Origin of the sequence: Maribacter taeanensis (genome assembly GCF_047345145.1) — a bacterium.
In the GTDB taxonomy this organism is placed as follows: domain Bacteria; phylum Bacteroidota; class Bacteroidia; order Flavobacteriales; family Flavobacteriaceae; genus Maribacter_C.
On record NZ_JBLFER010000002.1, the window covers coordinates 1,153,431 to 1,318,756 of the forward strand.

Sequence of the window (165,326 nt, forward strand, 5' to 3'; positions counted from 1 at the left end):
GCTATTAATAAAGAGAAGATCAAAGAGGCAAAGTTTGTTGGGCTTTTTGTTATAATCTTCGGAATAGTATCAGTTATAGGGATGGTCCTGATGCTTGCATTTTCGCTAATTGAACCGATTTTTTTTGATCATGGATTAGACTCGAAATTCAGGATATTCTTTTTTATCATACCGGCAATATTGGGCGTAATAGCGCTTAAAGAAGTCTTAAAAGGGATGCATAGAATATATGCTCTTTCAATTCTTAGTTTCATTCCTGCATTGCTGTATCTGGCAATAATATTTCCTTTGAGTAAAGTAATGGAGGTTAATTTAGAACAAGTATTACTCGTTTTTTATGGTATTGGAACTGCTATTGTCGCTTTTTATATCATTCGTCTAAAACCCAATTTTTCGTTTAAGAAATCGATTGTTAAAGAACTGATGATTGAGAATCAACAAAATGGGAAGCCAATTTATTACGGCAGTATTGCCGGAGTGGCTACTCAGCATATTGCAGGAATTAGCATCTCCTACTTTATGGATAACATACAGGTTGGTTTTTTTATGCTTGCCATGACAATTTGCAAGCCTATTCTTATGATACCTTCAGTAATCGGTACGGTTTACTTCAAACAATTTGCCACAATCAAAGCAATACCTAAAAAGGCATTTATATTCAGTATACTGAGTACTTTGATTGCTTTATTGGTTTTTTACTTTTTGATTGAAATGGTCGTGGTAACATTCTACTCCGAAGAATATCTTGAGGTATCTGGAATCGCTAAAATATTAATACTAGGTTTTATCTTTCATGGTCTAGGTGATTTGTTCAATCGCTTTTTAGGCGCAAAGGGAAAAGGTAAGCTTTTGAGAAATGCGGCATATATAGTTGGTATTGTAAATGTTTTAGGGTACACCATTTTGGTAAAATATTTTGATTTAAATGGTGCTATACTCACCAAAATATTAGCTAGTGGTTTGTATATGATTGTAATGTGTTTTTATTATTTGAGATTTGTAAAAAATAACAAGAACGAGGTAGTTTCATAATATTTCAACAGTCTATTTGAATTGCAGAAACATCAAAAATGAAAAATACTATAGACACAAAGTCAACTAGATGACCCCGAGAACAATATACATATATGGCAATCTTGATTTCATGGGGAAAAGCGCCGCAACAAAGCGTATGCTATATTACGCAAAAGCTCTTGCTAACCAAGATAATGCGGTGTATTTGGTGAGTTGTAGTTCAAACAAGTTTACTCAAGAAGATTTTGTAGAAGTAGCACCTAAAATTTTCATTCTTGAAAAGAAGAAACTGACGTATTCCCTGTTTTCTTCTCTTTCGTTTTTAAGACATCTTTATAGGTTTTCAAATGACAAGGCAGGGGAGAAAGTTTTTTTAATCTATCCTCAATCTTGGTTTAACCTAGAGCTATTAACAGTACTTTATTTTATTCTAGTAAAAAAGCGCAATGTATTTTACGAACTAAATGAAGTGAAAAAATATTCTCCTGCGTTTCATGAACCCCAGTCCATTAAAAAGATCAAATACGCTATTAAGACCATTGTTTTTAAGTCCAAGTTCATAATTATGGATTCTTTAATGCGATTTTATGACGGGTTGGTTTGTATTTCAACAAGCATTGAAACGTATGGCAAGAAGTATAACAAGAATACAATTTACATTCCTATTCTGACAAATCCAAAGATAGAACCTGAGTTATCAAGCACCGTTTACGCAAGGAGAAATACGGTTAATATCGGTTTTTCAGGCTCTATTGTTCCTAGCAAAGAAAACCTTTTTCAGTTTATTGATGTAGTCCTAAGGGTACACGATAGTGGACGTAAAGTAACGTTTAACTTATGTGGCACCGGATCAAAGAAAGATCTTAAAAGGCTTGCTGAGAAAGAAGGAGAGACTATTGTCTATCACGGCAATCTAGATGAAAATGAACTTTCTAGTTTTCTCTTGCAGCAAGACATTTTGGTCTTGCCACGAGGTTTCACTCTCCAAAATAAGTATGGTTTTTCAACTAAACTTTCCGACTATTTGAATCATAAAAAGGTAATTTTGTGCACTGATATTAGTGATAATAGCCTGTACATTAAAAATGGACTCAACGGTTTTGTGGTTGAACCAGACGATATGCAGATGATGCATGAGCGACTGGTTTACATAATTGAAAATTTCAGCACTATCAAGGACTCAATTATTGAAAATGCATTTCAAACGTCAAGAGAAAAATTTGATTATCGCTTATATGAAAAATCTTTGCAGCTATTTTTAAACCAGAGGCCGTCTTAATAAATCATTTGAATGAAGGTATTATTACTTACGAATAACCTCTGGGCAGGGGGCAAAGAACGTAGATTGCTAGAGCTTATTAAAGGCTTGGCTAGCTATCCTGATGTTGATTTGCATCTTGTAAGTTTTTCAGATCGTATTCATTATAAAGAAGTTTATGAATTAGGCCTTCCAGTTACAATTCTAAAAAGAGTTCCTAAGAAAAGCCCGAAGGTCTTTTACCAACTTTTCAAACTTTGTAAGCAATGGAAACCAGATTTGATACATAGTTGGAGTAGTATGTCAACAATCATAGCAATACCCTCTTCAAAACTGCTAGGTATTAAGCTAATAAATGGAAATATAGCTGACGCTCCACCCAACATGAATATTTTTGATAAGCGATGGTTTCGTGCAAAATTAACTTTCCCGTTTTCTAATGTTATTCTCAGCAATTCAAAAGCAGGATTAAAGGCTTACAAAGCTCCAAAAAATAAGGGTTTTTGCATTTACAACGGTTTTGATTCAAAACGAGTTTTAAATCTTCAAAGCAAGTTGTTAATTCGAGACCAGTTCAATATCAATACTGAAAAGATAGTGGTAATGGTGGGAAGTTTTTCTGGCAATAAAGACTATAGCAACTATATCGAAGCTGCTTTGCTAATTTTAAAACAAAGAAAAGATGTTACTTTTCTAGCTGTCGGTGGAGGCTCTGAATTAGCAAGTCATAAGGCAATGGTCCCTTCAGAAATGTCTCCTTGGATTATTTTTGCTGGCTTGCAAAAGAATGTAGAATCTATTGTTAATGCCTGTGATGTGGGAGTATTATCTACAAATGCCAAAGTACATGGTGAAGGTATCTCCAATGCCATCCTTGAATTTATGGCTTTAGAAAAACCAACTGTCGCTACCATAGGAGGTGGTACAGCTGAAGCAGTTTTGGATACCGAAACTGGATTTTTAGTTCCACCTGCATCACCCGAAATTATGGCTGATAAGTTGAATACTTTACTTGATGATCCGATTTTGATGGGGGCGATGGGGCAAGCGGGGCGCGAGCGACTAGAAAATGTATTTGCTTTGGAAAAAATGACAAAAGCCTTTTACGAATTGTACCAAAAAACCTTGAAATAAAATTCAGAACGAATGAAATCAATTTTAGGAATAAAATAATGTGGCATCACAAGCTAATTTCCAATAAAAGTGGGTTTTAAAGGATATTTACAAGCAATCAAACGAGTATTTTGGATATGCTAGTTCACTCACCCTATCTTCGCATGTTAAATGTGAGGTTCACTACAAAAGGATTTAATAGGAAATGAAAAAGGTTTTAATCGATTTATACCATCTACCACAGTATAATTTGTTCAAAAATGCGATCCTAAGTTTCGACCCCTCTGAGGTCGATATTTATTGCGTGAACCGGGGTAAATTACTGCCTGTTATTCAGTATGAACTACCTGATTACAATATTATTTGTGTTGGAGATTACAAGCATAATAAGGGCATGTTTTCCATGATCTTCAAAATAATCATACCTCGAATTTATAGACTTTTTAGAGATATCAGTTCTAAAAAATATCGTTTTGTGATCACTGCGCATTATCAGGCAAATTTCGTGGCAAAGCTAAAGGGTATTCCGAATGTTGCGTTTATTGATGACCCTAGAAGATTTGTGTTTCCGCTCCTTAAGTATTCAGCTGATGAGGTTTTCTTGCCTCCTTTCGAAAAACGTTTTGAAGGAATAAAATACTTTAACGCATTAAAAGAATGGTCATATTTATCACCAAGATATATGACCCCAGAAGTGTCCGCCTTGGAAGAATATGATCTAAAACCTAAGGAGTACATTTTTATTCGAGAAGTTTCTACCGAAACCTCAAATTATCTATCACAGACTGAAGATGCTATTCTATCTATTTCTAAAGATTTTCCTAACTCTACAAAGGTGATATTGTCTTTGGAGAATAAAGAGAATACAGATGCCTACCCTGACCATTGGATAATTCTGAAAGAACCTGTAAAGAGTATACATTCATTGATGTATTTTAGCCGAGTGGTGATTTCGTCAGGTGATAGTATGGCTCGTGAAGGGGCTATGTTAGGGGTTCCTTCGATTTATGTTGGTATTAGAGATATGCCTGCGAATGTGATTCTAATAAAGAAAGAAATGTTGTTAAAATTGGAACCCGAAAATCTTGTAGAGGTTGTTTCAAAAATGTTAAGCGGTGAAATGAAGTTTCAAGGGCAAGACGTTTTTAGACAACGACTTCTTGATGAATGGGATGATGTTACCACATTGTTATTAAATAAGATAAATAAAAGTTAAAGATGAATATATCAATATTTGGATTGGGTTATGTAGGTTGTGTTAGTATCGCTTGCTTAGCAGAGAATGGACATAACGTAATGGGCGTTGATGTAATGCCCCATAAAAATGATTTAATCAACCAAGGGAAGGCCACAATTATAGAAAAAGATATCGATGCTTTGATTGAGAACAATTGGAAGGCAGGTCGAATCTCTTCAACGCTAGATTTTCAAGATGCAGTAAAGAAAACGGAGGTGTCTATAATTTGTGTGGGTACTCCCTCCGATGTCAATGGACATCTAAATCTAACGGCTATTTATGAAACTGCTGCTCAAATAGGAAAAGCACTCAAAAATAAAGAAGATTTTCATATTGCAGTAATTAGAAGTACTGTGCTACCAGGCACTAATCAAAGAGTAGGTGAAATCATAGCGGAGCACTCTGGTAAAGAACGCAATAAAGATTTTGCGGTAATTTCAAACCCTGAGTTTTTACGCGAAGGATCTGCTGTTAAGGATTATTACAATCCACCAGTTACCGTTATTGGAACTGACAATGAAGCTGCTTCAAAAAGAATGATCGAAATGTACAAGGGTATCAATGCGCCCATTGAAGAAACGTCTATTGAAATTGCAGAGTTGATCAAATATGTGAACAATTCTTTTCACGCCTTGAAAGTCTCTTTCGCCAATGAAGTTGGTAATATCTGTAAGAAAATGAACATTGATTCGCATCAATTGATGAATTTATTCTGCATGGATAAACAATTGAATCTATCATCTTATTACTTGAAACCCGGATTTGCTTTTGGGGGATCTTGTCTTCCAAAGGATTTAAAAGCTTTCAATACCATGGCGCATGATTTTTATTTAGAGAGTCCTGTTTTAAGTTCCATTTTAGAATCAAATCAAAATCAGAAAAACCAAGCACTAAAAATGGTGCTTGATCAGAATACTAGAAAGGTTGGAGTTTTAGGACTAAGCTTCAAAAAAGGAACTGATGATTTACGATACAGTCCCGTTGTAGAACTTGCTGAGAATCTATTAGGTAAGGGATATAGTATCTCTATTTATGATAAAAATGTAAATGTATCTAAGCTTTCAGGAACGAATAAGGTTTATATCGACAAACATATTCCACACTTATCAGAGCTGATTACCGATGATCTTGAAGAGGTCGTGGAAAATTCGGATACCATTATTATTTCACATGACGAACCTGAATTTAAAGATATAAATATCAAGTACCCTAAAAAGCATTTTATTGACCTTGTTAAAATCAAAGGAAACAAAAAGACAGATAATTACGAAGGTATTTGCTGGTAATAAAGGACTATTATTTTTGTCTAATGGAGACTTGTAGTATACTAATTTTTTACCGTCTCATCATAAATACGCTCTAATTCGGAACCTACCTTTTTAGGGGTAAACCGATTTCGAGCGTATTCTATATTATAGCGTCCCATTACCTCAATTTGTTCAGGATTGTTGATTAACAATCGCAATTTTTCTGAGATTTCTGAAGGATTTTTCATTTTTACCAAGTATCCCATAGTACCATCTTCAAAGAAATCTTTTATACCTCCTACATCTGTGGAAATTACAGGAAGTCCAGTAGCCATGGCTTCCAAAATGGAACATGGTAAGCCTTCCCCATGATAAGATGGAAGTAGATAGATATCTGATTCAGCAAAAGCTTTCGCTTTTCCTTCCCCAGTTATCCAACCTAATAATTCAACACCTTGCAATCCTTTTTGCTCAATATATGCTCGAGCAGCATCTAGTTCTCCTCCTGTTCCAGCTACTTTTAGCTTAAGAGAGGGGTATTCTTCTTTCAAAATTTCAAAGCTCTCCAATGCCTCGTATATGCCTTTTACTCTTTCAATTCTTGAAAGAAAAAGAAGCACTAAATCTTCGTTTACAGGATTCTCAATAGAGGGGTTTTCAAATTTTGTTTCCAATTCAAAAAAGATAGGATCGGCTACGGTAGTAACCTGATGTATGGGTTTTTTGTAACCATATTTTTTTAGCTGATCGCTAAATTCTTTGGCAAGAATAATCATTGAATCTGCTTTTCCATAGGTCATTTTAAACCAAAACAGAATTTTTTGAACGGTCTTTTTTTCAAATGCCCATTGCCAACCATGCCAAAATATGGTCATTTTTGTGCCTGTTATTGAACAAATGGCTGCAAAAATACTATCCCTAAAGAAGGATTTCATATTCATAGAAGGATTCAGATGAACTAAGCTAAAGTCATTTTTCTTAAGTAGTCGATAAAACTTCCAATAGTCACTGAACAATCGAGAGATTACTTTTAGCTTCGATTCTTTCTTTCCTTGAGCACCGTAAAAGAAGAATTCAATATCACTTTGAAAGTGATCTAATAAAGAAGTAAAATAAGTCTGCTTCCCTCCAGGGGTAGAAAGATTTGGTGCGTGAATAAGTATTTTATGCTTCATTAATAGACCTTAATTAATATGTATCTCAGTTTTTAGTTCAAAACTACCTTCTAATTCAATCTTACTATAAATTACCGATGTCGGTTCTTTTTGTAAAAATGAAGGAGAGTACCAACCCATGATAGGGTCTTCAGAGCCAGTCACAACTTCAGATTTTAAACGCTCATCCAATATAATAGTTACAGTTCTTTTACCTACTTGCTTAATAGTATATTCATTCTCGGTTAATTGAGAAAGCTCAATTTCAGGATGAAGATGCAATGGTAGTTCGTATAGATGTGATTTAACATCGTTTGATGTAATAATATCATGAATTATGATGCAATCCTTTTGTTTATCAAATCGGTAGTTCCTAGTATGACTAATTCCTATTTGATTATAGCCATTATGACTTCCTTGAATTTTGGTTTCTTGTGGATTATCTTCCACAGCTAAAACTTCTGTTTCGTAATGATCTGTCCATAAACAAGGTCCACTATTGGTTGATTGATCGAGCCCGTCGACGCGTATGGTGTTATGTGCTATGGTTCCTTTAAAATAGGCTCTCCAATTAGGATAAGAATGGTAAGTATATGTGCCAGGGTCTATGATATAAGGCATTCCATCAATATGCAAGAAAAAGGAAAGCGCATCTGCGTGTCCGTGAGCTGCTATAGAAAGATACCCTAGTGGAGCTACATCAATATGCAAGTAAATCTCACCCTCTTGATTGTTTTTCTTAAGTAAAAAGTGTCCCTCTTCTTGATATAGTTTTGTTAACGGAACATTACTTTTTATGGGAAGCTTATTGAATTCAATTTCGCCTTTTTGACCAAATAGAATTTCATTTTTTAGATCAAACACACTTTCTGTGGTTTTGAAACAAGCGTCTTCAAATAAAACAGCCGCGCTGGTCAATAATGATTGAAAATTGTTATGAGTTTCACCTAGTTCTAATGAAAGTACCTTTCCATCATCATCATCACCGTAATAGGGAATATGTCCTGAAACATCCATTAAATTAGATATATAAACGCATATTTTCCGTAAGGTTTCGGTATAAGTTTTACTAAATTTATGAGATGTTCTTTCTCCTACGATGTAGGCGATTAAAAAGAAATCAGTGATAAATTGAATATATTCTGAAGCTTCTTCTTTATTAATACCGTTAGAAGAATGTTGGTTTATGATTTCTCTCTCTAACAGTTTTTTTCCTTTTGCGACCCATCGAGGTGAGTCTTTGAATGACCAATAACTACTGACAATAAAGAGGCCACTTGCTTCAGCAATTAAATGGTTGTTTGAAGAAGAATATTTTGATTCATACCGATAAGCGTGCATCCCATGAAGTTCAATTAAAGGTAGCCAAGTTTCAGTAACAAACTTCTTGAATTTTTCGTTGGTAGTAACTAATTCATTTACTCGTAAGAGTTCCCAACATAGAAACCAATTGATAATTCTAATATTAACTTCAATGTTTGAATACCAATTTACACCAACGAGATAAGGGTTTGCATCCTTCCAGCTAGTAATTATATTCATGAACTGATCTAAATATTTTTCATCCTCACTCTGAATATATTTAAGACAAATTTTGCTTAGGAATTGCAAACGATTTACTTCCCAAACAACTTTAACATTCCCATTTTTTCCACTTCTAGTATCTATGGAATATGAAAATTCCATTGGAAATTCACGATCATTCATGATATCCCTATGCCAATTGATGGGTTTGTTAAAATGTAATTTATTTCCGAAGATTGAGTAATCACTAAGTTCAAGGTCTTCCTTTAATTCAGGAAGATGAAGAATGTACTCAGGATACTTATTGATATTGCCTTTGGGAAAAAATGCTGTCTTAAAGTACCTGTCAATTTTCTTTTTAAAAGCGGTGTTTCCCCTGTATATCATTTCAGGAACAGACATTGTACGAATTCTGCTGAAATACCAATTTAAGCGACTTTGTTTTTTCGTGTTACTCAATTTTAAGAAAATATTTGATATCCAATTTGTGTACTAATAACCGTCGGCAATATTATTGATTTATATTCTTTTAATGGTGCAAACGCAAGACAAAACTTTGTTTAAATAGTATACCTGAACAATAACTTCGCAAATTAAGTTACTTCGGATAATAGGACTATTTTTTTCGATTATCTACCCCTTAAAAGGATTAAAAAAACATCAGATTGAAGAGCTTGTTAATTAGTAATACTTACCTAGCCCAATTTGGACTAAAAAATGTTCAATAAAAGAATAGTTTAGACGTTAGCGATATACACTTGTCATTGAAAAAAGTTTGAAAATGTTAAAATTAAATGTATTTCATCGAATTTACACGCTGTTAATCGTCTAATTTAAAAATGACAGCGTATAAAGAAAACATGCCGTAATAGAAATTACGATGTGCCCCACACTTACTAGAAAGATATGAATTTACGCCCCACACGTACATTTATCTCCTGCTTGTGCTGTATTACCATGATGGTACTATTGATACTATCTTGTAGTAAAGATCGAGATATACTTCTTGATGCAGTTCTTGAGGAAAACTCAACTTCGATAGTCGAACAAGATAGTACGACCACGAACTCAAGCGAAGATGAAAACCCTTCCGATGAAGAGCTTATTGAAGATGAGAATGTTAATGAGGAATTAGAAAACAGAACCACAATTTTTCCTACCTCTAACGACGCCTACTTGCAAAATGGCAGTGGATTTGATCAAATAATTGTTCGACTTCAAGAAAATTTTAGGAGAAGTTATCTGATGTTTGATTTGAGTCAAATTGATTCTATTGGGGGAGAAATCACATCAGCACGTTTATCTTTTCATATAAATACTGACGATGGTAATGGAATAATCAAAGTTTATAAGGGAGAATCGAACAATTGGAATGAAGACAATCTTTCTGAAACATCGGCTCCTAAAATTGCTTCAGAATTAGGGCAAATAGAACAAGTTTATAGGGTAGAGGATAAGGTTATGATAGATTTAGATATTGAACATCTACTTCCTGAGAATTCCACTTTAATTTTGGAACATGAGGATGGTGATGACTTGGCTTTTGCCTCTAAGGAAAATACAACGAAGGAAGGCCCTCAATTAATAGTTTCTTATAATGCTCCAATTTCGGCGGAAGAGATTCTTATTAATGAAGAACAAATCCTCGAAGAGGACACTACAGAAGAAGATACTACAGAAGAGGACACTACAGAAGAAGATACTACAGAAGAAGATACTACAGAAGAAGATACTACTGAGGAAGATACTACTGAAGAAGATACTTCAGAAGAAGATACTACAGAAGAAGATACTATAGAAGAGGATACTACTGAGGAAGATACTACCGAAACGAATGCCCAGCCAACAGCCATTGCAGAAGCATCGCCGTCAAGCGGAATTATGCCATTAGAAGTGAGCTTTACAGGTAATAAATCTTCTGATGATAAGTCAATTACTTCCTATAATTGGAATTTCAAAGACGGCAGTTCAGCTACTACAAACAATGCTGTTCACACATTTACAGAGGCTGGCAGTTATGAAGTTATCTTGATGGTTACAGACGCAGAAGGTCTTAGTTCTACTGATACCGTTGTAATAACCGTGAGTGAACCTGCAAATGAAGCACCTATAGCTATAGCAACTGCGAATGTAGTTTCTGGAATAATTCCTTTAAATGTGAATTTTATAGGAAGTAGTTCTGAGGATGATGAAGGAATCGAAACGTATAGTTGGAATTTTGGAGATGGATCATCTTCTAATAGTGCTAACCCCTCACACACTTTCACGGCTACAGGAACTTATACTGTAGAACTAACAGTTACTGATGCAGATGGACTTTCAGATAAGGCGACTGTCACCATAACAGCAGGAGAGCCAGCCAATGAAGCTCCAGTAGCTTTGGCTTCTGCAGACATCATTAACGGTTATGCGCCTCTACAAGTTAATTTTACAGGTAGTAATTCGATAGATGACAATGGTATCGTTTCATATTTTTGGAACCTATCAGAAAGTTCTTCTACCTCGGCAAATACCAGTTATACTTTTGAGAATCCAGGCAATTATAACGTAGTGCTAACTGTAACCGACGCTCAGGGCCTAACAGATACTGCGTCCATAACAATATCGGTTAATCAAGAAATAACAGATACTACAGATTGTGTAACAAATGGCGGGCTATCTGGTGATGAAGGTTTGAAACAATGGTGTTGGTCTGATTTGGAACAAGAAGTGAATAGTGCCGGCGCGCAAAGTGGTTTTAGTAATAATCAACTTGCAAAAAGTGTTCATTATAATGCGAATGGGGTTTTTGCTCAAAACGGAAGGCTTAATTTCAGATTAAACCCCAATAACTCTTCTTCAAGTAACAATAACTACAGGCAAGAAATAAGGGATAATCCGGCTAGTGTGAGACATCCTCTAGGTACAGAGCAATGGTGGGGTTTTGATTATCGATTTGGTGATGATTACATTGCCGATGAATTACCTTGGATTATGTGGCAAACACACGGTTATTTTAACTCGCCGGCTGATCCTATGACCGCCTTAGAATTAGCGCCATCGAATTACCTGGGCAATTCAAATCCTAGAGGTGAACTGTTCATTTCGAATGCTGCTTTTTCTAGTGAAAACCCGAAGAAGATTCGAACAGGTATTGTGCCCCGCGCCGGGCAAACTTTGAGAATCGTCATTCAAATGGTTTGGGGGGATAATAATAATGGATTATTTAAGGTTTGGATTGATGATGTACTTGTTTATAATGAACAGGAAAGAACAGTTTATGCCGAAAAGCCAGAAGGTGGTTACTGGAAAATAGGAATTTACAAGTGGAGATGGAGACAACAATCGAATGTAAATTCTTCGCAAGCTCTAGGAATAAATGAATTAAATACATCGATAGGTGCTTTAAGAGTTATTAAAAAATCACCCTCGAATAGTACATATTTGGCAAATGAATTCAATACGGTAAAACCAAAGTGACAGTAGAAATACACGTGCTTATTCCTTAAACATAAATAGCATTTATAGGCAATTCGGTTAATTTTACTATTTTGCCGCTGGCAAGTGTTGATGAACCAAGAGAAAGAAAGTTCTTCAAAATGCCGTTATCCTCGAATATGCCAATAATGAAATCTCTTCAAGTCAATTTTTCTTTTTGCAATGTATTGTTACTGGCAACTTTAGTCTTGGTTCATATTTCTTGTAAAAACAATCTAAAGACATCTTCCGAAAAGGTTTCAAAAAAAGAAGTGGTTTCAGTAATCAAACCGACCGAAAGCCTTAAAAGAGCTAAACAGTTGAATTCAAATTGCTATACCGATAGTGGCAAGGCTAGTGAAGCGGGTACGCGAGTATGGTGCTGGTCAGATGTTAAAATAACTGAGGATTTAAATAGTGCTACAAATTTTTTTAGTTCGAATCACTTAGCGGTAAATAGCCATTGCAATAACGGAATGGTTACTGGTTCAGGCGATAGACTTTATTTTAAAGTAAATCCTACTACCCCAACGGCTCAAGAATGGTGTAAATATGACTTTAATTACAGGGCAGAAATAAGAGAACACCCGTCAGATGTAGATCACCCTGTAGGTACCGAGCAATGGTTTGGTTGGGACTATAAATTTGGAGAAGATTATGAAGCAGATGCGTTTAACGAATGGATCATGTGGCAAGTCCATGGTAGCTTTAAGAGCCCGGCAAACCCTTTGATTAGTCTTTGGGTGGCAAAAACCAATATGGCAAAAAAAACGAATACTGCAGGGGAAATTTTCGTAACCAATGCCGCGATAAATTCAAAGAATCATAAGTATACACCTACAGGTATAGTGCCCAAAGCGGGGCAAACTTTAGACATTGTGGTTCATGTTGTTTGGGGAGATGAAAATACAGGTCTTTATGAAGTGTGGATCGACGATAAACTCATTTACAGTGAACAAGAAAGAACGGTTTATCAAGAAGAACCAATAGGGGGTTATGCCAAATGGGGAATTTACAAATGGAAGTGGCAATCAGCATCAAATATTGCTAAGTCCGCAAGTGAAGGAATTATACAGCTAAATACATCTATGGGACCTTTAAGAGTTCTAATGAGACGACCAGGCGATCAAGATTACCTTCAAAATTCATTTGCACTTGTAAAGCCAAAATGAATTTAAATGCTGAAAATAGGTCTTAAAATTAATCTTCTCTAGGAATTTCGTCATTGATGGCGAACTTACTTACCTCAATGTTCAAACGAACAAATTGGCTGAACGCAACGGCAATAATAAATAGAAGTACAGGAATTATAGGAATTAAATGTCTTACTCTTCCATCTAAAAGTGTTAACCCTCCTATAAAAATTAGAGCCATTAAACCTAAAAATCGAATTTCGAATGAAGCTAGTTTTCGATTTTTTATCCCTAAGTAAATACTGAAAACCAAAAAGGTTAATAAGAACATATTGGGTATGATGTAAAGATAACTTGACATTTTTTGAGGGGTGTACGAATAGGGAGAATTGAAGAAAAGTCGAAAAGCGCTAGCCCCTGTATTTTTAATATACTTTAAAGGATATTGCTTAATATTTTCAATAGCTTTTTCTTTAAAAAGGGCATCCCTTTCTAGGTAAGAAAGAGGCACAAGACTTTGAATAAAATCACCATGATTATTAAACAATTCAGTTGTGCTATATTGCTCAGAATTATTTTCTCCTAAGACATCCTCTATACTCACCCAATTACCGTATTCATTCTCAAAAGGAGTAGATCTCCAATAGAGGATTTCTCCACCTTGTGTACCCCATAAAAATGCTTTTTCTGTTACGCTGTAGGTGTAAAGTAAATAAGGGACAGAAAAGAGAAAACCACCAATCAAAACGAATAAAAGGTTTCTTTTTTGAGTAGATCTTTTGACAAGGAATAAAAGCAAATAGAAAAGTATTGCAGCCAAGATCACGTATCCAAAAATAACTTTGGTCAATACCAAGACTCCTAAAAATGAAGCAGAAATTATAATCAGAGATATACTTTTGATTTGCGCTCTGTTTAATTTTATTAAGTAATATAAGAAACCACATATTAAGAAGAGTGTAAATGCTTCTGAATAAATGCTTGTCATGCATTTAAGTATAGGAGGATATAGCGCAAAAACGTAGCTAAGCATAATGGCCTTGTTAGGTTTAAGATAAAACCTCAAAGCTCTATAAAAGAAAACTACTGCAAATAGCATGAATGGTACATTCAATAACCGAATGAAATCATAGGAAGCATTCAGAATTACAGGCAAAAGAATTACCAATGGATACCCAGGCCCATTTCGCAATGAAGGATTGTCCGGTTCAGCATAATAACCATTTGCTAAATTGGTCGCATAGCTCATATGTCTCGGTTCATCACCTATTAACTCGCTTGAAGAAAAAACGGTAACGACGACAACATAAAAAATTAAAAGCGGTAAAAATGGTAATACAGTTTTTAAAAAGGAGCTTTTTTTCATGTACGCGTTCTTTAGCTACAATTTTTTATTCGCCTTTAAAACAGCAGAATTCAAATGAAAAAGCTCATCAAAATAGCGTTTCTTTTGAAGCGAAAGGAAGCCTAGCCCTAAGATTTGAATAGAAATTATTAAGGTAATACCTCCTACAACAAATGAGTATGGTCTCTGACGGTATACCTCTGAAACGGCTAAAGAAAATCTATTTTCAAATCCTTGTGTTAACTCAGCGGTCATGGGATATTGTAAATAGGTATTTATGAAAATCCAGACGATGATGTAAAGTGATATTAAAAATATTCCTATACCCAATAGCCAGAAAAACAAATAAGGCCTAAAAATAAAACTGTTTACTAAACCATTGAAAATACCTTTGATAATGCGCAAACTTGAGGTTCTTATTTTGCCAAGTTTCCGCTGTTCTGTCCAGTCTAAATGAGCTGGTATTTCAACTACTCTTGCTCGCAAGATATGGGCTTTAAAAATGAGTTCAGAATTGATGTCGAAAGTACTTGATTTGGTATTCACTGAACGAATGAATTCACCTTTAAAGGCTCTCACCATACCCGTGAACGTATAAATATTTAAGCCAGAGGCTTTGCGCATTATAAAATTGACGGTCTTGCTAAGAAGTAATCTTAAGCGAGGAACGGCGGTATTTTTACCTCCTGCCATGTACGGAGAAGCAATAACCATATCGGCTTCACATTCTACCGATTTTGCTAAGAGTCTTTCTATATGTTCTGGCGCATAGCTCAAATCGATATCGAGCACAATGACGTAATCGCCATGAGTATTTTGAAACCCTGTTCGTAAGGCAGTGCCTAAATTTCGATTGGTAATATGATGATGTACATTTAAAGTGTTATACTTCTTTGATAGCGCGTCAGATAGCGGTCCTGTTTGATCACTACTGCCATCATTTACGATCAAAATTTCCCAGCGGTATAGATCAGTTAAAGTCTCCAGATAGTCATACAGAAGAGCAACATTTTTTTCGATTAATGCTTCCTCGTTGTAAGCAGGAATTATAATTGAAACCAATGGTTTTGTTGTCTCCGTTTCTATTTTTTCTGTAGACATTTAGTTTGTTATGGTTCGTTATTTTTTTGGTTTTGTTTTTAGTTTTTACTCGGATGGATTCAATAAAACTAAATTGGTCAAACTGCTTGAGCTACAACTGATTTTAAAGACTTTTTGCTCATAATATTTTCTACATGAGTATTCATATTAACCAATGTATAGTGTTTTGCAAGTTTGTTCATTACCTTTTTAAAAATAAGTATTTTTCTATCACTACTAATATTCATTCCTGGAAAGAAGGCCAAACTTGTAATTTGATCTCCACCAATAAGATCTAAAGGATGGAGAAGAAAACTAGGTTCGGTTCGCGTTATTTTACACAAGAAAATGGCAATATTCAAATAAAACATCGCTAAATGAATAGAAATATTACTTAAATACAAAAGATAGCTTAGGTGAAAGGGAATTCGAAATACGGGCATTGTAGTGACCGGTAGTTCTAATAATTTTTTCTCTTTGCGAAACTTCCAGTAGTAAGGTTTTAATCTGCGAAATCCATCAGAAAATTTACCAAAAATTTCTTTACGATCTTCTTTTTCTTCTTTAGATAAATTTGAAGTGCTGAAGTAATAAAGTCTTGCTAGTGGGCCGATTACCGTTGGTAGTGTTGAAGCATCATAGGCATAACCTTTTTCTACTAAAACCTCCAAAAGAGTAGTGCTCCAGCTAAATCCAGGTCCGCGAAAACCATTGGGTGTCTTTCCTGTTACTTTTTCAATAATATCATGCGCAGTATCAATTTCGTTACGCATTTCCTCTTTGGTATATAGGTGCAACCAAGTCTCGTGTTTGAAAGAATGATTAGCAATATCGTGCCCTGCATCTGCTAATGCTTTTAGGTACTTATGATTAGCCTCAAATGCGGCGTCTTGACCAACAATAAAAAAGGTAATTTTTAGATTCAATTCATCTAAAACCTTAAGTATATGCGGCACGAAAATGTCGAGATATGAAGGGTATTCTTCCCAACCTTCTTCTCCATGAATTTTCATGTAAGACCATTGATTATCAAGATCAAGAGAAAGGCTTAATAAGGGCTTACTCATTTTATTTTTTTAAACAGTTTCTAGATGTAATGCTAATTCTTTTTTGAACTCTTTCATAAAGTCTTCAACATGATTTACCACCGAATTATTATTGAGTGTATCATTGACAAATTGTGACGTATTTAGCACAAAAAAATCAGGGTGCGCTGTCTTTATTTTGGGTATGATATCAGAATAGTTTAGTACCTGAAGAGGTTGTACTTTAAATGCTTTGTGAATATGAACGGATTCTACAGTCTTCATATCAAAGTCAGGGTACATGCTCTTAAACCCATTTAAGAATAGGTTCTCGAGTTCTTCTTCAGATTTTGACCAATATTCATGATCAGATGTGATGTACTTTGGAAAATAAGTGATATGACTGCCCTTTGTTTGTTCTAAATCGGCTAGTGAACTCATTCCAATTACCCCAGTAAATGGAACTTCCTTATCAGCTATATTTAAGACATAGTAAGGTGTCATAGATTGTTTTGTGACGAGTACCATACACACTACACCCAAATATTCCACAGTTCTGTCTTTTTTTGAAACATTGAATAGATCCGGAGAACTCACTTTTTCTAAAACATTTAGTGGAGCGGTAAATATTACTTTGTCAAAGTGCTCTATTGTATTTCCTACCTTAAGATCAATACCTCCTTTCGGATTAGTATTTATACTTTGAATAGTAGCATTTGTAGATACCGATGAACCTTTTTCGAGAAGTAATTTTTCCAAACGATCAAAAACGGTTTTATAGCCCCCTGAAACAAAGCCCATATGTTCTTTTTGAGCAGCTGAACTTCGCGCCTGAAAAAGCCGTTTGATATACGTCCAAATGAAAATTGCAGACACGCGATCATGGTTGTCTCCTAGTTTAGCTTTTAATAAGGGTGACCAAAATTTTTCATAGGTCCGTCTACCTCCAATTTTGACCAACCAGTCTTTTACAGAAATACCTTCTAGTTTTTTTCTGTCGTTAATTCGTGAGCCATAAAATATGGTGTAGGCCAATTTCATTTTATCAAAAATATTCAGGGGAGGAAAGAGCAAAAACTCTTTTGAACTGCTGATCGAATAGAACTTCTTATTCACATAATACCCCGTCATTGATCTACGCCAATTAAGATCATCTTCTAGTCCTAAATCTTTTATTAAGTCTATTAAATAATTGTCAGTGGGTAGTATGACATGATAAAACTTATCCCAAATAAAAGTTCCGTAATCATGATGAGTTGCTAGTCCACCAAGCTGCGAATCACTTTCAAATACTTTGACAGTGGCTTTGGTCTTTGAAATTTGATGAGCTAAAACGAGCCCCATAAAGCCTCCGCCAACAATACCTATTTTCATGTAGTTTCGACTTTGTTCATAGTGACTCTTTTCTGCCACTCATAGGTGATGCGTAGACCTTCTCTCATGCTAGTTTTGGCCTTTACACCCAATATTTTTTCTGCTTTTGAGGTATCTGGTACACGTCTCATGACATCTTGGTACTTTCTTCCACTTGATATCTCATTATATGGAATAAGCTGTATATCGGCTTTGGTCGTTTCGTCAGCAATTTCATTGAGCATTTCAGCTAATTCAAGAATAGTTATTTCTTCGTTAGCTCCGATATTGAATATTTCGCCATTCGCTTCTGATTTCATGGCTGCAGCATAAATACCTTCTACGGTATCGTTTACAAATGTAAATGTTCTCGTCTGCTTGCCATCACCATGTATTGGGATTATTTTATTGTTTAAAATACAATCAATAAACACCGATTGTGGACCACCCCACCAAGATAAATGTTGATGAGGACCGTAAGAGCCAAAGAAACGTAGCATAACTACAGGAAAATCATAATCTTCCATGTAAGCCAAGGCCAAATGCTCATCAAATAGTTTAGAAACTGCATAAGCCCATCGCGGTACTTTTGAGTCACCAAGAACGCAATTACCGTCTTCTTTAAAAGGAATATCTGGACTCATGCCATATACATCAGATGTTGAGGCAAGTACAAATTTGGTTTTGGTTTTACGAGCAAACTCAAGCATATTCTCACTTCCCTTTGAGTTAATTTGCAGGGTAGCTACAGCATTTCCATATCTAGGAATTTTAAATGCGGCTAAATGTATTATTACATCAAAGTCATCACCTAGATTGTCAATAGTAGATTCTTCTAAAATATCCTTCTCAAGGAAGTCAAAGTTTGCATGATGTTGGAATTCTTGTATATTTTCTAACCTCCCCATTGAAAGATTATCAATACCGACAACATAATGTCCTTCTTTCAATAGCTTACTCAATAAGTTTGAGCCTAGAAAACCTGCAACACCAGTTACCAAGACTTTTTTGGAAGTTGTACTCATTCGATTTGTTTTGTAATGGTTAAAATAGTTGGTTTAATTAATCATCAAAGGCGCATAATTCCTAACATATTTAAACTCGAAGGAATGATCATAAACCCTTCGTTTAGAGTTGCACTTAATCGATGAAGGGCGAAAGATACTTATATTGACAGATGCTGCTTGAAAAAATCTTTGTATTGCAAAAGTTATCGATAAGATGTAAAACTAAGAATTGCAAATACTTAAGAAAAATCTGCTAAGCTATGATTTAATCGTCTCTTATAAACCAAAAGGCAGTGCATATGCCCTGGCTTTTTCTGTACTCGAGATGAGTACTTCTAAATTATTCTAAGATTGGTTTTTATTCAGACCACACAGAGGGAGTTGTTGTTGAAGGTATTTCAACTTCAAGATTGGATGGTCAATTATGGCAAATTTTTCTTCAAAAAAAGTGATAGCAATTGGAAACCAATAGTAAGTTCAGGTTTTTGATAATAATGATTCTTACTGCAATTCGCAAATAACAAGGTCATCATGTAGGCTGTTAATGAAGAGTTTCGGAATCGTTAATGGAAAAAGAGAGGAAAGGAAAATTGGATAAGAATAACATTAAATTATTAACTAACTAGTTCCCAAATCCGAGCTTATCATGCTCATTTTCACAAAATTTTCGTAAGTCCAAGTTTTCCTATCTCAAATCTTTGTTCATTTCACTGCGCTAACTTTTATATTTTAAGACCATACCTCCATCTTAATGTTTGTTGAATAACAAAAATTGCTTGTTATTCCATGACTTCTATTCCACTTTGAAAATAAAACCTCAAATAAATCTATTAAATACCTCCGATTATGATAGGTTAAAACCTCCAAAAATCAGAGGTTTTGCATGCTTATTTTTATGATAAAACCGCGTATTTTGCCCTATTATAACGAAAAATGGTAGTTTGTCGAAAGTAGCTTGAAAAATGCAATTTTCGAGATGTTTGCATAGTTAACTTAAGATAGTTTAACCCTTAAAAAAGTTAATTATGAAAGCAAAAAACCTAGTATTTGTATTAGCTGTTTTATTCGTTACTGGCATGTTTACGTCTTGTTCAGATAACGCTGTAGCAGATGATAATCTTTATGACTCAATTGAAAAAAAGGAAGTTAAAAACGAAGATACCTAGCGGTTTTTGGATAGCGATGGCAATAGTTAGTTTGTCATCGCTTCCTTATTTGCACGAAGCAATTACAACTTTTAATAGCGGTCTGCAAAAATGGGTGCCAATCTTGGGCATCGAAAATTTTCTAACAGACAATCAAGGAAAAGTTTTAGGTTTTTCAACCTATAGAATGTTCCTCTATACACTTTTTATTTTTCTCTTTACTGAGTTCAGCTGGCTGGCATGGCTCTTTGTTTCAAAACGTACATCTTACTATTATGCCCTTTTCATACCTGTTGTTATGGGAGCCTATCAAATCTTGATTATCCTATTCAACTTAAGAAAGTCTGTGGCCAATACACCGGAAGTAAAACTCATCCTTTTGCTCGGTATAAGTCTTATTTCGGTGTTGGCCTATCTTAAGAAAAATAGATTTAATCTCTCCACTTCAATTATATGGCTGTCTATCATTTCAATTAGTACGCTCCCCTATTTGCATGACATCATCACTTTAAGAGACGCTTCATTACGTAGCTGGGTTCCAATAATTGGAATAGAAAGCTTTCTCACAAATAGTGATGGGGTAGGCGGGTTTTGGTCCTACAGATCGTTCGTTTATTTTCTAATGCTACATCTTTATGCCCATCTGGGTTGGCTGGGAGCTTTCATTTATTATGGTGCAAGAAAAAAGAAACCAAGGCCATTTCTTTTAGTACCTGTCATTATTAGCTTGTATTCGGTCATTATAATTCTTCTAAACTGGCAGGAGACAGGCTTCAATAAACCAAATATAAAATTTTATATAACATTAGCGCTTAGTGCACTTCTAGCATTAAATTTCTTTTTTAACGATAAATTAAAAATTCAAAATAAGGTAACAAGAAAAATATAGACAATATGAAGAAAACTAATTCAGAAATGTTCCATTTGAAAAAAGGAATACCATCTGACGGAACTAGATTCGGATTTATAAATAGATTACAAACTGGTGTTGGAGCATTGTTACAAAAAGTAAATACTATATTGTATCAGGTGGCAGATTCCAAACCTTATCAATTGGACTATCAAGAAGTAGAGGAAAAATATTATGAGCTTGGTTTTGGTGATATTGACGAATTTGCGAGTTCATATGCCTTGGGTTGGGCCATGATGAATGACTTTGTAAATGACAATGTCCTTAAGCAGGCTGTTTATGAAGAGGTAAGGATTCATCTATGGCAAAAGAGAGGGCAGGGCGAGATTGAGTAAGAATTATATTAAAGCAAGAGTTAAACAGACCTAAAATTCAAAGCTGACTTTTTGGTGGTTTTTTTAATTAAAATAAGAGTATAGAGTTGTCTTATTCATAGCTCTACAAAAAATAAAACCCTAATAATCAATTGATTATTAGGGTTTTCTGTACTCGAGATGGGACTTGAACCCATACGGACTAATGTCCATTGGATTTTAAGTCCAACGTGTATAATATCAAATTCATGTAAATAATCTGAAAATCAATTAGTTAAAATATTTTAATTTTTTTTACTATCAAATAAAAGCATATAATATGGCCATTTGTTGTACCTATGTTGTACCTGAAAAAGAACTGTAAAATATGAATTTTTGATATGTAATATTATCAATTGTTGTACCTATGTTGTACCTAAAATTGTTATATTTAATTATGTAAAATAGTATTATGACATCAAAAACACAGCTCGTACTTCGTAAGAAGCCTAACAAACAGGGGCTTTACCCCTTGGCTGTTCGTATTACTAAGAACAGAAAGTCAAATTATTATTTTATCGGACATTATATTGAATTAAGGCATTGGGATGATAAAAAGAGAACGGTACGGAAATCCCACCCAGACGCTGACATGTTAAACAAATTACTTATTACAAGAGCCTCAGAAGCGAATCGAGCCCTAATTGAACTACAATCTAACCGAAATGATATTTCATCTATTCAAATAAAAAGAGAAATTACAAACACGTTGGATTATTTTACATTTTGGGAGGTTGCGGAAGAATATCTCCAGGAGCTTAAAAGTGATGGAAAGCTTACAAGGTACTATTCAGATAAGGTTAGAATAAATCATGTTGTTGCTTTTTTTGAGTCAAAAGAACTATCCTTCCCTGAAATTGATGAGGTATTTTTAAGACGGTTTAGGTTATACCTTAAAAATAAGAGAAATCTTTCTGAGAGATCTGTGGTAAATAATTTTGTAGTTATCAGGACACTATACAATAGGGCAATTGGTTTGGGTATTATCGATAAGAAGAATTACCCCTTTGGTAAGGGGAAAATAGCCATAAGGTTCCCGGAAACGGAAAAAATTGGTTTAACGATTGAGGAGATTCAAAGAATAGAACGTATAAGCAATTTGTCTTCTATGGAGTTGCATAGCAAAAATATTTGGCTTTTTTGTTTTTACCTTGCAGGTATTAGGGTAGGGGATGTACTTAAAATTAAGTGGAGTGATATCTACGATGGGAGGATACACTATAGAATGAACAAAAACTCAAAGTTACTTTCACTTAAATTACCTAAAAAATTAATACCTATTTTAAGCTATTATCAATATGATAGACAACATTCCAGTGGTTTAATTTTTCCTGAACTTAAAAAAGCCGATTTAAAGAACAATCAAGATATTTATACCAAAACAAGAACTGCTACCAAGAAATTTAATAAATATTTAAAGAAGATTGCAGAAAAAGCGAATATTGACAAAAAGATTACTATGCATATAGCCCGTCATAGTTTTGGCAATATAGCAGGTGATAAAATACCTGTTCAGCTACTCCAGAAGCTTTATCGACATTCCTCGATTACTACAACAATGCAATATCAATCGAATTTTATGACAAAGGAGACAGATGAGGCTTTGGACAATGTTGTTGGGTTTTAAGGAATATTCTCTAAAATGGAAGTATTATATCCCAAATTAGGATGTTTTCGTTCAATAATCAAGACCGAACAATATAAAGTTTCTTCTCAACTCGAATTCGGAACTCTTATGAAAGAAGGACAACGGTTTAAGTTTAAAAAGAATCTTGATTCCAGCTAAATGAAACTATAAATTATTACTACAAACAAAACAATTTGGAAAAACTCGTTTCTAAATATTGATACAAAAGACTCATCGTACCGAAATATTTTTATGAAATTACTTTCAGATTGAAAACTAAAAGCTCTAAAACAAAAAAAAGAGGGTACCTAGCCCTCTTTTTACTTGAAATTCAAGAGTCTCGAATTTCACCTAACCAACAACAACGAATTCTGATCTTCGATTCCGCTGATGTTTTTCTTTACTACAAGAAGTATTGTCATCACACTCGTTTGTGAGTTGTGTTTCTCCATAACCTCTTCCTGTTATTCTGGATTTATCGATGCCCTGTTTGATAAGGTAAGTGATTGTGGATTTTGCTCTACGATCTGAAAGTGCTATGTTATAGGCATTGTTTGCACGGCTATCCGTATGTGAACGCACATCTACTTTGGCAGAAGGGTACTTTCTCATATATGCCAATACCTTTTCTAAAATAATTCTTGCGTCAGCACGTATGAATGACCTGCCAAAATCAAAGTAGATGGGTTCGAGTTTAAGGTATTTAGCCAGGTTGGTACCGGTCGGGGCCTGTTCAACTTGCGACAATAACAGTTCGATTCGTTCAACTGGCGAACCATTCTTGTTTTCGAAGTTCGCAGCTCCTTTTTCATAGGATTCCTTTTCCCCTACGACCATATAATTCCCTTCATTGCACCTTCCTTCGAGCGCAAAAGTTCCATCCGTATTAGAAATAGTTTCAGAGATTTTCTCGTTTTTACTATCATAGACGATTACGTTGGCGTTAGAAAGAATGGCCCCTGTCTTCTTGTCCTTTACGATACCGGCGATATCCTTGAGGCATTCGAAATCAAGTGGCCTGAGTTCAAGAAAGGAGTAGATATCATCACTTCCACGTCCATTGACCCTATTGGAAGCAAAGTAGCCTTGTTTGGTATCATTGTCAATGATAAGGGAAAAGTCATCATAGATACTGTTGATGGGTTCCCCCAGGTTTACGATATCACTGTTCTCCAAATTCTTGACATCGGTAGCGAAGATGTCCATGCCACCGAGTCCCGGGTGACCATCGGAGGCAAAATAGAGGATATCATCTTCTGTAATAAAAGGAAAAGTCTCCTTACTTTCCGAATTGATCTTGGGACCTAAATTCACAGGTGTTCCCAAAGAACCGTTCTTACGGATCTCGGCCACCCAGATATCGGACTGCCCCATGGTACCGGGCATGTCGGAGGAGAAATACAATTTGTCCTCCGCCTTGTTCAGGGTAGGATGCGCCACAGAATAATTATCGGCATTAAAGGGCATGGATTCAAGATTTTCCCATTTGCCATTTTTGAGGGTGGCCCTGTAAATTTGAAGTCTACTGACTCCATCATCATCTCTTCTGAATCTTCCGTCTATTCCGTTGTTTCTAGTGAAATATACAGTATTGCCATCCTTGGTGAATGCCGTGGACGATTCGTGCAGTTTCGTGTTCAGTTTGCCTGAGAACGGACCGATATCCATAAAATCCCCACTGCTGGAAGGCGTAGCGGTATACAGGTTCAAGAACTCCTTTTTGTTCCAGTTATGCACATTCTTCGAACCGATACTGGTATCCCTTGCCGTTGAGAATACGATATTCCCCTTATGAAAGGAAGGGGAAAAATCGGACTCGGACGAATTGATGGAAAGACTATCGATGGTATATCCGCCGGAGCGTTCCGCTATTTTTTTAAGGTAGTCCCTGTTACTTGAAAAGTTCCTACCGCGCTGGTCGCCTTGCTTTGCGGCATTCAACTTTGCGATCCACTGGTCCGACTCATCGTATTTTTCGATGGTCCTGAGACTGACCGCATAGCGGTACATATGTTCCTTGTCGATGGCATCCGGCCCGAGATCCGCTAACATTCCGTACCATTTGGCAGCTTCCCGGTAGCTTGCATTGAAGTAGTTGGCATCACCCAGGTTTTGATAGGTTTCAGGGGAGGTATTTCCGTTCTCGACAAGGGCTTCGTACTGATCGATCGCCTTATAGTAGTTATAATCGGCAAAGCTCTTGTTGGCCTTTGTTATTTTTCTGTCCTGTGCGTTTGCTGAAGACAAAGCGATTACCGAGACAAGGCACAGATGTAGTATTTTATTTCTCATTGTGTGGATTTGTTAAAAGAACCTTGGTGTAATTACCCTGTTACGTTTGTTGAACAGCTCGTATCGAAGAAAGACCTCGAAAGAACCGTCATTGAATGAGGTGTTCCCGAGTTCCGTGATCTCCCTGTCATAGCCCAGGCCAAGTAGCAGGCCATCGGTGATCTGGAAACCTGCCATGGCACTAAGCGCGGCATCCCAGCGGTAAGCGGCACCTAGAATGAACTTTTCATTGATCAGGAAGTTAGTGGAAAAGTCCGCTTGAAGTGGCGCACCCCGGACTGCCTTGAACAATAAAGCAGGTTTTAATTTCAAGTTCGGGTTCAAGTCAAAAACATAACCCGTAATGAAATAGAGATTGATACGCTCTGTTGCCAAGAAAGAACTTGCGGCACTGGTATTATCGAAATGCTCGGTCTCCAAGAAGTTGGGTATGGATGCCCCAAAGTAAAAACGCTCTGTATGATAATAGAGACCTGCACCGAAATTCGGGGAGAACTTATTATCGATATTTGGTATACCCCCTGCACCTTGTTCATCGGTGAAACCTTGCAGTCTGGTAAAATCGAGGTTTAGGAGATGCCCCCCTGCCTTTATTCCAAAGGATAACTTACCTTGATCGGATACGGGAACCGTATAGGAGGCAGCGATATCGAAATAGGTCTGCTGGCTTGTACCGTTACCGATTTCGTCGTTCACCACTGATAAGCCCAAGCCCACTCTTTTACCAACGGGGGAGTGGATGTTAAAGGTCTGGGTTTTCGGGGCCCCTTCGAGTCCCACCCATTGTGTACGATAGAGCCCCGCCATACTCAGCACCCCACGATTACCTGCATAGGCGGAGTTTATGGCAAGTGTATTGTACATGTACTGGGTATACTGCGCATCTTGCTGGGCGATTGCCGCCCCGGTCGAGGCGACGATCAGTACAAGTGCAATAAAATATTTCTTCATGATATTATTTCGTTTAATAGTTATGGTTTACTCGATAATCGAGATTTAAAATGTTCCGAGGCTTGCCTCGACACTATAAGGTCTTTTCTTTTCGAATGCCTCGGGGGACTGCCCCGAAGTTGTTTACTGGTTAATGTATAAGTATCCCGACTTAGCCTGGCTGACTCCATTGTCATCATAGTTGACCACATAGAAGTATACCCCTGCAGGCAGGCTTTCACTTTCGTTGACAACTGCACGTCCGTTGGAGATACCCCTAAAGGTGTTCGTTTCATTATCATAACCCGTAGCACTGAACACTTTCACACCCCATCGGTTGAAAATTTCTACTGTGTTATTTGGGAATTGCTCAATGTTCTTAATTCTGAAAGAGTCATTGATACCATCACCATCAGGGGTCATGAGGTTATTACTGATTTCCAGGTCACAAGCCGAACCTGCTGGTGGCGTACCACCGATTGATTCACATGGATCTAATGGATTCGTATCATCAAGAACCTCTTGACTATCATTGATACCATCACCATCCGTATCTGGGTTATTAGGATCTGTTCCTAATAGCTTTTCCTCAGCATTGGTCAGATCATCCCCATCACAATCTGCAGCATTCCACGCTGCGCTAGGTGCAACTGTTGCATTGGCAAGTACAAAATCACATGGGTCTTCAGGTTCCGTACCATCTGCTTCTTCTTGTTCATTGGTAACTCCGTCACCATCACAATCTGACATGGTAAAGTTTGGGCCCAGTGGTTCGGTGATACTAGCTTCGACAAAGTCACAAGCATTTGTTGGGTCGGTGCCATCCATACGTTCTTGTTCGTTAGTGACCCCATCACCATCACAATCAGAGACATTCCATACTGCTTCTGGAGCTAGTACGATGTTTGTATACACTAAGTCACATTGATCAAGTTGGTCTGTACCATCCGTAACTTCCTGTTCTGTTGGAACTCCATCACCATCATCATCAATATCTTGGAAGTCGTGTATACCATCTCCATCGGTATCCCTAGGAGTGTAAGTGACGTCACCGCCATTTGGATCATTCTGTACGACATCTGGAATACCATCCGTGCCAACAGGGCCATCTATTCTTCCGTCACCATCTAGGTCAGCTATACCATGACCAGCTTCATCTACATCATTGATTCCATCACCATCGGCATCCGTATCTAAGCGATCTACAATTCCGTCACCATCGGTATCCAAGAAGTCGAAACCATTTTGCTCTTCCACATCTGTAATACCATCGTTATCATCATCGAGGTCTTCGGAATTTTTAAGTCCGTCGCCATCCGAATCCAATTCAATAATTGTCGGGTCATCTGGATCGCCATCAGCATTATCATCCACATCATCCGGATTATTCGGATCATCAGAAGTATCGGTAACAGGATTATCCATCGGATCTCTAGCGGTAACTGTCGCTACATTGGTAAAGCTCTCCGCATAGAAATCATTTAGGGTAATGGTATACGTAGCGATTACCGTCGCCGTCTCACCAGGTGCTAACGTAGCCACTGGGGAACCGGAGGTAATCGTGGCGTTGTTATCCGTCACGACAACATTTGACAAGGTCGTATTGCCAGTATTGGTCACCACCATATTGTATGTGATAATATCATCAGCTGCACTGAAGGACGAAGGCATAGCTTCTTTTGTCAATGAGATACTCGATTGCTGTGGTGCATCCAAGACCGTTGGGTCGTCAGGTTCACCATCATTATTATTGTCGGTGTCTAACTGTTCATTCGGATCATCAGAATCATCAGTGATGTCCATATTGTTAGCATCTTTGCCAATTACCGTTGCAAGGTTTGAAACCTCTCCCGCATCAATGTCAGCTTGAGTAATAGCGTAAATGGCAGTGAAAGAGGTATCATCCATATCTCCCGGAAGCATAGTTGCAATAGGTCCACCAGAAACAGTAACTATTGGGTCATCAATACGTACATCAGTTAGAGTGATATTTCCGGTGTTTTCAACTTTAAATGTATACGTCATGGTTTCTCCTACTTGTGCTAAACCATCCTTATTTTCATCAGTAAACACACCAACCTTTTCTAAACTAATCTCAGGATTTGCAGGTAAATCGATTACTGTTGGATCATCGGGATCTCCATCCCCATCAAGATCAATATTGACAGGGTTATCAGGATCATCAGAGAAATCACTAACGCCCATAATAGGTCCGCCAATATTATCAGTACCAGTAACCTCGGCTTGATTTTCTATCGTGCCAGCTTCCACATCAGCCTGTGTTAATGTGTACGTTCCTGTGAAGGTAGTATCATCGAACTGAGCCGGATCAAGATCAATCGGTCCACCCACTACTGTAATCAATGGGTCGGTTATCGCAATACCAGTAATGGTTACATTACCTGTATTTCGAACGTCGAAGCTGTAGGTTATTGTTTCACCAGCGTCGGCAAAAGTATCTCCGTTTTCATCATTGAACATTGCTGTTTTGAACAAGAACAACTGAGGGCTAGTTTCAATTTTCACTACTGTATCATCTTCAGGGTCAACGGTAGTAGGGTCATCGGAGGTGTCCGTCACATCCATGTTGTCTGGATCTTTACTTGTAACAGTTGCCCTATTAACTACTTCCTCTGCATTGATATCAGCAAGCGTCAAAGGATAGCTCGCGGAGAAGGTCGTATTATCACTCGCACCTGGTGCAAGGGTAATCGGCCCACCCGTAACGGTTACTTTTGGATCATTGATGGTAATTCCCGTTAGGGTTACATTACCTACATTTCGTACATCGAAAATATATCCAATCGTTTCACCAATTTGTCCTAGTCCGTCCGTATTGGTATCTACAAAGGCGCCCGTCTTAAATATTTCGATTTTCGCATTTTTTAGTAATGGAATAACCGTATCATCATCAGGATCACCATCTCCATTATCGTCAGTATCCGCAGTGTTATTTGGATCATCAGAATTATCTGTGATATCTGCATTGTTCGGATCTTTACCGGTAACCACGGCTGCATTGGTAATACTTCCATTATCAATATCAGCTTGTGTCAAAGTATAAAGTGAAAAAAATGTGGTGGTATTCACAACCCCTGGTTCTAGATCAAGCGGTCCACCGGAAACGGCAACTAAAGGATCATTAATAGTAACTCCAGTCAAGGTCACATTACCTGTGTTTTCAACCGTAAAGCTATATCTGATTTTTTCGCCAGCATTCGGGAATCCATCAGCATCAGCATCTTCCAATACACCTGTTTTTAACAAGGATATTGAAGGTTCTTGTGTAAAGTCTTGAACCGTTGGATCATCAGGATTACCATCACCATCAGGGTCATCGTCCGTAGCATTTGTTGGATCATCAGAATCATCTGTGATATCTGTTCCACCAGGGTCCTTACCAGTTGCTACAGCAGTATTTGCAAAGCTTCCGTTATCAATATCTTCCTGTTTGATAACGTAACTTGCTGTATATGTTGCGCTGTCAACAGCGCCAGCAGCTAAATCAATGGTTGTAGCGGGAGTAACCGTTGCCAAAAGATCAGTTACTATTACATCCGTAAGGTCAACTGTCCCTGTGTTGGTAACAACAAAAGTGTAGTTAATGGTATCACCAACATCATCGCGACCACTGCCATTTGTGTCGACCAAGGTGGCGATTTTTGTTATTGAAATATCTGCACAAGGATTAACTGCTCTATCTACATAATCAGCTGTTCCAGCATTTGTTTCGGTAGGAGCGAGGTAACCTGTACCAGAGGTAACAAGGCCATTTTCATCCACTGTTAATGGTACATCACCTAGTTCCCCGTTATCATTGTCATCAGCGAAACCAGCTTCTAAAGCATCTGAGCAACCATCGCCATCACTATCTGTGTTCAGATAATCGGATGAGTTATTGTTTCCGGTATCTCTAGGATTCATAACCCCTGTTCCTGAGCTTGTTGGAATACCATTCGTCGTGGTATTGTCCGCATTATTATCGTCATCATCTGCTCTTCCATCGTCGTTTGCATCAGTTCCTCCGGATTCGATAACATCATAAATACCGTCGTTATCAGCATCCAGATCTAAATGGTTAGGTACGCCATCCCCATCAAAATCATACACATCAGGAATACCATCTCCATTAGTATCCGTATAATCTGTTGTGGTAGAATCTCCTCCATCACCATTATCAGTAGTATCTTGCCAGTTCGGGATACCATCACCATCTTCATCACCTGTCGTATTGTTTCCTTTGGATTCTACGATATCTAAAATACCATCGTTGTCATCATCCAAATCAATACTGTCTACAACACCATCCATATCGGTATCGGGGTCACAAATAGAACCTGGTCCTCCATCAAGAACGGCAGCAACAATACCTGTATCATAAGCAGCTCCAGCTACTAAACCAGTTGTGCCAACTGTTGGTGTTCCAATTCCGAAGACCCCATCATCACGACCATCAATCAATAATCCGTCATAGGCTTCGTTTGCATCAGAACAACCATCGTCGTCACTATCAAGGTCTAAGTAATCAGGTATGTTATCACCATCCGTATCTTCACAAACCGTATTCACGAGCCAACCAATGGTCATTCGTTGTGCACCTGCAGTTTGTTGTTCATAGGTAAGTTGGGTAATGCCTTTTGAAAGTAATAGGGGAGAAGTACGGTCTGCAGCTCCGCCTTGCGCTGTATTGGTATATTGTAATGAATTTTCGCAAACCCCACCATCGGTAATAACATAAGTTACTGGGGTAGGCCCTAAATCTTCAAGCAATTCCCAACCACCACCATTTGTGGTATATCTGACGAATTCAGCTCCATTGGTTGCGGCTTCACCTTCTGAGGCAATAATGTCGGCGTCAATAGGATTACCAGCTGAATCTACGGCGGAGAAACTTAATACATAGGTATGATTTCCATTTTGTGTGAAGGCAATGTTGTCTTGAATGGAGGGATCCATCAAATAACCGCTTCCGGCTAATGATCCATTTGGATAATATGCTTCGTTTGTGGAAGGTGGATTGGTCACCGAAACCACAGTGATGGTAAGTACGTTCCCCTCTAAATCGGTTACGGTTTGTACATCACCAGTATTTGCCCTATTATCAGCAAAATCGACATCGTTGAAAGCTATCCATTGAATGACATCGGAAAATTTACCACCTACACTTGTACTATTTACGGTAGCATTGCACTCATCTGTATCTAAAATACCATCGTTGTCGTCATCCAAATCGACAACATCTTTAATTCCATCTCCGTCATTATCTGGTCGGTCATCGGTATCATCGCAGGCATCTGCAATACCGTCGCCATCTAAATCAGGGCCAATGGTAATTACATCTTTAAAGGTCGCTTGACCTGTACCAGCTACAGTTGGTACTCCGTACGAAGCACTTGCTGGGTCTATGTCTACTGCTGTTGGGTCGTCTGTAAGACTACCATTTGCTATGATATCTGCTGTAGTAAATGTGCCTACCGCTTCTATGGCATCTACACAACCATCACCATCACTATCTGTTTCTTGACTATCAGGGATACCATCACCATCACTGTCACCTACTTCATTTACATCTAAAATACCATCATTGTCATCATCTAGATCATCATTATCGGAAATACCATCCATGTCAGTATCAACAGGAGGTACACATGCTGTGGCATCAGAAGCGTCAAAATAAGCTGCGGTTGTTGTTTGTCCTGTTCCGACGACAATCGGTACTCCATAAGTAGGACTTGCGGGGTCTGTATCGACAAGATCGCCAAGGCTGTTATCACTATCTACATCAGCAGTCATAAACGTACCTGCTGCTTCTACAGCGTCCGGGCACCCATCGTTGTCGGAGTCGGTATCAAGGTGGTTTGGAATACCATCACCATCTGTATCTCGTAAGAATTCAGGTGATGCAGGTGGTGCGAGGGGTGAAGAAGCTCCATCATTTGAAGAAGTTGCAGAACCTTGTGCGACCAGAGTTGCAGATGGACTTGTAGTATCATAATTATCAATTCGAAAAATTTGACCGGTTACATTACTAGCGAAGAAAAGCTCCACTTGATTAGTAGTTGGGTTTAATGACTGAAAAGATGCACCAAACAAGCCTGAGACAGTTGGCAAACCACTTATTGCAGTTGAAATAACTGGTACCGTTGCCCCATCGGTTACACCACCACTTATATCGATTGACAACAAGTCCGCTCCACCAGACACATTCGGCTCGAAATGATAGAATTTTCCTCCGATTTGAGTGAAATCGTCAACGGCGAAATTAGGATTATTAAGTTTGAAATCCTTGGTTATCAATCCCGTAGAAAGATTAATAACAGCAATTTCCATAAAATCTTGAGCGTAAAGTTGACCATTGTAAATATCGCCTGCGGTGGTACTATTAATACCAGTAGCACCTACTTTGAATAATTCACCATCTCGATCATAATAAACCAAATCTCCTTTCGTAAGAACCACACCCGTCGCATCGATTGCACCAGTATTGTTACGTTTCACAATAGCATAAATAAAGCCAGAAGCGGTATCAAATCCGGCCGAGTTAATATTGGCATCAACACCAACCCCAATTGGCACATAAGTGTTTGATAGTGAGCTAAAGGTGAATAACTGGCCTTCAGGATAGGTCACACCATCGATTGTAACACCGTTAAGTATCTGGAACCAACCTGTCTTGGTTGGATCGAATGCATCGGGTGCACCAACAGTCCCGGGCTCTGGTACGATACCCGCTTCTACCGTATCAAGGATACCGTCATTGTCATCGTCCAGGTCTAAGGCATCCGCTATACCATCACCATCGAAATCTTGCGCATAAACAGGACAAATGGAAAATATAAGAAAAGAGAGGACCAGAAAAGTATTCAGAGCTTTGAAGCAGTTTCTCTTTTTATCATTAATGAATAGAGTTATATAGGTGGCTATGTTCATGGTAAATAATTTTTGTTTTTGCAATTACTTATAATAAATACAGAAAATTCTTACAATGTTGTGTAAGGGGTATTTTTTGTTGTGAAAACAATGAAATTTGGAGTTATGCCGGTCTGACTTAAGTATATCTTTATAAAGAAAAATTCACATAATCGATTTAAAGTCAAACCGATGCCTATTTCCCGAGGTTTTCTATGTGAAGTGTTTCGGAAAAATGAGATTAGTAATTAGCTGGATGTTATATAATTACAAATCTTTTTGTAATAAAACAGATAAAATTAAAGGCGCTTTAAACCATTCCGGTCTATTTGTAATGGTAAGGGTATATGTTCTTTAATGGCTCTAGCTTAATATTTGGTTAGGATTACTATATGTTTGAATATGGTATATTCTATTCCCATTACCTAAGTTTTAACAATTTCTTTTTTTATTTAAAATAATATTTTTAGACAGGTTTGTCTAAAAATATTATTCTTTTCTATCTTTGATCTTAAAGATTGTTTAGAAATTATGAAAGCACGTGATAGAATTTTAAAAACGGCTTCAAAGTTATTTCATACCCGAGGGTACAATTCGACAGGTATAAATCAGATAATTGAGGAAGCCAGTGTAGCCAAAGGAAGTTTTTACTACAATTTTAAATCAAAAGAAGAAGTGTGCATTGCATTTTTAAATGCAAGACATACGTATTGGTTTGAATCACTTAAAAACTTTATCGAGTTAAAAGGGAATCGGGAACATCCCATATTACTTGCTTTCTCTTTTCTAATTGATATGAACATAAAGGAAAATTTTAGGGGGTGTAGTTTTCTAAATATTCTCTCAGAAATCCCCAGTGACAATTCAAAAATCCTAAAAGTATTACAAAATCATAAAAAGGATTTGCGACAATATATTTCATCATTGGTGAAGAACGGAGACTTGTCAGATCATATTTACCTTTTGTTTGAAAGTTCAATAATCGAAAGTCAACTATATAGAGACCAATGGCCTGTAAAGAAATCGAAAGAAATTGTTAAACATTTAATTCAATAAAACTATGGAACAAAAACATCCACTACCCCCTTTCAATGAGATAAAAGCATTAAAAAAAGTACAGATGGCAGAAGATGCCTGGAATTCTAAAGATCCAGTTGCCGTATCTATGGCCTACACAGTAGATACAGAATGGCGTAATAGGATTGACTTTATCAACGGCCGTGATGAAGTGCAAGCTTTCTTGAGAAAAAAATGGGAAAAAGAACTCAATTATAAATTAAAAAAACAACTATGGAGCTTTAGAGATAATCGTATTGCTGTAAGATTTGAGTATGAATACCAGACTAAAGATGGGCAATGGTATAGAGCTTATGGTAATGAAAATTGGGAGTTTGATGATAACGGTTTCATGAAGAAAAGATTTGCTAGTATTAATGACCTTCCGATTTCCGAAACCGACAGGAAACTCTAATTGTTACTTGCAATCAGTCTGATATTCTAATTACTTAGGACCAAAAGTATCTGGATTTGAGAGGCCATCTTTTTTATGTTCAAGTAAAATTAACAAAAATCTATTACGGACAAATTTGTCCGTAATAGATTTTATCCTTACTTTTAAAGCAGATTTGAGAAATAATTATGTTTTCAAAGGCTTGTGAATATGGAATGAAAGCAGCTATTTTTATAGCCTCACAATCCTCGCTAAATAAACGTGCTAGTCTAAAAGAGGTAGCATCGGAAATTGGCTCTCCAGAGGCATTTACGGCTAAAATTCTTCAACGGCTCGCTGGAAAAGGAATTTTAGAGTCTACAATAGGGCCAACAGGTGGATACATCATCGAAAAAGAAAGAGCGGAGAAAATTATGCTCAATGAAATTGTAGATGCCATAGACGGTAGTTCTGTTTATACCAATTGTGGACTTGGATTAAATAAGTGCAACGCAAACATACCATGTCCTGTACATGATAAATTTTCGATTATTCGAGAAGAATTAAGAAAAATGCTTATGACTACCGGTCTCTTGGAGCTTTCTAGCAATCTCGAAATGGGACATTCGGTATTGATACGTTAAAAAATTGAAATAAACTCGGAGTAAAAGGTCTATAACTCTACAATTAAATGATAGTAAGGCAACTTAGCCAGTAAAGTAAATGTTTTCTATATCGAAAGAGGTAAAATGAATTTTCATAAAACCAAAATAAAACTAGTAAGAGCTTATGAAGTAGGGGAACCCAAAATGTTTGTTCGAATACTAGTCGATAGATTATGGCCAAGAGGATTATCAAAACAAAAATTGGAAATTGATTATTGGGAAAAAGAACTGGCCCCTTCTGTAGCGTTAAGAAAGTGGTATCATGAAGATTTAAGCAGGTGGAGTGAATTTAAAGAAAGATATGAGTTAGAAATGGAAGTTAATAAGGTCTATCTAAGTCAATTCCTTTTTAAAATGGCTGAAGAAGAAGAAATACATCTCATATATGGGGCTAAGAACAAAGAAGAAAATCATGCTATTGTCTTAAAGAAATTCTTGGATTCCCTAAGACAATCGATTGAGAACAGACAACTAAACAAATAATATATGGAACCTAAGATTGCTCAAAAAGAACCTTACAAGGTTTATCTAGAAGAGGACAAAAAATATTTTTGGTGTTCCTGTGGAGAAAGTCATAACCAACCCTATTGTGATGGTAAACACGTTGGAACCGAGTTTCTCCCTTTGCAATACACACCCTCGAAATCAGGAGATTTTTATTTTTGTGGTTGTAAAAGAACGAACACACAGCCATTATGCGATGGTACACATTCAAACCTTTAAATAATAGAAATATGAAGACAGCACTTATATATAACAATTTAGAATATAGAGAAGATAAACCAGCGGTAACTATACTACTTGAAACTTCCTTTACCAAAGAAATCCGTATAACACTAAAAAAAGATCAGATTATGAAGGAGCACCAAGCGCCTTTTCCCATAGTAGTCCATATTATCGAAGGAAAAATTGATTTTGGTGTTGACAATAGAATCTTGAAATTGGAAAAAGGCGGATTAATAGCTTTGGAAAGTAGTGTTCCACATGACTTAAGAGCTGAAGAAGATAGTATAATCCGTCTAACATTGAACAAGGCTGATAAGGCCAGTAGGGTAGAAAAAGTCGCCAATTGATAACATAGTCATAATGGGAAATAAAACGATTAACAATGAACAAGGACATTGGGTATTGGCCAAAATGGGCAAAAGGGTGCTCCGACCAGGAGGAAAAGAACTGACCCTGAAATTAATAGATCATCTGAATATCAATTCAAATGATTCTGTAGTAGAGTTTGCTCCAGGGTTAGGAGATACTGCATCTATCGTATTGCAAAATGATCCCAAAACATATATAGGAATCGAGCTGAATGAAGAAGCTGCAATATTATTACAAAAGAAAATAGGTGGCAAAGGAAGAGAAATCATTGTTGGTAATGCTACTAAATCAACACTACCGGATACTTCTGTGAAAAAAGTTTTTGGAGAAGCCATGCTCACCATGCAGGCAGATCATAGAAAATCGGAAATTATTAAAGAAGCACACCGTATTCTGCAACCGGGAGGACTCTATGGAATCCACGAATTAGGAATGTTAGATGACACCAAGGATATAACAAAACAATGGATACAAAAGTCACTTGCGGAAGTTATAAAAGTTAATGCTAGACCTCTTATGGTAAAAGAATGGGTTAACCTATTGGAAAAAGAAGGTTTTGTTATTAAAAAAATAGAAACCAATTCGATGCAGCTCCTGGAAACGAAAAGAGTAATAGAGGACGAAGGCTTTTTTCGAGCAATGAGGATTGGTTTTAACATCCTTACACATCCATCGGCCCGTCAAAGAATTTTAGCCATTCGACGGATATTCAGGAAACACGAGGAATATCTAAATGGCGTAGCAATAATTGCCGAGAAACAATAGGAAGAGAATCTTAATTATAAATCACTAAAAAGTAAGAATTATGAATACACAAGAAGTAGCGAACCGTTTGGTAGAATTATGCCGTAAGGGTCAAAATATGCAAGCTGTTCAAGAACTTTATGGTAAGAACATTGTTAGTAAAGAAATCTCCGGCTCACCTAATGAGCTTACGCATGGATTCGATGCCGTTACTAAAAAGGTAGAAAGCTTTTTAGCTAGCATTGAAGCATTCCATGGAGTTGAAGTTTCAGACCCAAATGTTGCAGAAAATCATTTTAGCTGTGCGATGAAAATGGACTTGACTTTTAAAGAGCAAGGACGTGTAACAATGAATGAAATCAATGTATACAAAGTAGAAGATGGTAAAATTGTTGAAGAACAATTCTTCTATTAAATGCCAATAAAGTATAAACTTGCTAAGAATTAGAGAAGAGCTATGGAAACGATACAAATGAAAATCAACGATTTAAATAGTCTTGCCGTACAAGGTAGAGGTTTGGAAGCTTTCGACAAGTATTATGACGATGATGTAATAATGCAAGAAAACGAAAACACACCAACCGTCGGTAAGGCTAATAATCTAAAACGAGAAAAGGCCTTTTTTGAAGAGTTTGAAGAATTCAATATGATTGGGCCCCTTAAAGTAGCTGTTGGAGAAAATGTCTCAATGGTAGAATGGCACTACAAATTCATTCATAAGAAGAATGGACCAGGAGAATGGACACAGGTATCCGTACAAGAATGGAAAGAGGGCAAAATAATAAAAGAGAAATTTTACTATAATTCAAAATAATATGAGTGAACATAATTTATACCCAGAGATAGATAAAGAGCTTGCAACAGAAATGGCCTCTTTATCAAAAGGAAACATAGACGTTTGGAGAAACTTCAGTAGAACGGTATTTAAAGCGGGAGAGCTTTCTGAAAAGACGAAGCAGTTAATTGCCATTGCAGTTTCCCAGGTTACCCAATGCCCCTATTGCATAAGGTCTCATACGGCACAAGCATTAAAAAAGGGAGCTACAGGCGAAGAAATAATGGAAGCCATTTGGGTCGCTGCTGAAATGAAAGCTGGGGCGGCATATGCACACTCTGCTCTTGCTGTTGATGAGATACAAAAACGGCAAAAGGCACAGTAGTTATTTTGTCACAGAGACAATTTAGATAAAACTGAGGCTGCGCAGGTGTTGGTTAAATAAATGATGCTTGGTTATAAGACGATTATGTGATAAGGTTATCGGTAGACCTATCTCAAATTTTGTCTAAATCAGGAAAAGAAAATAAGTCGTACAATTTTAATAATTAAAAAAATGGAATTAATTGACAAACTGGTGGAATTTTTCAAAGCCCCAATAGAGGAAACAAAAGATATTGCTCCAGAAGGTGTTTGTGCTCTTTGTTGGGGTCACTACGCTTATGACAAAAAGATTAGAACGGTTTTAAAAGACAAACAGGTTGATGTAAATAACCATCGCGATAGTTACATGAAAGTAAAAAAGTTTCTAGTAGAACATGTCGACGGACCTAAGCTCAAAAAAGGACTTATTGAATGCTGCGGTAAGTGCGATGATTCTGAAAAGAACATACATAAGAATAATTAGTAGTAAGACTATTAAATGGATATAGAATCAAAAAATACAGTTGTTTCCGGTGCTAGTTCAGGTCTGGGTAGCGCGATATCTAAAGCCTTGGTAGAACATGGTGCGATAGTTTACGGACTCGCAAGGAATTTGGAGAAATTAAATACACTAAAAAAGGTACTTGGAGCCAGTTTTATTCCTGTTCAATTAGATATTTCAGCTCAAGAAGATGTTAATGCCTGGTTGCAGAACACATTCTCTCATAATCAATTGCCAAGTATTTTGATAAATAATGCCGGTGTTGGGGGCTTTGGAAAAATAGATGAGCTGCCAACAGAACAATGGCACAAGATGATGCAGGTTAATCTAAATGGAATGTATTATTTAACTTCTGGTGTAGTTCCTCTCTTGAAGCAAAACAAGCAAACTAGTCATATCATTAATATTGGTTCCATTTTGGGTACAGTTGGGCGTGAGGAAGGGGCAGCCTATTGCACCAGTAAATTTGGTGTACAAGGTTTTAGTGAAGCTTTGTTTAAAGAGTTAAGGCATGACAGAATAAAAGTAACCTGCATTAATCCTGGGTCTATTGCTACGGATTTTTTTAAAGATAATGGTATTGTTGCCAATGATAAAATGCTCCAAACAAGCGATATCGCAGATACCATGATTCATATTTTAAACACACCAGATAATATGCTTATTGATGCCATTACAATTCGCCCACTCAACCCTTGAAAATAAACAAGGAGTTCAGCATCAGATATATTCCATATAAACCTAGAATCAAAAAATAGTATGTAATGTGTTTTAACGAATAGCTTAATGAATGGAAATCATGAAATAATTTCAAAATATAATTATGATAAAAAAGACCTTCTAAAAAATTTGAAATGCCTTATTAAGATGCATAAGGAAGGTAGGCTGGGAGGTGAAACAATGCCTTTGGATGCTAAGCCTAGTCTAATACGACCAGATTCTAAGGAGAACTATCATTTTCTCACTTTACCCATGGCACTTAACTACCAAAGAGATTCATATAAACTATGGGAAAGTGCACGGGATACCTACCTTGATAGTGAGACCAACACTGTATTTCATCCTGAAAAGGTACTGGGTTATAGTAGCTCTGAGTTAAAAGATAACTTATTGAAGTATAAATTGGCTTTAAGACCTAATAAACATGTGGATACTTGGCAACGGTTATGTGAAGTAATCGCTGAAAAATACGATTCGGATATCAGAAATCTATTCCTTTCAAATAATAATGATATCCTTTTGATTAAGGAAGTTCTCGAGAAAAAGGAAAAGAAAAGATTCCCTTTTTTAAGTGGTCCAAAAATACTTAATTATTGGCTTCATGTACTAGATATTTATACTCCCATTCAGTTTATAAATAAAAATGCAATATTAATTGCTCCCGATACCCACATTATAAAAGCCTCACTCAAATTAGGTATTATTTCAGGTGGATTTGAAATGATAGCACAGAATAGAAATCGTGTTTCAAAAATATGGGATGATACCCTTCATGAATCAGGTATTTCCCCTAGAGAGGTTCAAACTCCATTATGGCTATGGAGTAAAGGAGGTTTCAAAAAAATAGAATAAACAATGAATATCAGATTTGGAATTGAAATGAACATACTAATGGCACTTATAAATGTGATTTGATAAATTTCTATTCCTTTTTGAAAAGAATAAAGACAATACCCGACTATAGTAACACTTAAGCAGGCAAAATAATAACAATCAGAATGTTAATGATTGGTTTAACAAACCAAGTCATGCTTTTATTATGTACTGAAAAAATAAAAGATAATGATTAAATCAACAGATAACGGGTTAGTTTTAAAAAATAGCACTTTAGACTTTGAAGCAACTTACACTAAATTGAAAAACACGATTGATGCCAATCCTAATTTGACAATTATGTTAGAAGTGGATCACAGTAAAAATGCTGCTGCTAAAGGCTTAGCGCTGAGACCTACACGAGTTATAATTTTTGGAAATCCATTACTAGGAACGCCATTAATGCAAAATCAAGCTGCTTTAGCTATAGATTTACCACAAAAAATAGTACTCTATCAATTAGAAGATGGCACGGTTCAAATAGGATATAATGATCCAATATATCTTAAAGAAAGACATGGAATAATTGGACAAGAGGAAGTTCTTACCAATATTTCCAATGCTTTAAATACAATTACCGATATGGCGATACTAAATTAAGATAGTAGAATCTGTTTAAGATTTTTTTCTAATTAGTATTGAGTTGTTGTTTTTCAAATTAAGTAAAACAGCAAGGCTGAATTTTAGGTGCTTTGTTCGAGATTATTTTTATTTATAATCTTGAGTTCAATCTTTTTAAATACAACAGAGGTAGAAATAAAAACTTTATTAATATCGATTTTGCTAGAGCACTTTGCAATAGTACTCCAATCCCCGTGAACAAAGGAGTTTCTAATTATTCTTAAATTTTGATTCAGATATTCCATTGTTGCATCGGTTAAGTTTTCAATTTCACAGTTTTTTTCAAGATATTTGATATATGAATTAATAGTACTTTCTTGGCTTTTTTTTCTAACCTTTATATCGTAACCTCCATAGTATTTTGAGTTGTTATTTGGACTGTATTCGGCACATAGCGATTTAAGTGACTTTTCCAATAATATGCTTATAAGTAGGATTTGATTCATTGGAACTGTAAATTCAAATATTCCCTTCCATGATGGAATTTCAAAATCTTTTATTCCATGAATTATGTCATTGTTGTTAAAACTTATTCCATCAAATTCGTGACTTTTCAGAGGTTTTCTTTCATACTCTTTACAATTTTCTGCTAGATTATTTATTTTTTCTAATGTTGATTCTTGAAGTAACATACAGAAATCAAATAAGCTATTTAATTCTTCTTCGATTACCACAGATCTTGGAAAAAATAGGCTTAAAGAGAGTATCTATCTAGTGGGAAACTCAATTTTGGACCAACATCTTACAAACCCTAACAGAGATAAGGTACCTCTGAGTGATTTCGCAACAAAGGAATATTCGCTCTCAACTTCTACCGCGGGGCTGGTGTTCTCATTGTAATATGGAACTTCGGAAATACGAACGGTTACGAAAAACCTTTTCGGCAGAACCAACTTTTGAATTCAAACTTCATTCCACTTTTTGGAGAGGAGCGATTTGCAATATATGTATGAATAATTCAAGGAATCCAAAGATTAAGGTAACAACTTGTAGTGGCAATTCATAACCGTATAATACCACTAAAATACCTGCGATTAACTCAGGAATGGTTTGTCCTAATACATGGGTACTAGTTGGGAACCAGAGTAGTTTTCCTTGGTCTTCTTGCAATCCATCCACTCCACGAGAATCGTTATAAAACCTGCGCGCAATAGCTCGTTCGCTGAGGCAAAGAACAAAACAACCAGCGCTAATTCAAAGGTTCTTTGGCTAAAGATTGTTGCTCCCAACGAGATCAACAAAACAAAAACACTGGTAATACTCATCTAGTATTGTCGATTCAATTTGTCTATTCTAGGTAGCAATGACCGGTTATTCATTGGGCTTGTACCATCGATATAACCCCCTCAATAAACGATACGTCCCCCTTTAATCCTATCTTTTTTTTGCACTTTTATGGTATAACTTTAAAAACGCATGATGGCTATCAGTTCGGAAGTAATAGGTGATTTTTATAAAAACTGTATTTTTTCTTTTTTTTTGGTCATGGCCGCAACGGTGAGTAGTCAATCTCCAAAAATAAATCAAAACGAAAATAATCTTATCACGGTCGAAGCGGAAGATTTTTTTAAACAGACCAAAACGGACATCCGCAAGTGGTATGTGATTTCGGAGAAATGTACAATAAATCTTAAAGATACCAACCCAAACCATTTGGATGACGCAAGCAAGGGCAAATACATTGAAATTTTACCAGATACACGCACTAATCATGACGAGAAACTGGTTACAGGAGAAAACTTCAGCAATACCCCAGGCAAGCTCGCCGTTGTGCATTACAAAGTCAACATTGAAAAACCGGGGAGGTATTATGTTTGGGTTCGAGCCTATAGCACCAATTCCGAAGACAACGGGGTTCATGTGGGTATTAATGGTAAATGGCCGAGATCCGGACAGCGCATGCAATGGTGCAACGGTAAAAATTCTTGGAAATGGAGCAACAACCAACGTACTATTGAAAGACATTGTGGTATTCCCGGCTTTATTTATTTGGATATAGCAGAACCCGGGGAACACGAAATACAGTTCAGTATGCGGGAAGACGGTTTTGAAATGGACCAATGGTTGATGACCACCGATGCATCATATCACCCTGAAAAAAGGGAACGAGAAAAGAAAAGCACTGGACAAATCCTATTTGAAATCGCCGAGCAAGTTAGCCCCAGCAGCCAAATATTTTTGGCGCAGGAATTTAAAAATTTAAAAAATGAATTTTACTCTGATCGGAATTGGCTCGCAATAAAACCTGAGAAGCATACAGAAGCTAAAGCCTATACCATAATTGAAGAGGATTCAGGAATCTATGACGCCCTACTTTTTACTGTGGGCGAAAACGATGGGCGTTCACTTTATACCCTCTCTGTAAACGATAGGATCAATGATACTTTTAGAACTCCATTAAGCAGTGTTTCTTTTGAAGAAGGGTTGGAATATACCAAAATCTATAAAAATCTATTGATTAAAACTAAAGATACACTTGCGGTAAGCGCCGTAATAAAAAGCAGAGATGGAAAAGAATATAGTAGAGGGCGATGGAGCGGCCTCATACTTGTTAAACAAGGAGAGGGCGAACAATTGCAAAAAGAAATTCAAAAGGAAGTAGCAAATCGTACCAATGTAAAGCTATCTAAAGAACTCAAAAAATGGCACAAGATTACATTGACATTCGAAGGGCCCAAGACTTCTGAAACTGATAATTTCAACCCATTCATGAACTACCGTTTCAATGTAAAATTCTCTCATTCAAAATCCAATAAGGTATATCTTGTCCCTGGCTATTTTGCTGCGGATGGTGATGCTGGGATGACCTCTGCAACCGAGGGAAATAAATGGCGTGTTCATTTTACTCCCGATGAAGTTGGCAAATGGACGTATGAAGTTGATTTTAGAAAAGGTGCCTGGGTAGCCATAAGCGACAAACTTAAAACAGGTCTGAGCGGATCGTATATGGATGGGGCAACCGGAACATTCATAGTAGATAAAACCGATAAAAAGGGGCAAGATTTCAGAGCGAAAGGACGATTGCGGTATGTGGGCGAACGGTATCTGAAATTTGCCGAGACTGGAGAATACTTTTTAAAGCAAGGCCCTGATGCGCCTGAAAATTTCTTATCCTTTGTTGATTTTGATGGTACTTTTCATGCAGATGGACACAAGGATCATATGGTAAAAACATGGCAACCACATGTAAAGGATTGGACCAAAAAAAGCGCAACATGGAAAAATGGAAAAGGCAAGGCCATCATTGGAGCCTTGAATTATCTGGCATCTAAAAAGCTCAATTCAGTTTCATTTTTGACCAATAATATCTCGGGGGATGATCAAAACATCTTTCCTTATATTGATTATGATACGTATGACCGTATCGACGTTTCCAAAATGGATCAGTGGGAAGTTCTTTTTGAGCATGCCCAGAAAAGAGGTCTGTTCCTACATTTCAAACTGTTCGAGGAAGAGAACCAAGGTCTTTTAGATCATGGCGGGGTTGGGGCATTCACCAAACTTTATTTTAGAGAAGTAATGGCGCGTTTTGGCCACCACTTGGCCTTAAACTGGAATCTGGGCGAAGAAAACGGAGAATGGCTTACCAATCATAAGACTCCACCACAGGATACGGAACAGCGCTTGGCCATGACCCATTATTTCAAAAAACATGATCCGTATCGGCATCATCTCGTTATTCACAATGGTATTACATATGATGATCTTCTAGGTCCGGATAGCGGTTTGACCGGGCCATCAGTTCAAACCCATAAAGCAGATTTTAGCCAAGTTCACCAAGAAACGCTACACTGGATAAAAGCCTCTAAAGATGCTGGGTTCCAGTGGGCCGTGGCAGTAGATGAACCTGGTGACGCACAACATTCACTAGTACCGGACACCGATAATCCTGACCATGACCAAGCTCGTAAAAATGCATTATGGGGCACTCTAATGGCTGGTGGATGGGGAAACGAGTGGTATTTTGGTTATAAACACAAACACTCTGACCTTACCTGTCAAGATTATAGGTCTCGCGACCTCTTCTGGAACATGGCCTCAAACGCTATTACATTTTTTAAGGAAAACAAGATTCCTTTTTGGGAAATGGAGAATAGAAACGACCTAGTTGACAATCCTGAAAACAAAAACACGGTATACTGCCTTGCGAAAGAGAATGAAGTGTATGTAGTGTATTTGAACACCGCGAATACTTCTTATTTGGATTTGACCAATGCAGATGGCGAATTTGAGGTAGCATGGTTCAATCCTAAGATTGGAGGTAGTCTTCAAAAGTCTAAAATCAAAAGTATCCGGAGTGGTCAAATTGTAGATTTAGGAAAATCACCTGATAAACGACAACAGGATTGGGTGATTCTAATCAGAAAATTAAAATAATTTGATTCTAGGAAAAAGTCTATTATCTATATAAACTTTACATTAAAATGAGATTCCGTAGCACACTTCACCTTGTTTGTACTTTGGCATTCATGGGATACCTATCAAGCTGTGGACAAAAAAAAGCAGATAAGAACTCTAAAGCTGAAATCTCCTATTCCATAGATAATTCGGTCATAAAATTGGGCAGACAGCTTGCCAGAACACACTGCTATTCGTGTCATATGATAGAGCAGGCAGGTATAGGTCCTGCGTTAGGTGGAGTTACCCAAGTACATGATAAAGAATGGTTGGCAGCATTTATTAAAGGGTCCAGTGCTATGGTCGAAAAAGGGGATAAAAAGGCCATTGCGCTATTTGAAAAATATAAAAGTCCTATGCCTAGTTTTAGTCACCTATCCGATTCGGAAATCGAGGCGATTTTGAGCTATATTGATTTTTATAGCAAGGAGCGGCATATAAAATATGACCCAAAAGGCAATTCCGAGAAGATGCAAAAACTTATGGTGATTCCCTCAGAACCTATTCCCAAGACAGGTCTCTTACTTGTGATTTCCGATTTTACTTCAATACCATTTGAAACTGAAAACAAAGCATTGTTGCGGTTTTCCAATATGAGATATAAACCAGATGCCCTTAGTGAGGATATCTATATAAATAACCATGATGGACAGCTCTATCACATATTAAATGACGAAGTAAGAACTGTATTTCATATGAAAAATCGTTTTCCTGACTTTATTTCCAACCCTGGGTTAGCCGCTGGTTTCGGCAGTTTTGCCTTTCATCCTGAGTTTACGAACAATAAGCTCGTGTACCTTACGCATACCGAAAGCTTTAAAGGAAAATCTGCAGATTTTGAATATGACCAAAAAATTCCTATTGAAATGCAATGGGTGCTATCTGAATTTAAGCTTGACCAAGCAAATGGTTTTAAAAATGCAGTATCTAGAGAATTATTAAGAATTAATGTACCAAAGGCGGTTCATGGTATACAAGACATCAATTTTAATTGGACGGCAAAAATTGGAGATACCGATTATGGGCTTTTGTATGTGGGCATCGGCGATGGTGGTGCCACCGTAGGAGGGCATCCGGAACTTTGTCACAATCTCCAGTCTCCCTTGGGTACTATTCTAAGGATAGATCCTTTAGGAAATACGAGTACCAACGGGGCTTATGCAATTCCCGATACAAACCCATTCGTTTCTAGCAAGAATTTTAAAGTTTGGAAAGAAATATACGCGTATGGTTTTAGAAACCCACACAGATTTGCTTGGGATAATAGTGATAAACGGTTTTTATCCTCAGAAATCAGCCACAAAACATTTGAAGAAATCAATTGGATACACCCGGGGAAGGACTATGGTTGGAACATGAGGGATGCAAACATCAAATACGACCCAAAATATCAAAAAGAACTTGAGGCGGTGCCATGGGATACACCAGAAACTGATTACCAGCTACCCTTTGCAGTTTATAGCCATAATGAAGGTCGCGCGGTTAGCGGAGGGTTCATTTATAGGGGATCCATTTCCCTTCTAAAGGGAAAATATATTTTTGGTGATATCGTTTCGGGGCGTATTTTTTATCTAGACCTCAGAAAAAAAATAGACGGCCTACAGCAGGTTTATGAATTTGATTTATTGAATCAACAAGGTGAAAAGATAACGCTTCAAAATTTAGTGGGCAATCGGGTAGATTTGAGATTTGGAGAGGATTCTTCAGGAGAACTATATATTATGACGAAAACGGATGGATACATTCGAAAAATAACGGGAAGCAAACATTTAAACAATTAACATACCATCTAAAGCAAAGAAAAAAAACCCTTAAAAAGATGAAAAAATATTTTTTGATGCTCATATTGACAGCTCCCTTGTTTGCGGCCTTAGGGCAGAATAAGGAAGATTATCGCCCATCTTTATTTTTTAGGGAAGATTGGACCGAAGCACCTGAACATTCCATAAAACCATTATCCCAAAAATTTGTAAGTAATCAAGATTTGCTCTTGAATGTTTACGGTACAGCTGTTGATAGTCTTAGTAAAAGTCATCATGACAAACCTGTGGACGATCCTTATTATATATGGTCAGGTAGATGTTTAGGTAGTTGGATGGTTTCCCTTAAGCACAAAACAAAAAATGTGGACTTGACGGGCGCTGCCAAAATAAGATGGAGAACCAAACAGGCCGGTTTTCGAAAACTCCATTTAACCTTGAAGTTAGCAGATGGCACTTGGTTGGTAAGCGATTTTGGTGATGGCAAATCAAAAGACTGGCGTACTAGAGAAATTATTATTGGGAATATCAATTGGTTCGAGTTGGATATGGAATTGATGTCTGAAATGCGGCCCGTGGAAAATCCGGATTTATCCAATGTTACCGAAGTAGGTTTTACGGATTTGATGAGTGGTGGTAGATGGTTTGCCTGCTCAAGATTGGATTGGATAGAAGTATATGGCATACCTAGTAAATAACTAACATTATAATAATTGATATGAATTTAAAAACAATCTGCATTACACAGGTTTTCATAGTACTTTTCACTTATATTTCTTGCAGAACACACCTAAGGTAAAGTACTTCTTTAGGGAGCCACAAAACTTCTTGAAAAATCAGGGTTATGAGAAATTATATAATGGAGATAACGTAGACAATTGGAACATTATATATCCAAAAGAGGGCATGTATTTACCAAAACTGGTTTTTATGATAAGTGAAAACGGAGAAATGCATGTTTTTAAAGACTTTGAATACTGCTATGGTTTTGAGGAAGAAAAAAACCAAACTTATTGTATGTTCTTTACAAAAAAATACAGTAGGTATAGTTTTAAATTCAAATACAAATGGGGTAGTAAGCACATTAATAATTTTGACCAGTTTCAATATGATGCTGGCTTTATTTCCACATTTACGATGTGAAAATCTAGCCAAAAGGTATTGAATACCAAGCTTGCTACAACCATTTAGAAGACCGAAACCACATAGGCGATATTTAGAATTCCGAAGTAGCCTTTGATGGGTCATCGACAATACCAACGAAGACCCAAAATCAAGGACCTATTTACCTTTAAATGAAGGCGGTACACTACAACAAAGAAGGCAAAACAAACATAGGCAAATTATAGATGTTTCGTTCAACGGGCTCAATGGAAAATGGAACCAATGTGAAGTCATTGTCATAGTCAATACATATGCTATTTGTAAATTAAACGGAAAGGTCGTAAACATTCTCATCAATATGAGTCATTAAGAAGGTTTTATTAGGACTACAAGCGGAAACCATCGAATTCTTTTACAAGAACATCATGGTAAAGGAATTTAATGAAGAACGACGTATGGAAAATTTTCTGAAGAAATAAAAAACCAATTTTACTAAAAAAATTATTGGTGAGAACCATATTTCAAGAATTTATTCCAATTGGAATAGAGTCACTCTGAGATTGCTATAAAGAAAATCAAAGTCTCAATAAATACCTTAAATTACAGGTAAGCTTATAAAAGTAATATGGTCATCTGTTAATAAATCTATATATATTAATAATTACGAAGCAATTTTTGGTAGTTAAACCACTATTTAATCAACCGAAAAACGGGCTCCGTTAGCAAACATTTCTTGGTAGCATTGATTAATCACTATCGTAATTTACAGAAACATCTATATTGTCGTACTATAGGTCATAGGGTAATATATTGTCGTACTTTTTTTGTTGGTACCAAGGATCATTGGTTCGCTTAAGTTCCTTTGCCAATAATACTAATAGTTTTTTTGCTATTTCAGGTCTTTCGTCTAATGGAATCTTCTTGAGCTGATAGGGATCTTCTTGAGTATCATATAAATAAGCAGCCTCCAATTCTTTAGCTTCCAAAAGTTTTTTGTTCTGCTTAAGACACAAAGTATACCTATCGGTCAATATACCTCTAGAATTCGCCAACATGAGCAATACACCTTCTGGTTTTCTAATCTCCGTAGACAAGGGGTCAGTCAATAATTCTGAAAAATCTGTACCCTCTACCCTCTCTGGTATTTTTTGTTTTAATCCTGCCAAGCCCATGGTGGTAGGCAATACATCCGTTACGCTATACAGCACATTGTTGACTTGACCACCTTTTAGCTTTTCTGGCCAATGAACTATGAACGGTATTCCCAAGGATTCTGTTTCAAATGCGTTTTTACCCCTACGGCTGTGACTACCCATCATCTCTCCATGATCTGCACTGAGAATGATAATGGTATTGTCCAATTCGCCCATCTTTTCCAAGTAATCCATAACTTCACCTATATAGTCATCTACACTAGTAACATTGGCAAAATAATGTCTGGTGTAGTGCCCCACTTCCACATCGGCATTATCTCTTACCAATAGGCTATCAATTTTTGGAAATTTATCAGTATCGTAGTATTGTACTAAAGTTTCCATGTCCGTATTACTATCATCCCAAGGGTTATGGGGCGGATTTATGGACCACATCATAAAGAAAGGCTTATCAATGTCTCTGACATCATTTTTATTTTGCAGATAAGCTACAATTTTTTCGGCCTCGTTTTTTGGTGAAAAAATTTTAGGTTGATGAAGTTCACCATCTTTTTTATTCTCTATAGCTATGGGGTCATTAGAATATACCAGAGGGTCAAAATGTAAATCCCGAATGGACTGATAAAAGTACTCGATACTGTGCCTCGATTTACCTGGTGGTATATAGGTATCATAGGCATTCATGTAATGACCGCCGGGAGAATTAGTAGTTCCTTGGTAATCACCATTCTCATCGAAAAGGGGGTCGTTTTTAAGCCAATGGCATTTTCCAAAATAGGACGTATTATAACCAGCTTCGTAAAAAAGATCGGTTATTGTGGCAATATCATCTCGTAAACCTTCATTCCTGTCTTTATGACAATTGTTCCAGATTCCATTTTGTTCTGGGTACATGCCTGACAATAACATTCCCCGGGCAGGACTGCATAAGGGAAAGTTGCTTACTGCTTGACTGAATACGATACCATTTTTTGCCAGCTTGTCCATATTTGGCGTCAGAACTGGGTCCGGTTGGCCAATGGCATGTTTACGGTATTTATCCTCTGACCAAAAGCCTGCACTATAACGTCTAAGTTGATCGGGGTAAATTATGAGTACGTTAGGTGCTTTTTCTTTATTCTCTGCCAAAACAGTCTTGCTTTCCTTTTCTTTGCATCCTAGCAACATCAAAAACGTCAGTACTACTAAACTCTTTATTTTCATCGCTATTTGAGTATTAATTGTTCTACTTTTTTATAATCAGTACCGCGAATCTTTTCAAAGCGCTCTAGCATTTCTGATAATTTTTTAGGGTTCGATTCGGCCAGGTTCTGTTGTTGGCCAATATCTTCCTTTAGATTAAAAAGTTGAAAACCTGTATCGTTCCCAAGCTCAATATTAACTTGTTCTTCTATCACAGGTCCTTGATAAGGCGGTATAAATAACCAATCTCCCTTGCGCAACGCTGTTCTAGATGTGGCTTCTAATACCAAAGCTTCACGTCCTTTGTCCTTTTTTCCAAGAAAAACATCTAACATAGACTTGCTATCTTTCGTGGTAATCTTCGAGTCAGCCAATGCTGCGAACGAAGAGAGTACATCTAATTGACTAATGAGTGCATCTGAAACCTTTGGCTTAATCTTATCTTTCCAATACATAATGAAGGGTACTCTTGTACCCGCTTCATAAAGACTATACTTTCCGCCCCTTAAAGGTCCCCAAGGTTTATGGTCACCCAATTTTTCCACCGCATCATCATAATATCCATCATTAAGTACAGGACCGTTATCGCTTGAAAAAAATATTAAGGTATTCTCCAGAAGTTCTTCCGCTTCCAAAGTTTTGATTAATTCTCCAATACTCCAATCTGCTTCTACAATTACGTCTCCTCTAGGTCCCATTCCTGAACTACCAACAAAACGGGAGTGTGGTGTTCTGGGAACATGAGGTTGTTGCATGGCATAGTATAAAAAGAAGGGTTCTTCCTTGTGCTTTATAATGTAATCTTTGGATTGATTTAAAAAGTCATCTGCCATATCAACATCGTTCCAACGTGCTTCTTTACCACCTTTCATATAGCCTATTCTAGGAATGCCTTTTACGATAGTGCTGTTATGACCGTGATGCCATTTCATGGTCGTTAGTTCTGGGTTGTCAAGGCCTGTTGGTTCTCCTTCAAAATTTTTCTTATAATCTATTTCGATGGGGTCTATAGGGTCTGCCCCTTCTACAAGCCCGTTTTTGAGATATACCGTGGGTACCCTATCTTGTGTGGCAGCCATAATAAAGGAATAGTCAAAGCCAACTTCGTTGGGTCCTGGCGAAACCATTTGGTTCCAATCTACTTGGCCCGTTCCCAGACCCAAATGCCACTTACCGATAACAGCGGTATGGTACCCTTCTGCCTTAAGTAGCTTGGGCAATGTTACTTGTGCCGTATCTATAACCAAAGGAGCCGTTCCAGGCAATATCTTCGCATTTTTATTACGCCACGGGTAAACACCCGTTAATAAAGCGTATCTGCTTGGCGTACAGGTCGCGGATGAGGCATACCCATTCGTGAATTTTATACCTTCATTCGCCAAACGGTCAATATTGGGTGTTAATGATTTTGTTTCAGAATATACCCCTACATCACCATATCCCAAATCATCAGTATATATGATAATGATATTGGGAAGTTTTCTTTTTGTTGATTCTTGTTTGTCAGTTTTACAACTAATTTGAAAACAGAAACATATTATAGATATTACTAGAATTGGTTTAAATTTCATAATATAGTGATACATGGTTTTTTTAAAATTTTTAGTTTAGATTTTTAAATATTAAAAAGACTTGGCAACCACAAACTTAGTTGTGGAAAATAAGTGATTAGAAACAGAGCGATTATCATTGCGATAAAAAGAGGCAATAAGGGTTTAATCACTTTTTCAATAGTTGTTTTTGCAACACCTACTCCGACAAAAAGAACTGATCCCACTGGCGGGGTACAGAGTCCTACGCATAGATTCAAAATCATAATGATTCCAAAATGCACGGGGTCGATTCCAAGTTTGATTACAATAGGTAAGAATATGGGTGTAAAAATTAGTACTGCAGGAGTCATGTCCATAAAGATACCCACAAAAAGCAATATGAGGTTGATAATGAGGAGGATAACTATTGGGTTATCGCTCAAACCCAATAAGGTAGTACTTAAATCTTGAGGTATATTTTCAAATGAAAGTGCCCAAGACATACTCATAGAAGTTCCTATCAATAACATAACAACCGCTGTTGTAGCGGAAGAATCCAATAAAATTTGTGGTAGCTTTTTAATAGAAATTTCCTTATAGGCAAATCCCAACAATAAGCTATAAAGTACTGCTATTGCAGATGCTTCAGTGGCCGTAAATATGCCCCAAATTATTCCTCCTATGACTACAACCAACATAAACAAACTTGGGACGGCAATTACAAAACTCTTAGCAATGGGTTTAAACGAGCTACGTTCACCTACCTTATACCCTTTTCTTTTTGCCCATATTAAAGCAATTATCATCAAAAAAAGTCCTGTTAAAATTCCAGGGATATAGCCTGCTAAGAAAAGTGAAGCTATAGAAACCCCACCACTTGCCAATGAGTATACGATAAGTACATTGCTTGGAGGGATTAACAAACCTGTAGTAGCGGAAGTAATATTGACTGCCGCTCCAAATTCCTTTGAATAACCTTGCTTTTCCATCTCTGGACCCAATATACTGCCCATAGCAGATGCGGAAGCCATTGCAGAGCCTGCGATAGCTCCCATTAACATCGCAGATATCACATTAATTAATGCCAAACCACCTGGTAAAGCACCTACCACTGTCTTTGCAAAAGCAATAAGTCTGTGAGCTATACCCCCTTTGTTCATTAATTCTCCTGACAGAATAAAAAACGGTATGGCTAAAAGTGCAAAACTATCCAACCCCGCTCCCACTCGCTGCGCTGTTACCGCCACTGCTGCTAATGGTGGAATACTTACCAGTAAAGTAAGTAGCGCAGAAACAACAATGCTCCAAGCTACCGGAACCCCAATAGCCAAAAGGCTGATAAAACTCAAAACCAAAATAAGTATGGGAATGTATTCCATAAGTTATCTATTTAAAATATCATCTGCTTTATAATAATTGATAAGAAGTCCACTTAAAGGTAAAGCGACATATACCAATGCGAGGGGAACCTCTAAAGCCGGTGAAGATTGTTCTAAAATATAGGTTACAAAAACCAACCGAAACCCTCCAATTATTAATATAGTCGTACTGGCTAGAATGATAATGATGTTAACTAAAAACTTTATTTTCCTTTGAGCTTTTCTATTAAAACGGTTTGGCAGAACATCAATAGCAACATGCATATTTCGACCAGATACATAAGCAGCACCAAAAATTCCCAACCATATCATGAGATATCTAGCAAGTTCATCTGTAAAAGAGCTAGGATTACCTAACACATATCTACTAAAAACTTGCCAGAGTACATTAATAACCATAACCCCTAATATGACAATTAGTAGTCTCCCGAGTATAAAATCTATTTTCTTTCTAAGGCTCATATTTATTCTGTAGCTTTTATCCTTTGAATTAGTTCATATGTTTCATTATCCGATGTTTTGTACTTTTCGTACATAGCTTCAATTTTTTGCGAAAAACCAGATTTATCTAATCGTATAATTTCCACTCCCGCTTTTTCAACAGCTTCAAGTGCTTCTTTTTCTGAAATTTTCCATAGTTCCCTTTGATAGGTTACCGAATTTTCAATTGCTTTTTCCATCCACCCTTTTTCCTGCTTGGTCAATTTTTTCCATAGATGAGTTCCAGCGACCAGTACATCTGGAATTACTGTATGTTCGTCTAAGGAAAAGTATTTACACACCTCATATTGTCTTGATAGATAAAAAACTGGGGGATTGTTTTCTGCCCCATCAACAACTCCTTGTTGTAAGGCCGTATACAATTCACCTGCCGAAATTGGTGTGGGAGAACCACCAAAGCGTTCTACCATATCTATGGCAGTAGCACTTTCCATTACCCTAATCTTAAGTCCTTTTAAGTCTTCAGGAGTTCTTATAGCCTTCGTTTTTGTATAAAAACTTCGACTACCGGCATCGTAATAACAAAGTCCTTTTAGTAAATATTTTTCTCCCTCATTCAACAATTGTTGACCAATTTCACCATCAAGTACCTCAAACGTATGTTTCTTATCCCTAAAAAGGTATGGAAGGCCTAAAACCTTCATTTTAGGGGCAAAATTTTCCATTACACCCACAGATACCTTTGTCATATCTAGCGCACCCAATTGCAGCAATTCAAGACATTGGCGTTCTGTGCCCAGCTGCTGGTTGGGATAGATTTCAATTTTTAAAGTGCCATCTGAAAGAGTATTAAGATCTTCACCCATTTTTTGCATAGCCATGTGTACAGGATGGTTAGTGTCAAGACCATGTGCCACCTTAAGTGTTTTGGTCTCTTGCAGGCGATTACACCCAACGATCATTATGGCCATGATCACAAACAACACCCATGATTTCAGCACCTTTACTTTCATTTTATCAACTTTTGTATGCAATGCATGGTCTCACGAACGCGGTTTTCCAAAAGACCAAAATCCGCAGATTTTAAAATATCCTTACTGATAAGTTGAGAACCCAAGCCTACACAGGTTACCCCTGCATCAAACCAGCTTTTGAGATTAGCTTCTTCCGTACTTACGCCTCCAGTTGGCATAATACTTGTCCATGGTTGTGGCCCTTTAATCGCTTTAACAAACTCCGGACCATAAACCGCTCCTGGGAACAGTTTAACAATCTCACAGCCCAATTCTTCTGCTGTATTTATTTCTGTTAATGAACCACAACCTGGAGACCAAAGTACTTTTCTCCGATTACATACCTTAGCAATATCTTCTCTAAAAGATGGGGTTACAATAAAATTTGCACCCATTTGCATGTATAACGATGCGGTTCCTGCATCGGTTATAGAACCCACGCCCAGTATCATTTCTGGTAATTCTGCACTTACAAAGTGACTTAATTTTGAAAAAACTTCAAAAGCGAAATCACCGCGGGCAGTGAACTCTAAAAGTCTTGCTCCACCGTCAAAACATGCCTTAACTACTTTCTTGACCACCTCGAAATCCTCATGGTAAAATAAAGGTACCATTCCAGTACTCTTCATAGTTGCAGCTACTTTTATTCTCGTATATTTTGCCATAATTCTATCGTGCTACTCGGCCGGAAGCATCGCCTCCCATTAATTTTTCCACTTCTGCTACAGTCACTAAATTGGCATCTCCTTTTATGGTATGTTTAAGACAAGAAGCGGCTACCGCAAAATCCAATGCCTTTTGATTATCCTCTGGGTATTGTAATAGTCCATATATTAATCCGCCCATGAAAGAATCTCCACCACCTACACGGTCAACGATATCTGTAATCTGGTATTCTCTGGATTTAAACATTCTGGCACCATCATAAAGTACACCTGCCCAAGAATTGTGTGAAGCAGATATGGAACCTCTTAAGGTTGTAATCACTTTTTTTGCCTTTGGAAACTTTTTCATCATCTGTTCACAAACAGATAAGAATGCCTCTGCTTTTACATGTTCTCCATGCATGGTAATATCCAATCCTTCTGGTCTAATCCCAAAATGCTTTTCCGCATCTTCTTCATTACCCAAAATGATATCGCAATAAGAGGTAAGTTCTGTCATTATGTCTTCCCTATCCCCACCATACTTCCAAAGTTTGGCTCTGTAATTAAGGTCTGTTGAAATGGTCAACCCCATTTCACTTGCCATCTTGACAGCTTCTAAACAAGTATCCGCAGCACTTTGTGAAATGGCAGGTGTAATACCTGTCCAATGAAACCATTGGGCATCGGAAAAAATCGATTTCCAATCCATCATACCAGGTGCAATCTCTGACATCGCCGAGTTAGCCCTATCGTATACTACTTTACTACCTCTGGAGACCGCCCCGGTTTCTAAAAAATAGATACCCAATCTATCGCCACCGAATACAATTTGTTCTGTACCAACAGCTCTTTTCCTCATTTCTATTAAAGCACAGTGACCTATATCATTATCGGGAAGTCTTGATACAAAATCAACTGGAATTCCATAATTAGCCAAAGAAACAGCTACATTCGATTCTCCTCCTCCATAAACCACATCAAAGTTATTTGCCTGTGAAAACCTTAAAAAACCTTGGGGTGTAAGCCTTAACATAATCTCACCGAATGTGATTACTTTTTTCATTTATATTTATTTTTTTTGTATTATTTTCTTTTGCCCAAAACTCTAAATAAGTATTGTTTCTATATTCTTCTCCTGACTTCAATAGAGCAGAAGGAAAATGTTCAAAGTTTGGGGCATTAGGAAAATTTTGGGTTTCAAAACAAATGGTTTTCACTTTGCTTGGTGTATATATTACAACTGCAGGCTGATTGGTTTGAATGTCCATCACTATACCTGAATAAGGTGAATAATATGTAATTTGTGGTGTTCCTGTCTGCAAGACAAAGGTTTCATCAAATTTTATTTTTCCGATTGCCTTGCTTTTCCTGAAATCTTTTTTAGTTTTATCAAGAGACAAAAAAGAGCCGGTGGGCAATCCATGGTCAGACACTTCCAATATGCTATCTGCTAAAACTTGAACATATTGATTTTCTAGACTCTTTCCTGGTGATAGATTAAAATGGGAGTGGTTTGTAAGATTAACAATGGTGATCGCATCAGTGGTTGCGGAATACTGAATTTGAAGTCCATTCCCCTTTAGGGTGTATTTTGCTTTCACATAGAGATTACCTGGATAACCTTCCTCACCGTCTTTACTTAAATAACTAAATGTTATCGATGCTTTATCAATGTTAAGAACCTCCCATATCTTTCTATTAAAGCCCTCTTTACCCCCGTGTATGTGGATTCCTTTACTTCTTTCTGTAAGTAAATATTCAGAGCCTTCCAGTATTAGTGTAGAGGATAACCTACCTGCATACCTGCCCACACAAGACCCTAAGTACATTTCACTCTCCAAATAATCTCTAGGATTATTAAAACCTAAAACGATATTAATGGGTTTTCCGTTTTTATCCTTAACCCAAAGTTCTTGAATAGTGGCTCCATAATTAGTCAACCGTACTTTTAAATCTTCATTTTTTAGTTCAAAGCTCTCAATCTTGTCCGTTTTGGCGAAAGAGAGCGTACAGACCATAAAAAGAAAATATCCTAATTCTCTGAATTTTGGAATCCTATTTCTTTTTACATGATTCTGATGAAAATTCATGCTCCGATTCCTAATTAGCTTTATCAATATTTTTCTTTCGCTCTATTATCCATTGAGGCAGTCTACCTAATCTTAGCTTTAGTTGCTCTTCAAAAAGGGATTCTGGTTTGACAGGTTTACTAATACTTTCGGCTATTTGTACCTCATTTTGGTTAAACGTAGTGCCAGAACCGTGAAAACCTACTATTATAGGAGGTACTATGCGCCAATAATCAGAATCTTTCGCCACAAAATTGAAATTGGTTTCAGCACTGTCCGTTTCCTTATAATTCCAAAGCACCAAATTGCGACCATGATTTGGTAAGTTCTTAATAGCACCACCTGCTCGCCCTGCAAAGAAGCCTCCTTCTACATTATCGAACAAAGTGCACCTAGGCTGCGAGGCATGGGATTCAAAAGAACTATTAGAAGGGTGTTTTGAACGCCAAATAACCGTACCCGTGGTACTGCCACCACTAACACCTGTGGTATGGTGCATACCTGCCTTATCATTAATATTAGCGAACAATATGCCAGTGGAGCCACCGCCGGCACTTAACGAATTATGCCCAATAGCTCCTTCAATATCAATATTTAAAGCTGTGGTTGCAGCAGATGCGGAGATACTCACAGGTCTATTCACATTTTTGAATGTGCAGTCCCTAATCCAAGAGTCAACGATTTTAGAAAGCCCAAGAATGCTCCAGCCACCATCATGTTGTGCGGAACGATGGTGTACAAATTTCTTTTTCCAATTACCTTCAAAAGTGAGGTTTTCAAAACCAATATGATGTAAGTTCGGAAAACTCAAAAGCTGCCAATTATATTTCGCTTTTACATCATAATGAATTGGGGTTTCAAATGTAATTCGATTTTCGTCTATCGATTTTACCTTGTGCCGCTCGTTTACCTCGACACCATCTCTGATCAATGAGGTCCATTTTGGCTCAATTTTTAAGCCATTAAGATCATAATCGATGAGTTCTTTAGCATTGTTCTGTACTTGTAAAATTAGCCAATCTCCCTTTTTTATCCCATTAATATTTTTCACCGTAACGGTATTGCTCTCTCGTCTCGCATCTTCGATAATTTTAGTAATCAGCGTACTTTTCAGTTTGACCTTAGTGGTAATTGCATAAGGGCACGTCCACATTTTTAAAGGGTCTATTGCCGGTAAATCTTTTTCGAAAAACAAGACTGTATAGTCTCTATTCTCTCCTTGAAAAACGATTTTTGAAGATGTAATATGGATGATATCCAATTCATCATCAGCAGTGTTTATGAGATATCTGCCCCTAGGAAAAAAAATTATCCCCTCGCCATATTTAGTAGCTGCATTTATTGCATCTTGGATAGCTCTTTTATCAGATCTACTATCATCTGGTACGGCCCCATAATCAACAACATTAAATTTTTTAAAAGCTGCTTTAGGTATCGCTACTTCACTATATTTATAACCTGCAAATGAAAAGTCGGGCAAAAGAGGTTCTCGTCCTTTCTCTTTTGCTGTTTTAAAGTCTTGCCAAACTTTACTTTCCTGAGCTTTGCAAGCTATACAAAGCAAACACAAAGATAAAGCAGAGGAATATGCTAACTTAAACCTCATCCTTCTGAATATTTTTGTTTATAGCGGATCAAAGCTTCAATATAATAATAGTCTGCATAGCTCAAAGGAACATCTATTTCATTACCATGCGGAATACTACCTACACTGTGTTTCAATATAAAATTATGATTTTCTCCTTGTTTATTAGTGTACTTTTCCGAAGACAAAACCATTATTAGATGGTCAATATAAGTTTTGTAAGATACATTTGTATACCCATCCAACTCTAATAAGGCAGCTGTGCTAATTGCAGCCGCGGAGACATCAACTAGTTCGTTAGGAATATTTGAGGCGTTGTAATCCCAAAAAGGTAAGTTATCATTATTTGATGCATTTTTCTTTAAGATAAATTCGGCAATTTTGTTGGCCTGTTCAAGGTATTTCGGGTCTTTTGTGTATCGATAACAAACGGTGTAACCATAAACACCCCAAGCTTGTCCTCGCGCCCAAGCACTTTCATTGGCAAAACCTTGTGCGGTCTGCTTACTTCTTACTTCTCCAGTTAAGGGATCATAATCAACAACATGGTAGGAACTATAGTCATCCCTAAAATGGTTTTTAAGTGTAGTATTGGCATGTGTAATGGCAATCTCTTTGTATTTAGGGTTCTTGGTCAGCTCGCTTACTTTGAACAATAGTTCTAGATTCATCATATTATCAATGATTACGGGATACTTCCAGTTTCTTTTAGATTGCCAACCTTTGTCCGTATCCCAACTCTTGATACAACCTACCTTAGGATTAAACCTTGTGACTAAAGCATCTGCTGCGGTAATAAGAACCTCTTTGTAATTATCATTTTTGGTGAATTCATAACCATTGGCAAAAGAGGTATTAAAAATAAAACCAAGGTCATGATTGTCTGTAAAATATTTATGCGACTCAAACATGGCTTGAAACTTCTCAGCATCCATTCTCCATTTTATATCATTTGTAGTTTTGTACATATACCAGAGACTACCGGGGAAAAAACCTTCGGTCCAATCAAACTCCAACTTTGCCCAATGAATTTCACCGTCTTTACCTATAGTTCTGGGAATTCTCTGATTCTTTTTTGCCTCTTCCTTTTGTAACTCCAACTGATGTACAGCTCGTTGAAGTATATTATCGATATTTAGAGTATCATGCTTCGCTTTGCCCATCATATCTTTTGGATTCTCAGCACAAGAAACTAGAGTAATCATAGTTACGAGAATCACCAAAAATTGATTAAAATCCAGCCATCTAATTTTGAACATATCTGACACTTTCATATCTAAGTTAGAGTTAAAATAATATCAGGACAATATCTTAGTATTCTGAAGAAGACATAGGGTAATTTGAGTTTGATTTAGGGGTTAAATCATTCTTTCGGCCATAAAAAATTGGCACTATTTCGAATCTTCCAACTCTTTTACCTTGGTTTTGCGGAATTGGGAAGCTGTACTTCCGTAAACCTTTTTAAAACAAGTTCTAAAATATTTCAAGTCATTGAAACCAACCTCGTATGCTATGCTGGCTATATTTAAGTCTGTTTGTACAAGCAACTGTGCAGCTCTCTTGAGTTTAACCATTCTAATAAACTCCGAAATAGATTGTCCGGTCAAGGCTTTAAATTTTCTATAAAGTACGGTTTGACTCATGTGCATAAGTTCAACTAACGTAGAAGCCATAAAATCAGAATCAGAAATATGCTCTTCTACAATACCTATGGCTTTGCGTAAAAAGATTTCATCGGGGGACTCCAAATCTATCTTCTTAGGTTCTAAAATAATTTCATTCCTGAATTTTTTGATAAGGTTTTGTCTTGACTTTAACAAATTAGCTGTTTGTAAAGTCAATAGATTAGCATCAAAAGGTTTAGTTATATATACATCTGCTCCTGTATCATATCCTATTTTCTGAACTTTAGTGGAAGTCCTGGCCGTCAACAAAATAACTGGTATGTGGCTAGTATTGATATCTAGTTTAATTTTTTTACAAAATTCTATTCCATCCATTTTTGGCATCATTACATCGCTAATTATCAAATCAATAGGTTGGCTTAGAGCAACTTCGATACCTTGAACACCATTAGCGGCCTCCAAAACATTATAATCTTTAGTAAATAGGCTTTTAATAAAGTTACGTACTTCTAGGTTATCTTCTACCAAAAGAAGGGTATGTAAATCTTGTTTCAATAGAACAGTTTTTTCCTCAATATCCTTTATCTGCACTATATTGTTGGTCCAGCCAATTTTAACTGCAGAAGGGTCAAATTCATTAAACATGATATCTTCATCATCTTCATTTGAGGAAGTAATTATTTCATGAGGTTCTAGGTGCTCATTACCAAAGGGTAATAGAATTGTAAATACAGTTCCCGTACCTTCTTTGCTTTCTACATAAATGTGTCCTTTATGTAGTTCTATAATATCTTTTGCCAATGCCAGACCTACTCCAGTGCCCGATCTAAACTCATTTTGTTGGCCAAGCTGAAAATAGCGATCAAAAATAAATTCCAAATCTTCTTCACGAATACCGGTTCCAGTATCACTTATTTGTAGGTTTAAAGATTTTACAGCGGTTTCCTCCTTCTTTTCTTCAGAAATAGTAATAGTTATATTACCTCCTCTAGGTGTAAACTTAAATGCATTAGACAGCACATTTAGCACTACTTTTTTCATTTCTATTTTATCAAACCAGACATCTATATGCTCATACTTGGTCTCAAATTTATAATCTATATGCCTCTCCTTGGCCAATTCTTCAAAAGAAAGTTTAATGTCCCGAATAAAGGGGACAACATCTGTTTTTCTGGCAGATAACTTTAATTTACCCGCTTCACTTTTTCTAAAATCCAATAACTGGTTTATTAGTTGCAACAGAATGCTGGCGTTTCTGTACATGCTGCCTAAGCGTTCTTGAATGGTTTTGTCTCCAACCTTCTCGTCAATCATTCGTTTTAAGGGGCCAATTATAAGGGTAAGTGGTGTCCTGAAATCGTGCGAAATATTGGTAAATAATTGTAGTTTTAATCGGTTAATCTGCTCGTCACGCTCTCTATCTAAGCGTTCTTTTTTAAGTTCTGTACGTTCTTGTATACGTTGAATACTATATTTTCGTATTACCAGAAATAGTCCTGTTATTAATATAAGGTAACTTAAATAAGCCCACCAAGTTTGCCAAAGTGACGGTGCAATTACAATGTTAACCCATGTTGCTTTCTCCGTCCATACCCTATCGCTATTGGTCGCCTTTACTTTGAATTTATAATTACCATGATTTAGATTGGTGTACGTTGCCGTTTTACTATTTCCTACATAATTCCAGTTTGTGTCAAAGCCTTCCAACATATAGGCATATTCATTTTTATTGGCTTGTGAGTAACCAAGTGCCACATAATCAAACGTAATATCATTTTGATTATGCTTTAATGAAATATTTCTTGATTGTTCGGGAATATTTATAATTTCCTTATTTCTAATATCAAGGGATTGAATAACGATTGGCGGCATAAAGGAGTCTTCTTTTATATTCTTAGGGTCAAAAACTGTAAACCCGTCGACCCCACCAAAAATGAGTTCACCGTTTTCCTTTTTAAGATAAGCACCATAATTAAACTCGTTTCCTTGAAGACCATCCGATAGGTTAAAATTCTTGAACTCATTTGATTCTGGGTTAAATCTACTTAGGCCTTTGTTGGTACTCAACCAAAGATTTCGTTCATTATCAGGAACTATTCCATAAATAACTTCATCAGGCAATCCTTCCTGAACCCCATATCGCTTGCTTGTATTGGTATCAAAATTATACTGGAACAAACCATCGCCTTCTGTACCAATCCACAGATTTTTACCTGATTCTTCATATGTGCTAATTACTTTTTGTACGCCATACGTCATTTGGGTATTTTCTTTGTACGGTATTCTGGTAATTTTTTTCGTTGCAACATCCACATAAGCCATTCCATTTTCACCACCTACCAAAACTTTCCCGTCGAAAGACTTAGATATGGTATATATAAATCTTCCCAATATATTCTGGTGGTCTGGTATGTGGGTAAACTTTTTATTCGTAAGGCTATAAAAATTCAACCCACCATTATTGGTCCCAACCCAAATATTATAATTACTATCTTCTGCAATAGATGTAATTCTATTGCTGCTTAGGCCATTGGCTCCTTCTTCTGCTCCTATTCCTATATGCTGGAATATTGGTTTGCCATCTTTAACATGAATATAGTCCAGTCCTTTACTATGGGTTCCTACCCATAGGTTGCCCATATGGTCTTTAATTACTGCCTTTACATTATTATCTGCCAGACTATTGCTATTGTGGGGGTCATATCTATAATAGGTGAAAGATTTGTTTTTTTTGTCATAAAAATTTAATCCACCACCTTCTGTTCCCACCCATAAGTTTTGATTATCGTCCTCAGCAATTCCACTAACAACTTTATAGTTTAAATCATCATCATCCGGACCTTCAGAAAAGCTAGAAAAAACAGTGGAGCTTTTATCCAAATAATTGATACCGCCAGCCCATGTTCCAATCCATAAATCTCCTCTTGAATCGGCCATGATATCATAGACAGAATTCTGGCTGAGACTATTTGGTATGGTAACGTTGTGTTTGTAATTATATACTTTATCATTTTTTCTATGTAACAGAAACAAACCTTCATAAGTACCGATCCATAGGTTTTGATTTTCATCCTCGTACATAGTCCTTACATTACCAGCAATAGGCTTGGAGCCATCTGGCATTCTATGTTCTACAAAAGAATTTATGGTTTTATCAAAGTAAGCCAATCCATTATCATAACCGAGCCATATTCTCTTTTCTGAATCTTCAAATAAAATGACATTATTATTCTTCATCTTTGAAGGGGATAAGTTTCTTGGATAAGAGTAATGGGAGAAAATTTCTGTCTCAGGATCATAAACATCAATGTTGATATCTGTACAAACCCAAATTTTCTTATTAGAGGACTTCAATAGCGATAAGGTTAAATTAGAACTTAACCCAGATGGTGTATTTTCTTTATGGACATATTTTGTTAAGCTACCCGGTACCGCATTAAAATACCATAATCCTTTGTTTGTAGCTATCCATAAACGAGATGATACATCAATTACGATATCCCAAATTTCCCCACTTAAATATTCACCTTCCTTTGTCCCAATCACTATTCTTTCAAAATTATCCAAGATTGGATTATATCTATTGAGACCATTTTTTGTACCAATCCAAATGTTGTCATCGTTATCTTTAGCCAATGCCGTAATCCAGCTATCACTTAAACTATTATCGTTCGTTGAGTTATAATAATAATTTTTGAAAATATGTCCATCAAACTTATTTAGACCATATCTGGTACCAAACCATAGATAGCCCTTATTGTCTTGAAGAATGGTTACTACGGATCGCTGGGATAACCCCTCTGTTGTAGAATAATTTTTAAAACTTAAATTATCTAATTGGCTATACTCCAATTCTTGGGCATTTACCAACGTAAGAGAAAATACTAATAAGATGTAATTAATGAGCTTCATCATATTTAATGGCCATACACTACTGAATATATGTATTAAAAGACAAGGTTTAAAAACCTTTAGACTTGAATATATTTAATCTAGGTAAACTTAACTTTTAAAAATGGAATACCCCTATTCATAAATTAGAATAAGGGTATTACTCAAAATCAAACTAACTCGGTTTTCTTCATTATTGAATGACGAAGCCTTCAGGGTTCTGTACCAATTCACTCAAAGTAATTGAATTGAATGGAATTGGAGCAATGTACTGGGCCTCCGTAGGCATTTTTGCCAAATCTACAGGTTCGGAAGAATCTCTTTTAGCGGCCATTTCAGCCACGCGTTCAGTTCTGACAAGATCAAACCATCTTTTATACTCAGCGGCAAGCTCCCATCCTTTTTCGTCAACTATTTCATTCGGAGTGGCTGAACCTACATCGACTGCAGCGTCAGCTACTAAATAGGACAAGCCAGCTGCTCTTCTTTTTACTTGGTTCAAAGCTTCAATAGAACTAGCATTTTCCCCAACTCTTGCCTGAGCCTCGGCATAGATCAATAGAATCTCGGCATACCTATACAATTCTATGGATCTAAATGTTACGGGTCTACCGCTAAAAGTTAAATCCTCTGAGAGTACATATTTTTTGTACATGGGATGGGCCCTATCTGAATCTGGCCAGGGTATGGTAGCAGGGTCTTTAGGGGTGATTACTCCTCCCGGTGATTTTCTATTCGGAATATCTAATAAGAATGTAGCATCCTTTCTAGGTCCTTCAGGAAAATCATTAAAAAATTGCAACTCTGGAAAACAATCAGAAAATCCCCGCCCTTGGTGAAAGGTAAATGCAGTTGCTGCCCCATTCACAATACTTTGGTCATCCGCTAGTCTCAATGAAAATATGGATTCTCTACTTTCCGCACCTTCCAAGGTCCACAAATCCTCTATCGGGACCAGCTCATGATAGCCATAATCAATAATCTCTTTAGCTTTGGTCGCAACCAATTGATGTTTAGAAATATCCTTCACGGGCCAACCTGCCCAGGTCAAATACAGATCGGCCAATACAGATTTTGCCAAAGCAGCCGATGCACGTCCTGATTCCTCCGAACCTGGAACAGGCAGGGAGACCTCTGCAATTAGCAGGTCACTTTCTATTTGTTCATAGTTGGCCAGAACGGTGGCTCGCTGTTCCTTACCTGTTGGTACCACTCCATCCAAAATTAATGGCATATTACCCCAAGTTTTAACCAAGTGCAAATAGCTATATGCTCTGAATGTTCGAGCCTCCGCATCTGCCAAACTGATTATTTCCTCAGCTGCAGTAGACGTCTTAAGGGCTTCTATTAATGTATTACAATAGTAAATGGTTTGCCAATACCCATCCCAAGCGTGGGGCAACCAATTAATATCTGAATTTTCCCCACTCCCATAATCAAATCGATCAAACACTCTTAATGGTGCTTTATTACCAGCTGCCCATGTAGTAATATCATCGGCTCCGTAGGTGGCCGTTCTAGTGAAGTGGGGCGTCTTGTGTATTTCTAGCATTCTTCTATAGATAGGGGCAAGACTTGCCGTAATGTCCCCTTCGCTACTTAACCTGTCCAGTGTTAAGAGACTGCCGGTATCTTCCTCCAAATCTGAGCAAGAATAGCCTACCAAAGCTACTATTGCGAGAACTATTAATTTATTTATATGTTTCATAGTAGTTATTTTTCTATTAAAATGATACATTAAGTCCTAAGGTTATAGACCTATTTATGGGGTACGAATTATAATCGATACCAACATCGGCGTCGGCATTATCTACCGAAGCCGTTGCCTCAGGATCAAAACCGGCATAATCGCTAATTATAAATAGATTTTCTACACTTGTATATAATCTAGCGTTGCTTAAGCCTAATTTATCCAACACCTTATCATTAAAATTATAGCTAAAGGCAATATTCTTCATGGTTATATAAGAGCCGTCCTCTATAAATTGAGAAGAAAGAATTTCCGTGCCATCTCTACCTGAAGGTATATTGCTTGAGTTCGTAGGTGTCCACCGATTTCTATAATCACCATGTACCGCATGAAATTGTTGAGCTCCCAGTGCCATAAGTCGAGCTCTTTGTAAATTATAGATATCATTACCTTGTGATCCTGTAAGTACAAAATTAAGATTTAGGTTTTTATAACCAATATCCCAATTCCAACCCCAAGTATAATCTGCATTTCCATCGCCCACTGTGGTAATATCATCTGTGGTTATTATGCCATCAGGAGTGCCGTCTGGACCACTAATATCTCTATATTTCGCATTTCCGGGAGTACCTTGATCCTCTTCTCCCAATTGATATACACCATCAAAAATATAGCCTCTAAAAGAGCTAATAGGCAAACCTACCTCAACCCTTGTAGGATTTACTGGAAAAGTATTATCTCTAATATTATCTCCCACAACTATGAAGTCCAAACCATTGTTAAGAGAGAGTACTTCGTTCCGATTTCTTGAAACACTTAAGGTTGAATTAATTTTCCAAGTGTCATTTTGGACTATTCTGGTTCCCAAAGTAATTTCAAAACCTTTGTTCTCTACCTCTCCTGCATTGATAAACTGCCTAGTCGGGCCAACAAACTGCGGTAACTGTGTATCCAACAATAAATCTGTGGTATTTTTCTTGTAATAATCAAGTGAAAGTGTTAATGCAGAATTCCACATTCCAAAATCTATACCGGCATTGATTTGCTCAGTTGTTTCCCAAGTCAAGTCTGGGTTAGCAACCCTATTAGAAGGGGCTACACCAGTAGTTAGTATCCCATCAAAAGGATAGTTAATATCACTATTCAGGGTCGCTCTTGATCGTGTTCCAAAAACACCGATACTCTGGTTTCCTACTTGGCCGTAGCTTAATCTCAATTTCAAATTGTTCAAGGTCTCACTATTCTTTAAAAAATTCTCTTCGGATACTTTCCATGCAAAAGATGCAGAAGGAAAATAGCCCCATTTATCATTTTGAAAAATACTTGTACCATCAGCCCTTAGAGAAGCCGTGAAGAGATATTTGTCTAACAATGAAAAATTAACACGACCCAAAAAAGATTCCAGCTCTCTCTGAGTTTCCCGGTTAGAGGTGAGCTGTACCGCGGCGGCTGATAAATCTCTAAACGTAACCAAATCAGTAAAGAAATCGTTGGCATCTATATCGACCCTATTGAATTTATCAATGACCAATTCGTGCACCGCATCAATTTTCAAATTACTTTTTTCTCCAATATCAACAGCATAGGTCAATCTATTGGTATTAAATAAATTTGTCCTAAAAATATTATCCACGTTGGCCCTACCATTTGCGCTTGAAATTAATGGTGCATATGTATTTCTGTGTTCCTCAGTCCTGACAATACCACCAGAAATGTTAAAAACTAGATTTTTGATAATATCGTAATTGAGATTACCAGATACGCTAAAACGATCTTCGATATTCTCCCTTATGTTATTCTCCACAGCTACCAAAGGATTAGTTTCAGAGGTGGATAAGTTTTTAATAGAATTAAAGTTAAAGTCACCATTTTCGTCAAAGGCAGGTGTTGTAGGGTCAAAAGCAAGCCCTGCTCCAAGGTCAGCCCTGACACCAGTCAACTCCTCTCTGCCTACATTAAAATTAATTCCCATCTTTAGTCTATTCGAAAATTTGGTATTCAAATTAGCTCGTAGATTAAGCCTCCTAAAATCTTGGTCTATTACAGTGCTACCGGACTCGTAAAAGTTTCCAGAAACATAGTAATCCATATCTTCGCTACCTCCACTCGCAGATACCTGTACATTCTTGAAAAATGCAGTTTGAAATAAACGTTCCTGCCAATCCTCGCCACCATTTGCCTTTAAATCGGCTATTTCTTGAGTAGTAAAGAATGGATTGTCTTCGTTGGGATCAACTCTTTCAGCAAAAACAACGCCTTCCGCAAATTCTACAGGACTCAACAAATCTAATTTTTGGGTTACGTTAGAGATTCCCGAGAACAAGTCTATAGCTATTTTAGCTTTACCTGTTCGCCCTCTTTTGGTGGTTATCAGAACCACACCATTCGCCCCTCTAGTACCGTAAATAGCAGTTGAAGAAGCATCTTTTAAAATTTCCATTGATTGAATATCATTTACGTTAACCGTAGAGATATCCACAAATTGCCCATCAACTACATATAATGGCTCGTTACCACCAGTAATAGAATTGGCACCACGGATTCGTATTTTGAAAGCACCACCAGGCGCACCACTAGTTTGGGTAACTTGTACCCCTGCAGCTCTACCTTGTAGTGCCTGGCTTACATCGTTTAATGGCTGCTTATCAAAATCCTTAGCAGATACCGAAGTCAAAGCGCCTGTTACATCTGACTTTTTAGAGGTACCATACCCCACAACTACAACCTCATCCAATTTTGAGGCATCTTCCTCTAGTGATACATTAATAGTAGATTGGCCATTTAAGGGTATTTCTTTAGTCGAATAACCGATGTAGCTAAATAGTATTATGGCATCATTGCTTATAGCATTCAAAGTAAAATTACCTTCAAAATCTGTTTGTGTTCCATTGGTCGTACCTTTAACTACTACACTCGCACCTGGTAAAGGTCCGTTTGCGTCGGATACAGTACCGGTAACCATAAGCTGTGCATAAGAAAACCCGCATGTCATAAACACCATAATACAGAGCAATGCCTTATTGTACATTTTTATTTTTAATAGCTTGAGTTGTTTCATAGTTCGTTCAGTTAATTATTTCTATCGCTAAAATATTGTTATGTAGATGTTGATTTAAGGTAAAAAAGGGTTTATCTAGGGGGGGATATAATTCAGTGTTTATTATTTTGTCAGAAAAGTTATACTAAAATACATTTTAGGTAAAAAAAAAGAAAATTTCATATAATCTAGACCTTTTAGTTTGGTATAAAATGACATTCTAAAAAGGAAATTATTCTGATATTATGATAACCAAACTCATTTTAAATTTTAACCCCCGTGGAAATAGTACCAAGAGGGTTAATAATTAATTAAAAAATGTTATCCTTATTCTTTAATGAGCTTGATAGATTTTGGCTCTCCTTTTCCAGTAAGCTTCAAAATGTACATTCCCTTATCTAGGTTGAGCCCTTCCAATTCCAGAGGCAATTCTCCATGCTCATTGTCCAAGCGGCGTGAGAAAATGGATTTACCGTTAAGGTCGTAGAGCATTACATTATCAAAACCATGATTTTTGGTCAAAACCAGATTGGTATTCGTACCAAATGGATTGGGATAAGCAAATATATCTGCAGTTTGTGAAACCCTATCTTGCAAAACCTCTATTCTGGTTGTTAAGGCAGTACTAGTTGCAACGGTCGTAAACTTCCATTGTTGGTTCTGATTCGTTCCGTTAGACTTCCACAGTTTCACATTCTGGGCGTTGGATCCACCGTTACCACCATCTATAGAAAAACCAGAAGCATTGCGTTTTTGTAACCTGAAATGTCCATTACCGGTACTGATTTTTTTCCAATGTTGGTTCTTTCTTCCACTTTTACAGGTGTTGATCTTTACATTTTGACCGTTGCTTCCACCTGCACCTCCGTCTAGACAAAGGTTGGTATTGCGCTTTTTATAAGAGAAAAAACCATTACCTCTACTTATTTCCTCCCATTGTTGGTTTACATTGTTAATATCTTGAGCCCAAAGTTTTACATTCTGGTTATTGGCTCCACCGTTGCCGCCATCTAATGCAAAGCCATTAGCATTTCTTTTACGAATATGCACAATATTTCCTCCAGAAGGTGGTGGTGTAGAACCACTAACTGTAACACTACTGGTAGCAGTCTTATTACCATTGTTAGTTCTTGCTGTGATTGTAGCCGTACCAGCAGAAACAGCAGTAACTCTACCACTAGAATTGACCGTAGCAACAGCTGATCTGTTAGACGACCATGTAATCGATTTATCGCTTGCGTTATTAGGAGATACGGTTGCGGATAGGTTACGTGTTCCACCCACGTTCAAAGAAAAAGAGGTAGGAGAAACTGATACACCTGTAACATTAACATTACTTCCACCACCTAAATTAACCGCATATAACGTTCTTCCAGAAGGAACTCCTTTAGAAGAAACAGGAAAATTATTAATACGATCTACAGTCGCAATAGCTATCTTTTTAGGTCCAGTGTATACTTTAGAATCATCAGACCACGGCGTTCTAGATCCATGATTATGATTGTCTTGAACTATCTTATTTTTATACAGGAAATTTGGCTTTGCAGAATTCTGGTGTGAGTTTGACCATGGTCCCATTACTCCAAAATAAATAGGTTTACCAGTCTTAGTTTCTTCAAGTGCTCTTCCATTATATCTTTGTGCTGGATCACTACTTGATAAAGGAGGCATATCTGAAGGTAAGGTTATTCTATTATTGGCAATTAAATTATTACCTGCATCGCCAGAATGAAAACTTACTTCCTGCCTAAAATCATTATCATAAACCACGTTGTATTCCACATTACCCCCCTGTAGCGAAATATGTCTTAAATGCGTAATCTGGCAACCCGTAATTAAATTATCTCTGCCTTGAATAAAAAAGTATCCTTGAGCCTGTCCTGACTTTCTTAGACATCCATCAACAATTAAATCTCTAAATGTAATGTGTTCACTTGGGCATCGCAAAGGATCTTTGGCACTATTAAGAATTCTTACATTGTCTAACCAGCAATCCGCAGCACCTTTCAACCTTACAGATACATTACTATTACCCGGAGCCTCATCATTATTTACATCTGGTCCATAATTCCATAGATATTTGGCTTCAGGCCACCCCCCTCTAATAGTTAGATTATAAATTCCAGATTTTACAACGTTAAAGAAATAAAATGCATCGCTGTTAGTCATCGTTATTTCGCAAACAACCCCATTTCTATCCAAACCTTGTAAAGATACATTGGATTTCATGTTAATAGTCTTGTTTATAGTATACTTTCCTGCAGACAATTTAACAAGACCTTTTTGACCAGAAGATAGACTATTTTTCATATTAGTAATAGCTTGGTTAATTTTATCGCTATTACCTGGTGTTATAGTATTCACTTTATCAAAACTATTTATTTTTGGAATACCACCGCGAACACCTGCTTTGGCCCATCTCGCCATTTGCGGGTAATCGCTATCAAATTTGCTTGCATCCACAGTCACTCCTGGATCACCAACTCTCTGTGCTTGACCTTCAAAGAATGTCAAACAAAGGATTAATAGAAGTACTAATTGTAATTGTTTTTTCATGATTTTGTTAGGTTTAAATTAGAAAAATGGTTTTAAAAAAAACACAGCACTAAAAGCTATTCTATTACTACTGTATTATAAACTATAATGTAAAATTAGATCAACTCTTAAAAATAAAAAGGGGGCTATGCTTGTTTCTTAAGGGGGTATTTTATTCATAATCAATAACTTACTATAATACGGCGATGTCTTTTATCATTAATAGAAAACAGATACTTTCGTAGGAGCATATACGCATGAACAAGATTGCGGCCATAAAAATACGGTTCGAGTTTTGACACATCCATATCGTTTTGAGAAGGGAAGGCTCTATGATAGCCAGGAATCTCTAGTTATTACTAGCACCTAAATATGAGAAGAGATCAAGGAGATAAATAAATAATTTTAAAGATATAATCAACACAGATTATGTTACATTTTGGATAAGTTAATGACGGGTAGACTGTACAACATAATAGAAGTAAAAAAAGATATTATTGCTGAGTAAATATTTAATTTGGACTATAACTACCCCCTTTCAGCAATAAAAGACCCCATGAAAACCTTAAGTCTCAGTGTATTTTTACGTTCAAAATCAATTATACATAAAACACCTTTCTCAAATGAACTATAACACAAGGTATGCTTCAAGCCCTGAAGCTGTTAAACAGTACAATACTAAGCAATTAAGAGAAGAATTTTTAATAGACAATCTGATGGAAGTAGGAAAAATTAATCTTACCTACTCCCACTACGATCGATATATAGCCGGTTCGGCGGTTCCAATTAAGCCCTTGTCCCTAGAAAGTATAGACCCTTTAAAATCAGAATATTTTTTACAGAGAAGAGAGATGGGTATAATAAATGTAGGCAAAAACGGAAGTGTTGAAGTCGATGGAAAAAAAATAGCGTTAGGTCATAAAGATTCTTTATATATAGGAATGGGTTCAAAAAGCATAATTTTCAAGAGCGATGATGAAAAATCACCCGCCATGTTCTACATAAACTCTGCACCAGCACATACTAACTATCCTGCCAAAAAAGTGAGTTTAGCAGAGGCCAATAAATTGGAACTGGGCAGCTTGGAAACAGCAAATGATAGAACGGTAAGTCAAATGATTATAGGTGGTATTGTCACTACTTGTCAATTACAGATGGGAATGACCGAATTAAAGTCAGGTAGTGTTTGGAATACCATGCCTGCTCATGTTCACGACCGCCGTATGGAAGTCTATTTTTATATGGATGTACCGGAAGCACAATCTGTTTGTCATTTTATGGGACAGCCAAAAGAGACTAGACATATTTGGATGCAAAACTTTGAAGCCGTAATTTCTCCGCCATGGTCTATTCACTGTGGAGCGGGTACTTCTAATTATACTTTTATCTGGGGAATGGCAGGGGAAAATCTAGATTATTCCGATATGGATGTTGCTAAAATAACTGATTTAAGATAAGTTATATGGGATTGTCACTTTTTAATTTAACAGGAAAGATAGCCTTGATTACAGGCAGTACCCACGGTCTTGGTATGGCCATGGCCATGGGTCTCGGAAAAGCTGGAGCAACTATAATCGTAAATGGAAACTCATCACAAGAAAAAATAGATAAGGCTGTTGCCTTATATAAATCCGAAGGTGTTACAACTTTTGGGTACAAATTTAATGTAACCGATGAGCTGGCCGTGAAAAAAGCCATTCAGAAAATTGAATCCGAGGTTGGCTACATCGATATTTTGGTAAACAATGCGGGTATCATCAAAAGAACACCTCTTGAAGAAATGGCGGTGGTAGATTTCAAAGAGGTCATCAACGTAGATCTGGTGAGTCCTTTTATCGTATCAAAACATGTTGTAAAAAGTATGATTGACAGAAAACAGGGAAAAATAATCAACATTTGCTCCATGATGAGTGAACTTGGCAGAAGCACCGTAGGTGCCTACGCCGCAGCAAAAGGTGGACTTAAGATGTTGACCCAAAATATGGCAACAGAGTGGGCAAAGCACAACATTCAAGTAAATGGTATTGGTCCAGGCTATTTCGCTACTTCACAAACTGCGCCCATTCGGGTAGACGGACATCCTTTCAATGAGTTTATTGTCAACCGTACACCGGCAGCAAAATGGGGCGATCCAAATGATCTGGGAGGAGCGGCTATTTTCTTAGCCTCAAAGGCAAGTGATTTTGTGAATGGCCATATTCTTTATGTCGATGGCGGTATCCTGGCTACAATTGGAAAACCATCTAATGAAGATTAAAATTTTAACACTTATGAAGAGAACCCTTCTTTTTGTTTTTAGAATAGTTTTGATATCTGTTCATGTAGGTTGTACCGCACCTGAAAAAGAAAATATCATTACGGTTAAAAACCCATTAAAAATAAGCAGGTCTTTTGAAACCGTGACGATTGATATAAAATCTCTTAGTTTTCAAGTGAAAAACGAGGATGGTTTTCCAAAGCATTTTCGAATCGAGGATGTAACCAGTTCTTTGGAACTTATTTCACAGGCAGTGGACACTAATGATGATAATCAAGCGGATTTATTACTCTTTCAACCCAAATTGAAACCCGGTGAGGAAAAAAAGTATCGAATAACGGCTAAATACACAAAAGCGAAAGTAGATACGGTACCGAATTGTTATTCTCGCTTTATTCCCGAAAGAACTGATGATTACGCCTGGGAAAATAATAGAGTCGCTTTCCGTACATACGGTCCCACCGCTCAGAAAATGAAAGAAGATAACGTTCCTGGTGGTACACTTTCAAGTGGTATTGATGCTTGGTTAAAACGAGTGGAATATCCAATAATCAATAATTGGTATAAAAAAGAACTGGAAACTGACGGAACATATCATGAAGATACTGGAGAGGGACTTGATAATTTTCACGTAGGTGTTAGCAGAGGTATCGGTGGTATTAGTGTAAAAACAGACAGTACTTATCATTTTTCTAAAAATTTTAGTAAATGGGAAAGGCTATATAACGGCCCAATAAGAACTGCTTTTGTGCTGACCTATGCAAATTGGGATGCTAATGGTAGAACAATTATCGAGGAAAAACATATTTCCTTGGATTATGGTAGTAATCTCTCAAAGTTTGAAGTCCATATATCGGGCACTGATACTATATCCGTCGGTCTTACATTACATGAGAATGATGGTGAGGCAACCACAGCATTGGATAGGGGTTTTATAAGCTACTGGCAACCACACAAAGAATCAGAATTGGGCACAGCTATAGTCGCCAAGGATGGTGAAATGGTGGCTTATGAAAAGTACTTGTCCGATAAAATTGATGAAAGTAATGCTTATGCGCATTTTAATGTTGACGAAGGTAAAGTGACCTACTATGCAGGATTTGGATGGAAAAAGAGTGGTCAATATGACTCAAAACAAGAATGGGAAACGTACTTGCACCATTTCTCCAACAAATTGAACCACCCTCTGGAAGTATTCGTACCTTGATTAATTTTGATAGATTTCCATTATTGAATTCGCGTTGAGTTTTTGTTACCAAAATTCTCAATCTATGTTTATAAACTTGTGTTATAGCTCTTTGATAACGGTCACATATTTCCTGTGGTCTGGGAATACCCCCATTCTCCTCCTCCAGTATCTGGTATTCTACGGAAATAGGCCGGTCAAGTTCTTTTAGTATCATTTTTGAATCTTGCAAATGAAGCATGAGGCCTTTGTTGCTATAGGTATAAGCCTGAGGATCCTCCATCCATTGGTCTGTAAATTTACATTCGGATTTTAAATGGAAAGAAGAAAAAGGTTCCCTGTAAAAAGATATCTGTAACCGTCCTTGAATACGGTATAATCGTCATAGTATACTTGAATATTCTCATTTACTACCTAAAATATATTAATGTAATTACCTCCCAAATCATGGTATCGGGATTTGGGTGTTCATCCCTCCAAATCCTTGTCATTGAAAAGCGTTTGCCATTCGGTATTTGCCAAAGACCCTTTTTTCAGAATCTTAGTGCCACATGAAACCAATGCTACTATGGTTAAGGAGAAAACAAGAAATTTGAGTTCGTCCATTGGTGTGCGTTATTAGATATGAATTACTAAACCAAAAATATCGACTGTCATCACAGATTGCAAACAATAGGAATTCCTTTTTCGTTTGATTCGTAAATCGCATCTTGAACTACGAGATTTTTGAGGTATGCCCTTGGGTCATTTTCAAAAGCTTCGCCAGAACTTAGCTTTTCTATGAAATGTAATTGTGTTGCATATACACAGTCGCCCGCAAAGTTTATTTTCTCGAAGGGATAGTCATGCGCCATTTCTTTCTCGCCCAACAATTGTATAGTAATGCTACCATCGTCATACAATCTAATACATCCTTTATTGCCTTCAATAAGTACGGCTCCGAAGGTCAATCTAGGGTCTTCCGCTGTATTCTCATTAAAACGGTTGGCATCTAAAAAGCCTAACGCGCCATTTTCAAAATCAAAATGCACCCAGGCAAAATCTTCTCCCTTAATATTAGGGTTTAGGGTTTTTAGTTTTGCGTATACCTTAGAAATTTCACCACCCAAATAACGGAATACGTCAATGAAGTGAACTCCGGTTTCGTAAATGAGCAATTGCTCCATCTCTCTAAAATAGGGTTGGCGGTTCATGTAGGCATTTTCTTGCCAACCATCGCCCATACGCATACGCAAATTGATGGCGTGTAATTTATTGCCAATGACCTGTTGGTCCAAAAGTTTTTTTATTTCCTGATGCCAAGGTTGAAAACGAAAATTTTCATGCACCATCATTCTAATATCGGATGCCTCTGCAGCTTCCGCAATTTCTACTGATTCCGAATAAGTTGGTGCCAACGGTTTTTGACAAATAACATGTACCCCATGTTTAATGGCCAATTTGGTAAATGTCAAATGGGTATTCGGTGGTGTAATGATATCGAAAAAGTCAGGTTTTTCAATGCGAAGCATTTCATCTAAATCAATATAGGCTTTGTCAAAACCATATTTATCGCAGATGAGTTGAGCCTTTGCAATCGAAGTACCACACACGGCGACAATCTCAACATTATCCATTCGTTGCCATGCCTCATATTGAAAATGGCTAAAATAACCTGTACCTATGCAAACCCCTTTGAATTTTTTCATTTTAGTATTCTGAAAAGTGTTTATGTGGTTTCATGTTGTACCACATGAGTACCGCTAAGATATTTAAAACTGCACCTAGAATAAAAAATAAGGCGGTAGAACCTGTCCATGCCAGTAGATATGGGAATATTAATGCCGTAATAAAAGCACCTATATTTCCTGCCATATTCATAGTACCGGAAACCGCACCCGCATGTTTTTTTCCGATATCTACACAAAATGCCCATGAGGGAGGCAATGTCATATCCGCCCCGAAAATCGCTACGCTTAAAAAGACGATGGCACCTCCGGCAGAATTCATATAAATACTTCCTATTAATCCTATTGCTGCCAATACAAAACCTAACGATGCAGGGAAAATCCTTGATTTATCCCATTTTCCATCTCTATAAATTTTATCAATCAACCAACCAGAAAACCAATTTCCAAAAGCCCCAAATATCAGAGGTATGGCCGTATAGAAGCCTGCCTCGACAGTTTCCATATTGTATTCATTTTTAATGTGTGGAAAAAGCCAGGTAAGGGCAAAGAAAAAAGTAAAGTTACTGGCAAAATATTGTCCCATTGCAAGCCACATATTTTTAGACTTCATCAACGTCCCAAAATGGATTCTCTCCAACACCGCTGACATATCTTTTTCTTGTCTTGTAGTTAATATATAATCTTTTTCCTCAGTTGAAATACCTTTGAGTTCTTCAGGATTGTCCCTGAAAAGTAGATACCACAGAATTGCCCAAACCACACCAATAATTCCTAAAGCTACGAAGGTTACCCTCCAGCCGTAATTAGTAATTAGCCATGCCACCATGGGAACGGCAAATGCAGCCCCTAAACGAGAGCCTGAAAAATTGATTCCAGTAACAATACCCCGCTCCTTCAAGGGAATCCAGCTATAAATGGCGCGTGACATTCCTGGAAAAGCACCTGCCTCTCCAGCTCCAAATAAAAATCTTACCACAAATAGGGAGATAAAATTAAATGCAGCTCCAGTAAGTGCGGTAAAAGCAGACCATAAAACAACGATTACGGACAATACTTTTCGAGGTCCAAAACGGTCGGCCAAAATACCTGACGGGGTTTGAAAAAAAGCATATCCTAAAGAAAAAGCTGCGAGCACCCAGCCCATTTGTTTATCGCTTAAACTGAGAGCTTCGGCAATTGGCTCTTTCGCAACGGAGATGCAAATACGGTCAATATACAAAAGTAGGGCTAGGAGAAAAGTCCCCATGACCATAAAATAACGTTTCGGAAAACCCATTGTTTTTTTCATTCTAATAGTTTAATCACTTGATACAGCGAAGTGTTGTCGCCAACATTTCCTGGGAAAACGATATAAGGCATATCCGGAAATTTAGCTTCTTCGCCCAATCGCCATACAGGCACCCCTTTTTTCACTTGTCCCAATACAAGTGCGCGTTGAACGGACAAGCCCTTTGTGGCTACATCACTAGAGGTAATTCCGCCTTTGGCGAGTATATATTTTGGTTGGTTGTTCAATTGTTTTATAATGCTGATGAGTCCGTTTGAAACAAGATTTACTATTTCAAGACTCTCAGCTTTTGTAGCACCTTTGACAATGGTTCTGCTGGTATACAACACCACTTTTTCTTCCGCCGAAATGAGTAAATCTACTTTTTCCGCTAGGACTTCAATCTCTTTTTGAAAAACAGCGGGTTCCAGCACGTTCGACACATCGAATTCCAAAAAAAGGGCATCCGAATTTTCCTTAAGATAGTCCAACTGTTGGGTCGTTTTTGGAACGTATGATCCAATTACGATTAAGGTTCCCCCAGTCCGGTGTTTACCTAATATTTGATTTTTTGTCAAGCAATCTTTGGCCTCTATGGCGGTAATGGCATTTACGAAAGAGGCTCCAGTTCTAAAAACAAGAGGGCCTTTATACTTTAGGCATGCCAAGGCCAAGGCTTGTAGGTCTGCATATGTAGTAGCGTTCGCAACTATGTGCGAGACTTCCGGTTGTTCAAAAAGGGCTTTGATGTTTTCTGTAGATGTAGTCCGAAGTGCATCCAAAGAGACACTTGAAATTTTATTATGGGCAACCTTACCTTCTGTTTTTTCGACAATCCAATCTTTTAAATTGGAAGCTGCATACCCGAAGGTATTGTCTTTGGCAAAAGGTGTTTCTGCAGCGGGAATAAAGGCGTCTCCTTCCTTTACATAATGAACGTCATCGAAGGTATATCGGCCTCCTTCAAAAAAAGCAGGGGCCAAAATATGTTTTGTATTGGACCACCCCAAACCGGCAACAAGGGCTTCTACTTCGTTCGGGTAATGCCCGCGTAGAGTAGAATCTCCGCGACTTACAACCAATAGATTTTTTTGATGTTTTTTGGCCAAGTTTTGAAGTCGCTTGCCCAGTAATTTACCTAAGTCATTCGCAGCTTTGGCCTGAAGACTTCTCGAATTGGTTAGGATAAAAAAAACAGGACTCACCAAAAGTTCTTTCTCAAGCACTTCCGTTGTCCACACTGTAATTACGGGAACATCATAGACCGTTTGTGTGCCCGTAGGGTCATCATCTAAAATAACAATGGACCTAGGGTTTTTAGAAAACTCGCTGCGTATATCTTCTAGATAGCCTGGTAGCCGATTTCCCGCTTCAATAGATGATACGATATCCTCGTTTGACATGTATTTTATTCTTCTACGGCGATGACTCTGGCAGGAGCACCGTCTCCATTTTCCACCTTTAGAGGGAGTGCAATCAGCGTGATTTTTTGTTTGGAAAGTGCCTCCAAATTTGTGAGTCCTTCCACAATAATCACATCGTTCTCCATTAAAATATTATGAATTTCGGACACTTCGTCAATATTATTGACATCGGCGACCGATGGCGGTTCGACCCCTAAAATATTAACTCCTTTTACCCCCATCCATAGTGCCAATTCTACGCTAATTCTTGGTAATCCATTGCGGTAGTCATCGGTGCCCAATTTTTTACTCCAACCCGTATGCAGCAAAATACTCTGTCCTTTTTCGAACAGTTTGACGATGGGACTAAGATGGTCTACTGTTATTTCCTCTCTAGGTTTTATACCGCGGATATCAACCACCCAAGCCTCTGAGATGAGCCGATTTACAGGTAATTTATCAATAGTCTGAGGGTTCACTTCAAAATGCATAGGAGCATCCATGTGAGTGCCGCTGTGGGAGTATAAATTCAAAATGGTTGCGTTCCAACCATCCTCAGAAAGTGTTTTGGCGGGATCAATAGAAACCCCGCTCATCTTATTATTGATAGGCAGAGTCAAGTCGATTATTTTTTTTCTTAGCATTTAAAATTAAGTATTTGCCATTTTTTCCGAAAGTATGTAAGCTACAACACTGTGGGCTACTTCAGAAGTAGTGGAAGTACCTTTAAGGTCTTTGGTCAGATTCCCTTTTGCAGTAGTGTGTTGAATACCAGCAATGATATCGTTGGCAGCTTCCGGTTCGCCCAAATGTTCAAGCATAATTGCGGCGGACCAAATCTGACCTATAGGGTTAGCGATATTCTGTCCAGCAATATCAGGAGCTGAACCGTGAATGGGCTCAAACATCGATGGAAATTCCTTTTCGGGGTTGATGTTTCCGCTTCCGCCAAGGCCCAAACTTCCCATGATGGCACCTCCTAAATCCGATAATATATCCCCAAAAAGATTGGTGGTAACGATTACATCGAATATTTCGGGTCGAAGTACAAAACTTGCGGAGGCATTATCAATATACATTTTGCTGTACTCCACATCAGGATATTGCGTTGCTACTTCGGCAATCACTTTATCCCAATAGGCAAGACTGTTTATTAAAGTATTCGATTTGGTCACGTTGGTAACCTTGCTTCTTCTTTTACGGGCCAAATTGAAGGAATAATGCGCGATACGTTCAATGCCGAATCGTGTAAAAATACTGGTATCCATGGCCATTCCGCCCGCTTCTTCAGGGTGCATGGTTTTTCCTGTTTGAACAAATTCCCCTTCGTTGTTCTCACGAACTACTACAAAATCGATATCCGCTGCGGTTTTATCTCTAAGTGGACTCAATATCCCATCAAAAAGTTTCACGGGACGGTAGTTTACATACTGCTTCAATTCTCCTCGAACCTTAAAAGTATAATCTCTTGCAGGCAAAGTATCATCAACTTCAGGAAGCCCAACGGCCCCAAAATAAATAGCATCGAATTTTTTCATTTGTTCAATACCATCAGCTGGCATAAACGCACCATGTTTCAGATAATACCCAGCACCCCAAGACAATTCGGTAGTGTCCAGTTCAAATCCATATTTCTTAGCTACGGCTTTCAATACCGATACACCCGCAGGAACGATTTCCGCTCCAATACCATCGCCGTTCACTACGGCTATTTTGTAAGTTTTACTCATTTCCCTATTGAATTAATTTTACTTTTTTGCGCAAATTTGCGCAATATCATAATACATATTTATGAAGATATTTGCGATTATATAGCAAATGTATGTAAGTTTGGCGATAGATAATTACAAATATCTTATTTTTTGCGCAAATATTTGCGCAATTTACAAACACAAATGTGATAGATTTAAACACCTCTAACGGCAATACATCGGCGACCTTAAAAGACATCGCCGAAACTCTGGATATTTCCATCTCCACCGTCTCACGTGCGTTAAAAAGTCATCCTAGAATTAGTATAGGCACTCAGGAAAAAGTGAAACGAAAGGCTGAAGAATTGGGTTATATCTCCATTGAGATGTTAGAGGCTCAAAAACCTAAAACCTCCAATTTAATCGGAGTCATTGTTCCGAAAATAAGCTACCATTTGTACGCTATGGCCATAAGCGGTATTGAAAGTATCGCTGAAGCGCATGGCATGCATATTATCGTATGTCAATCGAACGAATCTTATGAGCGTGAAAAAAGCTTAGTGCAAGAACTTGTACGTGTCGGTGTCAATGGCATTATTGCTTCCTTAGCAAGTGAGACCAAAGATTTTTCCCATTTCAAGGAATTGAAAAAGAGGGGAATTCCACTTGTATTTTTTAATAGGGAATGCAATGATATCATAACACATAAAGTAACCATCGATAATAAGATGGCGGCCTATGAAGCGGTTCTACATTTGATTTCCATAGGATGTAAAAACATTGCCTATTTAGGTGGTCCGGAAGTATTACAAATCAACCGAGACAGAGCAAAAGGCTATACCGATGCCCTACGGGACCACAACCTCGAGATGGATGAAAATCATTTGGTCTACAGCAATTTTGACAAAGAAAGCACGCTTTCCGCAGCGCGTAAACTACTCTATTCACCCGACTACCCCGATGGTATTTTGGCCTTTAGTGACCAAATTGCCATAAGTGTTATGTTGGCGGCAAAAGAAAGAGGTATTAGCATACCCGAAAAATTATCAATAATAGGTTTTAACAATGAACCTATCGATGAACTCTTAGAACCTTCTTTAACCAGTATTGACCAACCGGGGTATCGTATGGGAGAGCAGTCGGCAGAATTACTTTTAAAACAATTAAAGGATGGCGGTACCACATTTGAAAAACGGATTTTAAAATCCTTTCTGGTGGTTCGGAATTCCACCAATAAAAACCGCATGGGGTAAACCTCAATTTAAAAGAAGGTGAAATTGGCCTACAATCAAAAGCTGGAGAAATTTTTCAGAAAAACATCAAAATTAAAGAGATTACGGAAGACATTCTGGTACCTGATTTTTTAGAATTATGATTACTATTGAAATGAAATCACCTTTTTTAAATCGTTCGAGTATATCTTTATTCATCTTCCTGTCTTGTAAAACTATTAAAACCAATGTTTCTGCCTCAACCGTATGGAAAGAAGTTGTAGTAGATGTTTCTTTGCCGGTCGCCAGACATGAGGCCACCTTTATGAGGGTAAAAGACAAATTTCTAAATTTGGCGATCTTTGTAAACAATTTCAAACCTCTCGAAAAGCCTATAATAGTTATGTTCTATACATGGTGTTGTAGCGGTTTTTTTTAGTCAAATATATGTTCTTTGTAATCTTTCCACCATTTTTCGATATCAACTTTAGGTTTTCGACAAATGTAGAGAGGTATTCCATTTTCTTCTCCAATTGCATATTTATGAGTTATTATTTTCACAAACTCAACTTCTTCGAATACATATTCTATGGACGGCTTCTCGTTTCCCAAACTTATCCAGACGTCTGCATCTTTATTCCCATAACCCCAAGTCCAAAAACTTCCATGTCTACTTATTGGATTTGGAAGATTGCATTTGTTGCCTAATATTTTAAGTGCACCAGCCTGCCCATAGTTCTCGGCCCATAAAACACAATTATTTTTTTCTTTAGGACTTAACGATTGATACACACTATCTACCAGTTTTACTTGTTCTTCCCAACCAAACATATGTACATAATCTCCAGTCAATTCTACTCGTCCATTTTGTTCTTTTTTTTGAGCATATTCGACATACTTTTCAATTGGAAGAATTGGTGTAAGTTCTGGTATGAAATAAATCGGAGGAAATAAAGTGATTATGGCAATAACGTAAACCCAAATTGGCTTTTTTAAAAGTAAAGATTCAATTTTAACTGCTCCAGCTGCAAAAAGAACTGGATAAATAGCAAACACATAATACGCTTTAGAATTAAGTAGCCACATAGTAATAAAGATCACTATAGATGCTATTCCTACCGCTCTGTATTTTTTTAAAGTTTTTATCTGCTATTAAAGCTGCTAATGCAAAAAGGCTAATAATTAGTGTAAAGGGAAAGTTTAATTGTTCTAGACCAAACTCCATTGGGTTTATCTTGTTCAATTGACTTTCATTAAGTGCTTTAATAGCGGAAAATCATTTTGTGCTTGCCAAATAATATTTGGCAAGAAAATCAGCAATGAAATCAATGCCGAAATGTAAAGCCCTTTGTTTTTAAATAGATTCCCTTTTTGATAGAAAAACAAACCAATAAATAGTCCAAAAGCCCATACTAATATGTTGTACTTGTTCATTAACCCTAAACCTAAAGTTATTTCCAAAAGAATCAGGAAGTTTTTGTTTTGCGAGTTTATAAACTTAATAACAAAGTAAAATCCTAATGTCCAGAATAATTGGTCGAACACAACAGGTTGGAATAAGGTATGATTCCGATAAAAAGGCAGAAATGCCAAAATGCATATTCCTGCTAGTAAAATAGCTTTTGATTTCCCTCTTAGCTCTTTAACAATTAAAGAACATAAAACCAAAATCCCAATACCTGCAAGCGTTGGAAAAAGTCGAACTCCTAGAAGTGAATAACCAAAAGTCCAATAAGATATTTTTCCGATTAAAGCTATAAGAGGTGGAAACTCCACAAACCCCCTAATCTAAATGTTCGCTAACCGACAAGTCAAGTAATTCATCACGTTGTAAGCCATAATTCTTATTTCCAAACCATTGAATCATTAGTTTGATAATAGAAAAATTAGAATTATCAGCAAATATTTTTTCATTGATTGATGATGATTATGTCATAACAACTGCCAACCCTTGAGGTCGTATGTTTGGTTCTTAGTTTGAAGATACTATATTTCGGTTAACAAAAGATAAATTAAAGAAGAGTGATTTCGAGGTTGAGCTAGCTACTTTTAAAAGATATCGTTTCTTAGGTTTCATACTCTTCTTAAGCTAATGCCTTAAAGCATTAGCTCAGATATTTAACAATAAGCTTAACTAGAAGGAAATTCCATATTATTTATAGGTTTTCTAAATTAATATTCTGTTATCTTCTATTTGTTTTTCATATGACACCATCTCTTTATCAATCAGATATTTCTCCTAAGGATGTTTGAACTCTATTGTTGTTATAGTGCGGAAGTAGTTTTATACAAATAGAATAACCCATGAAAGTATGGTGATAAAAAGCAACTGACAGCTTTGTTTCTAAAGATATCGTAAATCCATCAATATTATTTTCAAATTTAAACTGCTCAGATTTCTTTCTTTTAATAGTTTGATGGAGCTATAGAAGTTTAACATTTTATTCCTTCCAGGGGGGTAGGGTAATTAATAACTAAGCTGTTTTATTATTGAGAACTTGGACTAAAATTCCGTTAACCTACTATTAATTTAAAATACAAATGAAGATGAGAAAATTAAATGTATTGCTAGGGGTAATACTTATAGTTACTATAATTGTAGCTTGTGAGAAAGATTCGTCTAAGGGAGAAGAGCAGGTATCTGAAGAGGTATCGGTTGAAGAGATAATAAGCGATTTGAACAAAGAAAAGGAAGAAGAACCTCAAGAATCTGGAAATTCAATTATCTATGTCGAAAACCTCCAAGATATAGAGGGCTTGTGGGAAGTTAAGGAAATTAGAAATAAACAATCAGGATGGGAATTTGTTACTGTAGATTCAATAGATCCGAGTAAGTTATCTTATCCTGTCACTTCTACTAGTTTTTCTGATATTAAGTTTATAAAACTAGAAGGAGATGAAATATCTTTAATAGACACTGATAGAAAGACCATTTTAAATTCATTTAAAGCCTCCAATTACGTCACTTCTTTAGGGACTCTCATTAGAGGGCTATTTATTTTAGATTTAAGTGCAATTGCTACAACCAATAAATCTAGTTCAAGGTTGGTCGTAATCTCTGTTAATGGAGACCTCAGGTTAGGACAGCCCTCGAACAGAAATGAAAGATTAAGTTATAGACTGGAAAAAGTAAATTAAACCACAGAATACAATTACAAGTTTTTCTTGAATCTAGCTGACAACAAGCTCCATCAGGTTAGTACTTGTTAATTTCTTTGGAAACTTTTTGAGAAGTAGCTTAAGTTTTGGAGCTATGAATTTCTTACAAAAAGGTTTTTTTGGATTGCTAAAATAGTAATTTGCATATTCTTCTTTCGTTGGCTTGAAACTTCTGAAAGGGTATACCTTGGTTACTAGCAAATTATTAAAATCTTTTTGTAAGTCTACTAGTATTTGTTTGGCTTCCTCTGCTTGTGTTTTACAATACGTATAAATCGCTGAACGGTATTTTTTTCGAAAAGAATGGTTTGATGTACTTTCATGGGTGTGCAGATGAATTTCAATAAGGTCTTTCAAGTCAATAAGAGTTGAATCATAATGTACTATAATTGCTTCTGAAAAAGAAAAGTCAAGACCAAATGATGAGACGAAGCCCTGTTCAACGCTTACTACACCATTTAAAGATTGGAATACAGCTTCGGTACACCAATGGCAACCACCGCCCAAAGCTATTTTCTTCCTATTATTAATTTCAACTTTGTTCATTTTACTATACTAATTTTACGTCAGTAAGAATTTCTAAAAGCCCTGGACCATCATGAGACATCAATTTATTAATAGCTCCAGATAATTCAGATTTTTTATCCACCTTAAGTCCTAACGCACCACACCCATTTGCGAAATCTGCAAAATCTGGGTTTACCAAATCAGTTTGCCATACATCGAAGGCTCCTGCTCGCTGTTCCTTCGAAATTTTCCCCAGTTCATTGTTGTTTAAAATGACCACCTTTATTGGCATGTCATACTTTACGGCTGTAGTTAATTCCGCCAGATATTGGCAGATGCCACCATCCCCAGCCACCGCAATAATAGGACGACTCTTTCCTACTGCGGCCCAAGCGCCCATTGCTGCCGGAAAAGCAAAACCTATGGAACCAAGATAACCGGACATTAAAAAGGATTGTTGTGCTGATTCAAAATATCGCCCTAAGGAATAGGCATTGTTACCCACATCAACACACATTACCGCATTTTTGGGAACCTGTTTGGTGAGTTCATCAAATACGGCAATAGAACTAATACCATTATTGTTGGTTTCCAATAGTCGTTTTTGCTTTTCAGCTCGCCAAATTTCCCATCGCTCTTGGATTTCCAAAGTATGGTTAATTTTATCCCCTGTATTCAAGTATTGCTCATCAAGCAACTGCATCGTAACCGATATCTCACCCCAAAGTGCCGCATCAATCTTATGGAATTTACTTAGAGCTAGGGGGTCAAAATCTATTTGAATGAGTTTTTTCTTAGGTGTGATTCCTGTATGGTTAGAAAAGGAGGCTCCTATAACTAATAAAACATCCGATTCATTCATAAAATAAGAAGCGATTGGTGTACCGCTGCGCCCCAATACACCCCCAGCCAACGGATGAAAGTCTGAAATTAAGCCCTTTGCTTTAAAAGTGGTCAATACAGGACATTTCAGTTTTTCCGCAAATGCCACTATAGATTCCATATGAAAACGAGCCCCATGGCCCACAATGATAACAGGTCTTTGGGACTTGGAAAGCAGCTGTATCGCTTTGTCCAACATCTTTTTTGGGGGCGATATTTCCATCGCCGTGATTCTTCCTTCTTGAGTCTGAGCCTTTACATTGTTTTTGGCTTTTACCGTTTGAACATCATCGGGAAAGGTTAGGTGTGAAACGTCTCTTTTCAAGAGCGCATGTTTTATGGCCAACGCCATAAGCTCGCTATGGTCACTATTTTCTTGTATCCTATGATTGAATTCTGCCACCGTGGAAAAAGCCCGTACCAAATCTACTTCTTGAAAATTACCGGTTCCCACAACTTGCGTTGCAACTTGGCCCGTAAGTGCAAGGATTGGTGCCCTATCTACTTTTGCATCCCATAAACCTGTAAACATATTGGTACTTCCAGGTCCTGCAATGGCAAAACAGGCAGCAGGTTTTCCAGTTAACTTACCATAGGCTGAGGCGGCGAAAGAAGCCGCACCTTCATGCCGAATACCAATATATTTTAAATTGCCCCTTTCTTCTTGTCTTCTAAATGCATCTGCCAGGCCTAAATTGGAATGCCCCACCATACCAAAAACCCTGTTTACTCCCCAATTGATCATTGTTTCGACCATTACATCGGAAATGGTAGTTTCATGTGGCGCTTCTTTTTCTAAACCGACATAAATCGAATCTTCCTCTATTTTTAGGGGGAAGGTTTCCAAACCGTCATCAAAATCTCCTGAGCTTCCACCATGTGGACAAAAATCCCAACCATGCCATGGACACCGCAACAAACCATTTTCGATAGATCCTTCTCCCAATGGTCCGCCTTGATGAGGGCATTCATTTTCCAGAGCTGTGAATTTACCCTCATAATGGGATAGACATAAATCCTTGTGTCCGGCCGTTACGGTCATCACTCGCCCTTCTGCAAGCTTTTTTCTGTCATCCAGTACCTTATGCCAAATCGTTTTAGTTGAAGAATCATTCATATATGGTAGTTTATTTTTATTGGGTTACTTCCACACCATTCCAGAATGCAACATAGTCTTTTATCCCTTTGGCAGCGTAAGATGGATTAGGGTAGTACCAAGCGGCATCTGTATTGACCTTCCCATCAACCTCTAACGAATAATATGATGCCTCACCTTTCCATGGGCAAGTAGTATGCAACTCGGTAGGTTTCAAATACTCTTTATGAACACTCTCAGGGGGGAAGTAATGATTGTTCTCAATAATTTTCGTTTCATTGCTCTCCGCGATAATCTGATTGTTCCAAATTGCTTTCATAATATACTATTTAATTTATTGCTATTAGTTGTACAGAATGTACAACCAGAGTCTTAATCATTCTCTAATCTACTGATTCAGTTCATTTATTTTCAAATCAATTCGAAGTAGTGCCTTATTTGGATCCGACCCAAATATGGATTGTTTTATATTTCCATCTTTATCAAGAAGAATCCAATGGGGAGTTCCGCCTGCCTCATATAAGGTAAAGGTCGTTGCCGGATGCACATCTCTATAATAAGGAAAACGAATATAAAATTCATCTTTAGCATTCCTTAGTTCCTCATCAGTATATATTCTTCCTTCAAAACGAGTGTGGATGCCAACAACATTTATGTTCGCTTGCTCATAAATCAATCGATTTGCATATGGAATGGCTCTTCCTTTACAACCAGGACAACCTAAATAAAAAAAGAGGATTAGTAATGGCTTCCCTCTAAAGTCTGCTAAAAGAGGTGCTTTCTCATCGAATACCCTTTCTAAAGACCACTCCGGCAATTTCGTATGTTGTTGGAAATTACTCATTGTTTAAGGTATGGTTGTTCACAAACTGCATTTTTCTAATGGCCACGGCCCTATAAGCATAGATTATTAAAAACGTTAAGGCAATGAAAACTAGGATAGTACCTATATAAAGAACTATACTTGGAATACCCCATGCGTTATCGCTAGGTTCCAAAACACCAAATATACCAGAGAGCACGTAACATCCTGTCGCGACATAAAGAAAAGCACTCGCCCGTGTCAACAGCCCCAATTGTTTTATTTTGTGATTCGAAATTTCATGTTCAAAAGCCGAACACTTCTTTGAGAGTAGCTGACCTATCTCATTACTTACACTTAGCATTTGGGTAGCCGTTGAAAGTATTAACATTCCGATTCCCGGAATAATTGTAATAGGTAGATACCAGTTCATATCATTACTGTATTGTTATTATTTCATATTCGGTAGTTTGCTCCTAGAATTAATTTCGTCTTAGCCAATTATGGCACTCCATTTAGCGCTTCGTCTGGCCACTATTTTAATGAAAGGACAAACCGCGACCGCCTTATGACCTTCCTCCGTTAGCTTTTCAAAAGTTTTCTCTACTAGTATTTTTCCTATCCCCTTATTGCGTAATTGCCGTGGAACTTCTGAATGTACCAAATACATTTTTCCATTTCGGATATTATAGTCCACCAAGGCTTTTTCACCATCTATGTCAAGGACATATCTTTGATTGGTCTCATCATGTGTAATTTCCATAGCTCTTTAACTTTATATATTTCTTTTTTACTTTTCAAAAGAACACCCTAAACAAAATTGGTTCATAGAACCTTTATTGAATTAAGGTTTAGGGGGAACTTTTCCTTTTCATCAACAATTGAAGGGTGTTCTGAATTCAGTCAATACTTACAAATAACTTTTCTCCGTTAAAATGAACATGGCTATACAACTGAATAGGCTGTGATAGCACCCGTCTTATATAAGATTTCTCTGCAGCTTTGTGTAGATTCTTAAGTTGGCTTTTGGTCACTTCCCCTTCGATTTCCAAATGAATCAGGAAGGTCGATGTCTTTGTTTCACGATTTCTGTCTAAATCTACCCTTACACTAACATTGGAAACCTTATAGTTTTTCCGTTGGGCTTCCTTATCCACGGTTGACCTAGTGCATTTTGCCAAGGCACCTGCCAATAAATCCGATGGATCAAACTCTTGTACATCCAAAACTGTATTGTTTTCATTATTCAATACGATATGTTTTGAACCGACATCTCTTTTAATTTTAACTTTTGTCATGATTTCACTAATTTCATTGATTCTGAGTTAATACAATATCTTAACCCACTAGGTTCAGGTCCGTCAGGGAAAATATGGCCTAAGTGAGCATCACATGTATTACACATGACTTCCACGCGAACCATACCGAAAGAACTGTCCCTTTTATATTTGATTGCATTCTTAGTTATTGGCTGTGTAAAACTTGGCCATCCAGTACCCGATTCAAACTTAATGGAAGAGTCGAACAGCGGTGTGTTGCAACAGATACAGTTGTATTTTCCCGCTTCATAGATACTGCACAGTGCACCACTATGTGGGGATTCTGTTCCTTTCTGTCGAGTGATTCTAAATTGACTAGGAGTCAGGATCTTTTTCCACTCCTCTTCCGTTTTTTCAACTCTGCGTTCGGGCTCGGGGTTTCCCACTACAGTAAAATTTATGATGTCTTTCCAGGTTAGTTCCATTTCTTCTTTTTTAAATTATATTTTACTTGACTGAGCGCGGTCGTCACTTTACTTCTTAAAAAATACGTCGATACCTTATATTTGATATGTACCAGTTCTTTCTACTACTCAGACTATAGGAAGAATTAGTTTTTACCTTACGTAAAATTATGTAACAGCTGTGTCTAAACACCTATGTAGACTTCCTATCAAATTGTATATTTTTCCTAATAATCCTACCTTAAATACCTTTTCAATGGAAAGCTATATCAGCCACATCGGCTATTTGTAGAACACAGATATGATTAGAAAGGTAGCCAAAGCAAAAATCGTCAGCTTATGTTTCTTGGCTCAAGTTCTTTACTAAAAGTGGGTTAGGCAATCATTCGATTTTGGCTATAGGCCTTTCTAAATTTCAACGGTGAGATTCCACAATTGCTCTTGAATAATTGAGAAAAATGACTTGGATTGTCAAAACCCACTCCCATACCAACTTGAGTAATATTATCTCTAGTCTTCAATAAAAGTTCTTTAGCTTGATCAAGTTTGAGTCTAATTACGCATTGATGGGGTGTTTCTCCGGTAGTTCGTTTGAACATGCGGATGAAATGATGAACGCTTAGCCCAGCAATTCGTGCCAAATCTCCGGTGGAGATAGACTCTTCCATTTTATCTTCGATATATTTATGTATATTTTTTATTTGGTACGGTGTGATACCCATTTTCAAACAACCACTTAATAACTTTTGTTCACAAAGTAATTTGACCAAATAATTTCCTAAGGCACACACCATGTTTTCGCTTTGAATAGTATCCTCGGAAGATAATTGATTAAGTTCCTCCATTAAGTACATTGCGAGTTGGTTACTAAGACCGTTTTCCATAAAGCTCATGGGCTTAAAACTTTTTAAATCCATACTTCTATCTAAGCATCCGAATACACCATTGTATTGACCAATGATTATAGGTTCAGTTCTTTTAAAGTCTTCACAAGGCTTAAAATGAAAGTAATAGGAAGAACCTTTTACATTCTCAGTAGAAAAGGTGTTCGTACTTTCATTTATTAAAAAAAGAATTATTGGGTTTAATTGTAAAACATTATTCATGTTTTCGGCTGATGTTGCCATACGGTTTAAACTATTCAGATATTTCATGGCCTTAACTTTTATGATTCGTTCTAACTAAGACAAGGCTCGTGCCATTAGAGTTAAAATAATTTTATAATTTATAACAATCTGATTACAAGTTACTTATAGATTTTTAAATTAAAATCGTTTGTAATCTTATTTTTGAAAATCTACAGTATGTTGGAGTTATACAATACACGGTGGTTTATTTATAATAGCAGATTTTACATTCGAACTCATCTTGAGTAAAAAAGGAGAAGATAAATTTTGTACTAAAATTGCCGTGATATTTACTTAATACAGCAATTTTTCGATAGTATGGCAACTTAACCATTAAATGAGACCTCTATTTAGTCGAATTTTGTTTTAATAAAAGAAACCGCTTTGAAGTGAGGATAAGTCTATAGCATACAGTCTTTATCAAGCTAATTGATCAATACCTAATATATTGTGCGAGCGTAACTTAAAATAGAGAACATGGAAACAATACCATTAGTACAGAACACCGTAAACGGAAAATTTTTCTATGAACTTCAAATTAATAATCACAAAGCGTTTATAGAATATCATATATTTAGTGATGATTTGTTATTATTAATATCTTCGGGAGTAACACAGAACCTTCCGAATCATCATCAGGTTCGGGATGCTTTAATTGAACGTGTTTTGGATCGAATAAGAAGAACAAACTTTAAGGTTATCTCATATTGCCCTTCAATCAATAAGTTTGTCAATAAGAATAAACAATATAGAAATATGATAATATCAAATCAGTTACTAAGTGAGGTTTCATAAGTAAGAAAAGAGTTTATCAAAAATAATCTTATAAACTCTATTCTTCAAATAATAAATCTAGCTTTTAAACCGGGTTCACGTTGAGATAGACTAAAAAAATAGAGTCTTGATCGCATAATCCATAAATTATATTTTTATTTAAAGTAACAAATATTAAAAAATCCCCTATGGGCATATTTAGTTTATTTAATTCGGAATCAGAAGAATTGTCTTTCAAAAAAGTAAATGACTTTTTCGGAGTTGAGGTTTTTGGTCTTCCAAATGTTCGTAAAATTACTGATTCTCAAATTGAGCAATTAAAGAAGCTAATTTTAGAGTATGGAGTAGTAGTCTTAAGGAATAAGACCGCCTGGACAGAAACAGAACAAATAACGTTCACCAATATGTTGGGTAAACTGGATTCTCCAGTAATCTATTCAACAACCACTCCGTCTGACCCTAAGGTTTTAAAAATTTGGCCTAATGCCCAACAATCGGGTCTTCAATGGCATAGTGATAGATCGTATTTAGAGCGTCCTTCTCATCTCAGTATTTTTCAGATGGTAGAGCGACCATCAATTGGGAATGAAACAGCTTTTTTAAGTTTATTGGAGGTTTATAGGAACCTCCCAGAAGATATAAAACACAAATGGGCCAATTATCATATCGTTTATGCGACTAAAAAAGTAATGCATCCACTTTTTTGGGTTCACCCATTTAATGGAAAAAAAACGATGTATTTCGATTTTCGATTTGCAGAGGAAATCGTGGATATTTGTAGCGCTGCAGATGAACCTATGAAAATAAAAGATATCAATAAAGTTGTACAGGTCATTGATCAAATGTTCACCAAAGAAAAGGCAAAGTACACTCATGTTTGGCAACAAAATGATGTGCTTATTTGTGATAACTACGCCATTTCGCACAAAGCGAATCTAGTTTCTAAGACAGAGGAAGCTAGAGTATTGATTAGATCATCTACAGAGGGAATCTATTTTTGATTTTACCATAAACCATTTAGCTTAAGTGCTGCTTTTTGAGGTTCGTATTCATTCTAGGAAGAGTATTACTTGGTAAACTAATTCACTAGTTAGGAAATAAAAAGTGTTATTAGCAAAGGTGAAATTTTATGAATATACGTACACTAATTAATCTAATATAAAAATTATAACATAATGAAGATCGCAATTAATGGAATGGGCAGAATAGGTAGGGCTGCGCTAAAGGTAATCTTAGATACAGATGGCCTTGAATTGGTAGCTATAAACGATATTGTTTCCATAGAAAATCTAGCCTATTTGCTTAAATACGATACGGTTTACGGTAAATACGAGCATGATGTAACCCACAATACGGATTCTTTCACGATTAAGGGGAATATGATTATGTATACTAGTGAACGAAATCCGGAACTCCTTTCTTGGGGAGAACTGGGCATAGATTTAGTGATTGAAAGTACTGGTATATTTACGGAGTATGAAGGTGCTGAAAAGCACATTAAGGCAGGTGCAAAAACAGTGATTATTTCCGCTCCCACCAAGAGCAAAGAAGCTCCCACTGTAGTTCATGGAGTAAATACCCAAACTGGCCATACGTCTATTTTCTCATGTGCCAGTTGTACAACCAATAATATTAGCCCTATTGTAGAAATCCTTGGGAGGCGTATTGGTGTAAAAAAAGCAATAATGACCACGGTACATGCCTATACAGCATCACAACCAGCAGTAGACGGTCCCTCCAAAAAGAATTTTAGAATGGGTAGAGCTGGTGCGGCAAATATTGTTCCTACAACAACTGGTGCAGCAATTGCCACAACAAAAGCGTTGCCAGAATATGAAGGCAGATTTGACGGAGTAGCCATACGTGTACCCATTCCGGTAGGATCATTGTCCGATATGACCTTTGTCATGGACACGGATGTGACCGTAGAAGAGGTAAATTCCATACTTAAAGAGGAAGCAACCAGTGAAAGATATAAAGATATTGTTGATACAACTTATGATCCCATCGTCTCTTCAGATATTATAAAGAGCCCTTATGCCTCAACAGTAGATTTAAGTATGACCCGAGTGGTAGATGGTGATTTATTAAAAATAATGACCTGGTATGACAATGAATGGGGTTTTACCAATCAAATGATAAGACAGATTATCGATATTAAAAACAATAAATCATAAATTGAACTGAGCAGAGAATATGGTTCTTATCAATTATGGTGATTCATTCCTATAGCAATGAATCACCATAATTTAGAAAAAATATCTGCTTCTTACTAAGCTGCCTTAGGCTCTTCCACATAAATCTCGTAGTTCGTTCCTTTTTCTCTCGAAATTTCAATAGTTCCATGCAGCTGATCCACCAAACCTTTCACCAGTTGCATACCGAAGGATGTCAACTTATCGATATCAAAATCCTCTGGGAGGCCAATGCCGTTGTCCTGTATTATCAACTTGTAAATGTCCGGCTTGTCCGTTGCTTCAAATTGAATTGATATTTTATTACTTTCGACATTATTCTTAAATGCGTATTTGTATGAGTTGGTCACCAATTCATTGATGATAAGCCCAAGGGGCACCGCGAGGGATATATTGATTTCCTTATTTTCGACCTCGGTCTCAAAATGAATGACCCGATCGGTGGAGTCAAAGGTATTTTTCACCTGCTTCATCAATTCTTCGAAATAGGTATTTACCTTTACCTTGCCAAAGGTGTTCGACTTGTAAAGGTTCTGATGGATTATGGCCATCGACTTGATCTTCGTCTGGCTTTCTTTGAGGGCCATTTTCAGCTTTTCATCGCTACCGGTACTATTGGCCTGAGCGTTCAAAAGACTGAGTATGATCTGGAGATTGTTCTTTACCCTATGATGGATTTCTTTCATCAGTAATTTGTTCTCCTCGTATTTTTCGTTCAACACCCGATTCAACTTCTGTTTTTGGCTATAACTTCTGTACAAGACCAACAACAATGTGATCAAAGCACCTATTCCAATACAAAGTCCTATGAAATAATTCATGCGACGTTCACTTTTTAATTGTTGTACTTCGGCTTCACTCTTGAGAAGCGAAATCTCTTGGTCCTTCTCAGATATTTCATAGGCCGATTCAAGGTTCTCAAGAGCCTTTAGGTCGTTTTCCTTGCCAATGCTATCCCTGTATATGATATAGGAAGAGTAATTATCGAGCGCGGCCTTGTGGTCTTGAGAAGTAGTATCGATTTGATAGAGCCCGTGATAAGCGTCTCTGATTTTGGTCCTGTTATTACGAACCTTGTAAGCCGTGATTGCCTTATATAAGTTTAGTTTTGCCGTTTCCAATATTTCCCGTGCTTTGACATTCTTATCTAGCTGCATATACAGAAAACCGACTTTTTTCTGGGTATTCCCCATTTGTTCGGGATCTTCCATTTGTTCACCTATTTCGACAGCTTTTTGATAGTATTCAATGGCCAGTTCAAAATCGCCTAGTGCTTTTGAGCAATCGGCTACTCCATAATAATCGAATATGAGTTGTCTAAAATACTTGGAGCCTTCCATTAAGGAGATGGATTTGAGATAATATTCTCTGGCAGTATTGTATTCCTGAAGTTCGAAATAATTAGCGGCAATATTGCCCAAAGCATTTGACATTTGCCTGAACTTATTACTCTTTTTCCGCAGATCAAAGGCTTTTTTATGAAAAGTTATGGCTTCTCTATACTCCCCATGACTCCACTTGAGATACCCAAAAGATCCGTAGTACAAAGCCATAGTAGGTTCTGGTATTGACGGGTCATTTATATCTGGTTGAATCTTATTTAGTACAACTAGTGCCTTTTCTAATTCTCCTAATTCATAATAATGGTTTACTAATTCAAGTGCCATTTTTAATTGTATCGAGATAGGCTCTTCCAGCTTTACGGAAAGCTCGTAGGCCTTTTCGCCATAGATAATCCCTTTTCGAAATTCGCGCCTACGGTCATAAACAAATGCAAATCCGGAATATGCCAGACGCATTACCTCTTCATAGCCCAGTTCCTTGGCTGTTTTAAGGTTAGCCTCCAACTCCAAAAGAGCGCTATCATATTTACCTTCAACCACTTTTAATGTCGCAAGTCTTATACGTGTTTCAAGCTCTTGCCGAAGTTTATTGAATTGTAAGCTGGTTTCTAATGCTTTGTTTGCGTAATGTCTTGCGCTGTCTATATTCCTGTTAACGTTGGATCTATAAAATGAAGATATCAGTAAGGTTTGATGAATAACTTCCTCCGGGTCTGAGTTCGTTATAATATTCTGTAAACTATCCAGATAGTTTTTTGAATCTCTATATTCTTGTGCACCTATTTTAAAGGTTAAAAGAAAGCCTATGAATAAACTTCTATAAAATATTAGCTCTTTCATTTTGGCAAGATTACCGGTTGTTATATTGCTAAAGATTCTCTAGCAAACGCTATAAACCTAATTATTTTAAAACTAATTAAATATAATACTAAAATAGAATATAACACATTCTTAATGACCTTAAGCTGCCTTAGGCTCTTCTACATAAATCTCGTAGTTCGTTCCTTTTTCTCTTGAAATTTCAATAGTTCCATGCAACTGATCCACTAGGCCTTTCACCAATTGCATACCGAATGATTTCAGTTTATCGATGTCAAAATCTTCTGGAAGTCCAATACCGTTATCCTGTATTCGCAACTTGTAGATGTCCGGCTTGTCCGTCCCTTCAAACTGAATCATTATTTTATTACTACCAATATTATTTTTAAATGCATATTTGTAAGAGTTGGTCACCAATTCATTGATTATAAGCCCAAGGGGTACCGCAAGAGATAGGTTTATTTCTTTATTTTCTACTTCTGTCTTAAAATGAATCGAACTCTCCGTAGTATCAAACGTCTTTTTTACTTGTCCCAGTAATTCTTGAAAATACTGGTTCACCTTCACTTTTGCAAGCGTATTTGATTTATAAAGATTCTGATGGATAATGGCCATCGACTTTATTTTAGATTGGCTTTCCTTTAGTGCCATTTTCAGTTTTTCATCACTGTTGACACTATTAGCCTGAGCATTTAAAAGGCTGAGTATGATCTGGAGATTATTCTTTACCCTGTGATGGATTTCTTTCATTAACAATTTATTCTCCTCGTACTTAGCTTTCAAGGCTTTATTAATTTTTTGTTTTTGTTTGGAACCTCGATATAAAGTAAATAATGAAATGGACAATAAACCAATTCCAATTAAAAGGCCTATAAAATAACTCTTACGACGCTCATTTTTTAATTCTTGTACTTCTGCTTCGCTTTTAAGAAGTGTGATTTCTTTATCCTTTTCGGATATCTCGTAGGCTGATTCTAGTTCCTCTATAGCTTTGAGTTCATTTTCTTTATTAAGACTATCTCTATAAATTATGAAGTTAGAATAATTTTTAAAAGCAGATTTATACTCTTGAAAAGTAGTATCTATCTGATAAAGTCCATGATAAGCATTCCTTATTTTAACTCTGTTTTTATTTACTTTATTTACTTTAATTGCTTCCAATAAGTTTACTTTAGCTTCATTTAAAGATTTATTTGCTACTAACGGTTTATTAAGTTGCAATTGTAAGAACCCTATTTTCTTTTGAACATTCCCTGTTTCTTCTAGGTCTTCCATTTTCTTACCTATTTCAACTGCTTTTTGATAGTATTCAATTGCCAAATCATAATCTCCTAGCTTTGTTGAGCAATCTGCTACACCATAATAATCAAATATAACGTATCTTAGATAGTTAGGAGATTTCTCCTTAAAGACATCAATAAAGACATCAATTGCTTTGAAATAGTAATCTCTTGCTTGTTTATAATTTTTAAGCTCATAGTAATTTGCGGCTATATTACTCAAGCTTGTAGCAATACTCCTGCTATTACTATTTTTTCTTAAAGTGTATGCTTTTTTATGAAATTCTATTGCCTCTTCATACTGTCCTAAACTCCACTTAAGATGACCAAAAGCTGAGAAGTACGACCCTTTAACATTGTCTGATATTGAAGAATCACTTACCTGAGGGTTTATATTATTTAATAGAACTAATGCTTTTTCAAATTCGCCCAACTCAAAAAGCATATTAACCTGGTCAAGTACCGTTTGTACTTGAATATCAACTGGTTTTTTTAATTTTATTGAAAGTTCGTATTCTTTTTTCAAATAAATGAGTACTTTACGAAATTCACTTTTACGGTCATAGGCAGAGCGCAAACCTTTAACAGCTCGGTAGATGGCCTTTTCATATTCTTTTTCTTCAGCTAAATCAAGATATGTTTTAAGCTTGGGAATTGCACTATCAATCTTGCCCTCTAACATATTAATCACTTCCAGGAGTATACGAGCTTCAAGTGCTTCTTGCTCTTTATTGTATTTTAGACTTAATTTATGAACTCTATTTGCGTAGTACCTAGAACTATCAAGGTTTCTATTCTGGCTCCTTCCATAAAATGTAACAATCTTTAAAGTTTCATTAATTGTAGCTTCTTCTTCCGAATTTTTAATTAAATACTGTAAACTGTCTAAATCCTTCTTTGATTCAATTTGATTTTGAGCATTTAAATGAAAAGTAAGAAAAAGCCCTATACATAGGCTATATAAAATTTTATTATTCATTTTATAAAAATTGTTATTTACTATTTTGTCAAGCAGCTTGAGGTTCTTCAATAAATATTTCGTAACCAGTTCCTTGACCTTCTATAATGGTAATGGTGCCATGTAATTGGTCTACAAGCCCTCTGACCAATTGCATACCAAAAGAGGTTAATTTTTCCATTTCAAAATCAGCAGGCAGCCCAATGCCATTATCCAGTACTACCAATCTATAGGTATTCGGTTTTTCAGCAGAATTAAAATTAACAATTATCCTATTATTGTTCAGTTTTTGATTGAAAGCATATTTATAAGAATTCGTAACCAATTCATTTACAATTAGTCCTATGGGAACGGCCAAAGACATATTTATCTCCCTATGTTCAACATCGGTCTCAAATTGGATTACCTTACCTTCCGTTTCAAAAGTTTGGCTTACCTGGTCTAAAAGTTCCTCAAAATAATTATTCACCTTGACTTTGGTATAGGTCTGCGAGTTGTACAAACTTTGATGGATAATTGCCATTGACTTTATTTTGGTCTGACTTTCTTTTAGTGCCACCTGAAGTTTTTTATCACCTTTTGCACTATTTATTTGTGCGTTTAAAAGACTGATTATTATCTGTAAATTATTTTTTACCCTATGGTGGATCTCACCCATCAACAATCTATTCTCCTCGTATTTTTCTTTAATAGTTTTGTGTGCAACTTGTTTTAGATTTAGAGCTTTCAACACTATGAATAACAAAGTCAATAGAAGAATACTGCCTAAGGCCAGACCTATCGCAAAATTACCCTGTTGCTTATTCTTCACACTTTGTAAATTACTATTCACTTTAAGCATTGATATTTCCTTATCTTTTTTTTCAGTTTCAAAAGCCAATTCCAACTCTTCAATTGTTTTGAGTTTCTCTAGATTATGCACGCTATCCTTATGGTGTTCTATTTCTGTCTGTATTTTGGCAAATTTCTTATGATGGGTTAGGCTTGTTTTATAGTTTCTGTCTTCCTCATAAAGTTGTGACATCAACAAATGAGCATCCCTTAATACTTCTTGATATTTTCTATGCTCTAAATTCTCATCTATACCAGACAAGGATCCAATTATCTGCTGGGTTATTTTTTTAGATTGACTTAATTGCCCGTTTCGATAATAAGCCTGACTTAAGCCATACTGCGAGGGCATGCTCAACGCAGCATAAGCCCTAGGAAATAATTTTGAATTCTCTATGGCGCGTTTGTAATATTTTATACTACCATTATAATCTTTAAGTTTTAAACTCATGTTCCCTAATCTTTCAAGCAGATTATAAACTTTATGTATATCCACTCCTTCTATTTGATTTAAGGCTTCTTGATAGTAATCGCGAGCAGCTACTAAGTCGTTTTTCTTTTCGCTTACTTGTCCTAAAATTTTATAAGCTAAGTAGGTGTTCGATGGGTCTTTATCAGTCTCTAAGGCCTTTTTAGCAAAAGAACTAGCTTTCTCATCTAGGTCTAGTTTTCTATAATTCATGGCCAAGTTTGTATATGCTTTGGCGAGAAGGAAAGGATCCAGTTCTGTATTTCCTTCGTATTGGTTGACAATACCTAGTAAAATTTTTGAAGATTTTTCGTTATCATAGGTATAGAAGAGAATAGATGCTAGCCCCAATGAAGTCTCTACAAGTTTATTTGTGCTTAAAACATCTTTTCCGTAATTAATGGCACTATTGAAATGTATTTTTGATTCATATAAATTACATGCCTCGCCAGTAGTGAACCCTTTCTCTCTAAATATTTCTGCTAGTGCTTTATGGAGTAAGGCCGCAGACTTATCTCCTGGGCTTCTTTCCGCCTCTTCAATTTTTTCATAGAGTAGCGATATTGCATTATCATGTAGTCCTTGGGTTTCTAATATTTCAGCATGTAAAATATTACCTTTTGTTTGAGCTTCGAGACTACCTATTTGTTTTCCTAAGTTCAGTACCTCGTCCGCATATCGCGAAGCATTTTCCTTGTCTTTCGACGAAATAGTCTTTCCACTTAGATATAATTCGCCCAGGGTAATCATATGTTCAACTTTTGCTGGATTCGAATTTGCGTCAAACAAAAGTTGTTTCACACTATCAATTTTTATAGTTTTTTTTGTTGGAACTGGTTGCTGACCAAAACACGATGCTACCATTAGGAGGAAAAGTCCTAAAAGTAACCACGTTTCTAATGAATTTGATTTATATCTGTACATTGAGCAAGATTCTATTTGCGTCTACTTGTGGTCATTCATAAAACCATTCAAAATTTTATCAATATACCATTGTTATAGACTTCAATACGATTTTTTGTTTATACCCAACTTTTTTATCTTAAAGTCCAAGGTATTCGGATGTAACTTTAGTATAGAAGCTGCCCCATCATCTCCTCTTATTTTACCATTGCAAAATATAAGAGTTTGTATAATCTGCTCTCTTTCAATTTCTTCAAGCGATTTCATTTGAAATTCTTTTTGATGGGAAGACTCGTTTGTTGAATCTGTGCCATTTTCAATTGCGATATCAAGTTCATCTCCATCAGAAAGTATAATTCCCCTTTCCACATAATGTTGAAGTTCTCTTACATTTCCTGGCCAAGAATATCGCTGAAAAGCGTGTAGTGTTTTCTTAGAGATAGAGACCATTTTTTTATTAATTTTTTTAGAAAAAAGTTTTAGAAAATGGTTAGCAAGTACTAGGATATCATCTCCTCGTTCCCTCAAAGGGGGAATATGGATTGGAAATATATTAAGCCTAAAAAATAAATCTGCCCTAAAATTACCTTCTTGTACTTCTTTGGTAAGATCCCTATTAGTCGCGGCAATAATTCGGATGTCTACTTTTTTTAGTTCATTTCCTCCAATAGTTTCGATTTCCTTTTCCTGAAGGCATCTTAGCAGCTTTGATTGACTTGATAAGGGTAGCTCCCCAATTTCATCTAAAAACAGTGTGCCCCCATCCGCCAATTCAAACTTGCCAAGTCGTTTCTCAGTTGCTCCGGTAAAACTACCTTTCTCATGGCCGAACAATACAGATTCTATTAACTCCGCCGGTAATGCGGCACAATTTACTTTTACAAGACTATTCTCGCTTCGCGCAGACATTTGATGTACTGCATGCATGAATAATTCTTTTCCAGTTCCTGTTTCTCCATGTATCAAAACAGTCACATCTGTCTTGGCTACCTGCTGAACTTTTTTCAATGCTTCTTGAACAACCTTGCTATCTCCAATAATCTCATAACTGCTAGTAGCCTTCTTATTCTTTGCAGTTGATTTATTTTCGGTAGCATCGGATGGTGGACGATGTAGTTTGGAAAAACTTATTTCAAGGGCCACCCTAATATCACGTTCGTCAAACGGTTTTAAAATATAACCGAGTGGATTTGTTGAGTTCATTTGGTCAAGGGTATCCGCATCAGAATAGGAAGTAACATACAAATAAGGAATACCGTATTTTTTATCGATTGTACGAGCCAAATCGATACCTGTTTCCTCACCAATGAGGCGTATGTCAAGAAACACCAAATCCGGTTTTTCTTTTTCAATCTTTTTGAGGGCGTCTGCAACGGTTTTAGCATGTCCCATTACCGCATAACCAAGATTGGTAACAATGTTTTTTAAATCCTGCGCTATAACGAATTCATCCTCGACTATTAAAAGTTTACCTGCCATTTATATGTTTAAACACTACTATTTATATATGCTACAATTTACTTAAATTTTGAGATATTCTTCTTTAGTTTGCGTCCGTATTCAGATAGGCGTTGAACATCCAGATTAATTTTTCTTGTTCTCCTATGTAGTCGCTCATTAACGCACTAGTTCCTTCATCGTCATGTTCTCCTGCGAGGGCTAATAAGTCACGTTCAATCGGAAGTAAAATCTCGTACCCTTTAAGTATCTCCTTTATAGCCTTATCTCCATCACTAACATTTTTGGCCTCCGCAATTTTAGACACCTTCATATAATCGGAGTAGGCATGAACTGGGGTAAAACCTAAGGTCAATATCCGCTCGGCAATTTCATCTATTTTTACAAGTGATTCGTTATAGAGCTCTTCGAATTTTGCATGAAGTTCAAAAAATTTATTGCCTTTGATATTCCAATGAAATCCTCTGGCGTTCATATAAAATACTTGATAATTCGCTAGAAGCTCATTCAGTTTGTTTGAAATAATTTCTGACTCTCTTGATTTAAGTCCAATGTTGCTCAATTTCATGTTTTCTATTTTTAGTTTATTATTTTAATAATCAATCTTGTTTTTTAGCTGATAAAGCTTTTAGGTAATTACGTAATACATAATGTAAGATCCCTTCGTTTTTATAGTATGCAACTTCAATTTCCGAATCTAAACGGCACACGACCTCAAACCTTTTAAGGTTACCTTGCTCGTCTTCTGCCGTAATTCTAATAATCTTTCCTGGTTTCAACCCAGAAGTAATACCCGAAAACTCAAATTTCTCGGAGCCCGATAGACCTAGGGAATCAGCATTTTCGCCATTCTTGTACTCCAAAGGAAGAACTCCCATCCCCACCAAGTTGCTTCTATGAATACGTTCGTAGCTTTCGGCGAGAACAGCTTTGACTCCGAGTAGCATGGTGCCTTTTGCGGCCCAATCTCTGGAGGAGCCACTCCCGTATTCTTTACCTGCCAAAACTAAAAGTGGCACGTCGTCTTTAAGGTATTTTTGTGCCGCATCGAATATAGTCAATTCGGTATTGTCGGGGAAGTAGGTCGTAAAACCACCTTCCCTTTTTGCCAGTTTGTTTTTTATACGCACATTGGCAAATGTACCTCGCATCATAGCTTCGTGATTTCCTCTTCTGGAACCATACGAATTGAAACTTTCAATGGCCACTCCCGAATCTATCAAGTACTTTCCAGCAGGAGAGCTCGCCGAAAATCGACCTGCAGGTGAAATATGATCCGTTGTTACTGAATCTCCCAGCATTAATAGTACTCTCGCATTTTTTATTCCTGATAACTTATTAGGCTCACTTGAAATCCCTTCGAAAAAAGGAGCCTCTTTAATATAGGTGGAATCTTTATTCCAAACATAGTTCTGCCCTGAAGGAACTTCCATCTTTTTCCATTCTTCTTCCCCGTCAAAAATTACGTTATACGTTTCTTCAAAATCTTTTTGGGAAAGTGCTGCCGCTATAATTTCTTGTATCTCTTCCGTCGTTGGCCAGATATCTTTCATAAAAACAGGAATTCCATCTGTATCTACGCCCAAAGGCTCGGTGGTAAGGTCAATATTAACCGTTCCCACTAGCGCATATGCTATTACCAATAAAGGCGAGGCCAAAAAGTTCATCTTTACTTGTGGATGCACCCTAGCCTCGAAATTACGGTTAGAAGAAAGAACGGCGGAGACGTTTAATCCGTTTGTTTCTACAGCATTGGCAATGGCTTCTGGTAAAGGGCCACTATTACCAATACAACTAGTACAGCCATAACCCACCGTATAAAAATTCAATGCCTCTAAGTCCGATTGTAATCCAGATTTAGTTAAGTAATTGGTTACAACCTTAGAACCAGGCGCTAGACTAGTTTTGACCCAAGGTTTTACATTTAAACCGCGTTCTCTAGCTTTTCTGGCTATCAGCCCGGCACCTACCATAACATACGGATTGGAAGTGTTCGTACAACTGGTGATTGCTGCAATAACAACGGAGCCATCATTCAGTTCGAACTCTTTACCATCCATATTTACCAAGGTACTTTTCAACTCAACTTGCTCAGTTTTTTGATATAATTTATCGGCAGCCTCATATTCGAGATTGATCAATTCGTTAAAGCGTTCTTTTAGGTTTTTGACCAAAATTTTATCTTGAGGTCTTTTGGGGCCAGAAACGGTAGGCTCCAATGAAGATAAATCTAGTGTCACTATATCTGTATAATTGATTTTTTCATTTCCAGTACGCCAGAGAAAGTTTTCTTTTGCATAATACTCGACCAGACCCAAGGTTTCAACCGAGCGATTGGTTTTTCTCATGTAATTTATAGTTTGGTTGTCTATTGGAAAATAAGTGGCCGTACAACCAAACTCTGGGGACATATTGGCTATTGTCGCTCTATCTGGCACAGATAAATGATCCAAGCCATTACCAAAGACTTCAACAAATTTGCCCACAACCCCATAATCTCTAAGAAGCTTGGTTACGGTCAGCACCATATCTGTCGCATTGGTTCCTGCAGGTAGTTTCCCTTTTAGCTCCAAGCCAATAACTTCAGGGGTTGCCATGTAAATAGGCTGGTCTAGCATCGCAGCTTCCGCTTCGATTCCTCCCACGCCCCAACCTAGAACTCCGATCCCATTAACCATGGGTGTATGAGAGTCTGTACCTACTAAGGTATCTGGGAATAACCATCCATCTCGGTGCACAACACCTTGGGCCAGATTTTCAAGGTTTACCTGATGACATATCCCCATACCTGGAGGTACTACCCTAAAATTATCAAATGCTTGTTGCCCCCATTTTAGGAGCTTATATCTTTCATGATTACGTTCGTATTCTTTTTGAACATTTTTATCGTAAGAATCTTTACTACCGTAATAATCAACTTGAACGGAATGGTCAACAACAAGATCTACAGGAACACTAGGATTGATTTCAATACCTTCATACCCCTTTCTAATTACTTCGGAACGTATAGAAGCAATATCTACAATAGCAGGAACACCAGTAAAGTCTTGCATTAGAACCCGAGAAGGTTTGAAAGGAATATCCTTACCAATAGCCTCTGAATTCCAATTACTTAAGATATCGACATGACTTTGTGTTACCGCTAGGCCATCAACATTACGAATAATGTTTTCCAATAAGATTCTTATGGAATATGGCATGGTCTCTATGCCTTTGATGGCGGCAAGATTAACTACATTAGCCAGGTTTCCTTTGTAATTGAGTTTTTTTTTAAGTTCTATCATACCAGTTGGTGATTTATACCGTTCGGGAATTATGGAATATTTAATAAACCAAAGCCTAGTAAATCAAGTACTTTTCAAGCGTAGCTTCCCCATTTATACTTTAATCACTAAGATTATAAATTTTAGTATAAATCGCCATATACTTTTTCAATATTATGCTAAAATGTAGAAAAATTGCTGTTTGCAATTTTTCTGTTCAAAGTTTAGAAAGTAAAATGTATAATCGAAAAAACCCATCTCAAATCTTTTTCATTTCCCAAAGTAGATGAAATTAGGCAAGATGGGTTTCTTATTCGTAAGTTAAGCGTGATAATAACGTTCTCTGTATATCTTGCCATCTCTCCATTCCGTAGCAACAATCTGTTCTGAAACTAAAGTACTACCATCATTCAAATCCGCGGTAAAAACTGCATCATAAAATGAATGGTTACCATTTATTGCGTAATTACCAGCTTCGTACCCGATGAATTTCTTTAAATCATTATCTATCCAATCTTGTTCAAATTGGATACAGAATTTTTTCCCTACTTTGGGATTTCCATTTGCTTCACGTACAATTACGTCATCATGAAAGTACGTTTCCATTGCTTCAATAAATTCACCTTTAGCTAATAATTCGTGAATGTGTTTTAATTTTTTTTCTATTGGATTGTCCATTTTAATTATTTGTTATTAATTATTTAAAAAATTGATTTGTTTTTTGCCCTAGACAGCTTCCGTCAAAATCTGGGTCTCAGAAAGGAAAGTTCGATGTACCGGGCACTTATCAGCAATTTGCATTATTCTTTTGCGCTGCTCTTCGCTTAGATTACCTTCAAGTTTGACCTCCTTACGAAAAGTGTCAATTTTCGCAGTAGGATCCTCACAATTCTCGCAATCTTCCTTATGGCTTTTGTCATAACTTGTATGCACTTCCACACTTTTTAAATCCCAGCCTTTTCGAGCTACATACATTTTTATAGTCATGGCCGTGCAGGATGAAAGTCCCGCGGTAATGTAACCGTAAGGTGTGGGTCCAAAATCATTTCCTCCTACCGTTTCTGGCTCATCAGCAACCATATGATGTTTCCCAACTTTAAGTTGCGTCGTAAATTCTTCGAGATTGTCTAATTTGGCAACTACCTGATGATTGCTCCTTAAAATTGGCTCCTCGGGAATCTCTAAGTACCTAGAGGCCCAACCTACGATCACATTTCCAACGTATATGGAGTCTTCCTTTCTAGATAATAAATGATCGGCTCCATCAAGTGAAACAAAACTTTTCGGGTGTTTGGCGCTAAGATAAATTTCCTCCGCATTGTTGATTCCAACAGTGTTATCGTGCGGTGAGTGCAAAACCAATAAAGCTTTTCCCAAGGAGTTTATAGTGGTAGATAGCGAATTGGATTCTATATCATCTATAAACTGCTTCTTAATGGTAAAACCGCTTCCTCCAATATTGACGATTGCCTTTCCGCTTGCATTGATTTCCTCCAAGCTGTTTTGGATTAACCTTTTAACATAAACGGGGCTAGAGGGAGCTCCAATTGTAGCTACAACGCGGATAGAATCTATTTTTGAGGCAGCAAGAATTGAAGCTGAACCACCTAAAGAGTGACCAACAATAAGTGTTGGAGCAGAATAATTTTCCCTTAAATAATCTGATGCCGCAATAAGATCCTCCACATTCCCTGAAAAATTAGTGTCTTCAAACTCCCCTTCGCTATCCCCTAAACCTGAAAAATCAAATCGCAACACGCCAAAACCTTGTGCACTCAATGCATTGCTTATATTCCTGACTGCACTCAAATTTTTGGTGCAGGTAAAACAATGTGCAAACAGGACAAAATTATGTGCAAAGCGATGAATCGGTAGTTCCAACCTACCAGATAAGGTATTTCCATCTTTGTTTTTGAATGCGATCTTTGTTGTTTTCATCTCTAAAAAATTTTGGTTAAGTAATAGGTTTTAGTGAAACCACGAGAAAGACGGTGGTCTTCTCGTTGAGCGCTCATTAATTGGTGCTCTGGAGAGTTCTTCGATATCACCTTCTAATATACCAGTAGTAATTGCTGGTGAGGCTCCCCAAGAAGGAACTTCTTTTGTTTCTAAAATCTTTATTTCCGAGGTGTGTCCACCTACATAATCGATTGGAGTACCATAAATTACTTGTGGAATGTTATAATGACGAATGACATAGGAACACATTAGACATGGCTCCCGAGTAGAGTAAAGAAAACTATCCTTTAATACTTCTGCGCCCGCAAATTCTATCGCCGTATTAATGGCAATTATTTCTGCCCTATTGGTCACGTTCTGAGTGGTCTTAACCGAGTCTACTCCAGTTCCGATAACTTCTCCTTTGAGAACCAGAATTGTCCCTACTGGTTCATCTCCCCTTATTAGGGCTATTCGTGCTAGTTTAACTGCATATCGCATAAATTCTTCATGTAAATTCATCTTATTTATTTTTTGTGTTATCAAGTAATTCGAGTTCTCCCAACATTGTGGGTATAAGTTCAGATACAGTAGGATGTATGTGAGTGGAATTCTGGATCTTTTTATAAGAAAGACCAGCATTCATTGCAACAATGAGTGCGTGGATTACTTCATCTCCGCCTACACCCAAAATGGTGGCACCCAGTATTTCTTCAGTATCACCATCAACCAATACTTGCATAAAACCGGCATCCTCACTTTTTTCAACAGCGCGTGCTACTTTGCTAAAAGGACGGTATCCTTTTAATATTTTGCGACCTGTTTCCGATGCCTGCAATTCGGTCATACCTGCTCTGGCCAAAGGAGGATCTGTAAACAGCGCATAACAAAGCGTCCTATCCGAAATACTCCTTTCACCATCTCCGAAAAGTTGGTTTGCCACTATTTCAAAATCATTATATGTGGTATGCGTAAATCCTCCTCTTCCATTAATATCTCCAAGAGCCCAGATGCCATCAACATTGGTTTTCAGATGGTCATCTACTATAATATACCCTTGATTGTTCAGGCTTAAGTCCGTATTTTCAATACCAAGGTTAGTGGTATTGGGCGTACGACCAATAGCTACCAGAGCATGAGATCCAGAAACGGTAGGACTCCCTTTTTTGCAAGACAGATTGGCAACAAAATTTTCATTTTCTTTTGATAGCGCAATGCAATCCGCATCGAATCTAAAGTCAATGCCCTCTTGCTCTAAAACCTTTTGAATTTCGAGGGAGGTTTGTTCGTCTTCGCGAGAAACCACCCTGCTTCCACGTTCTATGACGGTAACCTTGCTCCCAAAACGTCGATACATTTGAGCGAATTCAAGCCCAATATAACTCCCTCCAATAACCAATAAATGTTCTGGAATAAAATCTAGATTCAGCATTTCAGAATGCGTGAAGTATCCCGCTTCTTCTGAACCCCTTAATTGTCTTGTACTATTACCAGCATTTATGAATATTTTAGGTGCTTTTAAGACTTCTTCACCAACCTCAACAGTTTTATTATCCACAAACATTGCGTGGCCTAGATAAAGGTCTAAATTTGAAATTCCTCTTAACCATTTTTCAAGGCCTTGATTGTAGTTTTTTACGATAGCATCTTTTCTAGCCATCACCTTTTTCATATCCACCTGAAAATCACCATCGACATTTATTCCAAAATCACCACTCCTCTTTACCATATGAGCAGCCCTCGCGCTAGCAATCAATGTTTTTGTTGGTGTACAACCATCATTGACGCAGGTACCCCCAAACCACTTTCGTTCTATAAGTGCCACCTTTTCTCCTTTTGAAGTAAGGGTCGCTGCCAAGGACGGTCCTGCCTGGCCTGCACCGATAATTATGGAATCGTAATTTCTCATCATTGCTATATAGATTAACTCTTTAAATATTTATTGCTTGGAAATAGCTTTTTCGAATTCTGGTCTTACTATTTTTTAGCCATTTCGGACACTAATTCCTCAGTAGTAAATAACTTACTAGAAATTAGCTTGAAGTTTACCTGAGCAGCCTTATTACCATCTAGATCTGGAAGCTTTGCAGAAGCCGTCGCGTCACCTACCACAGCCACCTCAAATCCGTTTTCAATGAGTTCTCTCATGTGAGATTCTACGCAAAGATTACCAGACATACCTCCCAGTATTACTTTGTCGATACCTTGTTTCCTCAATTGAAGTGCAAGATCATTTGATTCTGGGCCGTAAACTTTATGTGGCCCTGACACTGTTACATTGCCGCCATTGATGTATTGTTTGTATTGTGGCATCCAATCAGCTCCTGAGCCTTCAAAACCATTACTGCTTACCTGGCTCTCACGGTCGAACATTTTTATGTTATGCATGAGTTTTTCCAAAACGCCCTCGAACTTCCATTTGTGGTCATGTGGGTAATAGTAATGAGGAGATACAAAGACTGGAATTCCATGTTGTTCGCCCAATTTAAATAGCGTTTCAATATTGGCGATAGTATTGTTTTCCATAACACTTTCGCCTACGGCTCCCCAAGCCACTCCTTTAGTACTTAGAAAATCAATTTGAGGATCTGTGATGACGATGGCAATGTTACCATTAATTTCAAATCCTGGTTCTGGAAGTTGTGCATTTGCTACTTGGACCATACATAGTCCAATTGTTAAGTTCAATAACTGCTTTAAATAAATAGTTTTCATAATGTTAATTTTTAAGTGAGTAATAGATTAATATTTTGTCTTTTGACCTTTTTCTTCTGGTCAGAAAAAAGTGTTTTTGATAATGAAGCTTCTTAAATAAAAATGATTGAATTACGTTTTCATCTTTAACAATCTTCATTCTCTATTTCGTTCAAGACAAAATTCGAAGAAACTAAGTTTCTATTTCTCGGATATTATGCTGTACTATTGAAAAATTGCTCGTTTATGAACTTGGGTACCAAAAAGTGAATTAAGATTATTTCAGGAAGTGGAACTTCAGGCTCATATAATCTTAAGAAAAAATCTTAACCAAATACCAAAAAAGTCGCTTGCATTTTTGAATATGTTATTTGGCAATCCTATTTGACATCTGTTTTTTTCTAGAAGTAAAAGGATACTTCTCTTATCTACATATAAGGTATAAAGTAAAACCAATAATGTGGAGAACGACCTAAACTGTTAGTTCTGAAAAAGGTATTACCGCATAATTCTTATAGCAAGGCAATTTTTGAAAAAAACGAAAAGTAAACTTGTGCCACATTTGTAACATCAATACAAGTGGACTTTCTAAATAACTAAAATATAAAGAGATGAAAAACAATTCCAAAATCCGATCATTAGTTTTATTAGCACTAGTAATACTCTTATCTCTCGTTTATTTGAGTTTTAAAGTAGCGGACACTCCAAATAATATGGAGAATGCCGAAGCTGAAGTAACCGTTTTGTACAAAACCAAAAATATCGAGGGAGTCGATATTTTTTACAGAGAGTCCGGTAACCCTAAAAATCCAGCTTTAATACTATTTCATGGTTTCCCTTCTTCATCATATCAATATAGAAAGGTACTCGCCGCTTTGGGAGATGACTATTACCTGATAGCTCCGGATTATCCAGCCTTTGGACAAAGCCAATTTCCCAGTCCAAAAGAGTTTGATTACACGTTTGACAATATGGCTCACATTATGAACGAGTTTGTTGCATCGTTTGAACTTGAATCTTACACCTTAATGATGCATGATTACGGTGGTCCAGTAGGTTTCCGTATCGCACTTAAAAACCCTGAAAAAGTAAATGGCTTAATCATAAAAAATGCCAATATCTATGAGGAAGGTCTTGGAGCTGCTTGGATGGATGTTAGAAAATTATGGAAGGCAAACACTACAGAAAACAGGGAGCCACTCAAAAAGGTGTTTCATATTGAGAGTCTAAAATGGCAATACACTCACGGTGTAAAAAAACCAGAAATGGTAAGCCCTGATAACTGGGTATTAGATGCACATAATATGAGCTCGCCAGAAATGAGGGAGGTACAATTAGATCTTTTCTACGATTACCGTAAGAACTTGGAGGAGTATCCAAAATGGCAAAAGTATTTGAGAAGAAATCAACCCCCTATGCTTATTGTATGGGGCAAGAATGATGCCTTTTTTCCGGAATCCGGTGCGGAAGCATATAAAAAAGATGTTCAAAAAATAGACTACAATATCTACGACACGGGACATTTCGCCCTAGAAGAACATGCACATGATATCATTCCAGAGATACGATCATTTTTAAATCAATTGTCTCAAAAAAACTAGTATAAACTTTAAACAAATCATAATATAATGAAGAAGCAAGCAATAATTATTGGGGGAACTACAGGAATGGGTAAGGCCACGGTGGAACTTTTATTGAAGGAAGGGATTGAGGTCATAGTCACAGGACGTAAGGAGGAAAATCTAAAAGTAGTGGAAAAGGAACTTTCTGAGCTAGGCTCGATTAAAGCCATAGGATTTGATTTATTGGATATTTCTCAAGTAAATGATTTCATAAGTACGCTAAGTGAAATCGCACCAAACGTAAAGTATTTGCTAAATGCGGCAGGATACTTTAATCCAAAGCCATTTTTAGAACATACGGTTCAAGATTACGACATCTATCATGATTTTAATAGAAGCTTCTTTTTGATTACTCAAGAAGTTGTAAAAATCATGAAGGAAAATGGTGGAGGATCTATCGTCAATATTGGTTCAATGTGGGCCAAACAAGCCATTAAAGCGACACCTTCATCTGCATATTCTATGGCAAAGGCAGGACTTCATAGTTTGACACAACACCTGGCTATGGAATTAGCACAATATAATATTCGAGTCAACGCCGTATCTCCTGCTGTCGTCGTCACCCCTATTTACGGAACATTTATGGAAAAAGATAAAATTGAAGAAAACCTACAAGGCTTCAATGATTTTCACCCCATTGGACGAGTGGGAAGACCAGAAGACGTGGCGCGTACGATTCGATTCTTAATGCTTGATGATAGCTCATGGGTTACAGGGGCAGTATGGGATATTGATGGGGGCGTAATGGCTGGAAGGAACTAATTCTTAGAATTGGGAAGAGGGTTTCGACTATAACAAATTAGAAATTTTGAAAAAGTTAACCTATAAAATTAGCATTATGAAAAAGTTCAAATACATCATGACAATAGGTATGTTGGTATTGGGAGTAGTATGGAGCAATGCCCAAAATACACCACCGGATACATCTGTTCAACGATTGAACACAGACGGCGAAACAGCAATTTTCCTAACTCCCGAAGATTTGAAATGGGAAACAGCTTTTGATGGTTTTCCTATCAATTTCGCAAAGGTTAGTGGAAGTACTTTTAAAACGCCACATAGTACATTTTCGAAATTTCCCGGCGGGAATTTTATTACACCTCCCCACATACATGCTCATAGTTACCAGGCCGTGGTATTATCTGGTAAAATGATTAATCCCATGGAAGGCGAAAAACCTGAAGATGCCAAGGTCATGGGACCGGGATCTTACTGGTATGTGCCGGCCAATCAGATACACACTACAGGTTGTGTGTCTAAAGAACCCTGTGTTTTCTATATGCACCAACCTGTACCATTCAACTTTGAACCAAGAACATCCGAAGTAAAGAAAAACAAATGAGCTGATAATTGGGCTCTAATACCTGGAATTAATATGTGAATACCCTAAAAATTTAAACCAATGAAACATGATTTTATCAATCCCGAAAATGGCGGTTTATTTACCGTAACCGATTTTGAAAATATGAGCTATACTCCTTTATTCATGGATAGTGCTCTTTATAAAGTCTTTCTGAACACATCAGGAGAAACTAGATTATTAGTCGATGGCGATTTAAAGGTAATACAGCAAAATCAGCTTTTCTTTTGCAAGCCTTTGAATTGTGTTGAGGTAATTGGTAAATCGAATGGTCTGAAAGCTATAGCTTTTAACAAAGCGTTTTATTCGATTCAGGATTATGAAGATGAGATTTCGTTTTATTGGTTCTGGTTTTTTGGATCAAAATACCCCATGCTTCTTTCGCTCTCCGAGATGGACATAGAGACTTTCGAAAATATGTTTGATTGTTTCGAACGTGAATTTGAAAATAAGATAAATAGAGTGCAAGAAGAGATGTTGCGTTACGCGTTGAAACGGGTTTTAGTAATGTCAAACTCATATGTAAAAGATGAAGGTGCCAGTTGCAAACTACACAATAGTCAATTGGAAATGATACGAAAGTTCAATCAGTTGATTGAAAATAATTTTAAAGAGAAGCACCAAGTTTCGGATTATGCCGCCATGCTTTACAAATCTCCCAAAACCATATCCAATATGTTCAGAGAGCATACGGACAGTACTCCTTCTGGCGCCATCCGAGATAGGATAATCCTTGAAGCAAAAAGGCTTCTACTTCGAACGGACCAAACTATTGAGGAAATTACCTATGAGTTGGGTTATGAAACAGTTGGTCATTTTTCCAAACTTTTCAAAAACGTGGTAGGAATGTCTCCCTCAATATTCAGAAAAGCTGAAACAGAAGTATTAACAAGCTAAAATCAATTACTATGGAAACTAGACTTATTACATTTGGAGCCGGTAGCTTCTGGGCTATAGAAGCCGTATTCCAAGAAGTGGAAGGCGTGGTAAAAGTTACTTCAGGTTATAGTGGAGGCACGCATGAACCTTACCCCAACCATTATGCCGTATGGCCTGAAATGAAAAATTTTGCCGAGGTTGTACAGGTGGAGTATAACCCTGAAGTTTCCTCCTTGGCGGATCTTCTTTATATTTTCATGACCATACATGATCCTACATCTCCTATGCAAAAAGGATCGACCGCTGATTCTAGATATCGATCTATCATATTCTATGAAAATAACTACCAAAAAGCCATAATTGATTTGGTCATGGAGGACATGCAGCTTAGTTTAAGCAACCCGATCATAACAGAAGTTAAGCGATTCGAGCGATTTTTTATCGCACAAGAAAATGACCAAAAGTTCTATCAACGCCATAAGAAGTATGGTTCTTACATGCAATTTATAGAGCAAATACTAAGAAAATTTCGAAGACAGCATCTTGTTAAACTGAAAGTTGATTTGTCTTATACAAAACAATTAGAAAGCGCATGAAGTCACTACTTTTCATATTGCTACTAAGTTATCCGGTTTTCGGCTGTGCACAAGAAGGCAAACTTTCTTTTAAAAACAGCAATAAACCCTTAACCAATATTTCACCTGCGGAAAAAGAGACTATCAATCTTTATAAGAATGCACTTCCTTCGGTAGTTACAATTTTCACTAGTGCCAACGTGTCTACTGACAACGGATTGAAATCGGGAGGTGGGCTTGGTTCAGGTGTTTTGGTCTCGTCAAATTGCCACATACTTACAGCAGCTCATGTTGTAGCCCGGTCTACCGAGATTATGGTAAAGACCCAAGATGGCCAAATGAGAAGTGCTTCGATTCTTTTTAGCGAACCAAATGCAGATATCGCATTATTGAAACTGGATACACCAGATACTAGTCTGTCCCATGCTAAACTAGGGAACTCTCAAGGTCTGGCCGTGGGTCAAAATGTCTATGCCATAGGCAGTCCATATGGTATGGAAAATTCCTTTTCATCTGGAGTCGTTTCTGCCCTTAGAAGTTTTGATGAGATTTATGATGGTACCATAAAGGTTGGGTTTATTCAAACCGATGCTGCAATTAATTCAGGCAATAGTGGAGGACCATTATTCAATTCCCAAGGTGAGGTGGTAGGAATAGCTTCCAGTATTCTAACAGTATCGGGAGGTTTTCAGGGAATTGGTATGGCTGTTTCCATTGACACCGCTAAAGAGCTACTCGCATTCGAAGAACGACCATGGATAGGTGTTAACGGACTTATAATTGAAAAAGAAGAATTTGAACGTATTTTCAACTTGCCATTACAAGGGGGAATGTTGATTCAAAGTGTGGCCAAAGGAAGTCCTGCCGAAAAGGCTGGGCTACGACCCGGTTATATCAAAGCGGAAATTAATGGCAGGGATATAATTCTTGGAGGAGATATTATTCTATCCATCGAAGACCATAAAACTTGTCATATGGACTGCTTCTTCGAAACCAAACCAATGTTTCAAGGTAAGACCAATCTTACGATTCGCTATTTGCGCCAAGGCAAGGAATACAGTACGACTGTAGATGTCTCAGAGACAAGAAAGAACTTTCTAACCTTCAATTAATCGGGATTTCTATGGAAAGCTTTATAAAATATGGAACAACGATCTTAGGAGTATTGTTCTTTACAAGTGCTCTAGGGCAAGAAATACCATCGGATAAAACAATTTCACATAAATTTTATCTGGTTGGAGATGTTGGAGAGTACAACACTAGTACAGATTTGAAGAATAATCTTCAAGCGCTGAACATACACATGCAAAACTCACCCACAAATAATAGTACATTACTTTTTTTAGGCAACAACTTTTCAAAAAATAGTTTTGAAGAAGTTATAGTTCGTAAATCCGGTGATGACTCAGAGATATCCCAATTGATTCAAAGTACGGTTAACAACTACAAAGGTGAGACCTTTTTTATTCCGGGGGACTTAGACTGGCATGCTGGCCTTCTAGGACTAAAAAAACAAGAAAAGTTTATTGATAAGACATTCGGAAAAGGAACTTTTCAGCCAAAAAATGGATGTCCCTTAGAACGTATAAAAATTAACGATGATGTCGATTTACTGCTAATCGATTCGCAATGGGCTCTTATGGGGTGGAGCAATTATCCAGAATTCAATGAAGAGTGTGATATAAAAACTAAAGTGGAATTTTATGTTGAACTCGAAAGCACCATAAAGAAAAGTGAAGGCAAAACAGTATTGGTAGCTACACACCATCCTCTTAAGAGTTATGGAGAGTACGGAGAGCGGTTCAGTTTTGGAATCAATGATCAAGGTATAAGTAACGTACATTATAAGGAATTCAGCGACAGACTAATAACTATAGCACGTCAAACAAACAATGTCGTGTTTATGAGTGGTCACGAGAATAACCTACAATATTTTACCCACAACAGTATTCCAATGATTATTAGTGGCGCAGGTGGAAGTGCGTCACGCGTCAGTAAAATCAAAGAGGGGTTTTCTCAGGCCACACTAGGTTTTACTGAAGTAACAGTATATAATGATGGAGATTTATGGGTGCGTTTTTATGGTAAATCCAATAACTACACCACAAGTCTTTTTAACAAAAAAATTATCACATCTAGAAAAGAAAACACAGATACAAATTACTCTGAATATGACACTCCGGAATATGTAATGAAATCCATTTACAAACCTGAAGAACTTGAGCGAAGTGGTTTTTATAAAGCGTTGTGGGGAGAGCACTACAGAAACGACTATGCCACTCAAATTAAAATAAAAACAGCCCTGTTGGATACTCTTTATGGCGGCTTAACACCAATGCGCAAAGGCGGTGGCCATCAAACTAATTCCTTAAGGTTATCAAATAAGAATGGAAGACAATACGCCCTCCGCTCTGCAAAAAAAAGTGCTCTACGGTTTGTACAGTATTTCCTTTTCAAAACCAAATACCTAGAGGCAGATATAGAGGACACCTATTTCGTGCAGCTACTTCAGGATTATTGGACCACCGCCAATGCGTATGGAGCCTTGACTATTGGAGACTTGGCAGACGCAGTGGGGATTCTTCATCCTAATCCAGAATTATATTATCTCCCAAAACAAAAAGCTCTTGGTTACTACAACAAAGATTATGGGGATAAAATATATTTTATCGAAGAGCGTCTTTCCGAAGGGCAAGAAGATGTAGCCAGTCTTGGTAATAGTGATGAAATCATTAGCACCCTAAAACTGTTTGAAGAACTACGCAAAAAAGAGAATTTAGAGATAGACCAACAACTTTACATCCGTACTAGATTGTTCGACAATCTAGTAGGTGATTGGGATAGACATGCCGATCAATGGAAATGGGCAGTAACTAAGAAAGGTGGTAAAACTACCGCTAAACCCATACCAAGAGATCGAGATCAAGTATATTCTGATTTCGACGGTTTCATTTTGGGAGCTGTTACTGCGCTCTCACCACCATTGCGCTTTATGCAGCGCTATGATAGTGATTACAACTCTGTAAAATGGTATAACGACGCAGGAGACGATGTAGATTTAGCGGTTTTAAAGAACCATACCCAAGAAGACTGGATAAAAGAAGCACGTTTTATTAAAAACAACATTACTCCAGATATCATTGAGAAAGCCTTCGCAAATTTACCTCCTGAGATTGATCAAGAGAAGGTAGCTCGTAACAAAGAAGCTTTTAAAGGCAGGCTTGCAAACATCGAGGAAAACGCCATAAACTTATATAAATACCTTAAAAAGTGCTTACTGATAACGGGAACGGATAAGAAGGACTTGTTTGTAATCACACGAATGGATAAGGGAGTAACAAAAATTCAAGGCTACTCCATAATGAAAAATGGAGATAAACGCCTTTTTTGGGATGTGGATTATAATAGAAAAGATACCAAGGAAATCTGGCTTTATGGTTTAGCGGACAAGGATAGATTTGAAGTCAAAGGAAGAGGAACTAACCCAATACATCTAAAAATTATCGGTGGAAACGGAAATGATACTTACAACGTAGAAAACAGAAACAGTATTAAGGTTTATGACCATAAGACTGTTCCAAACACTTTTGAGACGCCCGTTTCAAAAATGTTATCGGACAATTATGACATGAATACCTATTATTTCAAAAAGCACCGAAGAGATATAAGTAATTGCACACCCCTATTTGGGTATGACCCTGATAATGGTGTTGGGTTGGGGCTACAGTATAATTATCAAAAAAATTCTTTGGTGAGAAACCCTTTTACAGATAATCATCATATTGGTTTAAAGTACTTTTTTGAAACTAGTGGTGTAGATGTCTACTATAGTGGAGAATTTGCCCATGTATTCGACAAGGTCAATTTCGGGCTTTCGGCACAATTTACAAGTCCAAATTTCACAAACAATTTCTTCGGTTTTGGAAATGAAACGATTAACCGAGATGATGAACTCGATTTGGACTTTAACCGAGTTCGCATACAGCAATGGTCACTTTCTCCATCTTTAATATTTCGTAAATATCAAGGAAGTAGCATAAAATTAGGGTTTAGTTACGAGCATATCGAGGTTGAAAAAACCGAAGGCAGATTTATAGAAAGTGCTGGATTAAATGATGCTGTTTTTGAGGGCCAAAACTATTTCGGCATACAAGGAACTTATGAATATGACAATCTAAAAACAGCTGTTATTTCAAAATCAGGGGTTGGTTTTAACCTTACAGGGGGATATAAAACAAACCTCGATACAAATGAAGGGTTTGGATACATAAATCCCTCTATGAGAGCAGCTGTACAAATAGATAAAAAAGGTTTGCTTATAGTTGCAACGAAGCTTCAGGGACAAATAAACTTAGGGGATGATTTCGAGTTCTTTCAAGCGGCAAACTTAGGAGCTACAGATGGATTACGAGGGTTCAGACAACAACGTTTTACAGGCAAAAGGGCTTTTAGTCAAAGCACAGATTTACGTATCTCTGTAGGGAAAATCCGCAATAGTATTATTCCTATTTCTATGGGGGTATATGCAGGGTTTGATTATGGTCGCGTCTGGATCGCTAATGACACTTCAAAGGAGTGGCGTACATCGTCAGGAGGAGGATTCTATTTTTCTCTGGGCGGCTTCACAGCTTTAAATCTAGCATATTTTAATTCTGATGATGGTGGGCGCTTCACATTCGGATTGAGTCTTCCATTTTAAAACAATAAGCAATGAGTACTTTTCAAATATCAAATCCTAAAGTAGAGAACGAAATCCATAAGATTATTCAATACCTCGTAGCTGCAGGTAATAGCTTCCTTCCGAAAAAAGCAGAGGATGGTCATACCAATCTCAAATCACTTCTAGGTTGTGGATATCTATCAACGAGACCTTTAAGTAAGGAGGGTGATGTACTTGTTTTTAGCTATTCTTCATTTGCAATAGAATGGTGGACGGGAAGTAATGAGAAATACCAATTGTATTTGGATGGAAAAACCCATAAGGAGATAACGAACTGGATAGCCGAAAAGGCAAAAGAGAATGACATACTGCTTCCTTATAAATATCATATGAGCGATGTAGGACCCTATGAGCCTATAACAGATAACTATGTTTATCATCTGAAAAATAAGGATTGCCTAAATGAAATAATGGATTACCGAATTCTATCCCATTTGGCTTTGGAAGGCACCTTGAAAGAATTGACATCGCATTCAGAAATACGAGTTTGGCCGCATCATCTTGACGTTGCTTCTGTCTACACAACGAAAGAAAACAAGCAACACTTTATAGGATTAGGGATGTCAATTCCCGATGCCAATAATCCAAATTTCTATCTATATGCCAAAGATTATGTAGACAATAGTACCCTTAATAGCTCAAATGTGGGAAACCTCGATTATGGGTATTGGGATGAAAACCTCAATGGAGTAGTACTAGAACTTAACGAGAACAGCTCCATAAAAGGAGGGCATAATTTTTTTAGACAAGCCGTAGAAATTATGTTAGCTCAGGGAATAAATTAAGCATCCCTTTGAAAAGTGAAAGCAATAATGTTTAAATAATAAGAACTTAAAAACCAGATGCACTAAGGAACCAAGTTCTTAAGAATATGAAATTTTTTATCAATTGTCAGAATATGTTGAATTATAAAATTATATGAAATGGGAAAATTAGAAGGTAAAGTAGCAGTTATAACAGGTGGTAGCAGTGGTATGGGCTTGGCAACCGCTAAGGAATTTATTAACAATGGGGCTAAAGTGGTCATCTTCGGAAGGAAACAGGCATTGTTGAATGTCGCTCTGCACGAATTGGGAGACAATGCCCATGCCGTGCAAGGTGATGTTACCATTATGGATGATTTGAAACGTTTATTTAACGAGACCAAATCCAAGTTTGGCAGTATTGATATTTTATATGTCAACGTAGGTCAAGGAGTAATTGTTCCTATTGCTGAAACCAATGAAGCATTATTTGACGCACAGGTTGGGGTTAACTTTAAGGGCTCTTATTTTACGTTACAGCAGGCAATTCCATTTTTAAGTAAGGGTGCATCAGTTATTATTACTACCTCATGGCTCAATCAAGTAGGATTTTCAGGGAGTAGTCTATTGAGTTCAAGTAAAGCAGCATTGAGGTCATTAGTGCGTGTTGCAGCGGCCGAATTGGCGGAAAAAGAAATTAGGGTAAATGCTATTAGTCCTGGCCCTATCGGTACGGCTTTTTGGGGTAAAATAGGCTTACCGGAAGATACACTTAATGCGGCGGCAGAGGCCATTACGGATCAGACAACTCTAAAACGTTTCGGTAAGGCCGAAGAGATCGCAAAATCTGTCCTATTTTTAGCTTCGGATGATTCGTCTTATATAACCGGTGAGGAATTAGCCGTGCAAGGGGGAATCACGGCAGTATAACTTAAAAGAGAGAATGACCAATATAATGTCATTCTGAAAATTGAAATTTATAGATCTGAATTATGGATAAGCAAAAATTAAAACAAGCACTTATTGCTTTAGAGAAAGAGTATATTGATGAAGATGAAATGAAGTATGCCGAATTCCTCAATGGTAATCTGTTAAAGAGAAATGAAGTAATCGATAGTGATGATCAATCGCATCATAGACAGAGCCTCGAAATTTCTGACCAATTGGAAGAGCAGGCACATGTGCATTTAGAGCATCTTGAAACGATTCATAAGTTATCATTTGAGGCCAAAGAAAGAGTGGAACCGGGAGCAGTGGTAAGTGTGAACGGCCGTTGTATGGTAATAGCAGTTCCAAAATCTTCCTTTACCATTGATGGGGTAGAATATCTTGGCATTTCTGCCCAAGCACCTATTTATAAGGCCATGAAAGGAAAAGCATCAGGAGATTCTTTTGAATTCAATAACAAAAATTTTGTAATAGAATCAGTGCGTTAAATTTGAACCGCTGTATGATAAAAAGAGGTTCGAATTCATGAGCTATTGGTACACACAACTTGTAAAATCCCAAACGGGTGGAAGAGAATACAATCTTTGAAATTATAGCATCCCTGCCAAAAGGCTATTTTGAAGGAGAATATCAAAAAAGAAAATATGGTATAACAAAGTCGATCTTCAACAAGGGTAATTCTTATAAAATATTCGCCAAAGAACTAAGGGGTAATGATTTTATTAGTTTAAACTTTTATAAAACCACGCAAAACGAAATACTAAGGCCTTGTGAAATGCCAGAACAAAAAGTAGTTGATTTTCTTAAAAATTTAAAAATCATTTAAGTAAGTAAAAAAATGGAAAATTATAAAAAAGCATATATCGCAGGAGGTTGTTTCTGGGGAATGGAAGACCTCTACCGGGTAAGACCAGGAATTATCGACACAGAGGTGGGTTACATCGGAGGAGAGAATGAACATCCCACATATAGAAATCATCCCGGACATGCAGAAGGAATTGAAATCACTTACGATTCAGAAGTTACATCATTCAAAGAAATTTTGGATTATTTCTTTCGAATCCATAACCCTACCACCGTTGATAGACAAGGTAATGATTTAGGATCTAGTTATCGATCTGCTATCTTTATTCAGAACGATGATGAAAAAGCGGATGCCGAAGAAGTTATTAAAATAGTCGACGATTCTAATAAGTGGGAGGCCAAAGTTGTTACCACCTTAGAACCATATACTACTTTTTGGCCCGCTGAGCCAGAGCATCAAGATTACCTTGTTAGAAAACCTAATGGGTACACCTGTCATTTCGAAAGGTTTGATGAAAGCTTTATATAGATTTCGCGAAGTATAAATTAAAAAAGGTACTATCCTTTAGGGCAATGCAAAAAAACGGCAATATAGGACTAGGAACCGCAGCCATAGGCAGACCACTATATATTAATGTAAGACAGGAAAACCCTGAAGCCTTTTCGCTGCCACGATTCAGAGAAAGTGGACTTCAGGTTTTGGAGGATGCCTATGGCAAGGGGATACGATTCTTTGATACAGCGCCAGGGTACGGTATAGCCGAAGAATTATTGGTAGCGTGGTTAGCAAAAAAGAATGACCCGACGATACGTGCTTCTACAAAATGGGGGTATACGTACGTAGCAGATTTTAATCCGAATGCCATGACGCATGAGGTAAAAGAACATTCTGTCGATAAACTTATGCAACAGTGGGAATTTTCAAAAATGCTACTTCCGTATCTAAAAATATATCAAATACATTCCGCAACACTTGATACGGGAGTGCTAAATAATCAGGGAATTCTAAAACTCTTACACCAAATAAAGAAAGAACATAATATAATTATAGGTTTAGCAACCACCGGATCCAATCAAGTAGAGGTTATCAACAAAGCATTATCCATAGCGATTGAAAATGAAAAATTATTTCAATCCTTTCAATGTACTTTCAATATTTTAGACCAAAGCATACTGGCATTAAAGAATACCTTAAGTAATGCTAATGTGGAATTTATCATCAAAGAAGCGTTGGCCAATGGTCGCCTTATACCAAACAAGTTATTCAATAGATATCAAAAATTGTATAATTTCTTAATGACTCTAGCGGTTAAATACAAGGTTGGGGTTGATGCGATTGCACTGCGGTATTGTATTGATTGTTTTCCCAATGCCATTGTTTTGAGCGGTGCTAAAAATTGTACTCATTTAAGTGCAAATCTTAAGGCACAACAGTTTTCGTTAAACCAAGCAGAAATAGAACAATTGCGTTCTATGAATATACACAGCAGAGATTACTGGGAAGAAAGAGCTCAGTTAAGTTGGAATTAAAAGGGAATTATAATCAAAAAGGGTATTGCATGATTGATAAGCAAGAATTTAAAGCTATAAAGCATAAAGATGCTGCTATCACAGATATTAAGCTCGTATTAAAAGGTAGCTATCTTCATTTATCCCAATGGATGTCTTAAGGGTAGAAAGAAAAATCATTTAATCAAATTTTTATACAGCGTAATCGTTTAGGGTTATATACATGCCATACCTTGAAAAGTATAGCGATTCGTATGTGATGTACAATCCTTTTCTTAAATTGAAGCGTATTGCATCCATAAATTTCTAAATACCAATCACATATAGATTGAAACCAACTGTAAAAATAAATACTCTTATTTCTAAAGATTTGATTCTATGTATAATCATGTCTGCTCTTTTTTCTTGGGTCAAGGCACAGAATATGGATGCTAACCAGAATAAGAATACTGGCATTTTAGTTGAAAAAGAATCAATAACTCATTTTTTGAATCTGGGCGATAGCTTGGTTTTAGCAAAAAATAATGAGAAAGCAGAAATAGCTTATAAAGAATCCTACCAATTATCTAAAAAGGCAGGTTATAAAGAACTACTTATCACTACAGGATTTAAATTAGAGGCCTTTCTGTTTCATAATTTAAGAAAAGATGCCGAAGCTCTCGAAATAATCGATTTTTTATTCGACTACTGCAGTAAAAATGAAGATCCTGATTGTTTGGTCAGAGCCTATTTTAGAAGTAGCGCATTACAAAATAGACAATTGCAATATAATAAGGCCTTAGAAAATATTGAAATGGGTCAGCAATTGGCCAATAAAAATAAAAACCTCAGATTGATATGGGAATCGCACTATTTAAAAGGAGATCTTTTTTTAAGTATCGGCGATTGGGAAATGGCAAAAAAAGAGTTTTCAAAATTGATTGCCGTGGTTCCTGAAGAGAACCACGAATATTATGAAACAATGACATATATTAATATGTCATCTTCCTTTAAAGACCCCGATTCTATACTACATTATTCACAGATAGCTGAAAAAAATTGCAAAGCTTTTGGCAACAAAAGAGAATGTAATCTTGCCTACAATAATATTGCGTGGGCCTATGTTTTAAAAGATATGCCACAGAGAGCATTGGATATTATCAATACTAATGTAAACATAAGTTCGGTAGAACATGATTACCGAGATTCTTTGTATGCCTCTTTAATGCACACTTTGGGTATCATTCATTACAAACTAGGAAATTATGAAAAATCAATTGCTTACTATAAAATGTCTTTAGAGTATGATATCAAGGACAATAATATCATAGAGATTATGATGACAAAAGAAGATATGTCGAGGAGTTATGAGAAGTTAGGAAACTTTAAATCAGCTGTTCAACTACTCAAGGAAGTGAAGTTATTAGATAAAAAATCAGATTACATTAATCTGAAAAGAGAAGTAGCAAAAATTGAGATGAAAAAAATTCTGGATAAAAAAGAAGAACAAATTGAGAATCTAGAGCAAGAGAATCAAGAAATTAGCATTGCGAAAAGTAAAACAAAGCTATTTAGTTACTTCTTGGGTGTTTTTCTGATACTGATACTTTCCGCTGTACTCTATAGAGGATATCAAAATAAGGTCAGGTTTCACCAATTGAACGAAGAGTTGAGTTTGAGTAAAATGAAATCACTTCGATCTATGATGAATCCTCATTTTTTATTTAACTCCTTCAGTACCCTTCAGAACTATATACTTAAAAAAAAGAACAAAGAGGCAAATGAATATATGACAGAACTTTCTAGTCTTATACGCACCGTATTGGCAAGCACTGAGAGTATTTATATCAGTTTAAGTGAGGAAACTGCGTTATTAAAATCTTATTTACGAATTGAACGAGAACGGTTTGACTACAAGTTTGAAGAAGTATTCGAGATAGAGGAAGAACTCTTGATAGAAGACCCCATAATTCCATCGATGATTATACAACCTTATATAGAAAATGCCATTATTCATGGATTCTCACATTTAGAAAGAAAAGGGCTGTTGTCAATAAAATTTAAACAAAATAAAAATACTATAATCTGTACCGTAACTGATAATGGAGTAGGTAGGTCGGCAGCAGAGCGCTTTAAAAAAGCAAATAACGCATCGAATCATTTATCCCTCGCAACGCGTAATACAAATGAACGTCTTCGAATTTTAGACCGTATTGCAAACAATAGCGCAAGTGTAACAATTGAAGACTTGGTCTGCACATCGAAAAAATCAAATGGAACTAGGGTAACCATTATATTACCTGTTAAGCAAAGAAATAAAAAAGATGAATCAGTCGCTTAATTGTATTATTATAGATGATGAAAAAAAGGATAGAGAAAATCTTTTCCTTCTGTTACAAGTATATTGTCCGTTCGTTACGGTTATGGGGGAGGCCAATGATAGACAATCGATTATTGAAATACTATCGAGATTAAAACCAGATTTGGTTTTTATGGATATTCAATTAGGAACAGCACCTATTTTTGAAATTCTCAATAATCTTAATTCTTTAAATTTCAAAATTGTATTTGTAACGGCCCACGATAAATATGCCATAAGAGGGTATCAATACGATGCCATAGATTATTTACTTAAACCTGTAGAGCCAAAACGACTGGTAGAAGCTGTAAATAAGATGGTGCATTTAAAAAGGAGCTCCTCCACTCAAACAAATATTATCAATGAATTTTACGCTAAAGCTGTTACATCAACCAAAATTTCTATTACCGATGCAAAAGGGGTACATATGGTAGAAGCCATTGATATTTTGTACTGTATGAGCAATGGAAACTACACTGTTTTCATTTTGATAAATGAAAGAGAAATTGTGATTTCAAAAAATCTCAAATACTTTGAGGTAAAATTAAAAGCATATGATTTTTTACGAATTCATAAATCTTACTTAATAAACCTCAATCATATAGATTTTATGGTAAAGGAACAAGGAGGTTATGTAGTTATGAAGAATGGAAAATCACTTCCTGTTTCTAGAAATGGAAAAAAAGAACTATATGATAGAATGAATATTTTGTAATATTTTTAGAGAACCCTTTAAGATATTTAATGGCCAAAAGAGTTCATGCTTGTACTCAATAATACCTTTAATACAGTCATATCGCCATTTAAAACATTCTCTTGTCTTAGTAGCAAAATGTATTGTTAATTTTAGTTAAATACAAAAATAAAACTATTAAGACATGAAAAAACATTTTTTAAAACTAGGCGGTTATGCATTTATGGCGATAATGCTTATCACTTCTTGTACGCAAGATGAAGTCTCTCAAGAACTGGAAAATGAAGCAGTGTCCTTAGAGGATTCCAAGCTTCAGACCCTTGCTTATTTAGGAATAGAAACAGAAGAGAATACAATTATTAGTAGACCACCTTCAGAATTGGAACCTTCCGGGGGGTATCTAGTAGGAGATTATTTTATTAGTAATGATGAAATGGATATCTATGCAAATGAACTCAAGGAGCTAATTTCATTATCCAAAAGTCAATCATCTAAAGGTATACAAGCTTCTACCCAAAAAGCGTTTGCATCAACCGCTAGGATTAAATTGCCCAGAAATGGTAAAAGGACAATTAAAATAGGGTTTAACAACCTTGGCCCCTCAAGTTTAAACAACACCATTCTTAGAGGGTTACAACAGGCAGCTCAAAGGTATAATGCGTTGAATTTAAATAAAATTGAGTTTCAAGTTATTCCTCTAGAAGAAAGAGATGGTTTTCGTAGACTTAGGATTGGTAAAATCGACACGTTCGTTATCAACGATGTTGATTTTTCAATTGTACCTAGAGGATCTTTTGCTGATGCGTTTGCAAGATTTCCTGTAAATGGTAATCCTGGAAGAATTATTGGATTTAATCCAAATGCAGCTGCCTTTACCCAAAAAGAAGCAATGCTCTTATTAATGCACGAAATGGGACATACTATAGGTATGGCACATTCTGATTTTAGAACGCGAAGAAGTTGTACAGGCAATACAGTACCATTTAGAAATCCACTTGGCGACCTTGCCGGAGTACGTTTTGTTGATGGTGTAAGGCACATTCCTGGTACTGATGATACAGGGAACTTTACAAATTCAATCATGAGAAGTTGTGGTTTCTTTGCCTTTAATGGATTTACTGGAGAAGATAAAAGAGCTTTTAGAAGACTATACAAAGGTGTACGTTTTCCATGAGATTCCATTATTTGATTAGTAAGGCACTATTTCAATGAGTTTTGAAGTTAACATAAAAAAGGGTTTGACTTTAATTAAAGCCAAACCCTTTTTTTATAGATGATAAGGAGCTCGTTTGTCAATGTATTACAGGGTAAATCATATTTATGGCCTTTTGATGATAGCTGTTTCGCAATATTATTTACCAGTACAAGAATTTAGTATTATCAATCATCAAGACTTCTTATTTTTAAAATAATCAAAGTAATGATTACGATAAAAAACCACAAAAAGAAGGTCTTTATAAATAACCATGATTGTACTAAATTCATGACCTGTGCCCATAGTTCAGAACTAAATGGAGACAAGCCTGTTTCGGAGGTGGTGAGTATTATACACCCTAATAAACTGATACCTCCTCCTATAAGTATAAATTTCAAAAGGATTAGTAATAAAGATTTCCAAAAAGGGTACTTGACCAACCAAGATTCCATGAGATTTACAGTATAGAACCCGCCAACGATAGCAGCAGATGTAGAAACAAGTAAATAATTAAGAAAACGGCCTAAAAAATTGTATTCATTATCCCTTGGTTCTCCATATAGAATACTCCAATGTTCTTGAAAAAAGAAAAAGTTCGCAATTAAGACCCAAATCAAAACAATCCACAAAGCTCGTTTCGTAACAGATTTCTCGATGAGCTTTCTTAAAAATCCCATACTTTATTTTGTTGAATTAAATGAAGAGTCTATATTTTTGATTTTGAGAATTATAAGGGTTATAACTACCATAAAAAGCCACAGAACGAAGGTTTTAATAAACAACCAACTTTGGACAAGCTCAAATGTCTTCAACCATAATTCAGAGTCAGAAAAGGAGAGACCAGTCTCGCTTCTTGTTAACGTAGCGGCACCGAATATACTTATTGTACCACCTATAAGTAGAAACTTACCTATAATGAATAGGGCAGCTAACCAAAATGGGTACTTAATAAGCCATGATTCCATCTTGTTTACTGTATAAACACCACCAATTATGGCAGCAAAGCTGGATATCATCAAGTAATTTAAAAATCTACCCCAAAGGTTATAATCGGCATCTCTCATTTCTCCGTAAAGAAGACTTGCGTGCTCGTAGAAGAAGAAGAAATTAGCAGTTAATACCCATATTAATATAATCCAAATAGCCCTTTTGGAACGGAACATTTGTAGCTTACCTTTTAACAAATTCATTTTCTAGCAATTGTTTGGTGAAACAAGTTATACAATATACAATTTTATTCACTCTAAGTGAGCTCTTATAAAATTGCGGATACAAAATGCACTCGTTAAACAAAATGAAATCAAAAAACTGACTCTAGAACACCAACCAATATTGTATTTATCTTTTACTAGAAATTTCTCTTCTCCATTAGCAAAAAAGCCTCCCAAATAATTGGGAGGCTTTTCTAAGTCGCTTTAGATCAAGCTAGTTTGTACTGCTAAAACTCAATTAAATCATCAATTTCTACCGGCCATTACCCCACCATCTACGTCCCAGATAGCGCCTGTGGTCCAACTTGCTTTATCAGAAAGTAGGAATGTGATAGCATTGGCCACTTCTTCTGCTGTACCGTTTTTACCAATTGGATGAAAGCTATTAAATCCTTCCAAGGCCTTTTCTGCTTCCTCTTTTCCTCCAAAAACACCATGGTATACTGGTGTATCCACTACTGCAGGAGATACCGCATTGACCCGAATGTTATAATCTGCCAATTCCATGGCAAGATGTTGGGTCAATGAATGTAATCCGGCTTTTTGCATAGAATATGCTGAAGATGGAGTAGCTTTTATAGCCTGTTTTGCCCACATAGAACCAACATTTACAATACTTCCACCACCATTCGTTTTCATTTTTTTGGCTACTGCCTGAGTGATAAAAAAGAAGCCACGGTTTAAATCAAGATAGGAATCATAATCAGCAACGGTATGGTCTAGGAACGGTTTTGGTCCAAAAATCCCTGAAGCATTGACCAAATAATCCACTTTTGGGAATGACGCTATCTTAGCGATAAAATCCTCCAAATCTTTTGGATCAGTGATGTCCACTCTGTGGGTGTGCACCTTACCTACTTCCTCAATTTCTGTCTTTGCTTGGTTCAATTTCGATTCTGTAACACCTACAATATGTACTTCTACTCCTTGTGATGCTAATTGTGTTGCTGTGGCTTTGCCCATTCCGCTATTGCCCCCTAAAATTATTGCTGTTTTCATACCTTATCTCTTAAGTTGTTAAAAGGTTATTTAAATTTTGACTTAGTACTTCTTTTGGTAATACTCCATTTTGTTTTCCTGCTATTTTTCCTTTTTTGAAGTAGAACAACGCCGGAATACTGCGTACCTGAAATATTGAGGATAACTCCGGATTTTTATCTACATTAATTTTTGAAATAACAGCCTTACCTTCAAACTCTTTGTCCAATACTTCCAGAGTTGGGTGTAACGCATTACAGGGCCCACACCAGTCGGCATAAAAATCAACCAATACTACTTCGTTACTATTTATGGTTTCCTGAAAATTCGATTTATCTAACTGTTGTATCATCTTTTTATTTTTTTAGTTATTATTTACTATTTGTTTTACAAAGTTGAGAAGAAATTGACCGCTCATGATAGGTATGTATTCCTGATAAGTAGGCAATTCTTCCCAGTTTGATTTTTATATTTCCACAGCTATTGGGAAGTCTATATCCACATCTGTAACATTGTGGAATAAATTGGTAATCGTAATTATACCTATAGCTACTATTAAGTCTACCAAGTTTGCTTCGCTATAACCCGCCCCATAAAAAGATTCCAATACTTCTTCTGAGACCTTCCCCTTTTTATCGGCTACTTCTCGTGCAGTTTGCGCTAAAACATTTGCCTTATAATCCCAACTGGCACCTCCTTTTCGTAGCTCGATAATCTGTTCATCGGTAAAACCGTTCATCTTCCCAAGTGCTGTATGAGCAGATTGGCAATAACGACAACCATTTAATTGGCTTACGGCTAAATCGATGATTTCCTTTTCCTTCTTTGAAAAAGATGTGGGTGCAGATGAAAATTGTAAATAACTGCTCAGCGCATTTTCAGAATGTGCCATCGCCGCGTAAATGTTAGGTACAAAACCTAAACCCTTTTGGAGATTATCAAAAACTGTTTGATTATTTTCAGATACTTCTCCTCTTGTAGGAACTTTGAATTTTGACATTGTCTATTTTTTTTAATTGTTAATACTAAATTTTGACAATGCAAAGATGCTGCAACAAAGGAAGGTGCTGTTAGGTAGGAATACCCGAAGAGTAGGCAATTCTTCCCATTTGCCATTTTTTACGAGAAATAGGGGGATTTACTGCTTATAAAGAATCACGAACCCATCATTTATCTGGGGGATTCTTTGTTAATGGCAATATCTATCAAAAGTAACTTTCAGACGCAATATGGAAGAGGTGCGATATTATGCATTCTATTGAATTATAGCAGCTTTCTTAAAGTCTGTTGGTGAAAGTCCCTCATGATTTTTAAAAAAGCGTCCAAAGGTCTGTAAATCTTCAAAACCTATCTCATAGGCTATTTCCTTAATACTCTTGTCGGTATATCGCAACAATCTTTTGGCTTCAAGCATTTTGCGGTCCTGAATAAATTGAAGAGGTCTCTTTGACGAGAGTTTTGAAAATAGATTAGAAAGGGTTTTGGGAGATTTATGCAGCATTTCAGCATACTCGGCGACGGTATTTTTGGTTCGAAAATGTTTTTCTACTAGGAAATTATATTCTCTAATAATATCAATGCTAGCATTTTCGATTTTATGATAGTTCTCTTGCGATTTAAAGACCCTTGTACACATAATGATGAAACGCTTTAACATAGACTGAAGCATTTCGAGTTGTAGTTCGTCGTTAGATTGCAATTCAATCTCAAACATTTTCCATACCGTCTGAAATTTTTCAAGCTCTTCTACAGGAATATCAAATACAGGTAGTTGTGAGGCACCAAAAAACAATATGCCTTTACATCCTACTTCGCTATCATGGTCGATGATACAATAAAACGCTCTATTAAATCGAATCAATTTGGCATTGCAAACACCGGAAATATCTACTTTGTGGAATTCCGTTAAGCTTACAATTTGATTTTTACAGAATCGATAATCAATATTATCAATAGTGATTTTACTACTGTCCTGTTCAAACCAAACAAATGTTAAAGGACTTTCCATAGCTTCCTTTTGAACAAAGCAGTTGTTACTGTGTATGTTCTCAAGCTGCAAATATTCGTTTGTAGGACCTTTGTATATCATTTATTTAGATTGTTACATTTATATTTCGATGGATTTGCTACTAAAATAGAAATTGAATTACGCCTACATATATTTCTTATTTACATAATCGCTAATCTAATGAATTTTGATTTTGCGGAACATTAGCTCCTTCCGAGATAAATGCTTTTTTTAGCTTATTTCAATTGTCGTCTGAAATATCCGAACTATACAATCAAAACACTCTTAAGTGATATCTTGCACCATCTTATCGGCAGTTTCAAAACCACTAGCTATAGCTCCATCCATATATCCTCCGTTGGAATAAGACGTTTCGGCCGCTGCGAAGAACAGTTTTCCATTGTGATAAGGCCGGTTAAAAAGAGCATTGCCATAGAATAATTTATAGGGTAACGTTTCACCATCTTTTATCGAAGTAAAATCATCTTTTGACCAGTCTTTCTCTGAATAATCGATATACTTGTTAATTTCCTTTCCAAATACATTTTCAAGAAAATTTAAAATAATTCTCTTCCTTTCTTCCTCTGGTAGGAAACGGAGTTCGTCCTTTACAAAACCCATTAACCCAAATACATTTCCATCGAAAGAAGAGTGGTCGTACATTTCGGTTATAGGGCTGGATTGTCCAAAAACAATCCCAGAAAACCCCTGTTTTCGCCAAAATGGACTTGAAAATGTGAGACCAACTTTGATCGCATGTGACATCCAAGTATGCGTTTTCTGCATCAAGTCATTTAATTGGTTTGGAAGGCTTGGTTCAAAGACCATTTGGTAAGCCAACTTAGGTGGAATACAAATTACTGCCTTATGACATTTAAAAACTTCATTCTTGGTATGTAGTTTTAAACCAACAGATGTATTTTCAACCTTTACAACCTTGGTCTGCATTTGAATTTTATGAGGAAACTCATCGGCTAATCGCTGTATTAATTTGATAGAACCTCCTGCTATGCGATACGTAGGAAGACCATTTGAATCTCCCTCAAAGTATTGTAGGGGAGTACCCGACTTAGAAGCTATAATTCCTTTTCCTGAAACATACTGCTCAAAACTAAACATTCCCAACTCTTCAAGAATTTTATGTATCCGATCGTGATGTTGCTGAAACCAAGCAGCGCCTAAATCGATACCATCGGCTGTCAAAATTCTTCCTCCTATACGGCTTCGTCCCTCCAATAGTATAAAATCTTCAATTCCTGATTTCATGAGTCGATACGCGACTGAAAGTCCCGTTAATCCTGCTCCTACAATGATATATCTATGACTTTTCAAATTAGATTCTTAAGGCATGTTTAAACATAATATTGGGTCCTTATCCCATCAAACTACCTAATTGAAATTTTAGAGATTTGCGTGCCCTGTGCAATGTTACCCATAAATTTGATTGATTTATACCGAGTTCTTCACAGATATCGTTGGTTTTCCACCCCAAGGTTTTAAGTCGAATTATTTGCGCTTGTCTTGCAGGGAGGTTTTCAATTGTTGTATGAATGATATCATTTACAACTTGACTATCTAGTTTAGTTATTTCATCTTCGCAAGCAGAATTGGCAACCTTTTCTTCTAACCAATTATAATTTTGGTTTCTGTTAGCTTCGCCAGCCCTCATAAATGCCTTTCCTTTTCTAGTATTGCACTTGCGATAATAATCTATTATTTTTCTTTTTAAAATTGCTATCAACCAGGTACTTTCCTTAGCATCTCCTTTGTAATTAGGGGCAGCCAAAAATGCCGCTAGAAAAGTGTCTTGTACCAAATCCCTTGCAGTTTCTAGATGACCCACCCGATTTAATGTATAAGTGACAAACATATCATTATAAGATTCAACCCACGCTTCCGGATTCAATATGCGTTTTTTTATTACAGTATTCATATTTTATGTTATTTGAAATTACTATAGGATAATGAATCATCGAGGGCTCACTATTAAGTGAGCCCTCAACGAATCAACTAAACCAACCAACTACAAAACAAACTAAACCAATTCAGTTTCTAATGGCTGGGCAATAGGAAAATCTACAGGAACACGTGTAGTATTATTTAGATAATTGGTAACGGTTTTGTCACCGGCTATCATAATAGCATCTACCAGATTTTCTTTGCTCCATCCATTGTTAAAAAAGTTCTCGAGTACCTCGGGACTCGTTCTCCCTCTATTTTCAGTTATATTTCTCGCAAACCTTGCTAGGGCATCAAGTTTTAAATCCTTTGATGATTTTCCTTGGCGAAATTCTATTATTTCCTCTTCTGTAAAGTTGTTCATTTTTGCTACCGCTGTATGGGCTGAAAGACAGTACTCACAGTTATTGACTTGACTGACAGCCAAATTTACTACCTCTTTCTCTTTAGCCTTGAGCGAACTCTTTGCATTGGAAAAATCTAGATAGTTTTTCAATCCATTCTCGGAATTTGCCATCGTAGCAAAAAGATTAGGCACAAAACCTACTGACTTTTTTAGATTGTCAAAAATTGCTTGATTGTTTTCACTTACATCTTCATGCTTCGGTACATCGAATGTTATCATAACTTTATTTTTAAAATTGATATATAATTGAGACTGTAAATTTCTGTAGAAAGAATTTTTTTCGTAATAGTGAATTTTCCCTAATATTTATTCATACTTCCCGATATGCAGTGATTTCATGTTTTGTACGGAAGACTTATCCCTGAATGCAAACTCTCTTTATAAAGAAGAAGATGCCTAAACCCCAACCATCAGTAGTAAAACTTAAATTTTCATTCTATTTTGTGATTTATAAGTAAAGTGCAAAATAAGACCCTAAAAAGTAGTGAAGTATTGCTTAAAGAGCCGTAAATTAAGTCATTAACAAAATCTCAAACAAGGACATGAATATGCAGGTCAAACTCATGAAAATTCAAATGATTTTTGCTCTCTTTGTATACCATGTCACTTTTGCCCAAACTACTTTCGAAGGAGAGGTTAAAGATGAAGAAGGAGAACCATTGGTCGGAGCCCATGTGACGCTCCAACCGAATAACCAATTTAGCATCACTGACATTAATGGAGTCTTCAAGGTACCGAATATTACACCAGGAACATACTTGGTCTCTATTACCCATTTAGGATCAAAAACGTATACAGATAGTCTTGAGATAAAGAATGACCCCTTATCAATATCGGTAATTATGGAAGATGACCTCCTTAGCCTTCAAAGTGTAGTGGTCACGGGCAGTTTTGAACCCCGTACACAATTAGAATCGAATACCGCAATTACAATTTTAAACTCGAGGGCTCTGGTAAAGACATTTCCAAGAGGCACAGCTGATTTATTGCAAAATATCCCTGGGACTTTTACAGACCCTTCCGCAGGCGAGGTATTTACGAGGGTATATACCAGAGGAATTTCAGCATCGGTAGAAGATGATCTGGGTTGGTATTATGTTTCGTTACAAGAAGATGGTCTGCCAGTAAGTTTGGTACAGCATTCTTTTTATAGTCCCGATATTTTCCATCGAACCGACTTAACTACTCGGAAGGTAGAGGCAATTCGAGGAGGAAATGCAGCGATTACCGCACTTAATGGACCGGGTGCAATTTTTAATTTTATATCTCGCGGTCCGAATAACAATTTTAATGGGGAATTTTCCATTTTGGGAGGAATTCAGGGGGATGGTAATGAAATCTCCAAATTAGATGGAACCATTGGTGGGCCATTGGGAAATGACTGGTATTTCAATATCGGAGGACATTACCGTTGGGACGAAGGTGCCCGAAACGTAAATTTTACTTTTAGTAAAGGAGGACAACTCAAATTTAATATCATAAAAGACCATGACAAGGGATACATTAAGTTTTATGGTAAGTTACTCGATGATTTCACTAATAGATATAATGGTGTAGCGGCGGTTAATTGGGATAATCCAAGTGCTGCATTTGGCCAAAATTTTAACACGACGGCATTATTACTTCCAAAATTAAATACAACTATTCCAGATGGTCGAAATACGTTGGGTGGTGCGTCGAATTCTTTCAATACTTCTGAAGGGCTACATGCTCAAGATCTGGCTTTCGGAATTGATGTTTTCCAAGAGTTTGAAAAAGAATGGAAACTCCGTCTGAACATAAAGTATTCTGATAAAAGTGCCGAATGGGAAACATCACAGGGAAACTCATTAATTTCATTAAATAACCCGGTAGCCTATTTTGCAAGTGGTGCGGAGCTTCCCATAGGACAAGTCGTCTTTCGGGATGCGAATTCTAAAGAAGAAGTGGCCAGGGTCAATAATAGTGGAATAGTAATGGGTAGTTCTTTTGAATATTTGAGTGATGGTAGACTACCTAACGATGGCATAATGGGAGCATTACCATGGTACAAACAAAACGAAACACAGGAATGGATCGGCCAATTCTCTGTAAGTAAAGAATTGGAAAGACATGATTTAAGCTTTGGTATTTCGGGCGGGTTTTCAGATACATCAACATTTACCCAAGCAAGTTTCGCATATGTTACGTATGAACCAAACCCCAGAATGCTAGAGGTAACCCTTGAAAACCCAGGACAGCCCGTAATTGATTTGTCGGATTCAAATGGCATAAGCAATTATGGACGTTTATTTTACGGTAATTCAAGAGCTAATGTTGAACAACTAGCCACTTATATCAATGACCGTTGGAATATTATTGACAGGGTACACTTAGACATAGGTTTCCGTTATGAGAATATTAAACACCAAGGCAGTAATGATAGATTTGCTCCCTTAGATCAGAGTGGTGGTCTTGATGGCAATGTTAACACAGCTTACGATAACGAAATACAAAGTTCAACAGGAATGGTCGATAATTTTAATTTCAACTATGACTACCTCTCATATTCCTTTGGTATAAATTATAAATTTTTTGATGAAGCTGCAGTTTTTACTCGTTTTTCATCAGCCAATAAAGCACCCGAGCTCAATTATTATTTTAATAATTTTTCGAATGTACCTATTAATCAGGAAGGACAGGTGCAAAAAATCCAACAGGCCGAATTGGGTTTCAAGTGGAACAAAAAAAGATTCTCGTCGACCGTTACAGCTTTCTGGAGTCAATTAAAAAATGTTGGCTTTATAGATTTTGAGTTTGACCCTGACGACGGTAGTATTTTTTATGCTCCAGTTCAATTTAATAATTCAAGGACCATTGGAGTGGAATTGGAAGCTGCCTATACGCCTATAACTAACTTAAGTTTTCTGGCCAATGCTACCATCCAACATGCAAAGGCCACAAAATGGACGGTTTATGATGCAGCCGATACTGTAGATATGAGTGATGATTCTATTGTCGATTTTACCGGAAATAGTTTGCCCTATAACCCAAACTTAATGTTGAATTCTACTGTAGAATATGATAATAATAAGTTTAGCGCTTTTTTGAAGTGGCAATTTATGGGTGAGCGTGAAGCAAACGTAGCCAATGGGTTTCAATTGCCAGCTTATAGTATTTTCAATTTGGGGCTCGGTTATAAAATAAGCCAAAAGTTATCTGCGAATTTATTAGTAACCAATATTTTCAATTCTGCCGGACTATCCAACTTTTTGGGAGTGAACAGTATAGGAGCCAATGTAAATGATGTGACCACCCAATTCGTAACACAAAATCCTGATACAAGTTTTGTGGTTGTTCCGGTTCTACCTAGGGGTACTATCCTCAAATTGAATTATAGATTTTGAAAGTGTTAAATTGATTGTCTTAAAAGAGTCTGGCAATCTTAATCCAGTCATAAGATATAAATACAAGAGAAATAAACATCTTCCCCCTATATTTCTAATTATTAACACCTACCTTTTCAATTACACCTGTTTCCAAAGCTGTTTTCCCTCTTAAATTCCTAAAAAGGGAAATAAGTATAAATAGTTAGGAAATGACACTATTCTCTAGTGTATTCTTCTCGTTTAGTTTTGTTTACATAAAACCAAAGTACAGAGATGAAACTTTCAAATTCAATAAATCATTTTATAAGTCTCCTCAAATGTCAGAAGCTCGAGGATAGCGTAAAGCTGTACATGGATGATAGTATTCAAGTAGACCATAACGGGAAAAGCAATAGAATAGAGCACAATTGTTGGAACAGATTTATGAAAAAAATCTTCCTTAATGAAAAGACCTCAATCCTGCAGCTCGATATTAGTGACGATAGTATTAATGAAAATTCCAATGCATTTGTCATTCATATAATCTGTAAAAAAGAAAGTGGAGAACTATTTTTTACCGAAATACATATTCAGAATACATGGATCAAAAACAAAATATCGAAACTGAGCTACAGTACAATTCACTTTTAAATAAATAATTATGACAAACAGATTTAACATTTTCGTAGTACTAGGTTTTTTGATTTTGTTTCAATTAACCTCTTGTATTGATCCAAAAGAGGAGTACGTTGCTGTTACGCACTTTACAATAGACGCCAACGGTGAATTAGAAAGACCAACAGGTTATCGAAGCTGGGTCTATGTTGGAACCCCGGTGACACCTAATGATATGAATGATGGTAAGGCACCTTTCCCAGAAATGCACAACGTATACATTGACCCTCATAGTTTTGACCACTACAAAAAAACTGGAAAATTCCGTGAAGGGACAATTCTTGTTAAGGAACTGGTAAGCATCGGCTCCAAGACGGCTGTTAGTGGAAATGGTTATTTCGCAGGAGAGTTTATCGGTTTAGAGGCATCTGTTAAGAGCAAGGAACTTTTCCCCGACGAACCCGGCAATTGGGCCATATTCAGTTTTACCAATCCGGAAGAAGGTACTTTAAAACAAACCGCGGCGGCCTTCCCAGCAGCCATGTGTAACACATGTCATCAGAGCAATGCAGAAGATGACTATGTATTCACTCAATATTACCCCGTACTAAGAGCGGCTAAGGGTATAGGAATGGATATAAGTCCAGAGGATAATCCAGAGCGAAAAGCCTCTAAAAAAGAAGTCAGTATTTGGGATGCTACAGTACCGACTCCAGAAGGTTTAGTCCTCGAAATTCCGTTAGAGAGAAACCAATTGTTCGCCTACCTGAAAGAGGGAAAATACAAGGCCTATAAAAATCAAGAAAAAGAATTACACCCTTCGGAAGGGCCACATCAAAAAGTAGGACTACCAGTTAAAGTATTCATCAATGACATATTGGCCAAGTCTCTTGAAGCAGGAAATGCAGAGCATCCTTTAGGTTCTGTTTCAGTCAAAGAAATGTATAATGAAGACAACCAGCCGGCGGGTTGGGCGGTTTTTGCCAAAACCCATGACAAAACTGATGGAGGTAATGGATGGTTTTGGTATGAGGTTACGGATTCAGAAGATGCCACCAAAATTGCAGCGATAGGAAATGGGGTAATTGGATGTACAAGTTGTCATACGATAGGAAAAGATATGGTACGATCTAAATTTCCACTTAATTAAATAACTCTTAAATCATTTACAAATGAAATCTACAAAAGAAAATATCATTCTTACAGTCAATAGCTTATTCGCGATTGCGATTATCGCGCTCTTCACAGTCGCCTGTTCAGATAAGCCATCGGACGGTTACGAAACTATTACCTATTACAAATTAGACACCAACGGTGAACTGATAAGGCCAACAGGATATAGAAGTTGGGTCTACGTTGGAACTCCTGTAACACCTAACGACCTTAACGATGGGAAAGCTCCCTTTCCAGAAATGCACAATGTATATATAGACCCTCAGAGTTTTGATCACTATAAGAAAACCGGAAAGTTCCGTGAAGGTGCTATTCTCGTAAAAGAACTAGTGAGCATAGGATCTAAAACGGCTGTAAGTGGTAATGGTTATTTCGCGGGAGAGTTTATCGGTTTAGAGGCATCTGTCAAGAGCAAGGAAAGTTTTCCCGATGAACCTGGTAATTGGGCCATATTCAGCTTTACCAACCCAGAAGAAGGCACGTTAAAGAAAACTGCTGCTGCCTTCCCAGCGAATATGTGTAACACATGTCATCAGGCAAATGCACAAGATGATTTTGTATTCACTCAATATTACCCCGTATTGCGAGCTGCCAAAAATATTGGTATGGACGTTAGCCCTGAAGATGCCGCCAAACGGATGGCGACAGCCAACAAATAATTTAAAGCTATATAAGGTAAGAGTTGACCTTTCATATAGTAGACTATGATTTTGTCAGGTAAGCTCAACTCATAAACATCAACAATGGCAATCATCTCGGCTCCATCATAATGTCGACTAGAAAATGAAAGAAATATATAAAAAATACAGGTTCTTTTTTGCTATTATGCTATGTTGTTCCGTGACATGTGTAGCTTATGGTCAAGAAGTTACGCCAGATTCTTCTGAAAAGAATCATTCCAAAAATAGACCGGGATTTGAGTTGGTAGTTTCGGGAGTTGTAATTCATAACCCAGAAGCAGGTCATACAGATCCTTTGACAGAACTTCATTTTACGTACTGGACTAGTCATACTTGGGCATTTGGTGTTGGGTATTCTTTAATCTATGAAGAAGAGGGAAGGGTTGGCCATGAAGTTGCAGCTTTAGTGAGCCATAAACCCTGGCCGATATTGACCTTGAACGCAGGACCCAGCTTTGCTCTGGCGAATTCAGAAAGTGACTTCGAAGTTTCGGCATATTTAGAAGGGGAGTTGAATATTCGAATCGGAAAGAACGGGTTTCATACAGGACCGGTCGTTGGCACCTTGATCGGAGGTGAATTCAGATATTTTGGAGGATTTCATTTAGGGCTTGAATTTTAAAAACAATTAAGTTTATGTGCACATCTACAAAAGATAAGGTTTCAACGGTTCATCCCTACACATCGAACATATCTGTTAATAGTGGGAAGAATCAGTCTATTCATAAGTCCTGTATCGCGTGTGTTGATTGTCACAATTGTAAAACACATTCCCAGGTCAAAGGCTGGGCGTTGTCAATACCAAGAATCAAAATGCATTTGTTATGGCATGTGAGAAAATTATTCTTACGAATTCAATCAACCCTGGTGGGGGTAATGACCAGCATGAGTAATTAGTCAACAAAGCATTTTCTTGGACTATATTAATGTTATTAATGAAGCCGATAAGTTGTTTAGTAATCCCATCAAATGGAAAAAGAGTAACGACAATCTCTTTTTAATTATTCAAAAAATAATTTAAGAAAATGAAAAAAATCATAGCGCTTGGCGCAAGTAACAGTAAGGCCTCAATTAATAAAAAATTCGCTGAATGGGTGGCTCAACGTTTAGGAGGTACTATGTTAGAAGTATTAGATTTAAATGATTACAAAATGCCTGTGTACAGTCCCGATTTGGAAGAAGAGAAAGGTATACCTGCCGTTGTTAACGAACTAAAAAGTAAACTCAGCACCGCTGATGGTTTTGTTATATCCTTAGCGGAATACAATGGAAATTATACAGTTGCATTCAAAAACACCCAAGACTGGTTGTCGAGAATTGATGGTAATATTTGGGGTAACAAGCCTACTTTTTTAATGGCTGCATCTCCCGGTAAAATGGGAGGGAAAAGTGTTTTGGGAATTGGAACGCAGAGTTTCCCCCACATGGGAGCATCAGTGGTTGCCACTTTCTCCTTACCCGAATTTCATAAAAACTTCATTGATGCGAAGGGTCTTGTGAATACTAACCTTTCAGCTGAGTTTATCATTCAGTTGACGAAGTTTAAAAATGAATTGAAAAAAGTTTTAATAACGTAATAAAGGGGTAATAGATAAGGGTGTCACAATCGACTTATTAGTCCTTAACTTTGAAGAAATTACCGAGTGTTACCTTAAAGGATGTGGCCATTGGTTATATATTCCTTTACTAGTTATTGGTCGTATTTCTTTGTTAAGTACAATTCGTATATTTCAAGGTTTCTTATGATTTTTATCATTTTCTGATTTCTTTCTAGTCTATAGATTTGAAGTTAATTCAGAATTATGGAAGCCAAAGGAGAATTCAAAAAATTAATAGAATTAGGAATTAAAGCACCCTCTGGCCATAATAGTCAACCATGGAAATTCAAAATCACCAACAACTCAATAGATATCTATCCAGATTTTAATAATTCCCTATCAGTAGTGGACCCATCAAATCGAGAGTTATTTGTTAGTTTAGGGTGTGCAGGGGAAAATATTAGGGTAGCGGCCTGGTCTTTAGGTTACTCAGCAGAATGGTCTTTGAATACTGAATCAAATAGAGAACGTTCAATCAGTTTTAAACTGAAAAAGATGAATTTCAAAGCCAATGATTCCATTCTGAAGACTATCAAAGAACGTCAGTCAAACAGAAACGTTTTCAATGGAAAATCAATTGAAGAGAACGATTTAGAAACCTTGAGGAAGGTACCTTTAGAAAAGGGTGTAAACATTTATTTCTTCAAAAAGGGATGTGGTCAATTCAATACCATTAAAGATTACATCTCGAAAGGAAATGAAATTCAAATGACCGATTCAAATTTTAAAAAAGAACTACTATCCTGGATAAGATTTAACAAAAGGCAAGTTGAAAAGACTAACAACGGATTGTCATATAAAGTTATGGGGGCTCCTGCTATGCCAACACCCGTTGGAAAAAAAGTATTCGGATTATTTTTGAATCCAATAAAACAGAATAAAGGGGATATGAAAAAAATAGAATCCTCTTCTCACTTTATTTTATTAACTACTGACAGCAATACTATTGGTGAATGGATATCTTTAGGTTTTTCCCTTGAAAGGCTATTGTTAATACTCACAGAATTGGGTATTGCCAATGCATTTCTAAATCCTCCATGTGAAATTGATAAGTTATCGTATGAATTAGGAAATCACCTCGGAATAGACAATGAATATCCTACTATAATTATGAGGGTCGGATACGCAAATAAAACTCCTTATTCTTCTAGAAGAAAGATAGAAGATGTACTATTGGACGCTTAAAAACCGAAACCGCAGTATTAACGTATCAATTCTTCACAATAGTTCATTCCTTAGAATTGTAAAATTTATTCCTTCAAAGATTGCACCAGACATTAGTTCCTTAAAACCAATGTTTTATGAACTCACTTTTTTTCTTTACTCAGCTCTTTTAATCTACTGTTTTGGAGTATGTCAAAAAGAGAACTTATTCGATTTTCTAAGTTCTTATCCGTTACTGTTAAAATAGCTTCATAGTTGCTCTTTCAAAATAACGTTTATAAAGAGATTGTATCAATGATTTCAATAGTATCTCCCAAGGTAATTAACTTGCCTACCTCGCTTTCTGACAAATAAGTGTTCACCGATAGGTAATACAGGTGCTCTCCATGAGTGGACAAGGTACTATCTTCAGGTAGACTGTTGGCTCTACTTTTGATCATGTTTTTTACAAAGGATTTATCTGTTTCGCCGGTTAGAGGATTTCTTGGTGGTACGTTGCACCGCGCGCGCGGACTAATGCCTATCATTTCAACATCATCACCAACCTTAAAACGAACCCCCGTCCCTGGGGTTTCGAACAAGTTTTCCTCCCAAAAGGGCGACGTACCTGAAAGTTCCAGATTCGCCCTAAAACGCAAACGCAGATCTTCGAGGGTATGTCCCGATAGGTCGGCATGTAACGATTGTAAGGAAGCCTCGCCCAAAATGGTTACGCTACTTGCACCGGGAATATCCATCAGCTCCCCTTTGGTGCGATGGTAGAGTTTTAATTTTATCTTGAAGTAATTTTCTAAATACCCGTTCAGTTCTTTATTACCTTCCCTAAGTTCAAAAGTTTGCGTTATGCCAGAAGCTGTTGGTGTTAACGAAATTAACCGTTTGTCAAGATCGTAGGTAGTTCCTAGCTGATTGACCCTACCAGTTCGTTTTCCGTTTACATAGCGCCTATCTTCTGCTACCATGGCAAAAGCCCGGTCGTGTTTTAACGAGCGAATACCGATTTCGGCCTCGTTAACTTCAACGGGGTCTAGCGATTTAACTGGATATAAACGTATTTTCGAGATGTATGGTGCTTTCATTTTCCAATTCTTAAGCTTCTATGATCGCAGCGGTACCCATACCACCTGCGGTGCAAATGGAAATCAGGCACTTGCCCCCACCATTTTCTTGCAATATTTTTGCAGCGCCGGAAAGTACCCTTGCGCCCGTTGCGGCAAACGGATGTCCTATCGCCAGACTACCGCCCTTAATATTCAATTTGTTTCTGTCAATGCTACCCAATGCTTTGGAGGCATTCAAATGTTCTTTTGAAAAAGTGTCGCTTTCCCAAGCTTTGAGTGTGGAAAGCACTTGCCCAGCAAAGGCTTCATGTATTTCGTAAAAATCAAAGTCTTGCAATTTAAGATTGTTCCTTTCTAATAATTTGGCCACTGCAAGTGTAGGAGCCATCAGTAGATCTTCTCCACCTACATAATTGAAAGCTGCATTTTGTACATCTACCAAGTAGGCCTGAATGGAATGCCCATTTTCTATTGCATATTCTTCCGAGGAAAGAAAAACTGTAGCGGCACCATCGGTAAAAGAAGAACTATTGCCCGCAGTAAGACTTCCATTTGCGCTGCGGTCAAAAACCGGTTTTAGTTTCGCCAATTGCTCCAAAGAGGTGTTCGGCCGTAAAATGGTATCCTTTTTAATACCTTTGAACTCCACTATCAAATCATCATAAAAACCCTGTTCATAGGCTTTCGCCGTATTTTTATGGCTATGGTAGGCCAATTCGTCTTGTGCAGAGCGAGAGATGTCCCAGTTCTTTACTGTCAATTCGGTATGTTCGCCCATACTCAATTTTGTTCTTGGTTCGCGAACATCAGGGTAAATCGGCTTTAATAAATCCAACCATCTTGTTTGGAGAGATTTTGAAAAGCGTTTGCCAAAGGACTTGGCATTTCTAATGTCCATCAAATCATGGGTCAAGCTTTGCTCTATTGTAAGGGGAACATCGCTATTCGTATCGCTGCCTCCTGCGATTCCGGATTCTATTTGTCCGGCTGCGATTTTCAGACCAATGGTATTGGCAGCGTCCAAACTGGTACCACAAGCGCGTGAAATGAAATGCACTGGGGTATGCGGATCCAAGCGTGTGTTCGATACATTTTCTTTGGCCCAGTTCCATTCCCCTGGATAGTGTATGAGCGTGCCGAGGGCAACGTCCCCCAATCGTTTGTTTTCAAGTTGATATTTTTCGACTAACCCATTTAGGGCGGCGGTCATCAGTTCACTATTACCGGTGCGGGCATACTGGGTGAACGATTTGGCAAAAGCAATTCTGCTTCCTCCGATTATTGCGACCTTCTTGTTGCTATTTCTCATCTTCTTTTTTTATTTTAAATGAATCGCTACCAATGAATTCTATAATTTTCTTTCCGCCTCTGTAATGGGCAGATTATTAATGCTGGTATATCTTTTCACCATCAATCTGCTCAAACCGAATTGCCAATTTTCTTTACCATAGCCCTTGAACCTCTGACCTTCTTTGTTCCTGAAATCATATTTGAACCTAACGGCGATTCGGTTTCAGCTAAAACCCTAAAATTCCTTTTTCAATTTATAATCGAGTTCATTGTCCCCTTTATTAGCAAGGAAGGCTTGAACTTCTTCCCATCCGTTGAGAAAGTCGATTCTGTTTCTCAATTCGGGATCTACGGTATATGCTCTTGATACTCCTAAAGAACCTTTGCTTTTCTTGGTATCTTCTGCAGCCTTTACTCTTGCCAAGGTCAACAACTTTATTGTTTCCGTTTTCCTAGGGTCAAGCATATTCAAATGTTCCCAGTCAAAAGGGCTGTTGAAAACGAGATAAAAATTAACCGTCAACTAAATCAAAGGTCTCGGGGTTAATTGAGAAATTGGTCTCTTTTGCACTCACTCGCCAAACACAATAACCACCAAACTGCTGTAGATATACTTCAGGTACTTTCACAAAACGCCCATATTCTCTTTTGTCGCGAAAAAGTACCGCACCTTAATTATGTACTGCGGTTATGTTGGGATATCCCTGTACCGCGGTATTCGAAAAGTAAGAACAACGTCGTAACCGCCTATTGCTATATTATGTTCATCAACGAGTTGTACCTGCGTAAATGATAAGGGGCTTATAGTCAAAACCCAAGAAAATACCATGTGTCTTTAATGTTTCATGATTTTCTAATTTTTTATATCATTATCGACTTGGCAAAGATTGTCAACTTTCAAGGCAAAGGGGATGGAGGATGTACTCCAATAAATGGACAATTTTCACCGATGCATTTTACTTCTGCATTCGTTCGTATTTTGACATATGAAGAAAAAAGCTTTGGAAAAATTTCAATGAGTATAAGATGTCGCTTTTATTTTGACCGGCACAGTCAGGATAGCAAATTTGAAAATGTTGGGTTTCGTTAGAGTTTTTTAGTTTTATCTCGCAAGCACTAAACAATCGACCAGTAACACGATATTGGACAAATCCCCATCACAGATTATTGTTGAACGCGTTGTTTTTGGAAGCCAAAATGTTGCTAAAACCTACAGCTCTTCTAATCGAGGAAATCGCATTTCGAACGAGTTTTGAAGATGTTTCCTATTTAATAAATATTTTAAAAGATATGAAGGGTTTTTTCATGGTATTTATAGAAATGATATAATCAACTAGTCCCAAAAAACATACCCAAATGTAATTCATCGAGTTTTATAGGACACCTTAGAATTATTATTTTTTAAGGACGGCGAAATCTATTTTGATAGTAGTTATAAAATAGAGCGAAAAAGTACTGCTCGCAACCAGGGCGTTTATAAAAAACTTACATATTAGTATTTATAAAACCATAGATTATCGAATTTAGTTCTTCTAGGTTATCAATGATGTATTTTGGTTTCAGAAGTCTACTTGAATGTACAGACGCCCGCGTGACATCATTGGTTACGGCAAAAACATGCATGCCGGCATCTAGTCCGGCCTTAATGCCATTTGTTGAATCTTCGATAACCAGGCATTCATCTGCATTTAGATTCAATTTGGTTTTGGCCTTTAGGTAAATTTCCGGACTTGGCTTTCCTTCAGCAACATCATCCCGTGTAAGTATAAAGTCAAGTTTATCGGTTATCCCCATAAGGGTAATAACTCTTTCCACTTCCTTTAAATGAGACATGGTCGCCAGAACCACATGAAAATCGTCATTACTTACTTTATGCAAAAGGTCTAGATTAAAAGGGCAAAAATGCTTAGACAAGAGGTTCTCATCTTTTAACATTTTATGGTAGATCGATAGTCTTGTTTCAATAATGATTTTCTGGATGGTATCCGAATCGAGGCCCAATAGGTGCTTTTGAAATGCCGATAAAAATTCTTTATAAACACCTTCTACAACCTCGCTTCTTGAAAGACCCACATATTTTCCAAAAACAGCAAGTACTTGCGCTTCCGTTATTTCTCCTTTGGTAATGGAATGGACCGCTTTGGCATATGAAGATGCCTTAAGTACTTCGGTCTGAATAAGCGTTCCGTCTAAATCAAAAATAATGGCTTTTATCATACCATTCGAATTTAGTTAAAATTAGATGAGTATATGATAATGGCATGTAAATTGTAACTTATTATAGTTGTTTCCACAAAATGAAATAAACATTATGATAAGAAATATAATAAGAGTAGTTTTTAGTATTCTTTTCTGTGTTAGTTGTAGTACCGATGATGAAAATTTATTCGACCCAAATGCCGAAAGAATCCCGCCCGAAATAAATAAAAGTGTTTTTGCTGATGCTAATTTAAGTATAGAGGCGAAGGATTTATATACTAGATTACAAAACTTAACTCAAAAAGGTATCGCATTCGGACAACAAGAACCTTTTGGTACCGGAAATAATTTTCCAGTTGATAACGAACTAGATAAAGATTTCAACATAGTAGCAGGGGACTATCCCGCAATAGCTGGTTTTGACCTTGAATTAATCGGCCGAAGTGATATTGACTCTTTTATTGAAAGAGTGACCAACGCAGTTGTAGAAGCACATGAAAATGGAAGTATTATTACTATGAGCTGGCATACTATAAACCCAAATGATGACTCGGCATTTGGTAATTTTGGTGAAAAAAAAGATGTGGTCTCCAAAATGCTGGAAAATGGAGAATTTAGACCTCGTTTTTTAGACCTTTTAGAACGAGTAGCCAAACTGTTTAATAATTTAAAAGACTCCGAAGGAAAACCAATACCCGTATTATTTAGGCCTTGGCACGAGATGAACGAGGATTTTTTTTACTGGGGAGAAGGTTTTAGAACAACGGAAGAGTATATGCAATTATACCGAGATACGGTTAAAATTTTGTCTGAAGACCTAGGCGTGCATAATGTACTTTATATATACGCACCAAATTTGGTTTCGAACCGTGCAGAATATTTAAAAAATTATCCGGGAGATGAATATGTAGATATGTTAGGTATTGATGTATATGATTTTAGGAATGGAAACTTTTTAAATAGTGCACTAGAAAATTTACAAATTGTAGAGGATATTGCCATCGAGAAAAATATGCTTTTTGCTCTTACCGAAACAGGGTTGGAAAATGTAACCCAAAACAACTGGTGGACAGAGAATCTTTATAAAGCTATCAGAAGTAGCAGTATTACTTATACTATGGTTTGGCGCAATGATACCACTACCTTTTTTTACGCCCCATTTTTAGGACATCCTTCAGAAAATAATTTTAAGGAATTTTTAAATAAGGAAAGTATTCTATTAAGTAGCGACATTCAGTAAAGGGATACCTAATTGTTGTTATAGTGAGAGTATGATTATGAAAACTATATTTTTCTAATTTCACTCATGCTACTTTAATTGTTGTAGATTATTAAAAAAATATGGACAATAGACCTTTTTCTGACAAAGTTCTAAAACCCTCTAAAGATTCATTGAAAAAAGTCCTTGGTAAGGGCAACGATTTATATGATGAATTGAATAATCTTACACTTAGATTTAAAAAAGATTGGAATTTTTCTAAGAGTAGTGGATGGATGCAGAAAGTGCATGACGGCAAAAAAGCATTATACTACTTCATTCCATTAAATGACTCTTTCTTGATAAGTTTAACATTGCGAGAACATGAGAAAATAGATTTTCTTTCTGATGACGATTTATATGACCTTCATGACCAAATTAAAACTGCAAAAAAATATTCTGAAGGCTATGCTTTGAGATTCTTAATCGATGACATTGCATCATTTTCCAAGTTTATCACATTAATCAAAAAGTTAATAGAAAAGAGAAGTCAACAACCTAAAAACAAACACTATTAAAATGGTCATTTATTCAAACCTTTGAAATCTTAATTTCTGAGTTGTCTCGTTAAACGACCGTTTCTTGGTACTTGACTTATTCCTTCGCTTAGTTCTTTTAATTGGCGGTTTATGAGACTACTCCGTTCTTAAACTTTTAACTGGGTCGGACAAAGCAGCTTTTACAGCTTGAAAGCTTACTGTTAATAGTGCAATGCCAATAGCAACAAGGCCTGCAAGGGCAAATACCCAAGGGCTGATTTCAATGCGATACCTAAAGCCCTCCAACCAGTTTTTCATTACCCACAAAGCAATAGGACCGGCAACTAGTAGGGCCATCAATACTAGACTCAAAAAGTCTTTGGACAAGAGTTTTACAATATCTGTTACACTGCTTCCCAAAACCTTGCGTACTCCAATCTCCTTTCGACGCTGTTCCGCGGTATAGGCCGATAGGCCAAATAACCCCAAACAAGAGATAATGATAGCAAGTATGGCAAATATTTGGGAAAGGCTGCCCATCATTTTTTCACTTTTGAACTTCGAATTAAAAGACTCGTCAACAAACTCAAATTCAAATGGAAAAACAGGGTTGTACGTTTTCATTACTGTTTCCATAACGGTCAAGGTTTTAGTAATCTCCGTACCTGATTTGGTTTTTACGTACATTAATTGAGCATAGGAAGGTTCGTTGAAGAACATAACCGGATCGCTTGTTCCATACATATCACCATATAAATAATCTTTGACAACTCCTATGACATTATAGGTGGTACCATATCGAAGGACCGTTTTGCCCAATACACTTCCTTCTCCCATTAACTTTGCAAAAGACTGGGAAATCAAGGTGTTCGTACTATCCTTGGAAACATCTTTACTGAAACCACGACCTTCGACGATTTCCATTCCCGCGGTCTTGAAGAAATCAGAACTGATATGCCTAAAGGAAATAAGCACGTCCTCAGTATTTACGCCACCTTGCCATTGTAAATTCGTTCCATTGTAGCCATCGGACAGAACGTGGGTACTGATAAGAGCTACATTCTCAACCCTGCCCGAAGCGATCAGTTCGTTTCTTATGGGATCGAAATTTTTAATCATATCCCCACTTACAGGCATCTTGATCAGATTATCCTTTGTAAATCCCAAATCTCGGCCCTTCACATGTTGTGTTTGTTGATATACTATAATCGTACTTATTATAAATACAACCGAAACAGTAAATTGAGCAACAACAAGCCCTTTTCGTATTGCAGCTGCACTACCTTGTTTGGACTTAACACCTTTAAGCACTTCAGCAGGCCTAAAAGAGGAAAGATAAAACGCCGGATACCAACCCGCCAGAAGGCCGCAGATTAAGGTTATACCCAGAAGTGAAAATAAATGTGTAAAATCTAAAAGCCGGAGTTCCAGCTGTTTCTCAACAAGGATATTGAACTGAGGCAATAACAACAGTAATAAGACTACGCTTACCACGGCCGCCAAACTGGAAGTCGTCAAAGCCTCAGCTATGAATTGCGAAATCAACCTTTTTTTATCCGATCCCAGTACCTTACGAAGCCCTACCTCCTTGGCTCTTTTTTCGCTTCGTGCCGTAGAAAGGTTCATGAAATTGATACAGGCAATCAGTAAAATGATAAGAGCAACAACGCCCATTAAACGAACAAAAGCAATTTGTCCACCTACCTTTACCCCATTTTCAAAATTGGAGCGTAAGTGCCAATCTTTCATGGGATGGAGGAAAAAGTAGGAATGAGGATCTTCCACTTTTTTAGAAAGTATCTCACGTACCTTGGCATCTACGGCCATATAATCAGCCCCTAGAGTAAGCTCCACATAAGTATTGGTAAAATTAGCGTCATAACCCTTCATCCATTCGTTGTCCTCGCCCTCATTAAACCGTTCGAAAGGTGCTAACCAATCAAACCCAATAGTCGTGTTTTCTGGAAAATCTTCGACAACACCCGTGACTACATAATTATTCTTGTTATTAACCTGAATTGACCTGTCTAAAACTGTAGTGTTTTCGCCAAACAGGTCCGAAGCGGTCTTTTGTGTTAGCACGATAGCATCCGGTCGATTAAGAGCATTTTCAGCATTTCCTTCTACAAAACGAAGACTGAAAATATCGATAAAATCTATATCTACATAACTACCTCTCCTCTTCACGGCATTCTCTCCAATAGTAAATAACATATTCCCGCTAGAGGCTCTTGCAGCCCCTACGATTTCGGGTATTTCATCTTTTAAGTCTTGCGCCAGAGGCCCGGGCGTCTGGCCGAAAGTGCGCCATTCCCCTTCAAAATTACTGTTGACCGTGATATGGTATGTTTGGTCTTGTTTAGGGAATATATTATCAAAGTTCACTTCATCTTCTATCCACAAAAAAATAAGACTAGCACAAGTAATACCAATAGTCAATCCAAAAATATTGAGAGCACTATAGCCTTTATTCTTCCAGAGGTGTCGCCAAGCGATTTTTAGGTAGTTTATAAACATGATTCTCGTTTTAGGTTGATGAGTAAGCTAGAGGTATCTTTATTGTAAGTTCAATGTAAACATCCTAAAGGATATTGTTTTATTGCCTAAAATTATGCCAAGTTATCAAGTGTCTCAATATCATTTAGTTACAGATAATTTAATAAAAATACTTCGATTTTACTGTAAAAAATATTTACACCAAACGTCTACTAATTGTACACATAGCTTTTACCATAAAAGCTTGGTATTAGCCAGTGGTCGATTGATATAAAGAAAGAGTCTAATAAAACGAACGTGGCTGTTGCACAACTCCGATAAACATCAATTTTTGCTTTTACCAAAGTGCGGAAATTGGTAAATTAAAGGTATGCAAGGCAAAAAGAACTATACCGAAAAACTCTTCCTCAGCTTCCGGTTATCGGACCGGATCCCAAAGGAAAATCTTTACAGAAGGCTACGTGAAACACTCGACCTAAGTTTTCTTTACAGGGATACTAAGGAACTTTATGGCAAGACAGGTAACCCCTCGATCGACCCCGTGGTCTTTTTCAAGCTGTTGATCACGGGATACCTTGAGAATATCACCTCCGACCGAAAACTGATGGAACATTGCTGCATGCGGATGGACGTGCTCTTCTTTCTGGGCTATGACCTGGACGAGGAGCTGCCATGGCACTCGACGATAAGCAGGACGAGGCAACTTTACCCGGAATCCCTTTTCGAAAAATTGTTCAACAAGGTATTTGCCCTGTGCGTCGACAGCGGGATGGTATCCGGCCATACCCAAGCGGTGGATTCGGCCCCGATAAAGGCGAACGCGTCCATGGAAAGCGTGGTGCCGAAAATGCCTGCAAACTCCTTAGGCGACCACTTGAAGAAAGTGTCGGAAGAGAACGGGGGAACCGCTAAAGAAGATGAGAGGACTGCTTCCCCCTCACGTATCTCCGCTCCAGAGCATGAGCTGAAGCGTGTGGAGAAACACCACAGAAACCTGCGGGACAGTCCGGTGCAACTGATGGGTGCATCCCACAAAAAGGCACGCTTGCTGAGCAACAAGACACACTACAACCCCCATGACCCGGATGCCCGAATATCGGTAAAACCGGGCAAGGCCAGAAAGCTGAACTACCATTGCAGTATGGCGGTGGATACCGCAGAAGGGGTCATCTCGCATATCCAGGCCGACTTTGCCGACGGCAGGGACAGCCAGTACCTGACCGATATCAGCCTGCAGATTCAGAACCGTTTAAGGAAGAACGAGCTGATAATGACGGATTTCCTCGCGGACGCAGGTTATTCCAATGGCGCCAACTACGATTTTCTCGAACAAAGGAAGGTTACAGGATGGATACCCGTTTTCGGGAAGTACAAACCCAAGATAGAAGGCTTTCCCTACAACAAGGAAAAGGACGAATACAATTGCCCGATGAACAGGCCAATACCTTTCAAGGGGTTCCGCACCAACCGGGACGGTAGCGTCCTGAAATGCTATTGGGCGGCACCGAAAGACTGCAAGGCCTGCCCCATGAAATCCCAATGTGTGCCGAATACAAAATGCAAAAAAATCACCAGAACGATCTATGATGAACAATACTTGAGGGCATACGCCCGACAGCACAGTGAAAGGGGCAAACGAATGAAAAAGCTGAGACAAAGTACGGTGGAGCCCGTATTCGGTAGTTTGACCCAGTTCTACGGCCTGAGAAAAATAGACGTACTGGGCAAGGCCGGTGCTCACAAGGTCATGCTCATGGCGGCAATCGCCTTCAACCTGAAAAAGTACCTCAAGAAAGGGGGAAGGAAGCCCTCCCTTGGCATTATAAGGACCATTATAAATACCTTACAAGACAACCTGACCATTTTTCTCCTGCAAATCCAACCGAGACCGGTTCTCATTAAGGTTCCGTAAAAACAGCCTACTCGGGTCGATATCATACGAACAGAGCACTTCTGCAACGGCCACGAACGTTTTAGGAGACAGATTATAATTGGGATTATTAAAATGAAGGTTACATTAAGTACCTAAAGAAGATCGGTATCTTTTATTTAGATAGAGTGATTTCTGTGAACCTCAGAAAGCTATTGGCTACCTTTAGTTTGAAATAAATTCAGACATGGAAACAAATGTTCTAGAAAAAGAAAAACAACTGGCCGCTTACAAGTCAATTACCTTTGTAGAAAATGGAATGGTAGTTGGGTTGGGTTCAGGTTCGACGGCTTCATACATGGTTCAAGAGCTCGGCAAAGCTGTCGCAAAAGGCCTAACCATTAAAGGTATTGCTTCTTCAGAGAAAACAGCGCAGCTTGCACGTAAAGTAGGTATTCCATTAATCACATTAGACAAAGTAGAATATTTAGATATTAATATCGACGGAGCAGACGAATTTGATAACAAACTGCAATTGATAAAAGGCGGTGGTGGTGCTTTATTGCGGGAGAAAATTATTGCACACAATTCAAAACTAAATATAATAATAGCCGATTCGGAAAAACAAGTGAATAAATTGGGCAAATTTAAATTACCCGTAGAGACTATTCCTTTCGCAACCCAAAACATTATAAATAAATTGAGTAAAATGGGTTTACAACCGATCCAAAGACAATTGGAAGGCAGTCCATTTATAACAGATGAAAAAAATTACATTGTTGATGTCGATATTTCCCAATGTGAAGATCTTAGTGGTCTAGACCATACCCTCATCAAGATTCCTGGAATTGTAGAAACGGGCCTTTTTCTCTCCATGACCGATATTGTTCTAATGGGAAAAGGTCAGACCACCGTTATTCTTAAAAATGATGATTTTCATAAGTTAGACGTTAACTTAATAGATTAGGAATCATACCTTTAATTCTTGGCAGATTTTTCCAACAACCTGGTTTAGGGTTTTTCTTTATTTATTATTGAATAATGGTATTTCGTTAACTTCGTATTTAGAGAAAAAATATAATAATGAGAATAAAACTAGCTATCCTTTTCTTGGCAATATTAATAGGAAGTTGTCAGGAAGAAAGTCGAACTGAAAATGCTTTCACTACCATTATCGGGAATATGCAATCCGATGAAGTCGAGTCTATCTTATTCTATAGCGATACAGTATTTAAAGTGATCCCTGTTGAAAGTAGAAAGTTCAAAGTAATGCTGCCAAAAAATACCAACAATAGTTTTTGGGGTGTTGCCGCAAAATTTAGTCGGGGCTATTTCTATGTTCCCAAAGGAGATACCATACATATGGATATTGACCTTGAAAATTTCAATCCCTCTCTTTATAGCAATTTCAAAGACCCTGTCAATACGTACTTAAAGGATAAACAAATGAAATTAAGAGCACGTTCTATTGAAAATATAGATAGTACTCAAATATCATTCTTCTTAGATTCACTTTCTGGAATATTGAAACAAGATTATCATAATTTTCTAGAAAAAAATAAACAGTTACCCTCAATTGTCAAAGAGGTTGAGTCGATGAACCTTACTGCCGAACTGCAACAAATAGATTTATCCAACAAAAATATGGTAGGAAGAAAATCACCTCTCAAAAACGAAATAGTATTTAGCGACAACTTTATGAAATCACCCAAGTACCTAGATCTTCTGGATGCTGCGAGATGGAGCTTACCTAGTCAAAGAATACAGGAGGAAGGAAGAGATATGAATACAATGAATATTGAAGAAATTATAAGTTATCAATTAGAAGAGATAAACAAAATTGACCAAAATCAAGTTAAAAGCTATCTAATGTTCAGAGCATTAAGAACGCAACTTATGATGAAAGGCGTAGAAGGTGCTAAGTCTAATTTGGATTTATTTAAATCAAATAATTCAATTGACAATTATAGCATAAGTATCGAAGAAATGGTACAAAAACGGAGAACAATAACAACAGGAATAACTGCTTCAGAATTCGAATATGAAGATCGCGAAGGAACAATTGTCAAACTATCCGATTTTAGAGGAAAATATGTGCTTATTGATTTATGGGCAACTTGGTGCAAACCATGTCTAATCGAAATGCCATATTTAAAGGAAATCGAAAAATCGATGGCAAATAAAAATATCGAATTTATCGCAATTTCAATAGATCAAGACAAGCAGAAATGGAAAGAATATTTAACAAAACATCATTTTGAGGGAAATCAACTTATTGCAGACAAAGCTGAAGAATCCTCAATCATGAAAGACTATAAAATAATGGGTTTGCCCAATTATTTGCTAATTGATGATAAGGGCAAGATAATATCTGTTTCCGCTCCAAAACCATCATCTGGTGAATTGAAAACATTATTAGAAAAGGAAGTGGAATAATAGAGGTCTTTAGATGATTACAAGATGGTCCATCCCCATAATATGTATCTTTCTTTAATATATCGGTTACTTAATTATTGGCTATTAGCCTAGATTCTATTTCTTCTACATTTCAGCCGCAGTCGTTTCGTCAAGGTTAGATCAGTTGAAAGGACCTGACAACCTCTACACGCAGGGATCAATATCCTATTAATACTATGGGGCTTTACCTATCATCAAGCAAAAAAGGGAAATTATACAATTAGAAAGGAAATGACACCACTCTTCCCTCTATTCTTATGGTCTAATTTTGAATTTATAAATGAGACAACAATAAATATCTGAAAAATAATATATAAAGATGTTTGTTTTTGATTCGTTTTTATGAAGAAAATACTGTAAGAATTGCGCACCTTAACATGTGTTTTCTAGTACCCTATTAGCTAGTATAATTGGTATTTGACAATTGAATACGTGAATTTAAAATTCCATATCGATGGTTTTACGTGTGAGATAATTCCTAGTAATTACTTTTAATTGGCCATTAAAATTTAAAAAAATTAATAATCATAAAAAAAGAAGAAAATGAAAAAAATTAAATTAGTATATGTCGCAATATTATCTTTAGGTATATTTTTTGCAAGTTGTGAAGACGGTGAGGACGGTGTTGACGGAATCAATGGAGTTGATGGGGTCGATGGTGCGGATGGTGAGGATGGTGCAGACGGCGAAGATGGTACCAGCCCCATGATGGTAGATGCAGCAGGTCTATTATTAGCTAGTATTGAAGCCGATGGAGGAATTCCTTATGACGCAAATAATCCGACACTTAGCTTTACAGCTGAGGAAAATGTGTTTTTGCCGAGTGTTTTAGGGATTGATTTTCGTACAGATAGATCTATTGTACCAGCTGGTCCTACCGCTAGATTTCCAATGTTTCAGGGGTGGGAGACTACACCTGAAGGTCAAAGAGAAGCGCATTATATAATTACTGAGGCATCTGACAGAGGCCTTGCCAGATTACTTGGTGTTATTTACGCTCCTAGAATGGCAGATGCGATAGGATCCAATGGGGAGCAAAACTCCCAATGGACCGACGATGGTAGGCTTATTTTTGAAGGATCTGTAGATTTTTCTCCTAAAAGATCTTTGACACCTGGTGGCACAAGCGAAGATGGCCTCTTGGTAGGATTTCCTCCTGCAGCCGTTACTCCTGGTGCTATCGCGGATGAAAACTGGTCATCTTATGTAGTATTGCCAGACACTGACGTTGTGATTAATGCACAGCTAGTAGCAAATAGTACTGGAATACACGATAGAATCCCTAATCCAGATGGAAATAGTCAAGCAGATGAGGATGATCAAAACAATCCAAACCTAGATAGAAATCAGGCTTCAGTTGTAATGCAGCTTTTAGATGGATGGCAAAACGGAAAGCCTTATTATTTCCATATTGTGACAGATACCTCTAATCCAGGACCTGCTACAATCGAGCTAGGGGTATATGCGCCAAGATTAAACAATTTACCAACCTTCGGTTTATTCCCAGGAGGTTCAATGCTACCTTTTAGTCCTACAGCAAATGGTAGAACTTTTGATAATGGTGATGGTTTCGGAGTACAAGGTTTAAATGCTGCTTCTTTAAGTGATAGACAAGTACAAGATCCGACAAATACGTTCCCGATTGACCCAAGAGACCCATCTTATGCGCCAATGTGGGATGCACATATTACAGAGTTTACAATACCAGAGGCTGATCGTCCTATTCTTAGAAGTTTTGAACAAATAAATGATCTTTTGGCTGATGGTACTTTGGTTCCTTTTAGAGGGAATATAAACCAAAATCCTTTAGCAAACTCGTTATCCGATTTGTTAACCGCAACAGGTGCTATAATTAATTGCCCAGTTATTACGCAGCCGTCTGAAAGTGTAATAGGAACTCAAATAGGTTCCCCACGTAATTAATGTCTTAAAAGACTGACTCTATATTCATGAGTAGTGTTTTGCCGAAGCACCACTTCACCTAAGTGAAGTGGTGCTTTTTATATTTAGGATTTACACACCTTAAGGTGTGTCTCGCATGTCAATTTCAAAATTGCAGGATGCGTCCTTTAAAAGAATCCAATGAATTCACCCTACGAGAATTTACTTCAACGAAATAGGTAAACAAGAAAATTCATTAATATGAAAAATTTCTACAGTCGATCTAAGAAATCATTTTGACTTGTTTTAACAAAGGATTGGGTTAAAACAATGGCATTGCCAAACACAAAAACTATAACCCAGAGCGTCGAATGCGAATACAGAAAAACTTTACCTCTCAGTCATCACTTTGCGTCAGTAAACAAAGACTGTCTTCATTGGCTTCCACAGAATGTGTAATCCCTACAGGAATTTCGAACTCATCATATTGATTAAGCACGGTATTTTCCTTCTCCTCTTGGTAGCTTACTGAGCCTTCTAATACCGTTAATTTAGAGGGCCATTTTGCCGTATGCGACTTCATCACCATTCCTTTTCTAAATCCTAGCACTAAGACACGAAAGGAGGTATTGTGATGCAGGGACTTTGCAATTGGTTTTTTTGCTAATTTTAATTCTTCTTTTATCTGTTTTATAATCATTGCGACTTTAATTTATAACCAGAACTCATCTGAAGTATTTTCAATAAATTCTTTTTCTTTATGAGACTTATATAGTGATGCTAACTGTTTCTCTGTCGCGACCCTCTGAATCTCACTGAACAGAAACCTTTCCTCAAACCGGATATGAAGGGAAAGTTCTTTCTCTATTGCCTTTAAAGACTCTTCCACATCTTCGTTGTCAGTAAATAGTTTTATCAGGCTTTTATGCTGGGCAATTGCCTTTTTTACCAACTCATCATGATTACCTAAGATGGGAAAAATATGCTGCTCTTCTAATTCAAAATGCGGTTTGATATGATTTTCATAAAACCAATCAACATATCTTTTTATACGGTTCAACTCAATTTTTTTTGAAAACCCCATTCTTATCTTCCAACACAAAAGAAGTCCATGATGATGGTCATGACTCAGCGGAATAAGTGCTTTATGTCTTTTTAAGGGTTGCTTGCTCATAGGTGCGGCTTTTTTTAAAAAGTATTTTTTTCGCTATTTGATAAATTAAAATTCGTTACTACGATAAGAATTAGTGAGATGACTTTGATTGCCTCTAAAACGACATAATAGAAATGCATGTACGAAGGTTCGGGCTTTATTCCAGCTATAATTGTCTCAGCTCTCAAATCCAAAACCGGCAGAACGTAAAGGGTCTGGATTACCAAAATAATAATGGGTGGCAAACACTGGATCATTGGTTTGGCACTTTCTTTCAGGTAATAAATGGAATGAATCAGGAGAATGGTTCCAAACAACAATTCCACTTTGTTTAAAGCGTTGAATACCAGCCTACCAATACTTAGACCTATTTCTAAAGTAACCCCGGGAGCTCTGAATTTAAGCCACGCTTCCATAAAACTAATTGCCGCGACAAACCCTATCCATAGGAGGGAGATTATAACCGGAATGGCAATTCTTCTTTTCATGGATTTATTACTCTTGATTATATTGGTATATTCTTGCCTGGAATATCTCTGCTATTCTCGCGGCTCTCATTTTTGCCTCCCCCGCTTTATGGCCGGTGAAATTTTCATTTAATGTTATATAAAAAAGCTCAAGCCAACGGTTAAAATGTTCCTTTGAAATAGGAAGGTTTATGTGATGAGCTAACGGATTACCTCTATACGAAGATTCATGTAAGAGCACAGTTTGCCAAAAGCGATACATTTTACCTAGATGTTCTGGCCAGTTATCTTGAATTACATTGTTGAAAATCTCTCCTAAAAGAGCATCTTCCCTGACTTTTGCATAAAAGGTATCCACCATGAGTTCGATATCTTCTTTGGTTTCAATTTCTTTTAGCATCAAACAAATGATTTATACAATTGTGGGCCCCAGTACATGATAAGGTAGAACAGGCCAAAAGCTGCAAATAGGATCAAAAGCGCCCATACCCAAGCAGGTATTGCCTTTGGTGTTTCAGAACCCGTTATTACAAATTCATCCTTGGTCTCGCTACCGTAAGCATTAATGGTAATTGGAATCTGGTCATCAATAACTTCATTTTCTTCAAGGCCAACAACTACAATCGCAGGCCCGTTACGTACTTCGAAAGGAATGTTCTTAATGCCTTCAACACCGTTTGAAGACTTCGCTATGATTTTTAAATTGTGTTTGCCATCGGGAATTTTTGTAGTATCCAAAACGAACTTAACCGGAGGAGAAAACTCAGCAAAAGGAACGTCTTCCTCATCTAGAAAAACTTTTATAACTCTCTTATCTTCCATAGCTTTAAAAATCTCTTTTTAGAATGCTGTTCTTAATATGATTTGGGTCATTCTCCTTAGGGTTAACTAGGTACTTAACACTATAAAAAAGTGTAAACCCAACCATGATAATGGCAGACCACGTAATGATGTAATCAATTGTTCCTGTAGGTCCCGTGCCATGGGTTATATTTTCCAATACTTTCGGCTGATTCTTTTTACACAGGTCACAAGCGTAGCCCGTATTTAAGCCTAGTGCCAGAAAGAAAACTAGAGAATAGATGACTTTTTTCATTTTTTTCAGTAATTATTTGCCGCAGCAATAGTTTGAAATTCTGTTGCAATAACTTGTGCAGATGCTATGAGAGAAACAGGGTCTTCTGCATAAATAGGACGTAATTTCTGTTTGATTTCCGTATCAGGCTGTATGGCTCCGACAGATTTCCGCGCTAAAGTAATTGCCAACTGTCTGCCTTCAAAGGGAGTATTAGTAATTAAACTTGGTAAATAATCTTCTTTTGTTTCCATATGTTCTATTGGTTTAATTGCATCACAAAATCTCTTATCCGCTTTACGTCATCTTCAGTAATGACTTCTCCTTCATTATCCCAACTTGTGCGCTCATGATTTACAATGGCTGCAATTTCAGCATCATCAAGCTGTTCCGCGAAGCCTGGCATCTGTCCATATTCACTCCTCGCATCATAGCCTTGTAAAATTATCTTTACCATTAAATCATAATCAGGGTCGTTAACGACATCACTTCCTGCCAGGGGAGGGAAAGCCCCTTTTAGACCTTGACCATCCTGTTGGTGGCATGCCGCACAAACCTGCATGTATAGGTTTTCTCCATTGACGGTAGCTTTCCCACCTGTTTCACTCTCGCCATCCTCACTTATTTTACTCGAAGGGATAAAACCTACGGTTGAGGCATCGGGCATCGGGGTTTGTTTCAATGCTTGGAGATAGGATACCAATTGAATGGCCTCTTGGGAAGCAACAACTTTATTCCCTTTTTTGGACAAGAACTTTTCAGGAACGGGAACAAGCACATCATTTTCACGAACCGATGTTGAGTCCAATTCTTCAAAAAGCCAAGGATATGATGGCATAACAGATTCTTTCACCACGATTCTTGGGTTGTATAGATGCAGCAAATGCCATTCCTTTCCAGGCTGGCGTTTTCCAACGCTGGTCAAATCTGGTCCAGTTCTTTCACTTCCCAGGAGCGAGGGAGATTGACGCAAAAAACCCAATCTTTTCTTACTATAATAATAGTCCGATGGAATAGAAGGTCGCTCTCCCCAGACATTGTCCATTTCGATATTCCGAACCTGTTGGGTATGACATGCGGCACAATTTTCGGCCACATAAATATTTAAACCAGCGGATTCATTTGGGGTCATGCCCGGTTGATTTGGCAACGGCTCGAAATCCTGCATTTGAAAAGCGGGTAGAACGGCAATGATAATACTTAGGCCCGCAAATACAGTAAGGGCAGTAACAACTAAGTTCTTATGATTTTTATGAAAGTCTAACATCTCCTTACTGATTTTGTGTGTTAAGTTTTTCTTCAACTAGAATATCCATGGAACCGATAACCTGGCGCTTTTTGACCATATAATAGAAGTTATAAGCGAATATTAAATGAGAGAGAAACATAAAGGATCCTCCCACGGCACGCCATAACCAATACGGTTTCATTAGTATCACAGATTCTATAAATGCATTCCCTTCAATCCAACTCAACCCTCTCAAAGTTCCTCCCGCCATCAGTGACATCATATAAGCGAATAGACCTATAAACGCCATCCAGAAATGAGCTCCCACAAATGCCTGAGGTGGTTCTTTGCCGGTAAGCTTTGGAATAAGGGAATAAATACACGCCCATAGTAAAAAAGTGATAATGCCATACATGGTCATATGTGAATGGGCCACATTAAAGTCCGTAAAGTGCCATACGTAATTGGTAAACCGAAATGCTTGAAAGCTACCTTGAGTAGAACCTACAAAGTAGAATACAACTCCCACTAAAAAGAAGGGTAGCACATAACTTTTAGAAATATTATTCCATGTACCCTTCATAGTCATAAAAAAGTTGGTAGTACCAGCAACTACTGGAATAAACATACCCGCACTAAACACAATAGCAACGGTCTGAAGCCACCACGGGAGTGGACTGAAAACAAAATGATGCGTGCCAATTAGGGTATAAAACAACATTTGTGTCCAGAAGGCCAATACGCCCAGGGAATAGGAGTATATGGGCTTGTTCAACGCAGAAGGCAAGAAATAATACACCAGACCAAGCGTAAAGGTCATAAACCACATACCAACCCCCATGTGCATGTAATACCCTTGTATGATGGTTTCTCCCAAGCCGTCTTGATAAAATGGCAAATAGGCAATCGTGGACAATATTATCGTCCAACCCAAAGCAGCCAATAGAAACCAATTAGAGATATAGATTTCCGATATTTTTCGAGTGGCAACCGTCTTGTAGAAATTGTGAAAAGTCAAGATAAGGCCAATGGCAAAAAGCAACATAATGGGCCACACATACTCTCTGTATTCACCTCCACCATTGTTTATGCCGGCCATAAGCGAGAGATTACCTATTATCAATGATGCATTGATAAGTACCCATGCGATACGTGCATTTTTATAACTAAAGATTTTAGTATTTGACGTTCTGGCGATAACAAAGTAGCCGAGCCCTATCATTGCTAGAGAAGCCCAACCCCAAAAAACCGTATTGGTATGAACAGGTCTAAGTCTTCCAAAGGACAGCCAAGATTGGCTATCCATTTCCGGCCAAACGAATTTCATTCCCAAGTATTGGCCCACCAATGTTCCAAATACTAACCAGATTACAGCAGCACTTAAATAGTAAATGATAATCTTTTTTAACTCTTCTGGAGTCTCAAGGCCTAAAAGCGTCTTTTTCTTTTCGTCAAACAATGGATTGTCTGGCTCATTTGTAACTTTGGAAATCAAGCCCTTTTTATCAAACACTTCTTTATCACTTCCAAGCTCAGAACCCTCTAAATTATATTTTAATGCTTTCTTTCGTTTCTCTAGAATAACATCTATTTCATCCTCATTCAAATTCAATATCTCCTCAGAAAATGCCAGTTCGTTCTTTTTAAGTTGTTTTCGTTTGTATTTATCTATGAATGAATTAAACCTGTAAAGCAGTATAATTACCGCTAAAAAGAATACGATAAGTAACAAAATGATTGTTCCGATAATACCTGGGCTCTGAAGCCAATTCTCCGTGGATATAGGTTCACTTTGGGCAGCGGCGATAATCGGAAACAATGATGAAGTGGTTAAAAGAAGTAATCGTTTTTTCATTAGTTGGAGTGTTAGACCTTTTTATCCTATATAATACTAAATATTTTATCTTTTAATAAATGTTAAGCCTACATATAAACCGCTTGCAAGTTCAAATAAGTTGATATTTCCCACTACTCGTCTCAAATCATCACGTATAACAGAGAACTTATCATGCACTGGACATGGTTTTTTTGCATTACATTGTTTTAAGCCCAGGCCACAACGTGTAAAAATCTCATCTCCGTCTATAGCATGAACTATTTCCGCCAATCGAATGACGTCTATTCTGCTCTTTTCAATTTGAAACCCGCCTGTCGGCCCCATGGTCGACTGCATAATGTCATCTCTTACCAGTTGTTGTAAAATTTTAGCAGTAAATGCAACAGGCGAATCTATTTCAGCGGCAATATCTTTCAATGTCACACGCTTGTCTTCAAGGGACTGAGAAGCAACGTAGATTGAGGCCTTTATAGCATATTCACATGCTTTTGAAAACATAGTCGGTCTTTAAATCATTATAAAAATAGGATTATGTTTTAAATAGGACAAATTTATCCGATTTTAAATGCTTCGGTTTAACCTTAAAGAAGATTTTTTAGATAAATATGATAAGCTTAGGTCATTGGCTATAGTTAAAATAATAAGAAAGTATGCAAGTTTAGGAAATTGTTATAACCAATAGAAAGATAAAGAACTGCAAGAAAAATTTGTACCCCCCAATTTGAATATTCTAAAATAGTGTCGAAATTAAAATCCTTGGTCTCGAGGGCAAAGTTTGAATCCCTCCTTACGATACCATTAAGTGAACCTACATGATTTTACGTCCGTTAAATGTTCAAACACTGATATTGGATTTTGGATTCGGTTTTTTTAACCCGAATTCTCGAATTGTATTTTGTAACGCTTCCAGTCGGGTCTGTACTCTCAATCCCCATTTTATATGCACCTCCCGTCCCGCCACAATCCCCTTTTTTAGATAGCAAAATAACAACATCCGTTCGTGGACGGCGGCATAAACCAGGACCCTGTCGGGCCTCTTTTTTATACGCCTTACCAAGCCCGGATATTGTGGTGAAGTACAGCATCAAAAAAAGGGAACCGCGACGGCCTTTAGTTTTGTTGCATAGATGAAATCTATTATGATGATGATGTTGAAAAGAGGGGGTCTGGGGGAGACTCATAACTTGGAATATTGTTGATAAGTCAAAAGGATGGTGCGAACC

At 37.1% G+C, this 165,326-nt stretch carries 142 protein-coding genes and 1 pseudogene (1 of these 143 only partly in view); 64 read left to right on the forward strand and 79 right to left on the reverse strand.

The features are described 5' to 3' along the window. The 5 genes from ACKWCD_RS10830 to ACKWCD_RS10850 form a co-directional block, all read left to right on the forward strand. On the forward strand, nt 1-1,032 hold the 3' portion of the coding sequence (locus ACKWCD_RS10830) for an oligosaccharide flippase family protein (RefSeq protein WP_413983966.1). 207 nt of this gene lie to the left of the window's left edge; the window shows 1,032 of its 1,239 coding nt (coding positions 208-1,239); the start codon falls outside the window, past its left edge; it ends in the stop codon at nt 1,030-1,032. A gap of 70 nt (nt 1,033-1,102) precedes the next feature. Beyond that, nucleotides 1,103-2,293, forward strand: a complete 1,191-nt coding sequence (locus ACKWCD_RS10835; protein ID WP_413983967.1) for a glycosyltransferase — start codon at nt 1,103-1,105, stop codon at nt 2,291-2,293. A gap of 12 nt (nt 2,294-2,305) precedes the next feature. Next, nucleotides 2,306-3,406 (forward strand): glycosyltransferase, encoded by a 1,101-nt coding sequence (locus ACKWCD_RS10840; protein WP_413983968.1) that lies wholly within the window; start codon nt 2,306-2,308, stop codon nt 3,404-3,406. A gap of 184 nt (nt 3,407-3,590) precedes the next feature. Continuing rightward, nucleotides 3,591-4,601 (forward strand): DUF354 domain-containing protein, encoded by a 1,011-nt coding sequence (locus ACKWCD_RS10845; protein ID WP_413983969.1) that lies wholly within the window; start codon nt 3,591-3,593, stop codon nt 4,599-4,601. Between the two features lie 2 nt (nt 4,602-4,603). Then, a complete protein-coding gene (locus ACKWCD_RS10850; protein ID WP_413983970.1) occupies nt 4,604-5,908 on the forward strand; it encodes a nucleotide sugar dehydrogenase in 1,305 nt (434 codons plus the stop codon). A 41-nt stretch (nt 5,909-5,949) separates the two neighbouring features. On the opposite strand, the gene ACKWCD_RS10855 is transcribed toward ACKWCD_RS10850, so the two are convergent. Further along, nucleotides 5,950-7,044 (reverse strand): glycosyltransferase family 4 protein, encoded by a 1,095-nt coding sequence (locus tag ACKWCD_RS10855; protein WP_413983971.1) that lies wholly within the window; start codon nt 7,042-7,044, stop codon nt 5,950-5,952. A 9-nt stretch (nt 7,045-7,053) separates the two neighbouring features. Then, entirely contained in the window at nt 7,054-8,949 is a 1,896-nt protein-coding gene (locus tag ACKWCD_RS10860) for an alginate lyase family protein (RefSeq protein WP_413983972.1), read from the reverse strand. 504 nt (nt 8,950-9,453) lie between these two features. Between ACKWCD_RS10860 and ACKWCD_RS10865 the strand changes: the two genes are divergently transcribed. Continuing rightward, entirely contained in the window at nt 9,454-12,006 is a 2,553-nt protein-coding gene (locus ACKWCD_RS10865; protein ID WP_413983973.1) for a PKD domain-containing protein, read from the forward strand. Nucleotides 12,007-12,152: 146 nt separating this feature from the next. Further along, complete coding sequence (locus ACKWCD_RS10870) at nt 12,153-13,175, forward strand: heparin lyase I family protein (RefSeq protein WP_413983974.1); 1,023 nt, start codon at nt 12,153-12,155, stop codon at nt 13,173-13,175. 28 nt (nt 13,176-13,203) lie between these two features. Here the strand turns inward: ACKWCD_RS10870 and ACKWCD_RS10875 are convergent, their stop codons facing one another. The 5 genes from ACKWCD_RS10875 to ACKWCD_RS10895 form a co-directional block, all read right to left on the reverse strand. After that, entirely contained in the window at nt 13,204-14,502 is a 1,299-nt protein-coding gene (locus tag ACKWCD_RS10875; protein ID WP_413983975.1) for a hypothetical protein, read from the reverse strand. A 15-nt stretch (nt 14,503-14,517) separates the two neighbouring features. After that, a complete protein-coding gene (locus tag ACKWCD_RS10880; protein ID WP_413983976.1) occupies nt 14,518-15,582 on the reverse strand; it encodes a glycosyltransferase family 2 protein in 1,065 nt (354 codons plus the stop codon). 77 nt (nt 15,583-15,659) lie between these two features. After that, nucleotides 15,660-16,628, reverse strand: coding sequence for a polysaccharide deacetylase family protein (locus ACKWCD_RS10885; RefSeq protein WP_413983977.1), 969 nt, complete (start codon nt 16,626-16,628; stop codon nt 15,660-15,662). 9 nt (nt 16,629-16,637) lie between these two features. Beyond that, complete coding sequence (locus tag ACKWCD_RS10890) at nt 16,638-17,960, reverse strand: NAD(P)/FAD-dependent oxidoreductase (RefSeq protein WP_413983978.1); 1,323 nt, start codon at nt 17,958-17,960, stop codon at nt 16,638-16,640. Further along, nucleotides 17,957-18,964, reverse strand: a complete 1,008-nt coding sequence (locus tag ACKWCD_RS10895) for an NAD-dependent epimerase/dehydratase family protein (protein ID WP_413983979.1) — start codon at nt 18,962-18,964, stop codon at nt 17,957-17,959. Before ACKWCD_RS10895 ends, ACKWCD_RS10890 begins: the two co-directional genes overlap by 4 nt. Nucleotides 18,965-20,068: 1,104 nt before the next feature. On the opposite strand from ACKWCD_RS10895, the gene ACKWCD_RS10900 reads away from it, so the two are divergent. The 3 genes from ACKWCD_RS10900 (at nt 20,069) to ACKWCD_RS10910 (ending at nt 22,981) form a co-directional block, all read left to right on the forward strand. Next, nucleotides 20,069-20,980, forward strand: a complete 912-nt coding sequence (locus ACKWCD_RS10900; RefSeq protein ID WP_413983980.1) for a hypothetical protein — start codon at nt 20,069-20,071, stop codon at nt 20,978-20,980. Between the two features lie 5 nt (nt 20,981-20,985). Continuing rightward, the gene (locus ACKWCD_RS10905; protein ID WP_413983981.1) at nt 20,986-21,336 is read left to right on the forward strand and encodes a hypothetical protein; all 351 of its coding nucleotides are present in this window, start codon (nt 20,986-20,988) and stop codon (nt 21,334-21,336) included. Nucleotides 21,337-21,766: 430 nt separating this feature from the next. Then, the gene (locus ACKWCD_RS10910) at nt 21,767-22,981 is read left to right on the forward strand and encodes a tyrosine-type recombinase/integrase (protein WP_413983982.1); all 1,215 of its coding nucleotides are present in this window, start codon (nt 21,767-21,769) and stop codon (nt 22,979-22,981) included. Nucleotides 22,982-23,332: 351 nt separating this feature from the next. Here the strand turns inward: ACKWCD_RS10910 and ACKWCD_RS10915 are convergent, their stop codons facing one another. The 3 genes from ACKWCD_RS10915 to ACKWCD_RS10925 all read right to left on the reverse strand — a co-directional run bounded on the left by ACKWCD_RS10915 (nt 23,333) and on the right by ACKWCD_RS10925 (nt 33,133). Beyond that, nucleotides 23,333-25,273, reverse strand: coding sequence for an OmpA family protein (locus tag ACKWCD_RS10915; RefSeq protein WP_413983983.1), 1,941 nt, complete (start codon nt 25,271-25,273; stop codon nt 23,333-23,335). A 12-nt stretch (nt 25,274-25,285) separates the two neighbouring features. Then, complete coding sequence (locus tag ACKWCD_RS10920; protein ID WP_413983984.1) at nt 25,286-26,224, reverse strand: PorP/SprF family type IX secretion system membrane protein; 939 nt, start codon at nt 26,222-26,224, stop codon at nt 25,286-25,288. 123 nt (nt 26,225-26,347) lie between these two features. Then, nucleotides 26,348-33,133 (reverse strand): DUF7507 domain-containing protein, encoded by a 6,786-nt coding sequence (locus ACKWCD_RS10925; protein ID WP_413983985.1) that lies wholly within the window; start codon nt 33,131-33,133, stop codon nt 26,348-26,350. Nucleotides 33,134-33,643: 510 nt separating this feature from the next. Between ACKWCD_RS10925 and ACKWCD_RS10930 the strand changes: the two genes are divergently transcribed. The 14 genes from ACKWCD_RS10930 to ACKWCD_RS10995 all read left to right on the forward strand — a co-directional run bounded on the left by ACKWCD_RS10930 (nt 33,644) and on the right by ACKWCD_RS10995 (nt 40,878). Next, nucleotides 33,644-34,168 carry a TetR/AcrR family transcriptional regulator gene (locus ACKWCD_RS10930; RefSeq protein ID WP_413983986.1) on the forward strand — a complete coding sequence of 175 codons (525 nt, stop codon included), beginning with the start codon at nt 33,644-33,646 and terminating at the stop codon, nt 34,166-34,168. Nucleotides 34,169-34,172: 4 nt separating this feature from the next. Continuing rightward, complete coding sequence (locus ACKWCD_RS10935) at nt 34,173-34,583, forward strand: DUF1348 family protein (RefSeq protein ID WP_413983987.1); 411 nt, start codon at nt 34,173-34,175, stop codon at nt 34,581-34,583. 167 nt (nt 34,584-34,750) lie between these two features. After that, entirely contained in the window at nt 34,751-35,185 is a 435-nt protein-coding gene (locus ACKWCD_RS10940; protein WP_413983988.1) for an RrF2 family transcriptional regulator, read from the forward strand. Between the two features lie 105 nt (nt 35,186-35,290). Beyond that, nucleotides 35,291-35,689 carry a DUF488 domain-containing protein gene (locus ACKWCD_RS10945; RefSeq protein ID WP_413983989.1) on the forward strand — a complete coding sequence of 133 codons (399 nt, stop codon included), beginning with the start codon at nt 35,291-35,293 and terminating at the stop codon, nt 35,687-35,689. A 3-nt stretch (nt 35,690-35,692) separates the two neighbouring features. After that, nucleotides 35,693-35,929, forward strand: a complete 237-nt coding sequence (locus ACKWCD_RS10950) for a CDGSH iron-sulfur domain-containing protein (protein ID WP_413983990.1) — start codon at nt 35,693-35,695, stop codon at nt 35,927-35,929. Nucleotides 35,930-35,940: 11 nt separating this feature from the next. Beyond that, complete coding sequence (locus ACKWCD_RS10955) at nt 35,941-36,279, forward strand: cupin domain-containing protein (RefSeq protein WP_413983991.1); 339 nt, start codon at nt 35,941-35,943, stop codon at nt 36,277-36,279. 13 nt (nt 36,280-36,292) lie between these two features. Continuing rightward, a complete protein-coding gene (locus ACKWCD_RS10960; protein ID WP_413983992.1) occupies nt 36,293-37,066 on the forward strand; it encodes a class I SAM-dependent methyltransferase in 774 nt (257 codons plus the stop codon). Between the two features lie 40 nt (nt 37,067-37,106). Then, a complete protein-coding gene (locus tag ACKWCD_RS10965) occupies nt 37,107-37,460 on the forward strand; it encodes a SnoaL-like domain-containing protein (protein WP_413983993.1) in 354 nt (117 codons plus the stop codon). 42 nt (nt 37,461-37,502) lie between these two features. Then, a complete protein-coding gene (locus ACKWCD_RS10970) occupies nt 37,503-37,859 on the forward strand; it encodes a nuclear transport factor 2 family protein (protein ID WP_413983994.1) in 357 nt (118 codons plus the stop codon). 1 nt (nt 37,860) lies between these two features. After that, the gene (locus ACKWCD_RS10975) at nt 37,861-38,205 is read left to right on the forward strand and encodes a carboxymuconolactone decarboxylase family protein (RefSeq protein ID WP_413983995.1); all 345 of its coding nucleotides are present in this window, start codon (nt 37,861-37,863) and stop codon (nt 38,203-38,205) included. 171 nt (nt 38,206-38,376) lie between these two features. Continuing rightward, on the forward strand, nt 38,377-38,667 hold the full coding sequence (locus ACKWCD_RS10980; protein WP_413983996.1) for a hypothetical protein: 291 nt from the start codon (nt 38,377-38,379) through the stop codon (nt 38,665-38,667). Nucleotides 38,668-38,682: 15 nt separating this feature from the next. Beyond that, entirely contained in the window at nt 38,683-39,384 is a 702-nt protein-coding gene (locus tag ACKWCD_RS10985; protein ID WP_413983997.1) for an SDR family oxidoreductase, read from the forward strand. A gap of 87 nt (nt 39,385-39,471) precedes the next feature. After that, nucleotides 39,472-40,257, forward strand: coding sequence for a hypothetical protein (locus tag ACKWCD_RS10990; protein ID WP_413983998.1), 786 nt, complete (start codon nt 39,472-39,474; stop codon nt 40,255-40,257). Between the two features lie 210 nt (nt 40,258-40,467). After that, a complete protein-coding gene (locus ACKWCD_RS10995; protein ID WP_413983999.1) occupies nt 40,468-40,878 on the forward strand; it encodes a DUF302 domain-containing protein in 411 nt (136 codons plus the stop codon). Between the two features lie 83 nt (nt 40,879-40,961). Here ACKWCD_RS10995 and ACKWCD_RS11000 read toward each other — a convergent pair whose 3' ends face one another. Then, complete coding sequence (locus ACKWCD_RS11000) at nt 40,962-41,531, reverse strand: hypothetical protein (protein ID WP_413984000.1); 570 nt, start codon at nt 41,529-41,531, stop codon at nt 40,962-40,964. Nucleotides 41,532-41,808: 277 nt separating this feature from the next. Beyond that, nucleotides 41,809-42,018, reverse strand: coding sequence for a hypothetical protein (locus ACKWCD_RS11005; protein WP_413984001.1), 210 nt, complete (start codon nt 42,016-42,018; stop codon nt 41,809-41,811). 297 nt (nt 42,019-42,315) lie between these two features. On the opposite strand from ACKWCD_RS11005, the gene ACKWCD_RS11010 reads away from it, so the two are divergent. From ACKWCD_RS11010 to ACKWCD_RS11025, 4 genes are all read left to right on the forward strand, one after another. After that, a complete protein-coding gene (locus ACKWCD_RS11010; protein WP_413984002.1) occupies nt 42,316-45,276 on the forward strand; it encodes a DUF5060 domain-containing protein in 2,961 nt (986 codons plus the stop codon). Between the two features lie 47 nt (nt 45,277-45,323). Next, on the forward strand, nt 45,324-47,078 hold the full coding sequence (locus tag ACKWCD_RS11015; protein ID WP_413984003.1) for a PQQ-dependent sugar dehydrogenase: 1,755 nt from the start codon (nt 45,324-45,326) through the stop codon (nt 47,076-47,078). Between the two features lie 38 nt (nt 47,079-47,116). Then, nucleotides 47,117-47,755 (forward strand): hypothetical protein, encoded by a 639-nt coding sequence (locus ACKWCD_RS11020; RefSeq protein ID WP_413984004.1) that lies wholly within the window; start codon nt 47,117-47,119, stop codon nt 47,753-47,755. A 79-nt stretch (nt 47,756-47,834) separates the two neighbouring features. Further along, nucleotides 47,835-48,200 carry a hypothetical protein gene (locus tag ACKWCD_RS11025; protein WP_413984005.1) on the forward strand — a complete coding sequence of 122 codons (366 nt, stop codon included), beginning with the start codon at nt 47,835-47,837 and terminating at the stop codon, nt 48,198-48,200. A gap of 749 nt (nt 48,201-48,949) precedes the next feature. Here the strand turns inward: ACKWCD_RS11025 and ACKWCD_RS11030 are convergent. From ACKWCD_RS11030 to ACKWCD_RS11095, 14 genes are all read right to left on the reverse strand, one after another. Then, the gene (locus ACKWCD_RS11030; protein ID WP_413984006.1) at nt 48,950-50,518 is read right to left on the reverse strand and encodes a sulfatase family protein; all 1,569 of its coding nucleotides are present in this window, start codon (nt 50,516-50,518) and stop codon (nt 48,950-48,952) included. A 2-nt stretch (nt 50,519-50,520) separates the two neighbouring features. Beyond that, nucleotides 50,521-52,068 (reverse strand): sulfatase family protein, encoded by a 1,548-nt coding sequence (locus tag ACKWCD_RS11035; protein WP_413984007.1) that lies wholly within the window; start codon nt 52,066-52,068, stop codon nt 50,521-50,523. Between the two features lie 44 nt (nt 52,069-52,112). Next, on the reverse strand, nt 52,113-53,408 hold the full coding sequence (locus ACKWCD_RS11040) for a TRAP transporter large permease (protein WP_413984008.1): 1,296 nt from the start codon (nt 53,406-53,408) through the stop codon (nt 52,113-52,115). Between the two features lie 3 nt (nt 53,409-53,411). Then, complete coding sequence (locus tag ACKWCD_RS11045) at nt 53,412-53,870, reverse strand: TRAP transporter small permease (RefSeq protein WP_413984009.1); 459 nt, start codon at nt 53,868-53,870, stop codon at nt 53,412-53,414. Between the two features lie 2 nt (nt 53,871-53,872). Then, entirely contained in the window at nt 53,873-54,862 is a 990-nt protein-coding gene (locus tag ACKWCD_RS11050) for a TRAP transporter substrate-binding protein (protein WP_413984010.1), read from the reverse strand. Beyond that, complete coding sequence (locus tag ACKWCD_RS11055) at nt 54,859-55,527, reverse strand: bifunctional 4-hydroxy-2-oxoglutarate aldolase/2-dehydro-3-deoxy-phosphogluconate aldolase (RefSeq protein WP_413984011.1); 669 nt, start codon at nt 55,525-55,527, stop codon at nt 54,859-54,861. The genes ACKWCD_RS11050 and ACKWCD_RS11055 overlap by 4 nt, the downstream gene beginning before the upstream one ends. A gap of 4 nt (nt 55,528-55,531) precedes the next feature. Beyond that, entirely contained in the window at nt 55,532-56,572 is a 1,041-nt protein-coding gene (locus ACKWCD_RS11060) for a PfkB family carbohydrate kinase (RefSeq protein ID WP_413984012.1), read from the reverse strand. Further along, nucleotides 56,547-57,599: an aldose epimerase family protein gene (locus ACKWCD_RS11065; protein WP_413984013.1), complete on the reverse strand. Its 1,053-nt coding sequence runs from the start codon at nt 57,597-57,599 to the stop codon at nt 56,547-56,549. Before ACKWCD_RS11065 ends, ACKWCD_RS11060 begins: the two co-directional genes overlap by 26 nt. A gap of 10 nt (nt 57,600-57,609) precedes the next feature. Further along, nucleotides 57,610-59,184 (reverse strand): DUF4955 domain-containing protein, encoded by a 1,575-nt coding sequence (locus tag ACKWCD_RS11070; RefSeq protein ID WP_413984014.1) that lies wholly within the window; start codon nt 59,182-59,184, stop codon nt 57,610-57,612. Beyond that, complete coding sequence (locus ACKWCD_RS11075) at nt 59,181-60,422, reverse strand: glycoside hydrolase family 88 protein (protein ID WP_413984015.1); 1,242 nt, start codon at nt 60,420-60,422, stop codon at nt 59,181-59,183. Before ACKWCD_RS11075 ends, ACKWCD_RS11070 begins: the two co-directional genes overlap by 4 nt. 132 nt (nt 60,423-60,554) lie before the next feature. Next, complete coding sequence (locus tag ACKWCD_RS11080) at nt 60,555-64,703, reverse strand: hybrid sensor histidine kinase/response regulator transcription factor (protein ID WP_413984016.1); 4,149 nt, start codon at nt 64,701-64,703, stop codon at nt 60,555-60,557. 169 nt (nt 64,704-64,872) lie between these two features. Then, nucleotides 64,873-66,387 (reverse strand): RagB/SusD family nutrient uptake outer membrane protein, encoded by a 1,515-nt coding sequence (locus ACKWCD_RS11085; protein WP_413984017.1) that lies wholly within the window; start codon nt 66,385-66,387, stop codon nt 64,873-64,875. A 16-nt stretch (nt 66,388-66,403) separates the two neighbouring features. Beyond that, complete coding sequence (locus ACKWCD_RS11090; protein ID WP_413984018.1) at nt 66,404-69,427, reverse strand: SusC/RagA family TonB-linked outer membrane protein; 3,024 nt, start codon at nt 69,425-69,427, stop codon at nt 66,404-66,406. A 306-nt stretch (nt 69,428-69,733) separates the two neighbouring features. Next, nucleotides 69,734-71,962: an Ig-like domain-containing protein gene (locus ACKWCD_RS11095; protein WP_413984019.1), complete on the reverse strand. Its 2,229-nt coding sequence runs from the start codon at nt 71,960-71,962 to the stop codon at nt 69,734-69,736. 602 nt (nt 71,963-72,564) lie between these two features. Here ACKWCD_RS11095 and kduI point away from each other — a divergent pair. From kduI to ACKWCD_RS11110, 3 genes are read left to right on the forward strand one after another with little or no spacing between them, the layout of a single operon-like run. Next, nucleotides 72,565-73,398 carry a 5-dehydro-4-deoxy-D-glucuronate isomerase gene (kduI, locus tag ACKWCD_RS11100; RefSeq protein WP_413984020.1) on the forward strand — a complete coding sequence of 278 codons (834 nt, stop codon included), beginning with the start codon at nt 72,565-72,567 and terminating at the stop codon, nt 73,396-73,398. Nucleotides 73,399-73,403: 5 nt separating this feature from the next. Further along, nucleotides 73,404-74,198: a gluconate 5-dehydrogenase gene (locus tag ACKWCD_RS11105; RefSeq protein WP_413984021.1), complete on the forward strand. Its 795-nt coding sequence runs from the start codon at nt 73,404-73,406 to the stop codon at nt 74,196-74,198. 13 nt (nt 74,199-74,211) lie between these two features. Continuing rightward, nucleotides 74,212-75,405, forward strand: a complete 1,194-nt coding sequence (locus ACKWCD_RS11110; RefSeq protein ID WP_413984022.1) for a DUF4861 family protein — start codon at nt 74,212-74,214, stop codon at nt 75,403-75,405. Between the two features lie 447 nt (nt 75,406-75,852). On the opposite strand, the gene ACKWCD_RS11115 is transcribed toward ACKWCD_RS11110, so the two are convergent. The 6 genes from ACKWCD_RS11115 to ACKWCD_RS11140 are packed head-to-tail and all read right to left on the reverse strand — an operon-like array spanning nt 75,853 to nt 81,454. Beyond that, on the reverse strand, nt 75,853-75,990 hold the full coding sequence (locus ACKWCD_RS11115) for a hypothetical protein (RefSeq protein WP_413984023.1): 138 nt from the start codon (nt 75,988-75,990) through the stop codon (nt 75,853-75,855). Between the two features lie 50 nt (nt 75,991-76,040). Then, a complete protein-coding gene (locus ACKWCD_RS11120) occupies nt 76,041-77,072 on the reverse strand; it encodes a Gfo/Idh/MocA family protein (protein ID WP_413984024.1) in 1,032 nt (343 codons plus the stop codon). A 1-nt stretch (nt 77,073) separates the two neighbouring features. Next, nucleotides 77,074-78,342, reverse strand: a complete 1,269-nt coding sequence (locus tag ACKWCD_RS11125; protein ID WP_413984025.1) for an MFS transporter — start codon at nt 78,340-78,342, stop codon at nt 77,074-77,076. Then, nucleotides 78,339-79,724 carry a four-carbon acid sugar kinase family protein gene (locus ACKWCD_RS11130; protein ID WP_413984026.1) on the reverse strand — a complete coding sequence of 462 codons (1,386 nt, stop codon included), beginning with the start codon at nt 79,722-79,724 and terminating at the stop codon, nt 78,339-78,341. Before ACKWCD_RS11130 ends, ACKWCD_RS11125 begins: the two co-directional genes overlap by 4 nt. Before the next feature lie 5 nt (nt 79,725-79,729). After that, nucleotides 79,730-80,368, reverse strand: a complete 639-nt coding sequence (locus ACKWCD_RS11135; protein WP_413984027.1) for a cyclase family protein — start codon at nt 80,366-80,368, stop codon at nt 79,730-79,732. A 6-nt stretch (nt 80,369-80,374) separates the two neighbouring features. Further along, nucleotides 80,375-81,454: a tartrate dehydrogenase gene (locus tag ACKWCD_RS11140; RefSeq protein ID WP_413984028.1), complete on the reverse strand. Its 1,080-nt coding sequence runs from the start codon at nt 81,452-81,454 to the stop codon at nt 80,375-80,377. A 167-nt stretch (nt 81,455-81,621) separates the two neighbouring features. Here ACKWCD_RS11140 and ACKWCD_RS11145 point away from each other — a divergent pair, with 167 nt between their 5' ends. Further along, a complete protein-coding gene (locus ACKWCD_RS11145) occupies nt 81,622-82,668 on the forward strand; it encodes a LacI family DNA-binding transcriptional regulator (protein ID WP_413984029.1) in 1,047 nt (348 codons plus the stop codon). Nucleotides 82,669-83,061: 393 nt separating this feature from the next. Here the strand turns inward: ACKWCD_RS11145 and ACKWCD_RS11150 are convergent, their stop codons facing one another. Both ACKWCD_RS11150 and ACKWCD_RS11155 read right to left on the reverse strand, forming a co-directional pair. After that, nucleotides 83,062-83,682 (reverse strand): hypothetical protein, encoded by a 621-nt coding sequence (locus ACKWCD_RS11150; RefSeq protein ID WP_413984030.1) that lies wholly within the window; start codon nt 83,680-83,682, stop codon nt 83,062-83,064. Between the two features lie 183 nt (nt 83,683-83,865). Further along, nucleotides 83,866-84,402: a glycosyltransferase family 39 protein gene (locus ACKWCD_RS11155; RefSeq protein WP_413984031.1), complete on the reverse strand. Its 537-nt coding sequence runs from the start codon at nt 84,400-84,402 to the stop codon at nt 83,866-83,868. A 771-nt stretch (nt 84,403-85,173) separates the two neighbouring features. On the opposite strand from ACKWCD_RS11155, the gene ACKWCD_RS11160 reads away from it, so the two are divergent. Next, nucleotides 85,174-85,764, forward strand: coding sequence for a hypothetical protein (locus tag ACKWCD_RS11160; RefSeq protein ID WP_413984032.1), 591 nt, complete (start codon nt 85,174-85,176; stop codon nt 85,762-85,764). Between the two features lie 33 nt (nt 85,765-85,797). On the opposite strand, the gene ACKWCD_RS11165 is transcribed toward ACKWCD_RS11160, so the two are convergent. The 9 genes from ACKWCD_RS11165 to ACKWCD_RS11205 form a co-directional block, all read right to left on the reverse strand. After that, entirely contained in the window at nt 85,798-86,331 is a 534-nt protein-coding gene (locus ACKWCD_RS11165; protein WP_413984033.1) for a peptide-methionine (S)-S-oxide reductase, read from the reverse strand. Nucleotides 86,332-86,335: 4 nt separating this feature from the next. Next, complete coding sequence (locus ACKWCD_RS11170; RefSeq protein WP_413984034.1) at nt 86,336-88,291, reverse strand: thiamine pyrophosphate-binding protein; 1,956 nt, start codon at nt 88,289-88,291, stop codon at nt 86,336-86,338. Between the two features lie 16 nt (nt 88,292-88,307). Further along, complete coding sequence (locus ACKWCD_RS11175; RefSeq protein WP_413984035.1) at nt 88,308-88,589, reverse strand: DUF427 domain-containing protein; 282 nt, start codon at nt 88,587-88,589, stop codon at nt 88,308-88,310. A 69-nt stretch (nt 88,590-88,658) separates the two neighbouring features. Continuing rightward, nucleotides 88,659-89,114 (reverse strand): peroxiredoxin family protein, encoded by a 456-nt coding sequence (locus ACKWCD_RS11180; protein WP_413984036.1) that lies wholly within the window; start codon nt 89,112-89,114, stop codon nt 88,659-88,661. Then, nucleotides 89,107-89,505 (reverse strand): hypothetical protein, encoded by a 399-nt coding sequence (locus ACKWCD_RS11185; RefSeq protein WP_413984037.1) that lies wholly within the window; start codon nt 89,503-89,505, stop codon nt 89,107-89,109. The genes ACKWCD_RS11180 and ACKWCD_RS11185 overlap by 8 nt, the downstream gene beginning before the upstream one ends. Nucleotides 89,506-89,565: 60 nt before the next feature. Beyond that, nucleotides 89,566-89,835, reverse strand: coding sequence for a GNAT family N-acetyltransferase (locus ACKWCD_RS11190; RefSeq protein ID WP_413984038.1), 270 nt, complete (start codon nt 89,833-89,835; stop codon nt 89,566-89,568). Nucleotides 89,836-89,971: 136 nt separating this feature from the next. After that, the gene (locus tag ACKWCD_RS11195) at nt 89,972-90,370 is read right to left on the reverse strand and encodes an OsmC family protein (protein WP_413984039.1); all 399 of its coding nucleotides are present in this window, start codon (nt 90,368-90,370) and stop codon (nt 89,972-89,974) included. Further along, on the reverse strand, nt 90,367-90,816 hold the full coding sequence (gene msrB / locus ACKWCD_RS11200) for a peptide-methionine (R)-S-oxide reductase MsrB (protein ID WP_413984040.1): 450 nt from the start codon (nt 90,814-90,816) through the stop codon (nt 90,367-90,369). Before msrB ends, ACKWCD_RS11195 begins: the two co-directional genes overlap by 4 nt. Nucleotides 90,817-91,169: 353 nt before the next feature. Then, on the reverse strand, nt 91,170-91,949 hold the full coding sequence (locus ACKWCD_RS11205; RefSeq protein ID WP_413984041.1) for a helix-turn-helix domain-containing protein: 780 nt from the start codon (nt 91,947-91,949) through the stop codon (nt 91,170-91,172). 450 nt (nt 91,950-92,399) lie between these two features. Between ACKWCD_RS11205 and ACKWCD_RS11210 the strand changes: the two genes are divergently transcribed. From ACKWCD_RS11210 to gap, 3 genes are all read left to right on the forward strand, one after another. Next, nucleotides 92,400-92,717, forward strand: a complete 318-nt coding sequence (locus tag ACKWCD_RS11210; RefSeq protein ID WP_413984042.1) for an N-acetyltransferase — start codon at nt 92,400-92,402, stop codon at nt 92,715-92,717. A gap of 167 nt (nt 92,718-92,884) precedes the next feature. Then, the gene (locus tag ACKWCD_RS11215; RefSeq protein ID WP_413984043.1) at nt 92,885-93,697 is read left to right on the forward strand and encodes a TauD/TfdA dioxygenase family protein; all 813 of its coding nucleotides are present in this window, start codon (nt 92,885-92,887) and stop codon (nt 93,695-93,697) included. A 174-nt stretch (nt 93,698-93,871) separates the two neighbouring features. Next, on the forward strand, nt 93,872-94,873 hold the full coding sequence (gene gap, locus ACKWCD_RS11220) for a type I glyceraldehyde-3-phosphate dehydrogenase (protein ID WP_413984044.1): 1,002 nt from the start codon (nt 93,872-93,874) through the stop codon (nt 94,871-94,873). Between the two features lie 95 nt (nt 94,874-94,968). Here the strand turns inward: gap and ACKWCD_RS11225 are convergent, their stop codons facing one another. The 11 genes from ACKWCD_RS11225 to ACKWCD_RS11275 all read right to left on the reverse strand — a co-directional run bounded on the left by ACKWCD_RS11225 (nt 94,969) and on the right by ACKWCD_RS11275 (nt 110,868). Next, complete coding sequence (locus ACKWCD_RS11225) at nt 94,969-97,074, reverse strand: histidine kinase dimerization/phosphoacceptor domain -containing protein (protein ID WP_413984045.1); 2,106 nt, start codon at nt 97,072-97,074, stop codon at nt 94,969-94,971. A 120-nt stretch (nt 97,075-97,194) separates the two neighbouring features. Beyond that, nucleotides 97,195-99,312 carry a tetratricopeptide repeat-containing sensor histidine kinase gene (locus ACKWCD_RS11230; RefSeq protein WP_413984046.1) on the reverse strand — a complete coding sequence of 706 codons (2,118 nt, stop codon included), beginning with the start codon at nt 99,310-99,312 and terminating at the stop codon, nt 97,195-97,197. A 28-nt stretch (nt 99,313-99,340) separates the two neighbouring features. Beyond that, the gene (locus tag ACKWCD_RS11235) at nt 99,341-101,392 is read right to left on the reverse strand and encodes a tetratricopeptide repeat-containing sensor histidine kinase (RefSeq protein WP_413984047.1); all 2,052 of its coding nucleotides are present in this window, start codon (nt 101,390-101,392) and stop codon (nt 99,341-99,343) included. 204 nt (nt 101,393-101,596) lie between these two features. Further along, the gene (locus ACKWCD_RS11240; protein ID WP_413984048.1) at nt 101,597-102,973 is read right to left on the reverse strand and encodes a sigma-54-dependent transcriptional regulator; all 1,377 of its coding nucleotides are present in this window, start codon (nt 102,971-102,973) and stop codon (nt 101,597-101,599) included. Nucleotides 102,974-103,037: 64 nt separating this feature from the next. After that, entirely contained in the window at nt 103,038-103,520 is a 483-nt protein-coding gene (locus ACKWCD_RS11245) for a Dps family protein (protein WP_413984049.1), read from the reverse strand. Between the two features lie 31 nt (nt 103,521-103,551). Next, nucleotides 103,552-106,236 (reverse strand): aconitate hydratase AcnA, encoded by a 2,685-nt coding sequence (acnA, locus tag ACKWCD_RS11250; RefSeq protein ID WP_413984050.1) that lies wholly within the window; start codon nt 106,234-106,236, stop codon nt 103,552-103,554. A gap of 300 nt (nt 106,237-106,536) precedes the next feature. Next, a complete protein-coding gene (locus ACKWCD_RS11255) occupies nt 106,537-106,893 on the reverse strand; it encodes a hypothetical protein (protein ID WP_413984051.1) in 357 nt (118 codons plus the stop codon). A 48-nt stretch (nt 106,894-106,941) separates the two neighbouring features. Next, complete coding sequence (locus tag ACKWCD_RS11260) at nt 106,942-108,153, reverse strand: bifunctional alpha/beta hydrolase/OsmC family protein (RefSeq protein ID WP_413984052.1); 1,212 nt, start codon at nt 108,151-108,153, stop codon at nt 106,942-106,944. Nucleotides 108,154-108,183: 30 nt separating this feature from the next. Beyond that, entirely contained in the window at nt 108,184-108,675 is a 492-nt protein-coding gene (locus ACKWCD_RS11265) for a nucleoside deaminase (protein WP_413984053.1), read from the reverse strand. A gap of 1 nt (nt 108,676) precedes the next feature. After that, the gene (locus ACKWCD_RS11270) at nt 108,677-110,065 is read right to left on the reverse strand and encodes an FAD-containing oxidoreductase (RefSeq protein WP_413984054.1); all 1,389 of its coding nucleotides are present in this window, start codon (nt 110,063-110,065) and stop codon (nt 108,677-108,679) included. 65 nt (nt 110,066-110,130) lie between these two features. Next, nucleotides 110,131-110,868 (reverse strand): isochorismatase family protein, encoded by a 738-nt coding sequence (locus ACKWCD_RS11275; RefSeq protein ID WP_413984055.1) that lies wholly within the window; start codon nt 110,866-110,868, stop codon nt 110,131-110,133. A 590-nt stretch (nt 110,869-111,458) separates the two neighbouring features. Between ACKWCD_RS11275 and ACKWCD_RS11280 the strand changes: the two genes are divergently transcribed. The 15 genes from ACKWCD_RS11280 to ACKWCD_RS11350 all read left to right on the forward strand — a co-directional run bounded on the left by ACKWCD_RS11280 (nt 111,459) and on the right by ACKWCD_RS11350 (nt 128,213). Further along, on the forward strand, nt 111,459-112,448 hold the full coding sequence (locus ACKWCD_RS11280) for an alpha/beta fold hydrolase (protein ID WP_413984056.1): 990 nt from the start codon (nt 111,459-111,461) through the stop codon (nt 112,446-112,448). Nucleotides 112,449-112,475: 27 nt separating this feature from the next. Then, nucleotides 112,476-113,231, forward strand: a complete 756-nt coding sequence (locus tag ACKWCD_RS11285) for an SDR family NAD(P)-dependent oxidoreductase (RefSeq protein ID WP_413984057.1) — start codon at nt 112,476-112,478, stop codon at nt 113,229-113,231. Nucleotides 113,232-113,307: 76 nt separating this feature from the next. Beyond that, a complete protein-coding gene (locus ACKWCD_RS11290) occupies nt 113,308-113,811 on the forward strand; it encodes a DUF4437 domain-containing protein (RefSeq protein WP_413984058.1) in 504 nt (167 codons plus the stop codon). Nucleotides 113,812-113,871: 60 nt separating this feature from the next. Further along, entirely contained in the window at nt 113,872-114,726 is an 855-nt protein-coding gene (locus tag ACKWCD_RS11295; protein WP_413984059.1) for a helix-turn-helix domain-containing protein, read from the forward strand. Nucleotides 114,727-114,737: 11 nt separating this feature from the next. Then, entirely contained in the window at nt 114,738-115,304 is a 567-nt protein-coding gene (gene msrA, locus ACKWCD_RS11300; RefSeq protein ID WP_413984060.1) for a peptide-methionine (S)-S-oxide reductase MsrA, read from the forward strand. Beyond that, nucleotides 115,301-116,395, forward strand: a complete 1,095-nt coding sequence (locus ACKWCD_RS11305) for a S1C family serine protease (RefSeq protein WP_413984061.1) — start codon at nt 115,301-115,303, stop codon at nt 116,393-116,395. The genes msrA (ACKWCD_RS11300) and ACKWCD_RS11305 overlap by 4 nt, the downstream gene beginning before the upstream one ends. 11 nt (nt 116,396-116,406) lie before the next feature. Beyond that, nucleotides 116,407-119,982, forward strand: coding sequence for a bifunctional metallophosphoesterase/BamA family protein (locus tag ACKWCD_RS11310; protein ID WP_413984062.1), 3,576 nt, complete (start codon nt 116,407-116,409; stop codon nt 119,980-119,982). 11 nt (nt 119,983-119,993) lie between these two features. Next, on the forward strand, nt 119,994-120,788 hold the full coding sequence (locus tag ACKWCD_RS11315; protein ID WP_413984063.1) for a hypothetical protein: 795 nt from the start codon (nt 119,994-119,996) through the stop codon (nt 120,786-120,788). A gap of 138 nt (nt 120,789-120,926) precedes the next feature. Beyond that, on the forward strand, nt 120,927-121,676 hold the full coding sequence (locus ACKWCD_RS11320; RefSeq protein WP_413984064.1) for an SDR family oxidoreductase: 750 nt from the start codon (nt 120,927-120,929) through the stop codon (nt 121,674-121,676). A gap of 62 nt (nt 121,677-121,738) precedes the next feature. Next, the gene (locus tag ACKWCD_RS11325; protein ID WP_413984065.1) at nt 121,739-122,182 is read left to right on the forward strand and encodes a hypothetical protein; all 444 of its coding nucleotides are present in this window, start codon (nt 121,739-121,741) and stop codon (nt 122,180-122,182) included. Nucleotides 122,183-122,532: 350 nt separating this feature from the next. Then, on the forward strand, nt 122,533-123,027 hold the full coding sequence (gene msrA, locus ACKWCD_RS11330; RefSeq protein ID WP_413984066.1) for a peptide-methionine (S)-S-oxide reductase MsrA: 495 nt from the start codon (nt 122,533-122,535) through the stop codon (nt 123,025-123,027). Nucleotides 123,028-123,071: 44 nt separating this feature from the next. Continuing rightward, the gene (locus ACKWCD_RS11335; RefSeq protein WP_413984067.1) at nt 123,072-124,028 is read left to right on the forward strand and encodes an aldo/keto reductase; all 957 of its coding nucleotides are present in this window, start codon (nt 123,072-123,074) and stop codon (nt 124,026-124,028) included. A 367-nt stretch (nt 124,029-124,395) separates the two neighbouring features. Continuing rightward, nucleotides 124,396-126,327, forward strand: a complete 1,932-nt coding sequence (locus ACKWCD_RS11340; RefSeq protein WP_413984068.1) for a tetratricopeptide repeat-containing sensor histidine kinase — start codon at nt 124,396-124,398, stop codon at nt 126,325-126,327. Further along, nucleotides 126,311-127,060 carry a LytR/AlgR family response regulator transcription factor gene (locus tag ACKWCD_RS11345; RefSeq protein WP_413984069.1) on the forward strand — a complete coding sequence of 250 codons (750 nt, stop codon included), beginning with the start codon at nt 126,311-126,313 and terminating at the stop codon, nt 127,058-127,060. Before ACKWCD_RS11340 ends, ACKWCD_RS11345 begins: the two co-directional genes overlap by 17 nt. Before the next feature lie 163 nt (nt 127,061-127,223). Then, nucleotides 127,224-128,213 carry a M57 family metalloprotease gene (locus ACKWCD_RS11350; protein WP_413984070.1) on the forward strand — a complete coding sequence of 330 codons (990 nt, stop codon included), beginning with the start codon at nt 127,224-127,226 and terminating at the stop codon, nt 128,211-128,213. A gap of 206 nt (nt 128,214-128,419) precedes the next feature. On the opposite strand, the gene ACKWCD_RS11355 is transcribed toward ACKWCD_RS11350, so the two are convergent. From ACKWCD_RS11355 to ACKWCD_RS11395, 9 genes are all read right to left on the reverse strand, one after another. After that, on the reverse strand, nt 128,420-128,911 hold the full coding sequence (locus ACKWCD_RS11355; protein ID WP_413984071.1) for a hypothetical protein: 492 nt from the start codon (nt 128,909-128,911) through the stop codon (nt 128,420-128,422). Nucleotides 128,912-128,914: 3 nt separating this feature from the next. After that, a complete protein-coding gene (locus ACKWCD_RS11360) occupies nt 128,915-129,424 on the reverse strand; it encodes a hypothetical protein (RefSeq protein WP_413984072.1) in 510 nt (169 codons plus the stop codon). Between the two features lie 267 nt (nt 129,425-129,691). Continuing rightward, nucleotides 129,692-130,444 (reverse strand): SDR family NAD(P)-dependent oxidoreductase, encoded by a 753-nt coding sequence (locus ACKWCD_RS11365; protein ID WP_413984073.1) that lies wholly within the window; start codon nt 130,442-130,444, stop codon nt 129,692-129,694. Nucleotides 130,445-130,454: 10 nt separating this feature from the next. Then, a complete protein-coding gene (gene trxA, locus ACKWCD_RS11370; protein ID WP_413984074.1) occupies nt 130,455-130,775 on the reverse strand; it encodes a thioredoxin in 321 nt (106 codons plus the stop codon). A 114-nt stretch (nt 130,776-130,889) separates the two neighbouring features. Beyond that, nucleotides 130,890-131,423, reverse strand: coding sequence for a carboxymuconolactone decarboxylase family protein (locus ACKWCD_RS11375; protein WP_413984075.1), 534 nt, complete (start codon nt 131,421-131,423; stop codon nt 130,890-130,892). 255 nt (nt 131,424-131,678) lie between these two features. Beyond that, entirely contained in the window at nt 131,679-132,431 is a 753-nt protein-coding gene (locus tag ACKWCD_RS11380) for a helix-turn-helix domain-containing protein (protein ID WP_413984076.1), read from the reverse strand. Nucleotides 132,432-132,716: 285 nt separating this feature from the next. Then, a complete protein-coding gene (locus ACKWCD_RS11385; RefSeq protein WP_413984077.1) occupies nt 132,717-133,763 on the reverse strand; it encodes a flavin monoamine oxidase family protein in 1,047 nt (348 codons plus the stop codon). 40 nt (nt 133,764-133,803) lie between these two features. After that, nucleotides 133,804-134,364: an RNA polymerase sigma factor gene (locus ACKWCD_RS11390; RefSeq protein WP_413984078.1), complete on the reverse strand. Its 561-nt coding sequence runs from the start codon at nt 134,362-134,364 to the stop codon at nt 133,804-133,806. 102 nt (nt 134,365-134,466) lie between these two features. Next, entirely contained in the window at nt 134,467-135,015 is a 549-nt protein-coding gene (locus tag ACKWCD_RS11395; RefSeq protein ID WP_413984079.1) for a carboxymuconolactone decarboxylase family protein, read from the reverse strand. A gap of 329 nt (nt 135,016-135,344) precedes the next feature. Here ACKWCD_RS11395 and ACKWCD_RS11400 point away from each other — a divergent pair, with 329 nt between their 5' ends. The 7 genes from ACKWCD_RS11400 to ACKWCD_RS11430 all read left to right on the forward strand — a co-directional run bounded on the left by ACKWCD_RS11400 (nt 135,345) and on the right by ACKWCD_RS11430 (nt 143,373). Then, entirely contained in the window at nt 135,345-138,161 is a 2,817-nt protein-coding gene (locus ACKWCD_RS11400) for a TonB-dependent receptor (protein WP_413984080.1), read from the forward strand. Between the two features lie 405 nt (nt 138,162-138,566). Continuing rightward, the gene (locus tag ACKWCD_RS11405; RefSeq protein ID WP_413984081.1) at nt 138,567-138,773 is read left to right on the forward strand and encodes a hypothetical protein; all 207 of its coding nucleotides are present in this window, start codon (nt 138,567-138,569) and stop codon (nt 138,771-138,773) included. 10 nt (nt 138,774-138,783) lie between these two features. After that, complete coding sequence (locus tag ACKWCD_RS11410) at nt 138,784-139,887, forward strand: cytochrome P460 family protein (RefSeq protein WP_413984082.1); 1,104 nt, start codon at nt 138,784-138,786, stop codon at nt 139,885-139,887. A gap of 22 nt (nt 139,888-139,909) precedes the next feature. Beyond that, nucleotides 139,910-140,569, forward strand: coding sequence for a cytochrome P460 family protein (locus ACKWCD_RS11415; protein ID WP_413984083.1), 660 nt, complete (start codon nt 139,910-139,912; stop codon nt 140,567-140,569). A gap of 124 nt (nt 140,570-140,693) precedes the next feature. Next, complete coding sequence (locus ACKWCD_RS11420) at nt 140,694-141,212, forward strand: hypothetical protein (protein WP_413984084.1); 519 nt, start codon at nt 140,694-140,696, stop codon at nt 141,210-141,212. A gap of 403 nt (nt 141,213-141,615) precedes the next feature. Further along, on the forward strand, nt 141,616-142,167 hold the full coding sequence (locus tag ACKWCD_RS11425; RefSeq protein WP_413984085.1) for an NADPH-dependent FMN reductase: 552 nt from the start codon (nt 141,616-141,618) through the stop codon (nt 142,165-142,167). Nucleotides 142,168-142,392: 225 nt separating this feature from the next. Then, a complete protein-coding gene (locus tag ACKWCD_RS11430) occupies nt 142,393-143,373 on the forward strand; it encodes an Acg family FMN-binding oxidoreductase (RefSeq protein ID WP_413984086.1) in 981 nt (326 codons plus the stop codon). A gap of 254 nt (nt 143,374-143,627) precedes the next feature. Here ACKWCD_RS11430 and ACKWCD_RS11435 read toward each other — a convergent pair whose 3' ends face one another. The 4 genes and pseudogenes from ACKWCD_RS11435 to ACKWCD_RS11450 form a co-directional block, all read right to left on the reverse strand. Continuing rightward, nucleotides 143,628-144,431: an MOSC domain-containing protein gene (locus tag ACKWCD_RS11435; RefSeq protein WP_413984087.1), complete on the reverse strand. Its 804-nt coding sequence runs from the start codon at nt 144,429-144,431 to the stop codon at nt 143,628-143,630. Between the two features lie 10 nt (nt 144,432-144,441). Continuing rightward, complete coding sequence (locus ACKWCD_RS11440; RefSeq protein ID WP_413984088.1) at nt 144,442-145,722, reverse strand: acetyl-CoA C-acetyltransferase; 1,281 nt, start codon at nt 145,720-145,722, stop codon at nt 144,442-144,444. Nucleotides 145,723-145,761: 39 nt separating this feature from the next. Beyond that, nucleotides 145,762-146,169: pseudogene (locus ACKWCD_RS11445) on the reverse strand (DUF1348 family protein). 1,019 nt (nt 146,170-147,188) lie between these two features. Further along, nucleotides 147,189-147,920 (reverse strand): HAD family hydrolase, encoded by a 732-nt coding sequence (locus tag ACKWCD_RS11450; RefSeq protein WP_413984089.1) that lies wholly within the window; start codon nt 147,918-147,920, stop codon nt 147,189-147,191. A gap of 94 nt (nt 147,921-148,014) precedes the next feature. Here ACKWCD_RS11450 and ACKWCD_RS11455 point away from each other — a divergent pair, with 94 nt between their 5' ends. Next, nucleotides 148,015-149,142, forward strand: a complete 1,128-nt coding sequence (locus tag ACKWCD_RS11455) for a glycoside hydrolase family 26 protein (protein ID WP_413984090.1) — start codon at nt 148,015-148,017, stop codon at nt 149,140-149,142. Nucleotides 149,143-149,243: 101 nt separating this feature from the next. Beyond that, complete coding sequence (locus ACKWCD_RS11460; protein ID WP_413984091.1) at nt 149,244-149,678, forward strand: DUF3788 family protein; 435 nt, start codon at nt 149,244-149,246, stop codon at nt 149,676-149,678. A gap of 117 nt (nt 149,679-149,795) precedes the next feature. On the opposite strand, the gene ACKWCD_RS11465 is transcribed toward ACKWCD_RS11460, so the two are convergent. Next, nucleotides 149,796-152,156: an ABC transporter permease gene (locus ACKWCD_RS11465; RefSeq protein ID WP_413984092.1), complete on the reverse strand. Its 2,361-nt coding sequence runs from the start codon at nt 152,154-152,156 to the stop codon at nt 149,796-149,798. A gap of 349 nt (nt 152,157-152,505) precedes the next feature. Here ACKWCD_RS11465 and ACKWCD_RS11470 point away from each other — a divergent pair, with 349 nt between their 5' ends. The 4 genes from ACKWCD_RS11470 to ACKWCD_RS11485 all read left to right on the forward strand — a co-directional run bounded on the left by ACKWCD_RS11470 (nt 152,506) and on the right by ACKWCD_RS11485 (nt 158,385). Then, a complete protein-coding gene (locus tag ACKWCD_RS11470) occupies nt 152,506-154,047 on the forward strand; it encodes an IS1182 family transposase (RefSeq protein WP_413984093.1) in 1,542 nt (513 codons plus the stop codon). Nucleotides 154,048-154,252: 205 nt separating this feature from the next. Next, nucleotides 154,253-154,972, forward strand: coding sequence for a ribose-5-phosphate isomerase RpiA (gene rpiA, locus ACKWCD_RS11475; protein WP_413984094.1), 720 nt, complete (start codon nt 154,253-154,255; stop codon nt 154,970-154,972). Between the two features lie 116 nt (nt 154,973-155,088). Next, complete coding sequence (locus ACKWCD_RS11480) at nt 155,089-156,441, forward strand: TlpA family protein disulfide reductase (RefSeq protein WP_413984095.1); 1,353 nt, start codon at nt 155,089-155,091, stop codon at nt 156,439-156,441. A 564-nt stretch (nt 156,442-157,005) separates the two neighbouring features. Then, nucleotides 157,006-158,385 (forward strand): hypothetical protein, encoded by a 1,380-nt coding sequence (locus ACKWCD_RS11485; RefSeq protein WP_413984096.1) that lies wholly within the window; start codon nt 157,006-157,008, stop codon nt 158,383-158,385. 355 nt (nt 158,386-158,740) lie between these two features. Here ACKWCD_RS11485 and ACKWCD_RS11490 read toward each other — a convergent pair whose 3' ends face one another. The 11 genes from ACKWCD_RS11490 to ACKWCD_RS11540 all read right to left on the reverse strand — a co-directional run. Then, entirely contained in the window at nt 158,741-159,043 is a 303-nt protein-coding gene (locus tag ACKWCD_RS11490) for a cupin domain-containing protein (protein WP_413984097.1), read from the reverse strand. A gap of 12 nt (nt 159,044-159,055) precedes the next feature. Beyond that, complete coding sequence (locus ACKWCD_RS11495) at nt 159,056-159,517, reverse strand: hemerythrin domain-containing protein (RefSeq protein WP_413984098.1); 462 nt, start codon at nt 159,515-159,517, stop codon at nt 159,056-159,058. Between the two features lie 14 nt (nt 159,518-159,531). Beyond that, entirely contained in the window at nt 159,532-159,984 is a 453-nt protein-coding gene (locus ACKWCD_RS11500; protein ID WP_413984099.1) for a hypothetical protein, read from the reverse strand. A gap of 7 nt (nt 159,985-159,991) precedes the next feature. Beyond that, nucleotides 159,992-160,363, reverse strand: a complete 372-nt coding sequence (locus ACKWCD_RS11505; protein WP_413984100.1) for a group III truncated hemoglobin — start codon at nt 160,361-160,363, stop codon at nt 159,992-159,994. Further along, a complete protein-coding gene (locus ACKWCD_RS11510) occupies nt 160,363-160,785 on the reverse strand; it encodes a cytochrome C (RefSeq protein WP_413984101.1) in 423 nt (140 codons plus the stop codon). The genes ACKWCD_RS11505 and ACKWCD_RS11510 overlap by 1 nt, the downstream gene beginning before the upstream one ends. A 4-nt stretch (nt 160,786-160,789) precedes the next feature. Continuing rightward, entirely contained in the window at nt 160,790-161,059 is a 270-nt protein-coding gene (locus tag ACKWCD_RS11515) for a hypothetical protein (RefSeq protein ID WP_413984102.1), read from the reverse strand. A gap of 5 nt (nt 161,060-161,064) precedes the next feature. Next, on the reverse strand, nt 161,065-161,292 hold the full coding sequence (locus ACKWCD_RS11520; RefSeq protein ID WP_413984103.1) for a hexameric tyrosine-coordinated heme protein: 228 nt from the start codon (nt 161,290-161,292) through the stop codon (nt 161,065-161,067). 5 nt (nt 161,293-161,297) lie between these two features. Further along, nucleotides 161,298-162,305 carry a cbb3-type cytochrome c oxidase subunit II gene (locus ACKWCD_RS11525; protein ID WP_413984104.1) on the reverse strand — a complete coding sequence of 336 codons (1,008 nt, stop codon included), beginning with the start codon at nt 162,303-162,305 and terminating at the stop codon, nt 161,298-161,300. A gap of 4 nt (nt 162,306-162,309) precedes the next feature. Then, nucleotides 162,310-164,121 (reverse strand): cbb3-type cytochrome c oxidase subunit I, encoded by a 1,812-nt coding sequence (locus ACKWCD_RS11530; protein WP_413984105.1) that lies wholly within the window; start codon nt 164,119-164,121, stop codon nt 162,310-162,312. Nucleotides 164,122-164,166: 45 nt separating this feature from the next. Then, a complete protein-coding gene (locus ACKWCD_RS11535) occupies nt 164,167-164,601 on the reverse strand; it encodes an RrF2 family transcriptional regulator (RefSeq protein WP_413984106.1) in 435 nt (144 codons plus the stop codon). A gap of 329 nt (nt 164,602-164,930) precedes the next feature. After that, the coding region (locus ACKWCD_RS11540; RefSeq protein WP_413984107.1) for a hypothetical protein at nt 164,931-165,326 on the reverse strand (396 nt) is incomplete at its 5' end.

Bases quoted from the DNA above. Each gene is read 5' to 3' on its own strand.
- ACKWCD_RS10835 (WP_413983967.1), top strand. From the start codon at position 1,103: ATGACCCCGAGAACAATATACATATATGGCAATCTTGATTTCATGGGG.
- ACKWCD_RS10840 (WP_413983968.1), top strand. From the start codon at position 2,306: ATGAAGGTATTATTACTTACGAATAACCTCTGGGCAGGGGGCAAAGAA.
- ACKWCD_RS10845 (WP_413983969.1), top strand. From the start codon at position 3,591: ATGAAAAAGGTTTTAATCGATTTATACCATCTACCACAGTATAATTTG.
- ACKWCD_RS10850 (WP_413983970.1), top strand. From the start codon at position 4,604: ATGAATATATCAATATTTGGATTGGGTTATGTAGGTTGTGTTAGTATC.
- ACKWCD_RS10855 (WP_413983971.1), bottom strand. From the start codon at position 7,044: ATGAAGCATAAAATACTTATTCACGCACCAAATCTTTCTACCCCTGGA.
- ACKWCD_RS10860 (WP_413983972.1), bottom strand. From the start codon at position 8,949: ATGTCTGTTCCTGAAATGATATACAGGGGAAACACCGCTTTTAAAAAG.
- ACKWCD_RS10865 (WP_413983973.1), top strand. From the start codon at position 9,454: ATGAATTTACGCCCCACACGTACATTTATCTCCTGCTTGTGCTGTATT.
- ACKWCD_RS10870 (WP_413983974.1), top strand. From the start codon at position 12,153: ATGAAATCTCTTCAAGTCAATTTTTCTTTTTGCAATGTATTGTTACTG.
- ACKWCD_RS10875 (WP_413983975.1), bottom strand. From the start codon at position 14,502: ATGAAAAAAAGCTCCTTTTTAAAAACTGTATTACCATTTTTACCGCTT.
- ACKWCD_RS10880 (WP_413983976.1), bottom strand. From the start codon at position 15,582: ATGTCTACAGAAAAAATAGAAACGGAGACAACAAAACCATTGGTTTCA.
- ACKWCD_RS10885 (WP_413983977.1), bottom strand. From the start codon at position 16,628: ATGAGTAAGCCCTTATTAAGCCTTTCTCTTGATCTTGATAATCAATGG.
- ACKWCD_RS10890 (WP_413983978.1), bottom strand. From the start codon at position 17,960: ATGAAAATAGGTATTGTTGGCGGAGGCTTTATGGGGCTCGTTTTAGCT.
- ACKWCD_RS10895 (WP_413983979.1), bottom strand. From the start codon at position 18,964: ATGAGTACAACTTCCAAAAAAGTCTTGGTAACTGGTGTTGCAGGTTTT.
- ACKWCD_RS10900 (WP_413983980.1), top strand. From the start codon at position 20,069: ATGACTCAATTGAAAAAAAGGAAGTTAAAAACGAAGATACCTAGCGGT.
- ACKWCD_RS10905 (WP_413983981.1), top strand. From the start codon at position 20,986: ATGAAGAAAACTAATTCAGAAATGTTCCATTTGAAAAAAGGAATACCA.
- ACKWCD_RS10910 (WP_413983982.1), top strand. From the start codon at position 21,767: ATGACATCAAAAACACAGCTCGTACTTCGTAAGAAGCCTAACAAACAG.
- ACKWCD_RS10915 (WP_413983983.1), bottom strand. From the start codon at position 25,273: ATGAGAAATAAAATACTACATCTGTGCCTTGTCTCGGTAATCGCTTTG.
- ACKWCD_RS10920 (WP_413983984.1), bottom strand. From the start codon at position 26,224: ATGAAGAAATATTTTATTGCACTTGTACTGATCGTCGCCTCGACCGGG.
- ACKWCD_RS10925 (WP_413983985.1), bottom strand. From the start codon at position 33,133: ATGAACATAGCCACCTATATAACTCTATTCATTAATGATAAAAAGAGA.
- ACKWCD_RS10930 (WP_413983986.1), top strand. From the start codon at position 33,644: ATGAAAGCACGTGATAGAATTTTAAAAACGGCTTCAAAGTTATTTCAT.
- ACKWCD_RS10935 (WP_413983987.1), top strand. From the start codon at position 34,173: ATGGAACAAAAACATCCACTACCCCCTTTCAATGAGATAAAAGCATTA.
- ACKWCD_RS10940 (WP_413983988.1), top strand. From the start codon at position 34,751: ATGTTTTCAAAGGCTTGTGAATATGGAATGAAAGCAGCTATTTTTATA.
- ACKWCD_RS10945 (WP_413983989.1), top strand. From the start codon at position 35,291: ATGAATTTTCATAAAACCAAAATAAAACTAGTAAGAGCTTATGAAGTA.
- ACKWCD_RS10950 (WP_413983990.1), top strand. From the start codon at position 35,693: ATGGAACCTAAGATTGCTCAAAAAGAACCTTACAAGGTTTATCTAGAA.
- ACKWCD_RS10955 (WP_413983991.1), top strand. From the start codon at position 35,941: ATGAAGACAGCACTTATATATAACAATTTAGAATATAGAGAAGATAAA.
- ACKWCD_RS10960 (WP_413983992.1), top strand. From the start codon at position 36,293: ATGGGAAATAAAACGATTAACAATGAACAAGGACATTGGGTATTGGCC.
- ACKWCD_RS10965 (WP_413983993.1), top strand. From the start codon at position 37,107: ATGAATACACAAGAAGTAGCGAACCGTTTGGTAGAATTATGCCGTAAG.
- ACKWCD_RS10970 (WP_413983994.1), top strand. From the start codon at position 37,503: ATGGAAACGATACAAATGAAAATCAACGATTTAAATAGTCTTGCCGTA.
- ACKWCD_RS10975 (WP_413983995.1), top strand. From the start codon at position 37,861: ATGAGTGAACATAATTTATACCCAGAGATAGATAAAGAGCTTGCAACA.
- ACKWCD_RS10980 (WP_413983996.1), top strand. From the start codon at position 38,377: ATGGAATTAATTGACAAACTGGTGGAATTTTTCAAAGCCCCAATAGAG.
- ACKWCD_RS10985 (WP_413983997.1), top strand. From the start codon at position 38,683: ATGGATATAGAATCAAAAAATACAGTTGTTTCCGGTGCTAGTTCAGGT.
- ACKWCD_RS10990 (WP_413983998.1), top strand. From the start codon at position 39,472: ATGAATGGAAATCATGAAATAATTTCAAAATATAATTATGATAAAAAA.
- ACKWCD_RS10995 (WP_413983999.1), top strand. From the start codon at position 40,468: ATGATTAAATCAACAGATAACGGGTTAGTTTTAAAAAATAGCACTTTA.
- ACKWCD_RS11000 (WP_413984000.1), bottom strand. From the start codon at position 41,531: ATGTTACTTCAAGAATCAACATTAGAAAAAATAAATAATCTAGCAGAA.
- ACKWCD_RS11010 (WP_413984002.1), top strand. From the start codon at position 42,316: ATGATGGCTATCAGTTCGGAAGTAATAGGTGATTTTTATAAAAACTGT.
- ACKWCD_RS11015 (WP_413984003.1), top strand. From the start codon at position 45,324: ATGAGATTCCGTAGCACACTTCACCTTGTTTGTACTTTGGCATTCATG.
- ACKWCD_RS11020 (WP_413984004.1), top strand. From the start codon at position 47,117: ATGAAAAAATATTTTTTGATGCTCATATTGACAGCTCCCTTGTTTGCG.
- ACKWCD_RS11030 (WP_413984006.1), bottom strand. From the start codon at position 50,518: ATGAAAATAAAGAGTTTAGTAGTACTGACGTTTTTGATGTTGCTAGGA.
- ACKWCD_RS11035 (WP_413984007.1), bottom strand. From the start codon at position 52,068: ATGAAATTTAAACCAATTCTAGTAATATCTATAATATGTTTCTGTTTT.
- ACKWCD_RS11040 (WP_413984008.1), bottom strand. From the start codon at position 53,408: ATGGAATACATTCCCATACTTATTTTGGTTTTGAGTTTTATCAGCCTT.
- ACKWCD_RS11045 (WP_413984009.1), bottom strand. From the start codon at position 53,870: ATGAGCCTTAGAAAGAAAATAGATTTTATACTCGGGAGACTACTAATT.
- ACKWCD_RS11050 (WP_413984010.1), bottom strand. From the start codon at position 54,862: ATGAAAGTAAAGGTGCTGAAATCATGGGTGTTGTTTGTGATCATGGCC.
- ACKWCD_RS11055 (WP_413984011.1), bottom strand. From the start codon at position 55,527: ATGGCAAAATATACGAGAATAAAAGTAGCTGCAACTATGAAGAGTACT.
- ACKWCD_RS11060 (WP_413984012.1), bottom strand. From the start codon at position 56,572: ATGAAAAAAGTAATCACATTCGGTGAGATTATGTTAAGGCTTACACCC.
- ACKWCD_RS11065 (WP_413984013.1), bottom strand. From the start codon at position 57,599: ATGAATTTTCATCAGAATCATGTAAAAAGAAATAGGATTCCAAAATTC.
- ACKWCD_RS11070 (WP_413984014.1), bottom strand. From the start codon at position 59,184: ATGAGGTTTAAGTTAGCATATTCCTCTGCTTTATCTTTGTGTTTGCTT.
- ACKWCD_RS11075 (WP_413984015.1), bottom strand. From the start codon at position 60,422: ATGTTCAAAATTAGATGGCTGGATTTTAATCAATTTTTGGTGATTCTC.
- ACKWCD_RS11080 (WP_413984016.1), bottom strand. From the start codon at position 64,703: ATGATGAAGCTCATTAATTACATCTTATTAGTATTTTCTCTTACGTTG.
- ACKWCD_RS11085 (WP_413984017.1), bottom strand. From the start codon at position 66,387: ATGAAACATATAAATAAATTAATAGTTCTCGCAATAGTAGCTTTGGTA.
- ACKWCD_RS11090 (WP_413984018.1), bottom strand. From the start codon at position 69,427: ATGAAACAACTCAAGCTATTAAAAATAAAAATGTACAATAAGGCATTG.
- ACKWCD_RS11095 (WP_413984019.1), bottom strand. From the start codon at position 71,962: ATGAAAAAACAATTACAATTAGTACTTCTATTAATCCTTTGTTTGACA.
- kduI (WP_413984020.1), top strand. From the start codon at position 72,565: ATGAACTATAACACAAGGTATGCTTCAAGCCCTGAAGCTGTTAAACAG.
- ACKWCD_RS11105 (WP_413984021.1), top strand. From the start codon at position 73,404: ATGGGATTGTCACTTTTTAATTTAACAGGAAAGATAGCCTTGATTACA.
- ACKWCD_RS11110 (WP_413984022.1), top strand. From the start codon at position 74,212: ATGAAGAGAACCCTTCTTTTTGTTTTTAGAATAGTTTTGATATCTGTT.
- ACKWCD_RS11115 (WP_413984023.1), bottom strand. From the start codon at position 75,990: ATGGACGAACTCAAATTTCTTGTTTTCTCCTTAACCATAGTAGCATTG.
- ACKWCD_RS11120 (WP_413984024.1), bottom strand. From the start codon at position 77,072: ATGAAAAAATTCAAAGGGGTTTGCATAGGTACAGGTTATTTTAGCCAT.
- ACKWCD_RS11125 (WP_413984025.1), bottom strand. From the start codon at position 78,342: ATGAAAAAAACAATGGGTTTTCCGAAACGTTATTTTATGGTCATGGGG.
- ACKWCD_RS11130 (WP_413984026.1), bottom strand. From the start codon at position 79,724: ATGTCAAACGAGGATATCGTATCATCTATTGAAGCGGGAAATCGGCTA.
- ACKWCD_RS11135 (WP_413984027.1), bottom strand. From the start codon at position 80,368: ATGCTAAGAAAAAAAATAATCGACTTGACTCTGCCTATCAATAATAAG.
- ACKWCD_RS11140 (WP_413984028.1), bottom strand. From the start codon at position 81,454: ATGAGTAAAACTTACAAAATAGCCGTAGTGAACGGCGATGGTATTGGA.
- ACKWCD_RS11160 (WP_413984032.1), top strand. From the start codon at position 85,174: ATGAGAAAATTAAATGTATTGCTAGGGGTAATACTTATAGTTACTATA.
- ACKWCD_RS11165 (WP_413984033.1), bottom strand. From the start codon at position 86,331: ATGAACAAAGTTGAAATTAATAATAGGAAGAAAATAGCTTTGGGCGGT.
- ACKWCD_RS11170 (WP_413984034.1), bottom strand. From the start codon at position 88,291: ATGAATGATTCTTCAACTAAAACGATTTGGCATAAGGTACTGGATGAC.
- ACKWCD_RS11175 (WP_413984035.1), bottom strand. From the start codon at position 88,589: ATGAAAGCAATTTGGAACAATCAGATTATCGCGGAGAGCAATGAAACG.
- ACKWCD_RS11180 (WP_413984036.1), bottom strand. From the start codon at position 89,114: ATGAGTAATTTCCAACAACATACGAAATTGCCGGAGTGGTCTTTAGAA.
- ACKWCD_RS11185 (WP_413984037.1), bottom strand. From the start codon at position 89,505: ATGAACTGGTATCTACCTATTACAATTATTCCGGGAATCGGAATGTTA.
- ACKWCD_RS11190 (WP_413984038.1), bottom strand. From the start codon at position 89,835: ATGGAAATTACACATGATGAGACCAATCAAAGATATGTCCTTGACATA.
- ACKWCD_RS11195 (WP_413984039.1), bottom strand. From the start codon at position 90,370: ATGACAAAAGTTAAAATTAAAAGAGATGTCGGTTCAAAACATATCGTA.
- msrB (WP_413984040.1), bottom strand. From the start codon at position 90,816: ATGGAACTAACCTGGAAAGACATCATAAATTTTACTGTAGTGGGAAAC.
- ACKWCD_RS11205 (WP_413984041.1), bottom strand. From the start codon at position 91,949: ATGAAATATCTGAATAGTTTAAACCGTATGGCAACATCAGCCGAAAAC.
- ACKWCD_RS11210 (WP_413984042.1), top strand. From the start codon at position 92,400: ATGGAAACAATACCATTAGTACAGAACACCGTAAACGGAAAATTTTTC.
- ACKWCD_RS11215 (WP_413984043.1), top strand. From the start codon at position 92,885: ATGGGCATATTTAGTTTATTTAATTCGGAATCAGAAGAATTGTCTTTC.
- gap (WP_413984044.1), top strand. From the start codon at position 93,872: ATGAAGATCGCAATTAATGGAATGGGCAGAATAGGTAGGGCTGCGCTA.
- ACKWCD_RS11225 (WP_413984045.1), bottom strand. From the start codon at position 97,074: ATGAAAGAGCTAATATTTTATAGAAGTTTATTCATAGGCTTTCTTTTA.
- ACKWCD_RS11230 (WP_413984046.1), bottom strand. From the start codon at position 99,312: ATGAATAATAAAATTTTATATAGCCTATGTATAGGGCTTTTTCTTACT.
- ACKWCD_RS11240 (WP_413984048.1), bottom strand. From the start codon at position 102,973: ATGGCAGGTAAACTTTTAATAGTCGAGGATGAATTCGTTATAGCGCAG.
- ACKWCD_RS11245 (WP_413984049.1), bottom strand. From the start codon at position 103,520: ATGAAATTGAGCAACATTGGACTTAAATCAAGAGAGTCAGAAATTATT.
- acnA (WP_413984050.1), bottom strand. From the start codon at position 106,236: ATGATAGAACTTAAAAAAAAACTCAATTACAAAGGAAACCTGGCTAAT.
- ACKWCD_RS11255 (WP_413984051.1), bottom strand. From the start codon at position 106,893: ATGGACAATCCAATAGAAAAAAAATTAAAACACATTCACGAATTATTA.
- ACKWCD_RS11260 (WP_413984052.1), bottom strand. From the start codon at position 108,153: ATGAAAACAACAAAGATCGCATTCAAAAACAAAGATGGAAATACCTTA.
- ACKWCD_RS11265 (WP_413984053.1), bottom strand. From the start codon at position 108,675: ATGAATTTACATGAAGAATTTATGCGATATGCAGTTAAACTAGCACGA.
- ACKWCD_RS11270 (WP_413984054.1), bottom strand. From the start codon at position 110,065: ATGATGAGAAATTACGATTCCATAATTATCGGTGCAGGCCAGGCAGGA.
- ACKWCD_RS11275 (WP_413984055.1), bottom strand. From the start codon at position 110,868: ATGAAAACTATTTATTTAAAGCAGTTATTGAACTTAACAATTGGACTA.
- ACKWCD_RS11280 (WP_413984056.1), top strand. From the start codon at position 111,459: ATGAAAAACAATTCCAAAATCCGATCATTAGTTTTATTAGCACTAGTA.
- ACKWCD_RS11285 (WP_413984057.1), top strand. From the start codon at position 112,476: ATGAAGAAGCAAGCAATAATTATTGGGGGAACTACAGGAATGGGTAAG.
- ACKWCD_RS11290 (WP_413984058.1), top strand. From the start codon at position 113,308: ATGAAAAAGTTCAAATACATCATGACAATAGGTATGTTGGTATTGGGA.
- ACKWCD_RS11295 (WP_413984059.1), top strand. From the start codon at position 113,872: ATGAAACATGATTTTATCAATCCCGAAAATGGCGGTTTATTTACCGTA.
- msrA (WP_413984060.1), top strand. From the start codon at position 114,738: ATGGAAACTAGACTTATTACATTTGGAGCCGGTAGCTTCTGGGCTATA.
- ACKWCD_RS11305 (WP_413984061.1), top strand. From the start codon at position 115,301: ATGAAGTCACTACTTTTCATATTGCTACTAAGTTATCCGGTTTTCGGC.
- ACKWCD_RS11310 (WP_413984062.1), top strand. From the start codon at position 116,407: ATGGAAAGCTTTATAAAATATGGAACAACGATCTTAGGAGTATTGTTC.
- ACKWCD_RS11315 (WP_413984063.1), top strand. From the start codon at position 119,994: ATGAGTACTTTTCAAATATCAAATCCTAAAGTAGAGAACGAAATCCAT.
- ACKWCD_RS11320 (WP_413984064.1), top strand. From the start codon at position 120,927: ATGGGAAAATTAGAAGGTAAAGTAGCAGTTATAACAGGTGGTAGCAGT.
- ACKWCD_RS11325 (WP_413984065.1), top strand. From the start codon at position 121,739: ATGGATAAGCAAAAATTAAAACAAGCACTTATTGCTTTAGAGAAAGAG.
- msrA (WP_413984066.1), top strand. From the start codon at position 122,533: ATGGAAAATTATAAAAAAGCATATATCGCAGGAGGTTGTTTCTGGGGA.
- ACKWCD_RS11335 (WP_413984067.1), top strand. From the start codon at position 123,072: ATGCAAAAAAACGGCAATATAGGACTAGGAACCGCAGCCATAGGCAGA.
- ACKWCD_RS11340 (WP_413984068.1), top strand. From the start codon at position 124,396: ATGTCTGCTCTTTTTTCTTGGGTCAAGGCACAGAATATGGATGCTAAC.
- ACKWCD_RS11345 (WP_413984069.1), top strand. From the start codon at position 126,311: ATGAATCAGTCGCTTAATTGTATTATTATAGATGATGAAAAAAAGGAT.
- ACKWCD_RS11350 (WP_413984070.1), top strand. From the start codon at position 127,224: ATGAAAAAACATTTTTTAAAACTAGGCGGTTATGCATTTATGGCGATA.
- ACKWCD_RS11355 (WP_413984071.1), bottom strand. From the start codon at position 128,911: ATGGGATTTTTAAGAAAGCTCATCGAGAAATCTGTTACGAAACGAGCT.
- ACKWCD_RS11360 (WP_413984072.1), bottom strand. From the start codon at position 129,424: ATGAATTTGTTAAAAGGTAAGCTACAAATGTTCCGTTCCAAAAGGGCT.
- ACKWCD_RS11365 (WP_413984073.1), bottom strand. From the start codon at position 130,444: ATGAAAACAGCAATAATTTTAGGGGGCAATAGCGGAATGGGCAAAGCC.
- trxA (WP_413984074.1), bottom strand. From the start codon at position 130,775: ATGATACAACAGTTAGATAAATCGAATTTTCAGGAAACCATAAATAGT.
- ACKWCD_RS11375 (WP_413984075.1), bottom strand. From the start codon at position 131,423: ATGTCAAAATTCAAAGTTCCTACAAGAGGAGAAGTATCTGAAAATAAT.
- ACKWCD_RS11380 (WP_413984076.1), bottom strand. From the start codon at position 132,431: ATGGAAAGTCCTTTAACATTTGTTTGGTTTGAACAGGACAGTAGTAAA.
- ACKWCD_RS11390 (WP_413984078.1), bottom strand. From the start codon at position 134,364: ATGAATACTGTAATAAAAAAACGCATATTGAATCCGGAAGCGTGGGTT.
- ACKWCD_RS11395 (WP_413984079.1), bottom strand. From the start codon at position 135,015: ATGATAACATTCGATGTACCGAAGCATGAAGATGTAAGTGAAAACAAT.
- ACKWCD_RS11400 (WP_413984080.1), top strand. From the start codon at position 135,345: ATGCAGGTCAAACTCATGAAAATTCAAATGATTTTTGCTCTCTTTGTA.
- ACKWCD_RS11405 (WP_413984081.1), top strand. From the start codon at position 138,567: ATGAAAAAAATCTTCCTTAATGAAAAGACCTCAATCCTGCAGCTCGAT.
- ACKWCD_RS11410 (WP_413984082.1), top strand. From the start codon at position 138,784: ATGACAAACAGATTTAACATTTTCGTAGTACTAGGTTTTTTGATTTTG.
- ACKWCD_RS11415 (WP_413984083.1), top strand. From the start codon at position 139,910: ATGAAATCTACAAAAGAAAATATCATTCTTACAGTCAATAGCTTATTC.
- ACKWCD_RS11420 (WP_413984084.1), top strand. From the start codon at position 140,694: ATGAAAGAAATATATAAAAAATACAGGTTCTTTTTTGCTATTATGCTA.
- ACKWCD_RS11425 (WP_413984085.1), top strand. From the start codon at position 141,616: ATGAAAAAAATCATAGCGCTTGGCGCAAGTAACAGTAAGGCCTCAATT.
- ACKWCD_RS11430 (WP_413984086.1), top strand. From the start codon at position 142,393: ATGGAAGCCAAAGGAGAATTCAAAAAATTAATAGAATTAGGAATTAAA.
- ACKWCD_RS11435 (WP_413984087.1), bottom strand. From the start codon at position 144,431: ATGAAAGCACCATACATCTCGAAAATACGTTTATATCCAGTTAAATCG.
- ACKWCD_RS11440 (WP_413984088.1), bottom strand. From the start codon at position 145,722: ATGAGAAATAGCAACAAGAAGGTCGCAATAATCGGAGGAAGCAGAATT.
- ACKWCD_RS11450 (WP_413984089.1), bottom strand. From the start codon at position 147,920: ATGATAAAAGCCATTATTTTTGATTTAGACGGAACGCTTATTCAGACC.
- ACKWCD_RS11455 (WP_413984090.1), top strand. From the start codon at position 148,015: ATGATAAGAAATATAATAAGAGTAGTTTTTAGTATTCTTTTCTGTGTT.
- ACKWCD_RS11460 (WP_413984091.1), top strand. From the start codon at position 149,244: ATGGACAATAGACCTTTTTCTGACAAAGTTCTAAAACCCTCTAAAGAT.
- ACKWCD_RS11465 (WP_413984092.1), bottom strand. From the start codon at position 152,156: ATGTTTATAAACTACCTAAAAATCGCTTGGCGACACCTCTGGAAGAAT.
- ACKWCD_RS11470 (WP_413984093.1), top strand. From the start codon at position 152,506: ATGCAAGGCAAAAAGAACTATACCGAAAAACTCTTCCTCAGCTTCCGG.
- rpiA (WP_413984094.1), top strand. From the start codon at position 154,253: ATGGAAACAAATGTTCTAGAAAAAGAAAAACAACTGGCCGCTTACAAG.
- ACKWCD_RS11480 (WP_413984095.1), top strand. From the start codon at position 155,089: ATGAGAATAAAACTAGCTATCCTTTTCTTGGCAATATTAATAGGAAGT.
- ACKWCD_RS11485 (WP_413984096.1), top strand. From the start codon at position 157,006: ATGAAAAAAATTAAATTAGTATATGTCGCAATATTATCTTTAGGTATA.
- ACKWCD_RS11490 (WP_413984097.1), bottom strand. From the start codon at position 159,043: ATGATTATAAAACAGATAAAAGAAGAATTAAAATTAGCAAAAAAACCA.
- ACKWCD_RS11495 (WP_413984098.1), bottom strand. From the start codon at position 159,517: ATGAGCAAGCAACCCTTAAAAAGACATAAAGCACTTATTCCGCTGAGT.
- ACKWCD_RS11500 (WP_413984099.1), bottom strand. From the start codon at position 159,984: ATGAAAAGAAGAATTGCCATTCCGGTTATAATCTCCCTCCTATGGATA.
- ACKWCD_RS11505 (WP_413984100.1), bottom strand. From the start codon at position 160,363: ATGCTAAAAGAAATTGAAACCAAAGAAGATATCGAACTCATGGTGGAT.
- ACKWCD_RS11510 (WP_413984101.1), bottom strand. From the start codon at position 160,785: ATGGAAGATAAGAGAGTTATAAAAGTTTTTCTAGATGAGGAAGACGTT.
- ACKWCD_RS11515 (WP_413984102.1), bottom strand. From the start codon at position 161,059: ATGAAAAAAGTCATCTATTCTCTAGTTTTCTTTCTGGCACTAGGCTTA.
- ACKWCD_RS11520 (WP_413984103.1), bottom strand. From the start codon at position 161,292: ATGGAAACAAAAGAAGATTATTTACCAAGTTTAATTACTAATACTCCC.
- ACKWCD_RS11525 (WP_413984104.1), bottom strand. From the start codon at position 162,305: ATGTTAGACTTTCATAAAAATCATAAGAACTTAGTTGTTACTGCCCTT.
- ACKWCD_RS11530 (WP_413984105.1), bottom strand. From the start codon at position 164,121: ATGAAAAAACGATTACTTCTTTTAACCACTTCATCATTGTTTCCGATT.
- ACKWCD_RS11535 (WP_413984106.1), bottom strand. From the start codon at position 164,601: ATGTTTTCAAAAGCATGTGAATATGCTATAAAGGCCTCAATCTACGTT.